Below are 230686 nucleotides of genomic sequence, written 5' to 3'. Positions count from 1 at the left end.
TGTGATATACTGTATCAATAGGTAAATTGCAAATTATGATTGTAAAATTGGCGTGAGGAGAAGTGTATGGAAAAAGATGTAAGGATAAGAGATATTGCTGCTGAAAAGCCTGAGATTATATTTATTCAACCCATATTTAAGGAAAACATATGGGGTGGGGACAAATTAAGAACGGAATATGGTTATCCTATTCCAAGTGATACTACAGGAGAGTGTTGGGCAGTCAGTGCTCATGAAAATGGAGATTGTAAAGTAGCAAACGGAAAGTATAAGGGTAGAACTTTAACTGATTTATGGAAAAATCAACAGGAGTTATTTGGAAATTTAAATGGAGATAAATTCCCGCTGTTAGTTAAAATTATTGATGCAAAGGATGATTTAAGTATTCAGGTTCATCCCAATGATTCTTATGCAAAAATACATGAGAATGGTTCTTTAGGCAAAACAGAATGTTGGTATATTCTGGATTGCAAAGAGAATCAGGATATCGTAATCGGTCATAATGCGGCTACCAAAGCTGAATTAAAAGCTATGATAGAAAAAAAGAAATGGAATCAATTAATCCGTACACTACCAATTAAAAAAGGAGATTTCTTACAAATAAATCCGGGAACTGTTCATGCAATTAAAGGTGGCACCCTTATTCTTGAAACGCAGCAAAACAGTGATATTACTTACCGTGTTTATGATTATGACAGATTAAGCAATGGTGTACCAAGAGAGCTTCATATAGATAAAAGTATTGATGTCATTACTGTTCCATTTCAGGAGGAAAAGACAGAGGTAACTAATGATGACGGTACACAATGCAAAAGACTCATTTCATGTCGGTATTATGAAGTCTTTAAGTTTGAGATAATGAAAAAGGAAGAATTTATTCAAGACAAACCATTTTTAATTATGAGTGTAATTGAAGGTGACGGTAAAATAAATGCTCAAAATATAAAAAAAGGGATGCATTTTATTTTACCAAATGGCTTCAATACATATAGCTTAGAAGGAAATATGACTTTAATTGCGTCCGCACCAAAAGTTTGATTTGATATAATTTATATAACAAATGTTTCTTTATTAACCCAAAAGCCCCTGTTTTTAAAGCAAGGGCTTTTTGATTGTCTCATTTTAAAACATTAATGAAAAAGCGGTAGCTCGTTCTTTCCTATGAAAGAATTTTGCAATTCCTTACAAGTGTCAAATTCTAATTATAGTAGGAACTATACGAAACTGTTTTATTTTTTCTCTTTTTAGTATATTAGCTTTCTTCTTTAATTGCATTTTCTAATATTTCAAATCCCGCATTTAATTGTTCGTCAGTGATAACTAGAGGGGCTAAGAAGCGGATGACGTTATTATAAACTCCGGCATTTTCAATAATTAATCCGTGATTAGCAGTATTTCTAATTAGCTGATTTACAAGTCCAGAATTAGGTTTTTTGCTGATTTTGTCTGTTACAAATTCAATGCCAATCATTGCTCCAAGCCCTCGAACATCGCCTATCACCTCATACTTTTCTTTCCAACTGTTAAAAACCGCAAAGCATCTTTTGCCTATTTCATTGGAGCGCTCAATCAAATGGTCACGCTCTATTACTTCTAATACTTTTAATCCGGCAGCACAGGCCAGTGCATTCCCCCCATAGGTTCCACCTATAATTCCGGTCGAAACAGAATCCATTATTTTAGAATCAGCTATAATTGCACTCAAAGGAACACCGCCGGCGATCGATTTGGCTGTTGCAATAATATCTGGCTCACAGCCAGCTTCTTTCCAATATTCGGATGCAAATAATTTGCCGGTACGCCCAAATCCCGTTTGTACCTCGTCTGCGATCAGGAGAATTCCGTTTTCATCACAGACCTTTCTGACAGCTTTTACCCATTGTAGAGGTGCTGGAATAAATCCGCCTTCTCCTTGAAGAGGCTCTAAAACAATAGCTGCAACATACTGTGCAGGTGATGCTTCTTCAAATACTTTTTGAAGACTTTCCATATAATATTTAATCGCCTGTGCACCGCTTAAATTACCGGGCGTTCTGTATAGATATGGAAATTCTGCACGGTAAATTCCATCTGGAAAAGGCCCCATACCTGCCGCATAAGCTTTTTTGGAAGTCATAGACATGGTCAGTAGGGTTCTTCCGTGAAAGGCTCCTGAGAATACGATGATATTAGGTCGTTTTGTATATGACTTTGCTATTTTAACTGCATTTTCATCGGCCTCGGCTCCACTGTTGGCAAACATGGTCTTTTTAGATAATCCACGAACCGGGGCAAGAGTATTTAATTTTTCTGCTAACTTCACGTAACCTTCATGTGTTACAATATTGAACATGCCGTGAAAATATTTGGATGCTTGTTCTTGTACAGCAGCAACCAAATCAGGATGTGTGTGTCCGATATTTAAAACACCTACGCCTCCGACCCAGTCAAGAAAAAGATTCCCGTCTACATCTTCAATCATAGCACCTTCTGCTTTTGCCATAACACAAGGATATATACATCGGATTGCATTAGGGACTGCATTTTTCCTTCTTTCTATTATAGCAGCAGCTTTTGGACCTGGTAAAGTCTGTGAAATAATTTTTGGTAAAGAATTTTTAAGCATAATAGCCTCCGTCTAAGTGATATTATAATATAGTCCTGTTTATGTGTTTTATTAACACATTAAAACAAAAAATGAAAATATTTAAAACTTAATGAAAAGAAAAACACATGGACAGAAGCTTATTTGACTTCCTTGCCATGTGATTCATTATTTATTTGCATTATAGCACAAGGATAAGTATAATAATATAGAGCGACAGCCTAAAAAAACGGATAATTATTGTGCTATTGGCACAATTAAAGGAGAGGTAAAATGTCAGTCAGCGTCGAGAATATTTATGAGAAAACCAAGGAGAAGTATAAGCTTAAATTACTTGCAGGAAATGCAGGAATAAGCAATGTGATAAGTTGGATTTATATTATGGAGGATATCACGACGGCAGATTTTATCAGGGGAAGTGAGTTAATTATTACAACCGGCCTTGGAATCAAGTCAGAATCAGATTTAACAGATATGATTTGGATTTTGATTCATCAAAAGGCATCTGGAATTATAATTAACACTGGAAATTATATTCAATCAATTCCTCAGGCGGCAACTGAATTATGTAATCAGACGGGTTTTCCATTATTTGTAATGCCGTGGGAGACTCATTTGGTTGATGTAACACAAGAATATTGTAATTGGATCATATGTGATAAACAAAATCAGTTAAATATATCAGAATGCTTTCATAATATTTTATTTCAGCCTCAGAAGGCAGATTATTCACTGGTAAAGAAAATGGATTATGATATAAATGGATTATTTCAAATTACAATTGTGAGTATTCCTATTGCATTAGCGAGAATGGAACAGGATGAAATAAAATTATTTTTTGAAATTAATTTTTTAAGTAAACTTAAAAAGTATGTACAAAGATTAAGTAGTGTTATCTTTGAAAACAAGGTGCTTATTATTAAGCAGCTTTTATCCAGGCATTGCAATATTTCAGAGTGTATCAATAAAGTGATTAAAGAAAATTGCTTGTTGTCAGAGATCAGAATAGGGATAGGATCGGTAAATGAAGGAATATACAATCTGACCAAAGGGTACAAGCATGCATTAGCTGCTTATGATTTAGCTGAGAAAAAAAATAAGAATATGATTTTGTATGATGAAATGAGAGCTTATAAGATTTTGACAGAGGTGGAAGATAAAGAAGTATTGGAAAAAATTTTCTGGGAATATCTTGGAGAAATAGTGGAATATGATAATTTACATAACAGCAAATATTTAGACACATTAGAGTTATATTTGGAATATAATTCAAGTATACAATTAGTTGCAGAAAAAAGTTTTACACACAGGAACACAATAAATTACCGTATGAAGAAAATAAGAGAACTTTTAGCATGTGATTTAGATAATACTAAGGATAGATTTATGCTTCAATTATGTTACTACATTAATGATATACAGAATGTATCTGAAAATAAAATGTAAAAATTGCTATTGACAAAAATTTTAAGTGGTGATAGACTGACAAACAAATAAAGCGACGGTGCAGATTGAGTGCAGCGTCGCTTTTTATATGTTAAAAAAGGAGGTATGCTATGCTAAAGGTAAACAAATTGTCTAAATACTATGGTGAATTAGAGGTTTTAAAAAATATTAATTTATGCATTGAAGCCGGTCAAGTGGTTTGTATCATTGGACCGTCGGGCTCGGGGAAAAGTACATTCTTAAGATGCTTGAATCTTTTGGAGATACCAACAAGTGGAAAAATATTCTATCAGGGTAATAATGTGATGGATATGACCAGTGAGATTAAAGAGTTGAGAAAAAAAGTGGGAATGGTATTTCAACGATTTAATTTATTTCCACTTAAAACAGTACTGCAAAACGTGACAATGGCGCCAGTTTTGATTAATAAGGTATCAAAGGAAGAAGCAAATAATATGGCATTGGATTTACTGAAAAAGGTTGGACTTGCAGAGAAAGCAAATGTATATCCAAGCACGCTTTCAGGAGGACAGCAGCAACGTGTGGCCATAGCAAGAGCATTGGCAATGAATCCAGAGATGTTGTTATTTGATGAACCAACCTCAGCACTTGATCCAGAGCTTGTGGGGGATGTATTGGATGTCATGAAGCAATTAGCTAAGGAAGGAATGACAATGGTTGTTGTGACACATGAGATGGGATTTGCAAGAGAGATATCTGATAGAGTTATCTTCATGGATGGTGGATATATAATAGAAGATGATACACCACAGGAGATATTTACGAATCCAAAGCATAAAAGAACTAAAGAATTCTTATCCAGAGTATTACAAAAATAATTATTTGAAGGAGGGGTAAAGATGGAATTATATTTTGGAAAAGCAATAAAAACACTGGGTCCGAGCCTGGTAACAGGCGTAGGAGTAGTATTGGAAGTAACCGTAATTGGCTTTATGGGAGCAATTATCATTGGGTTTTTGGTTGCAATTGTAAAAATGAGCAAAAATAAAGTAGCAAGATGGGGAATGGGAGTATTTGTGGAGTTGATAAGAGGAACACCATTATTGGTGCAATTCTTTTATATCTATTATGTATTACCATTGTTAATGTCTAATCTTCTTAAGGCAGTTGAAATTGATTACAATGTTCAAATTTCTTCTGTTATGGCAGGTATTGTGGGGTTTTCCGTCAATTATGGCTGTTATATGTCAGAGGTGATTCGGTCCGCAATTGTATCAATTGACCCAGGACAAAGAGAGGCAGGCTTAGCATTAGGTTTTAGTGAAATACAAGTTTTAATCAAAATTATCCTTCCGCCATCCTTTCGAAATTCAGTACCTGTATTTGGCAATTATTTAGTTATGATGATTAAAGATACATCATTACTTGCTTGTATTGCAGTAAGCGAACTATTGCTAAGAACACAGGCTTATGCATCTCAGACTTTTTTGACCATAGAGGCATATACATTGCTTGCCGTCGTTTATTTAGTCATTAGTGTACCTCTTTCGCAGGGAGTGAAAATGTTAGAGAAGAAAATGAATAAATTCAGCAGGAGTTAGTAAAAGGCAAAAATGTAAAAGTTATTAATATAAATGAAAGAAGAGGAGATTAATTATGAAAAGAGTATGGAAAAAAATAAAGGTAACTTTATTTTCAGTTGTCTTAATGGTAGCATTCACTGCAGGTTGTTCAAGTACAAAGAGTACCTCCGATGATTTCACACAGGCAGAGCAAGAAACAAAAGAGGAAAGCAGCCAAGAGGCAGTTAAGACAGAAAACACGAAGGATGAAAGCGAGCTGCTGCATAAAATAAAGGAAAAAGGAGTACTCACGGTAGCCTCGTCCAACGATGCACCATTTGCCTATATAGATGTTGAAACGGGAGAATTTGAAGGAATTGATGCGGTCATAATCAAAGAAATTGCCAAACGCCTTGGAATCCCAAAAGTTGTAATGAAAGAAGTAGCATTTGAAAATTTATTAATTGAACTTAATAATAAAACGGTAGATATGGTTACAGATGCAATGTATATTAAAGATGAGAGATTACAAAAAGCACTTTTTACCAATGCGTGGTATCAAGAGGGTGAGGGAATTATCATACCAAATGATTCTTCAATTACTGCAAAAGAGGATTTAAAACAAGCTACATTAGGAGGACAAAAGGGAACTACTTTTCTGGAAACAGCGCAGGCATGGGTTAAGGAAGGAAAAGTGAAAGAAGTTAGTATTTTTGGAAAGCAGACCGAATTGATGATGGCTGTCAATACAGGAAAAATAGATGCTTGCATTACTGATGGAATAGTGGCAGCATACACACTTGCTCAGGATTCAAGTCTAAATCTAAAAATATTAAGTCCATACGAATCGGAAGCTTCTGGGAAAATAGGAGCAGCGATACGCTTTGAGGATCAGGACTTCTTATACGAAGTGAATACAGTCTTAGACGAAATGAAAGAAGACGGTACATTAATGGATATACTAGAGGACTTTGGATTAAATGAAGATTATTTTGTTGATGTTGAAGACGGAATAACTCAAAATAAAAAGTAGTATTTTAAAAACTTCATTTGTTTTAAATGGAAAAAACAGGAAAGCATTAGCGTGCTTTCCTTTAATATCGTATAAAAACCTGTATTTTCTTGTAAAAATAGGTTATAATATAAGTTGTAGCAAGAAAAGCAAGATGATGAAAAGGATTTTTTGTTTCTTAATCTAGGTAACGATAAAATAAAGTTACCGAGTGCTATTATAAAATATCATTGTGATAGTACTATTATCTAATCAATCGTAATTATTCTTTAATACCTATCAGAAATTCTTATTTTACAATAATTACAAATTTTACATATGGTTAATCGAACTATATAAATTAATAACATGTCAACAGATCAAAAAAAATGGAGGTATTATGGAAAGAAAAACAGGTAGTGATGATACAAATTCAAGTTTAGGAGAATTTGATTCAGAAGAATATCAAGTAGGTGAAAAAGTAATGCATCCAGTAGAAGGTGCTTGCTATGTAAAAGGCATTATAACGATGAAGAGAGGAAATAAGGAGCATCAATATTATAAGCTGGTTCCTTTGTTAAATGAAACGACCGTAGTATATATTCCAGTAATAAGCCAAAATGCAAATAGAATCAGAAAAATTATGAGTGTAAATGAAATAGATAAAATTCCAAATGAACTGAATAAGATAGAAATTAATTGGATTTCAGATAATAGAAAGCGTCAGGAATCATTTTCAACCGTAATTAAGTCATGCGATACCGTTAAAATAACAAAAATTATTATAATGATGCTTCAAAGAGAGCTTGAAAAGCCTTTGCAAAGTATGGACAAGGATATTTTATGCAAGGCACAGAAGTTGGCCTATTCTGAAATAGCAATTGTAAAAGGCAAAACTTTTGAAGAGGTAAAACAGGAGATGAAGAACAAAGTTCAACTATAACAGGTAAATATTAAGGATCAATCATTTCATTAAAAGATTGATTCTTTTTCTATTGTACACAAAAAATTAGTGAAATGGATTGACAAGAAAAAGGAAGAATACTATAATATGAACAGAGATAATGATAATCAATATCAAAATCTAAAAAGTATCTCATTCTTCTAATTTTAATATTACAAGAATAAAAATATGAAACATAATAGTAGTATATAATGTAAGATGAAACGATCTCAAAGGAGGATTTATTATGATACAATTTATATTATCAAATTTAGGAACTGTTATAATCAGCCTAGTACTTGCTTCTATTGTGGCATTTGTTATCAGAAAGATGATTAAAGATAAAAAGCAAGGTAAGGGCTGCTGTGGCAGCAGTTGTGGCGGATGCGGACATTCCTCAGGATGTCATCAGGATAAATAAATTTCTTGGCTATTTTAAGTTATACTATTTATAATTTAACATAAAATAGTAAAAAACGAGATGAAGCTGCATGTATATTAAATGGAAAGAATTGTTATTTAGCATTGCTGTTAGTGTAGGTATTGGTGCACTAGCTAGTCAGTTAACAAAGGAAAGCATATCCGTATACAATTCATTTACAAAACCCCTATTGTCTCCACCAGTTTGGCTTTTTTCGATTGTATGGACAATATTATATATTTTGATGGGAGTTTCTGCTTATATGATTTACAGCGCAGAGGCCAGTCAGAAAGAAAAGGGGGATGCTTTAAGAGTATATGGAATACAATTGTTTCTAAACTTTATATGGTCATTGATTTTTTTTAATCTTCATGCATATTTAATAGCTTTTATGATTCTGCTTCTATTATGGTTTGCTGTATACATTATGATTGAGAGATTTAGTGCGATTTATATCTGTGCAGGAAAATTGCAAATCCCATATCTTTTATGGATTATGTTTTCCGGATATTTAAATTTAGGAATTATTTTTTTGAATGGCTCAGCCATTTAAGGTTTTTATTTTAAAAAATTACAATTAAGAGAAATAAGGGAGTGATAGTAATGCATATTACGCTAGGAATTATAATACCCTTTATTGGAACAACTCTTGGTGCTTTCAGCGTCTTTTTCTTAAGGGATCAGTTGTCGTCTTTGGTTCAAAAAGGTCTTCTGGGATTTGCATCCGGAGTGATGGTGGCTGCCGCGGTATGGTCTTTATTAATTCCGTCAATTGATATGTCTGAGTATTTGGGAAAGTTTTCCTTTGTACCGGCGGCAACAGGTTTTATGCTTGGAATTTTGTTTTTACTTCTTATGGATCGAATCATTCCTCATTTGCATTTAAGCAGTGACGAACCAGAAGGAATCAAAACTTCCTTAAAGAAAAGTACGATGCTTGTATTAGCAGTTACTTTGCATAACATTCCGGAGGGAATGGCAGTTGGTGTGGTTTTTGCCGGAGTTATGATGAATAGTAGCGACATATCAATGGCTGGAGCCTTTGCCCTTTCCGTTGGAATTGCGATACAAAATTTCCCGGAAGGAGCGATTATATCCCTGCCGTTAAAAAGTGAAGGAAAAAGTAAAACAAAAGCCTTTGTTTATGGTACACTATCTGGAATTGTAGAACCAATCGGAGCAGTAATTACCATATTACTCACCAATTACATCGTGCCGTTTCTTCCTTATTTACTGTCCTTTGCAGCAGGAGCAATGATATATGTTGTAGTAGAAGAATTAATACCAGAAGCATCAGAGGGGGAACATTCTAATATTGGAACCATCGGCTTTGCCATAGGTTTTTTGATTATGATGATACTTGACGTCGCGTTAAGCTGATAATAATGAAAATAAAAATGATTGAACCAGGTTTGATTAAGGATTTATTTACACATAAATTTTAAGATAATATCATAAAAATAAGTAATACGTATTCATATCGAGGGATCATTGAAAAAATTATTAACTTGTATTTGTATCGTATATTTTGCCATATTAAATGTCACCTCAGCATATGCGGATAATCAAGAAACAATTAACGCAGAAGAAATACTTGGAAGTCTTTATTCGAAAGCGGCGGTATTAATGGATGCAGATTCGGGGCGTATACTTTATCAGAAAAACGGTGATGAGCAATTGCCCATGGCAAGCACTACAAAAATTATGACATTAATTGTGGCATTAGAGAATTCAAATGCAGACGATGTTATAACCTTTTCAAAATACGCAGCTTCCATGCCGGATGTTCAGTTAAATGCATTGGCAGGCGAACAGTTTATGTTAACGGATATCTTATATTCATTAATGCTGGAATCACATAATGACAGTGCTGTCGCAATTGCCGAATATGTAGGAGGCGCACTTTATACAAATAGTATGGATGCAAAAGAAGCTGACACGCAGCAAAGTAAAGAATATGTCAAGGCCTTTGCTGATATGATGAACCAAAAAGCAAGAGATATTGGATGTTTTAATACATATTTTATAACACCAAATGGCTTGGACTCACAAGTAACTATGGAAGATGGCAGCATTCGCATACATTCAACAACTGCAAGGGATTTAGCCAAAATCATGTCATATTGTATTAAGAAATCCCCTAAAAAGGATCAGTTTCTTGAAATAACTAGAACAGCAAGCTATAACTTTCATAACATGATTACGAAAGAGGACAAAACGTTGATAAGCGGGACTCGTTCTTTTTCCTGTAATAATCATAATGCATTCTTAGGTATGATGGATGGGGCGTTATCTGGTAAGACGGGATTTACAAACAATGCAGGATATTGCTATGTTGGTGCATTAGAACGTGACGATAAAACCTATGTGGTAGCACTTCTTGCCTGTGGCTGGCCTAATCACAAAAGCTATAAATGGAGCGATACGAAGAAGCTGATGAATTATGGAATTGAAAATTTTGAATTTCAAAATTATGATGATGCAATCATAGACGATACTAAATTCGACCCGATTATTGTAAAAAATGCTCAAACAAATACCTTGAGGGGAACCGCATATGCAGGACTTGAGGTAGTTAGTACGAATACGAATGAAAATGATAAAAATGGTCTTCTTTTGAGAAAAGATGAAACAATTGATGTGGTTTATGATATTGCAAAGGAATTAGAGGCACCGGTTCATTCAGGAGATCAGGTGGGGACTATTCAATATCTGGTTAATGGAGAGGTTTGGAAAGTGGAGAATGTAATATTGACAGACAGTATAAAACGAATTAATTTTTGCTGGTGCTTTAAAATGGTTTTTGAAAAGTTTTCCATTTGAATTTATTAGAACAATTAGCTTAACCAATTTGCAAAAAAGTGTCTTAATCAGACACTTTTTTCTTGTATTAGGATTCAATATTAGAGTGGTAGTTATTGACAAAAAGTAAAATCTGTACTAAATTACATATTAGTGTATTAAATAGTACATACGAATTAATGGAGGAAAACGGTCTGACAAACAACTCTTATAGGAATTGAAACTATTTGACCGTTGATAGATAGATGAATCAGATAGAACAGTGGAAAAGTGGATTTAAGGATGGTATTCCTATTTGCCTAGGGTATTTCGCCGTTTCATTTACTTTTGGAATTAAGGCTGGCATAGTGGGATTGACCGTCTTTCAGACTGTATTAATATCGGTAACGAATGTGACTTCAGCCGGACAATTTGCAGGAATTGATATGATAGCATATGGAGCATCTTATATGGAAATGGCATTGGCACAGTTGGTACTTAATATTCGATATTGTTTAATGTCATGCTCGTTGTCACAAAAGCTGGAATCGAACTTATTTCCTGTGCATCGGTTTTTTATAGCATATGGAGTAACAGATGAGATATTTGGTGTAACCATTTGCCACGACGGAAAACTAAATCCTTATTATTCATATGGTGTTATGAGTTCAGCAGTTCCGGGATGGATATTTGGAACTTTTTTTGGTATTGTGTTTGGAAATATTATGCCTGTGAGTGTATTAAATGCACTGGGAATTGCGATATATGCAATGTTTATTGCTATAATTATTCCCAAGGCAAAAGAAAGCAAAAGTGTACGATTGGTGGTTTTGGGAGCAATGGTATGCAGCATGGCCTTTTATACTTTACCAATTATTAAACAGGTGTCAGCAGGCTTTAGAACAATTATAATTACAGTTTTGATAGCAGGTATTGCAGCATGGTTATGTCCGATCAACGAGGAGAACACAAATGAAAGGTAATATTTATATTTACATACTTGTAATGGCAGCAGTTACTTATTTGATTCGGGCACTTCCCTTAACATTACTGAATAAGGAAATTAAAAATAGATATATTAAATCATTTTTATACTATGTACCATATGCAACGCTTGCAGCAATGACATTTCCTGTAATTTTATTTTCTACTGCAAGTACAATATCAGCAATTTTGGGTTTTGCCACAGCCTTACTTTTGGCATATAAGGGTAAAAGTCTCATTACCGTTGCAATTTGTGCCTGTGCCGTTGTATTTGTAGTGGAAAGATTGATAGTACTTTTTAATTTTTGAATGTGAAATGAAAAAGATAGAGAATCATACAGTTTATGAATAAAAAAAGAATACTTTTCACACACTAAAGGATGCAAATTTATAGTGGTGAAAGGATGATATTATGAATGAAGATACAATTTGTCTATTAAAGGAATGCAATGCTGGCTGCAAATCGGCAACAGACAGCATGGAACAGGTTATGCAATATGTAGATAATGACAAGCTGAAAAGATTGATTGATAAGTATAATGAACCTCATATTCATATTGGGGATGAATGTCATGAGTTACTCAATAAGTACAATAAGGATGAAAAAGATCCAAGTATGCTTGCTAAGACCTTTTCATGGATGAGTACAGAAGTAAAGCTTATGATAAATGATAATACTCAAAAGATTGCAAAAATCATGATGGATGGCTGTAATATGGGAATCCAATCTTTAAGTGAATATATTAATAAGTATACAGAGGCTTCGAAAGAAAGCATTTCATTAGCAAAAAAATTGGTTAAAACTGAACAGGATTTTATGGATGAGTTAAAGGTATTTTTATAAGAAAGCACATTCATTTTAATTTATCAAAAGAAACATAGTATACATATATGTTTCTTTTTTAGTTCATAGGAAAGACCTAGATTAAAAAGTATTCCACTATTTGCTTTAAGATTCTAATAACTTTATTAAATATTGATAAAATAAAATTTTGTCAGAATGAAATATAGTATAATGTTCACAACTAACTAGGTAAAAAGTATTATGTTTCAAAAATAAAATAGTACGGGAGGTACATATGCTTAAAAAACCTATTTTTAAAAAGGCAAAAAACAATGATTTCGTAGGTCTTGAATCACAAATTGTATATTTCATTACTACTTTAGTTATTGTGTGCTGTGTTTTATTGGGACTGGTTACTTCTTATTTAAGCTACCAGTCCTCGATTGGAGCGATTAATAAAACAATCAAAGAAACATCAGATGTAGCGGCAGATTTAGTAGAGGTATCCACTCGGGAATATCTTGCTATAGCATATGAAACGGGATGTATAGCAAGATTGGCAAGCGCAGATAAAACAATTGAGGAAAAAAAGTCAATTATTCAACAACGTATTGATAAAAATGGTTTTTTAGATGGTACGATAATAGATAAGAATGGAATGGATTTATTTAATCAGGTAGATGTATCGGATAGTGACTATTTTAAGGAATGCATACAAGGCAAGACATATGTCCAAACCCCATCCTACAGTGAAGTAGAAAAACAGGTTTGCATGGTTGTGGCGGCCCCACTGTGGGAAGGCGGTATACCGGATACGACAGTAGTCGGTGTTATTGTATTCGTTCCTGATGGAGAATATTTAAATAATATTATGAGGCAAATTGTAGTGGGTAAGAATGGCACTGCATTCATGGTTGATTCAACAGGAACTACAATTGCTGATATTGATTCCACTATTGTTGGAGTTGAAAATGGCATTGAATTAGGAAAGACGAATACAAAGCTCAAAAAATTTGGAAAAATTGTTGAAAAAATGGCAGCAGGCGAAAATGGAATTGGAACCTATCGATACAACGGTGTGATAAAAATTGTTGCATACTCTCCGGTTGAGAACAGCAATGGTTGGAGTATTGCGGTAGTTGCAGTCAGAAATAACTTTTTAGGTAAATTTTACATATCTCTATTGATTAGCCTGATATTGGTTATTGCATTTATTATATTTGGAAATTATGCAGGAAAAATTTATGGAAAAAAAATTGCACAGCCAATTATACAATGTGTTGAACGGCTAAAATTATTAGCACAAGGAGATTTAACCTCAGAAATACCGCAGGCAACAAGTAATGATGAAACACAAATATTACTTTTATCCTTAAAAAGCACTGTGGATAGTTTGAATCACATCATACAAGATATTGGTATTCAGCTTAATGAAATGTCAAACGGTAATTTTAAAATTGATATCAACGAAACCTATATAGGAGACTTTGCAACAATAAGTGAATCATTTAGAAAGATTGTTACAGCATTAAGTTCAGCGATGATAGAAATTGACGGAAATGCACAACGTGTTGCATTAGGAGCCAGTGATGTGGCAAAAGCATCGCAGGGTTTAGCAGAAGGCGCAACGGATCAGGCGAGCGCCATAGAAGAATTGACGGCAACGATAACTGAAATCTCCAATCGGACACAGGATAATGCAAAGCATACGGAAGAAGCAAAAGAATTGGTTGATAATATGAATGCGGAAATATCACAGAGCAATAATCAAATGCAACAGTCAATAGACGGAATGGGTAAAATTAAAGAGGCATCCAGTGAAATTGCCAATATTATAAAGAGTATTGAGGATATTGCGACACAAACTAATTTATTATCCTTAAATGCAGCTATTGAAGCTGCAAGAGCCGGAGAATCAGGAAGAGGGTTTGCTGTAGTTGCCCAACAAGTAAGAGCCTTAGCAGAACAGAGTGCGATGGCAGCAAAAAATACTGCTGTGCTGATTCAAAACTCCATTCAGGCAGTTGAGGAAGGAACAAAGCTAAATCAAATAGCTGCAAATTCTATGGATGAGGTAATTGGAAAGGCAAAGCAGGTGGATCATATTGTAACGGAGATAGCAGCCGCCTCATCTTCACAGGCAAACGCTGTATCGCAAATTACAGAAGGGATTAATCAAATAGCAAGTGTAGTTGAATCCAATTCGGCAACTGCACAGGAAAGTGCAGCGGCTAGTGAAGAACTATCAGGTGAATCAGCAATGCTTAAAAATTTAATTGATAAGTTCCAATTTTAAATAAATCAAGAAAAAACAAGACAATTCAAAGGGAAATAGTCTTGTTTTTTTCTGTTGAAATCATTAATAAATAAATTTTATAAAATAAAAACATGAAGTGCCCGTAAGAATAAATGTTAAAAAGGTCACTTCATGTTAATTAAGACAGTGTTAAGATAATTCATACTTTGGAGTAAGAAAATATTAATGTAAATGTAAAAAATGAATACAACAATAATTAAGAAAGCTTTGGTATAATTTTAAATAACAGTGTTGCTCTTAAATGAAATAGCTATTACATTTGGGAAAAGCAGTATTAGACAAGTCTAAGGAGATCAGAGTATGATTAGATGTTACAAATTGGTTGCAGTGCTGCTAGCAGCTGCTAATATAGGGCTTCTTATTCCACAAAGAATTTATGCAGTGGAATTAATTGAAGATCAAAACAACCAATTAGATGAAAACAATACAAGTGAGCAGGAGGCAAGTGGTGATTCAAATAATGACAAAGCTGATAGCAATCAAGATACAGGCAATTTGAATGAGTCAGAAAATATAGATCAAAAGTCAGATCGGGATTCATCTGATAAGAAGTTTGCAATAGAAACAGCGATTGCTTTTATAGAGACAGAGAAAGAAGCATCAGATTATGACTATGTTTATGAAAATGAATATGGTAATGAGTATACACTTGAAACATTTCATAGTGGTGTCTGTATTGCAAGTGAATTTACAACAGGAAACGGAATAAAACAATTAAAGGAAAAACAGGAATCTGTTAGTGAAAATAATAGTATAGAAGAAAAACTTGAAGCTGTTCGTGTGATAACAGCCTCAGATGATATTCATTATTCCCTTCAGATTTATGTGGATAATAGTAAAGGTGAAACGGACAAAGATTTTCAAATGCTTTTGGAAAATCCCATTACCGGAGAATTAAAGCAGCAAGGCTGCCATTTAATTTTGCTGCCGGAAATAATACTCCAAGAGGGCAGTAAATATATTATTTCACTAAGTCTTGAAGCAGACACAGATATTACTCTGGCTCAGTTTAGCAAGACAGACAAGGAAGAGAACACTAAGACAGAAGAAAGCAAAGATATAGAAGAAAGCAAAGATATAGAAGAAAGCAAAGATATAGAAGAAAGCAAAGATATAGAAGAAAGCAAAGATATAGAAGAAAGCAAAGTTACAGAAGAAAAAAGTGATTCTGAAACAACAGATGATTTGCAGGAGGAAGTAAACGGGGAAGCTTCTGCTTTAGTGGATAATAGTATAAAAGGAGAATGTTTAACTTTTTTAAAAAAATCTAACGATGCATCATGGGAAAAGTTGAATAATGTAGATTATGGGGTAAAAATTTATACGAAAGAACGATCAGGCAATAAAGTAGATATAAATAATGAAACACAAGAAATAGAAACGCAAGAAGTAGAAACGCAAGAAACACAAGAAACAGAAACGCAAGAAACACAAGAAACAGAAACGCAAGAAATGCAAGGAACGCAAGAAACACAAGAAACACAAGATAAGGAAGTATCTTCCCAAGAGAGTGAACAAAGCGTTGGGCATATTGCAGGTCAAGGTGATACACAAAATAACACTGATTTGGCAGCACAAAATAAAAAAGCAGAAAGTGCTAATAACAATGAGTTAATTACCCTATTAGATAAAGAAGCAGACAGTAAGGATGAGAAAGATAGCATTATTATGATTGCACATAGAGGAATGTCGTCGCTGGCTCCTGAAAATACAATTCCAGCTATGGAAATGGCGGGTTTGTATGGCTATCAGTCGGTAGAATTTGATGTGTATCAAACCAAAGACGGAAAATTTGTAATATCTCATGATTTGGATGTCAGCAGAATGACAAACGGTAAAGGTAAAATTACGAAATTAACACTGGAGCAGATTAAGAAGTTTAACATAGATAATGGGCAGGGGATTGAAAATTATAAGAATTTAAAAATTCCAACTCTAGAAGAGGTATTGGCATGCTGCAATGAGTACAACTTAATACCCTCTATTGAAATTAAAGATGTTAAAAATATAAAAGCTTTGTTAAAAATAGTGGACAAGTATGGATTTTTGCAAACGGCCAAGATAAGTAGTCAAAAGGAATCGGTTTTAAAGGCAGTTAGAAAAAACAATCAAAGCATCTCAACTAGTCTAATTAGCGATGGCGATGGATTCGAAGCAGTGAACAAAGCATTGCGGTTAAAATGTAATGGAATCAACCTTTATTATAAATCACTAAATGACGAAGTTGCCGCATATGCAAAAAAGAATAATCTAGAGATTATTGTATGGAATGTTAATCATCTTTCAGTTGAAGAACAATGTAGAAAATGGCAGGTTGATTACATTACCACAAATGGTATCACATATGGAAATAACGTTGACAATCTTGAGTTAGAAGATAGCATGGAAATTAATGAAAATTATAATAAAGTCAGAATAAATAATGGTCAGGCTGAAAAAGCAGCTTCAATTGAAGAGTGTCTGTCCAAAGAAAACACGTGGTTTGAAGAAGATAATGTAAGTACAGTAAATGTTGGAAAGAATTGTGCATGTCAATATGAACTTGTGAATGATAACATTGCAAAAGGACAAGTCATAATAGTTACGGCACAGGTAAATTCTATATCAGGAAATTATCCGTATTTTACAGCTAACCAGAATGACAGACAGATTGGAAAGACTGGATATTTAGATAGTACAACCGGATGGCAGACAGTATGTTTTACATATACTGCAACACAATCCATAAACCTTAGCGTTGTGTTTGGACTAAATGAAGGAGAGAATGGAATTTTTAGAATTAAAAACATCCAAGTTGTAAAATATGACAGATATCAGCCTATAGAACTTGTAATGAATGAGCCGGTGATAGAATTAACGACTGGAAACACCTTTGATTTGCAGGAGAATATTCAATCGTTGGACAAGAAAGTAATATTAAATTGGACATCCTCGAAAGAATCAATCGCAACCATTTCGGAAACCGGTTTGATTACAACAAAAAGGGTGGGTAAAGCAAAAATAGGTGTGACCACAGAAAATGGTAAAAGTTCTGAATGTATAGTGATTATAAAGCCAAATAAGATGCCTAAGGTAAAAGCTGTGAATCAAGGTGATAAATCAGTGAAACTGACATGGAGTAAAGTTTCTTACGTTTCAGGATATGAAATATATTGTAAAAAACCAGGTAATAAAGAATATAAGTTGGTTAAAAATATTAAAAAAAATTCAAAGACATCTGTAACTTTAAAAAATCTTAAGGTGGGAAAAAAGTATTATTACAAAATTAGAGCTTATGTGAAGATAGATGGAAAAAAATATTATGGTGATTTTTCGAATGTAAGAAAAATTTCTATATCAAAAACTTAAAGAAGAATTCAAAATGAAGCGGACTTATCGGACTTATCCGCTTTTTTTTCTGTAAAAATATTATTCTTTCTTTAGAAGCATTTGTAAAAATGCCTGACTGGCAATGGATAACGGCCTGCCATTATTAGTAATGGCACATATTTCACACGGTGGCATTTTCTCTGTTATATTTAACTCAAATACAGTATGGTCTAATAAGCTTTTTCGTGCAAATTCATAAGGAGCGAAGCCAACACCCAAATCATTTTTGACCATGGGAGTAATCAAGTCGGCAGTTGCAAGTTCAATATCCGGTTTTAACTCATAATGATAGTCAAGAAAATATTTATCCAGAAATTTTCTGGTAAAGGTTCCCGCTTCCATACAAATCAGAGGATAATCACATAATTCCCTTAAGGAAACAGATCGCCCCTTTAGTTCCATAAATGCATCCGATGCGATTGCAACATATCGAAAAGAAGCAAGCTTGTGAACGGTAAGTTCAGTATCCTTTTCGTCCGTAGCCATTACTAAAATAGCAACGTCCATTAAGCCGGATTTAAGAAATTCAATCGTAGATGGAGTATTATTGTTTGCAATCTGTAATTTTATTTTCGGATGTTTGAGGCGGAATTCCTTAAGATATGGAAGTAAATAATGATGCAGCGTTGTCTCACTTGCTCCTATATGAATCACGCCGTCCGACAGAGAATTCATTGCATTTATTAGATCTTCTGCTTTAAAAATATGTTCACATGCAATTGAGACATGTTCATATAAAAGCAATCCTTCCGGAGTAAGTGTGACTCCCTTTTGTGAACGCAAAAAAAGGATACACCCAAGCTCTGCTTCTAGTCCATGAATGCAGTGACTGACTGTAGGCTGTGTAAGAAACAGTGCCTTTGCAGCAGCAGTTATATTTTGATATTTGGCAACATAATAAAATATTTTATAGGAATCAAAGCTTGCGGACAAAATAATACCTCCTTGTATCGTGTACCCTCTGACGGTTATCTTGCTGAAAATATTGAGAACAGTATAGTTACATAGATGTTATCTATGTAATAGATTAATAATATGCATTGTATTTATTGAATTATAAGTAGTATAATACCAATCGGAGTAACTAGCAAGCTGCAAACGATGAATGTAATTAAGAACATAGTAATTGTGCAAGGAAAGCGATTAAAGTTGCTGTGAATAATAAAATACATAACAGGAGGAAATTATGATAAAGGATTTGACAGAAGGAAAACCACAGGAAGTGCTATGGAAATTTTCAATACCAATGTTTATTAGTGTAATTTTTCAACAGATTTATAATATAGCTGATAGTGTTGTTGCAGGCAAATTTGCAGGAGAAGATGCCCTTGCAGCAGTCGGAGCATCCTATCCAATCACTATGATATTTATGGCAATTGCAATTGGAAGTAATATAGGGTGTTCTATTGTAATTTCACAATTTTTTGGCGCCAAAAAATACAAAGAAGTAAAAACTGCAATTGCAACAACTGTGATTGCTTCCATTATATTAGCAATTGTACTTACATTCGCCGGCTTATTTGGAAGCAAAGCATTGATGCTTATGATAAACACACCTAAAAATATCTTTACAGACGGAGCATTATATCTTAGAATTTATATAGGAGGTTTTTTATTTCTATATTTATATAATATTGCAACAGGAATTTTTAATTCACTGGGGGATTCTAAGACTCCACTTTATTTCCTGATTGCATCTTCCATAGGTAATATATTTTTAGATTTACTATTTGTTATTCAGTTTCATTTAGGAGTTGCAGGAGTTGCATGGGCAACCTTTATTGCACAAGGAGTTGCATGTTTATTAGCACTCATTTCAGTCAAAAAGCGTGTTATGGCTATAAAAACTGAAGGGAAAACACAGATTTTTTCTTATGAAATGCTACGTAAAATTAGTTTGATTGCTATTCCTAGTATTTTACAGCAAAGTTTTATTTCAATAGGAAATATATTTATTCAAAGCCTCATTAATGGGTTAGGTTCCTCCGTTATAGCGGGATACTCTGCTGCTATTAAATTAAATACCTTTACCATAACAAGCTTTACAACACTGGGAAATGGTGTGTCAAGCTTTTGTGCCCAGAATATGGGAGCAGGTAAATATGATAGGGTAAAGGAGGGGTTTAAGGCGGGTATTAAAATGTCTATGCTTGTGGCATTCCCATTTTTTATTGCATATTTTATATTTTCAAATCAAATGCTTGGAATGTTTATGAATAGTGAAAGTATTACAGCATTAAAAGCCGGGAAACAATTTCTTATGATTGTGTCGCCGTTTTATTTTGTAATATCAATTAAATTAATAGCTGACGGTATACTTCGCGGAGCGGGTGCTATGAAAGTATTTATGATAGCTACTTTTTCTGATTTAATTATCAGAGTTGTATTGGCTTATATTCTTGCACCATATTTTGGCTCTGCCGGTATTTGGACATCCTGGCCAATTGGCTGGTTAATCGGAGCATTGCTTTCATTTGGTTTTTATATAAAAGGATCATGGAGAAAAGGTGTAAAAATTAACTAACTATACTATTAAATAAGAGTAGAAAGGTGATAAAGCATGAATTATAGAAAATTTGGGAATATCATAGATAAAATTTCAGCTTTGGGTTTTGGAGCAATGCGATTACCAGTAACGGGTGAGGACAAACATATTGATGAGGAAAGAGCTATTGAAATGATTCGCTATGCGATAGACCAGGGAGTGAATTATGTAGATACCGCATATCCTTATCATAATGGTGAAAGTGAAATTGTTGTGGGGAAAGCTTTGCAAGACGGGTATAGAAAAAAGACTTATATTGCAACAAAATGTCCAGTCTGGGCTATTCATCAGGAAGAAGATTTTGATAAAATCTTGGAAGAACAGTTAATGAAGCTACAGGTAGAAAAAATTGATTTTTATTTACTACACGCTCTGGATAAAGATCGTTTAGAGAATAAAATAAAAAAATATAATTTAATTGAACATATGGAAAAGGCGAGAGAAGCAGGTAAAATTAGTTATATAGGCTTTTCTTTTCATGATGAATTATCGGTATTTAAGGAAATCGTAGATTTTTATGATAAATGGGATTTTTGCCAAATTCAGTTTAATTATATTAATACAGACTATCAAGCGGGTTTAGAAGGGCTTGAATATGCAGCAAGTAAAGGACTTGGTGTTATTATAATGGAGCCGTTGCTGGGCGGAAAGCTGGCTAATCCATACGATAATGTGGCAGAGATTTTGTCTGATCAGAAAACACCTGTAGAATGGGCGTTGGATTTTGTATGGAATAGGCCTGAGGTTGCTTTATTGCTCAGTGGTATGAGTACCATGGAGCAGGTTAAGGATAATCTTTGCTATGCAGATCAAAGCAACGTTTCCATGCTTCAAGCGAAGGAGCTTGATATGTTAAAGGAAGCGAAAAAGGTATTTGATACCCAGGCTTTGGTTCGTTGTACAAAATGTGCTTATTGTTTGCCATGTCCTGTTGGTATCAATATACCGGAGCTGTTTGAGTTATATAATAAAAGTGCGGTGATTGGGATTGATCAGGCAAAGGAATTATACAACGGCATAAAAATAAAAGCAAATCAATGCAGGACATGTAAGCATTGTGAGATAGAATGTCCACAGCATATAGAAATAAGTCAGGTAATGAAAAAAATAAGTGCATCCTTTTAGAAAATACAAAGAATGAAATTGACTTTTAATGATATAAGTGTTATATTTTATATAGAATTGAATACGGATGAAAAAGGTGCCTAATGCATAATGTTTTATGTTGTTTAGGATAATAGGGAAATGGGTGCAAGTCCCATACGGTCCCGCCGCTGTAAAGATGGAGCTATGTTTACAAAAAGTCACTGCAATAATGTGGGAAGGCAAAATGTAGCATTGATATCTGAGTCAGAAGACCTGCCTTTTGATACGTGATTATAAAAGCTGCGGAGTACAGCATGTTATAATAGAGAAATAAAATTAAAGATCTTAGCGCTGCTTATTAAAAGCTGCTTAAGATATATTTTAAATCTATTTACAAATCACGTAGTAAAAAACGTGAATGTAGGTGGATTTTTTTTATTCTATAGAAAAACCAAGTTACAGTATTGTGAAAAAGGTATTAATTCTATAGAATAAAGGCACTACGCGTCTAAAAAATACACACTTCGAGGTAGAGGTATGTGCTTATAGGCTCGCTCAAGCACTTTCTTACTTATAAAATTGATGTAAATTATTATTAAGTGAAAGTGATCTTGTGCCAAAGGCCAATATATTTATATGATATCATTACTACAGGAGGGAAAAATGAAGAAGCAGGAAAAAATTGTTATTATGATTCTTACAGGAATGGCACTAGGCTTTGGTATGGTACCCACAGTTAATGCTATGCATATCATGGAGGGATATTTACAACCGGCTTATTGTATTGCCTGGGGGCTTATTTGTATTCCATTCCTGGCAGCTGGAATCTTTCGTATTAAAAAAGTGGTTAATGAGCACCGAAAAACACTGCTTATTTTAGCAATGGCAGGTGCTTATACTTTCGTATTATCTTCTTTAAAATTTCCAAGTGTAACAGGTTCTTCCAGTCACCCGACAGGTACTGGCTTAGGGGCTATGATATTTGGACCTTCAACAATGGCTGTCATTGGGTTGATTGTATTGTTATTTCAAGCTATTTTATTAGCACATGGAGGCTTGACAACACTAGGTGCGAATACATTTAGTATGGCAATTGCCGGACCAATAGTAAGTTTTATCATATATAAGATTGGTATGAAATTCAAATTGAATAAGCATGTCACCATTTTCTTGGCAACGGCTTTGGGAGATTTATTTACCTATTGTGTAACGAGTGTTCAGCTAGGGCTTGCGCACCCCAGCAGTACCAGCGGTGTAGGTGGTGCTGTATTGGAATTTCTAGGAATATTTGCATTGACTCAGATACCACTTGCTATCATTGAGGGCTTTTTGACGGTAGCCGTATTCATAGGCTTAGAAACTTATGCAAAACCAGAACTTTCTGAAATCGGTTTTTTACAGGAGGTAAAATAGTATGACAAAGAATACGAAAATTATTGTTATTTTGATTGCGGCATGCGTTTTATTGACAGTGATACCGTTTCTTGTATCTAAGAATGCGGATTTTGGAGGCGCTGATGATGCAGCAGGAGATGTAGTAGCTGAACTTGCGCCAGATTATAAGCCTTGGGCAACACCAATTGCAGAGATAATTTTAGGAGGAGAACTTCCAGGTGAGACGGAAAGCTTATTATTTTGTCTTCAAGCAGCGATTGGCTCAGGTATCTTATTTTATGGCTTTGGATATTTAGTGGCGAGAAAAAAATATTCTAAAGAAGGTTAATAATATAAATGCACATTCATTTTAATAAAAAACATAGAAAATATCACAAGCATGGGGGAAAGACACTGGACATTGATCAATATGCAGTACAATCAGGATTGGTAGATATGAATCCTGATTTAAAGCTGTTGACAGGGGTATTATCTCTTGTGCTATGTTTAATGTCTCCCAATGGAATTACGGCGATTGTTGTTGCTGTTTTCATGCTCTATATTACTTTATATCATGGAAAACTCAAAGCATTGCAATATTTTAATCTGATTCTCATCCCCCTGTTTTTTATTACGTTAAGTGGACTCGTTCTGCTAGTTGATTTTTCAAAGAAAAAATTTGGATTTTTCAATATCTCAATACTAGGCGGTTACTTAATTGTTACTCAAACCAGTATGAAAACCGCTTTTCTTGTAAGTACGAGGGCTCTATGCAGCATAACTTGTCTGTATATGATTAGTCTGTCGACACCTTTGTTTGAAATTATAGGGGTACTTCGAAAATATAAGGTGCCGGAAATTATAATTGAGTTAATGTATTTAATCTATCGTTTTATATTTATTTTATTAGAAGCCTATCATAATATGAAAACAGCGGCAGATACCAGACTTGGGTATTGTAATATAAAAAGATCCTATTATTCTTTTTTTGGAATCTGTTCTAATTTATTTGTCATTGCATTTCAAAAGGCTTCCAAAAGTTTTGATGCAATGGAGGCAAGAGGATATAATGGGAATCTTAAGTTTTTAGAAAAAGACAAGCCGGTTAAAAGGCTTCAGATTGTCTTTTTCTTATTTTATTGTTTCATAATGTTTATGATATTAGTACTGGAAAGGATAGGAATATGGCAGAAAATATTTTGAAAGTGGAAAATGGAACCTTTTCGTATGAAGAAAACAGATTTGCAATTCATAATGTTAACATGGAAATTAATGCAGGTGAAAAAATAGCTGTTATTGGGAATAATGGAGCCGGTAAATCTACCTTTTTTCTTGCATTAAATGGAGTGATTAAGTTGGATAGCGGAGACATCTACTTTCATAATGAAAAACTGGAATATAGAAGAAACAGTCTTTTAGAGTTACGTAAGAAAGTCGGAATTGTTTTTCAAAATCCAGATGAGCAGATGATTGCATCTACAGTTGAGGGAGAAATTTCTTTTGGATTATATAATGTTGGCTATCAAAAAGAAACGGTAAGAAAAAAAGTTGACGAAATAATGGAACGATTAGAGTTGAAAGAATATAGTACCAGACCTCCGCATTATTTAAGCGGGGGAGAAAAAAAACGTGTCAGCATAGCAGATATTATGGTAATGGAGCCTGAAATAATTTTATTTGATGAACCAACTGCGAGCCTTGATTGCAAAAATATTCAATTATTTAAGAAACAAGTTAATGAATTACATGAAAAAGGAGTTACTTTGTTAATATCTACGCATGACATGAATTTTGTTTGGGAATGGGCGGATCGTGTGATTGTTTTTTCAAATGGTACCATCATTGCGGATGATAAAGCAGAAAATATTTTCTCAAAAGAGGATATCGTAGAACAGGCTGCACTTCAAAAACCAATTTTATTTGATTTTGGCATAAAGAGCATCAGCATTTGACTAAAAATAATTTAAGAAAAGAAAATAAATAAAAATTTTTTGCTATTCCCTTTTGTAGAATACGAAAAAAATGTCACTTTTGTTAGAATACGAAAAATGTTGATTCCTAAGGAAAATTGCGCTATAATAACGATAATTATTATTAAATAAAAGGAGTAATGCATATGAAAGGAACAGTAGTATCAACGTGGGTACAGTCTGGACGGCAGCTGTTTGGCGATAAAGTAGTAAATGATGCTCTGATTGGCAATGGATTGTCGAGTGATTATATTTTTTCTCCTTTAGAGGATGTTAAAGATGAAATTGCTAAAGGAATTGTATTAAAAATAGGAAGTTATGTAGGAAAAGACAGTAAAGAAATCTGGAAAACCATGGGTGAGGAGAATATAAAAACCTTTAGTACGAATTATCCAGGATTTTTTAGACATGATACAGCATATCAGTTTTTGAAATCAATGAATGACGTTCATGTGATTGTTGTAAAACGTATTAAGGGTGCAGTACCGCCCATTCTAGATATTACACCGATATCAGCAAAAGAGGTTATTTTTACCTACCGTTCAAAGAGAGCTATGGGAGATTACTTAGCAGGTCTAATCAGTGGTGTGTCCAAATATTTTCATGAAGAGATTAAAGTTGATTTTGTTAGTCAAAAAGATGGTGAGCTTCAGCTAAAATTAACCTTTGAAAAAGAAATACAAACAAAAAAGAAATTTAGATGGAATCTTTTATTTTCTTTTGGCATAATTACGGATGTTTCTGTTAAGGCAGCGTTGCTAAACACACTAATTGTCTTAATCATTACCTTGATTATGCCAATTAGTACGATATATTCGCTCATTATAAGTGGGGTCACTTTTGTTGCTGCATTTTTTACATCAAAATTATTTAATCGTCCAATTGAATTGATTTTTGAAGAAATTAAGAAATTAAGAAATCGAAATTATGCAGAACCTGTTATTTTGAAATCAAAAGATAAGTATGAAATATTTATGGATGAATTAAATGAATTAAAAATAGAGGTTCAGAAAGACTTTATTGGATTTAATGCAATTGTAGATGAAATGAACACGTTTAATTCAGCAATAGAAAATATTGCAAATACAATGCAAAGCGCATCTAATGATATTACAGACGTTTTGGATGAGGTAGCTGTAGCTGCAACCAACCAGGCGGAGGATACAGGTAAAGCAATTGTTGTGTTAAGTGAAAGTATTGAAAATGTAACTCAGATATCCAATGACAGTCAGGAGAATAAAGATAAGATTGAAGATGCTGTAGTAGGAATAGAAGAAAGTTTTCATAATGTGAAGTTGACTGCTACCGAGATTGATTCAGTTTTACATAAGTTTAGCGAAATTAGAAGAAGCGGTAATGAGTTAAAGGATAATGCTACTAATATTACGAAAATTGTATCAATTGTTTCGGCTATTGCACATCAAATTAACTTGCTTGCATTAAATGCTTCCATAGAGGCGGCAAGAGCTGGTGAATCAGGTAAAGGCTTTGCAGTAGTAGCAGAAGAAGTTAAAAAGCTATCGGAGGAGACGAACCAGGCAGTAGAACAAATTAATAGCAGCCTGACTAATTTCATAACAAGCATTAGTAATGTGGTAGAAGCAATTGATGTTCAATATGTGGTATTAGAGCAACAAAATACTAAGCTTACTGATGCAGTAGGAACTTCTAAACTGTCAAATGACAGATTAAAGTCTGTATCCGAATTAATGATACAAACCTCGCATAATTTAAAGATAGAGGCTGATAATATTACAAAGGTATTTGATGGTATTCAAAACCTAGCAGCTATAGCAGAAGAAAATTCGGCGGCAACCGAAGAGGCCAGTTCAAATGTAGCAATTTATGTAGATCAGATTACAGAGCTTACTAAGCAAATCGTAGTTTTTGATAAAATGATAAAGAATTTTCAGGAAGATTTAAGTAAATACCGGGTTTAACAAAAAAGGAAGTTCCTCACTTTAAGAAGTGGGGAACTTCCTTTTTTGTAGGCATCTAAGTTTTCTACGAAATACTATGAAGTAAAAAGGCTTATACTCTCTTTGATACAGGAATGATAACAAATATCAACTGTTTGTAATAAAAAAATAAAAATATAAGATAGGGTTTGAAAAAAGTTTAGTCTTGTATTATAATTTAGTTATAAATAAAATAATTTACAATATAATAAAATTAGAATACTTAATATGAAATAATTAGGAGGGTATTATGGCAAATCTATATATTAATGAGAACAAGAAGCTAGGGCATATTAATCCTGAACTATATGGTCATTTTGCAGAACATTTGGGAAGGTGCATTTATGGAGGTATTTATGTTGGAGAAAATTCAAGCATACCGAATACAAATGAGATAAGAAAGGATGTAGTAGCTGCTTTAAAAGGAATTAAAATTCCTGTACTGCGTTGGCCTGGAGGCTGTTTTGCAGACGAGTATCATTGGAAAGATGGAATCGGAGCAAAGGAAAGCAGAAAAAAAATGATTAATACTCATTGGGGCGGAGTCGTTGAAGATAACAGTTTTGGTACGCATGAATTTTTGGAATTGTGTGAACAGTTGGATTGTAAAGCATATATTAATGGTAATATGGGTAGCGGAACCGTTTCAGAAATGTCTGAATGGGTAGAATATATTACCTTTGAAGGGGTATCCCCAATGGCTGATTTAAGAAAGGCAAATGGACACGAGAAGCCTTGGAAAATTGATTATTTCGGTGTTGGTAATGAAAATTGGGGTTGTGGAGGTAATATGCGTCCACAATATTATGCTGATGAATACAGAAGATACCAGACATATATTAGAAATTATAAGTCCAATGAGAAAATTTCTAAGATTTGCTGCGGGGCTAATGCAGATGATTATGACTGGACAGAAAAGGTTTTAAAGACTACATTTGACCATGCACCAGCAAATATACACGGATTTATGGATGGTTTATCTTTACATTATTATACCCTGCCAAATAACTGGGAGAACAAGGGGCAAGCGACCAAATTTAATAAAGATGTATGGTACAAGACTTTACATAAGGCGTTATTTATGGAAACCTTAATTAATAGGCACAGTTTGGTTATGGATCAATATGACCCAGATAAGCTAATAGGTATGATTGTGGATGAATGGGGCTGTTGGTACGATGTAGAGCCTGGTACGAATCCAGGATTTTTGTATCAGCAAAATACAATGAGAGATGCATTGGTGGCTGGTTTAACCCTTAATATATTTAACAAGCATTGCGATCGTGTGAAAATGGCTAATATTGCGCAGATGATTAACGTATTACAGGCGGTTATCCTTACCGAAGGTGAAAAAATGATTCTTACACCAACTTATCATGTATTTGATATGTATCAATGCCATCAGAATGCAGAGCTTGTGGACAGCTACATCGATGCTACATTTATAGGTATGGATAATGAGAACCAGGTGCCTAATTTACAAGAGTCTGTGTCCATGAATAAAGATGGAAGCATTAATATTACGATTAATAACCTTTCGGCGGACGAAGCTTATGAGGTTCAAACGATATTTACTCAAAAGCAGATAAAGAGTGCTACAGCCTGGATACTCACCAATGAAATGACAGCACATAATACATTTCAAAATACTGAAAAGGTGCATATTGAGAAGTTTGATGAGATAGAAACGAATGGAAAGGAATTAAAATTTAAAATTTTGCCATGCAGTGTTATGAAAATCACGATTATTTAAGGCTTAGTTAGACATTCATTATAAAAAAACAGTGAAATCTATTAAAATTAAAATATTTTAATACAATTCATAAAAAATGTATTAAAATAGAATAATACGATGTAGGTATAGATTACGTAGCTGATAATGTATAGAAATGAGTGCCTGTAATGGTCTGATGAGGGGAGGCTGCATGTTGGAACGCTTAAAGAAAATGCTAATAGTGGATGATGTAAGCTTAAATCGTGCTATTTTAAGTGATACTTTCATGAATGAGTATGATGTTTTACAAGCAAAAAACGGAATTGAAGCCATGGATATAATCAAAAGGTATAAGGATGAAATAATTATCGTCCTGTTAGATTTACTAATGCCGCTTAAAAGTGGTTATGAGGTATTAAAAGAAATCAAAAGGGATCATGATTTAAACCATATATCAGTTATTGTATCTACAGCACACAATGATGTTGAAAGTGAACTAAATGCATTGCAGCTTGGAGCAGATGATTTTGTCAACCAACCCATTGTTCCCGAAGTGATTAAATTTAGAGTAAACAATATTGTTTCAAAAAAAGAATTAGAATTATTAAGGGAAAAAAATCGAATCTTAGAAATAAATCGGAGAAATGAAGAAATTTACAGATCTATAGTTGAACAAGTAGAGATTATTGTTTTTGAGTGGACACCAGAAAACGGAATTGAATACATGATAGAAGGCAATATGCAATTTGTATTTACAGACCGTGTGTTTTTAATAAGTAATAAGCAGATGACATATAATGTACTGGAAATATATAAGGAGGATGAGTTAAAGCTTGTTGATTTTATAAACAAATTGAAAACTGGAAATAAGGTAAATGAAGTAATAATACGATTAAAGAAAGAGTCGGGTACATTTGTATGGTGTCGTATATTGACAAACAGCTTTTATGATGACCAGAATCAATTAATCAGGGTGATAGGAACTATCAATAATATTGATGAGCAGGTAAAGGCTCAAAATGAACTGGTGTATAGAGCAGAGCATGACGATATTGTGGATTGTTATAATCGTAGAACGTTTCATACAAAAGTAGAAGAATTATTTTTAAATTATCCAAATAATAAGTTTGCTATTATAACCATGAATGTTAAGAAATTTAAAGTGATTAATGATGTCTACGGTACTCAGACTGGTAATCAGGTTTTAAAAAAGATTGCTGATATTATAAAACAAAGTATGGGTTTATATGACTTGTGCAGTCGAAATCATAGTGATATATTTAGTATTTGTATGATGTATCATAATGATGATCAGATATTAGACATGATACATAATATAGAGATGCAGGCTAAAAGGAAGCTTTTTAAATACAAGATTGAATTTTCTTTTGGAATTTGTCCTGTAGAACATTTGGAAACACCGATCAATAAGCTTTCAGATATGGCGACTTTTGCACTATTTACTATAAAGGATAGTATTTTGACAAATGTTGCTTTCTATGATTCTAAAATAAGAAAGCAAGAAAATGAAGTAAGGGAAATGGAGGATGAGATGGAGGATGCCCTTTTGAATGGCGAATTTGTTGTATATCTTCAGCCAAAGCATAACATTTCCACCGGAGCTATCATAGGAGCAGAATCGCTTGTAAGATGGAATCATCCTCAAAAAGGGCTGATCCTTCCAAATAAATTCATTCCGCTATTTGAAAATAATGGTTTTATTGTTAAATTAGATGAGTATGTCTGGGATGAAACCTGTAAATTAATGAGAAAATGGATGGATAAGGGAGGTAGAGAAATTCCAGTTTCTGTAAATGTTTCTCGTATGCATATATACGATAGTGAATTGTGTAGTAAGCTTTTGAATATAACAAAAAAATATAATGTGAGAAATGAGCTCTTAGAACTGGAACTGACCGAAAGCATCTTTATAGAGAATACTTCGGTTTTATTTGAAATAATGAATCAGATTATGAATCAAGGATTTCGATTTTCTCTTGATGATTTTGGAACAGGATATTCTTCTTTAAGTATATTAAAAGATGTGCCAATCAGCGAGATAAAACTAGATCGTGAATTCTTTAATGAGCCAGGCAGCAGGACAGACAGTAAAATAATTATAAAACATATCATTGAGATGTCGAATGCACTTGGTATTACAGTAGTAGCAGAAGGGGTAGAAACGAAAAAAATTTCAGAAGAATTACTTGAAATGGGTTGTTCTATTGCACAAGGATTTTATTTTTCAAAGCCTATGCCAGCAAAAGAGTTTGAAAAGCTGTTATTTCATTAAAATATCTTAACAAATTATCCCAAAACCATTGACAATATATTTGTCCGGGTAATATAATAACAAAGACGTTGAATTTAAGATAACAAAGAAAGAGAGGTAAAAATATGAATCATTTAATTTTAACACAATATGAAGTTTACAATTTAACAGTTTTAAATGAATGTAAGATTACCTCTATAGTACTGCATTAAATACGAATTAACATATAATTATGTTAATGAAAATTAGTGTAAATATTAGGTCACGGCATCTTGCTGTGATCTTTTTTGCTGTATAATGGGAAATGATTAGAATTTCCTTTTATATGAGAACATCCATATAAGATGAGCAAATAGTAGATATGAAGTACTTTAGAGGGAGTTTTTGAAAGGGGAAAACAATGAAAAAAATATCACAATATGTATTGGACAATTGGTATTTCTATGCATTTGCCATTCTATGCATGGTGCTTCAGGTTGGACTTGATATGCTTTCACCACAAATTACGAAGAAAATTATAGATGATGTAATCGGAAACGGACAAATTGAGTTGCTTACAAAATTACTTGTTATGATATTCATGATAGGTGTAGGTAGATGTATCTTTGGTTATTTAAAAGAGTTTATATTTGATATGATAAGTGCAAAAGTGGCAGAAGATATGAGAAAAAGATTGTTTCAACATATACAAAGTCTGTCAATTGGTTTCTTTAACGAAACAAATACCGGAGAAATAATGGCACGAGTGAAAGATGATATAGACAAAATCTGGTCGGCACTTGGATATATCAGTATGCTGATCATTGAAGTTACAATACATACAACAATAATTCTGTTTTGCATGTTTCAATTAAATTTTAAGTTATTTATGATACCAGTGATTGCAATGCCAATCGTAGGTTTTCTAGCTATTAAAATGGAAAATAAATTAGGAGGAATCTATGAGGCGATTAGTGAGGAAAACGCGGTTTTGAACACAGTTGCACAGGAAAATCTGGCAGGGGTGCGAACGGTAAAAGCTTTTGCAAGAGAAAAATTTGAAATTAGTAAGTTCTTATCACATAACAAAAGATATTATAAATTGAATATGAAGCAGTCTAAGGTGCTGGTTAAATATCAGCCTATGTTTCAATTCATTACGAAGCTTCTTCCGATTGTTGCAATTGTGTATGGAGGAACACTTGTTATAAAAGGTGAAATCACACTTGGAACGCTTGGCGCAGCCGTAGAATATTGCAGTAATATAGTGTGGCCAATGGAAATGCTTGGCTGGCTGTTTAATGATTTGGCATCTGCAATTGCTTCCAATAATAAAATTAAAAAAATATATAATGAAAAGCCACAAATAATTGAAATACCTGTTCCTATTATATTAGGAGAGGTTAAAGGAAATATCAAATTCGACAATGTTTCTTTAAAACTTGATAATAAATATATTCTGAAAGATATTTCATTTGAAGTGCAGGCAGGAAAGACAATTGGAATTATGGGTGCAACAGGAACTGGTAAGACATCTATTATTAATTTACTTCAGCGTTTTTTTGATGCAACAAAGGGAAGAATACTTCTTGATGGTATAGATATAAGAAAGCTTAGCCTACAGGAACTTCGCAAGAACATTGCATTAGTGATGCAGGATATTTTTCTATTTTCAGATACTATTAATTCAAATGTAAAACTAGGTAAAAGCAGTGTTGTACGAAATGAAGAAGTAAAGGAAGCTCTTAAAGAAGCACATGCAACTGGATTTATTGAGAAAATGGAAAATCAATATGAAACTTTAATAGGTGAACGTGGAGTAGGATTATCAGGTGGGCAAAAGCAAAGAATAAGTATTGCAAGAGCTATTGCAAAGCAAATGCCCATTTTAGTTTTAGATGATTCAACCTCTGCTCTTGATATGGAGACAGAATACATGATTCAAAACAATTTAAAAGAGTTTACAGATATTACAAAAATAATTATTGCGCATCGAATTTCAGCAGTAAGAAATGCAGATGAAATTATTATTTTAGAAAAAGGTAAAATAGCTGAACGGGGAAAACATGAAGAGTTGTTAGCACTTAAAGGCTTATATTATGAGACATATCATGCACAATATGGTGAAAAGCTTCGTGCATAGAGGGAGGTCTGTATGGCGATTAATACAGTAAAAGAAGATGAAAATCTGGAGACTGGATCCAGAAAAGCAACATTGCTCAGATTATTTCGATATCTGCTTGCATACAAGAAAAAAATCACTTTCGTTTTATTAATTATGTTTTGCTGTGTAACCATTACTTTAATAAATCCGCTTATCATCGAAAAGGCAATAGATGTCTATATTAAAAACAAAGATAGAAATGGACTTTTGCAATTGGGAACTTTTGCAGCCATTATTAACATAATGTTGGTCTTATTTATTAAACTGAGGATGTACATTATGGCTGAAGTCTCAAATAAGGTTTTGCTGACCATCAGAGAAGAATTATATTCACATATTCAGACCTTAAGCTTTCACTTTTTTGACAGCAGACCGACTGGAAAAATATTAGCAAGAATCATAGGAGATGTTAACTCTCTTAAGGAGGTACTTTCTAATAGTGTTACCACACTGATTCCGGATTTTATCACCATTTCTTCAGTAGTTATCATTATGTTTATTAAGAATTGGAGATTGGCTCTTGCAGCATTGAGCAGCTTGCCCTTAATGATTATAGGGGTTTGGGTGATACAAAAAAAGGCTCATACCAGATGGCAGATATTTCGCAAAAAAGGTTCTAATGTAAATGCATTTGTTCACGAGGATATATCAGGAATGTATATTATACAAAGTTTTGGAGCGGAAGAGGAAACGCAAGAAAACTTTGAACAACTGCTAGGAGAGTATAGAGAATCCTTTATTGATGCTGTTAAGTTTGCGGATGCATTTGGTTCTGTTATTGATTTCTGCTGGGGAATTGGCACATTGGCATTGTATTATGTAGGAGTAAAAATGATAGGAAGTGATAGGGTTGCAGTAGGAACATTGATAGCTTTTGGAACTTACATATCAATGTTTTGGCACCCTGTATTAAACTTAAGTAATTTCTATAATCAGCTAATTACCAATATTGCTGGAGCTGAACGAATTTTTGAAATAATGGATACAAAAGCTGACATTACGGATGACAGTGATGTAATGAATCTTCCACCAATCAAAGGAGAGGTAGAATTTAAAAAGGTTTCGTTTGAATATGATGAAAACAGTAAGGTACTTGAAAATGTCAGTTTTTGCGTAAAGACAGGTGAAACAATTGCACTGGTTGGACCGACAGGAGCAGGTAAATCTACAATTGTAAATCTTATCAGCAGATTTTATGATATACAAAAGGGTATCATCACAGTAGATGGATATGACGTAAAAAAGATTTCAATAGAAAGTCTTAGAAATCAGATGGGAATTATGACGCAGGACAATTTTCTGTTCTCAGGCTCGGTAAAGGACAACATCAGATATGGAAAGTTGGATGCAACGGAGGAAGAAGTAATTAAGGCTGCAAAAGCAGTGAATGCACATGAGTTCATTATGGAGATGGAAAATGGTTATGATACGATATTAAAGGAAAGAGGAGCTGGCTTATCGGTTGGTCAAAAGCAATTACTTGCCTTTGCAAGAACAATGATATCAGAGCCAAAGATATTAATCCTAGATGAAGCTACCTCAAGCATTGATACCCACACGGAGCTGTTAGTACAAGAAGGCATCGAAACACTGCTAAAAGGAAGAACCTCTTTTGTGATTGCACACAGACTCTCAACCATACAAAATGCGGATCGAATTTTTGTAATTGATAATGGTGGGATTATGGAACAGGGAAGTGAAAAGGAATTATTGGAACAAAAAGGTGTATATTACGAGCTGTACATGGCTCAATTTGCGAATGCAGTGTAATATAGGAACCAGATAGAAAGAAATTAATATATTAAGGATAGGATTTTATTTTATCAATAAATCTAAAAATGTTCTCAATAAGTGATTGACAAATACTTTTATTTCAATTATAATTCATGACATTGGACATAAAAAGGTCTAAATTAAAAACAAGTTTTATGCTTTGATAAGGGAGTAGTTGGCACAAGTGTGTAGTAAAATCAACATGATGATAGAACACTATCTGGTTTTACTTTAAATAATGAGACTTATCTGTGGTTATTCCACAGGTGGGTCTTTTTTTATTTCATTTCATAGGAAAGACCTTGTTGTTAACGTATAAAAGTTTTGATTCCTATGAAATAAAAACACAATGCGCACGAATGCAAGTGGAAAATGTCACTGCGTAACAGCATTCGGCGCGGCAAAGCGGTCAAATCCGCTTTGTACTGTAATGCTTTTGCATTAGGGTAGGATGAAAAGGAGAATAGAAATGAGTTTAATTGAATTATTTGTTTTAGCAGTGGGATTATCAATGGATGCTTTTGCAGTAGCTATATGTAAGGGTTTAGCAATGAAAAAAATCAGTTTTAAAAAAGCTTTGACAGTGGGGTTGTATTTTGGTATTTTTCAGGCGGTAATGCCTCTGGCAGGTTATTTATTGGGAATCCGGTTTCAAAGTAAAATCACAGCAATTGATCATTGGATTACATTTGTTTTACTTGGAATAATTGGAGCAAATATGGTAAAAGAAGCTATGAATCAGGAAAGTGAAGAGGCAGACGATTCTTTATGTTTTAAAAATATGTTTGTACTTGCAATAGCAACAAGTATTGATGCATTAGCAGTTGGAGTTACCTTTGCCTTTTTACAGGTAGATATTGTATCTGCTGTAAGCTTTATCGGATTAGTGACCTTTACACTTTCTGTAATTGGCGTGAAAATAGGAAATGTATTTGGTACAAAATACAAAGCAAAAGCAGAGTTGACAGGTGGAATTATACTCATTTTGATGGGATTTAAGATTCTTTTTGAGCACTTAGGTATTTTGGGATAACAAATAAGGAGAAATGAGTTTTTTTGTAAGAATAATTATTAAAATTTTATAAATATTTAAAAAAATCACTTGAAATACCATAAAATTATTTACATGTTCTATGAAAAAAGTTAATATTGATATATCTATTAACAAATTGATAAAACATGAATGTGGGGGAGTACAGGTTGGAAAGATTAAATCACATATCAGGTTTGGATACTTTAATTTCTGATAATTTACAAAATTGTACAACTAATATTTTGCAATGTCTTAGAATGTGCGATTTTAACAATAACAATAATGAGATGATAAAAATACTTGATAATAATGATTACTGGGGATTAATGGGTAGATATTTAGAGAAAGGCTTTCCTTTACAGTTTATTGATTTACAGTTATTGAATTTTTTAGGGTATACAAGCAAGGAATTTTTACAGGAAACAAATGGATTGGCTATTAATATAATTCATGAAGCAGATCGGGAACGTGTTGAAAAAACCATTTATGACCAAATTCAATTAAATCACAAATATGAGATAAAATACAGAATCATGAAAAAAAACAAAGATTATATTTGGGTTATAGATAAGGGGAAATCTGCAATTTCAGCAGAGGGAAAACACATAGTATCGAGTGTTTTAGTAGATCAGGCCAATCATTTGATGGCATTTAAAAAACTTCTGCAAGATAAAAAATTATGCGAACAGGTGGAAAGCCAGTCTAGATTTTTGCAGTCAATTTATCAAACCATACCTAGTGGAGTTGTTCAATATATAGAAGAGGATGGAATGAGGATATTAAATGCAAATGATGCTACTTTTGAGTTGTTTGGATATACAAGAGAGGAGTTTGCTAAAGAATTTCAAAATCGTATTGTACATATTATACATAAAGACGATTATGCATATATGAATCATACAATGAAAAGTATTCAACTCAATAAAACCAAAAAAGTAGAATACAGAATTATTACAAAGGGAAATAAAATAAAATGGATACATGCCGAGGCAAGCCGTTTGCTAAATGAGGATCAACTTGAAATTATACAGGTTGTGTATATTGATATCAGTGAGTTTAAAATTAAAGAATTAGAAAAAAGAATAAAAAATGCAATTGATAAGGATGCATTAACAAATTTTTACAGTAACAAATATGGTCAAAATTTAATACGCCAATATCTCAAAGAAAAAAGTGATGGGGAAGAATGTGTTTTATTTGTTCTTGATATGGATAATTTTGCATTGATTAATGATACATATGGAGTAATGTTTGGCAACACATTATTAAAAGAGGTAACCGAAATTATTCGAAAGGTAACAAAGCCTGAAGATATTTTGGTTCGTTTCGGAGGAGACGAAATATTAATTTTTCTTACGAACACCAATAGAAAGCAAAGTTTCGCTGTCGCGGATACATTATGTGAAAGTGTTAAAAAGATTTATTGCGGAGAAAATAAGGACATTAAAATGTCTTGCAGTATTGGTATAGCTGGAACAAAGCAGACTAGTGATTATGAAGAATTGCATAATAACGCAATCATGGCATTAGAATATGCAAAGCAGGTAAATATGGGGAAATACAGTTGCTACTACGATACGATGAGTATTGTGAATAAGGAAACAAAGGAAGAATATCTAAGTAAGCACTTAGTGCATGAAATCAAAGAAAATAGTAATGATATGGAACAAGATATTATTACATTTGCATTTGCTCTACTGGAAAAAACAAAAGATTTGCCAAGTGGTATTAATTTGCTGCTTTCGAGAATTGGAAAGCTCTATCATCTTGACAGGGTATCGGTAACTGAAATAGATGTAGATTACCTGAGCCTGCAATATACTTACCAATGGTCTGACGATGAATACTATTCAACAATAGGAAACACCTATTATTTAAGCAAGGAAATGTATTCACAGTTTGAAAGCATGTATGACAGTACTAACACAGGTGAGACAAAGAATGGTCTGTATAGTTTAAAATCGTGTATTCATAGTCCAATATATGAAAAAGGTATTTACCGAGGTTCTGTATGTTTTGAAAAGAATGCTGATGATTTTATTTGGTCGGAGGATATGAAGCGCCTATTAAAAGAGATTTCTAAAGTAATATCAACCTATACTTTAAAAATAAAAGCAGATAGTGTAAGTCAGGCAAAAACGGATTTTCTTTCCCGAATGTCTCATGAAATCAGAACTCCTATGAATGCTATTACTGGTATGACAAGCATTGCAAAAAGTGTAATTGAGGATAGGTCGAAGGTTGAAGAATGTTTGAATAAAATTGACTATTCAACTAAATATTTAATTTCACTTGTAAACGATATTTTGGATATGTCTAAAATAGAGAGTGGTAAAATGGTTATTTTAAATCAGAGCTTTGATTTGAAGAAATTGGTAGAAGAAATAGAAGTAATTATGCAGTCTCAGGTTGATGCAAAAAAAATTCATTTTACTATTGAAGAAAAGTATGATAACAGTATTCTAATAGGAGATGAGTTAAGACTCAGCCAAGTGTTAATTAATATTTTAGGCAACGCTGTAAAATTTACCGAAGAAAGAGGTTATATATTATTTAGAATTGAACAGCTAGTGCAGGAAGAAGATAGCGCTGTGATACGATTTAGTGTGAAAGATTCAGGCATTGGAATTAGCAAAGAGAATGTAAAACGTATTTTTAATTCCTTTGAACAGGCTGACAGTAATATTGCAAAGGAATATGGAGGAACTGGATTGGGCTTATCTATATCAAGTAATCTGGTACGTAAGATGGGAGGAAATCTTGAGGTTAAGAGTAAATACAAAAGTGGCTCAGAATTCTTTTTTACCATTAACTTTAGTCTTGGAAATACTGAAGATATCAATAAAAAGGAAAATAGTACAAATGAAGAAGAGGAGACTTTTGATTTTGGAGGTAAGCGTGTTTTAGTGGTTGAAGATAATAGCTTAAATATGGAAATTGAAAAGTCTTTATTAGAGATGACGGGCTGTATTGTGGAAGAAGCTAAAAATGGACAGGAGGCAGTAGAAAGCTTTAAAAAAAATCCTGTTAAATATTATGATCTTATCCTAATGGATATTCGGATGCCTGTTATGAATGGATTAGAGGCTACGAAGCTGATTCGCACTTCAGAGAAAGAGGATGCAAGAACCGTTCCGATTATAGCTACAACGGCAAATGCATTTGATGAAGACACTAAAAAGTCTATGGACAGTGGAATGGATGGACATATTAGTAAGCCGATAGAAATCAAATACCTATACGAAATGGTGAACAAAGCAATTAAATGCAGAAATAGCGCAGAAGAGAATAAGACAGGATAATGGGAGCAATATGAAGCCAATAAAAAGTACGGTTTTAGAGGAAAAGATATATCAAGAATATGATAAAAATCTTAGAAATTGGGGTATGCCATATGAGGAAACAATCGTAATAAATAAATTTGGGAACACACATGTCATATTGGCAGGAGATAAACAAAGCATGCCACTGATTATGCTACACGACGCATCAGCCAACTCTTCCATCATGTGGTCTGCTAATATTACTGAGCTTAGTAAAGAATATTATTGTGTTTTAATTGATATACTGGGAAGCCCTGGAAAGAGTATTCCCGGAAAGAGATATTTTAATGATTTGAATCACCATGCATGGCTGGACTCTGTTTTAATGGAGCTTAATATTGAAAAGTGTTATGCGATAGGTGTTGGGATGGGGGCAGATATCCTGCTTAATTATATGGTATATAATCCGGATATTATAAAAGCAGTTAGTATAGAAGGAGGATTGAAGTTAAACAGATTTAATACCATTCTTCCTTTCTTTGGTTTTGAAAGTAGAATTTCTTCCAAAGAATTTCTTTTGAAGAAATTAATAAGACATGTTAAAACAGATCAAAATGTTGTTAGCCGGCAAAGGGAAATTTTCTTTCATTTCTTGCTATTGTCGAAAGCGTATAATCCCTGCATCATGAAATACCACAGGTTAGAAAATTATAAGATATTTGAGCTTAAACAACTTAAGGATAAAATCTTATTTTTATTTGGAGAAAGAGGAATTGATGATAATCTGGAGTTAATCAATCAGGTAATTCAGAGTGGATTTAATTATACCATTGTAGAGGATGCTGGTCATATGTTATTGCTTGAAAAGCCTGAAATAATCAACTCTTATCTGAATCAGTTTTTTGATAAGGTATAGGCAGCTTTGTACTTTACGAAAGGATAAAAAGGCTATGGATAAAAAGAATTTTAAATCTTATAGAATAAAAGTAACAAATGCTAACATTTTAATTGTAGATGATAATGATATTAATTTGCAAATCTTGTCTACAATATTATCATATTATGGGATCAAAGTTACTACAGCTATAAGTGGTTTTGATTGCTTAGCAATTATAAAAGAGGCTAAAATAAAATTTGATTTAATTTTTATGGATCAAATAATGCCTGAAATGGACGGCTATGAAACTTTAAGAAAAATAAGAAAGCTTCCAGATACTTATTGTAAAAAACTACCGGTGATAGCTTTGTCAGCAAATGATGATAAAGATGCAAAGAAGATATTTATAGAACAAGGTTTTAGTGATTATATGAGAAAGCCCATTGATCGAAATCTATTAAATAATTGTTTATTAAAGTATATTTCCGGTGATAAAGTTAGTATGGAAGAAGTAGATGATATAAATGCATATCCGATTTATACCTTTCAAGTAAAGGGGATTGATACAAAGCTTGGACTACAATATTCTAACTGGGATATAGATTGCTATGTAAATATTTTAAAAAGTGTATGCAAGGAAGCCAAAGAATGTAAGCAACAAATCAATGACTTTAAGGAAAAGAAAGATTGGAAAAGATATGCGATTATAGCGCACGGATTAAAGGGAGTAGCAGCAGGCATAGGGGCTGATTATTTTTCCTTAAGAGCCAAGCGGCATGAGCTGGCGGCACAAAAAAAAGATATTCAATTTATTAATTGTGATTTTCAAGAATTCGTAAAAGATTACGATACATTAGTTTATAATATTCAAAGTGTAATTATGAGGGAAAAATGGAATGAAAAGCCTCTCACTCATATTAATAAGACACTTCAAATGGTAGAAGTAATGGAAATAATTGAGCTTATTGATAATTACGACAAGGATATGGCATTGGATAAGCTTCACATATTGAAACGATATCAATTAACAACTCAACAAGAACAATATATCCATGAGGCTACAGAATTGCTGGAAGAATTAGAGTATGAGAAAGCAAGCAGTATACTGCACTCGTTATTAGGTGAGGAAGAAAATATTTAATTTAAAGGCGGGTATAAATTATTGCTTGACAAGCTACGGTATTATTGTATACAATAATACCGTAGCTGTTTTGCGTTAACGTGAAAAGTTAATTGCAATTTTGCAATAGGCTATGTACAACTGCTGCATAGATTGAAAAGAAAAGGAGTAAAATATATGGAAAACAGACCGGTAAAAATGAACAATCACACAAATCTTCTTCAATTAGAGGAACATATTTATAATCTTGTAGATGTACAAACACCAAATGTGTACAGAAATTTATTTCCATATGATGAAGTACCTAAAATTGCATTTAATGATAGGATCGTGCCACATAATATGCCGGAGGAGATTTGGATTACAGATACTACCTTTCGAGATGGGCAGCAGTCAAGAGCACCTTACAAAACGGAGCAGATTGTTAAAATATACGATGATCTTCACAGATTAGGTGGACCAAAGGGCATTATCAGGCAGAGTGAATTTTTCTTATATAGTAAAAAGGATCGAGATGCGGTATATAAGTGCATGGAAAGAGGCTATCAATTCCCAGAAATAACAAGTTGGATTCGGGCAAATAAAAAAGATTTTGAGTTGGTAAAAGAAATCGGAATGAAAGAAACAGGTATTTTAGTAAGCTGCTCAGACTACCATATTTTCTTTAAAATGAAAATGACCAGAAAAGAAGCTATGAACCATTATTTAAGTGTTATCCGAGAATGTCTTGAAACAGGTATCAGTCCGCGCTGTCATTTAGAGGATATCACGCGTTCAGATATTTTTGGTTTTGTTATCCCTTTTTGTCTGGAGCTTATGAAATTAATGGAAGAATATAAGATACCTGTCAAAATCAGAGCATGTGATACAATGGGTTATGGTGTAAATTTTGCGGGATCGGTTATTCCACGTTCTGTTCAGGGAATTATTTATGGATTAATCACACATGGCGGTGTTCCTTCAGAGCTGATTGAATGGCATGGACACAATGACTTTTATAAAGCGGTGACAAATTCAACAACAGCTTGGCTTTATGGAGCTTGTGGTGTCAATTGTTCTTTATTTGGTATCGGAGAGAGGACGGGGAATACCCCGATTGAAGCAATGGTATTTGAATATGCACAGTTAAAAGGTACGCTTGATGGAATGGACACTACAGTAATTACGGAGCTTGCAGAATATTTTGATAAGGAAATAGGTTATCGGGTACCAGAAAGAACTCCGTTTGTAGGTCGAAATTTCAATGTAACCAGAGCTGGAATTCATGCGGATGGACTTTTGAAAAATGAAGAGATATATAATATTTTCGATACGGACAAATTTCTTAACAGGCCTGTACTGGTTGCAGTTTCTAATACATCGGGATTAGCAGGAATTGCTCATTGGATTAATACATATTATAAATTAACAGCAGACAAACAGGTAGATAAAAATTCGCCATTGGTTCAAATTGTCAAGGAATGGGTAGACGAAGAATACGAGGATGGACGTGTAACGGTGTTGACGGATGAAGAATTAATTGATGTTATTACAGAAACTTGTATTAAATTAGGAATTTCATTGAAAAAATAATGAAAATCTTATATTATATAATAAAGATTCTTATTGACCAAATTACAGAATTTTTACATTATATAATAATTTAGGAGGAATTTGACTTGAGTAATCATGAACTTCAGAATGAAGTTACAGACAAATACTCCTTACGCGGTCGAGTGTTCAATCGAATACGAGAGGACATATTAGCAGGCAAATTCAAACAAAATGAAGAATTAAAGGAAACTGCTATTGCTGGCGATTTAGGAGTCAGTAGAACACCAGTAAGAGAAGCATTAAGACAGCTTGAATTAGAAGGCTTAGTTAATATTATTCCAAATAAAGGAGCTTATGTAACCGGTATCACTGCCAAGGATATAAAGGATATATATAGTATCCGCTCTTTGCTTGAGGGCTTATGTGCCAGATGGGCAACCGATTATATTACAAAGGAACAGTTGGAAGAGCTGGAGGAAATCTCTTACCTTTCGGAGTTTCATTCGAAGAAAAAGCATTATGAGCAGGTATTAGAGCTTGATAATAAATTCCATGAAATTCTATATCAGGCTTCTAATAGCAAGCAATTGCATCATATGCTTTCTGATTTTCATCATTATGTGCAAAGAGTAAGAAAAATAACACTTTCTTCGGATGCACGTATAGTGAATACTAATGAGGAACACAAAAAGATTGTAGAAGCATTAAAAGAAAAAAATCCGGATAAAGCAGAATTTTTGGCTAATGAACATATTATGAATACAATTAAAAACATAAGTGACTGTGGATTGGAAAATATTTTAAAACAAGCAGATGAATAATGAATACTAGGAGGAAATTGGCGTGGAGAAAATTAAAATGGCAACACCACTTGTAGAGATGGATGGAGATGAAATGACAAGAATTCTTTGGCAGATAATAAAGGATGAATTGTTAAATCCATTTATCGAACTGAACACAGAATATTATGATCTGGGGCTTGAGTACAGAAATGAGACGAATGATCAGGTAACCGTTGATTCAGCAGAGGCTACTAAGAAATATGGAGTTGCTGTAAAATGCGCAACAATTACACCCAATGGTGCCAGAATGAAAGAATATTCTCTTAAGGAAATGTGGAAAAGCCCAAATGGAACGATAAGAGCTATCTTAGACGGTACTGTATTTCGGGCACCAATTGTGGTGAAAGGAATTGAACCTTGTGTGAAAAATTGGAAGAAGCCAATTACAATCGCAAGACATGCCTATGGTGATGTATATAAAGGATCTGAGATGAAGATTCCGGGAGCAGGCAGAGCTGAAATTGTATTTACCGCTTTGGATGGAAGTGAAACAAGAGAGCTTATTCATGAGTTTCAGAGTACAGGTATTGTTCAAGGAATGCACAACTTAAATGATTCCATCGAAAGCTTTGCAAGAAGTTGTTTTAAATTCGCATTAGACACGAAACAGGATTTATGGTTTGCTACTAAGGATACGATATCTAAGAAATATGACCATACGTTTAAGGATATTTTTCAGGAAATATATGATGCAGAATATGATAAAGCTTTTCAGGAAGCAGGAATTGAGTATTTCTATACTTTAATTGATGATGCGGTTGCAAGGGTGATGAAATCAGAAGGCGGTTATATCTGGGCTTGCAAGAATTATGACGGAGATGTTATGAGTGATATGATATCCTCTGCATTTGGCTCGCTTGCAATGATGACCTCCGTATTGGTGTCTCCGGATGGCTACTATGAATACGAAGCGGCTCACGGAACGGTACAAAGACATTATTATAAGCATTTAAAGGGTGAGGAGACTTCTACCAATTCTGTTGCAACGATATTTGCATGGACAGGAGCATTAAGAAAGCGCGGTGAAATGGATCATAATCAAGCCTTGTCTGATTTTGCTGATAAGCTTGAGGCAGCTAGCATTAAGACAATTGAGGCAGGTAAAATGACAAAGGATTTAGCATTGATAACCACGATAGAAAATCCAGTAGTTTTAAACAGTGAGGACTTTATTAAGGCAATACGCACTACTTTAGAAGAAATGCTTTAGCTAAAACTTTCGTAACGCTTGTGCCAAATGGTACAGGCGTTATTTTTTTCATAGGAAAGACCTTGTTGTTAACGTATAAAATTTTTTGTGATATAAGATTAGAAATAAGAGGGATAATGATGAAAGGAAATATGACACAGGGAAATGTTTCTAAGAATATTATTAGATTTGCAATACCAATGATTTTAGGAAATATATTTCAGCTTACCTATAATGCAGTGGATTCTATTATTGTAGGAAGATATGCAGGAGAAGAGGCACTAGCTTCCATAGGAACAGCTAATCCGATTATGAATATTGTAATGTTCTTTATTATTGGGATATGCTTAGGTGCATCAATATTAATGAGTGAATTTTTTGGAGCAGGAGATTTCAGCCGGCTGAAAAGAGAAGTATCGACTACTATTATTGCAGGCGGTATATTTACCATTATGGTTGCAATGATCGGCTTTATGCTTACCCCACTTTTACTTCGGATGATTCAGACTCCTGATGAGATTATTCATATGTCATCTAGCTATTTGAGAATTATTTTTGTGGGACTTATATTCACATTTTTATACAATATATATGCAGCATCATTAAGGAGTATAGGAGATTCCAAAACACCAATTTATTTTCTTATAGCGTCAGCCATTTTGAATGGATGTCTTGATATGATTTTTGTTGGCGTCATGAATCTGGGAGTGACAGGTGCAGCATTTGCAACCATTATTGCAGAATCACTATCTTGCATCTTGTGTATTCGATATGTGTATCGGAAAATTCCACTGCTTCAATTAAAACTTAATGAATTTGTTTTTGATAGGGCATTAATCAAAAAAACAGTTAGTTACAGCTGGGCCACCGCAATGCAACAGACTATTTTGCAGATAGGAAAGGTATTGGTTCAAGGAGCCGTAAATCCGCTGGGAGTAGACAGTATTGCAGCTTTTAATGCCGTAAATCGCGCGGATGATTTTGCATTTATGCCACAGCAAAGTATAGCTTCGGCAATGACTGTTTTTATTGCTCAAAACAGAGGTGCAGCCAAGAATGAAAGAATCAAAGAAGGATTTCGCAGGAGTCTTATCATAGAAATAGTTTATTGTATCATTTTAATGATTGTTATGCTTATTTTTGCAAGAATTTTTATGGGACTATTTGTTACAAATTCTTCTAGCCAGATTGTGATACTTGGTACTACCTATTTAAGATATATGGCATTTTTCTATATTATTCCTGGTTTTACTAATTGGCTTCAGGGATATTTTAGAGGAATGGGTGAAATGAAAATAACTTTTTACTCAACTACTGTTCAGATTATTTTTAGAGTTATATTTGTATATGCATTCATTCCGATAGCGGGATTTACTGGTATTGCCTATGCTTGTCTGGGCGGCTGGATTGCGATGCTATTATATGAAGTACCTGCTTATTATAGATATACAAGGAAGAAACAATCAAAAAATAAGGCATAAAATGGTAAGAATACTGTGCCTTATTTTTTGATAAGAAATTTTACAATGAACCATTAAAGAAAAGGAACTTGATTGCTTATGATACAGCAAACTGACTATTATAGAGGTTTGAATAGAAGCCGTTTTGTTCTAATAGTTCTTCGTGGCTGCCTTGCTCAATAATTTTCCCCTTGTCCATAACAAGTATTATATCAGATTCCTTAATTGTAGAAAGTCTATGCGCAACAATAAAACTGGTGCGTCCATTCATTAGCTCCAAAAAGGCTTTTTGAATTTTAATTTCTGTTCTGGTATCTATATTACTTGTTGCCTCATCCAGAATAAGAACAGGAGGCTTTGTCAGCATAATTCTGGCGATACATAAAAGCTGTTTTTGTCCCTGAGATATGTTTCCATCCTCTGAAATAATGGTATCATATCCATCAGGCAGACGTTTGATAAAACTGTGTGAATGAGCCGCCTTGGAAGCTTCAATTACTTCATCCATTGTGGCATCTGATTTTCCGTAAGCAATATTTTCAAATATTGTACCGTTAAATAACCAACTCTCCTGTAACACCATACCAAATTGCTTTCTCAAAGTACTACGCTTCATGGAACGTATATCGGTGTTATCTATCATTATTTTTCCAGAGTTTACGTCATAAAAACGCATTAGTAAATTAATAAAGGTAGTTTTTCCACAACCTGTCGGTCCTACAATTGCTACACGCTGCCCCTTTTGTACTTGAAGATTAAAATCCTCAATTAAAGGAATATCGGGTACATAAGAAAAATTGACGTGATCAATTTTAATTTCACCTTGACTTTGAATATCACTCAGAAGTCCCTCATCAGAAATCTCACTTTCTGACTCGATAATCGAGAAGATTCTGCTGGCTGAAGCAACTGCGGATTGAAGCTCTGTAAATACTCCTGATATCTCATTGAATGGCTTAGTATATTGATTAGCGTAGGACAAAAAGCAAGATAACTGACCAATGCTAAGATTGCCGTTTACTGCATTGATAGCGCCAAATATTCCAACGCATGCATATACAACGCCATTTACAAATCTGGTGCAAGGATTGGTAAGAGAGGAATAAAATTGAGCCTTTGAACCGCAATCATATAATCGTTGATTTATTTCTTCAAAATTCAGAATGGCTTTTTTTTCGTAACCAAAAGCTTTTACTGTTTTTTCATTTCCTAAAATTTCTTCAATATATCCGCTCAATTCTCCTCTGATTTGTGCCTGTTCCCTCATCTTGTGGTAGGTTCTTTTGGAAATAAATGAAGCAACGAAGAAAGAAAGCGGAGTCAATAAGACAACGATTAATGCAATTTTAAAATTAACATTTATCATAAAAATCAAGGTTCCAAGAATTGTTACAACACCGCTAAATAGTTGAGTAAATCCTTGTAAAAGACCATCTGAAATTTGGTCTATATCATTTACCACACAATTAATCAAGTTACCATGTGAATTGGTATCAATAAATTTTAACGGAACGAAATTAAGTTTCTTAAAAGTTTCTGACCTCAAGTCGCTGATGGTAAGTGAGGTAAGCTTTGTCGAATTATAGCTCATAAACCATTGAAATACAGAGCTGATAGCGATAGAAACAGCAAGGTATAATAAAATTTGTAAAATACTTTTGTAATCAACACGACCAGGCTCTATTACATAGTCAATGGCATTACCAATCAGGATTGGAGTGATCAGTGAAAAGGAAACACTTAAAAGCGCACTGATAAATATAAAAATAATGTATTTCTTATAAGGATGAATAAAAGTAAGTAGTTTTTTTACTACGGATAATTGTTTTTGAGTCATTATTTGTGTACCTCCTCACTGCTAAGCTGTGAAAGACATATTTCTTTATAGGTGTTGCAAGTTTCAAAAAGCTGTTCATGTGTACCAATTCCTGCAATATGTCCCTCTTCTAAAACAATTATATTGTCAGCGTGCTTAATACAATTTGCACGTTGTGAAACAATGATAACAGTAGAATCAGTGATATTTGTCTTAATTGCCTTTCTAAGTGCAGCATCGGTAGCATAGTCAAGAGCGCTTGAGCTATCATCAAGTATGAGAATATCAGGATTGCCTACCAAAGCTCTTGCAATGGTTAATCTTTGTTTTTGCCCTCCAGATAAATTCTTGCCGCCCTGCTCAATCATGGTGTCATATTTTTCCGGTTTGCTATTGACAAAGTCTGCAGCTTGTGCCAATTCAACTGCCCTTTCAATTTCTTGATTTGTAGCATCTTCCTTGCCCCAGCGCAAATTCTCAGATATGGTTCCCTTAAACAAAACAGCCTTTTGAGGAACCAGTCCAAATTTTCTTCGTATTTGTTGAAATGTATAGTCTTTAACACATTTACCATCTATGAATACTTCTCCCTTGGTCGCTTCATAAAATCGCGGTAAAAGATTAATCAGAGTGGATTTACCAGAGCCTGTACCACCGATAATGCCGATTGTTTGCCCGGAATAAATGTCAAAGCTAATATTATTTAACGAATATTCCTTAGAACCGTCATAGGAAAAAGAAACATCTTTTAGAGAAATTTTTGGCTCATTCTGACTGAATGAATCAAAAGAAATTCCATTTCCCTCATCAAAAGAAGGCCTTGTATTGAAGATTTCATTAATTCTGGCTGCAGATGCACTTGCTTTCGTAAAAATCACAACAAGATTAGCAACAACCACGAGTGCAAGTGAAATTTGAGTTATATAATTTACAAAAGCAATGATTTGACCCTGAGCCAATATTCCCATATCCACTCGTTTACTTCCGAACCATATGATAGCGATGATGGCAATGTTTAAAACCGCAAAAGTCGCAGGATTAAGAATAGCAGACAGCTTCCCGACACGAATTACGATATCAGTAACCTCCTGATTTGCAGCCTCAAAGCGGTTTATTTCATGTTTTTGCTTAGAAAATGCGCGAATTACTCTTGAACCTTCCAGATTTTCCCTTGTAACAAGAGAAATTTTATCAACCTTTGATTGTCTTATTTTATAAAATGGAATGGAACGACTCATTACATAATACAAAATAACAGAAACGATTGGTGCAACAATTATAAATATGCTGGAAAGCTTCAAATCAAGTACCATTGCCATAATAATAGATCCAATCACCAGAAACGGAGCTCGAATTACCAATCGAATCAGCATAGCAACGGCTAATTGTATCTGGTTTACATCGTTTGTAATTCTGGTGATTAATGAATTTGTTCCGATCTGATCCAGTTCAGGAAAGGTTAAGCTTTGAATATGCTTAAATAGATCATTACGAAGTATTGTACCGACTCCTTGAGATGCAATGGAAGCATTATACTGACAGATGAGTGCAAATATAAGCCCCATAAACCCGAGCAAAACCATTAATCCCCCCATTTTTATAATATAATCAATATCATTATGTTTGATACCAACGTCGATAATGGATGCCATAACAAGAGGAACAATCAACTCGAAGATAGCCTCTAACAGTTTAAACATCGGGCCGATTATAATCTGTTTTTTGTAGTGCTTTAAATAATGTGCTAATTTAATCATAATTTATGTCATTTATGTCCTTTCATGTATAAATATATCCGCATTTTATCATAACACTTTCTATTATTGTTTTCTAGACAAAACTTAAAATGAGAGGTAAAATATAAACTAGCTATATTTAAATGGGGGTAACATATGAAGAGTCAAGAAATGCTTGAAAACATACAAAATTTAATTCAAAACTGCCAGTGGAGAGAGGCACAAAAATTAATAGATGAATATAGAAAAACTGCTTTTAACCATTCTTATACTGATATGGTAGAAATATTTCAGGCTGCAATTTATATGAATGACAAGGAATATGACAAGGCTGAGAAATCCATTTTAGATGGTTTAAGAGCAAATATAACAAATTATGAACTGTATTTTATGTTGGGAAATCTAAAGGAAATCTACGAGAATAAGGCACAAGCCTTGTTTGCATATGAAAATGCAGTTTTTTATTGTCATAATGAGGACAAGGAGTTCTTGGAAGAACATTTAATAAACTACAAGCAAGAAAACAGCCAAGAACTTCCGGGTAAAGTTGCATTACTTCTTACTGCCTGTCACAACTTTGACTATCTAAAATTATGCATAGATAGCATACGCAGCTCTAATTTGGAAGACTCGTATGAAATTATTTTGACAAATTATGCAGCTTTGCCTGGCGAAAGAGATTGGCTAAAAGCTCAAAGGGATATCATTTATTTGGAAAATGTAAATCCCAAAAAGCAATTTACATTATATAGTGACGGAATAAATGCAGCGTTAGAAAGTTCTGATATATTTCTATTACATACGGAAACAGTTATTATGCCAAACACTATATTTAATATGCGAATGTGTTTATATGAGGATCACAAAACCGGTGCGGCAGGCACAGTCACCAATTTATTTGATGCGCAAAGGGCAGATGAAGTCTTTCAAAATATGGAACAATATGTAAATTATAGCAGCAAAAATAATATATATGATTCTAAGCGTCATGAATTATGCAGCCGGCTGCTTAACTTTTCGATTCTATACAAGCGTACGATATTAAATAAAATAGGATGTTTTGATGAAAGTTTTGAAGACACTCAATATGTGATAGATGATATGAACCTGCGTTTGATACAAGAAGGCTATCGACTTCAATTATGTCATGACAGCTTTATTTATTGCTTCGGTTTGACTAAAATGGATGATAATAAAACAGCAGAAGCTGCTAAGCCAGTTTTATCTGATGCAGACCGATTCTTTGAAAAGTGGGGAATAGATATAAAAGCCTGCTCAAAAATACGAGAAGATTTTATTGATATAATAAATAAAGGGGAAAAGGAAGCTTTTCAAATTCTTGAAATTGGTTGCGGTATGGGAGCCACCCTTTTAAAAATTAAAGATAAATACAGAGCTTCTAACGTATTTGGAATTGAGTTAAAAAAAGAGGAGGCTATGCTTGGCGCATCATTGTTAAATATAGAATCTATGGACATAGAGGATATGAATTTAAATTATTCCAAGAATTTCTTTGATTATATTTTGTTAGGAGATTTACTGGAGCATTTTCATAAACCAGAAAAAATTCTTGTATATTTAAGAGGATTTTTGAAAAAAAATGGAATTATTCTGGCTGGTATCCATAATCTTCAAAATCAGTCGGTGCTTCTTCCACTCCTAAAAGGAGACTTTACATATAAGGACAATGGGATATTAGACCGCAGACATATAAAATTTTTTACTAAAAATGAAATTATTAAATTATTTAAAAGCTGCGATTATACAATGCTTGATTTGTATGCCAAGACAGAGCAGCTAGATAAAAATACAGAAGAATTGCTGAATAAATTATGTAGTATTGACAACTCCATTGATGCAGAGAGCATTCGTGTAGTGCAATATCTGGTTGAGGCAGCGAAACACTAGATTGAGGAGACAATGTAAATGACCGGACTTGGAACACTTATCAATATAGCGGCTATATTGATTGGAACGACGATAGGAATGATTATCAAAGGAGGACTTCAAAAGCGTTATGAAAAAATAGTAATGCAAAGCATTGGTCTTTGCGTTATCTTTATTGGGGTGAATGGTGTTATAACACAAATGCTTGTTATGGAAAATGGAATTTTTCAAACAAGATATACTCTTTTGGTGATTATCAGTTTGGTTATGGGATCTTTGATCGGTGAAAAGATTAATATTGAAGCGAGACTTGAAAATTTTGGAGAATGCTGTAAAAGAAAGTTTAAGATGAAAGGAGATAAGGGGAATGATTTTGTAGAGGGCTTTGTCAGCAGTTCCCTATTATTTTGTGTAGGGGCTATGGCAATTGTAGGTTCAATTGAAGACGGACTAAAGCATGAATATGCTACCTTGATTGCAAAATCCTTTATGGATATGGTAGCAGGTGGTGTGTTAGCTGCTTCGTTAGGTATCGGGGTTTATTTTTCTGTCATAGCAGTAGGTATTTATCAAGGGAGTATAACGTTATTAGCTGGATTTGTCAGCCCATATTTAAATAATACCATTATCAGCCAGATTTCTTGTGTAGGCTCTGTTTTGATTTTTGCATTGGGTATTAATCTTATATTGGGTAAAAAAATTGCAATAGGCAATATGCTACCAGCAGTATTTATGCCTGCTATCATTTATTACATGAAGTTTTTGCTTCATGCACTATTTCATTTTTGACGTGTAAAGAAAAAACACTTGACACCTATAAATTTTTATTATATTATAACAAAGGTGATTATAAATGGAGAAGATTGTAGAGCAAGCATTATTATATGATTTTTATGGTGAATTGTTAAATAATCATCAGAAGCAAATCTATGAAGACTTTGTTTTAAATGATTTTTCCTTAAGTGAAATTGCTCAGGAACAAGGAATTAGCAGGCAAGGAGTACATGATTTGATAAAGAGATGCAATCATATTCTTGCCGGATATGAAGAAAAGCTTCATTTAATAGATAAATTTCTGAGTGCAAAAGAGAAGATTAATCGTATTAACGAGTTGTCGAAACAGTTTGAGAAAACAAGTCAAAATGATATTGTTGAAGAAATTCAGAAAATATCGAACCAAATATTAGAGGAGTTTTAGCATATGGCTTTTGAAAGCTTAACAGATAAATTACAAAATGTTTTTAAAAATTTAAGAAGCAAGGGTCGTTTGACGCAAGAGGATGTTAAGGCTGCATTAAAGGAAGTAAAGCTGGCTTTGTTAGAGGCAGATGTTAGCTTTAAGGTCGTGAAGCAGTTTATTAAAACGGTTGAAGAAAGAGCAATTGGTCAGGATGTATTGCAAAGTCTGACACCGGGACAAACAGTTATTAAGATTGTAAATGAGGAAATGGTTCATCTCATGGGCTCTGATACAACCGAAATCAGCCTAAAGCCGGGCAGTGAGATTACAATTATTATGATGATTGGACTGCAAGGTGCCGGTAAGACAACGACAACTGCCAAAATAGCAGGAAAGCTTAAGAGCAAAGGAAAAAAGCCGTTGCTGGCTGCATGTGATATTTATAGACCGGCAGCAATTAAACAGTTGCAAATAAACGGAGAAAAGCAAGGCGTTGACGTATTCTCAATGGGAGAGGGACATAAGCCTGTTAATATAGCAAAGGCAGCAGTAGAGCATGCTGCGAAGAATGGTTGTAATGTTGTGATTTTGGATACTGCAGGCAGACTTCATGTCGATGAAGATATGATGAATGAGCTGGTAGAGATAAAAGAGAATGTAGAAATACATCAGACTATATTGGTAGTGGATGCCATGACAGGACAGGATGCTGTCAATGTTGCAGGAATGTTTGAGGAAAAAATTGGTGTGGATGGAGTTATTTTAACAAAGCTTGATGGTGATACCAGAGGTGGAGCAGCACTATCGATACGTGCAGTGACCGGACGTCCGATTTTATATGTTGGTATGGGAGAGAAGCTCTCGGATTTAGAACAGTTTTATCCAGACAGAATGGCATCAAGAATACTTGGAATGGGTGACATACTTACCCTGATTGAAAAGGCACAGGTCGATATCGATGAAGATAAGGCCAAGGAAATGGAGAAGAAGCTTAAAAAAGCACAATTTGGTTTTGACGATTACTTAGAAAGTATGAGTCAAATGAAAAAAATGGGCGGTTTTGGCGAGATACTTAAGATGTTGCCAGGAATGGGAGGAAGTCAGGTTAATCTTGACATGATAGATGAAAAGGCTCTTGGTAAAACGGAAGCAATTATACTTTCAATGACACCGACAGAGCGTACCAATCCTGATGTATTGAATCCTGCCAGAAAGCGACGAATCGCAGTTGGTGCAGGGGTTGACATTAGCGAAGTGAACAAGCTTGTTAAGCAGTTTGAACAGGCAAGGAAAATGATGAAGCAGATGCCGGGCATGATGGGCGGTGGTCTGGGCGGTATGATGGGTAAAAAAGGTAAGTTTAAGCTTCCTTTTTAACATAAATAATTAGAAAATTTTAGGAGGTGAAATACAATGGCAGTAAAGATTAGATTAAAAAGAATGGGACAGAAAAAGGCTCCTTTCTATAGAATAATTGTTGCTGATTCAAGATCTCCAAGAGATGGTAGATTTATTGAAGAAATCGGTACTTATGATGCTACTAAGGATCCAAGCGAGTATCACATTAATGAAGAATTAGCGAAAAAGTGGTTATCAAACGGCGCTCAGCCTACAGAAGTAGTAGGAAAATTATTCAAATTAGCAGGAATTACGAAATAATTGATTATTAAGTAATTCAGATTTCTATTGAAAGCTACATTGTAGCTTTCAATTAGTGCATATGGAGGTTTCATAATGAAAGAATTGGTAGAAGTCATTGCAAAGTCACTTGTTGATTGTCCGGACGAAGTTGTTGTAACTGAAACAGAAAAAGACAATTCTATAGTTGTTGAGCTGCGTGTTGCTCAGGAAGATATGGGAAAAGTAATTGGAAAGCAAGGTCGTATCGCAAAAGCAATCCGTTCTGTTGTGAAAGCAGCAGCCTCCAAAGATGATAAGAAAGTAATAGTGGATATAGTGCAATAAATATGAGGCGACGTAGGTCGCCTTTTTTATGAAAGGTAATCATATAATATGGAGAATTTATTACAGGTTGGAGTAATCACACAAACACATGGGATCAAAGGTGAAGTAAAGGTATTTCCAACAACGGATGATGTGAATCGTTTCAAAAAGCTTAAAAATGTAATACTAGATACTGGAAAAGAAAATATAGAACTTGAAATTGAAGGAGTAAAGTTTTTTAAGCAATATGTTATTCTGAAATTCAAGGGAATTGATCATATAAATGATATTGAGAAGTACAAGGGAAAAAGTCTTTTGGTAACAAGAGAAAATGCTGTAAAGTTAGGAAAGAACGAATATTTTATTGCAGATATGATTGGAATGAAAGTAATAACAGAAGATGAGAAAGAGTTTGGAAGGCTAAAGGATGTATTGGCAACCGGAGCAAATGATGTATATGTAGTTCAGACTTTAGACAACAAGGAGATTTTATTGCCAGCCATTAAGCAGTGCATTTTAAAGATAGATATAGACAATCAGATAATGACAGTTCATATTATGAAAGGGTTGCTGGACGAATGAATTATCATGTAATGACATTATTTCCACAGATGATTTTAGATGGACTTAATACCAGTATTATTGGTAGAGCGATAGAAAATCGGCTTATTTCGCTGGAAGCGATTGATATTCGAGATTATTCTACGAACAAACACAAGAAAGTAGATGATTATCCATATGGCGGCGGCGCAGGAATGGTCATGCAGGCAGAACCCGTATACCGCTCCTATCAGTCTATTGTAAAGAAACTTGGAAAAAAGCCGAGGGTTGTATTTTTAACGCCACAAGGACAGGTTTTTAATCAGGCCATTGCAAAAAAATTATCAAAGGAAGAGGATTTAGTTTTCTTGTGCGGCCATTACGAGGGAATTGATGAACGTGTGTTAGAAGAAATGGTAACGGATGAGATATCAATCGGTGATTATGTTTTGACAGGTGGAGAGCTTCCGGCTATGGTGATGATTGATACAATCGCAAGACTGGTACCGGGTGTTTTAAATAATGATGTATCCGCTGAAATTGAATCTTTTCACAATCATCTTTTGGAATATCCGCAGTATAGCAGACCAATAGAATGGATGGGCAAAAAAGTACCTGAGGTACTTATGTCAGGACATCATGCGAATGTAGACCAATGGAGACACGAACAATCCTTGATAAGAACGGCAAAGAGAAGACCGGACTTGCTTGAAAAGGCATCTTTGACAAAACAAGATATTGAATTTTTAAATAGTAATATGATAGACTGGAAAAGTAGATAACAATTAAGAGAGAGTTTTTTGCGCACCGGGAGGAGAATAATATGCTGCATGATTTAGTAATGAAGAGTCGTTCTTACAGAAGATTTTATGAGAATAAAGAAATTACAATTGATGAATTACGATGCTTAGTAGAACTAGCCAGACTTTCACCAAGCAGTGCAAATCGACAGCCGCTTAAATATGTGCTTTGCAATTCCAGAGAAAAAAATAAGGAAATATTTGATACTCTTGCATGGGCAGGTTACTTAAAGGATTGGGCAGGTCCGGCAAAGGGGGAGCGTCCAAGTGCCTATATCATAATGCTGCGAGATAAAAATATTGCTACAGGCATGACAATGGATGAGGGAATTTGTGCTCAAAGTATATTTCTGGGGGCAACAGAGCTTGGATTTGGAGGCTGCTTTCTTGGTGCCGTGAATCGCAGCAAACTTTCAGAGGTTTTAAATCTTACTGATAATTATGAAATATCCATAGTCATTGCATTGGGTCATCCTAAGGAAGAGGTTATCCTTGAGGATATAAAGGAGGACAATGATATCAAATATTATCGTGATGAAAGAGAAGTACATCATGTGCCCAAGCGAAGCTTAGAAGAACTAGTGATTGATGAAATTGAAACATTAGCAAACAGATTCTAAAAGAAAAAATTGACGAGAAAGAATGAAAATGCTAGAATAAATAAAAAGGGAGCTTGTAAACAGGCTGAGAGGAAGTTGTGAACTTCGACCTATAACCTGATTTGGATAATGCCAACGTAGGAAAGATAATGCAGATACAAGCAAGTCATCTCTACCAAGGGGGCTTGCTTTTTTCGCGAGTAGCGAGCCAATCGGGCGCTAGCGCCCAGTTGGCGAGCACCGCGAAAACGAAAGTAATTCTGTGAAACAGAATTATAAAAGATAGCGAGTAGCGAGCCAATCGGGCGCTAGCGCCCAGTTGGCGAGCACCGCGAAAACGAAAGTAATTCTGTGAACAGAATTACCACTTAATGGAGGATGGATATGATAGAAAGAATAATTGAAAATGTAAGAAGCAATACCCCACTCATTCATTGTATTACGAATTATGTGACAGTAAATGATGTGGCAAATGTATTATTGGCCTGCGGTGCTTCTCCTATTATGGCAGACGATATAAATGAAGCAGCAGAAATCACCTCAATTTGCAGTGGTCTGGATATCAATATTGGAACGTTGAATACAAGAACCATAGAAGCTATGATAAAGGCAGGAAAGAAAGCAAATGAGTTGGGTCATATTACCGTGTTAGACCCCGTGGGAGCAGGTGCATCAAAGCTTAGGACGGATACTGCCTTTGAATTATTGAAGGAAATAAGATTTTCTGTAATTAGAGGAAATATCTCAGAAATAAAGTCCTTATATCAGGGAAGCAGCACATCGAATGGTGTAGATGCAAATGTGAGTGACAGGATAACAGAAGCTAATTTAGAAGAGACAATCAGCTTTGCAAAGGAGCTTAGCAAGAAAACAAAGGCAGTCATAGCAATTACTGGGGCAATTGATATTATTGCGGACGAAAACAAAGCATATGTGATACAAAATGGACACCCGATCATGTCAAAAATAACAGGTACAGGATGTATGCTGACCGGTATCATAGCAGCTTATTGTGCTGCAAATCCAAGTCAAATTTTAGAGGCAACGAAAGCGGCAGTCATATGCGAAGGCTTAGCAGGAGAAAAGGCCTATGAGAAAATGCAGGCTACAAATGGCTATACGTCAACGTTTCGGATGTATTTAATTGATTATATCGGTGAGATGACAGATCAAATGATAAGGGAGGGAATGAAAGTTGAAATTAGATAAGAAAGCACTTTTACTCTATGCGGTAACAGATCGTACCTGGATTGGTGAAAAAAGCTTACCAAGACAGATAGAGGAGGCATTAAAAGCCGGAATCACTTTCTTGCAGCTAAGAGAAAAAAATATGCCAAGGCAACAATTTCTAGAAGAAGCCATGCAGATTAAGAAGTTAGCAAAGAGCTATCAAGTTCCTTTTGTGATCAATGATGATGTAGAAATCGCTTTAAAATGCGAAGCAGATGGTGTGCATTTAGGTCAAAAGGATATGGCAGTTGATAGAGCAAGAAGTATTTTAGGAGCTGATAAAATTATTGGCATTTCTGCACAGACGGTAAAACAGGCTGAACAAGCTCAAAGCCAAGGAGCTGATTATATCGGAGTAGGAGCAGTGTTTAACACTTCTACAAAGTCAGATGCTTTGGAAGTATCCTTTGATACACTACGAAAGATATGTGATGCAGTTACAATTCCTGTGATTGCAATAGGAGGTATCAATATTGACAATGTGCAAAAGCTAAAAGGTTCTGGTATTCAAGGAATCGCAGTCGTATCTGCTATATTTGCAAGTAAAAATATTACGAAAGCAACCAAAGACTTATTAAATAAAGTAAAGGAAATATTAAATGAAGAAGTTAAAGAATATTAAAGATATCCAAGGTGCTATATTTGATATGGACGGAACCTTAATCGATTCAATGGAAATGTGGGACAACATAGCGTCACAATATCTTTTGTCAAAAGGGATTATGCCAGAGGACAATCTTGGTCATATACTGAAAAATATGAGTATGCAACAAGGATGCGACTATGTGATTGAAACATATTCTATGACAGAAACCTCACAAGAAATAGTAGCAGGAATTAATACAATGATAGCCCAAAAATATAAAACAGAGCTTCCGGCTAAGAAAGGAGCACTGGAATTGATTGAGGCACTGGCAAAAAAGAATGTTGCTATGTGCGTTGCAACAGCATCTGATTATCATTTAGCAGATATGTGTCTCACCAGAATTGGAATCAGAAAGTATTTAAAGGGTATTTACACATGTGGGGAAATCAAAACAGGAAAGGACAAACCTGAACTTTTTGAATACGCTTTGGAGAGATTAGGAACACAAAAAGAATGTACCTATGTATTTGAAGATTCCCTATATGCGGCGGTAACAGCAAAACAAGCCGGCTTTCGGGTAGTGGGGGTATACGATAAAATTTCCAAACACGAGAGTGAAATCTTGAAAGAAACAGTAGATATTTACATCACAACATTGGACGAATTACAGTAGGGAAAAGGATGATATGAAAAAGGTATTAACGATTGCAGGCTCTGATTGCAGCGGCGGAGCAGGGATACAGGCAGATATCAAAACAATGAGCGCACATGGCATTTATGCTATGAGTGTTATTACGGCACTAACTGCTCAAAATACTATGGGAGTCTATGAGATTTTTAAGCTACCAAAAGAATTTGTAGCACGACAAATGGATTGTATTTTCACAGATATTTCTCCCGATGCAGTTAAAATTGGTATGGTTTTAAGTGCTGACATTATAGAAGCAATTGTATACAAGTTAAAAAAATATAATGCAAAAAATATTGTGTTAGACACTGTAATGGTTTCCACAAGCAATGATATGCTGATAGATGGGAATTCAATGAAACAATTTATGGAAGAATTAATGCCATTGGCAAGCCTAATTACTCCCAATGTACCAGAAGCAGAAGTGCTAAGTGGTATAGAAATTAAAACTTCAAAGGACGTAATAGCCGCTGCCACCCTAATATCAAAGAGATATAAAGGAGCAATATTAATTAAAGGCGGTCATTTACACGGCAATGCAAAGGATTTATTATATAGAAACGGTGAAATAAAATGGTTTGAGAGTGAGCGAATTAATAATCCCAATACGCACGGAACAGGCTGTACACTTTCGTCTGCAATTGCATGTGGCTTGGCAAAAGGCTATAATATAGAACAAAGTGTAAAGGAAGCAAAAGATTATATCACAGGTGCTATTAGAGCAGGACTAAACTTAGGAAAGGGGAATGGACCTCTGAATCATTGCTATGAAGTTTCGTCTGGCAGGTAGATTAGAAATACTTCTAATTGTTATAATTTCAGTAATGAAATAATACAATTTAGGAGTTTTTTTAATTCTTAGGAAAGACCTTGTTGTGGTAACATATAAAGTATTGATTTTATGAAATAAAAACACAATGTGCACGAATGCAAATAGAAAATGTCACTGCGTGACTGCTTTCTTGCTTTATAAGCAATCTTTTGCTAAGGTAAAGTGTTTTTTTAACATGTAAGTAAATATGAATTGACAAAAGAAATAATAAGTAATATTATTAATAGTGATAATATTATCAAAAATGATAAAATAAAAATAAACAAAGGAGGAATGAAAAAATGGACATTACAAAAATAATAATGAATCCTGTAAGACTTAGGATTATACAATACCTAGTACTTCATGGCAGCGCTAGTACAGGACAGATTAAAGAGGAGCTTACTGATATACCGCCGGCTAGTCTGTATCGGCATATTAAGATATTAGAAGAGGCTAAGCTGATTATAGTAGTTAAAGAAAATAAAATACGAGGAGTGGTAGAAAAGGTATTTCAACTTAACAAAGAAAACCCGCTTAGTCAAGAAAACTCAAATGAGAATATAAAGAGAGTCATCGATTCTAGTATGCTTAGCATTATGAGTGAATTTAACAGCTATTTGGATAAAGAAGAAAATGATCCTCAAAAGGACTTACTATTCCTTTCAACCTCAACATTACTATTATCTGATGAGGAGTTTACGGAGTTTACAAAAGAAATTGGAGAAATATTTAATAGAGTGTTGAACTATAAGAAAAATGATAAAAGAAAGGTTAGAAGAATCACAGTGATATCATCACCATGTGAAGAATAGAGGATGACAATTATGATAGAAATAAAGAATTTTTCTAAAAGCTATAAAGGTGGCAAAAAGGCAGTAGATAATCTAAATCTTAAGGTAGAAGCAGGAGATATTTTTGGATTTATCGGGCATAACGGAGCAGGTAAGAGCACGACCATTAAAGCTATTGTTGGTATCTTGGACTTTGAAGAAGGAGATATATTCATAGATGGAAGGTCTGTAAAAGAAAAACCAATGGAATGTAAGAGAATTACAGCATATATTCCAGATAATCCAGATTTGTATGAGCATTTGACAGGAATTCAATTTTTAAACTTTATTGGAGATGTATTTCAGGTATCAAGGGAGGAAAGAGAAGAGAGAATTCAAAGATATGCGGATGGATTTGAAATAACAGGTGCCTTGGGTGATTTAATCTCTTCATATTCACATGGAATGAAGCAAAAGCTAGCCATTATATCTGCGCTGCTTCATAAACCTAAGTTATTGGTGTTGGATGAACCCTTTGTAGGGCTAGATCCAAAGGCAGCCCTAAATCTTAAAAATATCATGAAAGAAATATGTAAGGAAGGAAACTCTGTGTTTTTTTCTACACATGTTCTTGAGGTTGCTGAAAAATTGTGCAATAAGGTCGCGATTATTAATCAAGGTAAATTAGTAGCCTGTGGTGAAACAAAAGAACTGATTCAGAATACAACCTTAGAAAATCTCTTTATGGAGGTGGTAGAGCATGATAAGTAACAGTATGCTTTTACTTAAAATACTATTTTTGAATCAATTTAAAATCAATGAATTAAAGGAAAAAGATAGTAAATACAGAAGAAATGTTATTTTAGTAGGAATTTCTATTATAATTGTATTCGTAATGATGGCTGTCTATAGTTTTGCGATTGGCTGGAGCCTTGGGGTTATGGGAATCGCCAAAGTGATACCTGGATATGGTATCACGATAGTAAGCCTTATTACTCTGTTTTTTTCGATATTTAAAAGCAATGGGATTTTGTTTGGAATGAAAGATTATGATATGATTGTAGCACTTCCGTTTCGGACGAGAACGATTGTAGCAAGTCGGTTTCTTTATATGTACATTATGAATACCCTATTTGCACTTGTCATAATGATTCCTCTTGGATTGGTCTACTATATGTTTGAAAAACCAACGTCGTTCTTCTTTTTTACTTGGTTTTGCGGTATCTTTTTGTCTACATTACTTCCGACTGCACTTGCCGCTATGATAGGTGGCTTGATTGCATATATTGCGTCACATTTTAAATATACAAATGTAGTTTCCATTCTGTTGTCGTTAGCTCTGGTAATCGGAATCATATTGTCCTCTATGAGCCTTGGCAGTATGGATGAAAGCAGCACCGATTTGTCTCGTTTTACTCAGCTTGGAGAACAGATATCAAAGCAGATAAACTCAGTCTATCCTCCTAGTGAGCTGTTTGAAAAAGCAATTAACAATCAAGATATAGCCGCTCTTTTATCGTTCATCATTATATCAGTGGCTTGGTATGTTCTGTTTGTACAGGTACTTTCCCTTAAATATAAATCCATTCATACAGCCATATTCACTCATAGCACAAAGTCCAATTATAAAATACAGAATTTAAAAACTTCAAGTGTTTTAAAAGCACTTTATCGAAAGGAGATAAAACGATTTTTTTCCTCCTATGCGTATGTGCTGAATGTAGGAATGGGAGCGATTATGGCATTTATTATGGTAATTGCCGTGTTTGTTTTAAACCCGGAACAATTGGAAAGAATTGCGAAAATCCCTAATATTCAAAATATGTTAATCAAGATCATTGCGTTTGTTTTTTCAGCAGTTATCGCAATGAGTTGTACAACCAGTGTTGCTTTATCTTTAGAAGGAAAAAATTTATGGATTCTTAAATCGTTACCAATTGGTACGAAAACAATTATGAACAGTAAAATATTAGTAAATCTGACCATTACAATACCCATAGCTATTCTTTTTGGAATATTAATGAATCTGAAATGGAAAACCGATTTTATAACCAGAATCATGTTGTTTATCATACCCATCATCTATTCTATTCTATCAGCAGTATGGGGAATGTTCATTAACATAAAATTGCCAAATTATGATTGGGAATCGGAAACTACAGTAATTAAGCAAGGGATGTCATCGGCAATCGGAATGCTTGGGGGACCTGTTTTTGCTATTGTACCTGTTTTAATTATATTAGCTTTCCAAACAGTACCTTATCAAATCTTTCATATCGTGATTACCTTAATCGTTGCTGGTATTGCGTGGTTATTGTATCGTAATATTATAAAATACCAACTTTAGTTAATTGAGTATTCGATACATGATATAGCTTAACACATATACAATGCCAAACATAATAAAAGCAATAAATAATACACTCAAAAGAATCGAGGATATTTGCTTAACATTGTTTAACATTGCATTATTATTTAAATCAAAAACATTACTAAGCATTGCAATAACGAAGATTATCACCTCTAATAAAGCAAAGCCACTGAAAGCATTATCAAAGTCGGCTTTGCTTATTGTCATATGAAGGGTAATAGAAATGATGACATAAATACTAAACCAATATCCAATATTTGTAAGATTGGAGGAGGAAAAAATATTAGATAAAATAAGCTTTGTATTATATAAGATAGCGTTGGTAAAGGAACTAAGCTGCAACGTATCTAAATCAGCGAAAAAATTTAAATTATGAATCATAGCAGGAAAGATTAAATTGATAATAAAAACAATCATAAAAGAACCGCATATCATTGGTGCGATACCAATAAAAAAGCAACCTGCAACCTGATAAATGCTGTTTGCATTATATTTATGTTTTACAAACCCAAGCACATTATCATATCTGCCTTTCATAGGCCGAAAAAGACTGATTTCCGTAACCGTATGTCTAAAGACAAAACACATTAATAAATGACTCAGTTCATGAACTGGAACTCCAATGATACCAAATATTACAGTGCCCAAATATCCGATACTTTTTCTGAGATTTCGATTGCAGCCTTTTTTCATTACAGAAAATAGAATACCAAAAATAATCAATGGGAACAAAAGTAAAAGGTTTATCATAAAAAAATCCTTGAAGGAAATGGTTAAAAAAGTTTTCATAGTGACCTCCAAATAAAGTTTATCAATGATAGTATACCCTAATTATATGTTGGTTTTGTTAAAATTAAAAAATTATTTATTAAAGACAGTAAAATATATGAAGAAAAAATTGTCAAGATTTAATCTAAAATCTTATTAGATGAACATGATATAATATTAATCGATTTTTTGTAATGTGCGTGTCACATAATAAAAAAAACATATTTCGACAAACATGTGTGCTCGACAGAAAGACACGACACTAAAAAATGAATAAATATTAAAATTAATGTATATTTATAATTAAAAATAAGCAACTAAAAGGAAATAATTGTTTGATGAATGTCGAAATGCTTTATTGACAAACATCTAATAGATGCTATAATTATAAAATGTTATACATGAAAAAGAGACTCGCAAATTTTGCTTAAAATTTTTAAATATGCGTTTTTCTTACTATTATTTACCAGCGGATAAAATGGAAGGATAAAACTATGATGGCAGAATATACAGTAATAAGAGACATTGATTACTATAAAGAAAGTATTGAATTACTATATCGAATCACAAATAACAATTCCTATGAAAATTTAAAGTTGGATATGTTAAAGCGTTTAGAAGAAAGAGAACATGCAAAGGTCATTGAACAATTAGATAAGTTAAGTAAAATTGAAGAGGACATAAAAAGAGAAATAGACATTACTCATATGGATATCCAATTTTATTTTCGGCGTTTTGTTACTGAAGATTTGTGTATTGCAAAAATTTTGTATCAAAGTATGATTCATACCGTATTTCAAAGTGATACGAAAGCCATTAAAAATTATATTAAACAATCCTTTCAAAATATTAAAAATGATAATACTCTTCAATTATCTTTAGAAAATTACGAAATGGCTGTCTCAAAGTTTGAGAATAACCAAGTGATGCCTTATACAGATAGAATTGGCAATCTGGAATGTGAGGCAGCTCAAAAATGGCAGATATTGGATTTGATTGAACATTCAGACGAGCATTTGGATAGACTATTTCCAATACTAGAGCATACAATTAGCAAAATGAAAAAATTTGAAAACATTTTGGAAGAATTAAAAAAAGAGTCGTGCGATTACTGGGAGGAATATTTCAAAAAGAATGAGTTTATGAAGCTTATTAATATCTTCTTTAATATGAAAGAGGATAGTTTTCCAACAAAACCTGCATACATCAGACCTCAGATCATGAATTATAATAAAGTTTTATTATATGGAAATGATGAAAATGCAGGAGACTATCATATATTAGATGTTGGTATTACCTTTGATTGTGAATTCAGAGCGACAAAAAACACATTGACAAAAGAACAATTATGTACCGGACTTAAGATGTTATCAGATCCGAGTAAATTCGAAATTTTGCGTTTTATTAAAGATAAAAGAGCCTATGGGCAAGAAATTGCTTCGGAGCTTAATCTTACAACAGCAACGATTTCTCATCATATGAATGCACTTATCACTCTTGGATTGATTAATCTGGAAAAAGTAGATAACCGTATTTATTATCAAACGAACAAAGAAGCTATTTATATTTTGTTAGAAGAGGTTAAGCAAACATTATTTTAGGAGGAGTAAAATGAAATTTAGTGATATGCCATATCAAAGAATCGACTTTGATACAACAAAAAAGCAGTTTGAAGAGATTATTAGGGAATTTGCAAATGCCTCCAGTGGTGAGGAGCAATTTGAAATTCATAAGAAGTATTATCAAATTTCAAACGAAGTAGAAACGATGATAACAATAGCTCAAATCAGGCATGATATTGATACGAAAGATGAGTTTTATGATAAAGAACAAGCCTATTATGATGAAATAACACCTATATTATCTAATCTGAAAGTAAAGTATAAAAAGCAAATGTATGAGTCTCCATATAAATCATATTTAGAGAATAAGATAGGCCAGGTTGCATTTAAGAATATTGAAATTAGTCTAAAGGCATATGATGAGAAATTAATTCCACTTATGCAAGAAGAAAATACTCTAATTACTTCTTATGATAAACTGATTGCCAGTGCTTCAATTGATTGGGATGGTGAAACACTTAATTTATCGTTAATAAAGAAATATTTAACGAATCAAGACAGAGAAGTAAGACAAAAAGCATATGACAAATTCTGTGAATTTTTTGAAGAGAATGCAGATGAACTGGATGATATTTACGATAAGTTAGTAAAAAACCGTACCAGACAGGCCAGGGAGCTAGGCTATGATAATTATCTACAATTAGGATATTATCGCATGAACCGAAATTGTTATGACATAAAGATGGTAGAAAGCTTTAGAAATCAGATTAAAAAGTATTTTGTTCCGTTTGCAGAAAGCTTACATAATAGAAGAAAAGAACGATTAGGGATTACTAAGCTTTCCTATATCGATGAAGGGGTATATTTTTTGAATGGAAATCCTACGCCTATCGGGACACCGGACGAGATTATGGAACAAGGACAAAAGATGTACAGTGAGTTGTCTGATGAAACAAAGGAATTTTTTGATTTTATGACAGAGAATCAACTGTTTGATGTATTGGGCAGAAAAACAAAAAAAGCCGGAGGCTACATGACATATTTACCTCTTTATCATGCACCGTTTATCTTTGCAAATTTCAACGGAACAAGTGGAGATATTGATGTAATTACGCATGAATGCGGTCATGCATTCCAAGGATATATTTCTGGCAAGGATCCGATTAAAGAGCATGCTGATATCACAATGGAAACGGCGGAAATTCATTCTATGTCGATGGAGTTTTTTACAGAGCCTTGGATGAAACAATTCTTTGCTGAGAGAACCGATGACTATCTTTCTATGCATTTAGAAGCTGCCGCCGCTTTTATTCCTTATGGATGTATGGTAGATGAATTTCAGCATATTGTGTATGAAAATCCGGACATGACTCCGAAGGAAAGACATTATGCATGGAATCAATTAGAAAAAGTATACAGACCACATATGGATTATTCGGGAAGTGCATTCTTTGAAAAAGGCGGTTTTTGGCAAAAGCAGCTTCATATTTATGATTATCCACTTTATTACATTGACTATTGTATTGCTCAGACCTGTGCATTTCAATACAAGGTATGGATGGATGAAAATTTTGAAGAAGCTTGGAAAAGTTATATCAAACTTTGCAATTTATCAGCAAGTGATTTCTTTACTAATATGGTGAAAGAAGTAGGACTTGACAGTCCATTTGAAAATAGGTGTATTGAAGAAATAGTAAATAAGCTGAAAAATAGAATGTGAGGAAGAGAGTGAAAAAGTACTACAAAGATTATACGGCTGATTTAAAGGTGACAGATGATGGGAAAATAGTCAGAAAAGTTAAATATGTAGGCGACTATTATGAATATCGTTTAGATGAAAAAGAATACCGGAAAATGAGAGGGATACTTTTTGGCACAGTAATATTAGATTTGATACTATTTGTTCTTGCCGGGTTATTAAATAGTGATGGCAGCTTTCAATTTTATATATTGCTGCCATATATGTTTAGTTTACTACCCATGATTTTTTTGCTTTGGGGATATATAAGTATTCCTAAAAAGAAGAAAATAATGGAATATTCTATTTATGACAAATCATTTCTTCGAGTAAAGTTTTCGTTGGTTGGTATCCTTGCCGCTGGTACCGTCACTACACTTTCAGACATAATTTATATAGTGTCAAGCAAAAATAAAATACATCTATTGAATGAAATTGGATTTTGTATCTTTAATTTAATCATTGTTATTCTTTCAATGACAGTTTTATTTTATCACAATTGTATAGTATGCAATAAGCGAAATGCTTAATGTATTTTCTATAAACAAATTAAAGGAGGATATTTTATGAAGAAATTTTTATCTATTTTACTGGCAACAGCTATGACAGTTACCTCGTTAACTGCCTGTGGTTCTAAGAATACCGCAAATGATGAAACCAAAGATAGTACGGATGCGAACAGTACTAATTCGAGCACATCAGAGGAAACGCCATTAGTAGTAGGCTATAATCCATTTAGCGAAAAGTTTAGCCCGTTTTTTAACAACACTGAGTCAGACAAACATGCACAGATCGTAACACAAACTACGATAGGTACGTATGATCGCGCAGGCGCTTTGGTTGCAAATGCGATAGAGGGAGAAACAAGAAGCTACAATGGCACAGATTATACTTATAAAGGATTAGCCGATATATCAACAGATTATGATGCGGCTTCTGATGTTACGACTTATGATATTAAGATTCGAGATGACGTGAAGTTTAGTGATGGAGAATTATTAACGGCGGATGATATAATATTTACACTTTATGTCATATCAGATTCCTCCTATGATGGTGGGGAAACTTTTAGTTCCAAACCGATTATCGGTATGAAAAACTACCGTGCAAACAGTACAGCCGCAGGATCAATTACTTCTGAAGAATTAGCAAAGATCATTAGTGAGATGCCGGAGGAATTGGCAACACAAATCAAAGAAACGATTATTACACCTACACTTACCAGCGAAATGGAATGGGCAGCTTCACTTTATGGAGATGAGGCATATGCGGAATATACATCAAAGTATCCTCAGACAAAGGACTTATTTGCATTTTTCTATTCAAAGGATGAATCTTATGATTCGACTAAAGTTGAAGATGAAAATCAGGTGCTATCTGATATTATCAATATGTATGGCTCTGATTATAAGGCTTTGGGAAAAGCTTATGCACAAGATGAAAGCAATTTTGATGAAGATGTAAATAAATTGGCAGAAACTTATCTTGTTGAGCAAAAAAGAACAGCCGGTGAGGGTGCGGAAGTTCCTAATATTGAAGGAATTAAGAAAATTAGTGATACAGAAGTTCAGGTTCAGACCAATGGATTTGATGCAACAGTTATTTATTCCTTTGATTTGGCCTGTACACCAATGCATTACTATGGAGACAAATCCTTATACGATTATGATAATAATCAATTTGGTTTTACCCGAGGAGATTTATCTAAGATAAAAGAAAAAACAACTACTCCAATGGGAGCTGGTCCATATAAATTTGTAAAATTTGAAAACAAAGTTATTTATTATGAAGCAAATGAGAACTATTACTTAGGAGCGCCAAAGACTAAATATGTTCAGTTTAAGGAAGCAACCGAAGCGGATAAAATATCCGGTGTCATTCAAGGCACCATTGATATAACAGATCCAACAGGAAGTAAAACGAACTATGAACAAATTAAAAAAGAAAACAGCAATGGTGAGCTTCAAGGAGATAAGATAATCTTAAACGCTGTAGATAACCGTGGCTACGGCTACATCGGAATCAATGCGAAAAACGTAAATGTGGGTGGAGAGCTAGGCTCAGATGCATCAAAGGATTTAAGAAAGGCACTTGCAACAATTATTGCAGTATATCGTGATGTTGCAATTGACTCTTATTATGGAGATGCTGCAAGTGTAATCCAATATCCAATCTCGAACACCTCATGGGCAGCACCACAAAAATCTGATTCTGATTATAAGACAGCATTTGCCACTGATGTAGACGGCAATGCAATCTATACGGATTCTATGACAGCAGATGATAAATATGCAGCTGCAAAGGCGACAGCTTTAGGATATCTGGAGGCAGCAGGCTACACCGTAGAAAACGGTAAAGTAACTGCAGCTCCGGCAGGTGCTAAGTTAGAATATGAAATTTTAATTGGAGCAGATGGCACAGGAGATCATCCTGCCTTTGCGGTATTAACGGATGCAAAAGCAGCTTTAGAAGAAATTGGAATTACTCTTGCGATTACAGATTTTGCAGATACAAGTCAGTTATGGACTACCTTGGATGGCGGAAGTCAGGAATTATGGGTAGCTGCATGGCAGGCGGACAAAGATCCGGATATGTATCAGGTATACCATAGTAATAACATTCCAGGAAACGGAGCTGGAAAAGACAATCGATATACACTTGATGACGCACAGTTAGATGAGTTGATTCTGGCTGCAAGATCAAGTGATGACCAGACTTATCGTAAAGCAATATACAAACAGTGTCTTGATATTGTACTTGACTGGGCAGTGGAAGTCCCAATTTACCAGAGAAAAAATTGTGTCATTTTTAGTGCAGAGCGAGTAAATGTCGATACGATTACACCGGATATCTCCACTTACTACGAATGGTATCAAGGTATTCAGAATATTGAAATGAATTAACCAAAACATTGGAATGCCAATGAGGTGCAGTTAACTTTTTTGTTAACTGCACCAATTTGAACATGAAAGTCATGTCTGAATTGGTGTTGTTAACACAAAGAATGAAAATCAGGAGAGATTTAGATGAGGAAATTTATAACGAAAAGACTGTTACAAAGTATCGTAATCTTATTTTTTGTTTCTTTTATTATCTATGGTATTATGCGCTGTATGCCGTCTAGCTATGTTGAAACTCAAGCAAGAGCGTTATCGACACAGCCGGGAGCAAAAAGTTATGATGAGTGGATTACACAATTAAATGAAGCATATGGATTGGATGTAGGAGTTATTCAAGGCTATGGAAAGTGGTTAAGTAAGGCAATTGTTTGTGATTTTGGTGATTCATGGTATTGGAACGTCCCGGTTACCGTAAAGTTTGGTAAGGTAATATGGCATTCTTTTGCACTTGGCATGGCGTCTTTTATACTTGAGGTTGTAATAGCGATACCATTAGGTATTATATCGGCCAGAAAGCAGTATAGTAAGACAGACTATGCGGTTACTGTTATTGCCTTGATGGGGATTTCGATTCCAAGTTTCTTCTTAGCAACGTTATTAAAATATATATTTTCAGTCAAATTAGGATGGTTTGATTTATTTGGTGTTGTAGGCAGAATGCATGAGCAATTAAGTCCATTCGGGCAATTTCTGGATGTTGCAAAGCACTTTGTACTGCCGGTTATCACACTAACTATTATCAGTATGGGTAGTCTGATGCGATATACCAGAACGAATATGCTTGAAGTATTAAATGCCGATTTTATCAGAACAGCAAGAGCAAAGGGGCTTACAGAAAAAAGGGTAGTGAATTATCACGCATTTCGTAATACCTTAATTCCAATCGTAACATTACTGGGAAGCTCTATTCCAAACTTATTTGCGGGGGCAATGGTTACCGAAACAATTTTTCAGATTCCCGGAATCGGTTATACCTCTTATCAGTCTATGGTACAGGGTGATATACCATTTACAATGTTTTATATGGTATTTTTGGCATTTTTGACCCTGCTTGGTACCGTTATTGCAGATGTATTATATGCAGTGGTTGATCCACGCGTTAGAGTTAATTAGAAAGGAGGGTACTATGGCTAGGATAGATAGAGATAATAAAATACATATTAAGGCGATTGCGCTAGATGATGAACAAAGAGTCAAGGTATTATCTCCTGGAATGTTGGTTACAAAGAGATTTCTAAGGAACCGTCTTGCACTGGTAGGATTAATTATTATTGTAGCAATGTTTGTGTTTGCTTTTGTTGGAGGAATTGTATCTCCTTATGGAGAGCGAGAGGTTTTTCGTACCTATGAAACAGCGCTGAAGGATTATGCGGGTGTTAGCTTAAACAAAGAATATCAGTATTCAGATGCACCAGATCAGGAATTTCCTGCCCTTGCAAAGGCTGATATGATATTGGCAATCAATAAAGGGGAAACTTCTTTTACTTCTGGAAATGTGACCTATACAATTATAAAAGAAACAGAAAATCTATTTCGAATTGTTAAACTAAATGAGGCTGCCAAGGTTATAACAGTTAAGGGAATCAGTTCCTTTAATCAAACCAGTACAATTGAATTTACTGATGAGTTAAAGGAGGTCTGTTCTCAGGCAATCGAAAAGAAAGAGCAGTCATTTGAATTTGAGGGTACGTCCTATGTAGTGACACAAGATGGAAAGATGAATGTGATTTCCGTTGCACAGGAAGTATCTACGGTAACAACGATGATTTTCAGCACATATAGTCAGGATACAAAGTTAAGCTCTGCATTTAAAGTTGCAGCGCAAAAGGCATTAGCTGCAAATGAGACTTCGTTTCAGGCAGATGGTGTGGACTATACATTAAAAACTGATGATAAGTCTAACATATTTTATTTAAATGATCAGGAATATGCTGCCATTTCTCAGTATAGTATTAATCCTATTGCTTCTGATGTTTTTTTAAATCTGGATTTTAAAATGGCAGTAGAGGAAGCAATTAAGAAAAATGAAACAACACTCGACTATATAAATGAGAAGAATGAAACAGAGCAATATTTAATTCAGCGCAATAATGAACAGTATACACTTAAAAGAGAATTAAGTACACAGGTCAACAATACCTACGAGTCCCCGTCTTGGCAGCATTGGTTGGGTACGGATGGTAATGGTATGGATGTAATGACGAGACTGATGTATGGCGGACGGATTTCCTTATTAATTGGTTTTGTCGTAGTTATATTGGAAATTGTTCTGGGAATTATCATTGGAGGTATTGCAGGCTATTTTGGCGGATGGATCGATAGCTTGTTTATGAGAATTGTAGATGTATTCAATTGTATTCCGGCAATGCCATTATATATTATTCTTGGTGCAATTATGGATTTTTTGAAGATTAATCCGAGCATACGAATCTATTTCCTATGTATTATATTGGGACTCTTAAGTTGGCCTCAGGTTGCGCGAATGGTTCGTGGACAAATATTGTCACTTCGTGAGCAGGAATTTATGATAGCAACTGAGGCAACAGGGCTTCGTACCTCAAAAAGAATATTTAAACATTTAATTCCTAATGTAATTCCACAGATTATTGTAATGGCTACAATGGGACTTGGTAATGTAATCTTGATGGAAGCAACCTTAAGCTTCTTTGGCTTAGGAGTAAAATATCCCTATGCATCATGGGGCAATATAGTAAATGCGGTGAATGATATTTATGTAATGACTAACTTCTGGTTCATATGGATACCGGCAGGCTTTCTAATATTAATTACTGTATTAGGCTTTAATTTTATTGGTGATGGTCTTAGAGATGCATTTGACCCTAAAATGAAGCGCTAGAAGAGCCTGAATTCGAACTTAAGGAGGTTGATTATGGGTATATTTAAGAAAAGCAGCACTGAGGGTGCTAATTATATAACTGCAAGAGAATCAAGAAAAATTTCCAAAGAGAACCGTAGAATTACCGATGAATATGAGAAAAAGAAAAATCGTAAGGTTATTCCAAGAGAAGAATACATTACACAAATGAAGAATTCAGAAAATGTTGTTGAGTTTGATAATTTACATACCTATTTTTTCTCTGATGTAGGAGTAGTAAAATCTGTAAACGGAGTATCCTTTGATATACCAAAGGGAAAGACGGTAGGAGTGGTAGGAGAGTCGGGATGTGGCAAGTCTGTTACGAGCCTGTCCTTAATGCAGCTTGTGCAAAGACCACAGGGGCAGATAGTAGCAGGTGCGATTCGTTTTAATACAGGAAAAGAGGTAGTAGATGTAACGAAAATGCCTACTTCTGAGATGCAAAAGCTACGTGGAAATAAATTATCTATGATTTTTCAAGAACCAATGACAAGTTTAAATCCGGTTTTTCGAATTGGTTTACAAATAGATGAAGTAATACAGCTACATTATCCGGATATGAATAAAGAGGATATTAGAAAGCGCAGTATTGAAATGCTAAAGCTAGTTGGTATTGCAAACAGCGAAGGAGTCTATAAAATGTATCCTCATGAGCTTTCGGGGGGTATGCGCCAGCGTGTAATGATTGCCATGGGACTTGCATGTGACCCTGAGTTGATAATTGCAGATGAGCCTACTACGGCACTTGACGTAACAATTCAGGCTCAGATACTTGATATATTAAGAGACTTAAAAAACCGAATGAATAGCAGCATCATGTTGATTACTCATGATTTAGGTGTAATTGCTGAGATGGCTGATATTGTGGTTGTGATGTATGCCGGACGCATTGTTGAAAAAGGAACAGCGGAAGAAATTTTCTCAAATCCAAGTCATCCATATACCATTGGGCTTATGAATAGTAAACCGGCAGTGGGTAAGAAAGTAGACCGCTTGTACAGTATTCCTGGTAAGGTACCTAATCCAGTTAATATGCCGGATTATTGTTATTTTAAAGAGCGTTGTGAAATGAGTATTTCGGATTGTAATGGAGCTTATCCAGAGCAGATTCAATTATCTCCAACACATTTTATAAGTTGCTATCGTTATGTGAATGATAAGGGGGAAAATCAATAATGACAGATTATATTTTAGAGGTAAAGCATCTAAAAAAGTATTTTCCTATTAAAAATGGACCATTACGTAATAATCAAGGAGCTGTTAAGGCAGTGGATGATGTAAGCTTTACTATTCAAAGAGGAACTACAATGGGACTGGTTGGAGAATCCGGCTGCGGAAAATCAACAACAGGAAGAACGATATTAAGATTAATGGATAAAACGGATGGAGAAGTGTTATTTAATGGTAAAGAAGTATATAGTTTAAATAAGAAAGAATTACGAAATCTACGAACAAAAATGCAGATTATTTTTCAAGATCCATATTCGAGCTTATCACCAAGACTTCCGATCGGAGAAATTATTGGGGAGGCAGTGAAAGAGCATAATTTGGTTCCGAAAGAAGAACATGAAGAGCATTTAAACAAAATTATGGCTTCCTGTGGGCTGCAGCCTTATCATAAGGATCGCTATCCTCATGAATTTTCGGGTGGTCAACGTCAAAGAATCTGTATTGCCAGGGCATTAGCACTTGATCCAGAATTTATTGTATGCGATGAGCCAGTATCTGCATTAGACGTATCCATTCAAGCTCAAATAATTAACTTATTGGAAGATTTGCAAAAGGAATATGGATTGACCTATCTTTTTATCTCACATGACTTATCTGTAGTAGAGCATATCTGTGATACGGTGGGCGTTATGTACCTGGGTGGATTGGTAGAAACGGGTTCTACAGAGGATATATTTTCTAATCCTCTGCATCCATATACAAAGGCTTTGTTTAGTGCAATACCGATACCAGACCCCAATGCGAAGATTGAGAGGATTGTATTAAAGGGTAGTATTCCATCGCCTGCAAATCCACCAGAGGGATGTAAATTCCATACAAGATGCAATCAATGTATGGAGATATGTAAGACAAAAGTTCCGGATGTAAAGGAAATGGGAAATGGTCATATGGTAAAATGCCATTTATTTAATTAATGGGTTTGGTGAAGCATTAAGAAGATTGAATATAGAATGCTGTTTAAAATAATGCTTTTCAAGGATAGGTAAAAATATATATCATATAAGCAAAATAGACCACTATAAGATTAAATGTAGTGGTCTATTTGTTAGAATAACTGTATTGGATGAAATTATAAATAAATTATAATAATATTTTCAAATATTAATTTAACGAATAATTAACAACTACATCAAAGTCGTAAGAATCGTTATTCTTGCAATAGATTTCATAGGTGCCAGAGCTGGAAATTTCATACTGAAAAAACCCAAAGCCTTCGATGCTTTTAGTATGATAGGTTCCATCAGGATCAATAACACCAATTCGTGCTTTTGCACTACTGTCAGCGAGTGTTACTCCTACACCTAAGGTTTGTCCTGCCTTGCAAGATACATATTTGGTGTATGCAGTCTTTGATGGAATACGCCAATAAATACTGGTATCCTTACTGTTTAATTGATAAAGCTCTTGTGCAGAGCCACTGCCAGGATTGAATGCCGTTGAGGATGCATAGGAATGCATTGGCATAAATGTAATGGTTGAAGCGATTAGTAAAGCTGTGATTAAAGTATTTTTTTTCATATAAATTCTCCTTTATTAATTATTTTATGTTAAATCTTGTTATCTAGCAGTAGCTATTTTAAATAGTAGCTGCCGTTTAGATTTACATCTCCCTCATTTGGATTCTGAGTAAAAATCATATATTCTCCATCTTCTGGTATCGAATATTGAAACGCTATGTAAGTTGAGCCATCCACGTAATGGATGTTACCCTCCATATCGATAACACCATGATGCAAAGGAATTGCTTGTTGAATCATATAATGGGTAACAACAAGAACTTGTCCCTTTTTACAATTCACCTTCATACAATTAATTCCATTGTTCTTTTTTACTTTCCAGTAATATGAAGTAATGTCATCAGTATTAGAGCTTACACTTGGCGCATCATGAAAAACATCTGTATTTGAGTCCACTTTATCAGTAGATTGTGGAATCAATGGTTTGTCTGGAAGTGATATTGGTACTTCTTCAATATAGGTTGAAGTATTGTAATACCAATCGTAATAATAGTTTAACGCCTCATTACCTGCTATATGTACTGTATAGGTGCCTAAGATAAAAAATATAAGGCTTATCATGGTAGCAGATGACCGTGTATATTTATATACTTTTTGCTGTGCTACAATTCTTCTAATTCTAGGCTCCAACTGAGAAGTCTTTTCTGAAAATGCAGAATAGTGTAAGCTAAAATACATACGCGGAGCCGTAGCTATTTTAAGGAGCGTAGTAGCATACTCCTTAGGGCGAAAGAAATTGTGAGCTGTACAGCACAGGTTATCACAGTTAAATTCACACCATTCATTGATTAATTTATTCAGTCTGTAGACAAAAGGATTAAACCAATGAATGCAGAGTATGATACTACCTAATTTTTTGAATAGCAAATCATGTTGTTTATAATGAATATGTTCATGATAAAGCATGATCGCCAAATCTTCCAGAGGAAACCAGCTTGGAAGTAATATTCTGGGAAACAGTACTCCAGCTAACATAGGTGAAGAAATGTTATCATTATAATAAATAGGTAATGATCTTCTTAGATTGAGGTGTCTACTGATAGTACGTTCAATCTCTAAGATAGATTTATCAATTACTAATGCATTATATCTTAAAACTTTAAAATAAAAAGATAAATGCGTATAAATGCAATATCCAAATGTAATGATAAATCCCGTCAACCATATGACAAACGGCAAAGCTAAAGCATTGCTTATGGTCGGATTTATTAATCCGATTGTAGGTACCGCACTAAAAAGTTCTTCATCTGTGAACACATCATAAAGTCTTTCAAAGTACACAATAGGTATAAAATAAAAGAATATGATTGCTCTGAAAATCAGGTAGGTACCGTTTGTTGATATTATCTTGCTGAACAAATTATTAAATATGCACCACATGCACACTACAAGTGTGCCACCAAAGGAAGTACTTATTAGATAAAATTCTAAAAAACTAATCCATGTCATCTATTAGCTTTTGTATATTCAGCAATTCCTCTTTTGATATTAATTCTTGCTTACATAGTGATGCAACAAGGTTGGAAGCAGAACCGTCATACCAAAAATTGATCATGTTACCTGTCTCAAGCTTCTTATATTCATCTTCACTGATGGTAGGCTTATAATAAAAATATCTGCCTTTACGATAAGAAGTTGCAACACCCTTTTCTATAATATGCGCTAAAAATGTAGCAACAGTAGTTCGTTTCCAAATTTTTTGATATTTGGTTGCACAAAGGGCAAGAACTTCTTGAAGCGTAATATCATGGTCACTTTCCCAGACGATTTTCATAACCTCGTATTCGCTGTTAGTTAATGGTATTAATTTTGATTTTGACATAAATCTCCTCCTTAATTAATGAGATGTAATTATACTATAGTTATCGCATATTCAATTGGAATAGTCAACTATTTTGTTAGAGTAGGTATATTATTTATTGAAAAAACTAAATTTGAAGACGAATACTTATATAGTCATTGACTAAATTAGACATAAAATGTTATATTAAGTTTGAAAAGTAGGTAAAAAATACAAGCTATAAAATAAATGTTTATAGTATTCAAATTAAGGAGGGAAATTTTATGAGATTAAAAAAAATGATTTTGGGTTGTGGCGTTTTGGGAATGCTTTTGACAGTATCGATACCGATTTATGCAGATACAGTACCATATACTATAACGGTAAACAAGTCAGCTACTAACCAAGACAATTTGTCAAAAAAAGTAACAAAAAATACGGATGGAGATAAATACTTTTATGTAACACCATATACTTTTAATACTAATAATGCTGCTTTTTTTGCTTTTTCTAAACAAAAGAGTGGAAGTGCAGAATCAAATGAAATATATGTTGAAAATGGAATAGGTGAAACTCGTGATGGTAAATATAAAGATGATTATGCACCAGGCGGTAAGTACTATTATATGCAAACGAGTTATGGTTATTCAAAAACTGGTACAGTAAAAAGTACTGGTAACTATACACCATAATAAACCATATAGATACTGGCACCTTAGTGCCAGTATCTATATATAAAGAATATAGAAAGGTTTTGTATGAAAAAGAAGAAAATTTATTTAATTTTAATTTTTTTAATTTCTCTTACTGCATGTTCCAATAAAGCTTCAAATCAAATAAATGAAAGAAAATCGCAAGATGTATCTGAAGCTGTGCAAGAGGAGAGAGAACCATATCAGATACCGGAATCTTATAATAAAGTAGGAGAAAATATCACTTTTCAAACGGAGATAATATTTAATCAAAAGATTCTAGAAACGGGATTGTATTATACAACGGGTACTTTGCAAAAAATAGATTATGATAAGGCATTTGAAATATTATTTAAGGACAAAGAGACTGCAAGTAAAGAAGAACATAACATAGATGGTGATAACTTCGTTTCTTATCAAAGCAGTAACTATGAAGATTTAAGTATATCATCAGATTCACTTATTTATTTAACACCTGAGCATATTTATTATAGTCATTCTTTTAGTGAATATGATGATGATTATAACGCGAACCTTTACTCAACTGATTTAGATTTCGATTTTGCTAGTAAAGAAGAAATATGGACGAAAATGATTAATACAATGAATGAAATAGGTTATGATATAGATGGAAATTATACTTGCTATTCTCTTGATTATAAAACTTTAAAACAAGAAGAATATGCAATGGGTAAGGATGGAAAAGAAGATATTTCTGCTTATAAACCGAATTGGAGTGAAGACGATAATGGATATTTTTTTATAGCTCATCAAGAATTACAAAATTGTATTGTCCAATATCCAATTGAGGATGTATTTGAAAAAGTATCGGAACAAAATGCACCAATTAAAATTTTATATACAAAAGAAGGAGTTAAGTTAATAGATATTGAAGGCTTATTTGATTTTCAAGTAAGTAATGAATATATTAATCTTTTACCATTTGAAGAAATTGCTAATCATATTCTAGACAAGTATGAAATGTTGCTATCAGATTCAACTTATGAAGTAACAAAGGCTGAACTATATTTTAGACCTATTAAAAATGATAATGGAACCTATGATATATTACCAACTTGGCAGTTTACAATCAAGGATAATCTAACAGAGAGTGAAGGGGATACCTTTATCAATGCAATAACTGGAGAAGAAATTGTATGAATATAAAAGTACTAAATTACTTTAAAATAGATTTAAAAAGAGCAATATTATCATTTAAGTTTTTAATTAGCATTATAAGTGTAGCTATTATTTTGATTTGGTCAAGTTTAAGCAGTAATGGTAAGATTAAGGAAAATACGATTATATTTCTTCTTTGGTGGAGTGCATATAATATAAGATATGTGTTTGTAATGTTCTTTTGTTCGATACCTTATGCAGGGTGTTTTTGTGAGGATCTTGAAAACGGATATATTAAGCAATTAGTGGCTAGAGGAAATCTACTTTCCTACTGTATAAGTAAGACAATGTCCATTGTGGTATCAGCTATAGGAACTATGGTAATAGGGGTTTGTATTTTTGTTCTTTTATTAAAATTTTTTATACCATGGACAGAGCTTAACAACAGTGTGTACTTAGCGGCGATTCGAAGTGGAAGTTTTCATAGTATAATACTAACAGGGCATTATTTTATATATTCATTGCTATTTGCTTTTCAATTTGGATTATTAACTGCTATATTAGCATTATTATCAGCATGTGTTTCCTTATTTTTAAGTAATAAGCTTTTAGTTTGGTCAATACCAATAATAGCTTATTATTTAATTTCACAGTATTCATGGACACTTTTTTCAGGATCATATATGTTAGATTTTGATATTATTTTTTCGGGACGATATAATATTTTTAATAACGACTTATTGTCTTTCTTATATGCATTTGCTATTACTTTTGCCTTTTGTGTTCTTTTAACGGTTATTATATATAAAAGATTGAAAAGGAGAATACATTGTGAATAAATTTTGGCTCCATATTAAAAATCAAATAAGAGAGTATTGTAATTATTTCTATAATGGTAGAGTATGGAGCTTATTTTTTCTTTTAATAATATTAATCCATATATATCTAACACCAGTAATAAATTTTTCAATAGCAGCTAAATATAAGGTTACTCCGTGGGTAGTTATATTTCTTTTTTCTTCAGTTTATTTTGATTTAATATTTTTACTAGGCTCTATTTATCTTTTTTCCAAGGTACCTTTTTTAGAAAGATGGCAAATGTATCAGCAAATTCGTTATGGTAAAACAAAATGGGGATTTATTCAGATAGGTAAAATTGTACTAAGCTCATTTTCATATGTATTTGTTATTATTTTGTTGAGTTTTTTGGCATTAGCTAAAAATTTACATTATGAAAAGGGATGGGGTAAAGTATTGTATACTCTTGCTTTAACAGATGCAGGGGAGATTTATGAAGAAGAATTTCCTATTTCGTATCAATTAATAAATGATAACAAAGTTCCATTATGTGTTTTGGGGAAAGTAATATTAATAATTAGCCTTATTGTTATGACAATTGGATTACTTATGTATTTGATTTCGATATGCTTTTCACGATTAGTGGCAATAATAATCACAATTATGTTTTCAATTTTCCCCATTATGATTGAAGAAGCTGATATTCAAATACAACGTTTGCTAGTTGAAGTAATTCCTACCGAATGGATAAAAATTTATAAAATCGGAAATACATACAATACAGTCCAATCACCAGACTGGAACACAATCATAGTCAGACTAATCATTTTAAATGTATTATTAAGTATATTCATAATTTATAGAATTCATAAAATGGAGTTCAATTGGTATGGAGAGGAGTAAAAATGAATACAATTGTAATTGAACAATTACATAAATCGTTTAAAGAAAAAAAGGTGCTAAATGATCTCACACTTAGTTGTCATTCTGGTAAAATATATGGTTTTGTAGGCTATAATGGTTCGGGTAAAACTGTTTTATTTAAGTGTATATGTGGTTTTATAAAGCCGGACAAGGGCAATATATATATAATGGGAAAAAAACAAGGTCATTTAAAATTTAGCACAGATAATATCGGTATTATTATTGAAGAACCTGCATTTTTAAAGAATAAAAGCGGATTTAAGAATTTAGAATATTTATATAATATTAATCATAAGCCAAATAAAAGTCATATGTACGATATTTTAAAACTAGTAGGATTAGATGAAAAGGATAGAAAAAGAGTTGAAAAATATTCTTTAGGTATGAAACAACGTTTGGCCATAGCACAGGCAATTATGGAAAATCCCGATATTTTAATCTTGGATGAACCAATGAATGGTCTGGATAAAAAAGGGGTAGTAGAGATACGGTCGTTAATTTTAAATCTGAAAGAAGAGGGAAAAACGATTCTTTTGGCAAGTCACAATAAAGAAGATATTAATATACTTTGTGACGAAGTGTATGAAATAGAGAATGGATCATTAAATAAATTATAATAAAATAAATTCTCAAAAATAAGATATTTGAAATATAGATTCTTTATCACTTAATACTTGCAAAAAAGTACCTATTATGCTAGAATATATCGTTGTGAGAGAAAATAGATGGTCCTCTGTTACGAGAACGTATTAAGAACATCCAAATATTAAGGAGGTCACACAAGTGAACGAAATTATCAAGAATATTGAGGCAGAACAGTTAAAAAAGGAAGTACCACAATTTAATGTTGGTGATACAGTTAGAGTACATGCTAAGATTAAAGAAGGAACCCGTGAAAGAATTCAGGTTTTTGAAGGAACTGTTTTAAAGAAGCAAGGTGGAAGTTCAAGAGCTACTTTTACAGTAAGAAAGAATTCTAATGGAATCGGCGTTGAAAAGACATGGCCATTACATTCACCATTTGTTGAAAAGGTTGAAGTAGTCAGAAATGGTAAAGTTAGAAGAGCAAAGCTTTATTACTTAAGAGATCGCGTTGGTAAGAGAGCAAAGGTAAAAGAATTAGTTAAATAATATCTGAGTTTAAACCTGATAGGGACAAGTACTTAACGTATATTGTCCCTTTTTCAAAAAAAGAAAAAAGAAAGGTATTATTTTTCTTGAATTATTATTACACTACAGGGAGTAAATTGTGCAATGAAAGCTATTATGTGAATATAGGCCGGGAGCCAGTATTTTATAGTGGGTAAATAAGGAAGATGAGAGAATGGGTGAACTTCATTTTTATAAGAGAAAAAAGAAAGTAAGTGCTTCACTTTTAAGGGAAATTTTTATATGGATTTTCGATATTACGGTTGTTCTTATAATCGCATTTGTATTAGTGCATTTTATAGGAGAAAAGACAAGCATTATAGGTGAATCAATGTCACCAACGCTAGAAAATAATGATGTAGTTATTATTAATAAGTTTGTTTATGAACTGGGCTCACCAGATAGAAATGATATTATTGTTTTTAAACCGAATGGAAATGAGAAGCTTCATTATTATATAAAAAGAGTAATCGGTTTACCTGGAGAAACAATACAAATTATTGATGGTAAAATTTATATAGATGGTGAAATTCTTGAAGAAAATATTGGAACAGATAATATAAGCAATCCAGGCTTGGCCAGTAACCCTATTACGCTTGGAAGTGATGAATATTTTGTATTAGGAGACAATAGAAATAATAGTGAAGACAGTAGATTTGCCGAAATAGGCAATGTTAATATAAATGATATTGCAGGAAAGGCTTGGTTTAGAATCGCACCGAGTGATAAAATTGGATTTATTGAATAAAAATGATTTGATAGATATGAATCCTTTCATATCTATTGTTTTAGATCGTAGCGCATATGGAGGACAAAAAGATGCATTTTCAGTGGTACCCGGGACATATGACGAAAGCAAAGAGGATGATGCAGGAGAATATTAAGCTGATTGATTTAATCATTGAGCTTGTTGATGCCAGAATACCTTTGAGCAGTCGTAATCCTGATATAGATGATTTGGGCAAAAATAAAGCAAGGCTTATATTATTAAACAAGTCTGATTTAGCAAGTGAAAAAGGAAACGAAGAGTGGAAGAAATACTTTGAAGATAAGGGGTTTTATGTGGTTAAAGTAAATTCCAAAAATGGAAATGGAATAAAAAATGTGAATTCAGTTGTTCAAGATGCGTGTAAGGAAAAAATTGAAAGAGACAGAAAACGTGGAATATTAAATAGACCGATTCGCGCTATGGTAGTAGGAATTCCTAACGTAGGGAAATCAACCTTTATTAATACTTTCGCCGGCAAGGCTTGTGCCAAAACGGGAAATAAGCCTGGAGTTACAAAAGGGAAGCAATGGATTAAGCTAAATAAAAATGTAGAGCTTTTGGACACACCTGGCATCCTTTGGCCTAAATTTGAAGATCAGCTTGTAGGGTTAAAATTGGCACTTATCGGTTCGATTAAAGACGAGATATTAAATGTTGAAGAATTAGCTCTTGAACTAATTAAATTTTTAAATAATCATTATAAAGGACTCATGGAAGAAAAATATACAATTCCGGAAATTGAAAATAGTGCGTTTGCCTTACAAAATGTAGCAGAAAGCAAGCAATGTAAATTAAAAGGAAATGAACCTGACCTTGTGAAAGCAGCTAACTTAATTATTGATGATTTTAGAAATGGTAAGTTAGGACGAATTACTCTTGAATTTCCAGACAAATCGTAATATTATATTTAAGGGAGTAAATGCGACATAAGAAAGGTACAGGTAACAGTATGGAGATTAAACGTAATAAGGGTGACGAAGAAAACAAAAGCATGGTGAGAGAATTGGTTGAATTATTAATCTATATGGGGGTAGTACTTGCGCTTGCCGGGTTGATTGTAACGTTTGTAGGACAACGGACAATGGTAAGCGGTTCATCAATGGAAAGTACACTTAGCGATAAGGACAATCTGATAGTAGATAAAATTACATACCGTTTTTCAAATCCAAAGAGATTTGATATTATAGTATTTCCTTTTCAGTATCAAAAGGATACTTATTATATCAAGAGAATTATAGGCTTGCCGGGTGAAACCGTACAGATTATAGACGGTGATATACTAATTAATGGTGAAGTATTAGAGGAAACCTATGGAAGAGAAAGAATAGAATCCTCAGGACGAGCCAGTGAACCAATTATTCTTGGTGATGATGAGTATTTTGTAATGGGTGATAATCGAAATGCCAGTGCGGATAGCAGAGAGCCAGATGTTGGGAATATTAAGAGGGAAGATATTATCGGGCGAGCTTGGGTTAGAATATGGCCACTCAATAAATTTGGAGTTTTAAAGCATCAGTAGGTGATATTATGGAAAAGAAGATAAACCAAATAAAAGAAGAATTTCAGGCAGCAGATATTCATATGCTGCCTGTATTAATAAAAGAATACGAAGATGATTTAAGAAATGGTGTAGTGAGTATTAGAAAAAAATATCAGAGTGTGTTAGTCAAGCAAGAGACTGAAAAGAACAGAATCGAAGCGATGAAGCATTATGAACGGGAGTATGGTGAATATCAATACATATGTGGAATCGATGAGGTGGGAAGAGGACCTTTAGCAGGACCGGTTGTGGCAGGTGCTGTGATACTTCCAAAAAATTGTGATATTTTATATATCAACGATTCAAAAAAGTTAAGCGAAAAAAAAAGAGAAGAATTGTATGATATTATTATGGAAAAAGCAATAGCAGCAGGTATTGGAATGGTAGGCCCGCAAAGAATTGATGAAATTAATATATTACAGGCAACTTATGAAGCGATGAGAATAGCTATTAAGAGTCTGTCAGTTTTACCCGATATATTATTAAATGATGCAGTAACAATACCAGAAGTTACGATTAGGCAAGTACCCATTATTAAGGGAGATGCAAAGAGCATATCAATTGCTGCTGCAAGTATTATTGCGAAGGTGACAAGAGATAGGTTGATGAAAGAATATGATGAATTAATTCCACAATATTCGTTCAGAGAAAATAAAGGCTATGGTACCGCAGTTCATATAGAAGCATTGAAACAGTTTGGAGCATCACCGATACATAGAAGTACGTTTATTAAGAACTTTATCTAAGGGGATGAGTTTATGGAAATTGGCTATTCTAATATAACAAATCAACAGAATACATCAAAAGGTGTGACGGGTGAGGCAACAGTACAGACAGGAAAGGCGTTAGCACAGTTGAGTGATACATCCGGCCTTGGAACTGGAAAGATATTTCAGGGTGAAATTTTAGATGTTAAGGGAACACAGGTTTTAATTGGCTTGGATAATGGACAGGTAATCAGCGCAAAAATGGAAGCGGACATAAATTTAAATATTGGTCAAAAACTTATGTTTGAGGTGAAAGAAAATACAGGCACACAGATACAAATAAAGCCAGCCGATGTATCACTTAATCCGAATCCAGTGCTTCAAAAGGCTTTACAGGAAGCGAATATACCAATAACGGATCGTAATATGGATATGGTCAGCAATATACTGAAAGAGGGATTATCGCTTGATAAGCAGTCACTTACCAGTATGCTGAGACAACTTGCTATGAACCCGGATGCTGATACAGCTACTATTGTAAAAATGAGTAAGTTGGGTATAGAAACAACGAAAGAAAATATCACACAATTTGATAATTATAAGAATTACGAACATAGAATTGTAAAGGATATAGACAATATAGCAAATAATTTATCCAAGCTCTTAAATGAGATGTCAGGAGAAGATAAAAATACAGCTATTCTAATAAATCATAAGGTGATTGATATACTAAATCATAGCAGTACGATAAATATTCAAACAAATAACCCAAAACAGTCAATTGAAATACCATTGGAGCAATACAGTTCTAAACAGAATGATATCTCAAACCAGATAGCACAAGAAATTAGCCCCAAGCAGGCTGTAATAAATTCTAATATGCAAACAGAACCGAGTTTACAAGAGGAAATTAAAATAAACGAGGAAAAAGTACAGACCCAAGAGATTTATACTGCTTTAAAACAAGATAATACAGATATGGGAAAGGGTATTCAAGACCCATTTAAAAGTGAGATATCTGTCGATGCTAAGGTGCAAGATACACCAGATACTCAAAGAAGCATCACAGAAATGGACTTGATAAAAGGCGATGAGATTCAAAGTCAGAGGGATATAAATCAGAAAGGGCAGCTATTAGAAACTGTATTAGGTAAGGAAGAACGTTTGAAGTTTTCTGAAACACTAAAAGGTATTGGAGCTGATGAGCAGCAGATAGAACAGGTGAAAGAAGGAAAACTAGCCAGTAAGGAATTGTTGAATATGGTAAAAGACCTGTTATCTAATCCTAGTAATGCTTTAAAGGCAGAAAGTTTATTTAGTAGTAAAGAATATACAGAAATTTTAAGACAGGAAATTAAGCAGCAATGGCTGGTAGAGCCAGAGAATTTAAAGACTCCTAATAAAATGGAAAGCTTGTATCAGCAGATGGAAGAGCAAACAAGGCAGCTTACATCAATATTAGAGTCAGTGGGAAAAGAAAATTCCAGTGCGTTTAAAGATGTGTCAAATATAAGAAGCAATTTAAGCTTTATGGAACAGATTAATCAGAATTTCACCTATCTGCAAATTCCAATTCAATTTTCGAATGAAGAAGCGCACAGTGATTTGTATGTGTATACAAATAAGAAGAATTTAGAAAAGCAGGATGGAAATTTAAGCGTATTGCTGCATCTTGATATGGAAGTGTTGGGAACAACAGATATTTATATAAACATGTCAGGAAAGAATGTCAGTGCAAAATTTTCATTAAAGAATAATCAATCGATAGAAATCATAGAAAATAATTTGGATAGCTTAATCAAACGATTAGAAGAAAAAGGCTATCATGCCAGTGCGCAAGTAGGTAAATTGGAAAAGGAACAGGAATTTGTAGAAGATTTTTTGGAAAAGGATCAAGTAGTTACTTCGTTAAAGAGATATGCATTCGACGTAAGGGCGTGATAAGATGGATAACAAAACAAATAAAAAGAAGCCTGATATGAATAAGACGGCCGTCGCCTTGCAATATGATCCAGAGGATAATGCGCCAAGAGTGATAGCGTCAGGCAAGGGTTACTTAGCAGACAAAATTATTGGAACGGCGAAAGAGGAAAAGATTCCAATTCATCAGGATGAAAAGTTATCGAAGTCTCTTTCTACACTTTCAATTGGTGATATGATTCCACCGGAGCTTTATGAGGTGGTAGCAGAAATTTTAACCTTTGTTGATGATATGGATCGATTAAAGCGTAAATTAGATTTGGAACAATAAGAAATAGGTCAAACGGAGGAAGCTGTGAATAAAAGAAGCTTAGGGGATAGCTATGAATGTATTGCACTATTATATTTGCAGGCAGAAGGCTTTGAGATTATAGAACGTAATTTTCGCTGTAAGATGGGAGAAATAGATATTATAGCTAAAAAGGACGGATACTTAAGATTTATAGAGGTAAAATATAGAAGTGATAAAAGAGCAGGAAATCCAGAAGAGGCGGTAAATTGCAAGAAACAGAGGCTAATCAGCAGGAGTGCTTTGTATTATATGATGAAAAATGGGTATTCAACGGATATCTCCTGTTGCTTTGATGTAGTAGCCATATTAGGTAATGAAATAAGGCTGTATGAGAATGCATTTGAATATTGTAATGATGGGAAGGCTTTATAAAATGAATAAAATTGATTATACTAGAAAGAATGATAGAAAGGATATTGAATTAAAGGAGAATCTGGAGGTACCATATTTCTATTTTGAAAATATTGAGGCAACGAATCTTGTAGTGCATGGATTTTCCACAAGGCTTGGGGGTGTCAGCAGAGAACATTTAAGCTCTATGAACCTAAGCTTTACAAGAGGTGATGATATTGAGAACGTCTTTGAAAACTATAGAAGAATTACAAGAGCCATGAATATAGAGTATGATAGTCTAGTGCTTTCTATGCAGACGCATACAACCAATATTAGAGTAGTGACGAATCGTGACAGAGGCAAAGGACTGACATGGGAGCGTGACTACACTGATATTGACGGGTTTATCACGAATGAAAAAGGAGTTACGTTGGTAACTTTTTACGCAGATTGTGTACCGTTGCTTTTTGTAGATCCTGTTCATTGTGCAATCGGTTCCAGTCATTCCGGATGGAGAGGTACTGTTAATAAAATAGGTAAAAAAACATTAGAGGAAATGCACATGCATTATGGAACAAAACCAGAAGATGTGATTGCAGCAATAGGTCCTTCGATCTGTAAGGATTGTTATGAAGTGAGTGAAGATATAATTGAAGAATTTAAAAAAAGCTTTACGTTAGAGCAGGTATATAATATGTGTGATAGAAAAACAAATGATAAGTATCAACTTGATTTATGGAAAGCAAACCAATATGTCTTGTTGGATGCGGGAATAAAGGAAAATAATATTTCTGTAACAAATGTTTGTACTTGTTGTAATCCAAAGCTGCTCTTTTCACATAGAGCATCACATGGAATGAGAGGAAATCTGGCGGCTTTTATTGGATTAAAATAAATAATTTTTTATCTAAGGAGATGAGTAATGTGGGATATTTATCAAAATTACCCAATATAGGCGGTATGGTAGAAGCACAGCTAAATGAGGTTGGAATAACAACCCCGGAGCAATTAAGGAATATTGGAAGCAAGCAAGCCTGGTTGAAAATCAAAGCAATTGATGCATCTGCATGTATTCACAGACTATATGCATTAGAGGGAGCAATTCAAGGAATAAAAAAGACTCAACTGTCTATCGATAAAAAAGAGGAATTAAAAGAATTTTACAATCAGTTTAAAGCATAGTATCTATTTAAAAATCTTCTAGTTGAAACTGAAATATTAAAAATTTTTAAAAAACATATCTATTTTCTATGTTATATGTTATAATAAAACATGCTTTTAGCATATGAAAATAATTTAATTATGGAGGTGTTACGTATGAGCAAATATGAATGTCCTTGTAGTTATGTATATGATCCAGAAGTTGGTGATCCAGATGGTGGAATTGCTCCAGGTACTGCATGGGAAGATATTCCGGATGATTGGGTTTGCCCTGTTTGTGGTTTAGGCAAAGATGCATTTACCGAAATTTAGTTGTAATAGAATAATCGTTGTAGAATTTATATGGGTATGTTCGAAACAGAACATATCCATGTTGATATAAAGCTGTATTTCAGACTTAACTACGACTATTTCATACACTTAATAAAATATGGAGGTAATGTCTATGAAAAAAGAACCTAAGTTTTTTGTATGTAAGCATTGTGGTAATATTATTACCATGATAAATGAATCGGGAGCACCAGTATCTTGTTGTGGTGAGACAATGACACAAATTAAACCAAATACAGTGGATGCAGCAACAGAGAAGCATGTGCCGGTTGTAACAGCAGATGGTGACCTAATTACTGTGGAAGTGGGAAGTGTAGAACATCCAATGGTACCAGAGCACTTTATACAATGGATTTATCTAGAAACTGATAAGGGATATCAGATAAAATATTTAACTTCCGATGATAAGCCAAGAGCTGAATTTTCATTAAATGGTGAAAAAGCAGTGGCAGCGTATGAGTTTTGTAACCTTCATGGATTATGGAAGAAGGATATATAAATGACAAAGCATTAATAATAAATGCTTAGGAGAAATTATGAATATAAATGCATTTAATAATTTATCTTATGGAGTTTATATTATTACTACATGGGATGAAGAAAGGCCGACAGGATGTACGGCTAATTGTGCAATGCAAATAACGGCAGAACCTGCTACAATAGCAATTAGTATCCACCATGACAATTATACAAATAAGTGTATAGAAAAATCAGGTAGATTTGCAATTTCTATTTTAGGAGTTAAATCCAATCCTTCCATTATTGGGACATTTGGATTCCAATCAGGGAAGAAAGTCAACAAATTTGATTCCGTAAAATATGATGTATTTAGTAATATGCCAATTGTTACAGATGGATGTGCATATTTGGTTTGCGATGTCATTAATAAGATGGAAACGGATACACATACCGTTTTTCTTGGTAAGGTCATGGATGCAGATGTTCTTTCAGAAGATGATAGTATGACATATTCCTATTATCATAATGTGATTAAAGGCAAAAGTCCCCAAAATGCGCCAACCTATATTGCGACTGAAAGAATAAAAGAGAATAAGACTGATAAATATGTTTGCAGTATATGTAACTATGAATATAATGGAGACATTCCATTTGAAGACTTGCCTGATGATTATATATGTCCAATATGTAAACAGCCTAAGTCAGTTTTTAAAAAACAATAGTAAAATTAATGGTGTAAAGCAAAAAGTTGTTTTACACCATTTTTATATAATAAGGATATTTATTCCAATTATTTGTTTACGTACGACAAATTATGAGTTATGATAGAAAAATACTAAGTACATAAGTAAGTGTTTAATAAATTTACAAGATTGGAGAGGTTTTATTGGACATAATTAATATTAGTTTATTTGCACTTTTGAAAAGTATTTCAGATGCACAGGATTTAATTTCGCCACTGCTATCGAATCATCAGCAGCAGGTGGCCTATTTATCGTATAGATTATGTGAAAAATTAAATATGTCAAAGAATGAGCAAAGAGATACATTTCTTGCTGGTTTAGTCCATGACATTGGGGCACTTTCAAGAAACGAGAGATTGGAAATTATAGAAAGAGAGCCTATGCTTGTTAATAATCATGCATTTATTGGAGCCAAACTTTTGCAAGAATTTGAGCCAATGAAAAGTGCGGCTCTGATAATTAAATTTCACCATCTGGCATGGAACGATGGAAAAGGAAGTGAATTTTATGGTGAAAGGGTTCCCTTTGGAAGTCATATTATACACTTAGCAGACCGGGTTTGTACAATGATTAAGCCTGACGTGAATATTTTATCACAAATTCCGCGTATTGCAGAATATATTAAAGAAAGAAGCAATACAATGTACGTACCTGCTATTGTTGAGGCATTTGAAGAACTAAGCATAGAAGAATATATATGGTTTGATTTAAAGGCTGGTTATCCGGTAAATAAGGTCGATGTCAGCAATTTTGATATTCAAATGTTGAGTCTGGATGATTTGTTAGAACTGACCCAAATTTTTTCTTATATCATTGACTTTAGAAGTCGTTTTACAGCGCGGCATTCAGCAGGGGTTGCAAATATAGCGAAGCAATTAGCAATCTTATTTGATTTTCCAGCTAAGGAATGTAAAATGATGCTTGTTGCAGGATACTTGCATGATTTGGGGAAACTGGCAATTGACAATGAAATATTAGAAAAACAAGGGAAGTTGAGTGATGATGAATTTAACCAAGTGCGATCTCATACCTATTATACATATCAACTGTTAGACTCTATTCCAGAATTACAAGAAATTAAGGAATGGGCAGCCTACCATCATGAACGAATTGATGGGAAAGGTTATCCGTTTCATATAAAGGGAGACAAGCTGTCATTAGGTTCAAGAATTATGGCAGTTGCAGATGTTTTTACTGCCATAACAGAGGATCGTCCTTATCGTAAAGGTATGGATGAGAGCCATGCGGTTAAAGTATTAAATGGTATGGTTCAAAATGGAGCACTTGCAGAAAATGTTGTTTCGGTTCTCATAGATAATATGCAAATGATCAATGAGCTTAGAGAACAATCGCAGGTAGAAGCAGCAAGGCATTATGAGTCATTTTTACAATGCTGAATAAAATAAATGTAGTGCTTTGCAGTATGTAAACACCTGTTGTGATAACTTATAAAAGTATTAATTCCTATAATATAAAAACACAATGCGCACGAATGCAAGTGGAACATGTGACTGCATTCGGCGCGGTAAAGCTGTCAAGTCCCTCATGAGCGAGGAATTAGGGAGATGATGCGTATGTTTAGATATGGAAGTAGTCACTTAGCATCTAACTTAGTTGCAAGTGAGTAATCAAATTCCATACATTGTTACATGAATAAATTAAAATTCGATTCCTTTATTATATTTAGCAACTACAGAATGAAGCTTTTCAGTTGGACTTAATACGCTTCCAATAGAAATGTCATGATTTAAACTATCAATAATTGTCGCAAGAAATTTACTCATTTTAGCTTCAAGATAGTATTCCTTTGATAATAATTCAGGGGTACGATATATTAAATCAGTTGTTACAACTCGTGTAATGTAACCCTTTTCATAATATTCATCGAATTTGGATAGCCCATCCGTAAACAGACCAAAAGTTGAAAAAATAAATATTCTGTTTGCTTTATGCTCTTTTAACTGCTTGGCAACATCTAGCATACTTTCCCCAGAAGATATCATATCATCTATAATGATCACATCCTTACCCTCTACACTATCTCCCAAAAATTCGTGGGCAACAATGGGGTTTTTACCATTGATAATAGTAGAATAATCACGACGTTTATAAAACATACCCATATCAACACCTAAAACGTTTGACAAATAAACTGCTCTATGCATAGCACCCTCATCAGGGCTGATAATCATTAATTTTTCGTTCGTAATTTTTAAATCTTTTTCAGTACGAAGCAATGCTTTCATAAATTGGTAATATGCATTAAAGTTGTCAAAACCACTAAGAGGAATTGCATTTTGTACACGTGGATCATGAGCATCAAATGTAAGGATATTGGATACTCCCATATTGATTAATTCTTCCAAAGCTAAACCACAATCAAGGGATTCTCTTTTTGTACGCTTGTGCTGTCTTCCTTCATAAAGAAATGGCATGATAACAGAAATACGGTGTGCTTTGCCGGTAGCAGCTGAAATGATTCGTTTCAAATCCTGGTAGTGATCATCAGGAGACATATGGTTGATTTGTCCACATACAGAGTAGGATAAGCTATAATTGCAGACATCAACCATGATAAAAAGGTCAGCACCGCGAATGGACTCGTAAAAGATTCCTTTTGCCTCTCCGGTTCCAAATCTGGGACAAGAGCATTTTGTCAGATAGGTATCCTCATGAAAGCCTTTGAACAATTTCAAATCTGGATTTAAATTATCTCTAAATTTTAAAATGTAGTCGTCAACATTTGACGCAAGTTGTCTACAACCTTCTAAAGCAGCAATTTTAAGAGGTGCAACAGGAAGTGAATTTTCTAATAAAGCAAGATTAGGCATAGTTATTGTATTCCTCCGAACAATATATTAAACAAGATGAATGTAATCCATTTCACTTGTCATACTAAAAGATGTTACTTATAATTTATAACATCAAGAGGAAAGTACGTCAAGATTTATTGCTTTTTAGAGTTAATTTTAGTATGATAGAAACGAAAGCTTTGAAAAAATGGGGAACAAATCAACAGATTTTTTCTTTCTTTTGTGCTTTTGATTATAGACAAGGAGTAGTATTATGAGGAAGAAAGGGCATGTAATAAGTAAAATTGTGCCGGGAAGTATAGCAGATGAACTGGAATTAGTACCAGGTGATTGTTTAATTGCAATTAACAATAAAGAAATAGAGGATGTATTTGATTACCAATTTTTGGCAGAGGAAGAGTATTTGGTATTATTGATAGGTAAGGAAAATGGAGAAGAATGGGAATTAGAGATAGAGAAGGATTTTGATGATGAGATTGGGATTGAGTTTGAAAATGGTTTGATGGATGATTATAAATCCTGTCATAACAAATGTATTTTTTGTTTTATTGATCAGATGCCTGAGGGTATGAGACAAACTCTTTATTTTAAGGATGATGATTCCAGATTATCATTCTTGCAGGGGAATTATATTACTTTAACCAATATGAGTGAAAAAGATATTAATCGTATTATAGAATATAAGATGTCTCCGATTAATATATCGTTTCAAACGACGAACCCCAAACTTAGGTGTGAAATGCTACATAATCGTTTTGCAGGGGATGCACTTAAGAAAGTGGATCGTTTCTATGAGGCTGGAATTGAGATGAATGGGCAAATTGTATTATGTAAGGGGATTAATGATGGTAAGGAATTGGAGCGAAGCATACAGGATATGTCTCAATACATTCCACACCTTAAGAGTGTGTCTATTGTTCCCGTAGGCCTTACGAAGTTTCGGGAAGGACTATGGCCGTTGGAGCCTTTTAGCAAAGAGGACAGTAAAGAGGTACTGGCTATTATTCATAAATGGCAGAAGAAACTATTTAAAAAATATGGAACGCATTTTATCCATGCAGGGGATGAATGGTATATAATGGCGAATGAAAAATTACCGGAAGCAGATAATTATGATGGTTATCTTCAGCTTGAAAATGGCGTTGGAATGGTAAGGCTTTTATTGGATGAATTTGAGGAGGAATACAGTCAGCTTAATTCCGATAACAGAGAGCATATGATAAGTATAGCGACAGGTGTGTCTGCCTATAGCTATATTAAAAAGATGGCTATACGTTTGGAGGAAAAATTCCCTAAAATGACCGTCCATGTATATCAAATTATTAATAATTTTTTTGGATCAATGATAACGGTGTCAGGTTTATTAACGGGACAGGATTTAATTGAGCAACTAAAAGACAAAGAATTAGGAGAAAAACTTTTACTTCCGTGTAATATTTTAAGAAGCGGAGAAGATGTATTTCTGGACGATATTACGATATTCGAATTGGAAACTACTTTACAAGTGAAAGTAGATATTGTAAAATCAAGCGGACGCGATTTTATCAATTCGGTAATTCAAGATTAGAAATAACAGTTTATTATAGATAAGGGCTGTATATCCTAATATAGAAAAGGAGATTTATATGAGTAAACCAATTGTAGCAATTGTAGGACGTCCTAATGTAGGAAAGTCAACATTGTTTAATGTATTAGCAGGAGATACTATTTCGATTGTTAAAGATACACCGGGTGTAACAAGAGACAGAATCTATGCAGATGTAACTTGGCTTAATATGACTTTTACTTTAATTGACACAGGTGGTATAGAGCCTGACAGCAAGGACATTATTTTATCCCAGATGAGAGAACAGGCTGAAATAGCAATTGAAACAGCAGATGTCATTATTTTTATTACAGATGTAAGACAAGGTTTGGTGGACTCAGATGCTAAGGTAGCTGATATGTTAAGACGTTCGAAAAAGCCTGTTGTTTTAATTGTCAATAAGGTAGACAGTTTTGACAAGTTTATGCCGGATGTATATGAATTTTATAATCTGGGAATTGGCGATCCAATACCAGTATCGGCAGCTTCAAGACTTGGGCTTGGAGATATGCTTGATATAGTTACTTCGCATTTTAATCAAGAGGATTTAGCAGAAGAAGAGGATGAAAGACCTAGAGTAGCAATTGTGGGTAAGCCGAATGTAGGAAAATCTTCATTAATTAATAAAATTTTGGGTGAGAAAAGGCTGATTGTATCAGATATAGCAGGTACGACCCGCGATGCTGTTGATACAGGAGTAATACATCAGGATAAGGAATATGTATTTATTGACACAGCAGGACTCAGAAGAAAAAATAAAATTAAGGAAGAGCTGGAACGCTACAGTATTATTCGTACGGTAGCAGCAGTGGATAGAGCAGATATTGTTGTTGTGATGATTGATGCAACAGAAGGAATTACCGAGCAAGATGCAAAGATTGCGGGTATTGCACATGAAAGAGGGAAAGGAATTATTATAGCAGTCAATAAATGGGATGCTATTGTAAAGGATGATAAAACCATTTACGAATATACAAAAAAAATCAAAGATGTGCTGGCATATATGCCATATGCAGAAATTATGTTTATTTCAGCAGAGACGGGACAAAGACTTCCTAAGCTGTTTGAGCAGATTGATGTGGTGATTCAAAATCAAACGCTTCGAATTGCAACGGGAGTTTTAAATGAAATTGTTGCAGAAGCAGTAGCACTTCAGCAGCCGCCTTCTGATAAAGGAAAGCGTTTGAAAATCTATTATATTACTCAGGTAGCTGTGAAACCTCCGACATTTGTTTTGTTTGTAAATGACAAGGAGTTAATGCACTTTTCTTACACAAGATATATTGAAAACAGAATTAGAGAAGCCTTTGGTTTTAAAGGAACATCTTTAAAATTTATTGTTAGAGAGCGAAAGGAAAATCAGTAACATGGAACGATTGGTGTGCGTGATAATAGGCTATTTGTGTGGTTTGTTTCAAACGGGCTACATATATGGTAAGATTAAGCATGTAGATATAAGACAGATGGGAAGTGGTAATGCAGGTACCACCAATGCACTTAGAACATTAGGCTTTAAGGCAGGTTTTATTACTTTTTTAGGAGATTGCTTAAAAGCTGTATTAGCAGCATGGGTTGCAAGAAAAATATTTGGAGTGTCTTGTGTAGATTGGATGCCTTTGCTTATAATGTATACAGGTCTTGGAACAGTTTTAGGCCATAATTTTCCATTCTATTTAGGATTTAAGGGTGGTAAAGGAATTGCTGCCACTGCCGGAATGATACTTGCGTTTCATAATACAATGGCTATTATTGGATTTTTTACATTTATCATTACTGTCGCAATAACCAGATACGTTTCGCTTGGCTCACTGCTTTTAATGACAGGCTTTTTGATTGAGGTTATTGTATTGGGAAGCAGAGGAGTATTTCATTTGACCCAGCCATATCTTTATGAGTTGTATGCGGTAAGTTTTGTATTAACCGCATTAGCATTTTACAGGCACAGAGCAAATATCATTAGATTAGTGAAAGGGACTGAGCATAAGCTTGGTCAAAAATAAGGGTGGTTAATATGATTCAAGTTGGTATAATAGGTGCAGGCAGCTGGGGTATTGCTTTAGCCGTTCTGCTGCATAATAATGGACATAAGGTAACTATATGGTCTATCATAGAAGATGAAGTTAATATGCTAAAGGTACAAAGAGAGCATAAGGATAAATTACCGGGAGTTAAGATAGCAGAAGATATTTTAATTACAAATGATTTAAAAGAAGCTGCTTCCAATAAGGACATGTTGGTTTTGGCTGTACCATCGCCATATACAAGAAGTACCAGTAGAATGCTAAGGGAGTATGTGAGTGAAAATCAATTAATTGTTAATGTAGCAAAGGGAATTGAAGAAAGCACACTATATACATTAACTGATATTATTGAAGAAGAAATCCCCGGTGTTAATGCAGCAGTATTATCTGGTCCCAGTCATGCAGAGGAAGTAGGAAGAGAGATTCCCACTACCTGCGTAGCTGGAGCAAAGGCAAAAGAAAATGCGGAATTTATTCAAAATACTTTTATGAATGAGGTATTTCGTGTATATACCAGCCCTGATATATTAGGAATCGAGCTTGGAGGAGCGCTTAAAAATGTGATTGCACTTGCAGCAGGTATCGCAGATGGATTGGGATACGGTGATAATACGAAAGCAGCATTAATCACAAGAGGAATAGCTGAAATCAGTCGTCTTGGTACCATTATGGGAGGTAAGAAAGAAACATTTTCTGGACTTACAGGAATTGGAGACTTAATTGTAACTTGTGCCAGTATGCATAGCAGAAATAGAAGAGCGGGTATACTAATAGGAAAAGGTTATACAATGGATGAGGCAATGAAAGAAGTGAAAATGGTTGTTGAAGGAGTTTATTCAGCAAAAGCAGCCATTAAGCTTGCAGAAAAATATCAGGTGTCCTTGCCAATTATAGAGCAGGTAAACGAAGTATTATTTTTTGAAAAACCAGCAGCAGAAGCAGTGAAGGAATTAATGATAAGAGATAAAAAAATTGAGCACTCCGATTTACCTTGGGAATAAAAACAAAAGATAAGTTAAAATGTCAAATCATTTGACAGAGGTTTAAATTATATGCTAAAGAAGTTTAAAGATAAATTTCTTAATGAAAAATCACCTTTTGACTTAAGACTATTTAGGGTAACATTTGCAACAGCAATGATTACCTGCCTATTGAGCACAATCAGCTTATATCTAAAAAAGGTACCAACAATAGCATCTATTCTTATTGGGGTAGCAATGTTATTTCTTATGATTATTGGAACAATAGTACAAGCAGTTGGAAATTACAGATTTGGATGTTATGCAGTAATTTGTTCTGTTACACTTGTTGTTTATCCGGTTTTATATATTTACGATGGAGGAATATACAGCGGAATACCTGCATATTGGGTATTGCTTATTGTTATGACTTTTTTTGTAAGTAATAGTAAAAAGGTATTGGTTGCTACCGTTCTTTTACAGATTCTATTATTTATTTGCATGGTTACATTGGAATTTCACTATCCAGAAATGATTATAAAATTATCAAACCAAAAGGAAATATTTACAAATATAATAATAGCTGTTATTGTGGCTGCGATTGTAATTGGAAGCGTAATTGAATTTCAAGGAGCAATTTATTTAAGAGAGAGTAAAAAAGCAGAGGAAGCTGTGCTTCTTGCTAAGGAAGCCAATAAGGCAAAAAGTCTTTTTCTGGCAAATATGTCTCATGAGATTCGGACTCCTATGAACGCAATCTTAGGGATGATTGAGTTAATATTAAGAACAGATATTAGTGAAGAGGTAAGAGAAAAAGCTCATAATATTCAAAATGCAAGTGCCTCCCTATTAGCTATTATTAATGATATTTTAGATTTTTCTAAAATAGAATCAGGCAAGATGATTGTAACACTTGAAAAATATGAGTTTTCCTCTGTTATCAATGATGTAATCAATATGATTTCTATCCGATTAATTGGAAAAGATGTGGAATTGTTTGTAAATGTTGATCCTAAAATTCCAAGTGAGCTTTTGGGAGATCAGGTCAGAATTAGGCAAATATTGATTAATCTTTTAAATAATGCAGTAAAATTTACGCATACGGGTTCTATTACGATTACGATAGGCAGCAGGTTTAGGCAGGATTCCATTTTACTGTTTATAAATGTAGCAGATACAGGAGTTGGAATCAAGGAAGAAAATATTAATAAAATTTTTCGAAGCTTTGTAAGAGTAGGAGAATATGAGAATCGAAATATTGAGGGAACGGGTCTTGGGCTTTCAATATGTAAACAGCTATTGGACTTAATGGGGGGAAGTATTGCAGTACAAAGTGAATTTGGAAAAGGCAGTATCTTTTCTGTATTATTGCCACAAAAGATAATGAACAGAGAGCCTATGGTTGTTATAGATAATAACATACAACGAAAAATATTAGTGTTTGAAAAAACAAGAAAGCATGCAGAGCTGATAAAAAATGCTTGTATGCAATTTGGTATTGATGTTAACCTTGTGCACAGTTTAGACCAACTTAAGACTTACTTAGTAAACATTGAGTATACAAATTTATTTATATCAAAAGGAATGTTTGAAAAGGAAGAGAGCTTTATTAGAAAAAATTGTAGAAATGCTAAATTATGCGTTTTAGTAGATTATATTGCACCGATTCTACGCTATGAAAATGTGGTTGTTTTGAGAAGACCGGTAACTTGTATGACAATAGCTGCTGTTCTTAATGGAGATAACAGTAAGTTAAATTATAATAGTATTACAAAGTATAAAAAATTTTCAGCAGCGGGTGCGCAAGTAATTGTGATTGATGATAACCTGATTAATTTGGAAGTGATCAGAGGTCTGCTAAATTATTATATGATAAATGTGACGGTAGCAAAGAGCGGTAAGGAAGGACTTCAATTATTAGAAAGTCCTAAGTATGATTTAATATTTCTTGATTATATGATGCCTGAATTAGATGGAATAGAAACACAAAAGCTAATAAGAAATAAAAATGAGAATTATTATAAAAATGTTCCTATCGTTGCACTGACAGCCAATGCGGTTAGTGGTGCAAGAGAGATGTTTATCAATGAAGGCTTTCAGGATTATATTGCAAAGCCAATTGATGTAACTAAGCTTGAAACAATCTTAATTCGTTATTTGTCAAAATATATTCAAAATATAGACCATATAAATTCTTCTGATAACAAAGAAAAATTTAAGCCTTTGTCTATTCAAGGTATTGATACAAAGATTGGCATGCAAAACTGCAATAATAATATAGAGAGTTATATGAATGTATTAGACATCCTTGTGAAAGAAGGAAAAGAAAAATGCAAGCTACTAAGCAACTATTATGAAGAACAAAATTACTATGGATATACAATAGAGGCTCACGGAATTAAGGGGGCAATGAATTCAATTGGAGCGTTAGAGCTAGGCGAAATAGCGAGAAGACATGAATATGCAGGAAAAGAAGAAAATTATGAATTTATCAATGATAATATTGAAAATTTTCTTCAGCAATTTAAAAATCTAATACAAAATATAGAGAGTTTCATTAAGCAAACCAAGAATAAGACAGAAGACACAACAAGTATTGTATTAGATGCAATCGGCTTTCAAAAGAAGTTGAAAAAAATCAAGGAATTGCTGGAGGCATATGATTCTTCAGCAGCATATGAAAAAGCGAGTGAATTATTATCATATGCTTTAGATGAAGAGCAAAGAGAATATATCAAAACACTGAGATTGCAGATAGAACAATTAGAATATGAGGCGGCACTCGAACTGATTTTACACTATTTGCAAAAAGAGTAGAAATGGCAGGCAGGTATGTATAAATTAATAAAACAAGAAGGAAGAGCCAAAAGAGGTGAGTTTCATACCGTACATGGGGTGATTCAAACACCTGTTTTTATGAATGTCGGTACGGTAGCAGCGATTAAAGGTGCTGTATCTACACAAGATTTGTATGAAATCAAAACGCAGGTTGAACTTTCCAACACGTATCATTTGCATGTAAGAACTGGTGATAAGTTAATTAAGCAATTTGGTGGACTGCATAAGTTCATGGTATGGAATAAACCAATCTTAACGGATTCAGGTGGCTTTCAGGTATTTTCACTTGCAGGACTTCGTAAAATCAAAGAGGAAGGAGTTTACTTTAACTCTCATATTGATGGACATAAGATATTCATGGGTCCGGAGGAAAGTATGCAAATTCAATCCAATCTAGCATCCACAATTGCAATGGCCTTTGATGAGTGTCCCTCTAGCGTTGCAGAAAGAAAATACATTCAGGCTTCCGTTGAACGAACCACCAGATGGCTTCACAGATGTAAAAAAGAGATGTCTCGTTTGAATGCTTTAGAAGATACCATAAACAAGAAGCAAATGCTATTTGGGATTAATCAAGGAGGAACTTTTGAGGATATCAGAATCGAACATGCAAAAATAATATCAGAACTGGATATGGATGGATATGCGATCGGAGGTCTTGCAGTAGGAGAGTCTCATAGTGAAATGTATCGTATTATAGAAGAAACAGTTCCATATCTTCCGGTTGACAAACCAACCTATCTGATGGGAGTCGGAACACCTGCTAATATATTAGAGGCAGTGGAACGAGGCGTTGATTTCTTCGACTGCGTTTATCCATCCCGTAATGGAAGACATGGACATCTATATACGAGAAAGGGAAAAATAAATCTATTTAATGTAAAATATGAGCTTGATGAAAAACCAATAGAAGAAGGGTGTCAGTGCCCTGCCTGTCGTACCTATAGTAGAGCATATATCAGACATTTATTAAAGGCAAAAGAAATGCTTGGTATGAGATTGTGCGTGCTCCACAATTTATATTTCTATAACACGATGATGGAAGAAATAAGACAAGCTTTAGATGAAGGAAGATTTATAGAATATAAAAAGGCAAAGCTGGAAGGTTTTTTGGAAAATGATAAGCCAAATATAACTAGTTTTTAAAAATATGATAAAATACTTGATGAAAGTGTAATATTTGTGTAAAATAGTATCATTGTTAAAATATATGTATATTAGGAAATATTAGGAGGAATAAATGATGAATTCATTCGTAGCGACTACATCTTCAGCAGCATCAGGAGGTATCATGATATTATTATATGCTGCCTTATTTTTTGGATTATGGTTCATTGTATTCAGACCACAGAAAAAGGAACAGAAAAGATTAGCGACCATGATTAGTAATCTAGAAACAGGTGACAGCGTTTTAACTACAAGCGGATTCTATGGTGTCGTAATTGACATTACAGATGATACTGTAATTGTAGAATTTGGAAACAATAAAAATTGTAGAATTCCAATGCAAAAATCTGCAATCACTCAGGTTGAAAAACCAGAGGTTCAATAGTAATTGTGATTCACTTAAAAAATAAAACATCCCTGCATAGAAATCAATTTGTATTTTATATGTAGAGGTGTTTTTGTTTTATTGAAATCATATTTTTACATTAAATGATTTGCTTATTATTACATATAGCATTATTAGAGGTTATGCTTACTATTCCTGGTAGTTATAATATTCAAAAAATAATTAAAAATTTGTTATAATAGTTGAAAAATGCAAAAAAATAAGCTATGATTACAACAATAGAAAATGAAAGCGAGAAAGGATAGATAACCATGAACTACAATATAGCAGTGATTTCTGGTGATGGAATAGGACCTGAGATAGTAGCAGAAGCTAAAAAGGTGTTAGGAAAAATTGAAGTAAAGTATGGACATAAGTTTAACTATACAGAAGTCCTCATGGGAGGAATATCAATTGATGTTCACGGTGTTCCTTTGACAGAGGAAGCTTTAAGTACTGCAAAAGAAAGTGATTCTGTATTACTAGGTGCAGTGGGTGGTGACGTAGGTAATTCTAAGTGGTATGGTGTAGCACCTAACCTTCGTCCTGAAGCCGGACTTTTAGCATTAAGAAAAGGACTTAGCCTATTTGCAAACATTCGTCCTGCTTATTTATATCAGGAATTAAAATCAGCATGTCCATTAAAGGATGAGGTGATAGGCGATGGATTTGATATGGTTATTATGCGAGAGCTTACCGGCGGTATTTACTTTGGAGAGAGAAAAACTGAAGAAGTAAATGGTATTATAAAGGCAACGGATATTTTAACTTATGATGAAGAGGAGATTCGACGCATTGCAATACGAGGATTTGATATAGCAATGAAAAGAAGAAAGAAAGTGACAAGTGTCGATAAGGCAAATGTTTTGGATTCTTCCAGACTTTGGAGAAAGGTCGTAACAGAGGTAGCACGAGACTATAAGGAAGTCGAGCTTGAGCATATGCTGGTGGATAATTGTGCAATGCAGCTGGTGAAAAATCCAAGACAATTTGATGTTATCTTAACAGAGAATATGTTTGGAGATATTTTATCTGATGAAGCGAGCATGATTACAGGCTCTATTGGAATGCTTTCCTCTGCAAGTCTGGGAAAAACAAAGCAGGGTATGTATGAGCCAAGTCATGGTTCGGCACCGGATATCGCAGGGAAGAATCTGGCTAACCCGATTGCTACAATTCTTTCAGCAGCTATGATGCTCCGATATTCTTTTGATTTAGACGAAGAGGCCGGTGCAATAGAGTCAGCAGTCATTCAGGTACTAAAGGATGGTTATCGAACCGTTGATATTATGTCAGATGGTTTTTCTAAAGTAGGTACTTGTGAAATGGGAGATTTAATAGCCGATAGAATTTAAGTTACAAAAGTAGAGATAAAAAGCGATTCTTACAACAAATAAGAGGCATAGTGCTTATACGCAGATGGAGGCAAATATGAGAAGTGATTCAGTTACAAAGGGAGTTGCACATGCTCCACATAGATCATTGTTTAATGCTTTAGGACTTACGAAAGAAGAGATGGAAAGACCATTAGTTGGTATTGTAAGTTCTTATAATGAGATTGTACCAGGACATATGAACCTGGATAAAATAGTAGAGGCTGTAAAACTAGGGGTAGCGATGGCTGGAGGAACGCCTATTGTATTTCCGGCAATAGCTGTTTGTGATGGTATTGCCATGGGACATGTAGGAATGAAATATTCTCTTGTTACAAGAGATTTAATTGCAGATTCAACAGAGAGTATGGCAATGGCACATGCATTTGATGCGTTAGTCATGGTTCCAAACTGTGATAAGAATGTACCGGGACTTTTAATGGCAGCAGCCAGAGTGAATATCCCAACCGTATTTGTAAGCGGCGGACCAATGCTTGCAGGTCGTGTAAAAGGAGAGAAGAGAAGTCTTTCCAGTATGTTTGAGGCAGTGGGGGCTTATACGGCAGGAAATATGACATTAGAAGATGTAGAAGAATTTGAAAATAAGGTTTGTCCAACTTGTGGTTCCTGTTCAGGAATGTATACTGCAAATAGTATGAATTGTTTAACAGAAGCACTTGGAATGGGATTGAAAGGAAACGGAACAATTCCGGCAGTATATTCTGAGAGAATAAAGCTTGCAAAGCATGCAGGTATGAAAGTTATGGAATTGTTTGAGAAGGACATTAAACCTAGAGATATTTTAACCAAAGAAGCTTTTATGAATGCCTTAGCTGTGGATATGGCACTTGGCTGTAGTACAAATAGTATGCTTCATCTGCCTGCTATTGCACATGAAGCAGGTATTTTGTTAAACGTAGACATTGCAAATGAAATAAGTGCAAAGACTCCTAATTTATGCCATCTTGCACCAGCAGGTCCGACCTATATGGAGGATTTAAATGAGGCTGGCGGAGTTTATGCTGTTATGAATGAACTAAATCAAAAAGGTCTGTTGAATACAGAGTTGATAACGGCTACAGGTAAGACAGTAGGAGAAAATATTAAGGGCTGCATCAACAAAAATGAAGAAGTAATAAGGCCAATTAACAACCCTTATAGCGAAACCGGTGGAATTGCAGTACTAAAAGGAAATCTTGCGCCGGATTCCGGTGTAGTTAAACGTTCTGCGGTAGCACCTGAAATGATGGTTCACGAAGGACCCGCCAAAGTGTTTGACTGTGAAGAGGATGCTATTACAGCAATTCAAGAAGGTAAAATAGTTGCGGGAGATGTCGTTGTTATCCGTTACGAAGGACCAAAGGGTGGACCGGGTATGAGAGAAATGCTCAGTCCTACTTCGGCAATCTGTGGCATGGGCTTAGGTTCAAGTGTAGCCTTAATTACGGATGGCCGCTTTAGCGGTGCATCAAGAGGAGCTGTTATCGGCCATGTATCACCGGAGGCTGCGGTTGGAGGAAACATTGCACTTGTACAAGACGGTGACATTATTAAAATCAACATTCCTGAAAATTCTTTAAATTTTGTGATTTCAGAGGAAGAGCTTAATAAAAGAAGAGAGAATTGGAAGCCAAGAGAAGCTAAGATTACCTCGGGATACCTTGCACGCTATGCTGCAATGGTTACATCTGGAAACCGTGGTGCAATTTTAGAAATTCCACAGAAATAGAGAGGTATCATATATGCAATTAAAAGGAGCAGAGATAATAGTTGAATGTTTAAAGGAACAAGGTGTGGATACGGTTTTTGGTTATCCAGGAGGTTCCATATTAAATGTATATGATGAGCTTTATAAGCATAAGGATGAAATTACACATATTCTTACGTCACATGAACAGGGAGCTTCTCATGCAGCGGACGGATATGCAAGAGCAACCGGAAAGGTAGGAGTATGTCTGGCCACATCAGGACCTGGGGCAACTAATCTCGTAACAGGTATTGCAACCGCTTATATGGATTCCATTCCAATGGTAGCAATTACCGCAAATGTTGGTGTTTCCCTTTTGGGAAAAGATTCCTTTCAAGAAATCGATATTGCCGGCGTAGTTATGCCAATTACCAAGTATAGCTTTATTGTAAAAGATGTTAATAAGCTGGCAGATACAATAAGACGGGCATTTGAAATTGCAAAAAACGGCAGACCGGGGCCTGTGCTTGTTGATGTCACGAAAGACGTTACGGCCAATACCACTGAATATAGACCTGCTATTCCAAATCATATAGAAAGAGTTACTAAAACCATTCAAGAGACGGATCTTGATTTAGCAATAGAGTTAATTGGTCAATCAAAGCGGCCGTACATCTTTGTTGGCGGAGGTGTTATATTATCAGAAGCATCAAAAGAATTGGAAGAATTTGTAAATAAGGTTCATGCTCCTGTCGCAGATACTTTGATGGGCAAGGGGGCTTTTGACGGTGAAAATGAATTATATACGGGAATGCTTGGAATGCATGGCACAAAAGCTTCTAATTTAGGAGTGACAGAATGTGATTTGCTAATTACAATAGGTGCAAGATTTAGTGACCGTGTTACAGGAAATACAAAAACGTTTGCTAAAAAAGCGAAAATTCTTCAAATTGATGTTGATCCGGCAGAGATTAATAAGAATGTAATGACGCATGCAAGTGTAATTGGTGATATCAAAGAAGTGCTATCCAGATTAAACAGCAAAATAGAAGAACACAAACATGAAGAATGGCTTATGCATATAAAAGAGCTAAAAGCAAAGCATCCTTTAAAATATAACGATACAGGTCTTACCGGTCCATATATTATTGAACAGATATATCAAGTTACGAATGGAGATGCAATTATAACAACGGAAGTAGGCCAGCATCAAATGTGGGCAGCTCAGTTTTATAAGTATAAAAAACCCAGAACTTTTCTAACTTCTGGAGGACTTGGAACAATGGGTTATGGACTTGGAGCTTGTATAGGCGCAAAAATGGGCTGTCCTGATAAAACTGTGATTAACGTTGCAGGCGATGGTTGTTTTCGTATGAATATGAATGAAATTGCCACAGCTGCAAGATACAATATACCTATCGTAGAGGTAGTTGTAAATAATCATGTGTTAGGAATGGTTAGACAATGGCAGACATTGTTCTATGGAAAACGATATTCTTATACTGTGTTAAACGATGCAGTTGATTTTGTTAAATTAGCAGAAGCAATGGGAGCAGTAGGGATGAGAGTAACTTCGAAAGAGGAATTTGCACCTACACTGAAAAAAGCTATTACACTAAACAGACCGGTTGTAATTGACTGTCAGATTGATTTGGATGATAAGGTATGGCCAATGGTGGCACCAAATGGTGCGATAGAAGAAGCTTTTACAGAGGAAGATTTAAAAAATAAATAAGAGGTTAGCCATTTGCTATTGACTAAAAAATATCAAAGTTGTAAAATGATTAAAGTGATTGAATAGCACAAATGACATCCCGCCGATTTTGACGGGATGATTTGTTAATGCTATGTATCATAAGTTATAATTGGCGTATGCATCGCTTTCGTATTTTACAAAGTATGCGGCGTGTCAGAACTTAGTATAAATATGCAAATAAAATTTAGGAGGAAACAAAAGTGAGTAGAGTGTACAATTTTTCAGCAGGACCAGCAGTGTTACCTGAAGAAGTATTAAAAGAAGCAGCAGCAGAGATGTTAGACTATAAGGGTACCGGAATGTCGGTAATGGAAATGAGTCATCGATCGAAAGCTTTTGAAGAAATCATTAATGATGCGGAGAAAGATTTACGTGATTTAATGAACATTCCAGATAATTATAAAGTATTATTTTTGCAGGGCGGAGCATCACAGCAGTTTGCAATGATACCAATGAACCTAATGAAGAATAAGGTTGGTGATTACATTGTTACAGGGCAATGGGCGAAGAAAGCATATCAAGAAGCACAAATTTATGGAAAAGCAAATAAAATAGCATCATCAGAGGATAAGACATTTTCCTACATACCAGATTGTTCAGACTTGCCAATCAGCGAAGATGCAGATTATGTTTACATATGTGAAAATAATACAATTTATGGAACTAAATATAAGACATTACCAAATACAAAAGGTAAAACCTTAGTAGCTGATGTATCCTCTTGCTTCTTATCAGAACCGGTGGATGTAACCAAGTATGGTATCATCTATGGCGGAGTACAAAAGAACATTGGTCCGGCAGGTATGGTGATTGTCATTATCAGAGAAGATTTAATTACAGAAGATACATTGCCAGGAACTCCGACTATGTTAAAATATAAGATTCATGCAGATAACAAGTCCTTATATAATACACCACCAGCATACGGCATTTATATATGTGGTAAGGTTTTCAAGTGGCTTAAGAAAATGGGCGGACTTGAAGAAATGAAAAAAGTAAATGAAAAGAAAGCTGCTATTTTATATGATTATTTGGATCAGAGTGATATGTTTAAAGGAACAGTTGTAAAAGGAGATCGTTCCCTTATGAATGTACCATTTGTAACAGGTAACGAAGAATTGGATGCTAAATTTGTAAAAGAAGCAAAGGCAGCAGGCTTTGAGAACTTAAAAGGCCATAGAAGTGTTGGTGGTATGAGAGCGAGCATTTATAATGCAATGCCAACTGAGGGTGTTCAAAAGCTTGTTGAGTTTATGAAAAAATTCGAGACAGAGAATAAATAATTAAAGAGATTACATAGTTAATGCTTTATTTCAATGGAGGATATGCATAATGTTTAAATATAATTGTTTAAATCCTATTGCAAATATAGGACTGGAATCATTTACAGAAGAGTATCAAAAAGTAGAAAATTTGCAGGATGCTGATGCTGTATTAGTGAGAAGTGCAGCAATGCATGATTTGGATTTTCCAAATAGCCTGCATGCAATTGCCAGAGCAGGGGCAGGCGTTAATAATATCCCTTTGGAGAAATGTGCCGAAAAAGGAATTGTAGTATTTAATACGCCCGGAGCAAATGCAAATGGAGTAAAGGAACTTGTGATAGCCGGAATGCTTTTGGCTTCTCGTGATGTTATTGGTGGTGTCAATTGGGTTAGTACACAAAAGGGTAATCCGGATATTGCTAAATTAGCAGAGAAAACAAAGAATAATTTTGCAGGAAGTGAAATCAGAGGAAAGAAGCTTGGTGTTATTGGACTTGGTGCCATTGGAGTGTTAGTAGCCAATGCTGCAACGCATCTTGGTATGGAGGTTTATGGATATGATCCATATGTTTCTGTCGATGCCGCATGGAATTTGTCAAGAGGTATTAAGCACAGTAAAACAGCTGAAGAAATATATAAGGAATGTGATTTTATTACTATACATGTACCACTAATGGATGCTACCAAGAAAATGATAAATGAGGCTGCCATTTCCATGATGAAAGAGAGTGTAGTCATTTTAAATTTTGCAAGAGATTTATTGGTTGATGAAGAAGCTGTGATTCAAGGCGTTGCTGATGGTAAAATAAAGAAGTATGTAGTTGATTTTCCAAATCCAACAACAGCAGGAGCAGATGGAGTTATTGTAATCCCTCATCTGGGAGCTTCAACTGAAGAATCAGAAGATAATTGTGCAATTATGGCGGTAAAAGAGGTAAGAGATTATCTGGAAAACGGTAATATTAAAAACTCTGTCAACTATCCGGCTTGTGATATGGGAATTTGTGAAAATGCAGGGCGTATCTGTATCAATCATAAGAATATACCAAATATGATTGGACAATATACAAGTAAACTAGCTCAGTTTAATTTAAATATTTCTGATATGATAAACAAGAGTAAAGGTGATTACGCTTACACAATTATTGATACGGAATCACAGGTTAATGCAGATGTGATAAAGGAATTGGCATCTATAAGTGGTGTTTTAAAAATCAGGGTAATAAAATAGTTTTATAGAAGGATACTCTTAATTCTTAAAGAATAGCTATGTACAAAGAATATGAATTGTACATAGCTATTTTCTATATTTCATGGGAAAGACCTTGTTGTGGTAACGTATGAGAGGATAGTTTATTTGAGTCATAATTGATTTACTTATTTTTGCACAAAAATATGTTATAATGGTAATAATGATTAAAAGTATTATTACAAGAGGAGAGAGAAGATGGATAAAAATTTTAAAGAGCGGTATCTGGCAGGAGAAATTGAATTTGATGAAATCCACAGATATACAAGCAAATGGAATCACAGCGATGAGACTTGTACACTAAGAGAATACTTGGGACTAAATGCTGATGAAGAGGATATTTGGATTGAGGAAAGTGATGAGGCTTTGCAGGAAATGCTTGAGAAAGAAAAAGAAAACAAAGACTTTTCGTGCTAAATTACGTTTATTAGAATGTATATAAGGTTCTTGATTAATTTATTTAAAATAAGTACAATAGTAGTAATATTATTACAGATGATAAGCTTATGAGCAAGTAGCAAAGTAGATTGCAAATATTTGCTTTGACTATCAAAAGGTTAGAATGGAGATTTATAATGAAAAAGAAAACAGCATGGGAATTTTATGATGAAACACAGTTTAAGGAAGTATTTGAATTCAGTGAAGGCTATAAGGAGTTTATTTCTGATTGTAAGACAGAGAGAGAATGTGTACAAAGAGTTATCAAGGAAGCAAAAAAAGCAGGCTTTCGTGATCTAAATCAGGTCATTCTTAATGAAGGTGTTTTAGAGGCAGGTGATAAAGTTTACGTTAATAATATGGATAAAGCCGTGGCATTATTTTTAATTGGCAAGGAATCAATTGAAAAAGGAATGAACATTTTAGGCGCTCATATTGATTCACCACGCCTTGATTTAAAGCAGAATCCACTTTATGAAGATACTCAATTAGCGATGTTTGATACGCATTATTACGGCGGTATTAAAAAGTATCAGTGGGTAACTTTACCGCTTGCATTACATGGTGTAGTTATAAAAAAGGATGGTACGAAGATTGATATTGTCATTGGAGAGGTGGAAACAGATCCGGTTGTTGGAATATCAGACTTATTGGTTCATTTATCAGGAGAACAGATGGACAAGAAAGCCAGTAAGGTAATTGAGGGAGAAAATCTTAATATATTAATTGGTAGTATTCCGCTTCAAGACGAAGAGAAAGATGCTGTGAAAGCAAATATTCTTAAATTGCTAAAGGATAAGTATGATTTTGAAGAAGAGGATTTTGTTTCAGCAGAAATAGAAGCAGTACCGGCAGGACGTGCTAGAGACTATGGAATCGACAGAAGTATGATTATGGGATATGGTCATGATGATAGAATATGTGCCTACCCGTCATACAAGGCATTACTTGAATTAGAAGAAAGCCAAAAGACCTGTGTATGTTTATTGGTTGATAAGGAAGAGATTGGAAGCGTTGGTGCTACCGGAATGCATTCCAAATTTTTTGAAAATGCAGTAGCTGAAATAATCAATTGCACAGGAGAATACTCAGAAATACTTTTTCGAAGAGCGTTTAAAAATTCTAAGATGCTTTCCTCAGATGTCTCAGCAGCCTTTGATCCCAATTATCCATCGGCAATGGAGAAGAATAATTCTGCGTATTTTGGCAAGGGATTGGTCTTTAATAAATACACCGGTTCCCGAGGCAAATATAATTCCAATGATGCAAATGCAGAGTATATGGCACAATTAAGAAATATATGCGATAAAAACAAAGTTGTTTATCAAACGGCAGAGCTTGGTAAGGTAGATCAAGGCGGCGGCGGTACCATAGCGTATATTTTAGCAAACTACAATATGGAAGTGATTGACAGCGGCATTGCACTGCATAATATGCATGCACCTTGGGAAATTGCAAGCAAGGCAGATATTTACGAAGCAAAAAAAGGATATCTTGCATTTTTAAGAGAAGCATAATAAAATTTAGGAGGAAAAAATGGCGACAGTAAAAGCATTTAGGTGTGTTAGACCAAAAAAAGAATTAGCAGATAAAATTGCTGCTTTACCATATGATGTATATAATAGAGCAGAGGCTTTAGAGGAAGTAAAAAAGGAACCAATGTCTTTTTTAAAAATTGACAGAGCGGAAACTCAATTTGAGGACAGAGTGAATACCTATGATGACAGAGTATATGAAAAAGCACATGATATGTTATGGGAGATGATTGAGAAAGGCTCTTTTATTCGTGATGACGAAAATAGTTATTATGTGTATGAATTGATCATGAATCAACGCTCTCAGACTGGAATTGTAGCATGTGCCTCAATTGATGACTATCAAAACAACATGATTAAAAAGCATGAAAATACGAGGGAAGAAAAAGAAATTGACCGTATTAAGCATGTAGATCGGTGTAATGCTCAAACCGGACCAATCTTTTTGGCTTATCGTTCGAATCAAATCATTAATGAGATTGTGAAGGTAAAAAAACAGGAAGAGCCATTGTATCAATTCACATCAAGCGACAAGGTAAGTCATGCTGTGTGGAAAATAAGTGATGCGAAAAGTGTCGAAAAGATTGCAGATGCCTTTCGCACAATTGACAGCATTTATATAGCGGATGGCCATCATAGAGCAGCATCCGCAGTTAAGGTTGGTCTTCAAAGAAGACAACAAAATCCAAATTATACAGGCGAAGAGGAATTTAATTTCTTCCTGTCAGTTTTGTTTCCTGATGATCAATTAATGATAATGCCATATAATCGTGTCGTAATGGATTTAAATGGGTATACCAAAATTGAGTTTATGGAAAAGCTGAAAGTTTTTTTTGAAGTTGAAAATTTAGGCAGACAACCGTTTTCTCCAAGCCAGAAAGCTACCTTTGGAATGTATCTTGATCAGGAATGGTATAAGCTTACAGCAAAGGGAAACATTCTTTCTGATGATGCTGTAGAAGGACTTGATGTGTCACTATTACAAAATTATTTATTGGACCCTATATTAAAGATTGAGGATCCAAGAATTGATAAAAGAATAGATTTTATAGGTGGCATCAGGGGATTATCCGAATTGGAAAAAAGAGCTTCAACCGATATGAAAGTGGCATTTTCTATGTATCCGACTTCCATTGCAGAACTATTTCATGTGGCAGACGATCACAGGCTTATGCCACCTAAATCTACTTGGTTTGAACCTAAACTTAGAAGTGGGTTGTTTATACATACATTAGATTAGCAGCAGAGTAAAATAAGAAGAAGCAGAACGGTTTTATAAAAGGAATGAAAATAGAGAGCACATTGTGGTCTCTATTTTTGACCAATGTACTTTTGAAACTAGTTACTTAATCAATGTATGTTTAACCTATCTTTTTTAAAAAAGTATGAACTATTCTTGGGTGTTTATGTCAGATAACGTTGATAAATCTTAAGTGGGCTTTATTGTTTTTGAGACTTAAAAATGTTAAGATAGAAATATATTTATAATGAAATGCGTTAGGAGGGATTAATATGAGTGCTAAAATATATGATTTAATGGACTGGGCAGCTATTGATGGAATAGTATATTCAGAAGAAGATAATCCACACGCTATATTAGGACCACATATAATAGAACAGGGTGTTTTAATTCAGACATTTTTTCCAAATGCAAAGCAAGTTACAGTGAGAATTATTAATTCCGGTAGTTTATATCTTATGGAAATGCAAGATGAAGAGGGCTTTTTTGCGGTACTCTTACCAAGTAAGACAATACCCAGTTATATCTATATAGTAGAAGATAAAGATGGACAAACATATGAAGTACATGATGCATATAGCTTCGAACCTCAGATAACGCAAAAGGAAGCTATGAAATTCAATTGTGGGCTTCATTATAAAATGTACGAAAAGCTTGGAGCTCACAGGATGGTAATAAAGGGAATTGATGGAGTACATTTTGCTGTATGGGCACCATCTGCATTAAGAGTAAGTGTAGTAGGTAACTTTAACCATTGGGATGGCAGATGCCATCAGATGAGACGATTATGGGAGTCTGGAATATTTGAACTTTTTATACCAGGAGTTAAAATAGGTGATTTGTACAAATTTGAAATTAAATTTAAAGGTGGAATGCTTGAATTAAAGGCAGATCCCTATGCAAATGAAGCACAGCTTAGACCGGATACGGCATCTGTTGTAGCTGATTTGGAATGTTTTGATTGGAAAGATGAAGAGTGGATATCAAATCGAAACAAGCAAAAACTGGATAATCAACCATTGTCAATTTACGAAGTGCATTTAGGTTCGTGGCGAAGACCAGAGGACAAAAGAGAATTTTATAATTATAAAGAACTGGCTGCTATGATTGCAGAATATGTATTGGAAATGGGATACACACATATAGAGTTGATGCCGGTTATGGAACATCCAAGTGATGCTTACTGGGGATATCAGATAACGGGTTACTATGCGCCAACCAGTCGTTACGGCAGTCCGACAGATTTTATGTTTTTCATGAATTATATGCATGAAAGAGGAATCGGAGTGATATTAGATTGGGTACCTGCTTATTTTCCGAAAGATAGTTTTGGTCTGGCAAATTTCGATGGTACATGCCTATATGAGCATTTAGATCCAAGACAGGGCTCTCATCCGCGTTTCGATATCTTGATTTACAATTATGCTAGACCTCAGGTTCGTAATTTCCTAATTGCAAATGCTGTTTATTGGGTTGAGATGTACCATGCGGATGGTATTCGAATCGAGGAAGCTGCTTCTATGCTTTATCTTGATTATGGAAAGAATCCTGGTGAATGGTTACCCAATATATATGGTGGAAATGAGAATTTAGATGCCATCGAATTTTTAAAGCAGTTAAGTGAAGTTTTTAAAGTAAATGCGAATGGAGCCATTTTGATTGCAAAAGAATCTTCAGCTTGGCCAATGGTAACAGCAGATACAAAGAAAAATGGATTAGGCCTTGACTATAAATGGAATACAGGCTGGCTGAATGACTTTTTAGGATATATGAGAAATGACCCATATGTTCGTTCATCTCATTATGGGGAGCTGACATTAAGTATGATTTATGCTTATAGCGAAAAGTTTATTTTAGCATTTTCGCATGATGAAGTGGTGCATGGGAAAGGTTCTATGATTAATAAGATGCCCGGAAATAAAGAAAAACAGTTTGCTAATCTGCGGGCGGTTTATGGATTTATGTATACACATCCTGGCAAGAAGCTTTTGTTTATGGGGCAGGATATCGGTCAATATACAGAATGGTCAGAGCAAAGCAGCATAGAGTGGAGTATCTTAGAAGAAAAGCAACATATCACCTTTAAAAATTATGTAAAAGCTTTAAATCATATTTACAGAAACGAACCAGCTTTATACGAACTGGATTATAAAACCGAAGGCTTTGATTGGATCAATAATATATCAGCGAATGAAAATATTGTAGTGTTTACCAGAAATACCAAAATGCAAGAGGATACTCTTATTGTGATTTGCAATTTTGTTCCAGTATTACAAGAAAATTATAAAATAGGAGTTCCGTTTCAAGGAAAATATAAAGAGATTTTCTCAAGTGATTGTTTAGAATACGGAGGGGAAAATCATATTAATAGGAGAATGAAGCAATCAAGACTTGAAGAATGCGACGGCAGAGATCATTCTATAAAGGTGACAGTACCTCCGCTAGGAATAACGATATTAAAATTCTTTTTGGATAAGCATAAGATGTCTAATAAAAAAAATACAAAAAGAAGCAACAAAACAAAGAGTAATTTGAAAGACAGGCTTGCGGCACAAGTCATATTAGCGGATGAAAAACGAGAGCTTGAGAAATCCATTCTGGCTGCAAAACAGGTGGAGGAAGCGCAGATACAAACAAATTCAATTAAAAAAATTGATGAAACTGATTGGAGATAACGATGCTATTAACAGTAAAGAATTCAGAGGATACCATAGCTGAAATAAAGGATTTACAAGATCAGATTGTAAATCAACCTAACAAAATTATTGAATACTTTAAAGGCTGGCTGCCGGATATTGCCAACTTTGCAATTAATGTTGTTTTGTCTATTATCATTTATTTTATTGGTACAAAAATTATTGATTTAATTCTAAGGCTGGTAGATAAGTCTTGTATAAAGATAGGCGCAGAGGAAGGGGCTATTAAGTTTATACACTCTTTATTAAGAATTTTACTTTATATTGTATTGTTTTTAATTATAGGAAAACGCTTTGGACTAGATAATACCTCGATGGTTGCGTTATTGGGATCGGCAGGTATTGCGATTGGACTAGCGTTACAGGGAAGCCTGTCTAATTTCGCAGGAGGTATTTTATTACTAATATTAAAGCCTTTCAAAATAGGAGATTACATTATTGAACAAAGTACTGGAAATGAAGGTACGGTAACCAATATTGATGTTTTCTATACCAAGGTATTGACAGCTGACAATAAAATGATTGCAATGCCGAATGGAAATGTCATTAATAGTTCAATCACAAATGTAACGAATGAGGATGTTAGAAGATTGGATATTGTTGTAGGTATCAGCTATGAAAGTGATTTGAAGAAAGCCAAGAAAATCATAGAAGATATGCTTTTGCAGGATTCGGCAAGAATTGAAGAGAGGGATTTAAATGTTTATGTATCAGATTTAGCTGAAAGTTCAGTTATAATAGGAGGTCGCATGTGGGTTAAAACAGAGGATTACTGGCCGGCCAGATGGCGTATTATTGAAAATATTAAACTTACTTTTGATAAAAATGATATTATGATACCATTTAAACAGTTAGATGTGAATATAAAAAGTAATAACATAAAAACAGAGTTGTAAAATTATGTCAATTTATGCGTTTTCAGACTATTTTAAGTTTAATAATATATAATTTATTCAGATGAGGGGCAATCTATATGCATGCATAGCCATTAATTTGCTGGGAGGAGAACGAAAAATTGAAAGTACTAATAGTAGAAGACGAAATAAGGCTGGCAGATACGTTAAGTCAGATTATGACAGAGAATAAGTATCTGGTTGATACTGTAAATGACGGAGCAGACGGTTTTGATTATGCAATGAGTAACATGTACGACATAATTGTACTAGATGTGATGTTACCGAAAATGAATGGTTTTGATGTTGTTAGAGCCCTAAGAAAAGCAAAGGTGTCAACGCCTGTTATACTGCTTACTGCTAAGGATGAGGTGATTGATAAGATAACGGGTCTTGATTCTGGAGCTGATGATTATCTTACAAAGCCATTTGTACCTGATGAATTGTTGGCAAGAATACGTGCATTGACAAGGAGACAGGGAGAGGTGGTTATGAATGAACTCAGCTTTTCAGATTTGACATTAAATTTGTCTATGTATATGCTCCAAAAGGATGGAAAATCTATTCATTTGGGACACAAAGAATTTGAAGTGATGCGCTTATTAATTACCAATCCTGCGATGGTAGTATCAAAGGATGAGATGATAAGTAAAATATGGGGAATGGAATCTGATGCAGAGGATAATAATGTGGAAGTTTACATTTCCTTTCTGAGAAAAAAATTACAATATTTAGGTTCGAAAGTTAATATTTCCACTCAAAGAAAAATTGGCTACTTTCTAGAGGAGGGCGTGTAATGATATCGAAATTAAAGAAAAAATTTATCTTTATTAATATGATATTTGTTACAGTCATTCTAATTTTTGCATTTGGAGCTGTTTTAGTATCATCATTTCTAAGAGTTGACGAAAACAGTAGAATTGCGATACAAACTTCAGTCGATAGGAATAATAGATTGGATGAGAAGAACAAGCCGGTTCTAGAAATTGGTACCCATCCCGCAAATGATAAACAACCAACTAGTTTTACTGTGTTTACAGTAAGATTAGATGAAAATAATAATATTAAAAATTTAATTGGAGATTATGTTGAAGTATCGGATCAGGTGCTTGAACAGATTGTTTCAACTTGTGTTGAAAGCAATAAAGATTCTGGAATCCTTTGGGACATGTCACTTAGGTATTTAAAAAACAGTAATATTCATGGTAATGAAATTATTTTTTATGATTTAAGTGATGATATATCAAGCATGTTTCATTTGGTTAAAAATTGTCTCATTGTGGGAATTGGCAGCTTTCTGGCATTTTTACTTATTAGTGTATTCCTAGCTAACTGGGCTTTAAAGCCAGTTGAAAAATCGTGGGAAAGTCAAAGACAGTTTATCGCAGATGCTTCACATGAGCTAAAGACTCCACTGACAGTTATACTTGCAAATGCGGATATTCTTAGTGCTCATAAAAAAGATACAATTGAAAATCAGTATAAATGGATTGATTATATAAAGGCAGAAGCATCACATATGAGTAGTCTTGTAAATGATTTATTGTTTTTGGCAAAGTCAGATGCCGCAAGAGAGAATATAGTATTAACAGAGGTGAACTTGAGTGATATTATGTGGAATTGTTATTTGCCGTTTGAATCGTTAGCCTTTGAGCAAGAAAAAAATCTGGACGCAGAGATTGCATCAGATATCTTGATTCAGGGCGATTCAGGGAAGTTAAAACAGTTAATCATGATTTTACTGGATAATGCATGTAAATATACGGAAAAAAATGGTAGTATTAAGGTTAAATTGTATACAAAACCAGAAAAGGAAAAGATATATCTTACCGTAAATAATACAGGAGAACCTATTTCGCAGGAGCATTTAAGTCATTTATTTGAACGTTTTTATCGGGCGGAAGAATCAAGAGCCAGAGAAAAAGGTGGATATGGACTTGGATTATCAATTGCCAAAACAATTGTAGATATGCATCGTGGGAAAATTTCTGTTACTAGTACCAAAGAAGAAGGAACAACATTTAAAGTATCTTTTCATATAACAAGATAAGTACTTAATAACATATAAAAGAGCTTGAGAATATTTTATCTCAGGCTTTTTTGATACTGTGACTTTCATAAGATATGAGTTGATACTTGATCAAGATAAATGTCTGGAATACCGTTGGTCTAAATATGTGAAGAACAGGTGAATACTAGATAAAACCTAAGTGAAATAGCCAAAGGCTTAAGAGTAATTTAAGGTTTTCAAACTATAATCCTTTCCATAAAGATATATGAGTCTGAAAGGTTGGTGATATGATTCATAACTACGAATGAGAAAGCAATGGATGGCGTATAGCTAAAAAAGAATAAGAGTAGAAGGAAGATAATTATGAGAAAATTAAAAATGTTTTTAGCAATAGGGTGTGCAACTGTAATGGTTGTAACCGCAGCAGGGTGTTCTAGCACCAGTTCAGATGCAGTAGAAGAGACTACACAAACAGAAACGACTGACACAACTCAGGATGAAACAACGGCAGATACGGATAATTCAACTGTTACGAATGAAGTAGATGATTCTGTTGTATTTGGTAAGGTTACAGCGATAGATGGTAGTGATATTACTTTAGCTTTAGGAGAAATGGCACAAGGAAATAACATGGATGGTAAGGAAGCACCAAGTGGAGACTCAAATTCAACAGGAGGTCAGACGGCAAGCACTGAAGCACCAAGTGGAGAAGCACCAAGTGGAGATGCAAATGCAGCAGGAGGTCAGGCACCAAGCGGAGAAGCACCAAGTGGAGAAGCACCAAGTGGAGATGCAAATGCAGCAGGAGGTCAGGCACCAAGCGGTGAAGCACCGAGTGGAGATACAAATGCAGCAGGAGGTCAGGCACCTGATATGAGTACATTGTTTACAGAAAGTGGAGAAACAACTACAATAACTGTGGATGACGAAAGTATTATTAAGTTAGTTTCGGGCACAGAAACAACTACCGGAAGCCTAAGCGATATTACAGTTGATACAATACTTAGTATTGAATATGATGATTCTGATAATATTACATCTATTACAATACAAGGAAATTAACTATTTAATATTAACAAGAAAGTGGTATTAAGGTTATAAGCAAGTAGCAAAGCAGTTAGCGGATATCCGCTTTGACAAATCATTAAGGTTGCAGCACTAAGAAATTAGTGATGCAGCCTCTTTTATTGTCTTTGCTCCTTGATGAGGATAAAACGGTATTGGAAAATGTTGTATCAACAGCATTTGTACCGGAGCATATTTGTCGAGCTGTACTGATGAACCTGTATATGAATCATAATGATATTTATAAAAAGGTTAAAGTCTTATCAGGCGGAGAGAGAGTAAAAACAGCAATTGCCAAGGTGTTAGTGTCCGACTGTAATTTTCTTATCTTGGATGAGCCAACTAATCATATGGACATTTATACCATGGAGGGATTGGAAAAGCTGCTTAAAAGCTATGATGGGACGTTACTGGTAATTAGTCATGATAGAAAATTAACGAAGAATATTGCAGATTGTATTTATGAAATAAAGGATGGCAATATAACAGAATGCTTTTTATAACAGAAAAGCTTAACTTTCACTTGAAAAGCATATAAACCCTGATATAATATATGTAAATGGAGGTTGTTTGTATGAAAATTTCAACAAAAGGACGTTATGCCATAAGAGTTATGATAGATTTGGCAGAACATAATAATGGTCAGTTTATAACTTTAATGGACATAGCTCAAAGACAGGAAATTTCGGAAAAATATCTTGAGGCAATTGTATCTATTCTAAGCAAAAACAATTTATTGGTTTCTCTTCGAGGTAAGGGAGGGGGCTATAAGTTAGCAAAGACTCCGGATCAATATACCATAAAAACGATATTAATGCTGACGGAAGGACCACTTGCTCCAGTTTCATGTCTGGCGAATAAGCCAAATGGCTGTTTAAGAGCAACCGAATGTAAAACCTTGAAAATGTGGGAAGGATTGGAACAGGTAATTAATGATTATCTGGAGAATATAACCGTTGCTGATTTACTGGATGCTAGGAATGATTCGGATTATTATGTAATATAATATAAATGGCGTGAATATTTATTAAAATTTAATATGATAGTGGATATTTTCAATATCTATATAAAAAGTATCGTTCCAAGGATTAAGGGGAGCGATACTTTTTGTTGTAATAGCCTATTTTTAATGTAACTGTATTCAGTGTAACAAAGCAGCCAAGTCTTTCAAATTCTCGGAATTTGGGAAGTGAATTGGATTTGTCTGCTTTATTTACTCATTCATATTTTCTTAATAGATACATGTACTTTTTTTATTATTACATATTAACATATTGACAAAGTATGTTAAAAGAAGTAATATAAAAAACAAAGCAAAACCATTACGTCCGATAAACATACAAAACAAGTATGTAAGTAGTGCAACTGATAACTTGAAAATAAGGGTTAAAAAAATGAAAGGAGAGTGCAAGCACATAATTTATATGCTCTGTGTTTGTGTCTTAAATGCACATGCTAGCATGTTCACTTAAGACTTGGTTTAAATTATGAAGAAGAAAAAAAGAGTAGCAGCAATTTTTATGATTTTTGGAATGTCCTTTGTTTTGATATCATGTGGAAAAAATTTTAATCAAGATGCAACTGATAAAGTGACTATTACTAATGTTTCTTATGATCCGACCAGAGAATTTTACGTAGCATACAATGAACTATTTGAAAAATATTATTTGGATACATCTGGTTATGAGGTTGAAGTTGTTCAATCACATGGAGGTTCTGGAAGTCAGGCAAGGTCTGTGATTGAAGGGGCTGGTGCGGATGTTGTGACACTTGCATTGGCTCACGATATTACCTTAATAGAAAATGCAAGATTAGTTCAATCTGGCTGGAACAATGAATTTGAAAGTAATTCATCTCCGTATACCTCAACTATTGTATTTCTAGTCAGAAAAGGTAATGAAAAAGGGATTCAGGATTGGGACGATTTAACGAAAGAAGGAGTAAGCATAATTACCCCAGATCCTAAAAGCAGTGGGGGGGCTTGCTGGAATTTCTTGGCTGGCTGGTATTATGCCGGACAGCAATTTAATGATAATGAACAACAAATGAAAGATTTTATGTCTAAGCTTTATTCCAATGTTACAGTCATGGATTCAGGTGCTCGTGGAGCAACGACTACATTTGTTGAAAATGGGCAGGGAGATGTTTTAATTGCATGGGAAAATGAAGCCATTATGACGGTGGAAGAATATCCAGATCAATATGAAATAATATCTCCAAGTATTAGTATTTTGGCAGAGCCAAGTGTAGCCATTGTGGATGAAAATGCAGATAAAAATAAAACACAGGCGGCAGCAAAAGCCTATTTGGAATATCTTTACTCGTATGACGCGCAAAAAATGATTGGAGAGTATGGATATAGACCATCCAATCATACAGTATTGCAGGAATTTTCCAATAAGTTTGATCTTAATATCAAGCTTTGTACCGTTGATGATTTGGGTGGCTGGGATCATGTGTATGAAAAGTTTTTTATAGATGGTGGAATTTTTGATGAAATATATGGAAATTAAATATTAAATTGGAGGATATATATGAAGGGACATAAAATTAAAAAATACATACGAAAAGACAGAGTAATACCTGGTTTTGACTTGACTATGGGAATTTCATTACTCATGCTTTCTTTCATTATATTATTGCCGTTAGTATCTGTCCTTGTATTTTCTTTTAAACTGACACCAACTGAATTTTTTAGATTAGTAACAAAAGAAAATATTTTAAATGCATTTCGAACGAGTATTTTATGTTCTGTAATTGCTTCTTTTATTAATTGTTTTTTTGGTATGATACTCGCTTGGGTTTTGGTGAGATATGATTTTTTTGGAAAAAGGCTTTTAGATGGTCTGATTGAGCTTCCATTCGCACTTCCGACCGCAGTAGCAGGTATTACGTTGTCTAAGTTATATTCGGACACAGGGATGCTTGGGAAACCGTTGACCATCTTAGGACTTAAGGTTTCCTATACGAAATTGGGATTGACCATAGCACTTATATTTATAGGAATTCCCTTTGTAGTCAGAGCAATCCAGCCAGTACTTGAAAATTTGGATTCCCAATATGAAGAAGCAGCTTACATATTGGGGGCGAGCAAAGCAAAAACATTTTTTAAAGTAATTTTACCTGAGCTAAGACCAGCCTTATTGACTGGTTTTGGATTGGCATTTGCAAGAGGAATTGGTGAATATGGAAGTGTCATTTATATCTCTGGTAACAGTGCCAAGGAACAGACACAGGTTGTATCCTACATCATTATGCAAAAGCTTAATTATGTAGATTACGCCAGCGCCACTGCAATCGCATTGGTTATGCTGATTATTTCGTTTTTTATTTTACTGTTCATTAATATACTTCAAATCTGTCAATCAAGACGTACTAACCATGTATAGGGGGGTAAATATGCAGGAAAATAAAAGAAAAGAGAGCAAAGCAACGCAAATTGTTTTAATTACAATTAGTGTTCTATTCATCACTTTGATGTTGGTAATACCTTTGATATCTGTTATTAACAATTCCTTAAGTGAAGGGGTTTCATTTTATTTTAAATCTTTACAGACAGAGTATGTCCTGTCTGCGCTTAAGATAACGTTATTAGCAACAGTGATAGCGGCAGTGGTTAATTCCTTTTTTGGAATTATGGCAGCCTGGCTGATCACAAAGTTTTCGTTTAAAGGAAAGCAGTTATTGGCAACTTTGATTGATATTCCCTTTTCCATATCGCCAGTTATTGCGGGTCTGGCATTTATTATGACCTTTGGAAGACTGGGATGGGGCAGTAATTATATTGATAAAATCAATGAATTTTTTGGAACGAACATACAGATCGTTTTTGCTATACCGGGAGTAATATTAGCTACTGTTTTTGTAACATTTCCCTTTGTTTCCAGAGAAATTATACCCGTACTTAATGCACAGGGTAAGGAGGAAGAAGAGGCAGCGGCGCTGATGGGAGCGAGCGGCTTTATGATATTTCGTAAAATAACATTTCCTCATATAAAATGGGCTTTCTTATATGGCATTATATTGTGTACGTCAAGAGCATTAGGAGAGTTCGGTGCAGTGAATGCATTGTCTAAAACAAGGGGCGAGACATTTACACTGCCATTGGAGATTGATGCGTTGTATCTTTCCGGCTCAAATGACTCCATAACGTCAGCTTTTGCCGTATCTTCCATATTAGTATTCATTGCTATTGCAGTTATCATTGTCAGAAATATAGTAGAATTTAAAGCAAAAAAGAAGCTTGAACACATTGAATCGTAGCAGAGGAGGCGGCTATGTACGTTGAATTAAAGAACATAGAAAAATCATATGGAAATTATAAAGCATCAGACCATATTAATATCGGAATTGGGAAAGGAAAACTTGTTGCTTTACTAGGACCAAGCGGCAGTGGGAAAACAACGATACTTCGAATGATAGCCGGACTGGAAACACCAAATGCTGGTGATATCATAATTGATGGGAAAAGAGTAAATGATATTGCGCCGGCTGAGAGAGGTATCGGATTTGTATTTCAAAATTATGCCCTTTTTCGTTATATGACAGTATATGAAAATCTGGCCTTTGGACTGAAAATCAAAAAGCTGCCTAAAAAACAGATCAAGGAAAGAGTGATAGAGCTGATTGAATTAACTGGTTTAAAAGGATTGGAAAAGAGATATCCCAATCAGTTATCGGGAGGACAAAGGCAAAGAGTGGCATTTGCGAGAGCACTTGCTCCAAATCCAAGCCTGCTTTTACTTGACGAACCCTTTGCTGCAATCGATGCAAAGGTGCGGGCAGAGCTTCGAAGCTGGCTTCGGGAAATGATACATAAAGTTGGGATTACCAGTATTTTTGTTACACATGATCAGGATGAGGCGGTCGAAGTAGCCGATGAAATTATTATTACAAACAAAGGACAAATTGAGCAAATAGCAGCACCGATTGAAATATATAAGAATCCGAAAACTCCTTTTGTTGCAGAATTCATAGGTCAATCTTCTAAGATAGATGATTATCATAAGCTAAGAGGATTTGAAAAAGGAGATTATAAAGGAGCGATTATCAGACCTGAATTTGTAGAGAGCTTTAAAAGTGACAATGTAAAATTCAAAGATGTAATCAACTATTCCGAGGATGGAGTCATTGAAGATATCTATTTCCGTGGAAATTGTCTTGAGGTAAAACTCAATGTGGGTGGAATTATATTAACCACAAAGCGCTCCCTTGAAAGACGACCGATTCAAATCGGAGAAAGGATGCATGTTATTGTATATCGATTATATGCTTATGATAATGAAAGAGCTTATCTTTTAGAAAATAAAGATCTGAAAGGAAAAGAGCTGGTGACTTTTTAATGAATAATGGAAAGAATGGTAGATGACATGAAAAATAGTTTAAAGCATAATAAAATTTTGACAGATGTTTTAATCATAGGCGGAGGTACTGCCGGCTGCTATGCTGCACTAACCTTAAGCAGAAATTCTAATTTGTCAGTTGCAATCGTTGAAAAAGCCAATATCAAAAGAAGTGGATGCCTTGCAGCAGGTGTCAACGCAATCAATGCGTATATTGTAGATGGAAAAAAGCCAGAGGATTATGTGGATTATGCAACAAAGGATGCAAATGGAATAGTTCGAAATGATTTACTTCTTACTGCAGCGAAACGATTTAATGCTGTTACGGCAGAAATGGAAAAGCTTGGTCTAGTGATTTTAAAAGATGCTAAGGGGAATTATGTAGCAAGAGGAAACCGTAATATTAAAATAAATGGTGAAAATTTCAAACCAATCTTAGCAAAAGCGGTGCAAGAAGCAGAGAATGTTACCATATGGAATCATATTAATGTCACAGACTTATTGGTTGAAGAGAATACAGTAAAGGGCGCGATTGGCTTTTGTATCTCTGATGAAAACGTATATGAATTCAGGGCTCATAAAGTTATCGTTGCAACTGGAGGAGCGTCAGGTCTTTATAAACCGAATAACCCGGGTTTTTCACAACACAAAATGTGGTATCCGCCATTTAATACAGGAGCCGGCTATGCTATGGGAATTTTGGCGGGAGCTGAAATGACCTCCTTTGAAATGCGTTTCATTGCCTTAAGATGTAAAGATACCATAGCACCGACAGGGACTATTGCACAAGGAGTAAGGGCTAAGCAAATAAATGCTCATGGTGAGGCCTATGAAGGAAAATATGGGGTTACAACCAGCGAAAGAGTCTATGGAACGGTAAAAGAAAACCAGTTGGGAAATGGCCCATGCTATTTACAAACCAGTGGGATTGATAAAGAAAAAGATGAGGAGCTTTTCAAAGCTTATCTGAATATGGCTCCGAGTCAGACCTTGAAATGGATGGAAAGCGGTAAGTATCCAAGTGAGCAGGATGTGGAAATTGAAGGAACAGAGCCTTATATTGTTGGCGGGCATACGGCAAGCGGTTACTGGGTCAATACTAATCGTGAGACTACCATAAAGGGTTTGTATGCAACAGGAGATGTTTCAGGAGGTTGCCCTCAAAAATATGTAACCGGCGCTTTGGCAGAAGGTGAAATTGCAGCCCTTGATATTATTCAAAAAATAGACCAAGAGCAAAGCAGAGAAATAGATGACAACGTTGCTTTTAAAAAGATAGAAGAATATGAAAAAATATTAAATAAAGAAACGTATTTTTTTACGGCGAAAGAACTTGAAGAGGCAATGCAAAAGGTGATGGATGAGTATGCAGGAGGTATTTCCACACATTATCAGTATAATGAAAAACAATTGAATTTAGCAGAAGAAAAAATTGAACAAATCATAAAATTATCAAAGGATTTAAGCGCATCCGATATGCATGAGCTAATGTTTGTATATGAACTGAAAGAAAGGTTAACTGTATGTAAGCAGGTTATTGCGCATTTAATTCACAGGAAAGAAACAAGGTGGCATTCTTTTAATGAAAATCTAGACTATCCAAATATTGATTCCGGCTATTATAAATATGTCAATTCAAAGCTAAAAGATGGAAGATTACAGATTTTATTAAGAGATATAGTACAGGAGGAAGTGTATGAGCATAAGAATTAATCTTGATAAATGTGTCGGCTGTCTTCGATGTATCGAGGTTTGTCCCGGAAGTCTGATTAAAGAAAAGGATACCAAGGCATTTATGAAGTATCCAAAGGATTGTTGGGGCTGTGTGTCCTGTGTTAAGGAATGTAAGGCAGGTGCAATTGAGTTTTATCTGGGCGCAGATATTGGAGGCAATGGAGGTAAAATGAATGTTTCTTATGAGGGGGATATCATTCATTGGAATATTACAAAGAGTGATGGAACTGTCAAGGTAATAGATGTCAACAGTAAGGATTCAAATAAATATTAGGAGGAGTAAGGATGAGCGGATTATCATATTTGGATGAGTTAGAAGCCGAAGCAATCTATATTATAAGAGAGGTAGCTGCGCAGTGTGAAAAGCCTGTTATGCTGTATTCGATTGGAAAGGATAGCTCTGTTATGCTGCATCTGGCGATGAAAGCATTTTATCCCGAAAAGCCTCCATTTCCATTTATGCATGTAAATACAACTTGGAAGTTTAAAGAAATGATTGAATTTAGAGATAAAACAGCGAAAGAATTGGGAATTGAAATAATTGAGTATATTAATCAGGACGGTGTTAAAAGAGGTATCAATCCGTTTGAACATGGATCAGCCTATACAGATATTATGAAAACACAGGCATTAAAACAGGCTCTGGATCAATATGGATTTACGGCTGCATTTGGTGGAGGAAGGCGTGACGAGGAAAAAAGCAGAGCAAAGGAAAGAATTTTTTCATTCCGTAATGCCTCACATGCATGGGATCCAAAAAATCAAAGACCGGAGATGTGGAAATTATATAATACAGAAATCAACAAGGGTGAGAGCATTCGGGTTTTTCCAATTTCAAACTGGACAGAAAAGGATATCTGGCAATACATACAGCGTGAAAATATACCCATTGTGCCACTTTATTTTGCTGCAAAACGCCCTATCGTATATCGGGATGGTAATATCATTATGGTAGATGATGAACGTATGAAATTAAAACCAGGAGAGGTTCCTGAAATGAAAAAGGTTCGTTTTCGTACCCTTGGCTGTTATCCACTTTCAGGAGGAGTTTTGTCTGAGGCGGCTACTCTTGGGGAAATCATTGAAGAAACCTTAAGCTCAGTTGAGTCAGAAAGAACCAGCCGTGTCATTGATTCGGACGGAGGTGCGGCAAGTATGGAAAAAAGAAAGAGAGAAGGGTATTTCTAATGAATGGATTACTAAAATTTATAACATGTGGTAGTGTAGATGACGGTAAATCAACGCTGATTGGTCATATTTTATATGATTCCAAGCTTTTATATGCAGATCAGGAAAAAGCATTGATTCTTGACAGTAAAGTAGGCTCTCGTGGAGGTGAGATCGATTACTCTCTCTTATTAGATGGCCTTATGGCGGAACGGGAACAGGGGATTACGATTGATGTTGCATACCGCTATTTTAACACAAATCACCGTAGTTTTATTGTAGCAGATACACCAGGACACGAAGAATATACAAGAAATATGGCAGTGGGTGCCTCTTTTGCCCAGCTAGCAATTATTTTGGTTGATGCCGAACAAGGTGTGCTAGTACAAACAAGGCGTCATTCCAGAATATGTTCTTTGATGGGGATTCAACATTTTGTATTTGCAGTCAATAAGATGGATTTAGTTTTATATAGCCAAGAACGATTCAACCAAATTAAAGAAAATATTCTTGCTCTGGCAAAAGAGCTGTCACTTAAAAACATAAAAATAATTCCAGTCAGTGCAACGCAAGGGGACAATGTAACAAAGAAATCGCAGAATATGGACTGGTATCAGGAAGAAATACTGCTTACTTTTCTAGAAAATGTGGATGTTTCTGAAATCGCAGATAGTCAGAACTTTTATATGCCGGTACAAAGAGTATGCAGACCGAACCATAGCTTTAGGGGCTTTCAGGGGCAGATAGAGTCAGGAAACATTAAAGTGGGACAAAAATTAACTACCCTGCCAAGTAATGAAAAGGCAATAGTGGAAAGTATTCTGATTGGAGATAAAAATGCAGAGGAGGCCATTCAAGGACAGGAGGTTACCATTCAGCTTGATAAGGAAGTCGATGTCAGTCGTGGGTGTGTGCTGACGAATAATGAGAAGCTTCCAATTCAAAAAAATGTAAGAACTACCATTCTTTGGATGGATGATGAGCCATTGAGAGCAGGCAGAGATTTCCTGCTAAAACTCGGAACAAAGATGATACCGGCAATTGTCAAAAATATTGAATATAAAATAGATGTCAATACAGGAGAGCATCTGCCTATTGATACAGTTACGAAAAATGAAATTATCCATTGCGAGCTTGAATTTGCTGAAAAAATAGTAGTAGATGAATTTCAAAAAAATAAAACGCTTGGAGAACTGATTTTGATAGATCGTATCAGCCATATGACATCTGCCTGTGGTGTAGTGGAGCATGTAGAAATGCAAAATGAAAAACCTTATTTCGAAAAAGATGATCTAATAGCAAACGGTTATATTTTTGAAGAATTTTACTTTGATTTGGAAAACGCGTTTCTTTCCAAAGAAAAATCAAGGGATAGGACTTATCATGCAGGAGACAGGGTACCAACAAAAGGAGACAGCTTTAATTATCCGGATTATTTTGATATTATTTCAGTAGAAGCTTCCACAGCAATTTTAATACGCAATGCTAAAATAGCTGATATAATCAAATTGGAAGAATATAACTATGATGGACTACCAATTCTGGATGAAAGGGGTTTTGCACTAAACATTAATACGATAGCGCAGCTACAGGAATTTTTGCATGACTATAAGAAGCTAGAAGAAGATAATAAGATAGCATTTGTAAATAAATGGTCAAAATTTGAAACATATCGTAAGATAGTGTGCCATGAGAACTTCTGGATTATCTAAAAAGGTTTGTAAGAACTAAGACAATATATTAAAGAAAAACTTCCTAAATTTATCATTTGCATATATAATAAATTAGGAAGTTTTTTTGCGAAAGAAGCAGCTAATGTTTAGAGAGGTCGTAGATAATTATGTTTAGCAAAATTCCAGATGTGTTAACAATATTAAGAATTATATTGTCTTTGGTTATACTTATAATAAAGCCGTTGTCCATTTTATTTTTTGTCCTTTATCTAATATGTGGACTCGGTGATATGCTGGATGGTTTTCTGGCAAGGAAAATGGGAGCAGAAAGTGAGCATGGTGCAGCTCTTGACAGTCTGGCGGACTTCGTTTTAATTGCAGTTCTTATGTATGTGTTTTTTCCTTATCTGGATAGAATGGAATACATGATATTATGGGTAATTGGTATTTTTGCTATTCGGATCGGAGGACTGTTTGTTGGTTTTATGAAACATCATACATTAGCCTTTTTACATACCTATGCCAATAAGGCAACAGGATTTTTATTATTTTGTTTTCCATTACTTTATGTCATTTTTGGAATGCCAATCACTTGTACTTTACTTTGCAGCATCGCAAGTATTTCTGCTATAGAGGAATTACTGATCCAAATAAAAGCTAAGACACTAAATCGAAATATCAGTTCTATATTTAAAATCAATCAAAACGAATTGAAATAGAGTAAAGTTTGTAACTGTTGGTTATGAGTAGATCGAGTTTCATCGTTGAAGATTCAATTGATTTCAGGGCTAGCATTTTAAAATATGATGGATATAAGCAAAAGGGAGATGTTCTATATGGAATATACAATAAAGCAAGTAGCAGAGAAAACAAATTTATCAATTTATACGTTACGATATTATGATAAAGAAGGACTGTTACCATTAATTAAAAGAAGTGAATCAGGAATTAGAAAATTTACTGATAATGATATTGAATGGATTAAACTCATATGTTGTTTAAAAAATAGTGGGATGTCAATTGAAAGTATAAAACAATTTATGCAGTGCTGCTTACAAGGAAGAGAGCGATTAGAGGATAGAAAAATTATTCTGACAGCTCATAAGAAAAATATCGAAAAACAGATAGAACAGCTCTATAAGAGTATGGAAATTGTAAATTATAAATTAGAGCATTATAAAGAAATTGGTATTTTTCATATTGATGAGCAGACTGAATAAAATTACTTTTTAAAAGAAAATAACATTCCTCTCCTTATCCTTTTACTTAAAATACTTTGAAAAGAACGTTGAAAAGAAGAAGCTTGACATAGAGTTAACTCTAGGTATTACAATTGAGATATGTTTAAAATAGAGTAACAGGAGGAAGTTTAATGTATCAGCCAATGGAAGAAAGATATAGTCAAATGAAATATAAAAGATGTGGAAACAGTGGACTTAAGTTACCTAGAGTGGCGCTTGGTCTTTGGCATAATTTTGGTTCAATAGATTCCTATGAAAATCAAAAAGCACTTATTTTTAAAGCGTTTGACCTCGGTATCACACATTTTGATATTGCTAATAATTATGGGCCGGTGCCAGGCTCAGCAGAAGAAAATTTTGGAAAAATTCTTAAAAATGAATTATTCCCTTATAGGGATGAACTGATTATTTCTACAAAGGCAGGGTATACTATGTGGCCTGGACCTTATGGGGATTGGGGTTCTAAGAAATATTTAGTATCCAGCTTGGATCAGAGCTTAAAAAGATTGGGTCTAGATTATGTTGATATTTTTTATCACCACAGACCTGACCCAGAAACACCTTTAGAAGAGACTATGGAAGCACTTTCTCAAATTGTTAGAAGTGGTAAAGCATTATACGTGGGTTTGTCAAACTATAAGCCGGAGGATACAAAGAGAGCTTCTCAACTATTGAAGGCTAACCATACACCATGTTTAATTCATCAGCCAAGGTATAATATGTTTGACAGATGGGTAGAAAATGGGTTATTGGATGTATTAGAAGAAGAGGGAATCGGTTCAATTGCATTTTGCCCATTGGCACAGGGATTATTAACGGATAAGTATATTCATGGAATTCCAGAAGACTCAAGAGCAACTAAGAGTATATTTTTGCATGAAAGTGATGTTACAGAGCATGTAATCGATAAGGTTACCCAATTAAATGAAATAGCTGCCAGCAGAAATCAATCATTAGCACAGATGGCATTATCTTGGGTTCTTAGAAATGATAAAGTAACCACGGTATTAATTGGTGCAAGTAAAGTAAAGCAGATACAAGACAATGTCAAAATTGTAGATAAGCTGGTTTTTACCAAAGAAGAATTAAATGTAATTGATTCAATATTGAAATAGTTTTTTATATAGGTAAATTGATTAAATTATTAAGATCAACGGGGATGTCTAAGATTAAAAGTGGAACATATTATTGCGTAAGGGCTTTTTAAAGAGCAGAAATGAGTTAGAATTAGTACTTTAAAAGAGGAGAGCCTGGATAAGGGGGATTATCCAGGCTATATGAAAAAAAGTTTATATAATCAAAGTATTAGATGCATTTCGTTATTATAAACTGCGAATATTTATAATAAATTATAGTGAAATATGTGGTGCGATATGTACTAATTACTTTGTATGATTATAATATACAGAAGCTATGTGTAGGGTATTTGAAGAAACTTTGAAAAAAGTGTGAAGTATTCCTTTTTTTGGAATAGGAGCTTATAAAATAAATTTATAATAATATAAGGCAGGCAGTGAGATAAAATGAAACAGTTAGATTTTAGAATGGAAAGACCAAATTTGGTAAAGGTAGGAGATTGCGTAGAGGTGAGTGCCAGAGATTTGCAGACTCTTCAAGGGCTTATGTATTGCTATACCATTGAGCCTGCTGTGGGAATGAGCGGCAATATTCCAATCAGCAATAAAATTAACAATTTAAATGGAACTGTTAGCAAGATCGAAGATGGACCAAGTTACTGGACAGTTACGGTTGATTTTGATGACTAGTTAATATGGTATGTTTGGTTTAACCTGTGTGGTGAAAATGTTATTCATTATATTTATTCATAAGACAAATTATTTGTTACATAAAATATTATAAATCTAATAAAAAAAAGAGGTATAAATGTTTTTAGGTATTGATATTAGTGTACATAATGGAAATGTTAATGTAAAGCAGGTAAAAGATGCAGGATACCAGTTTATTTTTATTCGAGCTGGTTATGGGAAGAATAATATTGATCAAAGATTTGAATCGAATGCAAGAGCTTGCATAAATTCAAATATGCCACTGGGGATTTATTGGTTCAGCTATGCATATTCCCTTGAAATGGCGAGACAAGAAGCCAAATATGCAATTGAAGCAGTTAAAAAGTATAAGAGCATTTGTCCGATTGCCTATGATTTGGAATATGATTCGGTTCGATATGCGCGTACAAAAGGAGTAGAAATAACAAAAGCTCTTGCAACTGAAATGGCAAAGATATTTTTGGAAGAAGTAGAAAATGCAGGATATATTCCGATTTTATATACCAATAATGTTTATGAGATGAATTATTTTGATATGGAGCAATTTAAATGTGATATTTGGTATGCTCGTTATAAAAGCAATATATCTTCAAAAGAAAAAGAGCATGCATCTATATGGCAGAAATCAAAAACCGGTAAGGTACCTGGAATAAGTGGTAAGGTGGATATAAATGAATTTTATCTGGAATTAGAACAGCTTGAGGCTGAAACAGATGAAAGCAATTATAATATAATTAATATTAATATTCTTAATTTTCAAAAAGCGGCAAATAAAGACGGGTATCTGGACGAAAGCGGTAATGCTTTAATAGAAGATGGAATGGATGGAGTTAATACAAAATACGTTCGTAATCTGATTCAATTAAAAGCCAAAAGTACTATAATTGGTTATCTAACAGGTAGCAGTGGAGATGTTGTATCATGGTGGCAGACCAGATTAAATGAAATGGATTTTTCAACCAGCATAGACGGCAAATACGCAAAGGATAGCAGAAAAAAGACAATTCAGTTGCAAAAGAAATACAATTTAAAAACGGATGGCGTGGTAGGATTTAATAGTATAACCACTGCCTTTTATAATTAAAAAACAAGCCTAAATGATTTGAACCAAATGATTTAGGCTTGTTTTTATATAATAAAATTATAAATAGGATATAAAATAAAGATTAACGAAGCATCAAATATTGCATTATAATTTTGAATAGATTATAAATATAGACATATTTAAAAAGTGCTAATTAATGTTAAAATTTTATCAAAAAATACAAAATATTAAAAATTAAACTAAAATATTAGAATATTATTAATTAATAGTCAAAAAATATGTAAATTATATAAAATGTATGATAAAATACAAAATTAAGCTTGATTTTTTGACAATTTAATATTATAATAGATTTCGGAGGGCTTAAGAATAGTGTCTAGTTGGTTATTTAGTACTAAAATAACACAAAATAGGCGCATGATTATGCTATAATTGCCAATCTAATATGGAAAGGCTTTATAGATAAAAAAGAAAGGGGATACATATAATGAAAAGAGGAAGAAGAAGGATCAGTTTTATTTTGACATTTTTAATGATTGCTAGTTTATTTTGTTTCAATGAGCTGCCAGTAAAAGCAGCAACAAACTATTATGTTTCGACAAGTGGAAATGATTCCAACAACGGAACATCAACAAGCACGGCTTTTAAAACTATAACAAAAGCAATAACAAAAGCTAGCGCAGGAACTAACATTTATGTTTTAAACGGAACTTATAAGTACAGTTCAACAATTAAGCTTAGTGCGAGCGGAAAATCGGGTTCGCCAATTAGAATTTTAAACTATAACGGATCTAAGCCGGTAATTGATTTTTCTGGACAGGCAGAGAACAGCAGTAATAGGGGATTCCAGATTTCAGGCAGTTATTGGACTATTTCAGGACTGACAATTCAGAATGCAGGAGATAATGGTATTTTTATTAGTGGAAATAACAACAATGTTTCTTACTGTACAATTACAAAATGTCATGATACCGGTCTTCAGATGAGTAATGGTGCGGCTTATAACACAATTACCAGCGTAACGTCAACCTATAATTACGATTCAGCAACGAATGGAGAAAATGCCGATGGATTTGCAGCAAAATTAAACATTGGAGCTGGAAACGTATTTAAGAATTGCATAGCAACATCTAACTCTGACGACGGATATGATTGCTATCGTGCAGGAAATGCAGTTAAGTTTTATAACTGTCAGGCAAATTATAATGGATTATATGATGGAAATGGACAAGGTTTTAAAGTTGGCGGAGACTACACTGCAGATAATCATTATTTAGAAGGATGTACAGCAACTGGTAACAAATCAAGAGGTTTTGACCAAAACAATAATACCGGTGCGATTACATTAGTTAAATGTACAGGTATCAAAAATAATGTTAATTTCTATTTTCCAACAGCACCAAAGTCAGGTAAGCATAGTTTTACTGGTTGTATATCAACTAGCGGAAAGAGTAAAGATAAAATTGTAGGAGCAACAACAAGTGGTTGTTCATTCAATCAGTAATATAGAAAAATGTAATAGAAATTAAAAACCTATCTTAACTGTAATGCACCACCAAATGTTAGACAAAATAAATCTAACATTTGGTGGTGCATTTTGTTATTCTGCAACAGCCCCATTTAGTCAGGAACCAAATGTATTATTTGGCATAATATATTCTAGATTATTCAATATGCTAAAGAAAGGCATGGAGGAATAGTAAAATTCAGGTAGAATTTGGAGGATATATGGATCGATATATAGTTATTATGGCAGGTGGTGTAGGTTCAAGATTTTGGCCTCTTTCAAGAGAGAAAAAGCCAAAACAGTTTATTCGTGTAGATGGGGACCAATGTATGCTGGTTCAGACTATTGAGAGAGTATGTAATGTAGTTTCTTCAGAAAACTGTTTTATTGTTACGAATAAAGATCTGCTTCGCATAACGCAGGATACAATTAAGGATATCATGCCTATTGAAAATATAATAGAAGAACCATCAAGAAAAAATACTGCTGCCTGTATCGCTTATTCCACATTATTATTAAAAAACAAGTTCGGTTCTGGCATTTTAAGCTTTATTCCGGCAGATGGATATATTGAGGATAATGTAAATTATGTGAAAGCATTAGAGAAGGCATACTTAGCTGCAAAAAGCACGAAAAATTTAATTACGATAGGAATCAGGCCGACTTACCCTGCTACCGGATATGGCTATATTCAGTGTGATAGATCGAAGGGAAATGAAAGCTATTTCAAAGTGAAAAAGTTTGTGGAAAAACCAGATTTAGAAACAGCAAAAAAATTATGTTCTTCGAATGATTATTTATGGAATAGTGGAATTGTTCTGGGAGATATGGATACCTTGATCAATCATTTCAAACAGTTACTTCCAAATCATTATAATCTTTTATCAGAAGCAATCAATCAGGATATGCAAGGCTTTTCTTGTACAAATGCAATTGAAAAAGCGTATCAGGAGGTGGAAAATATTTCGTTTGATGTCAGTGTTTTGGAAAAAACCAGTCAAATTTACACAGTAAGAGGAGAGTTTGATTGGGACGATATGGGAAGCATGGAAGCTTTGTCTAAAACATTAAAAACTGATTTAAAAGGGAATTTCATTAAGGGAAATTATTGCGGAGTAGATACAAGTGGCTGTGTGATTTACAGTGAGGAGAATATTTTAGTTACATCTATTGGTATTGATAATATGGTAATTGCTTGCACTAAGGATGCTATTGTTGTCTGTCCAAGAGATAGGGTTCAAGAGATGAAAGAACTGGTTAATGAGCTTAAAAACAAGGGCTATGATAATTTTATATAATTAAATGGAGGTGATTGAATCATAATGCCACAGAAATTTTTATTAATAAAGGCAATTAGCCATAATTTATGGAAAAACCTGCATCATGTAATGGAACTTCTTCTGGTTGCTGAAATAACTGGTCGTAAACCGATTGTCTATTGGGGATGCAGTTGTCTTTATCAGGATGTCTTATATAATAATGCGTTTGACTTATATTTTGAGCCAATTTCAGACTGTGACATATATGACGTAATCAATAAAAAGTTTACGTTTTATCCACCGATTTGGACATATGATAATCTGACCTCAGATGATCCTAACAAGAGCAATCTTTGCTATCGGAATATAGGTGATTTTATAGGGAGCCAGGCGGATGTCGTGATAAGTGATGTGAGTATTTATATTACGCGTATTATTCCATTTATAACAAAAGATAATCCGACCTACGCAATGACACCTTTGCAGATTTATCGATATCTGTTTGATAAATATCTGAAGTTAAAGCCAGATATAAAAAAAGAAATAGAGCAATATTATGATACAAATTTAGGTAGTGCAAATCATGTTTTGGCAATTCATATGCCGGGTGATTTTACTTTGGATATTTATCCACAAATTAAGCGATATAATATAAATATGATTTATCACCCGGTTAATCCAAATACGCGTTCAAAGTCAAAAAAACCAAAAAAACGATACGATCATTTTAAGGTAGATGATACAATTTATCAGCATGAAATAGTACGTCTTCTAAAGGTTACACAGCATGGGGATCCTTATAAGATTTTAAACAAAGAAGTACAAATTACTTTAAAAAATTTTCATATTGACAAAATATTTTTGATCACTGATCGAGAGGATATTCTGGAAGAATTTTCATCAGAATTTGGCTCTATGCTTTTTTATAGTAATTACAAACGAACACCAATCAATGATTCCAGGGAACCGGTATATATTGAAAATCACTTGAATAATAGGAGCAAGGGCATTGAAATTCTTAGAGATACTTATATTGCAACCATGTGCGATTTCTTTATAGGCTATGGTTTTTCAAATCTGTCTTACGGGGTCACCCATTTAAAGGATTGGCCCGAAACGAATATAAAGCTTACTTATTGGATGTTTGAAAAATTATATAATTTTTCCTATGAGCGTATAAAAACAGGGCGTTATTCTCCTGAGGAGGCAGATGGAAAATATCGTCTGATGACTAAAATGACTAAGAATTCTATTAAAAAAGTACAAAGAGTTTTTAAGTAACAAATAATCTGGAGGTGTTAAAAAAATAATGTCAGATGCTAGATTTCTTCTCATTAAGGCATGGGGGTGGGGATTCTGGGCAGATATGGATCATCTGGTAGGACAGCTTTTGGTAGCTGAGCTTACCAATCGGATTCCGGTAGTCAGCTGGGGAATGAATAGCTTGTACAGTGATACAATTATAGCAAATGCTTTTGAATTATATTATGAACCTGTATCAAATTATACACTGCGCGATGTTGCAAGGCCAGAATTTACATTCTATCCTCCCATGTGGAATTATGTCAATATTATGATAGAAGATCTTGATAAAATTACGTATACGTATCGAGACATTGGTACCTTGATGAGCAGTAACGCAAATGTGGTAGTGAGCGATGTACATTTCTTTGCACGCCCAATCATGGAATATATCAAAAAGGATCATTGGACTTATGGTATGACTCCACTTCAAATATACAGAATTTTAATTCAGAAATATCTTCGGCTTAAGCCAGATATTCTATTAAAAATTGAAGAGTTCAATAATAAGTATCTAAAAGATAACACGCCGTTGCTGGGTGTGCATGTTCGTGGAACGGATAAAATAATCGAAGTTGCTAATCTTCCTTATTTAAATAAAAGATACCATTATGAAATAAAAGAATATAGAGAACAATATGACATTAAAAAAATTTTGGTAATTACAGATAGTCAGGAAATTTTAGAAGAATATCAAAAATTATACGGAAACTTAATCATTTCCACAGATGCTAATAGAAGTACCTCAAATTCAGAGCATGATGCCACTCAGGTTGATAATTATATTAACAGAAGAAATAAGGGAGTAGAGATATTAACTGACACTTATCTGGCTGCAAAATGTGATTATTTTATTGGTAATGGTTATTCCAATGTATCTTTTTCAGTTAACCGCATAAAAAACTGGCCAGAATCACACATAACTCTTTTATATAATACATTAGAAGAAGAGATAAGATTATCAAAGAAACGAGGAAAATTAGAAGCAATCAGAAAACGAAACCAAAAATTAGAACATAAGTTGAATTATCCAGAATTATATGGAGGTATTTAAGTATATGGCGAAAGAGCGTTTTTTATTAATTAAGTCCTGGGGATATAGCTTGTGGGCGGATATTGAGCATGTTATGGTTATGTATCTGGCAGCCCAATTAACAAACCGTATTCCAGTTGTTTATTGGGGAATGGAAAGTATGTACAGTGGTGCCATCAGCTTGAATTCATTTGAACTGTTTTTTGAACCTTTATCACAATATAACATTTATGATGTTGTTCATCCTGATTATACTTATTATCCCCCCATATGGAATTTTAGTAATGTAATGATAGATGACCCAGATAAGTTGAAATGGGAATATCGTGATATTAGTAGTTTGATGGCGAGTAATGCAGATGTCGTAGTAAGTGATGTATTTTATCATATCAGCGAAATCATGCCTTTCATTCATGCGGCACATCCAATGTATGGGATGACAGCTCACCAAATTTATTGTAAGCTGTATCAGACCTATCTGCTGCCAAACCCTGAGATTAAAAAGAGTATTCAAAAATTTATAAATGCAAATTCTACTTTTAGGGATGAAAAGCCGATTGTATGTGCACATGTAAGAGGAAATGCACTAGTGCATGAAATCAATCAGCTTTATAGTGCAAATAATTTTTATGCTCCTGCTATTTGGCAATTTTTCAATATTTATAATGCAAGACATTTGTTACTTTTAACAGATTCCAAATCGATTGTAAGGGAGTATAAAAGTTTGTATAGTATGGGAGATATTTTGATTATTAGTAATAGTAAAAAAATACCATTCCGAGGACCTGTCAGACAGTGTAATACAAATTATCCAAATAAACGTCACAAGGGAGTTGAATTGATACGAGACACCTTTGAAGTAATTAAGGATACTTATCTTGCAACGGAATGTGATTTTTTTATTGGAAACGGATATTCCAGCTTTTCCAATGCGGTATTTCGGCTAAAAGACTGGCCAAAGACTAACGCAAAGCTAATTTATTAAAAAAGAAAAAAATAAGAGGATGGTGACATGAGTAATTTAACGGACATTATTTCAAATAATGCTGTTACAATACTGAAAAAAATTGATTTGGAAGAACTCCAAGGTAAAACAATTCTAGTGACAGGAGCGTCAGGATTGATTGGAATACATTTTCTTGCATGTCTTAAGCGGGTAAGCGAAATGCTTGAAAAGCCAATTAATGTAATTGGAATTGTCAACCGTAAACCTCTTTCCTTTGTAAAAGAATTTTTTGATTATGAAGGGGCTGTAATGTTGCAGGGAGATTTAACGGATATTGACTTTTGCAAGGGCTTGCCAAGGGCAGATTATATTATACATGCAGCAAGCTATGGTCAGCCGATTCGTTTTATGGAGAATCCTCTTGACACGCTAAAGCTTAACACACTGACTACTTTTATTTTATTTGATAAATTAAATCAAGGTGGTAAATTCTTATATGTAAGCAGCAGTGAATTGTATATTGGACTTACGAATCCACCCTTTAATGAAACACAAATCGGAACTATAGCAACAGATCAACCAAGATCATGTTATGTAGAAGCAAAACGCTGTGGTGAAACAATAGTGAATGTATACCGAAAAAAGGGCGTGAATGCAAAGTCAGTTCGGTTGGCTGCAGCTTATGGCCCAGGCACAAGAATGGACGATAAAAGAGTAATCAGTTCCTTTATTCAAAAGGCATTTCAAAAGGATTTAAAGCTTTTGGATCAAGGAAGAGCAGTACGTGCATACTGCTACGTGACAGATGCTGTAGAAATCATGTGGGAAGTATTGCTGCATGGAATTGATGCTGTTTACAATGTGGGAGGGGTGTACAAAAATACGATTTCTGAGGTTGCTAAAACAATTGGAAAGGTCATGAATGTTCCTGTGGTTTATCCCGATTTAACGGATGAAGTAAATGGTTCGCCAGAAGAATCATGGCTGGATATGACAAAGGTACAACGGGAATTTATAAAAACGGATTATGTAGCGTTAGAAGAAGGAATTTTGCAAACGATAGAGTGGTATCGGCTGCTGCAAAATTCTGATCGTTAAATTTTATTAAAAAATATGATAGGGAATCACAATTTAAGGGAGATGATTATATGGATTCTATTAATGACTTAGTGGATAAAAGAAGAGATAAAAAGGAAAATAAGCTTGCATTTAAAGAAAACCTTCAAAGCAGTGGTTTAACTATTGCCCTAAGTAAGGGAAGATATTTGGGAGGTTATCCAGAGCTCTTAGATGAAAAATACGGAGATATTATTGTTAAAAGTACCGGTCTGTTTTTCCAAGACAATTTAAATTTTAACTTTATCTTTATTCCAGTAGAGAAGCTTTTGAAGGCTGAATTTAGAACGGGGGAACAAACTTCGAAAAATCAGGTTCTCTCAAGAATTTTAGCTTTTAGTGGATTTCGTTTTGCATTCAAACAAAAAGACAGAGAAAAGCATATGTTTTTAACCGTAACTTATAGTGAAAATGAAGTAGAATGCAGTGTATTGTTTGAGTCCAAAGGTGCCAATAAAATTGCCGGAGCAGTTGCAAAGATTGTTCAAGACAATGCAAAAGCTAAAGAAGTTGCAAGCGACAAAACCTTAATTGATCTTATGAAAGAAATATCAGTACTAAGAGCAATGAATGTAATAACGGAAGAAGAATTTGCTGATAAAAAAAGAGATATACTTTCCAGAATGTAAAAATATTCTTAATTTTTTTATATTGATAGAATAAATTTTATTTTAAAGAATATTATTTACAGAAGCTATGTATTAGGGTGATTGAGATGAATTATTCACCAAAAGATTTAAAAAATATTTGTTTCAGACGAGAATTCTTTTATGGATACAATAGGGAGCAGATCAATAACATACTTGCAAAGATTAGTGAGGATTATGAGGCACTCAATAAGGAAAATGAAGAAATGCAAAATGAAATTGTTATTATGAAAGAGACTGTGAAGCATTATAAGACAATTGAGGAATCATTGCAGCATACTTTGATAATAGCACAACGTACCAGTGAAAATATAACAGACAATGCGACAGAGAAAGCAAATAATATAATCAGTGAAGCTGAAAAAAATGCACAAGATATTGTTCATAATGCATATCGAAAAGTAGATGGCATTAATCATGAATATGAAGAAATAAAAAAGAGCTTAAACATTTACAAAATGAGGTCACAAGCATTGTTAGCCACAACATTGGAAATGTTAAAAGTTTCTGATGATGAAAAGAATGAAAAGAGTACCACTTAAAAAACGCCTATGAATGATAAGTTGTATAAAACGTAAATAGCATGAGCATTGCAAATATCGATAAAATCGTTGTCGTTTAATCAATATAAGCATTGGCTCATGCTATGATATGAGTTGTTTTATTAAAATAATAAAAGACTAAAGCTTATTAAGATAATCATGATAGGCATTAATAATACCTTCTCTCAATTCTATCTTAGGTTTCCAACCCATATTACTTATTTTGGAGTGATCCAGTACTTTTCTTAAGGTTCCGTCTGGTTTACTTAAATCAAAAACAAGCTCACCTTGGTAGCCTACTATATTTTTTACTATTTCAGCTAAATCTTTAATACTGATTTCATTACCGGTACCTATATTGATGTGTTCGCTATCTTCGTAAGTCTCCATAAGAAAAGTACATGCATTGGCGAGGTCATCAACATAAAGAAACTCTCTTAGTGGGGTACCACTGCCCCATAATTCTACAATCGGTTTATTTTCTGTTTTAGCTGTATGCATTTTTACGATTAATGCAGGAATTACGTGAGAATTATTAATATCATAATTGTCATTTAAACCGTAAATGCTTGAGGGCATAACGCTGATATAGTTTGTTCCATATTGTGTATTATAATGCTGACACATTTTGATACCCGCAATTTTTGCAATTGCATATGCTTCATTTGAGGTTTCTAAAGGAGCTGTTAATAAAGATTTTTCCTTAATAGGCTGTGGACATACCTTTGGGTAAATGCAAGAACTGCCTAAAATCATAAGTTTTTTTACCTTATTCATATAGGAGCTTTTAATTACATTACATTCAATTAAAAGATTCTGAGTAATAAATTCAGCAGGATAAGTTTTATTCGCAATGATTCCACCAACTTTTGCAGCCGCAAGAAATACATATTCGGGTTTTTCTGTCTTGAAAAATGTTTCAGTTGCAGATTGATTCATTAAATCCAACTCTGCATGTGTTCGAACTATTATATTATTGTAACCTTTTTTAGTTAAGTCTCTTAAGATTGAAGAACCAACCATACCAGTATGGCCGGCTACATATATTTTGCTGTCTTTATCCATTTTTAATTTCCTTTCTATATAAGATTCACGTATTTATATCACTGTCAACCATCATTTCAATCAGCTTCTCAAAAGAGACTTTTGGTTCCCAATTTAATTTGTTATGCGTTTTTGTTGCATTTCCAAGAAGAAGGTCAACTTCAGTAGGTCTAAAATATTGATTGCTGATACTAATTAATTCTTTCCCTGTTTTATAATCAATACCCTTCTCGCTTATGCCTTCCCCATCCCACACTAATTTTATTCCTACATGTTGGAAAGCAAGCTCACAAAATTCTCTAACGGTATGAGTTTCACCTGTAGCAACAACGTAATCGTCTGGTTCATTTTGCTGAAGCATCAACCACATTGCTTCTACATAATCACCTGCAAAGCCCCAGTCTCTTTTTGCGTCAATATTTCCTAAAATTATTTTTTCTTGTTTTCCTTTTAGAATATTACTAATTCCTGTAGTTATTTTTCTTGTTACAAAGGTTTTTCCTCTTCTGGGTGATTCATGATTAAATAAAATACCGTTACAGGCAAATAATTGATAAGCCTCGCGATAATTAATTGTAATCCAATAGGCATAAAGTTTTGCTACTGCATAGGGACTTCTAGGGTTAAAGGGTGTGTTTTCTGTTTGTGGAGTTTCTTTCACCTTGCCAAATAATTCGCTGGAAGAGGCCTGATAATATTTTATTTTGGGATTAACCTCTTTGATGCTGTCTAGAAGTCTTAGAGCACCTAAAGCATTGACATCAGAAGTGAATTCTGGTACATCAAAAGAGACTTGAACATGACTTTGAGCTCCCAAATTGTAAATTTCACAAGGTTCAAATTTATCAATTAACCTATTTAAGCTATTGGAATCGCTTAAATCACCAAAATGTAATACTATTTTTTCTTCGTTGCCGTATTTTCCTTCTATTAAGTGATCAATTCTTTGAGTATTCAAGGAACTGCATCTTCTAACAATTCCATGTACCTCATATCCTTTATCAAGCAAAAATTCTGCCAGATAGGAGCCATCCTGCCCTGTAATACCTGTTATTAATGCTTTCTTCATATATATAACCTAGCATAATGAAAATATAGGGGCATTCATTATACAGTTTCCTTTCTTAAATATAACAATGCAACTTTTTCTGGCTCGACCTCAAAAAAAGTACAAATTGAATGAATATTTCAGGTGTTAACCTAATAATATAATATGTTAAATACTCTATAATGTGACGTGTACTATTTGAAACAAATGGAAAGGAAAGTCTCTGATAATCGTAAAATGCTGCAGTCAGATTTTTAATACAGTATTTTTAATACCTTTTTAATACAGTATTTTTTATTATTGACCTTTTTGGGTTGAAAGGTTAGAATAAATATTAGGGTTTAAAATTGAAACCTTGTTGTTTTATAGAATTGAAATTAGGAGACTACTTATGAAATTACTTTTTATATCCCTCGGCTGCGATAAAAATTTAGTGGATACAGAGGTTATGCTTGGAATTTTATCAAAGGGGGGCTTTGAATTTACTGACGATGAAACGCAGGCTGATGTAATCGTTGTGAATACCTGTTGCTTTATTAATGATGCTAAGGAAGAAAGTATTAATACGCTTTTGGAAATGGCGGAATATAAGAAGTCAGGAAGTTGTAAAGCTTTAATAGCAGCCGGATGTCTTGCTCAAAGATATAAGCAGGAGATACAGGATGAAATTGAGGAAGTGGATGCTATTCTTGGAACAACCTCTATTGACAGCATATTAGATGCTGTTTCATCAAGTCTTAAGGGTGATAGAACACAAATATTTGACAATATCGACAGATTGCCAACACATAAGACCAATAGAGTATTAACTACAGGAGGATATTATGCGTATTTAAAAGTGGCCGATGGCTGTGATAAGCATTGTACCTACTGTATTATACCTAAGATAAGGGGAAATTATAGAAGCGTTCCCATGGAAGAGCTGATTGAAGAAGCCAAAGTACTGGCCAAGCAAGGAGCTAGGGAACTTATTTTAGTTGCACAGGAAACGACTCTTTATGGAGTGGATTTATATGGTAAAAAAACATTGCCCACTCTTTTGAGTGAACTTTGTAAGATAAGTGAAATTGAATGGATTCGGGTACAATATTGTTACCCAGAAGAAATTACAGATGAGCTGATTGAGACAATTAAATCAGAGCCTAAAATTTGTCATTATTTAGATTTACCAATTCAGCATGCCAATGATGATATATTGAAACGGATGGGGAGAAGAACGAACAAAGCTCAATTAGTTGAAATTATCAATAAGCTTAGAATAAAAATTCCTGATATTGCAATCAGGACAACCTTAATTACCGGATTCCCGGGAGAGACGAAAGAGCAGCATGAAGAACTGATGGATTTTATCGATGAGATAGAATTTGACCGTTTAGGTGTATTTACTTACTCACCGGAGGAGAACACGCCAGCCGCCATGATGGAGGCACAGCTGGAAGAAGAAGTTAAGGAGGAAAGGCGTGCGCAGTTAATGGAACTTCAGCAAGAAATCGTGTTTGATAAAGAGGATAACATGGTTGGCCGTATAGTAAAGGTTATGATTGAGGGTAAGGTAGTTGATGAAAATGCATACGTTGGAAGAACCTACAAGGACGCTCCTAATGTTGATGGATATATTTTTATTCATACAGATCAGGAGCTAATTTCAGGTGACTTTGTGAATGTAAAAGTAACTGGTGCATTGGAATATGATTTAATAGGAGAGATTGCAGATGAATTTACCAAATAAATTAACTCTTTTAAGAGTAATCATGATACCATTTTTCTTAGTATTTATGCTTACTGATTTGATGGGAGAAAACGGAAAATATATCGCATTGACAATATTTGCGTTAGCAAGCTTTACTGATTTTTTAGATGGTTATATTGCAAGAAAGCAACATTTAGTAACGAATTTTGGAAAATTTATGGATCCATTGGCTGATAAGTTATTAGTTTGTTCGACGTTAATTGCATTTATTCAGATGAATAAAATCTCATCTGTGATTGTTATAATCATTGTAAGCAGAGAGCTTATTATCAGTGGATTCCGGGTAATCGCAGCAGACAATGGTGTTGTTCTTGCAGCAAGCTATTGGGGAAAATTTAAAACAGCATCACAGATGGTTATGATAATTTTATTGATTTTAGATATTCAAACACCAGCTTTTGCATTATTAGAAAACATCTTTATCTATTTAGCATTAATACTGACTATTGTATCATTGATTGATTATTTGATAAAGAACTTAAGTGTTCTTAGCGAAAGGAGTAATAAATAATGGTAGTTGAATTAATATCGGTTGGAACAGAGCTTTTACTTGGCAATACAGTTAATACAAATGCATGCTTTCTTGCAGAGAAGTGTGCGATTTTAGGATTATCTTTATACTATCAGACGTCGGTTGGAGATAACGAACAGCGCTTGGCAGAAACGATTCAGACAGCACAAAAACGCTCTGATGTAGTTATTTTGTCAGGTGGACTAGGACCTACTCAGGACGATTTGACAAAAGAGGTTGTGGCAAATGTCATGGGAAAAACCTTGATTGAAGATGAACATACAAAACAAAGAATTAATGATTATTTTACAAAGAGCCAGATAACAATAACAGAAAATAATTGGAAGCAGGCTTTCGTTCCAGAAGGTGCCATTGTTGTTGACAATGAAAATGGAACAGCACCAGGTGTAATTATGGAGGAGAACGGCAAAACAGTGATATTATTGCCCGGTCCCCCAAATGAGCTCATTCCAATGTTTATGAATGATATATACCCATATTTAAACAAGCTTCAGCCTGAAACAATCTATTCCAAAATGGTTAAAGTCTGCGGTGTTGGTGAGAGTACAGCTGAAACAATGATCAAAGACTTAATTGACAATCAAACAAACCCTACAGTTGCGCCTTATGCAAAGGTAGGAGAGGTTCATATACGAGTAACTGCCAGAGCAAAGGATGAAGAAGAAGCTAAGAAAATGATCAAGCCAGTTGTTAAGGAATTAAAGGCGAGATTTGGTAAAAATGTTTATTCTACAGATGAAAATGAAACGTTAGAGGAAGCTGTAATTAAGCTGCTTGAAAAGAATGAACTTAAGGTTACGACAGCAGAATCTTGTACCGGAGGTATGCTTGCAGCCAGATTAGTAAATGTGCCCGGTGTATCAGAAGTCTTTAGAGAGGGTTTTGTTACCTATTCTAATAAGGCAAAGCGTAAAATTTTAAGTGTTCAAAAAAGTACATTAAAAAAATATGGTGCAGTAAGCGAAAAAACTGCAAAGGAAATGGCAAAAGGCGGCGTGTTTGCAACAGATACAGATGTATGTGTAGCTATAACAGGAATTGCCGGACCAGATGGTGGCACGGAAGAAAAGCCGGTAGGTTTAGTATATATTGCATGTTATATAGATGATAAAGTAACAGTCAGAGAATTTAATTTTAAAGGAAATCGTTCCAAAATACGTGAACAATCAGTTGTAAAGGCATTAACCTTATTAAGAGAATGTATACTTGATGTATATGGAAAATAAGAAATTTAAATAGTATTTACATACTAATTCATATATGCTATACTATTTGGGTATGAAAATTAGCTGATATTCAGAATTTGGACACTCCGACCTTATTCTTAGTATATGGCGGTTTAAAATTAAGGAGGAAATTTAAATGATTTCAAAGGAAAAGAAAGCAGAAATAATTAAAGCTTATGCCAGAACAGAAGGAGACACAGGTTCACCTGAAGTTCAGATTGCTATTTTGTCAGAAAGAATTAATGAGTTGACAGAGCATTTAAAGAACAATAATAAAGATCATCATTCTAGAAGAGGACTTTTCAAAATGGTTGGTCAAAGAAGAGGATTACTTGCATACTTAAAGAAATCAGATATTGAAAGATATCGTGCTTTAATCGAGCGTTTAGGAATCAGAAAGTAATCTTTGCCAAGTAAAGAGTAAAGGGGCGGAGAAATCCGCCCTATATTTTTGAGTTATACCATATCATTTCCAGAAAATGGTAATGGTGAAGATATTTTTGCAAAGGCAAAATAATCTAGTAAATTATAGGTAAAAGATTGCACCCGAGACCGCTGAAAAGTATATTTTTAAAAGAAGCTTTTTAAAAGTGTATTTTTCAGTAGTTTCGGTGTCTTTTACCACTATCAAAGTAAAAGGAGATACAGTATGTATAAAAGTTATTCAATGGAATTGGCTGGCAGAACACTTACGGTTGATGTAAAGCGTGTTGCAGCACAGGCAAATGGTGCAGCACTTATGCACTATGGTGATACAGTAGTATTGTCAACGGCTACGGCATCAGAGAAACCAAGAGAAGGAATTGATTTTTTCCCGTTAAGTGTAGAGTATGAAGAAAAGTTGTATTCAGTAGGAAAAATACCGGGAGGTTTTAACAAGAGAGAAGGAAAAGCTTCAGAAAATGCAATTTTGACCTCTAGAGTAATTGACAGACCAATGCGTCCATTATTTCCTAAGGATTATCGTAATGATGTTACCTTAAATAATCTGGTATTATCAGTGGATCCTGATTGCAGTCCGGAATTGACAGCTATGTTAGGTTCGGCAATTGCAACTGCTATATCAGATATTCCATTTGATGGTCCATGTGCGACCACACAGGTTGGTCTGGTAAATAAAGAATTTGTGTTTAATCCAAACGCGGAGCAAAAGCTTACATCAGATTTACAGCTCACTGTTGCATCTACAAGTGAAAAGGTAATTATGATTGAAGCCGGTGCAAACGAAGTACCAGAGGATAAAATGATTGAAGCTATTTTTGCAGCACATGCGGTAAATCAGCAGGTTATCAAATTTATTAATGAAATCGTTGCAGAATGTGGTAAGGAAAAGCATTCTTATGAAAGTTGTGCAATTCCGGAGGAACTATTTCTTGCAATGAAAGAAATTGTTACACCTGAAGAAATGGAAGAAGCTGTATTTACAGATGTGAAACAGGTTAGAGAAGAGAATATTAGAAATATCAGAGATAAATTCGAAGCATCTTTTGCTGAAAAGGAAGAATGGCTTCCACTAATTGGTGAAGCATTGTATCAATATCAGAAAAAGACGGTTCGCAAGATGATTTTAAAAGACCATAAACGTCCAGATGGTAGAAAGATGGATCAAATCAGACCACTTGCGGCAGAAATCGATTTAATTCCAAGGGTTCATGGTTCAGGTATGTTTACGCGTGGTCAAACTCAAATCTGTACGATTACTACCTTAGCACCATTATCAGATGCGCAGAGAATTGATGGATTGGATGAAGCAGAGAAGACAAAAAGATATATGCATCATTATAACTTCCCATCCTACTCAGTTGGTGAAACGAAGCCTTCCAGAGGTCCGGGACGTCGTGAAATCGGACATGGTGCATTAGCTGAAAGGGCATTGATTCCAGTACTTCCAAGTGAAGAGGAATTTCCTTATGCAATTAGAACGGTATCAGAGACATTTGAGTCAAATGGTTCTACATCACAGGCAAGTATTTGTGCTTCTACGTTATCACTTATGGCAGCAGGTGTACCTATTAAAAAACCAGTAGCCGGAATTTCAACAGGTCTTGTAACTGGTGATACGGATGAGGATTATATTGTATTGACAGATATTCAGGGCCTGGAAGATTTCTTTGGAGATATGGATTTTAAGGTAGCAGGTACCCATGACGGTATTACTGCAATTCAAATGGATATTAAGATTCATGGATTAACAAGACCAATTATCGAAGAGGCGATTCGAAGAACAAAGGAAGCAAGAACATACATCTTAAATGAAGTAATGATTCCTGCAATTGCTAAGCCAAGAGAAGAAGTAGGAAAATATGCACCTAAAATTGTTCAAATTCAAGTTGACCCAATGAAAATAAGTGAAATTATTGGACAAAAAGGTAAGACTATCAATAAAATTATTGAAGAAACTGGTGTTAAAATAGATATTACGGATGATGGAAGAGTTTCTATTTGTGGTATTGAGTCAGAAGGGATTGATAGGGCAAAAGAAATCATTAAAGCGATTGTGACAGATATTGAAACAGGTCAGATTTTAACAGGTAAAGTAGTTAGAATTATGCAATTTGGCGCTTTTGTAGAATTGGCGCCGAACAAGGATGGTCTAGTTCATATCTCAAAACTTTCGAAAGAACGTGTAAATAAGGTTGAAGATGTAGTAAACATCGGAGACGTTGTTACAGTAAAAGTAATTGAAGTAGATAAAATGGGTAGAATTAATTTAAGTATGAAAGATATAGAAGAATAATCCTATTAAGTGAAAAAAGCAATAGCTGAGTTAGAGCTATTGCTTTTTTCACTTAATAGGAAATTGCCGTGGTTACCTATAAAGGTATTGATTCCTATGAAATAAAAACACAATGCGCAAGAATGCGTAAGGAAGCAGAATCTTACTTGAAATTAACAATCCGTGCACAGTTTTATCACTTAGCAATCACATAGCAATGATAAGCTATGCTTGATTACGATACAATCAATTACAGGGAGGTTACTATGTCAGTAAAAGTAAAATCTAAGGAACTAATAGAAAAAATGAAAGCGAAGCTAGCAAGCAAAAATAAAAAAGTTTTTATTAGTCTGGCAATTGCTGCAATTTTAATAGTAAGTGGAGTTGTTGCGGCCAATGTATATGCATCCTCATCAAAGGAAAATGATACTGTGTATAAGGAAACACAGGTACAATACGGAAATCTGACAGTAGGTATTACGGAAAGCGGAACTACTTCAATTGGAACAGAAACACTTGATTATGATGTTACAGCAGTTTCAGTTTCCAAATCGTCAAGCAGTACATCCAGTAGTTCAACAAGCAGTACATCCAGTAGCTCAACAAGCAGTTCTAGCAGTTCATCTGGAAATTCCTCTTCAAGTTCATCGACTACCTCAAGTTCATCATCCCCAGCGTTAGAAGTGGAAGAAGTGTATGTAGCATCCAGTCAGTCAGTCAATGAAGGAGATCAGATTTTAAAGGTTACAGATAAAAGCTATCAAAAGGTTTTAAATTATCTGGAATCTGCTGTAAAAACAGCAACACTGAACGTGGAAAATGAGAAAATTGAACAGCAGTTAGCGCAGAATGATGCAGATTATACATACAAAAGCAATAGTTCTAAAAACTCAACCGCTTCAGCAGAATATAATGCAACTGCACAGGATTTAAAGGACGCAGTAGAGGAAGCATCCGATGCTATTACTGATTGGGAGGATACAGTATCCACATTTACAGAGGAGTGGAATGCAAAATATTATGAACAATATGATATAGATGGCTTAATTGAAAAGTGTGATAAATATTCCGCATTAATTGACAAATACAAAGAAGAGGTGTCAACCTTAAAGGAAACAATGTCAACCTTAAAGGAGCAAATAACAGAATTAGAGACACAGATATCAAGCTATGATTCAACACAGAATAATGAAAAAACGTTAGACGAATTAAATACGGAGCTTACAAGTCTGAAAGAAAGCTACAGTACAGCAAAGTCTAGTTTGTCAACAGCAAAATCAAATTTGTCAACAGCAAAATCTGATTATGAAACAGCTTATTCAAATTACGAATCAGGCATAGCTTCCTATGAAGAAATGGTTGCTGAAGGCGAAACAGCCTTAGCAGAAAAAGAAGCAGAATATGATACGCTAAAGGCAGAATATGATGAAAAAGTAGCAAAGCAGACAGAGGGATTAATTGATGCTGAACAATCCATGAAGGAAGAGCAAATCACAAGCAACAACGCTGACACATTGTATAATATAGAAACCAATGGATTAGATGATGATTTAACGGAAGCAGAGGAAACACTTGAGGATGCTCAGGAGGCATTGGATACCTTTAATTCCTTAGTAGTCGATTCTATTGTAAAAGCAAATTTTTCAGGAACCATTATTTCAGTCGGATATGTAGCAGGTGATGAAATTAGCTCTTCGACTTCAATTGTAACATATGGAAATCCGGATGAAGTAACAATCAGCGTATCAGTAGATCAGGAGGATGTAGCTTCAATAGCTGTAAATGACACGGTTAATATTGAATTTACTGCATATGAGGGTACGGCATATGAAGGAACAGTGTCTGAGATTGCTACAAGTCCAACCTCAGAGAAATCATCTACGGTAAGTTATGCAGTAACGGTGAAAGTAAATGGTGATGTTTCCACCCTATATTCAGGTATGACTGCGAATGTGACCTTTATTACAAAGGAAATGGATAATGTTTTATATGTTTCTAACAAGGCAATTATTACAGAAGATACTAAGACCTATGTAAAGGTAAAGAATAGCGATGGAACAATTGAAGAACGTGAAGTAACTACTGGATTTTCAGATGGAAGTAATGTTGAAGTTGTGAGTGGATTATCAGAAGGGGAGACAGCGCTAATTGAAAGTCAGGTGAAATCAGAGTGACACTAAGTGAATTAATTAGAATAGTCTGGCTTAATATAGTACAAAACAAATTCAAAGTGCTGCTCACTTCTGTAGGAATTATAGTAGGTGCTGCTACGATTGTAATGGTAATTGCGGTCGGACGCGGCGGACAAATGGAAGTTGCTGATCAATTTAAGAACTTAAATGCCGGAGCAATTGACATTTCTTATACAATAGATAGCGAAAGTTCATCAGGAGGTTCCTCCTCTCAAGGAGGCGGTGGAGGAGGTGGTCCGTCAGGTGGCGGAGGTTCCATGCCATCAGGAGGAGGTTCCATGCCATCAGGTGGAGGAGGCTCCATGCCATCAGGCGGCGGGTCATCAGAGGGAGGTTCCTCTTCCTCAGGAAGCAGTTCAGGTGGACCTCCATCTATGGGTGGAGATTCCGGTTTTATGATTGGTGGTAATATGGAAAACTTTGAAGACTCCATGCTTAATCAGGAAAAAATTACTCTTAGTGAAGATGATGTAGACGATTTGGAGGTATTTGTACCAGGCATTGAGGATGTAACCATTTCTCTTACTACAAAAAGTACCGTAACCGGAGGCGAATTAGAAGAAGAAACCAGCTATACCGTGGCAGGTGTAAAAACCAACTATGCAAGCATGAGTAATTTATCTATGGAGATTGGTGATTTTATTACTGAAAGTAATAATGAGAATAAAGAAAAGGTCTGCATCATTGGATATACTCTTGCAACTGAAATTTTTGGCAGTGCGCTTGATGCTTATGACAGTACAATTTATATTGATGAAAGACCTTATGTTATTAATGGAGTCTTATCACAGATGGGCACCGTTTCATCAGGAATAAGTCCGGATGATGCAATTTTCGTACCTTATAACACAGCGATTAAATATATTACTGGTACAGATGTAAGCCCTACTATTACAGTAATATCATCTGATGTAAATAATGTAGATGAGGTAGTAAGCAATATTGAAAGTGTATTAGGAGAATCCTATCCTAACGCCGAATTTACGATAACAGATGCTGGCAGTAAAATGGAAGCAGCAAAATCTTCTGCCAATACTTTGACTATGTTATTAGCTGCAATGGCAACTATAGTATTTATTGTCGGGGGTATTGGAATTATGAATGTATTATTTGTATCAGTAAAAGAAAGAACGAAAGAAATTGGCATTCTCAAAGCAATAGGATGCTCCAAGAAGGATATATTAGTAGAATTCTTATTAGAAGCCGCCTTTATTAGTACACTAGGAGGAGTACTTGGAGTGGTAGTAAGCTTTATTGTTATTCCGATTGTAGAGCTTTTTGGGATTCGTGTAGAGGCATCTGTAATAGGAGATGTTGTTGCGGTATTATTTGCAATTTTGACAGGAACATTATTTGGATTTTATCCGGCTCTTAAGGCATCAAGTTTAGTGCCAGTAGAAGCATTAAGCGAGGAATAGGAGAGAGATAAAGATGAAGAAATGGAGCGCCATTATATTAGTATTTATTTTGACAATGACAGGATGTGGTAATAGTAATAGCACCGGAAATAAAGCTCTTGACGGAGATTTGAAGCTTGAAAGTAATCAAAGCTTAATTATTGCTCAGGTAACCGCAATTTATGGAAATGAGATAACTCTTGCTTTAGCAAAAGAAGTAGATTCATCAGAAAGCAAGGGGAATAGGCAAGATGAGGATAGTGTAAATTCATCAGATACGGATACGAATAAAACAGAAAAAGATTCGATTGCAGAAAGTACATCTACGGATTCAACTCAGCAAGAAGTTCAAAAGGAAGAAGACACTACACAGGATATGACTGTTGAAAATGGGTCAGACAGTCAGAATAGTACGATTGATGAGAGTGAAGAGAAAGCTTTTGATACGCAGGAGCGTACATCCGGAGATAATATGCCCAGCCAGGATGGTTTGGATTCGGGGGACTCTTCAGATATGCCGTCAGGTGGTAGAGATTCTTCCGATGATGCTTCTAAGGAAAAGGATTCTGAAAAGGAAACACAGTCTCAGGTAACTATGTATACATTAACAGGCGAAGAGATGACTACTACCATTCCGGTAGGTACTCCGGTAACAACATTACTTGGGACAGTAACAACATTTTCGAGAATTGCAGTTGATAACACATTAAAGATAGTAACAGAAACGAATGATAATGGCGAAGATGTGATTGTTGCCATATATATTGTGGGGTAACAGAATGGAAGCGATGATAAAAATTAAAGATATATGTAAAGGCTATGATGTTGGGAATGAAAGGCTAGAGGTGCTAAAAAGCATCAATCTGGAAGTGGAAAAAGGAGATTATCTTGCAATTTTAGGACCTTCAGGTTCTGGAAAATCAACTCTGATGAATATCATTGGCTGCATGGATGTTGCTGATTCAGGAGAATATTTTTTAAATTCCCTGCCCATTCACGAAACTAAGGAGAAAAATCTTACTAAAATAAGAAATAGTGAAATTGGTTTTATTTTTCAAAAATATCATTTAATACCCACCTATACAGTTATGCAAAATATTATAATGCCACTATTAGTACGTGGTAAGAGTCATACGCAAGCGGAAGAAGAATGCAAAGATACCATTGAAATGCTCGGGTTAGATAAAAGATTAAAACATAAACCGAGTGAATTATCAGGCGGTCAGCAGCAACGTGTTGCAATTGCAAGGGCTTTGGTAGGTAATCCAGCTATTTTATTAGCAGATGAACCAACAGGAGCTTTGGACAGAAATACTGGTAAGGAGGTTTTAGCCTTATTTAATAAACTAAATGAAATGGGTAATACAATCATAATGATTACACATGACTTGACGGTAGCAGAGCATGCAAAGCGCATTGTACGAATTATCGATGGAGAAATGTTTGAATAGTATTTAGATTTGTAACGATCAAGATATTCGCGAGAAGTTTGCAAAGCTAAATCCTAAGTTTTGAAGCAATAAAGTGAAATAGGATTGTATTTTGTGTGCATTTACTTTAACTAAATCAAAAACGAACAGGTCACTTGCAGTGAAAGCAAGTGACTTTAGTTTACACTATATTTGTTTGGGTGTATAATCTTATTGTAAAAGTAATTTACTTGGAAAGATAAGAGGTACGATTATGTATTTAGCTGATTATCATATACATACAAAATATTCCTTTGATGGGTATGAACAGATAGAAGATATTTGTAATATGGCAATGAAACGTGGTATCAATGAAATTGCTTTGACAGATCATATGGATATTTTTAGTGATAAACCTTATGAAAGTATACTGGATTGTGATAGCTTATATCAAGACATTGAGAGAGCAAAAATTGAATTTGATGGAAAGTTAATCATTAGAAAAGGTGTGGAGCTTGGTCAACCTCAGGCTAATCCGGCTGAGAGCAGAAAATTCATGGAAAAATATTCCTTAGATTTTATTATAGGTTCTATTCATAACATAAAGGATGATATCGATGTCTATGAGTATGATTTTAAACAATTAGATTGTAATGAAGTTTATAGAGAATATTTGATGTGTCTATCTGAACTTACTGTCAATTATAATTTTGATGTATTAGGACATCTTACTTATCCATTAAGATATATTTACCAAAAAGAGCATAAGAGAGTTGATTTAAAATTATTTGAAGCGCAGTTTAGAGAATTGTTTAAAAAGGTGATAGAGCGTGGCAAAGGAATTGAGGTTAATACATCCGGCTTGTTACAGCCTATGAATGAAACGATGCCTCCCCTGTCTATTATAAAATTATATAAGGAATGCGGTGGTGAGATTATTACGGTTGGTTCCGATGCTCATAAAATAGGCCAGATTGGAACGACAATCAAACAAGGACAGGAATTACTTAAAGAGGCTGGATTTCAATACATTACTATATTTGAAAACCGAAAGCCAAGTTTTAAAAAAATTTAAGAACTTTTGCCTTATGATTAAAGTAAGGGGATATTTTAACCAGTATCCCCTTAAAAATGATTTAAAGCAAATTTTCGATTCTTTCCATAGCTTCAATTGTATTTTCTCTATTTCCAAAAGAAGTGAGACGGAAAAAATTCTGACCATTCTTACCAAATCCCGCACCAGGAGTTCCAACCACCTGTACATTTTCTAATAAATAATCAAAGAATGCCCAAGACTCCATTTCATTAGGACACTCAAACCATATATACGGAGAATTTACGCCACCAAAGAAGCGAACATTCTTCTTAGCTAAACAGTTGGCAATAATTTTTGCATTTTCCTGATAATATTTAATGTTTTGTCTGGATTGCTGCATACCTTTTTCTGAAAAGGCAGCAGCAGCCCCTTTTTGAACGATATAGGATACGCCATTGAATTTAGTGGATTGTCTTCTGTTCCACATAGCATTCAGTGACATCAATGCGCCTGTTGAAGCGGTAACGGTTAGCGCTTTGGGTACGATTGTGTAGCCACAGCGGATTCCGGTAAAGCCAGCAGTTTTTGATAGGGAGCAAAATTCTATTGCACATTTTTTTGCCCCTTCTATTGAAAATATACTTCTTGGTAAAGCTTCATCTGTTATAAATGCTTCGTAAGCAGCATCAAATAAGATAATGGAGTTATTTGCCAATGCGTAATCAACCCATGTTTTTAATTGTTCTTTGTTATAAGTAGCTCCGGTTGGATTATTAGGAGAACAGAGGTAAATAATATCTGCATGAACATTTGAGTCAGGCATTGGCAGAAATTGATTATCGGCATTAGCATCAATATAAATGATGTTTCTGCCATCCATTGTATTGGTATCTACATAAACAGGATAGACAGGGTCAGGTACCATTACAATATTATCTTTATCAAATAAGTCAGTGATATTTCCAGTATCGCTTTTGGCTCCATCTGAGATAAAAATTTCATCAGCTTCTATGGAAACACCGTTTCTTTTATAATATTCAACAATGGAATTTCGAACAAAATCATAACCTCTTTCTGGACCATAACCTTTGAAAGTAGAAGAGGAGGTCATAGCATCAACACCTTCATGAAGAGCATCAATCATTGTGCTTCCAATCGGTAGAGTAACATCTCCAATACCAAGACGTATTATTTTTGTATCAGGATGAATAGAGATATACTTATCTACTCTATGAGCGATTTCAGAGAATAGATAACTTTCTTTTAAGTTTAGATAGTTTTCATTTAATTTAGCCATAATACACTCCTTTTATATTCGTTTCTATTAAAATCATGTTATCAAATATAGTGTTCTTTGTCAAGACTACGCTTTTGATAATAAATGTTTATTAAAAGAAATTTAGAATAAGCCTTAAGTAGTTAGAATTTATTAAAATTTTGATTTTGTCAAGGACTAAAATTTAAAAAATTTATTGTGTTTCACGTATAGTCATGCAGGATAGTGAGAAGACTTTAATTAGAAAAATTTTAGGAGGAATCTTACTATGGCGCTTAATAAGGTTGAAATTTGTGGAGTAAATACATCGAAATTACCGTTACTTAAAAATGAGGAAAAAGAAATTCTTTTTGAAAAAATTAAGCAAGGTGATGAAATTGCAAGAGAAACATATATTAAGGGCAATTTAAGATTAGTTCTAAGTGTGATAAAACGCTTTTCCAATAGTAATGAAAATGTGGATGACTTGTTTCAAATTGGCTGCATTGGTTTAATTAAGGCAATTGATAACTTTGATTCGACACTGGATGTTAAGTTTTCAACTTATGCAGTTCCTATGATAATCGGAGAAATTAGGAGATATTTAAGAGACAATAATTCAATCAGAGTAAGCAGATCGCTTAGGGATACTGCGTACAAAGCGATTTATGCAAAGGAAAGTCTGACAAAAAGAAATTCTAAGGAACCTACCATTAACGAAATCGCTTCAGAAATAGGAATTAGTAAAGAGGATATTGCATTTGCACTGGATGCCATTCAAAATCCAGTCAGCCTATATGAGCCTGTTTATACGGAAGGTGGAGATACCTTGTATGTTATGGATCAGATAAGTGATAAAAAAAATAAAGAAGATAATTGGGTAGAGCAAATTTCACTGAGTGAAGCAATGAAAAAGCTGAATGAGCGTGAAAGCTTTATTATTGAATTAAGATTTTTTGAAGGGAAAACACAAATGGAGGTTGCAAGCGAAATTAATATTTCACAGGCACAGGTTTCAAGGCTTGAAAAAAGTGCTTTAAAGAATATGAGAAATTATTTAAAAATTAAATAAATGAAGAGGTAGAGCATGAATAAAATCAAAAGTATCCTAACGGGAAGATACGGCGTAGATCAATTAAATATTGTTTTATTAGTGATAGCTTTGATTATTATAATTGCAGCGTTTTTTACGGATCGTGAAGATTATATTATACTATGTTCGCTTTTTTTAGGTACTTATCTCTATCGGGCTTGTTCGAAACAGCACATAGTCAGATATAAGGAAAATGCTTTTTTTATGAAGCTTCTTAAACCTATAATCAAACCAGTCTATATTAAATTTGGCCGGATTAAAGATAAAGAACATCAATACTGTCACTGTCCATTTTGTAATCAGACAATTAGTGTAAAAAGGCAAAAAGGTAAAGTAACCATTGCATGCCCCATTTGTAAAGCAGAATTTAAAAAATAATAATGACTATTGTTTTATAATTATTTGCCCCCAAAATAAAAATTAAAATAGCTAACCGATAAGGATTGAGTTCTATGATGAACAGGACTCAGTCCTTTCTTTGCTCTTAAGTTATATGAATATATTTTTTGAATAAAAATTTAAAAAGTTGAAGACAATTTTAGATTTGATTCGTTATAATAAATGAGCAGATAAAAAGGAGGCGGATAAAATTAACCAAGAGGAATATTTTGAATATCTCATCGATCACTTTCAGAATTTAGTATATTCCATATGCTACAATTCAGTCGGAAATCGTTTTGATGCCGAAGATTTAACACAAGAAGTTTTTTTATCCGCTTATAAAAAACTTTCAGAATTTGACAGAAATTATGAAAAGGCATGGCTTGGTAAGATTGCAGTGAATAAATGCCTGGACTTTTTAAAACAGGCTGGCAGGCGTACAATTCCGACAAATGATACATATTTTTTGGAGTTACAGTCTGAGGATAAATCACCAGAAGAGAATTATCTGGTTCAGGAATCAAAGCAGCAGGTGTACCATATATGCCAACAATTAGCAAGTCCTTATAATGAAATTGCTTTAGAGCATTATTATTATGAATTATCAGTTCAAGACATAGCAGCTAAAACAGGAAAGAATATTAAAACTTTACAAACACAACTATATCGGTCAAAGGCAATGATTAAGAAAATATTAGAGAGGAGTGGTTAAATGCATATTGAGGACGAAGATTTAATAAAATTTCATCGTGGGAAATTAGTACAGGATAAATTGTTATTTATTTTAGAGCATACGAAGCAATGTACTTATTGCGCTGAGCGTTTAATGAGCATAGAGATAGAAGAAGGACTCAAAGCACCTGCTTATTTAAAAAATAATTTAATAAAACGTACACATATGCCTGATGTTAAGACTGAGGTTCAGGTGAAGAAAGCTTCTAAAAACGTGCAATTGTTTATGTATAGCTTAAAAACAACAGCAGCTGTTTTAGGTGCATTGATATTGCTCTTTTCAGCGGGAAATATTAAAATAGTTAACTATTTTGAAAATATAAACTTGGCATCAATCACTGTAAGCTGGGGTAATCAGTTGGATGAAAAAACGAATCAAATAACAAATATTATGAATAATTTATCAAATGTAATTGTGAATGGAGGATTGGATAAATGACAAAACAAAAAAAAGGTTTTTGGACTTTTGTATTTTCATTGATACCGGGTGCGGGTGAAATGCATATGGGATTTATGAAACAGGGTATCAGTATTATGGCTGTTTTTTGGGGATTGATAGGTTTGTCATCCTTTTTTGAAACAAGTGCTTTTGTTCTCGGGCTGCCTTTGCTGTGGTTCTATAGTTTCTTCAATGTTCATAATTTAAAGTCACTGACAGAAGAAGAATTTTATTCATTACAGGATGATTATGCCTTTCATTTAGAAGTATTAGTGGCAAATAAAAAAGATTTGGTTCACAAATATCATAATATGATTGCAGCAATATTAATCTTTATAGGTTTAACCATTTTATGGAATAATTCTTATCGACTATTTAGAATTTTGCTACCTGATTATTTCGCCAATATTATAATCAGATTAGGGGATATGCTGCCTCAAATCGTATTGGGGATTGCAATCATTATGCTTGGTATATCAATGGTAAGAGGAAAGAAAAAGGAGCTTGAGGATAATGAGAGTGCATAAAGTCGGAACAATTACATTGGGAATTGTATTGGTAGTATTTGGCTTGCTTTTTTTGGCACATATGCTTATACCTTCGTTTCATTATGAACTGATATTTAAACTATGGCCAATTATTCTTATCATATTAGGATTAGAAGTGTTGTTGGTAAATGCAAAGAGTAGAAACGAAACATTTATTTATGATAAGGGGGCGATATTTTTGATTATTATTATTAGTTTCTTTTCCATGTCAATGGCAACCATGGAATTGTTATTTCAATTTTACAGGTAATTAGAAAATGTAAGTAAGTTAAGTGGTTACTTTGATAAAGATGATTATAAAATTAATATTTTAATAATATAATGATACAAAGCAATAGTCGGTGAATTTATGAGATTATGTGAGTTTAAGGACAAACAAGTAATCAATCTATGCGATTGCAGGGTACTTGGATGTGTCGGTGATATTATATTTAATGAATGTACAGGTAAAATAACAGATATTATTGTTCCAGGTCCTGGAAGAGTATGCGGAATTTTTGGAAGAGATTCTGAATACATCATTCCGTGGAATCATATTTGTAAAATAGGACCAGATATTATATTGGTAGAAATTAAAGATGACTGCAAACCTCAAAGAATTCCAATATAAGTAATACAATCTATTCCTGAAATGTTATATTATTACGAATTTTGATATATATTATCCGCTCTTGTTTTTAGGGAAAATAAGTGATAAAATGCTTATTATAGCATGAGAATGTAACAACATGGAGGATAGATTATTTTGAATAGAGTAGCAATAATAACAGACAGCAATAGTGGAATTACTCAGGCTGAGGCGAAGAAATTAGGAATATTTGTACTACCGATGCCGTTCACCATTGATGGCGAAGAGTTTTTTGAAGATATTAACCTATCTGGCAAAGAATTTTATGAAAGATTGGAAGCAAATGATGATATTTCTACATCTCAGCCTTCAATTAATTCCATTTTAAGTTTATGGGACACGATATTAAAAGATTATGATGAAATTGTACATATTCCGATGTCAAGTGGACTTAGCGGATCCTGTAGTACTGCCACAGCTTTGGCACAGGACTACGATGGAAGAGTTGAAGTTGTAAATAATCAGAGGATATCTGTAACGCAAAGACAATCAGTATTAGATGCTTTGGAGCTTACAGAACTTAATAAATCTGCATCTGAGATTAAACTAATACTAGAGAAAAATAAGTTTGAATCCAGCATTTATATTATGGTAGATACATTAAAATATTTGAAAAAGGGTGGAAGGATAACACCTGCAGCAGCAGCACTTGGTACGGTACTTAGATTAAAACCTGTCTTACAGATACAGGGAGAAAAGCTAGAGGCTTTTGCAAAAGCCAAAACAGTAAAGCAGGCTAAGTCGATGATGATGAGTGCTATTCAAGATGACATAGTTAATCGTTTTGGAGGAATAAAAGAGAATGATTACTATCTCCAAATTGCTCATACGAATAATGAAGAGGCAGCATTAAAACTAAAAGAGGAATTGAAAGAAACTTATTCGAATGTGCCTATTTATGTGGATGAGCTATCGTTAAGTGTAGCATGTCATATAGGTCCAGGTTCCCTTGCTATAGCGGTATCGCGTAAGATACACATTTAATTAATATTATAAATGATTAAAAAAATATAAGCCAGAATTCAAAAATGAAATTCTGGCATTTTTCTATCCTGGGAAATTGCGCTGCATTTTATAGGATAATAAAGTACTTACTTGATTTAATACGCATGATTATTATACTGCAAATAGCTCATTTGCATATCGTATGGAGCCCATAGCGTCCTTTGAATAAAAATCAGCTCCAATCATATCAGCATAAGTCTGTGTTAAAACAGCACCGCCCACCATCACCTTGCAATCAGGAAGAGCTGTTTTTAATTGCTGAATCGTGATTTCCATATTTGCAACAGTCGTGGTCATCAAAGCGCTAAGTCCTATTAATTTAACTTGATTTTCAACTGCCGTTTGGACTATTTGTTCAGGAGAGACGTCCTTACCTAAATCGATTACATGAAAACCATAGTTTTCAAGAAGAACCTTAACGATATTTTTGCCTATGTCATGGATATCACCCTTTACTGTTGCTATTACAATGGTTCCTTTAGAGGAAGATACATTTCCCTTTTTAGCTAATAATTCTTTAATCGCATGAAACCCAGACTTAGCAGCTTCTGCGCTCATCAGAAGTTGAGGAAGAAATAAAGTTTTGTTCTCGAAACCCTGTCCGACCTTGTCAAGTGCCGGAATCAAGTCCTCATCAATTAAATCCAAGGGCGCTTTCGTGTTCAGCATTTCTTTAGCAGCAGTATATGCACTTTCTGAAAGTCCCTTTACTACTGCGTCGAACAAGGAAACCTGGTCTTGTTGCAGGTTGGAAACAGAAGTCTTATTTTCGGTAGATTGTGAAAAATGATTGATATAATTGATACATTGTTCATCATTTCCACTTAATGCACAGTAGGAATAGTATGCGTTCATCATAGCTTCAATGCTAGGATTAATAATACCGGCACTTAAACCCTTATAGAGTGCAATGGTGAAGAACGCTGTGTTAATTTTTTCGCGCTGAGGCAGACCAAAGGATATATTAGAAACCCCTAAAACAGTATGAATGCCCATTTGATTTCTGATGTAGTCCAAAGTGTCTAAAGTTATTTTAGAATTTTCCTGTCCGGTACTGACAGTCATTGCCAAAGTATCAATGATTAAATCCTTTTTCTCAATTTTATACTTTGCAGCCTCTTTTACAATTTTTTCAGCAATCTTGATACGCCCCTCCACTGTCTCGGGAATGCCCGTTTCATCCAGAGTGAGGCAAACAACCATACCGCCATATTGAGCAACGAGAGGAAATACAGCATCCATAGAATCTTGCTTACCATTGACGGAGTTAATGAGGGGTTTGCCATTATAAATACGCATTGCGCGTTTCATGGCTTCTATATTCGAGGTATCAATTTGAAGAGGCAAATCAACGATAGATTGAATTCCGATGATGGTCTTTTCCATTAAGGACACTTCATCAATTTCGGGAAGTCCTACATTAACATCCAGAATATGAGCACCACTTTCCTGTTGAGCCAATGCTTCTTTTAAAATATATTCTAAGTCATCCTCCCTAAGAGCCTGTTTCAATCGAGATTTTCCGGTTGGATTGATTCGTTCGCCAATTATCTTAGGTTTGTTATTTAATTCTACAATTTGGCTGTAGGAAGAAATAACAGATCGTTCTTTATCAACAATTTGAAGTGGTTGTATATCTTTGCACATTTGAATTGTTTTTTCAATATGTTCAGGAGTTGTACCACAGCAGCCGCCTAAAATGGAAGCTCCACTTAAGGCAATATCTTTCATTAGGTCTGCAAATTCATCAGGATCAACGTTAAACATGGTTTGACCGTCGACAACGACAGGAAGTCCGGCATTAGGATTAACAACGATTGGTAGTGAACATACTTTATGAAGGTCTGGCAATAGCTTTTGCATTTGAACTGGTCCGAGCCCGCAATTAAATCCAATTGCGTCAACTCGAAGCCCCTCAAGCATAGCAGTTGCGGCAGCAACATTAGCCCCGGTCAGTAATTTTCCTTCTTCATCGAAGATCATTGTTACAATAATTGGTAGGTGGGTGTTCTCCTTAGCAGCAAGAACGGCTGCTTTTATTTCATAGGTATCACTTACTGTTTCTATCAGGCACAAGTCGGCGCCTGCTTTTTCACCTGCGATACAGATTTCCTTAAATGCTTCATAGGCAGCAGTAAATTCTAAATCTCCAAGGGGCTTTAACAGTTTACCAAGGGAACCGATATCAAGTGCCACATAGGCATCTTTATTCGTCTTTGCAACGGCATCTTTTGCAAGCATGATGCCTGCTGTGACAACTTCCTCACAGCTATAAGTGGTATCTTTTAGCTTAAAAGGATTTGCTCCAAAGGTATTTGCTTTAATAATGTCACAGCCTGCCTTAAGATAGCTTTTATGAATTTCTAAAATGGTATCATTATGGGTTAAGTTCCAAAGTTCTGGTATTTCACCGGGTTTTAGCCCTTTACTTTGAAGTATCGTACCCATTGCACCATCAAAAAATAGCATTCGTGTCCCTAATATATTTCTAAAATTCATTATAAGCTCCTCCTAATATCAAATATAATAATGATCTCTGTATTCGCATGCAGTATTAGAACAAGAGGTACATTTTTCTGACAGACAGTTATTTTTAGATTTGGATAGTCCTATGACAGCAGTAACGCTTTTGGAAGGAATCATAAGACAAGTATCAGTTAAAGTAATGCCGATTCGTTTGCTGCATTCGAGTATAGTAAAAAAGTCCCTTTGATACTCCAGTGAAAAATCACCATAACCAGGACTAAAACGTGGACGAAGATAGAGACCTTTTAGAATAGCTTCATTACGAATCGTTTCCTCTAAAGTGTCACAATAAGTTTCAATTAAAGCGGCGCCCGCAGCTTGTACGACCGAGGCTTTAGCAAGATTGGTAATAGAATAGCGTTTGATGAGCATATCAGCGCTGGCTCCAATTGTTGCGGCAAAAATAATAGCACGTTCACAGCCCTTAAGATTTTTAGCAAGATTTCTACTATTTATAGAAAGAGATTCAAGTAGTACCGTTGTCTCATTTTGTACCATACAATCAAACTCCTTATAAACGCTTTTAGGATGGATGGAGTGAAGTAATTCTTCTGATGCTTCATCAATTAGATTAGAAATTTCCAAATCCATATGCTGACCTTTATAGCCTAAATAACGCAGAGTTTCTTTTTTGTTTAATTCCATTTACCGTTCCTTTCTATTTTAAACAGGATGTTTTGTGCATGTTGTTCTAATTATAAATAATTTATCGTCAGTTGGCAATATGCAACTGACGATAATAAATTGATAAATTTTATTCTATTGTTTATTATATAACGAAATTTAACTGATTTTTTTCTGTTTGAATATCTATGAGATCTGCTAGTGTCATACTATCCACCACAGTATTAATGGCATCATTTAACCGTTTCCAAACTTCAAGAGTTGCACAATTATCGTACCGGGTACAGTCAGCAACATCACCATCCAAACATGCTACAGGAGAAAGGCTGCCTTCCGTTAAACGTAGTATCATCCCTACTGTGTATTCCGCTGGAAGCTTTGCAAGCTTATATCCGCCAGAAGCACCGCGAATACTCTTAACATAGCCGGCACGGCTTAATATGGTAATGATTTGTTCTAAATATTTGTCCGAAAGATCCTGGCGTTTTGCAATGTCCTTTATTTTGACATAGCCTTCACTCTCATACAAGGCTAAATCAAGCATAAGCCTAAGTGCATAACGGCCCTTGGTTGAAATTTTCATTTAATCACCTACTCATTTTTTGTTGTATGACAATTAGTATCATCATAATTGGATTTTTAATAAAGTAAAAATTATTCTTAAATCTTATTATATACTAATCATATAGGAAAAGTAAACAAAAATTTATCTTTTGCTGATGATACAGACCTAAGACTAAATTACAAAGTTTTTACATTTGCTTATCCCAGTCATATCCCATGGTCTGATTTAAATATATTATTTTAATGCTTCATCAAGATCAAATAATAAGTCATCAATATGCTCTGTTCCGATCGAAAGACGAATGGTGGTTGGTTTAATATTAACATTTTCAAGCTCCTTTGCATTCATCTGTGAATGAGTCGTTGTATAAGGATGTATTACTAAGGATTTAACATCGGCTACATTGGCAAGTAATGAAAAAATCTGTAATTTATCAATAAAATCTTTTGCACCTTGTTCACTTCCCTTTATATCAAATGTAAAAATAGCAATACCACCATTCGGAAAATATTTAGTATATAAATCGTGGTAATTGTTTTCGGAAATAGAAGGGTGGTTTACCGATTCAACCTTTGGATGCTTACTTAAAAAATCAACAACTTTCAGTGCGTTTTCTACATGTCTGTCAAGTCTTAAGGAAAGTGTTTCAAGTCCTTGCAGGAATAAGAAAGAATGAAGTGGTGCAATGGTAGCTCCAGTATCTCTTAATAATAATGCTCGAATACTTGTAATGTATGCAGCGGCACCGACGTCTTTTGCAAAGCTGATACCATGATAGCTTTTATTTGGTTCTACAAGTGCAGGGAATTTGTCGGAAGCAATCCAATCAAATTTGCCGCTGTCTATAATAACTCCACCGATTGCTGTTCCGTGACCACCTATGTATTTTGTAGCTGAGTGAACAACAATATCTGCTCCAAATTCGATCGGTCTTAACAAATATGGAGTAGCAAAGGTATTGTCTACTACCAAAGGGATTCTGTTTTTATGAGCAATAGCAGCAACTTTTTCGATATCAATTAAATTGGCATTTGGGTTGCCGATACTTTCAATAAAAATTGCTTTAGTATTATCTTTGATTGCTTCCTCAAAGCTCCCCTCAATATCCGGGTCAACAAAAGTGGTAGTTATGCCAAAATCAGCAAAAGTATGCTCTAATAAGTTATAGGAGCCTCCATAAATGTATTTGGAGGAAACAATATGATCCCCCGAATGAGCAAGATTTTGTAATGCATAGGTAACAGCTGCCGCCCCTGATGCGGTTGCCAAAGCAGCAATTCCGCCTTCTAAGGAAGCTATTCTTTGCTCAAAAATATCTTGAGTTGGATTCGTAAGTCTACCATAAATATTACCGGCATCAGAAAGTCCAAAGCGGGCAGCAGCATGGTCACAATTATGAAATACATATGAAGAAGTCTGATAAATAGGAACTGCTCTGGCATCTGTTGTGGGATCTGGAACTTCTTGTCCAACATGCAATTGCTTGGTTTCAAATTTTAATTTTCTTTCATTTCGTGTACTCATATGAATTACCTCTTTTCTTTTTCGATGAATGTTTTGTGAGAATTATTGCCAAAATAATGTCATAGAAATATAGATTGTTAATACAATAAATCCTATAGGATAAGTATGAAAACAATATACAGGAAGAACTTTATCGTGTCAATAGTTTTATTAAAATATTAGAACATATATAATGTTTTTTTATTTCATTGGAAAGACATGCGGACTTGTCTGCCTTCTTGTATACATGGAAATTCCGATGAATATTCTTGTATATAAAAAAGTCATTTCCTAGTTGACAAGTAGGAAATCAAGTGGTATGATTCTGATAGAACTAAACCTAGTATAATACTATGAAATGAGACGGTTAGGAGGCATATAGATGAGTAAAATTATATATTTAGATAACGCAGCAACGACGCAGCTCGATGAAAATGTTTTTGAGGAAATGAAGCCATATTTTGTAGAACATTATGGAAATCCATCTAGTGTGTATAGCATTGCGTCAGAAAGTAAAAAAGCAATCGATATAGCAAGGGAAAGAGTAGCTAATTCAATCGGAGCAGAAGTTTCTGAGATTTATTTTACAAATGGTGGAACGGAAAGTGATAACTGGGCAATTAAAGGAATTGCAGAAAATTATGTAAATAAGGGAAAGCATATTATTACAACGAAAATAGAGCATCATGCAGTTTTGCATACCTGTGAATATCTTGAAAAGCAAGGCTATGAAATCACATATCTGAATGTGGATGAAGATGGACTTGTTAATATAGAAGAGTTAGAAAAGAGTATTCGACCGGATACGATTTTAATTAGTATTATGTTTGCAAATAATGAAATCGGAACAATAGAACCAATTAAAGAAATTGGCGAAATAGCCAAAAAGCATAACATAATATTTCATACAGATGCGGTACAAGCATTTGGGCATGTACCGATTCACGTAAATGAAATGAACATAGATTTATTAAGTGCAAGTGGACATAAGGTAAATGGACCAAAGGGAATTGGTTTTCTCTATATAAGGAAAAATATTAAGTTAAAATCATTCATTCATGGAGGTGCACAGGAAAGACAAAGAAGAGCCGGAACTGAAAATGTACCAGGTATCGTAGGTCTTGGTGCAGCGGCTAAAATAGCATGTGACAATATGGAAGAAAGAGCAAAGCATTTAATTAAACAAAGAGACTATTTAATGGAACAAATAGAAAAGAACGTGGATTATATCCGGTTAAACGGACACAGAACCAAAAGACTTCCGAATAATGTTAATTTTTGCTTTCGTTTTATTGAAGGTGAATCCTTATTGATTTCATTGGATATGGAAGGAATCTGTGCTTCAAGCGGTTCTGCATGTACATCGGGATCTCTTGATCCGTCACATGTACTGCTTGCAATCGGACTGCCCCATGAGATAGCGCATGGCTCATTGAGATTAACATTAAGCCATAATACAACAAAGGAAGAATTGGATTTTGTAGTAGAACAATTAAAGGATATTGTAAACAGATTAAGAGCAATGTCACCATTGTATGAAGATTTTGTTAAAGCACAAAAGTAAAGGAAAGGAGCGGTTTTTATGTATACAGAAAAGGTAATGGATCATTTTAAAAACCCAAGAAATATGGGAGAAATAGAGGATGCTAGTGGTATTGGTACGGTTGGTAATGCGAAATGCGGAGATATCATGCGAGTATTTCTTAAAATAGAAGGCGATGTCATAGAGGATGTAAAATTCAAGACTTTTGGTTGTGGTGCGGCAGTTGCAACAAGCAGTATGGCAACAGAGCTTGTTAAAGGTAAAACAGTTAAGGAAGCAATGGCTGTCACGAATAAAGCGGTAATGGAAGCTTTGGACGGACTACCGCCGGTTAAGGTACATTGTTCTTTATTGGCAGAAGAAGCAATCCATGCAGCGCTTTGGGATTATGCGCAAAAACATAATATTGAAATAGATGGTTTAAAGGAGCCAAAGGCAGATATTGGCGAACATGACAGTTTTGAAGAAATATAAATTGAAAGTAATATAAAAAAGGATTTATATTAATCTTGCATGCTCTATTCAAAAATGCTATACTTAGCAAGTATGATTTAACAGCAATGGAAATTGCGAAGTACAATTCCATTGCAAGAGAATGGAGATTAGGCAGATGAAAAAGATAGAAGAATACGTAAGAAATATACCGGATTTTCCAGAAGAAGGTATTATTTTCCGAGATGTAACTTCCGTATTACAAGATGCAGAAGGACTGCATTTAGCAATTGATTCTATTCAGGATTTAATTGGAGATACCGCATGTGATGTTATTGTAGGACCTGAATCCAGAGGATTTATTTTCGGAGTTCCTATTGCATACAATTTAAAAAAAGCCTTTGTTCCTGTAAGGAAAAAGGGAAAGCTTCCTTGTGAAACAATCGAAAAGGAGTATGCACTTGAATATGGTACAGCTACTGTAGAGATGCATAGAGATTCAATAAAGCCAGGTCAGAAGGTTATTATTGTGGATGACTTGATGGCTACAGGTGGAACGATTGAAGCCATTGTTTCGTTGATTGAGGAATTAGGCGGCAAGGTGGTTAAAATAGTATTTCTTATGGAACTGGAAGGTTTAAAAGGAAGAAACAAATTAAATGGATATGATGTAGAGTCTGTTATACATTATTCGGGCAAATAAATTAAATACCTGTTTTAAAGAACTTGTATATCGTTTTTACAAGATTTGAATAGAACAGAGAGAAAGTGATTATTGAAGAATCGATAGTCACTTTTTTGCATAAAATGAACGGTACGACAAAAATTTTGAATTTACTATTGCACATATAGACAAAAAAAATTATAATAAGAATCAAATGTACTGAGATAGATGGTGAATATATGTCGGATAAACAAGGGAAACAGATAATGAATAGAATGGAAGAAATGAAAGTGGATGATAATAACGTAAAAGCACCAGCAGATTTTACAAGTCCGGATATTCTTTATAATGAACTAATCGAAAGTGTTAGAAAATATCATCCTTCAACGGATATTTCTTTAATAGAAAAAGCATATAACGTGGCGAAAACTGCTCATGATGGGCAAGTTCGAAAATCAGGTGAACCTTATATTATTCACCCTCTTTGTGTTGCAATTATATTGGCAGAGCTTGAACTTGATAAGGAAACAATTGTTGCCGGACTGCTTCATGATGTGGTAGAGGATACCGTAATGACTACTGAAGAAATAGCAACAGAATTTAGCGAAGAAGTTGCATTACTTGTGGATGGGGTAACTAAATTAGGTCAGTTGTCCTATTCAAAGGATAAGGTTGAGGTGCAGGCGGAGAACTTAAGAAAGATGTTTTTGGCAATGGCAAAAGATATCCGGGTAATTTTGATTAAGCTTGCAGACCGCCTTCACAATATGCGGACACTAAAATACATGAAGCCTGAAAAGCAAAAGGAAAAAGCAAGAGAAACCATGGACATTTATGCTCCTATTGCACAAAGGCTAGGTATTTCCAAAATTAAAATCGAATTGGATGATTTGTCGTTAAAATATCTGGAACCGGAAGTTTATTATGATTTGGTAGAAAAAATCACTCTTAGGAAAAGTGAAAGGGAACAATTAGTTCAAGACATTGTAGATGAGGTCAGAACACACATTGAGAATGCAGGAATAGAAGCTAAAATTGACGGTAGAATCAAGCATTTTTTCAGTATATATAAGAAAATGGTGAATCAGGATAAGACACTGGAGCAGATATATGATTTGTTTGCAGTCAGAATTATTGTTGAAACAGTTAAGGATTGCTATGCTGCGCTTGGTATTATCCACGAACTATACAAACCAATTCCTGGACGATTCAAGGATTATATCGCTATGCCAAAGCCTAATATGTATCAATCCCTTCATACTACCTTGATTGGACCAAATGGGCATCCTTTTGAGATACAGATTAGAACTTTTGAGATGCACAGAACAGCAGAATACGGTATTGCTGCGCACTGGAAATACAAGGAAGCTTCTGACGGTAAGCATGTGGAGGAGCAGGAGGAGGCTAAATTAAGCTGGCTGAGACAGATTCTGGAATGGCAAAGAGATATGTCGGATAATAAAGAATTCATGAGCTTGCTAAAGAGCGATTTTGATATTTTTTCAGAAAATGTTTACTGCTTTACGCCATCGGGTGATGTTAAAAATCTACCAAACGGTTCAACACCAATAGACTTTGCATACAGCATTCATAGTGCAGTTGGAAATAAAATGGTAGGTGCCAGGGTTAACGGTAAATTAGTGACTATTGATTATGTCCTTCAAAATGGAGACAGAGTAGAAATTGTAACCTCACAAAATTCCAAAGGACCAAGTCGTGATTGGCTAAGTGTTGTTAAAAGTACACAGGCTAAAAGTAAAATAAACCAATGGTTTAAAAATGAATTAAAAGAAGACAACATCATTAAAGGCAAGGAAATGTTGATTCAATACTGTAAAACCAAAGGTATTACTTTAAGTGATTTGATGAAGCCAGAATATATGACAGTAATTATGCGCAAGTATGGTTTTAAGGATTGGGATTCAGTAAATGCGGCAATCGGTCATGGTGGGTTAAAGGAAGGTCAGGTCATTAATAAACTTGTTGAGGAATATGACAAGACACATAAGCGAGAACTGTCCGATGAAAAGGTATTGGAAAATGTAAGTGAAAGCAAGGAGAAAATACGTGTAGTCAAATCCAAGAGCGGTATTGTAGTCAAGGGAATACATGATGTTGCAGTTCGCTTTTCAAAATGCTGCAGTCCAGTTCCTGGAGATGAAATAGTTGGGTTCATTACAAGAGGAAGAGGTGTATCTATCCATAGAACAGACTGTGTTAATATTATAAATTTGACGGATACAGAAAGAGTCAGACTTATTGATGCGGAATGGCAGCAGTCAGATAATTCGGTGGGTAATGAAATGTACACAGCGGAAATAATGATATTTGCAAATAATAGATCAGGTATTTTGGTTGATATTTCTAAAGTATTTACAGAAACAAAGACAGATGTAACGTCTATGAATTGCAGAACTAGTAAGCAGGGCACTGCAAGTATATCAATTGCATTTGAAATTCACGGAAGAGATGAATTAAATCGAATTATTGATAAGCTAAGACATATTGAATCAGTCTTAGATATTGAGAGAACTACGGGCTGACAAAAAGGAGGAAGAAATGTCTATCATAGTTGAAAAATTCCCATTGGGAATGGTAAGAACGAATTGCTATCTGGTATATAATGTTGATACAAAAGAAGCAATTATAGTAGACCCGGCAGATAATGGTGCATATATTAAGAGTATAATAGAGGAAAAAGATCTTAATCTTCAGGCCATTTTGCTTACACATGGGCATTTTGACCATATTATGGCTGTTGCGTATTTAAAAGAAAACTATCAAATTCCAGTTATGGCTCACGAACAGGAAAAAGAAATATTAGAGGATCCGGCTAAAAATCTATCTGATTCTATGGGCGGAAACTTTTGTATCGTGAAAGCAGACAGGTTCCTAAAAGATGGTGAGATATTAGAGCTGTTAGGAACAAAAATAAAAACTTTGTATACTCCGGGTCATACGATTGGTGGTGTCTGCTATTTGTTTGAAAAGGAAAAACTGTTATTAAGCGGAGATACCTTGTTTAATGGCTCAGTAGGAAGAAGTGATTTTCCAACAGGAAGCACGTCGACCTTAGTAAGAAGCATTAAGGATAAATTATTTGTATTAGAAGACGATGTGATAGTATATCCGGGACATGAGGATGAAACAAGCATTGGACGTGAAAGGAAGTTTAACCCATATATAGGCTAAGCAAATTGAAAATAGCAATGATTAAGATACAGCAAAACAGAAGAGATTTTGAATATGATATATTTTCGCTTGTAAAAGCATTTTATCCGGATAAAGAGGCTGCTACATTTGTAGAAGAGGACAATAATAAGTCGCCGGATGAAATAGAAGCAGTGATAACGGTGAATTACGAGAATAATTCAGTTCGGATAGAAGCAGATGATAGCAATGGGAAGCATTTGATGCAGAGTGCTGATATTAATCTGGATTCCAGAGTGGAAGCCAAAAATATTATCAAGCATTTATTATATGATATACTAAGCCTATTTACAGGCAGGGTACTTGCGTGGGGTACCTTAACAGGGATACGTCCTACTAAAATCCCGGTATCTTTGATTGAAAGAGGAAAGACCGATGTTGAAGTCAGACAATACATGAAAGAGACTTATCAAGCTACGCAGGAAAAGATTGATTTAAGCATTGATATTGCGAAACGAGAGCTTAAAATATTAAAAGATATTGACTATAAAAATGGCTATAGTATTTATATTGGAATACCTTTTTGTCCAACGACATGCTTATATTGTTCCTTTACTTCTTATCCGATTGCAAAGTGGGAAAAGCGCGTAGACGAATATTTAGATGCGCTTTGTAAGGAAATTGATTATGCTGCCTCTGCGTTTAAAAACAGAACGCTGAATACAATTTATATTGGTGGAGGAACACCAACCACCCTGTCGGCAAAGCAACTGGATCGTTTATTGACAAAGCTTGAAACGTCATTTGATTATTTGGGACTATGTGAATTAACCGTTGAGGCCGGACGTCCGGATAGTGTTTCACAGGATAAATTTCAGGTGTTAAAGGCACATCGTGTTACCAGAATTTCAATTAATCCTCAGACAATGAACCAAAAGACGTTAGATATCATTGGGAGACGGCATACGGTAGAACAAATTCATACTGCGTTTCATATGGCAAGAGAAGCGGGGTTTGATAATATAAATATGGATTTGATTGTAGGGCTTCCGGACGAAGACATGCAGGCGGTCAAATATACGATGGAAGAAATTGTAAAGCTTAATCCTGACAGTGTAACGGTTCATTCTTTGGCAATTAAAAGAGCAGCCAGACTAAATATGTTTAAGGAGCTTTATAACGAATATGCAATAATAAATAATAACGAAATTATTGAAATGACAAAGGAATATGCGAAAAAGATAGATGCAACACCTTACTATTTATACAGACAGCAAAATATGGCTGGAAACTTAGAAAATGTTGGATATGCAAAGGAAGGCAAGGAAGGGATTTATAATATCTTGATTATGGAGGAAAAACAAACGATTGTAGCAATGGGGGCAGGTGCTTCCACAAAGATCGTTTTTCCAGATGGATTTCGAATCGAGCGAATTGAGAATGTAAAAGATGTTGATAATTATATAGAACGCATTGATGAAATGATACAACGAAAGAGCAGTTTTATAGAGTCAAATTTATTATGAGGAGACGATGAGTATGGATGCCTTGAACATATCGCCCCAAAAGGATGAGGTAATAAATAGTGACATGTACTATAATCTTGTGCACGGCATGTGTGTCAGTAATCTGGCATATCAAATTGCGAAAGAGCTTGATTTTGATGAGAGTAAATGTTATGAACTCGCGGAGGCTGGTATAGTACATGATATCGGGAAATTGAAATTGTCAAGCTATTTATACGGACGAGATGAAAATACATTGGCAGTAGAAGAGATGAAATATATCAGGATGCATTCAAAATTTAGTTATGATATACTAAAAAACAAGGATTATTCTGATTTTATATTGGAAGCGATCTTGTATCATCATGAAAATTTTGATGGAAGCGGTTATCCTGACAATTTGAAAGGGACAGAGATACCTTTTGGAGCAAGAATTCTAAGAGTGTGCGATGTGTTTGCGGCGTTGATTTCGGATAGACCATATAGAAGCGCATTTGATGTTAATACAGCGGTAGAACTTATGATAGAAGAGGTTAAAAATTTTGATATGCAGGTCTTTTTGGCATTTTTACGAGTAATAAACAGCGAGAATAGTATAAGCTTTTATGATATTTAAGGATAAATGTTAAAAATATTGATTATCTGATTTAAGAGCGGTTCTTTGCCGTTTTAAGATATATATTGGAGGAGATTATTATGATTACACAAGCACCAAGAGGAGTAGAGGACTGGTATGGTGACAGTATGCACAAAAGAAGTGTTATTGAAAAATTAGCAAGAGAATTAGCTGACACTTATAATATGAGTGAAATTATAACACCGATATTTGAGCATACCGTATTATTTCAGCGTGGCGTTGGAGAAACGACCGATGTGGTTCAAAAGGAAATGTATACGTTTACTGATAAAGGCAATAGAAGTATAACGCTCAAACCGGAGGGTACGTCACCTGTAATGAGAGCATATTTAGAGCATAATATGTATGCAGAACCGGCTCCGACAAAGTTATATTATGTAACACCGGCTTTTCGCTATGAGAAACCCCAAAGTGGAAGACTAAGACAGCATCACCAGTTTGGAGTGGAATTTGTAGGCTCTAAATCACCACTTGCCGAAGTGGAGCTGATTACCTTAATCACAACGCTGATAGGTAAATTGGGCTTAAAGGATGCTAAGCTTCACATAAATAGTATAGGATGTGCTAATTGCCGGAAAACGTATAATGAAGCGCTTTGTCACTATTTAAAGCAACATGAGTATAAATTATGTCCTACCTGCAAAGAGAGAATGCAAAAGAATCCTCTTCGTGTTATAGATTGTAAGGTAGACGCATGTAAGGAAATTGTAAAGGATGCACCAAGAACAATAGAATATCTGGATACGGAATGTAAGGAGCATTGGGAAGAGCTCAAGCTCTTATTAGATGAATTAAATATTCCTTATGAAATTGATACAGGAATTGTGCGTGGACTGGATTATTATACAAAAACAGTATTTGAGTTTGTAAATTCAGAAGGCTTCACACTTTGCGGTGGAGGAAGATATGATGGTTTAATTCATGAGATTGATGAAAAACAAGATATTCCATCTGTAGGATTCGGCATGGGTATTGAGAGAATTCTTTATTTTCTGGAAAAGGAAGGTGTAGAATTAGAACCGAAGAAGCCAATCCAGTTATATGTTGGAATACTTGGAAAAGAAGCAAAGGCAAAAGCATATAAGCTTGTGAATGAAGTAAGAAGCAATCAGATTATAGTTGAAACTGATTATATGGATCGAAGTGTGAAAGCACAAATGAAGTATGCCAATAAGCTTGGAGCAAAATATACGGTTATTATAGGTACGCAAGAGCTTGATGACAATCGGGCGAAAATAAAGGAAATGGATACCGGCGAACAGATAGAGCTTGCTCTTGATGAGATAGCAGAGTATATTATTAAGCAAAATAATTAAAAAAAGTTTACCAAAATGGCAGATAGACACTTATGTGTTTATCTGTATCGTTTTAAGAGCGGCACACAAAGAGAGGCAGAAAATAAACTTCCTGCTCATATAAAGAGCTTGTAAAGTCGCATGAATGGAGGAAATTATGGCAGAATCAATGAAAGGGTTGCATAGAACCCACAGATGTACACAGGTTACAAGTTCCAATATTGGAGAAGAAGTTATCGTAATGGGCTGGGTACAAAAAAGCAGAAATAAAGGCGGAATTATCTTTGTAGATTTACGTGACCGTTCCGGAATGATACAAATTATATTTGAAGCGGCAGATGTTAAGGCAGAAGGTTTTGCAAAGGCAGAAAAGTTAAGAAGTGAATTTGTAATAGCAGTAGTAGGAAAAGTGGAAGCACGTTCTGGCGCAGTAAATGAAAATCTTTTAACCGGAGATATTGAAATACGGGCAAAGGAAATTAGAATCCTTTCAGAGGCACAGACTCCTCCGTTTCCTATTGAAGAAAATTCCAAAACGAAAGAAGAACTTCGGTTAAAATATAGATATTTAGATTTGAGAAGACCGGATTTGCAAGAAAATATTATATTAAGAAGTAAGGCAGTAAATATTACTCGCACATTCCTTGCAGAAGAAGGATTTCTAGAGATTGAAACTCCAATTTTACAAAAGAGTACACCAGAAGGGGCAAGAGATTATCTGGTTCCAAGCCGTGTGCATCCAGGTAGTTTTTATGCTTTGCCGCAGTCTCCACAGTTGTTCAAACAGCTTTTGATGTGCTCGGGTTTTGATCGGTATTTTCAAATTGCAAAATGTTTTCGTGATGAGGATTTAAGAGCAGACAGACAGCCTGAATTTACACAGATAGATATGGAATTATCTTTTGTTGACGTAGATGATGTTCTTGATGTCAATGAAAGATTGCTAAAGAAGCTGTTTGATGAAACCATTGGAATTGATGTGTCACTTCCGATTCAGAGAATGACATGGCAAGAAGCAATGAACCGATATGGTTCGGATAAGCCGGATACTCGTTTTGGTATGGAATTAAAGGATGTATCAGAGACTGTGAAAGACTGTGGCTTTGGAGTATTTACAGGAGCTTTGGAAAATGGAGGCTCGGTAAGAGGAATTAATGCAAAGGGTCAGGGAGCAATGCCTCGTAAGAAGATTGATGCACTGGTAGCGTTTGCAAAGGACTTTGGAGCTAAAGGGCTTGCATATCTTTCAATCGGAGAGGATGGAAGTTATAAGTCTTCCTTTTCAAAGTTTATGACTGAAGAGGAATTAGAAGCTTTAGTAACCGCAATGGATGGTGAAAAGGGAGATTTATTATTATTTGCTGCGGACGTTAATAAAGTAGTTTACGATGTATTAGGTAATTTAAGACTTGAAATTGCAAGAAGCTTAGAATTAATCGATAAAACCAAGTATAATTTCTTGTGGGTAACTGAATTTCCTCTATTTGAGTGGTCTCAAGAGCAAAATAGATTGGTAGCCATGCATCATCCATTTACAATGCCAATGGAGGAGGATTTGGAATTATTAGATACCAATCCGGCCGCTGCTCGTGCAAAAGCTTATGACATCGTGCTTAACGGAACGGAAATCGGTGGCGGAAGTATTCGAATCTATCAGGATGATGTACAGGAAAAGATGTTTGAGCTTTTGGGCTTTACCAAAGAAGAGTCTTATGAGCGTTTTGGATTTTTGTTAAATGCTTTCAAATACGGGGTACCGCCACACGCAGGTCTTGCTTATGGATTAGATCGCTTGATTATGCTTATGGCGAAAGAGGACAGCATTAGAGATGTTATTGCATTTCCTAAGGTTAAGGATGCATCCTGCCTAATGTCAAATGCTCCAGATGTGGTGGATAAGAAGCAGCTAGAGGAGCTTGATATTGCATTAGTATCCAAGACAAAAGAATAAAGAATTATAAAGTATAAGACAGAACTTATATAGCTGGGTTCTGTCTTATGAATTTAATAAATACTTACTTTATTACAAAGGAAATGGATTATACTTTTCTTTCTATCAGTAATCTAAAGTTGCTTATTTCATCAGTAAATTCGCCAATCACCCATAGATATTAATTTTTATCTTCATAATTACGAAAACCTCGTTCAACCATCATACTCAGGCGTTTGAGACGAGAATTACAAAGTAGTATGCATGAATGAGCTGAATTTTACATATGATATTTTGCTAAGTTATTTACATAAATTGATAAAAGTAGAAATGCTAAGGCTTGCTTCTAACACGAATATCAAAGGGATACCAAGGACAAAGCTTTTATGTTTTGTTTTGTGGCGGAATAAATGCATTCCCATGTAAGAACCAATACTTCCGCCCAAAATAGCAATAAAAAATAAGTTCTCTTCTGGAATTCGATAGAGATGGTGTCTTGCTTTATACTTATCCATTCCCATAGAGATAAATCCAGCAATATTGATTAGACTAAAATATGCTATCATAATGTATGTAATAGTTGCCATAATGTATTCACCTTTCATAACGTAGAATAATGTTGTTAATTAGTTTTAAGCTAACCGCTTTATAGAATATAACATTTACATCGAAAATTATAACATATTAAAAATATTATGTCATACACAATGAGAATAAAATTGTAAGTTATATATTGAATCATAACAATTGCATTTATAAAAATATAAGTAAAAAAATGAAAAATTAGGTTGAAAAAAATGTAATAATATGGTATGTTATATAAGAAGTGAGGATTTAACCTCGTATTCTTACTAAGTATAAGTAAGGTACGTTGGCTTTACTAAGTATCCTTTTAACTTTTCAGTCTAACTTGATTGAGAAGTATGAGTGAAATGTCTGGAACATTCGTTCCACACTGCCTTTCGGCTGTGCATATGGTAATCTTTAATTAATCCCCAACATTTTACATCGATAGTATAAGTGTTATATATTGATTCATGTCACTTACTGTGTTAAGACAGTTATATAGCGATTATCAGTAGAAGATTTTGCAGTTCTAGTAGTTATAATAATCTAGTCAAGTATAAGCAGAATGAAAGATTAATACTTGTCAAGAATGCACCAGCAACAATCTTACCAGTACAGTTATTGAAGGCCTGTGAAGCTGTGTTATAAAATCACTAAATGCTTGGTGCTAAAAATCCATTTGAAATATCTTATTCATGTAGCAAGGGGAGAGCGCTGAAAAAGAATTTTATAAGAAGTGTGAATTTCTTAATTTCAATGTGATGATTTTTTGAGTAATATTCTTCGCTTTCTGTATCTCAGAAAGCAAACAGAAGGTAAAAAATATTCCTTCATCTGATATTTCTGAATGAGGCGGTTAACGGTTCGGACCGTATATCCGAACGTAACCGCTGCTATCTGTTTTGAGTCTGATACATAATTCACAACTTATAGGTTTATATAGTTTAATATAAATTATAAATTATTTAGATTTTTTAGAGTATAATAAATTAAATGCCAGAAAGATATTGACAAGTTACTGTTAGTGTACTAATATTGTACTTATAAAACGAACATAGGTTCGCATAAAAGGAGATTGTTATGGTTAAAGAAGATAAATTGAAAGCATTGGATGCGGCATTGGCTAATATTGAAAAGCAGTTTGGTAAAGGTTCAGTAATGAAGCTTGGAGATGCAGGTGCCAATATGAATGTGGAGACTGTTCCAACAGGCTCCCTGAGTTTGGATATTGCATTGGGGATGGGTGGAATACCAAAGGGAAGAGTTATTGAAGTATATGGACCTGAATCAAGTGGTAAGACTACAGTTGCTTTACATATGGTTGCCGAGATGCAAAAAAGAGGAGGCATTGCCGGATTTATTGATGCGGAGCATGCTTTGGATCCAGCATACGCAAAGAATATTGGTGTCGATATTGACAATTTATATATATCACAGCCTGATAATGGTGAGCAGGCTTTAGAAATAACTGAAACAATGGTACGGTCAGGAGCAATTGACATTGTAATTGTAGACTCTGTTGCAGCACTGGTTCCCAAAGCTGAAATTGATGGAGATATGGGTGATTCACATGTTGGCTTACAGGCGCGACTAATGTCACAGGCGCTTAGAAAGCTGACTGCAGTAATCAGTAAATCAAATTGTATTGTAATTTTTATCAATCAGCTTAGAGAGAAAGTCGGAGTTATGTTTGGGAGTCCAGAAACAACAACTGGAGGAAGAGCTTTGAAATTTTATTCTTCTATTAGACTGGATGTAAGAAGAATAGAGACTTTAAAGCAAGGTGGAGATGTAATTGGTAACAGAACCAGAGTAAAGGTAGTCAAAAACAAGATTGCTCCTCCATTCAAAGAGGCTGAATTTGATATTATGTTTGGAAAGGGGATATCAAGAGAGGGTGATGTTCTTGATTTGGCCGTTAATGTTGGTGCAATTAACAAAAGTGGTGCTTGGTATGCCTATGAAGGAGATAAGATTGGTCAAGGCCGTGAAAATGCAAAGATTTTTTTGAAAGAGCATAATGAGATTATGGATGCGGTGGAAATTAAAGTAAGAGAATATTATGGTCTTTTAGGCGAAAATAGTGAAAAACAGCTGACAGACAAGGCAGATGAGGAATAGATATGATAGTTACGGCAATGGAAGAATATATTAAGGGCAAATATAAAATATATTTAGATGAGCAGTTCGCGTTTGTATTATACAAAGGCGAACTGCGCCGTTTTATGATTAAATTGGGTCAAGAATTATCTGAATCTGAATATGAAGAGATAATAAATGAGATTATATTAAAACGTTCAAAAAGAAGAACCTTACATCTTCTTGAAAAAATGGACAGAACAGAACAACAAATAAGAAAAAAATTACGAGAGGGCTTCTATCCAGAAGATATCATTGATAAGGCAGTTGAATATGCAAAGAACTATCATTACATCAATGATTTCAATTATGCGACAAGATACATAGACTGCAAAGGAAGTGTAAAGAGCAAATTGGAAATACTGTCAGAGCTTAAACAAAAGGGAATCAATAAGGACATTGTTAATTCTATTTATGAAGAAGCAAATATAAATGAAAAGGAAGTATTAGTAAGTCTTATTAAGAAAAAATTAGGTGATAATAATACGCCAGATAAGAATCAAGTAAGAAAATTGATGACATATTTTAGCAGAAAAGGTTTTAGAATGGAAGATATTAACAAAGCAATTTTAAGCATTTATAATATTTCAAATGAATATTATGCATAAAAGCGTATAAATATAAAAACAATATTGCCTATGACAGACATAAAAAAAAGTTATGTCTACTTGACATAATGTTTAAAACAGTATAAAATTTAAGTATTGTATTTTGTACAATGAAAACTAAATAAGGAGGTGCTCCTGTGTCAATAGCTGCTATTATAATAGTTGCTGTAATTATCACGCTGATTGTAGCTGTTCCTATTACTTGTATTGCTGCAATTTCCTATAGAAAAAAGATTGTTGAAAAGAAATTGGGAGATGCAGAAGAAAAATCAAGAGAAATAATAGATGAAGCAATTAAGACTGCGGAAACAAAAAAACGTGAAGCTTTACTTGAGGCAAAGGAAGAGTCACTCAAGACAAAAAATGAGCTCGAAAGAGAATCAAAAGAAAGAAGAGCAGAAATACAGCGTTATGAGAGACGTGTTCTATCTAAAGAAGAAGCTTTGGATAAAAAAGCTGAAGCCATCGAGAAAAGAGAAGCTGGATTTGCAGCCAAAGAAGAAGAATTAAGTAAGCAAAAGCTAGAAGTTACAGAATTGCATGAAAAAAGGGTACAGGAACTAGAAAGAATCTCTGGACTTACCTCCGAACAAGCAAAAGAATATCTTTTGAAAACTGTTGAAGATGAAGTGAAACATGATACTGCTAAGCTAATTAAAGAATTAGAAAGCAGAGCGAAAGAAGAAGCAAACAAAAAAGCAAAAGAATATGTAGTAACGGCAATACAGAAATGTGCTGCCGATCATGTAGCTGAAACTACAATATCTGTAGTTCAACTTCCTAATGATGAAATGAAAGGTAGAATTATAGGTAGAGAAGGTAGAAATATCCGTACTTTGGAAACTATGACTGGAGTGGATTTGATTATTGATGATACTCCTGAAGCGGTTATTTTATCTGGATTTGATCCTATTAGGAGAGAAGTTGCGAGAATCGCACTTGAAAAACTTATTGTTGACGGACGTATTCATCCGGCCAGAATTGAGGAAATGGTAGAGAAAGCTCAAAAAGAAGTTGAAGTGATGATGCGTGAAGAGGGAGAAGCGGCAACGCTAGAAGTTGGAGTTCATGGAATACATCCTGAGCTTATCAGATTACTTGGTAAGATGAGATTTAGAACAAGCTATGGTCAGAATGCTTTAAAACATTCTATCGAAGTAGCACATTTGTCAGGTCTATTAGCATCAGAAATTGGTGTTGATATAAGAATGGCGAAGAGAGCAGGTTTACTACATGATATTGGTAAAGCTGTAGATCATGAAATGGAAGGCTCACATATTCAATTGGGTGTTGACTTGTGTAGAAAATACAAAGAATCACCAATCGTTATTAATGCAGTAGAATCACATCATGGTGACGTTGAACCTGAGACACTAATTGCATGTTTGGTACAGGCTGCAGATACAATTTCTGCTGCAAGACCTGGTGCAAGAAGAGAAACATTAGAAACGTACACAAACAGATTGAAACAACTTGAAGATATCGCTAATGTATATAAGGGCGTTGACAAATCTTTTGCAATTCAAGCGGGAAGAGAGATTCGTATCATGGTAGTTCCGGAGCAGGTGACAGATGCTGATATGGTACTTATGGCAAGAGATATTTCTAAACAGGTTGAGGCTGAGTTAGAGTATCCTGGTCAGATAAAAGTCAATGTAATTCGTGAATCACGAGTAATTGATTACGCAAAATAGTTTGTTGGAAAGTCTTATAAACGTAGTTGTTTATAAGACTTTTTTTATATCATATAAAAGACCTGTTGTGGTAACGTGTAAAAGTTTTGATTTCTATGAAATATAAAACAATGTGTGGACGCAAGAAAAAAGGATTAAATAATAAAAGGAGATGACTTTTATGTCGAAAATTGGATTTGTTGGAATGGGAAACATGGGATACGCAATGCTGAAAGGAGCGTTGAATGTATTTTCACCAGATGAACTATCGTTTACAGATGTAAATGAAGAAAGATGTAAAAATGTTTTAAAAGAAACAGGTGTAAACTATTATAGTAGTAATGCGGAATGTACAAATAACAATAAGTATATAATTTTAGCAGTCAAGCCTCAATATTATGATCAAGTTATAAAAAACATAAAATATGTTATTACACAGGAACAGGTTATCATATCCATTGCGCCCGGAATTACAATTGAAGAGCTTAATACAAAGCTTGGGGCAGATAAAAGGATAATGAGATTAATGCCTAATACACCAGCCTTGTTGGGGGCGGGAATGACAGGTATATCCTATAATAAAGAAATTTTTAGTGATGTGGAAACGGATACCGTTAATAAATTATTAACTTCCTTTAGTAAAGCTGAATATGTGGAAGAACGCTTAATGAGCGCAGTGACATGTGCAAGTGGAAGTTCACCAGCTTATGTTTATATGTTTATAGAGGCTTTAGCAGATAGTGTAGTTAAATATGGACTGCCAAGAGATCAGGCGTATGAATTTGTTGCACAAACTGTGAAAGGGGCGGCTGAAATGGTTCTTGTAACAAAAGAACATCCGGGTAGATTAAAGGATCAAGTATGCTCCCCGGGAGGAACTACGATAGCAGGAGTTGCTGCTTTAGAAGAATATGGATTTAGAAATGCAATTATGAAAGCAACGGATGAGTGCTATGCACGTGCAGAGAAAATAAAATAGCTTATTTTAATGAAAGAACGGAGAATAAAATGGCTGAAAAATATAATAGAATAAAGCGTGAGCTTGTACATAAAGGACAAATTATAGAAATATACAAGGACTATGTAGAAATACCTAATGGCACAGTTGCACAATGGGATTTCATTGGACATAAGGGGGCAGCAGCCGTGATCCCAATTACAAAAGAAGGTAAGATTTTAATGGTGAAACAATATAGAAATGCAATAGACAGGTTTACCATAGAGATACCAGCAGGTGGCTTAAACTCAATAGAAGAGGCTATGTATGATTGTGCTTCACGAGAATTGGAAGAAGAAACAGGCTTTAAATCAAGCAATCTTGAATTCTTAATATCACTAAGAACGACAGTTGCATTTTGCAATGAAAGAATTGATGTTTTTGTTGCCAGAGACTTGATTAAAACCTGTCAGAACCTGGATGAAGATGAATTTGTAGATGTTGAAGCATTTGAGCTGGAAGAGCTATATGATATGATTTTTGAAGGTAAGATTCAGGATGCCAAAACGGTTTCAGCTTTGTTTGCTTATAAAGCGAAATACTGCTAATTTTAAGTCATTCAAATTATATGAATTGCATATAATGAATAAACAGCATGTTTCAGTTAAGGTGAATATTATTTTAAAAACAAAGATAGTCCATAAAAAACTTTTTTTAATATTATTTATGGTGAGCTTTCTCAGTGGTATTGTTTTTACAAATGTTTTTGGAAGAGCATATATTCTGGGAGTAGGTTTAATGGGTGAATATTTTTTATTAAACTTTCAACATACTCAGATTAATTTCAGCAGATTGTTTATATATGTCTTTAAGGAGCGTATTAAGCTATTCTTGCTCATAGGAATTCTAGGTATAACTAATATAGGGATACCTGTTATTAGTCTGTTATTTATGTGGCTAGGCTTCTCAAGCGGTGTGCTGCTATCTGTGGCAATATTAAAATTTGGATTAAAGGGAATCTTGGTTTGTATGGGAGGAATATTTCCTCAATTTTTAATTTATATACCAGTTATTTTATTTTACTCTGATAAAATTATAGACAAAAGGTTTCTTGATAAGAAAACATTACGAAAGCAAAATATCATTGAGTATATTTTGTTTTTAGTGATTGGAATTATCATTATTTCAATTGGTGTTATATTAGAAAGTTATATTAATCCGTTTATCTTAAAAAGTTTGATAAACTTAATTGATTTAAATGGATAAGGCAATTAAAATTAAAAATAATATTACAAGATGTAGTAGTTTATTCTTATTATGTAAGGATATGTTGTGCTTTTATAGAATTCCCAAATTATGGCGTAAAATATTGTTTGATTTTACGCCATTTTCTTATTATAATACTAATTATATAACACATTTGTAACATTTTGGTAAAAATTGTGAGGGAATAAAATGGAACAGAATATAGTGGCATTTATCGAGTATTTACATAATGTAAAAAAAACAACAGGTAATACTGAGCTTTCGTATCAGAGAGATTTAAGAAAAATGGAGGCTTATTTTATGCAACTAAATATTTATGATGTTAGCAAAATTACTTTTACCAATCTAAATTCTTATATTTTATATTTAGAGCGTAAGGGATTTGCGACATCAACGATTTCAAGAAATATTGCTTCAATAAAAGCTTTCTTTAATTACCTGTTTAAAGAAAAAAAGATAAGCAGTGATATTGCTGAACTGTTAAAATCTCCTAAGCTAGAGAAAAAGATACCTGATGTTTTAACTGTGGGAGAGGTAGAGCAGCTTCTGAATCAGGTGAAAAGCTCTAGTCCAAAAGAAATGCGTGATAAGGCAATGCTTGAATTACTTTATGCTACGGGTATTCGAGTTACAGAATTAATTTCTCTTAAATGTTCAGATGTAAATATAGATGTTGGATATATTGTATGCCATGATAAAAATAAAGAAAGAGTTATACCATTTGGAGATAAAGCAAAGGATGCATTAGAACAATATATGAATAATTCAAGAAGTATTATGATTGATGAGGAAGAAAATCAGATTTTATTTGCCAATTGCTCTGGGAAATCTATGAGCAGACAGGGATTTTGGAAATTAATAAAGCATTATGCTAAAAAAGCAGGTATTAAATCAGAGATTACTCCACATACTTTGCGACATTCCTTTGCTGCTCATTTAGTAGAAAATGGAGCTGATTTAAAATCCGTTCAGGAGATGCTTGGCCATTCTGATATATCGACTACTCAAATTTATGCAAACATGAGTCATAACCGAATTAGAGAAGTATATAAAAAAGCCCATCCGAGAGGATAGGCATAAGGATGCCCAAAATATGGGCTAGTTTGTAATATACAAAGACAAACACTTAGCTATAGTTCACTAATCAATATGAAATGTTAGCGGTTAAGTTCCGCTAATTCATAAATAAGGCGTTCTGTAGATTCCCACCCAAGACAAGGATCAGTAATGGATTTACCATAAATATGATCACTTATTTTTTGGCTGCCTGGTTCAATATAGCTTTCAATCATAACACCTTTCACAAAGCGATTGATATCAGGAGAAAGAATTCTGCTATGCATTACTTCTTTCACAATTCGAATCTGCTCAGCATATTGTTTATTCGAATTCGCATGGTTTGCGTCTACGATAACAGCAGGATTTTGTAAATCACGTTCGTTGTAAAGATTCAGTAGAAGGTTTAAATCCTCATAATGATAATTAGGAAGAGATTGTCCGTGCTTGTTAACAGAACCTCTTAGGATGCAGTGTGTTAGGCTGTTTCCATTTGTTTTTACTTCCCAGCCCCGGTAAATAAAGGTGTGACCTTGCTGAGCAGCTACAACTGAATTTAACATAACTGAGAAATCACCACTGGTAGGATTTTTCATACCGGCAGGAACCTCTAATCCGCTTACCGTTAATCGATGTTGCTGGTTTTCAACTGAACGTGCACCAATTGCAACATAAGACAAGATGTCAGATAAATATCTCCAATTATCTGGATAAAGCATTTCATCAGCGGCAGTCAGCCCACTTTCCTCAATTGCACGTATATGCATTTTTCGCATTGCAATAACGCCTGCAAATAGATCAGGTTCTTTTTCAGGGTCTGGTTGATGTACCATTCCTTTATAACCTTCACCTGTTGTCCTTGGTTTATTTGTATAAATTCTCGGAATTAAAATCAGCTTATCCTTTACTTTTTCCGAAACCTTAGAAAGCCTGCTCACATAATCACAAACTGCATCTTCATTATCAGCCGAGCAAGGACCTATGATAACTAAAAATTTATTGGATTTTCCAGCTATGATATCACTGATTTCAGCATCACGTTTTTCTTTCAATTTTGCTAAAGCTTCTGGAAGAGGATATTGTTCTCTAATTTTCTCAGGAATAGGTAATTGCTTAATAAATTTGAAACTCATTGCTTTTCTCCTCATGATTGCATCTTATTTGTAAACTTTTTCTATTATAATATATTTTAAGATGATTGTCGACTGTGTACCTCGTATTGGATGAAAATAATTTTATCTTTATTGAGTATTGCGTACAGGAAATAATTTTATCCAATTAAGCATCACTAAATATATGACCGTGGTACAAGCACAGGATATAGTCACATTTAACAAATCAAAAGAAAATGGTAACTTATTTAAAAGAATATTGGTATATACTCCAAAGCAGATGGCTATGCATAAAATCTCAACAGGTTTTACTATCCATGTATATAAGGATATGGTTATAGGAATATATTTATTAAGTACAATATAATTTAAAAGAGTCATCACTAATTGTCCGATTAATAATCCCCATAGATACCCTTGTATACCAAAACGTGGAACACATAAAACAATAAAAAGAATACGAATTAAGATTGATAGTAAGCTATGGATAAAAGTGGTTGTTGTTTTGCCAAGACCGTGTAAAATACTATTAAGCGTGGTCGATAAATATAGGAAAGGACATATCCAAGCCAGAGTAATGATAAATTCTCCAGATAAATTATTGTTAAAAATAATGTTTCCAATATCATAACCAAAGCTTAAAAAAATTCCGGTGCAAAGAATTCCAAGAATCAGACAGTATTGTATAGTTACTTTTGAGGTATGACGTATTCGGTTCATATTTGAAGAAGCTTGTGCCTCCGCCACATCAGGCAATAGCATGACAGAAAGCGAGTTTGTAAATGTAGAAGGGAAAAGGATCAGCGGTAGTGACATTCCGGTTAAGATCCCATATATGCTAAGAGAATTACTAGAGGACAATCCATATTTTCTGAGTTGAATCGGTATGAGTACCGCTTCAATGCTTTGCAGTAAAGTAATTACAACTCGATTTGCTGTAAGTGGAAGAGAAAGAGTAAAAATATTTTTAAAATAAGTTAGAGGAATACGGTTTACTATTTTAAATGTTAGAGGTAGGTTGGTTTGCATTAAAATAAACGTAGTAGTAAACAATACAGAAGCAATTTCCCCAATAACAATGCCAATGGCTGCAATAGCAGGAGTGATTGGAAGACCCTTTTCCATTAAAACAAGATAAATAACATATACACTTAAGACGCGGACAATTTGTTCAATGAGTTGAGAAATTGCAGGGATCTCAGCTTTTTTAATACCATAATAATATCCATTGATACAGGTATGTATTGCACCAAATGGAACGGATAGTGAAATTATTTTAAGCAGATCAATACATCTGACTTCATTTAAAAAATGATAGGCAATGTAAGAAGCATTCGAGTAAATCAGATAACTAACAAAGATAGAGGGCAGGACAGCTAAAATCAATCCGGCCAAGAGAACCTTCAATGCTCCGTTCTTGTTATTAGATGCCATTTGAGCAGATGTAAACCGAGATATTCCGGTATGTATTCCAGATACGGTCAAAGAGAAGCAAAGTATGTAGATGGGAAAAATAAGTTGATAAATTCCCATACCTTCTGCACCTATTGTATGAGATAGGAATATTCTATAAAAAAAGCCAATAATCCGGCTGATAAATCCGGCTATTGTTAAATATAAAGTTCCTTTTATTATAGTATGTTGTTTTTTCATTAATGAACCTTAATCAATAATATTTTTAATATTTTATTCAACAAACTACAATATAAGAACATGTTGGAGGGGAATAGAGTGGGAAAATTCATTTATCTTGATAATGCGGCTACAACTCAGACTTCAGAAAGAGTAATTAGAGCTATGCTTCCTTATTATGCAAGAAGCTATGGCAATCCTTCTTCTATCTATGATTTTGGAGAAAAAAATAAAAATTCAATCTTGAAGAGCAGAGAAATAATAGCAAATGCAATTCATGCTAAATCAGATGAAATATATTATACATCAGGAGGAAGTGAGTCAGATAACTGGGCACTCAATATAGTAGCGAATAAAAATAAATTGGAAAAAAGGCACATAATCACATCGAGAATTGAGCACCATGCTATATTAAACACATGTAAATTTTTAGAAAAACAAAATGTAGAAGTCACTTATCTAAATGTAGACGAAAACGGAATCATCAATCTAGAGCAGTTAAAAAACAGTATCAAACCATATACTAAAATGATTTCTGTTATGTTTGCAAATAATGAGATTGGAACAGTAGAACCAATCAAAGAAATTGGAAAATTAGCCAGAGAAAAGAATATTATTTTTCACACGGATGCAGTACAGGCGTTTGGGCACATACCTATTGATGTAGAAGAGTGCAATATTGATATGTTAAGTGCAAGTGCACATAAGCTAAACGGTCCAAAGGGAGTAGGCTTTTTATATATACGTAACAATATAGAAGTTTTACCTCTTATTTATGGTGGTGGACAAGAAAAAGGAAAAAGGGCTGGAACAGAAAATGTTCCTGGTATAGTAGGGTTTGGCGAAGCAACTAAAATAGCCATTGAAAAGCTAGAACAAAGAAGTAAGAAGGAAATGAAGCTAAGAGATTATCTGACTAAGAGAATTCTTTATGAAATTCCGTTTACAAGATTAAATGGAAGCAATAAGGCTAGGCTGCCGAATAATGTAAATATAAGCTTTCAATTTATTGAAGGAGATAATTTGCTGGTTATGCTTGATACGGCTGGAGTCTGCGCGTCAGTTGGTTCAGCCTGTTCGTCAGGTTCTAAAATACCATCTCATGTACTAACTGCAATTGGCTTACCAGATGAAATAGCCTATGGCACATTACGAATGACACTCAGTGATCAAAATACATTTGAGGAACTGGATTATGTAGTGGATACCTTAAAAAAGCAGGTGAAGGAGTTACGAGAAAAGAATAATCGATATGAAGAAATTTTTGGCAAGTACTAGTTATTTTTTTAGATTACTGTTATAGTATTTAGGAATAAATTGTCTATCATACCGTATATATAAGGTGTGTATTTTCAATATCTATGTTCACTTTAACTATATTTTAAGTGAACATAGATAATTGTAAAAATATAAATTTTGATTTCTACAAGTAATTGGTCAGATGGAGGAACATATGGATAAGAAAAAAGTGGTCATAGGAATGTCTGGAGGAGTTGATTCCTCTGTAGCAGCCTATCTTTTGAAGAAACAGGGCTATGAAGTCATAGGGGCGACTATGCAGATATGGCAGGATGAAAATATAGATATACAGGAAGAAAATGGCGGGTGCTGCGGCTTAAGTGCTGTTGATGATGCCAGAAGAGTAGCCAATGATTTAGAAATTCCCTATTATGTCATGAATTTCAAAAGTGAGTTTAAAGAAAATGTAATAGATTATTTTATAAATGAGTACATACACGGAAGAACTCCAAACCCATGTATTGCTTGCAACAGATACGTAAAATGGGAATCGTTACTTAACAGAAGTCTAGAAATAGGTGCAAATTACATTGCAACGGGGCATTATGCGCAGGTAGAAAAGCTTAAAAATGGCAGATATACGTTAAAAAAATCGGTCACTGCAGATAAGGATCAAACTTATGCTCTTTACAATTTAACTCAATATCAGCTATCACATACCCTGATGCCAGTGGGAGAGTATACAAAGGATGCAATTAGAGAAATTGCAAAGAAAATCGGCCTTAAGGTGGCTAATAAGCCGGATAGTCAGGAAATATGCTTTGTTCCAGATAATGATTATGCGAAATTTATTGAAGAGAACTCTCAGTATCAATCATTAGAGGGTAATTTCGTAGATTTTGATGGGAATGTAATTGGAAAGCATAAGGGGATTACTCATTATACAATCGGACAGAGAAAAGGACTGAATCTGTCAATGGGACATCCTGTATTTGTAACAGAGATTCGAACAGAAACAAATGAGGTTGTGATAGGAAATGCCGATGATGTTTATGCAAATAAATTGATTGCAAACAATATTAATTTTATGTCTATAGAGGATTTGACACAAAAAATGCAAGTTATGGCTAAGATTCGCTATAGTCATAAGGGTGATTTATGTACAATAGAAAAGTTGGCGGATGGATCTGTTTTGTGTAACTTTGATGAGCCACAAAGGGCTATTACACCAGGGCAGGCTGTTGTTTTTTATGATGGAGATTATGTTGTTGGAGGGGGAACAATAAAGTGTGGAATAATATAATAAATATACCTTATATTATGAAAAAATATGTCGAATTTTAATGTTAAATCTATGTTAAAATCATGTTAAAGTTGTGTGGTTATTTTAAAATCTATTGATAAAAAGCTTTATTATATGTTATTCTTAAAATTGTAAAAAATAAGTAAAATAAACATCAGAAGTTTAACATTAGGAGGAAACAAAATATGTCTATAACTGACATTGGAATGCTTTTTAGTTTTATAGGAGGACTAGGGCTATTCTTGTATGGAATGAACGTAATGGCTGACGGTTTACAAAAATCAGCTGGGAATAAGATGAAGCAGCTATTGGGATTTTTAACAAATAACAGATTTTTGGCAGTTCTTGTTGGGACGGCTATAACAGGTATTATACAAAGTTCATCTGCAACAACAGTAATGGTAGTTGGCTTTGTGAATGCAGGAATAATGAATCTTACACAGGCTGTTGGAGTGATTATGGGGGCGAACATTGGAACCACCGTTACAGCATGGATCGTGTCAATGAGCGAATGGGGGGCTTTCTTTAAACCTGAATTTCTTGCACCGCTAGTTGTTGGTATTGGTTCATTTATTATACTGTTTAGTAAAAGTGATAAGAAGAAAATAATAGGAGAAATAGCGGTAGGCTTTGGTATTTTATTTATTGGTCTTAGCATGATGTCGGATTCTATTACTCCATACAAGGATGCGCCAATTTTTAGCCAGGCTTTTGCAGTTCTTGGAAGTAATCCGATTTTGGCATTATTGGCAGGAGCCGTTGTAACAGGTATAATACAAAGTTCTTCTGCTTCAGTAGGTATTTTACAAACCTTGGCAATGAATGGAATTGTAAATTGGAAATCAGCTATATTCATCACGCTTGGACAAAATATAGGTACTTGCGTTACTGCTTTATTATCTAGTGCTGGAGCTCAGAAAATGGCAAAAAGAGCAGCAGTTATTCACTTATTGTTTAATACTATGGGAGCCATTATATTTGGTATCATAATGTTTATCATATTTTCATTTGTTCCGGATTTTGCTTCTAGTAGTATCAATAGTGTTGAGATATCAATATTCCATACTATTTTTAACGTAACAAATACAATAATTTTATTCCCATTTGCAAACCAGCTTGTTAAATTATCTGGAGTAATTATTAAAAATTCAGAAGTAAAGGAAGAAACGGCAGAAAAAGAAGAAGCGATTACCTTAAGACATTTAGATGAAAGAATTCTTGAATCTCCTTCTTTCGCTGTAGAAAATGCAATTTTAGAAGTTGCACATATGGGCGACATTGCAGTTGCGAACACAAAGCTTGCATTTGAAGCGGCAAGGGAAAATGATATTAATAAGGTACAAACTGTCTTTGAAAATGAGAAAACAATTGATAATCTTCAAAAGCTGATTACGGAATATTTAGTTAAGATTAACAATTTATCCTTAACTGAAAAACAACATATGATTATTAATAATTTATTCTATATGGCGAATGATATTGAAAGAGTCGGTGATCATGCAGAAAATATAGCTGAACTTGCAGAATTTAAATGTAAGAACAACATCGTTTTTTCAAATAGTGCACAGGATGAGATTATGCAAATTATGGATATCGGTTTGAAATCCATTCAAAATGCAATTCTATCAATAAAGGAAGAAAATATTGAATATGTAAGAAAAGTAGTAAAATATGAAGACATGGTGGATAATATGGAAGAGGAGCTAAGAGAAAAGCATATTGAACGACTCTCTAATAATCTTTGTACACCAGAGTCAGGCATTGTTTTCCTTGATATAATCAGTAATCTGGAAAGAATTTCTGATCATGCATATAATATTGCAGGCTATGTAAAGGATGAAATGGAATAATCATTGAATGTTGTAGGTATAAAAAAATAGTACTTGAATTTTTGGTATAAATTAGTTATTATATCTTTAGGTTGTGGTTTTATTAACAATCTTTCGCAACTCATAGTTTAATTGCTGTTATTTAACAGTATATTATAAAATATTTTTAACTTTAGGAGGAATTAAAAGCATGGCAGTAAAAGTAGCAATCAATGGTTTTGGACGTATTGGACGTCTTGCATTTAGACAAATGTTTTCCGCAGAAGGATATGAAGTAGTAGCAATCAATGACTTAACAAATCCTAAAATGTTAGCGCACCTATTAAAATATGATTCAGCACAGGGAAGATATGCATTAGCTGATAAAGTACAAGCAAAAGATGATGCAATCGTAGTAGCTGGAAAAGAAATTAAAATCTATGCACAAAGAGATCCTAAAGATCTTCCTTGGGGAGACTTAGATGTAGATGTTGTTTTAGAGTGTACAGGATTTTTTGCATCTAAAGAAAAAGCATCAGCTCATATTACTGCAGGCGCTAAGAAAGTTGTTATTTCAGCACCAGCGGGAAATGATCTTCCAACAGTTGTATATAATGTAAATCATGATATATTAAAAAAGGAAGATACAGTTATTTCAGCAGCTTCTTGTACTACAAACTGTTTAGCTCCTATGGCTAAAGCTCTTAATGATTTCGCTCCAATTCTAAGTGGTATTATGACTACAGTACATGCATATACAGGAGATCAGATGACTCTTGACGGACCACATCCAAAGGGAGATTTAAGAAGAGCCAGAGCAGCAGCATGCTCAATCGTTCCAAACTCAACTGGAGCAGCAAAAGCAATCGGTTTAGTAATCCCTGAATTAAATGGCAAATTAATTGGTTCAGCACAACGTGTTCCTACTCCAACTGGATCAACAACAATTTTAGTAGCAGTTGTAGATGGTAAAGTTACTAAAGAAGAAATTAATGCAGCTATGAAAAAAGCTTCCACTGTATCTTTTGGTTATACAGAAGAAGAATTAGTATCTTCTGATATCGTTGGTATTTCAGAAGGATCATTATTTGATGCAACACAGACAATGGTTACTCAGCTTGATAATGGAACAAGCCAGGTTCAAGTAGTAGCTTGGTATGATAATGAAAATTCATATACTAGCCAGATGGTTAGAACCATTAAATATTTTGCTGAATTAGCATAATATATATTTAAAGACTCAACATGGGTCCGGTCTTTGGGGCCGGGCCTGTTTTATTGTAATTTTGTGATAATAAATAAGAAAGTAGGTAAATATATGCTTAATAAAAAGTCAGTTGATGATATTAATGTAAAAGGTAAAAAGGTTCTTGTAAGATGTGATTTTAACGTACCATTGCAGGATGGAAAAATAACAGATGAAAATCGTCTTGTGGCTGCTCTTCCAACGATTAAAAAATTAATCGCGGATGGAGGAAAGGTTATACTTTGCTCACATCTTGGTAAACCAAAGGGAGAGCCAAAGCCAGAATTATCTTTAGCACCAGTTGCCAAAAGATTAGCAGAATTATTAGGACAAGAAGTTAAATTTGCTGCAGACCCAGAGGTTGTTGGCCCAAATGCAAAAGCAGCAGTAGAGGCAATGAAAGATGGAGAAGTTGTTTTAATAGAAAATACTCGTTACAGAGCAGAAGAGACAAAAAATGGAGAAGCATTCAGTAAAGAATTGGCTTCTTTAGCAGATGTGTTTGTAAATGATGCATTTGGTACTGCTCACAGAGCACATTGTTCAAACGTTGGAGTTACACAATTTATAGATACAGCGGTAGTAGGATACTTAATGCAAAAAGAAATTGATTTTTTAGGCAATGCTGTAAATAATCCAGAAAGACCATTTGTAGCTATTCTTGGAGGCTCAAAAGTTTCTTCTAAGATATCAGTTATCAAAAATCTGCTTGATAAAGTAGATACTCTAATCATTGGTGGCGGAATGTCTTTCACTTTCGCAAAAGCGAAAGGTCAAGAAATCGGCAAATCATTAGTAGAAGAAGATTTCTTAGAATACTCAAAGGAAATGATTGAAAAAGCAAAAGCAAAAGGAGTAAAATTATTACTACCCGTTGATACAGTAGCATCAAAAGAATTTTCAAATGATGCACCGTTTCGCGTAGTGGAAGGAAGCTTAGCAGCAGATGAAATGGGACTTGATATTGGGCCAAAAACCCAGATTTTATACGCAGATGCATTAAAAGATGCAAAAACAGTTGTTTGGAATGGACCTATGGGCGTATTTGAGATGTCAAACTTTGCAGCAGGTACAGTTGCAGTAGCAAAAGCTTTAGCTGAAATAGATGCAACTACAATCATCGGTGGAGGAGATTCCGCAGCAGCAGTAAATATCTTAGGATATGGTGATAAGATGACACATATTTCAACAGGTGGTGGAGCATCATTAGAATTCCTAGAAGGAAAAGAACTACCAGGCGTAGTAGCCGCTAACGATAAGTAGAGCACTTAACGATTGGCAAGCCAAAGGCGCCGGCAGAGTTTAGTGCGAACTTAGTTCGACGCACTAAGCAAACACAAGGCAAAGCCGCAAGTGTGAGCATAGAAAGTCGAATGGTAAATAGAACCGAAAGGAAAAAGCACTTAACGATTGGCAAACCAAAGGCGCGGGCAGAGTTTAGTGCGAACTTAGTTCGACGCACTAAGCAAACACAAGGCAAAGCCGAGTGTGAGCATAGTTTGGATTTATCAGCAGAGTTAAAATAATGAAAGAGATACTCTAAAGGAGAAAATAAGATGTCAAGAAGAAAAATTATAGCAGGCAACTGGAAAATGAATAAAACTCCAAGTGAGGCAGTTGCACTTGTAAATGAATTAAAGCCTTTAGTTGCAAATGATGAAGTAGATGTAGTATTTTGTGTACCAGCAATCAGCATTATTCCTTGTATGGAGGCAGCAAAGGGGACGAATATCAAAATTGGTGCAGAAAATATGTATTTTGAAGAAAGTGGGGCATTTACAGGAGAAATTGCACCTAATATGTTAACAGATGTAGGTGTGAAATATGTTGTAATTGGTCATTCAGAGAGAAGAGAATATTTTGCTGAAACAAATATTACAGTAAATAAGAAAGTAAAGAAAGCTTTTGAACATAGTATCACACCTATTGTTTGCTGTGGAGAATCTTTAGAGCAAAGAGAACAAGGAGTTACGATTGATTTTATTCGTCAGCAGATTAAAATTGCTTTTCTTGATGTGACAGCAGATCAAGCTAAAACAGCAGTCATTGCATATGAACCAATCTGGGCAATTGGAACTGGAAAGGTTGCCACTACAGAGCAGGCACAGGAGGTATGTGCAGCAATACGAGTTTGCATTGGTGAAATATATGATGAAGCAACCGCACAGGCAATCCGCATTCAATATGGTGGAAGTGTAACAGCTGCAAGTGCTGCTGAACTATTTGCGCAACCAGATATTGACGGTGGTTTAGTTGGTGGAGCTTCCTTGAAACCGGATTTCGGCAAGATTGTAAATTATAAATAAAGCTTTTTAATAAGAGAAAAAGGGTTTTTGCTAGGTGTTATACCTATAGAGCAAAAGCCCTTTTTAGCTACAATAAATTGCTATTGATTTATGAGAAGAGTATTTCGGGATTGTGACATTTCATAAACAATGACATTGCGCAGACTCCGGCTGCGCCTCTTTGAATACATTCCTGTTTATTGTAGTTTGTAATTCCTCCAATTGCATAAACGGGAATTTCAACTGATTTGCATACATCTTCTAAAAAATTTAAACCTTTTGGAGGAACAGATTTTTTACAGTCTGTTTCAAATATATGCCCGGCAATAATAGAATGACAGCCTAATTTTTGCGCCTCTACGGCTTCTTCCCTAGAGTGAATAGAGGTGCTAAGCAGTTTGAATTTAACTTTCTCATTTTTTTCTAATTTTTTTAAATCGTATAGAGTTAAATGAAGCCAAGGGGTATTCAATGCTAATGCGACCTTACTATAGGTGTGTATGACACATTTGACATCATAGCGGCTGCAAATGGCAAGAACTTTTTTTGCTAACATCTCATAGTCCTTTTCAGATAAATCTTTTTCTCTCAATATTATGTATTTGGGTTTAGTGGAGGCAATTTTATCAAGCTGTAGGAGAAAATGTTTACCTGCAAGTAATCGATTAGTAATACATATAACGTCAGACATAAATATAATCATTTAAAACAGGCTGAAGACCGTTTTGCTTCATGTCACAATATATCTGACGTAAACTTCTTGCATCTGCTATTTCAAATTGTTCATCTCCAGTATCTGTTTCATCCTTTCCATAATATTTATTTTCATGATCTCCGATTCCAGTAGATACACCAGCAGAAATTTTAGTTGCAGCAATTTTCGTAATTCCATTACGAAACTGTGCATCTTCTCGTGAAGATACCGTAATACCTACGTATGGCAAAAAGAGTCGATAAGCACATATTATTTGGCATAATTGCTTTTCATGTACATTTTGAGGATTGATTTTATTATTATTAATGATTGGTCGAAGGCGAGGGCAGGATAACGAATACTCCACATGAGGATATTTTTGCTGCAAATAGTAGATATGTAAAGCACTTGCCAATGCATCCTTTCTAAAATCATCCAAACCTAGAAGAGCAGAAAATCCAACACCTCGCATACCGCCTAGAATAGCACGCTCCTGTGCATCAAATCGATAAGGATAAATTCTTTTATGACCTGATAAATGTAAAGCTTCATATCGATTAGAGTTGTATGTTTCTTGAAAAACAGTAACATAATCGGCACCGCATTCATGTAGATACTTGTAATCTTTTGTGTTAACTGGATATATTTCAAGACCGACATTTTTAAAATATTTTCGTGCCAGTTTACAGGCTTCTCCAATATATTCCACAGAACTCATACTTTCACTTTCGCCGGTAAGTAATAGGATTTCTTCAATACCCGAAGCGGATATAATTGTCATTTCTTTCTCCATCTCTTCCGGAGACAGCTTTTTCCTTGCTATCTTGTTATAACAGTGAAAGCCACAGTAAATACAATAATTTTCACAGTAATTGGCAATGTATAAAGGCGTAAAAAGATATATTGTATTCCCAAAATGTTTACTGGTTTTTTCTTTGGCACGATTTGCCATTTGCTCTAAATAGGGAAGTGCAGCAGGTGATAACAATGCCATGAAGTCTTTTAGACTGCAATCCTCATGCTTTAAAGCATTGAGAACGTCAGAGGCTTTGTATTCATTGCAGTCGTATCCTTGCATTTGCCTAAGTACATTATCCTTTATGTTAGATTGAATTTTTTCCATTCCGTCCAAATATTCCATATGATTGATACGAGAATGAATATCGGTTTCCAATTTGTTTTTTTGCTCCAAGGCAGTCTTATTTAAATCAGAAGATTTAATAATAAATAGATTTTCATTCATCTGTCTTACCCCTCATCTCTAAGAAATCCTGTTAACGGATCAGAGGCAGAGCAGCCTCGTTCCAATACCCGTCCAAGTCCTGATAAATATGCGCTTCTGCCTGCCTTTATTGCGTTTTTGAAAGCATCAGCCATTGCAGGAATATTACCAGCAGTGGCAATAGCGGTATTTGCCATGATTGCAGAGACGCCCATCTCCATTGCTTCGCAGGCTTGAGATGGCTTTCCGATTCCGGCATCGACAATGACAGGAAGCTCAATTTCGTCCACTAATATTTGTATCATATCTTTTGTAGACAGTCCCTTATTGGAACCAATGGGGGCGGCAAGGGGCATAACTGCCGCTGCCCCGACATTCACTAAGGATCTTGCAGTATAAAGGTCAGGATAAATATAGGGCAGGACAATAAAGCCTTCTTTCGTTAATATATCAGTAGCAATGATTGTTTCTGAGTTATCGGGCAATAAATATTTAGAATCACGCATGATTTCTATTTTAACAAAATCTCCGCAGCCAAATTCTCTTGATAATCGAGCAATTCGAACAGCTTCTTCGGCGTTTCGGGCACCCGATGTATTAGGAAGTAAAGTAATCCCTTCAGGAATGTAATCCATGATATTTTCTGATTTCTTGGTATTGGCACGGCGTAGTGCAAGTGTAATAATTTCTGCTTCGGCATTTTCAATGGCAGCATGAATTAAATCCATTGAATATTTGCCGGAGCCTAAGATAAAACGTGATTTAAATGCTTTTTTTCCAAGATAGAATATGTCATTATGTTCCATGTTTCCTCCTTGTATAATGAAAATTATTTATAGGGTCTGCTAAATGTTTCAGGATATGTTAAACTTCATATTTTTCCATTATTAAACGGATTATTGTATTAGCCTGCTGGGCAGCGCAAAGCATAACTCGAGGAGCCATTAAGCCTAAGCCATCACCCTCTGCTAAGCCGTCGCCGCAAAGATAATAATGTGCCATAATTTTTCTGGTTTTCATAAGATGGTTGCTTCCATAACCAATCATTCCAGAGGCCCCAACTAAATATTTTTCAGGTAGTTTTTCTAATACTGTGTTGGTGAGCATGGCTTTTTGCTCGGGCCGATCAAATGCTTCGCAGATATAGGTATCTAAAGAGAGAAGACTTGGTATGTTTTCTTCATTTAACTTAATAAAATCGGTTTTTATCTGACAATAGGGAGCAAATTCTAGAATAGAATTTTTAAGTGCTTCAGGCTTTGGCTGATTGATTTGATTGAGCTTGTATTGCTGACGGTTTAGATTTGACAAATCAACCCGGTCAAAATCAATCAGATGCAAAGAGCCAATTCCTGTACGTGCCAGTGATATGGCAATATTAGAACCAAGTCCACCAAGACCGCACACAGCGACCTTGGCATTGTACAACTTATCCTGAACTGCTTTTGTATGACGTTTTTCCAGAGAAAAACGTATTTCTTCTTCAGATGGTATGATATAACGATTCACTTAATCAGCCTCCTCCTACAAAACTAACTATTTCAACAACATCACCGGAACTTAAAATTACATTTTCATAATTGGCTTTTGAAATAATCTTATTATTAATTTCTACAACAATTTTAGATATGGAATAGCCATTTTTTAATAGGTAATCCTTTAACGTTATGGCTGCGACATCAATCGAACTTCCATTTATGTAGACCATGTATTTCACCTCACTTTATGTCATTTTAAAAGAAGCATACAAAAAAGGCCACATAAAGAAATACACCCAAGGTGGTGTACCCCTTCATGCGACCTTAAATAGTCATGCACTCTGTTATTATCCTAACGGATAATGAATATAAAGTCAAGAATTTTGTTGCTTTAATTAATAAACATAATTTAATTAGAACATTTATAAACATAATCGCAAGGTACGTAATAAAGCGATACCCTAAGTTTTATTTATAATATTCTCATGAAATAAATCAGTAAAATGAGTTGGTTGTCGATGATATTACAGGTTTAAAATGACGCTCCATAACTATAAATTAGCTATGAAGCGTCATTGCTTCTAAAGCTTTCGAAGGGACTTGAACCCTCGACCTACTGATTACGAATCAGTTGCGCTACCAACTGCGCTACGAAAGCAAAAATACGATGTGTGTAATGTAATATGTAAAATGAAATACCCTATAATCTATACTGCAACACTTATTTAATTCTATTTAAAAAAAGTTGCATCTAAAAAAAACAGCTATATGTGATTATAATACATTTTCAAAATTATGCAAGAGTTTTTTTAAAAACAAATTAAATAATTTAAAAGCAAATTAAAAATATAGATAGATTTATAAAGAAAATATAAATTAATTTGCAGTTTTGTAAAATAAAATGTCAAAATATGTAATATAATGTATGATAATTATGAAATTAAATTTATGAAGGAAGAGGATATGGCGGTTAAAGGTAGTTGATATATTTCTTCCTTGGCGGCTATCGCGCAGGATAATGCGGCCAGCACAGAAGAAACTTCAGCAACTACGCAAGAGATTTTTCTATGTTTACAATTAATGAGACTGTTACTGAAGTAGAAGATCTGATTGATGAACGAAAGAAATTAATAAGAAAATTTAAATTAAGATAGTATGTAAAGAACTGCCATAAAATTGATGCACACCAAATATTAGAATTAATATAGTAAATTTACTATTTATGGTGTAATTGCCTATTTTTTGGCAGTATCCTTATAGTGTATTTATAAATACTTTAAATATAATTTCTCAATCAGATTGATTCCTTTATATAGTCCCATAGCTATGATACAAAGTATCACAATACTCATAATTACCAAATCAAGCTTAAAAATCTGTGAGCCATAAATAATTAAATATCCAAGGCCTGAGCGTGCTGCTAGAAATTCACCTATTACGACACCAACTAGCGATAGACCGATATTGACTTTCATGGTGCTGATAATAATGGGAATTGAGCTGGGTAAAACAACTTTTAAGAGAACATTCATTTTATTTCCACCAAGAGTGTAAATAAGCTTTATTTTATCAGTGTCTACCTCTTTAAACCCTGTATATAAGTTGATAATTGAGCCAAAAACAGCAACAGAAATTCCTGCTACTATGATAGTATTCATATTTGCACCAAGCCATACGATTAATAAAGGTGCCAGTGCAGATTTTGGAAGACTGTTTAAAATAACTAAATAAGGCTCTAATACTTTTGATAATTTTTCGTTTAACCAAAGTAATACAGAAATAAAAATACCAATTATAATAACCAGAAAAAAACTTATAAAGGTTTCTACTAATGTAATAAAAATATGATGAAGTATGGTGCCGTCTATTATCATTGTACAAAAGCAGATTATTATTTTAATAGGGCTGCTGAATATAAAAGAATCAATCAGTCCGATACTGGTTGAGATTTGCCAAAGTAATAGAAAGGCAACAAATATAAAAACTCGGCATATAGTGATACTTCGTCTATACTTTAACTTTTGTTTTATATATTCGAGTTGATGAACAGATACTTCATTCATTGTAGTTCAACTCCTTCCAGATTGCATTAAAATAGTCCTTAAATTCCAAAGCGTTACGACAACCTAAGGGTGTTTTATTTGCTAATGCAAAGTGAATCGGAACAATTGCTTTAATAGTAGCTGGTCGTTTTGATAAAACAACTACCTTATCGCCTAAGCTGATTGCTTCAGACAAATCATGTGTTACCAAAATGGCAGTCTTTTTTTCTTTTTTAATAATACATCCAATGTCATCACTTACTGTTAAGCGTGTCTGATAATCAAGAGCAGAAAATGGTTCATCTAGCAAAAGTATAGAAGGCTTCAAGGCCAATGTGCGAATTAATGCAGCTCGCTGTCTCATTCCTCCAGAAAGCTCAGAAGGTCTCTTATCCCGAAATGAATCAAGACCATAATTTATTAACATTTCGTTAACAGTGTCTAAATAATCACTGCTTAACTTTTTTTGTACTTCAAGGCCAAGTATAATATTTTTGTAAATATTTCTCCACTCAAATAAATGATCTTTTTGAAGCATATATCCAATACGAGATCTAGCATTTAATACATTAGTTCCATTTATTAGTATGCTTCCATACTCGGGAGTAATTAAACCTGCTATAAGAGAAAGAAGTGTTGATTTACCGCAGCCGCTTGGACCTACTATTGCAATAAACTCTCCTTCATTTACATCAAATGATATATTTTTTAATGCGGGTGTTTCACCGTCTGAATTGTGATAGGCATAGCTAACGGACTTAAGTTCAAGAAAAGATTTCATACAAGTCCTCCATTATATTTATACATTATTGTATGATGTGCAAACAAAGAGGTTACTTATGAAATTAGAAAGTTGTGATACAATCTTATTAAGTGATGTGGTTAAATAGTAAAAGCTTTAATTGTGCTGAAGATTGAATAATAAAATAACCTATACTATAATTAACAGATATGGGTATCATTTAAGATAATGAGAATGGAGGCAATATGAATTGTATCAACTATCAAAAGAAGCTGGAAATGTTGATTGAGAACTTGCAAAAAGTAAACGAGGTTCCAAGCCTGTTGCTGCACAGTTGTTGTGCGCCATGCAGCAGCTATGTATTAGAATACTTATCACAGTATTTTAATATCACAGTTTTTTATTATAACCCCAATATTTATCCTGCTAGTGAATACGAGAAAAGAGTGAATGAACAACAGCATTTTATTCATGAGCTTAAGGTGATGCGTAGTGTCCAATTTATACAGGGAAACTATGATACACAACGCTTTTATGATATTGCAAAGGGACTGGAAATGGCGAAAGAGGGAGAAGAACGCTGCTATAAATGTTATGAGTTAAGAATGCGCGAAGCTGCGATTATCGCAAAAGAAAAAGGCTTTGACTATTTTACAACAACATTATCCATCAGTCCTCTTAAGAATGCAAATAAATTAAATGAAATTGGGAGTGCATTAGAGAGTGAATTTGAAATCAGATATTTATTTTCGGATTTTAAGAAAAAAAACGGTTATAAAAGATCGATTGAATTATCGAAAGAATATCAGTTATACCGACAAGATTATTGTGGTTGTATCTTCTCAATACAGAATAGAAATGAATAATTACTTATTTATTTTATAAATGAAACAAATGAAATAAATGGACAATAGTAGAAGCCAATTATTTATATTAATAGTAAAAACAAGCATTGCCTTAAGTGAATAAATATGCTATTATTATGTGAAAATATGCAAAGTGCAAATAAGAAAAAGAAAAGAGGATTGCTTTATGGCACAATTATGGGGCGGTCGTTTTACTAAGGAAACGGACCAATTAGTTTACAATTTTAATTCATCAATTTCATTCGATAGGAAGTTTTATAAACAAGACATAGAGGGAAGCATTGCACATGTTACGATGCTAGCAAAGCAGAATATTCTTACGGAAACCGAGAAAAATACAATAGTTAATGGTTTAGAGAGTATTCTATCAGATGTAGAAAGTGGAAAGCTTGAAATTACGGATGAATATGAAGATGTTCATAGCTTTGTGGAGGCAAATTTAATAAATAGGATAGGTGATTCAGGGAAAAAGCTTCATACAGGCAGAAGTAGAAATGACCAGGTTGCTTTGGATATGAAATTATATACCAGAGATGAGGTACTTGAAATAGATGAGCTTGTAAAGGAACTTTTAAAGGTAATTCTTACAATAATGGAGGAGAATACAGAAACGTTTATGCCTGGTTTTACGCATTTACAAAAGGCACAGCCAATCACTCTGGCACACCATATGGGAGCTTATTTCGAGATGTTTAAAAGAGACCGCTCGCGCTTGCGGGATATATACAATCGTATGAATTTCTGTCCACTTGGTTCAGGAGCTTTGGCAGGGACTACCTATCCGCTTGATCGGGAATATACGGCGAAGCTTTTAGAATTTGAGGCGGCAACGCGTAATAGCATGGACTCGGTATCGGATAGAGATTATATTATTGAATTACTGTCCGCTCTGGCAACAGTCATGATGCATTTAAGTCGATTTTCAGAAGAAGTAATTATCTGGAATACAAATGAATATCGTTTTGTTGAACTAGATGACGCTTATAGTACGGGAAGCAGTATTATGCCACAGAAAAAAAATCCAGATATCGCTGAGTTGGTGCGTGGTAAAACGGGACGGGTTTATGGAGCACTTATGTCGATTCTTACAACAATGAAAGGAATTCCTTTGGCATATAACAAGGACATGCAGGAGGATAAGGAGCTGACTTTTGATGCTATCGATACGGTAAAAGGATGTATCGCTTTGTTTACTGGCATGGTACGAACTATGACTTTTAATAAGGAGATAATGGAGAAAAGTGCTAAGGGTGGATTCACCAATGCAACAGATGTGGCTGATTATTTAGTGAATAAAGGAATACCATTTAGAGATGCTCATAGCATTTCTGGTCGTTTGGTTTTATTATGTATTGAAAAAAAATGTGCATTAGATGATTTGTCAATTGATGAATACAAAAAGGAGAATAAATTGTTTGAAGAGGATATCTATCAGGCAATTAGCTTAGACACATGTGTTAATAAAAGAATGACATTGGGAGCACCAAGCAAAACAGTAATGAACCAGGTTATTGAAGAATACAAGATTTATTTATTTAATAATTAATTTAAAAAAGTGTTGCATTATTTCACATAATAGTATAATATACTTATTACAAAGACAAGTGTACGCGGTGCAAGAACAAAATTAAATAATTAATGTGCTGCGTACTTGAAATAAGGCAAAGAGGAGATTTATTATGAGTCAGAAATTAAAAGTTGGTATCCTTGGGGGTACTGGTATGGTAGGGCAGCGTTTTATTGCGTTATTAGAAAATCATCCATGGTTTGAAGTGGTTGCTATTGCAGCAAGTCCACGTTCAGCTGGAAAATTATATGAAGAAGCAGTTGGGTCAAGATGGAAAATGAAAACTCCAATGCCTGAAGCAGCAAAGCAATTAATTGTAATGAATGTAAATGAAGTTGAAAAGGTTGCATCAGAAGTAGATTTTGTTTTTAGTGCAGTTGATATGTCTAAGGAAGAAATTAAAGCAATTGAAGAAGCATATGCTAAGACGGAGACGCCTGTGGTTTCCAATAACAGTGCTCATCGTTGGACTCCAGATGTTCCAATGGTAGTACCAGAAATCAACCCTGAACATTTTGAAGTGATTCAATATCAAAGAGAACGCTTAGGCACAACAAGAGGTTTTATAGCTGTAAAGCCTAATTGTTCCATTCAAAGCTATGCTCCATGCCTGGCAGCGTGGAAGGAATTTGAACCATCGGTAGTTGCAGTAACAACATATCAAGCAATTTCGGGTGCTGGAAAAACTTTTGCAGACTGGCCTGAAATGATTGAAAATGTTATTCCATATATTGGCGGTGAGGAGGAAAAGAGTGAGCAGGAGCCATTAAGAGTGCTTGGTCAAATAGAAGACGGAGTAATTGTTAAAGCTTTAGAACCTGCCATTACAGCACAGTGTATTCGAGTTCCTGTTTTGGATGGACACACTGCTGCAGTATTTATTTCATTTAAGAAGAAGCCAAGTAAGGGACAACTAATTCAAAAGCTCGTTGATTACAAAGGGCTTCCACAGGAATTAGAACTACCAAGTGCTCCTAAACAGTTTATTCAATATCTTAAAGAAGATAATCGTCCACAGGTTAAGGAAGATGTTGATTATATGAATGGAATGGGTGTATCGATTGGTAGGCTAAGAGAAGATTCTGTATTTGATTATAAGTTTGTTGGTCTATCACATAATACGGTACGAGGAGCAGCGGGCGGAGCTGTTCTATGTGCAGAATTGCTGAAAGCACAAGGATATATACAACCAAAATAATAACACACATTTTTAAATAGAAGCAATAGATCTGTTTTAGATAGAGGGTCTGTTGCTTTTACATTTTAAAGTAATTTGAATAAAAATTCACCAAAAATTAATTCTTATGTTGCATTTATGAAGAAAATCTATTATTATATGTTAGGTAATTCTTGTTATTTATATAACCTAATTTGAAAATCTTATTTAAATCATGATTGTTCATTTTTATTTATGTTATAATAGATTAGTTAGGTTGAAATTGTTAAATGAGGTATATTTTATATCCGCTAATTAAATGCAATGGTAATTAAAGATAAAAAGTGCTATAATGCTAATATGGGTTTAAAGTGAAAAGGTAAAAATGCATCAAAATTGATACTCCAAGTAAATTAATTGTAATCGAGGTGGTGTGTTGTGGATTATAATGAAAATGTGAGATATTCAAATGAAGCCTTGAAATTTAAGATTGATTTGATGGAAGCGGAAACAGAGAAACTAGTGTATCATGAGCATATTTATAAAACAGCCTTGAATATGTCTGAGGATGCTTATATTTATGAAGATTTAAAAACGGGAAAAAATGTTATTTCAGATAAATTTCACAAAATGTTTGGAATACAAGCTGATATTAAAATAAATCATAATATTTTTATGAATTCAATTTGTGAAGACGATAAGATGATTGTAAATCGAATTATGTTGGAAAAAAAACCTAATGAGCTTTCAGACCGAGTAATTGAATTTAGATTATCTGATAATAAAACATGGATTATGGCAAGTATAAAAATCAATATAGATGCAGATGGTAACCCAACAGAAAGAATTATATTTTTTAGAAATATTACTTTGGTTAAGAAGAAAAATGAAGAATTAAAGTATATGGCCTATTTTGATTTACTTACTGGATTATTTAACCGTAATTATTTTGTAAAAAGGTTGAATGATTCATTGCAGCAGGCAGACAATGATCGTTGTAACGTGGCGGTATTATATATAGATGTTGATGATTTTAAGGTTATTAATGATAGTCTTGGAATTGTTGCAGGCGATGAAGTGATTCAAATGTTTGCGCAAGATATTAATACCTTATTGGATGAAAATATGTTTGCAGCTAGAATGAGTAATGACGAGTTTTGTATTGCTGTGATGAATCCAATTGGAAATAGAACAATTGATAAATTATATAAAAGAATATGCAATTTATGCAATAAGACTTATAGATTGATTAATGGAAGAAAGACACATTTTACAGTCAGTGTTGGTGTAGCGGAATATCCCGAGAATGGCGAGAGCGCACTTGGAGTAATTAAGAATGCAGAGATTGCAGTTTTTGAAGTCAAGAAAAACGGAAAGAATAATATCTGCTATTTTAACAATGAGATGTATAGTGATTTTTTGGATGCGCTTCGAATCGAAAGGCAATTAAGTGCGGCAATTGATAATGAGGATTTTTTATTACTCTATCAACCGCAGTATGATACAAGAACCAATAAGCTGCGAGGTGTAGAAGCACTTGTCCGATGGAAAAATAACGGAACAATTGTTTCACCAAATATTTTTATACCAGTGTCAGAAAATAATGGCTCAATAATTTTAATAGGAGACTGGGTCATTAATAAAGCAGTCAGTACTTTAGCAAAATGGAAGAATGAATTGGATTATGATGGTATCATGTCAATTAATATTTCTACATTGCAAATAAAAAAAGAAGATTTTGTAAGAAAGTTAAAGGCTGTCATAGATAAATATTATGTTAATCCAGAAGATGTTGAAATAGAAATTACAGAAAGTGTATTAATAGAAGACTTAGAAGGAATTATTTCTAAAATCAATACTATGCGGGCATACGGCATTAAGGTTTCATTAGATGATTTTGGAACAGGATTTTCTTCTTTGGCTTATCTAAAAGATTTACCTATTGATACATTGAAAATTGATAAATCCTTTATTGATGGAATCGCATCCGATTCCTCAACAGCAATCATTACTCAGTCTGTAATTGCAATGGTAAAGCAATTAGGCGTAATAACCGTAGCAGAGGGAGTAGAAAGTAAAGAACAGTTTGAACATTTAAAGAAAATGAACTGCGATAATATTCAGGGTTATTTACTAGGAAAGCCGATGAGTGAAGATGATATAGCTAAATTAATTATGCAAAAGCAGGAATAAAGCTAAAGACTCATAGGTAATCACTACTAAGGCACTTTATTGACAGAAGATAAAAAGGTGTTGGTAAATTAGATTAGTAAAGGCAACTGGGTCAAATCTAGTTGTCTTTTACTATATATGGAGGCCTGCAAAGTCGGCTTTCAGTAAGAATGTGAGGAGGCATATATGAAAATCAAAAAATTAATAGCCGTTATTATGATGCTAACTATGATAATAACATTGGCGGCATGCTCAAAAAAAGAAGAGGATACATCCGCAGATGACGGTTCTAAGGCTACAGATGAAAATGTCGCAGAAGAAAATACTGATGCAACAGCAAGTGATGCAAGTTCTTTGACAATTAAAGATGGTGTTTTACAGGTTGGAACAGAAGCAAGCTATCCTCCGATGGAATACTTAGATGAGGATGGAACAACTTATATTGGGTTTGATATAGAGGTTGCACAGGCAATTGCCGATGAATTAGGACTAAAGCTTGAAATCGATGATGTTGCATGGGATGGTATTTTTGCATCACTGGATAGTGACCGCTATGACTGTATTATTGCAGGTGTAAGTATTAACGAGGAGAGAGAAGCGGCTTATAATTTGACGAAACCTTATGTTGCAAATCGTATTGCACTTGTTACGAAGAAGGATTCAGATATTACTTCACCGGAAGATTTAAAAGGAAAAAGTGTAGCTTATCAGACAGAAACAACTTCAGATTATTATATGAAGGATTTAATTAAAAATGGTCTTGAGCCTTCGGAAACTTATCCTTATGATAAGATAATTCAGGCTTTTGATGACTTAAAAGTAGGCAGAGTAGATTCTGTGATGACAGACATCGTAGTTGCATCCTACTATATGGGAAATGATTCCGATAAGCTTGAAGTAGTTTGGAAAAGTGAAGAATCCGAGCCGATGGCAATCTGTTTAAAAAAGGGAAATGATGCATTGACAGAGAAAATTGAAAAAGCAGTAGACACTTTGTATGAAAATGGAAAAATGGCAGAAATAGCAACCAAATATTTTGGTTATGATATTACAGAAGATGTAAGATAAGTATGAGTTACTGATGCAAACGGGGCATAGTGCTTACTGTGTCCTGATTTTTTCTAATGTCATATGCAATGGACATTTTCTATTTTATATGACAATAGAAAATGAAAAACGAAAGAAAGTAAGAAGGGAAGACTTTTAGTATGAATGAAATAGAAAAGATGATAGGCTGGCTGCCGGCACTATTTGATGGTTTAAAAATCACCTTATCCTTGTCTGTTATTTCAGTTATTTCAGGCTTGATATTAAGTTTATTTTTAGCGTTGGGGAAGATATCTAAGAATAAAATTTTACAGAAATTAAGTGGGGCTTATATTTTTTTCTTTCGGGGAACTCCATTATTAATGCAATTATTTTTCATTTACTATGCGCTACCTCAAATAAGTTCTGTATTCACGATAAAGAGTCGATTTATTGCGGCATTTATTGCATTTACATTAAATTCTGCAGCTTATCAGGCAGAAATTATCCGTGCTGCAATACAATCTATTGACAAAGGACAGTTTGAGGCGGCAAAGGCACTTGGAATGACACATGCGCAGACGATGAGACTTGTTATTATTCCACAATCCTATCGTCGTCTTATTCCTCCTGTAGGCAATGAATTTATTATGGTAATCAAAGATACCTCTCTTGTATCAACGATAGCTTTGGTGGATCTAATGAAAAGAACTTCTCAAATACAGTCGTCAGCATCATCTGCACTTGTGTATATACCTGCGATGATTATGTACTTAATTGTAACGGCCGTATTTACGTATGTTTTTGATTATTTAGAAAAAAAATTCTCAGTTTATGAATAGGAGGTAAGACAATATGTCAATGATTAAGACAGAAAATGTATGTAAGGATTTTGGAGAGCTTAAGGTTTTAAAGAATATTAGTCTTACAGTAGAGCCGGGAGAAGTATTATGTATTATTGGTCCGTCAGGGGCTGGTAAATCAACTTATTTACGTTCACTTAACCGTTTAGAGAAGATAACGGAGGGCGCTATTTATATAGAAGATAAGCTGCTGGAGAAAAGAGAAAAGGGAGCAAAAATAAATAAGATAACATCAAAAGAAAGAGCTGATATTTTGTTAGAGGTTGGAATGGTTTTTCAAAGATTTAATCTATTTCCACATAAAACAGTTCTTGAAAATGTAATGATCGCCCCTATGAATGTGAAAAAGATTAGCAAGGCAGAGGCAGAAGAAACGGCAAGAGATTTGCTTGGTAAAGTAGGATTGTCCGATAAAATCGATGCTTATCCATCTAAATTGTCAGGTGGTCAGCAGCAAAGGGTGGCAATTGCCAGAGCATTAGCAATGAAGCCTAAGATCATGTTGTTTGATGAACCTACTTCGGCTCTTGATCCTGAACTTGTGGGAGAGGTATTGAACGTTATGAAAAAACTGGCAGAAGATGGGATGACTATGCTTGTTGTTACGCATGAAATGGGATTTGCAAGAGAGGTTGCAGACAGAGTTGTATTCATGTATCAGGGGCAGGTAGAAGAAATTGGAAAACCGGAACAGATTTTTACCAATCCGAAAAGTGAAAGAACAAAGCAATTTTTAAAGAAAGTATTATAGCTGCCTATTTGGGCAAGTAATATGGAAAGTTCATGAATTGGACTTTCCTTTTCTAAGTGAAGTTTTCTATCTACCGTGTGTGTGTATGACGCACAAAAGGAGGAATTTATGAGTAATGCAGTTGTTAGAATCATAAAAGGAAAAGGCAGAACCCTTAAGACTGGAGGAATGTGGGTTTATGATAATGAAATAGATGAAATACAAGGGATTTTTCAAAATGGTGATATTGTTATAGTTGAGGATTTTGATGGATTTTTTTTGGGAAAAGGTTTTATCAATACCAACTCAAAGCTTACTGTTCGAATTCTAACAAGAAAGATAGACCAAGAAATTAATAGAGATTTCTTTGAGATGAGGGTCAGAAATGCTTGGAAATATAGGACACAAACCGTTGATACGTCCAGTTGCAGAGTAATATTTGGCGAAGCTGATTTTTTACCCGGACTGGTAGTTGATAAATTTTCAGATGTATTGGTGGTTGAATCACTGGCTTTGGGAATTGACAAATATAAACTTATGATTGTTGATTTATTAAAGGAAGTGCTAATGGAGTCGGGAATTAAAATTCGTGGCGTTTATGAAAGAAGTGACGCTAAGGTTAGATTAAATGAGGGAATGGAAAGAACCAAGGGATTCATTGGAGAAGAATTTGACACAAAGGTTGAGATTGTTGAAAATGGAATTCGATATATAGTAGATGTAGAAGAAGGGCAAAAGACAGGATTTTTTCTGGATCAGAAATATAACAGGCAGGCAGTTGGAAAGTTATGTAAAAATGCATCTGTATTGGACTGCTTTACACATACCGGATCCTTTGCGCTTAATGCAGGAGCTTGTGGGGCTCAAAATGTACTTGGAGTTGATGCATCTGAGCTTGGAGTAAATCAAGCAAGAGAAAATGCAAAATTGAACGGACTTGAAAGAGTAGTACATTTTGAATGTGCCAATGTCTTTGATTTATTACCAAAATTAGAGAGTGATGGGGAACGTTTTGATGTTATAATTTTGGATCCGCCTGCTTTTACAAAATCCAAAAACTCGGTAAAAAATGCGATTAAAGGCTATAGGGAAATTAATATAAGAGGCATGAAGCTATTAAAAGATGGTGGCTATCTGGCAACTTGTTCTTGTTCTCATTTCATGACACCAGAATTATTTTCGGATACCATTAAGCAGGCAGCTAAAAATGTTCATAAGAGACTAAGGCAAGTAGAATATAGGACTCAGGCAGCTGACCATCCTATTCTTTGGGCAGCAGATGAATCTTACTATTTGAAATTCTATATCTTCCAAGTATGTGATGAAAAGTAATGTATAAAGAGGCAAGAGAGTATTTAAATGAAATAACTAAATATGGCAGCGTGCTAGGGTTAGGTAATATAAAGGAACTTCTTGCAAGAGTAGGAAATCCGGATAAAGAGTTACAATTTGTTCATATAGCAGGGACGAACGGCAAAGGTTCTACGCTAGCCTTTATTTCTACTATTTTAAAAACAGCAGGCTATAAAATAGGGAGATATATATCACCAAGTGTTTTTTCCTATCGAGAAAAAATACAGGTTGACGAACAATATATAACAAAGACTTCGTTAGGTACACTAACCTTTATTATCAAAGCTGCAATTGATAGGATGCTTATGGAGGGATTCGACCATCCTACTGTTTTTGAAGTAGAAACGGTACTTGCATTACTGTATTTTAAACAAGAAAAATGTGATTTGGTTGTGTTAGAAACCGGATTGGGTGGCTTGTTGGATGCTACCAATGTAGTTGAGAAAACATTGGTGGCTGTACTGACACCAATCAGTAAAGATCATATGGAGTATTTGGGAGATTCGCTGCAGGAAATAGCAGCTAATAAATCAGGCATTATTAAAAAAGAATCCATTATAGTTACTGCAAATCAAGAGCCTGATGCTATGAAAGAAATCAGAAAAAAGTGTTTTGCATACAAAAATGAATTGATCCTTGCTGACTTTGATCAAACAGATAAAATAGCATTTGGGTTATTAAGCACATGTTTTGATTATAATGAATTAAAAAAAATAGAAATAAGTCTTTTGGGCAGTTATCAAATACAAAATGCCATTCTTGCAATAGAGACTGTTAAGGCTTTAAGAAAAAAAGGTTTTTTGATTGAAGATAAAGCTATCAGGATGGGTTTAAAACTGACAAAATGGCCAGGAAGATTTTCTGAAATCTGTGAGACTCCTCTTATAATCTTAGATGGTGCACATAATGAGGCAGCGGCAAAGAGATTAAAAGAAACGATAGATATTTACTTGAAGCAAAAAAGAATTATGTTTGTTATTGGAGTATTATCTGATAAAGAATATGAAAAAATAGTAAAAATAACAGCACCAATTGCTGTAAAAATATTAACGGTTACGACACCTAACAATAAGCGTGCCTTGGATGGTAAAGAATTAGCCAAGGTGGTGAAAAAATATAATACAAATGTTTATTATATGCCGACCTTAGAAGCGGCAGCAATTGAATGTATGAAACAAAAGAATCAAATGGATGCTATTATAGTATTTGGTTCTTTATCCTATCTAGGAGAGTTTGAAAGGTATGTAAATTCCTTGAAAGGCGGTAATGGGTACGATGGTTGATAAAGAAAAAGTAAAAGAGGCGATAAAGCTTCTGCTAGAGGGAATTGGTGAAGAGACTACAAGAGAAGGGTTAAGGGAAACGCCAGAACGAATTGCCAGGATGTGTGAAGAAATCTATGGCGGCATGAGTGATGATGCTAATATTCATTTATCTAAAACATTTCAAGTAGAAAACAATGAAATGGTTATAGAAAAGGATATCACTTTTTACTCGATGTGTGAACATCATTTGATGCCGTTTTATGGTAAAGCGAGCATGGCTTATATTCCAGATGGTAGAGTGGTTGGATTAAGCAAGCTTGCAAGAACTGTGGAAGTATTTGCGAAAAGACCTCAGATTCAGGAGAAACTGACAGCACAGATAGCGGATGCCTTAATGTATCATTTAATGCCAAAGGGGGCTATTGTTTTGATAGAAGCAGAACATCTGTGTATGACAATGCGAGGAATAAAAAAGCCAGGCAGTAAAACAATAACGATAGTAGCCAGGGGTGAATTTGAGACTAACTTAGAGCTGAAAAATGAATTTTTACAATTAGTGAAATGAGCTTAAAAGAATGGAATTAGTAAATAAAATTATAAATAATCAATTATATCAATCCTATCTGAAAAATATTGAGGAATTAGAGAAAGATAGAATTTATTGCAGACATAATATATCGCATTTTATGGATGTTGCAAGAATTGCTTATATAAAAAGCATGGAAATGCAGGTGCCTATTGATAAAAGGCTTATCTATGCCGCAGCACTACTCCATGATATTGGAAGATATGAACAGTATGTAAATCATATTCCTCATGAGTTGGCAGGAGGTATAATTGGAAGAGAGATTTTAACTCAGTGCGGTTTTGGAAACGAAGAAGTTGAAATAATTATCTATGCAATTGTATCACATAGAGAGATAAAAGGTGATGAGCGAATGGATTTAAGTGGTATTCTTTATCAGGCAGACAAGCTGTCCCGTCTGTGTTTTTCTTGTAAAGCAAGGAAAACTTGTAATTGGGATGAGATAAGAAAAAACAGTCTTATTTGTTTATAACAACCACAGCATTAGGAAGGAGCCTTTTATGAAAATTGGAAACAAGAACTTCGATGTTGAAAATAATGTATATATCATGGGAATTTTAAATGTAACACCAGATTCTTTCTCAGATGGAGGTGAATTTAATCACATAGATAAAGCACTTAAGCGGGTGGAGGAAATGATTTTAGAAGGAGTTGATATTATTGATGTGGGTGGAGAATCTACTAGACCTGGTCATATTCCAATCAGTGAACAGGAGGAGATACACAGAGTAGCTCCAGTTATTGAGAAGATTCATAAGCATTTTGACATACCAATATCGGTTGACTCTTATAAAGCAAAAGTTGCAAAAGCAGGGATTTTGGCAGGAGCATCGTTAGTTAATGATATATGGGGACTTAAATATGACAAAGAGATGGCAAGGCTAATTGCCGAGGAAGAAGTGACATGCTGTTTGATGCATAATCGGGACAACACAAATTATCATAATTTTATGCCTGATGTGTTAATGGATTTAGAACAGATTATAGAGAGTGCGAAAAGAGCTGGAATTAAGCAGGATAAAATAATTCTTGACCCAGGAGTTGGATTTGGGAAAACCTATGAACAAAATCTTGAGATAATCAATCATTTAGATGAACTTTGTGGACTTGGATATCCTTTCTTACTTGCAGCCTCCAGAAAGTCAGTAATTGGTCTTACACTTGAGTTACCTGTTTATGAAAGACTGGAAGGTACATTGGTTACAACGGTTATGGGGGTCTTGAAAGGGTGTGCATTTGTAAGAGTTCATGATATCAAGGAAAATAAAAGAGTTATTAAAATGACAAAAACAATCATGGAAAGGTAGTATTGACCATGGATAAAATTAAAATTAGTAATTTAGAAGTGTTTTGTAATCATGGTGTGTTTAAGGAAGAAAATGTTTTAGGACAAAAATTCTTGGTATCTGCAATCTTGTATCTTGATACAAGAGAAGCCGGACTTACAGATAATCTGGAAAAGTCAATTCACTATGGCGAGATTTGCAAATATATTGAGAATTTTATGAAAAAGCATACTTTTAAGTTGATAGAAACCGCAGCAGAAAAAATAGCTATGAATTTGTTGCTTAATTGGGATAATTTAGAGCAAATTGATTTAGAGATTAAAAAGCCATGGGCACCTATTGGTATTCCAATCGAGAATGTAGCAGTTGAAATTAGCCGTAAATGGCATACGGCGTATATTGCTTGTGGCTCTAATATTGGTGATAAGAAGAAACACTTAGATGATTCTATTTATGCATTAAATCAAAGAGAAACTTGTAGGATAACTAAAGTTTCTGATTTTATTTTAACACAGCCGTACGGGGATGTGGTTCAGGATGATTTCTTAAATGGATGTCTAGAGCTTAAGACTATATTAAATCCAAAGGAATTACTTACCTGTCTTCATGAAATAGAGAATGCTGAGCATAGAGAAAGAATAGTAAAATGGGGACCAAGAACTCTGGATCTGGATATCATATTTTATGATGATTTAATTTTAGCTGATGATGACTTAATCATTCCTCATATTGAAATGCATAAAAGAGATTTTGTATTAAAACCATTGGCACAAATTATTCCTTATAAAAGAAATCCAGTCAATCATAAAATGGTAATTGAAATGCTTTATGATTTACAAAAATAATATCTACTTCTATAAAAATATATGGTGTATAGTTACAAAAGGAAAGGTATCAGCCTCTCCTTTTGTAACAATTCAGGTACAATAGTATCAAAAAACTCAATCTCTAATCTAAGCATTTTATTTATTCTCAACCGCCTCGGCGGCTTCATCAAATCTGGTAACATTGATATCTCCTGTAGTGGAAACTTTGTATATTGGTACTTCATTACCATATTGATTAAAATAAACGTATTGGGAAGTAACATTTATATTGCTGAAATTTCCGTCTATTATGGTTTCTGTATTGGTTCCATTCTTATTCATCTTGCATAAACGAGGAGTTGTTTTATCATTCGCCTGATAGAAGATATAGTCTCCATACAAATTATAGGTGTCTACTCTGCCTGTATTCAAGCTCTCTTTTTCTAACGTTGATAAATTAAGCCTTGCCAGTGAGTAGTCATTTTCTATATCCATAAAATAGATATAGTTATTGTCATAGATAGGGTTCCAACATGAACCAGTGTAAATTACGTTGATATTACCAGTTTCAATATTCATCGCACATAGGTTAAAATTATCAGTTACATTGTTATAATACATAATACCATCAACAATATTAGCAGGATTAACAGCATCTTTTAAAAGATTTGTATTCTGCGTGCCATCAATTGAAACGCTGTTAAGAGTAAGAGCGGTTTCAGCCTCGTAATGCTGGTAGAAAATTTTATTATTTCCTAAACTGACAGCACCACAGGTTTCATTACTTAAACTTAGAACTTTGCTTCCATCTATATTGATTCGATAAACACCAAATAGATTTTCTCTGAAAATGGCATGAATCGTATCCTCATTTAAATTATTACGTGCATAATAAATATATTTACCGGCCGCATTTATATAAGAAACTGTGTCTTTATAAAGCTTTTTAATATTTGTACCATCTGAATTCATAACGTAAAGATCCCCCTGATCATACGAATTGCTAAAATATATCTTATCATTGTATTCACAAAAGATTCCTTTATTGTATAAATTGCCGGCAGTATTACCAGAAACTTTACCTGTGTTAAAAACTGTTTTATTGTTTCGCTGATAGATAATTGTTATAGCAGTAATAATAGCTATGATTATAAAAATGACTATAAGAGAAACAGCTGATGTCTTATTTTTTTGTTTCATACTCATTCCCCCTCATTAAAAATATATTTATTATAATTATTAAAAAAATCTTACTTTTTCTTTAATTCAATTATATTAGTTTCGACACAGTTTTGCAACAAATTAAGCAAATGAATTATATAAATTAATTATTAAATTGAGAATTAATAAATTAACAATAATTAGATAAACTGGTGAAATATAAAAAATTATGATATAATTAACCTCAAAAATATGTCTAGACTAAAAGGAAGATGAAAGAATGGATTTAAAAGAGTTGAGAAAAGAAATTGATGAAATTGATACCCAGTTGGTTACTCTTTATGAAAAACGTATGAAGATAAGCGAAGAAGTAGCAAAATATAAAATTAATACAGGTAAGCCGGTCTTTGATAAAGAAAGGGAAAATGCAAAGCTAGACTGGGTTAAATCACAGGTACATAGTGAATTTACAAAGCATGGAATTGAAGAACTGTTTTTACAGATTATGAGTATGAGCCGTAAACTTCAGTATCAGCTTTTAAATAAAAATGGAATACAGGATAAGACTTCATTTCGTTTAATAGATACGATTGAAAATAAAAAAGATAAAAAGGTTATTTTTCAGGGGGTACCTGGTTCATACAGTCAAATTGCGATGCTAGAGTATTTTGGAGAAGATGTTGATAACTATGGCGTTGAAACATTTAAGGATGCAATGGAGACAATTAAAAATCAAGCAGCAGATTATGCAGTACTTCCAATTGAGAATTCGTCCGCCGGAATTGTAAATATGAGCTATGACTTGCTGGTAGAGTATGATAATTATATTGTTGGAGAGCATATTTTAAGGATAGATCAGGCATTGCTTGCCACAAAGGATGCCAAGATAGAGGATATCAAGACGGTTTACTCTCATCCACAGGGTCTTATGCAATGTGCTAAATATCTGGATCAGCATAGAGATTGGAAGCAAATCAGTCTGCAAAATACAGCAGCAAGTGCTTTAAAGGTAAGGGAGGATCAAGATAAGACGCAGGCGGCTATTGCAAGTATTAAAGCTGCTGAGACTTATGACTTACAGGTTTTGCAGGAAGCAATTAATTTCAGTGATACCAATTCCACAAGATTTATGGTGGTATCGCATGAACCTATTTTTACAATAAAAGCAGATAAAGTCAGCGTATGCTTTGAAGTAGCACACGAAAGTGGAACTTTATATAATGCGTTAGCGCATTTTATTTATAATGGAATTAATATGACTAAGATAGAATCAAGACCTTTAGAAGGCAGACCTTGGGAGTATAGGTTTTTTGTTGATTTTGAGGGGAATTTAAACGATAGTTCTGTACAAAATGCTTTAATGGGACTAAAGGCAGAAACAATTGATTTAAGAATTTTGGGAAATTATAAAAAGTACGAGGAGTAATCAATGGATAGTATAAGTGAGCTGATTATCTATAAGCATTTTAAAAATGGCAATTTACTTTATGATATGACGTGGATAATGGAGAACTATGAAAATGAATATTACAATCATTCGGATATCAAAGCATTGCTATATGATCGTGTGAATGAATTAATAGAGTTAGCTGAACAGTATGGCTTTTTAGGTAATGTTTGGCATAATTATCTGGCCTTATTGCTGGCCAATAATGAAAATGCATATAGTACTGCTTGCGAAATTGTAGGAGAGGTAAATGGCACCATTAATGAAATAGCCTTAAATGATTTTCGAATTTTTAGAAAATTATTCAACTTTGATTTTACTGTATTAGAAAGAACGTTTCATGCAGGGTGTTTATCCCTGTTAGTAAATTATAAAAGTGCTACTTCTAACGGAAAGATTTTTAATAAAAGAATCAGAGATAGAATATGTGATTTGAGTATTAAATTGTCAGGCAGTGAGAATGAATTCGATTTTAAAGAAATTATGACAAACTTTTATAAAGATTTTGGGGTTGGGAAGCTTGGTCTGCATAAAGCATTTCGCGTGGAACATGTAGATCATGAGACAAAGCTTGTACCGATTACAAATATACAACATGTACATTTAGATGATTTGGTGGGCTATGAACTTCAAAAAAAGAAGCTGATAGACAATACACAAGCTTTTGTTAATGGGAAAAAGGCCAACAATTGTTTACTGTTTGGTGATGCTGGAACAGGTAAATCTACAAGTGTCAAAGCTATTTTGAATGAATATTATAGTCAAGGACTAAGAATGATTGAAATTTACAAGCACCAGTTTAAGGATTTGACTTCTATTATTGCCCAAATTAAGAATCGTAATTATAAATTTATAATATTTATGGATGACTTGTCTTTCGAGGAATTTGAAATTGATTATAAATATTTAAAGGCAGTAATTGAAGGGGGACTGGAAAGGCGCCCAGATAATGTATTGATTTATGCAACCTCTAACAGAAGGCATTTGGTAAGAGAAAAGTTTAGCGATAAAGAGGAGCGAAGAGATGATTTACATTCCTCAGATACGGTTCAGGAAAAATTATCTTTAGCTTATCGGTTTGGTATTTCAATCTTCTTTGTTGCACCAGATAAGAAAGAATATATGAATATTGTTGATGCACTAGCAAATAAATATGGCTTAACTATACCAAGAGAAGAGCTCTTTTTAGAGGCAAATAAATGGGAATTAAGTCATGGAGGTTTATCAGGCAGAACGGCGCAGCAATTTATTGATTATTTGTTAGGTAAGTACTAATAATGGAGGTATAAGCTTATGCAGATTACTATGTTTGCGGCCATAGACATTGGCTCTTATGAGGTTGGTATGAAGATATTTGAATTGTCTTCAAAAGCTGGTATGAAGCAGATTGATTTTATACGGCATCGTATTGAACTTGGAAAGGATGCTTACGTATTGGAAAAAATTGGATGCGATTTAACGGACAAGCTATGTAATGTATTGATGGATTTTGTTGAAATAATGAAGAGCTATCAGGTTGATGCTTATAGAGCTTGTGCAACCAGTGCAGTAAGAGAAGCTAAAAATACCATAATGCTACTTGACCAAATTAGACTAAGAACGGGATTAAAAGTAGAGGTTCTAAGTAATTCAGAGCAGAGATTTCTCAGATATAAATCAATTGCTTATCGGGTTAAAAATTTTGATAAAATCATTCAGACCAGTACTGCGATATTGGATGTAGGCGGAGGAAGTACTCAGTTTTCCTTGTATGACAAGGATACATTGATTGCAACGCAGAATATTAGAATGGGTTCTTTGCGAATTAGAGAAAAGTTGGCAGGCCTTTCGAAATATACTACAAATATACAGGCATTGGTAGAAGAATTGGTTAACAGTGACATTTCTAATCTATATTCACAATATGTAAGGGATTATACAATTAAAAATATCATTGCTGTCGGTGATTATTTAAACTATATGCAATCGGATAGCGGCGATTATATAACCAGAGAAAAATTTCTGTCTTCTTTTGAAAATGTATTTCGTTTAACCACTGATGAAATAGCAGCAAAGCTTTTAATACCGGAAGAAGAAGCATCGCTTTTGATTCCGTCATTGATTATATACAAAAGAATTATTGAAGAGACAGGAGCCGAGTTCATTTGGACTCCCGGAGTTAAATTATCTGACGGTATTGCATACGACTATGCTGAAAATAATAAAATAATTAAGGTAATGCATAATTTTGAGCATGATATTATAGCTTCAGCCCAGAATATTGGCAAGCGCTATATGAATAATAAAGAACACACCAAAATGCTAGAGGAGTTGTCACTTAAAATATTTGACAGTACAGTGAAAATTCACGGTATGGGTGAACGAGAAAGATTGCTGTTGCAGATAGCGGTTATTCTGCATGATTGTGGAAAATACATTAGTCTGTCTGCTGCTGCGGAATGTTCTTATAATATTATTATGGCTACTGAAATTATTGGTTTATCTCATTTAGAGAGACAGATTATAGCAAACGCAGTTAAATTCAATACAACGGAGTTTGTTTATTATGACGCTTTAGCTGGAAAAATAGATAAAGCGAGCTATATCTTGTTGGAAAAATTAACTGCAATACTTCGAGTTTCCAATGCATTAGATCGAAGTCACAGGCAGAAATTTAAAAATGTGAAAGTGGTACTAAAGGATAAGGAATTAATTATAATGGTTGATACAGTGGATAATATTGTTTTAGAAAAGGGTTTGTTTGGAGAAAAGGCAGAATTTTTTGAAGAAGTATTTAGTATAAAACCAGTAATCAAACAAAATAAAAAATGCTAAAAATATTTGATTTTATTGAGCTTGCATGGAGGGATGGATATGGAAAATAAAGAATTTAATAATCCTCATTATTATCAAAATAGAGAGTTGAGCTGGATTGGATTTAATAAAAGAGTGCTGGGTGAAGCAAGAGATAAGAATAATCCCTTGCTTGAGAGACTGAAATTTTTAAGTATAACAGCCTCTAATTTAGATGAGTTTGTTATGGTCAGGGTTGCCTCTCTTAAGGATATGGTTCATGCTGGATATGATAAACCAGATATAGCAGGAATGACTCCGGTTAAGCAACTAAATGAAATTAACAAATCCATACATGAGTTGGTGAACTTACAATATTCAACTTATAATCGTTCTTTGATTCCTCTTCTGAAGAAAAATGGTATTCATTTGGTAAAATCTCATGAAGAGCTGACAAAACAGCAAAAGGAGTATGTAGATTTATATTTTAAGGAGAATATCTATCCGGTTCTTACACCGATGGCGGTTGATTCTTCCAGACCATTTCCTCTGATTCGAAATAAATCTCTCAACATTGCAGCCTTACTTAAGAAAAAGAAAAAACATAAAGAAGAGTTAGAATTTGCTACGGTTCAGGTGCCATCTCTTTTGCCAAGAGTCGTTAAGCTGCCGGATAGTAGAGGGGATGCAACTGTTATTACATTGGAAGAAATTATTGAACGTAATGTCGATAAATTGTTTTTAAATTATGACGTGATATGTGCGCATCCATATAGAATTATGCGTAATGCTGATTTGTCTATTGATGAGGATGAGGCATCTGATTTATTGAAGGAAATTCAAAAACAGCTTAAAAAGCGTCAATGGGGAGAAGCAATAAGGTTAGAGGTTGAGGACATTATTGATGATCGTTTATTAAAAATTCTAGTCAAAGAACTGGCGATTAAAGACAAAGATATTTATAAAATAAATGGACCTCTTGACTTAACCTTTTTAATGAAAATGTATAGCCTTGAGGGGTATGAGCATTTAAAGGCTCCAAAATATCAGCCCCAACCAGTTAAGGGCATGTCATTAGAAGAGGATATCTTTAAACAAATACGGAGTAAAGATATACTACTGCATCATCCTTACCAATCTTTTGATCCGGTTGTTGATTTTATTAAATCAGCATCAAAGGATCCTAAGGTTTTGGCAATTAAGCAGACATTATACCGGGTAAGTGGAAATTCTCCTATTATAGAAGCTTTGGCTCAGGCAGCAGAGAATGGTAAGCAAGTATCTGTTTTGGTTGAGCTGAAAGCGCGGTTTGATGAAGAAAATAATATAGTATGGGCTAAAATGCTGGAAAAAGCGGGTTGTCATGTTATTTATGGTTTAGTAGGACTTAAAACACATAGTAAAATAACATTAATTGTAAGAAAAGAAGAAGATGGTATTCGAAGATATGTTCATCTTGGAACCGGCAATTATAATGACGCGACGGCCAAACTTTATACGGATTTAGGTCTTCTTACATGTGCAGAGGCAATAGGTGAGGATGCAACCGCAGTATTTAATATGCTATCAGGTTATTCTGAACCGTTATCCTGGAATAAGCTTGCATTAGCGCCGTTATGGCTGAGGGAAAAATTTATTAAACTAATTAAAAGAGAAGAAGTAAACGCATTGGCAGGTAAACAGGCTCGAATTATAGCTAAAATGAATTCTTTGTGCGATAAGACAATTATTGAGGAATTATACCGGGCATCCTCAGTGGGTGTTAAAATAGAGCTCATAGTCAGAGGTATCTGTTGCCTGAAAGTAGGTATTGAAGGGGTAAGTGATAACATTTCAGTACGTTCGATTGTAGGTAATTTCTTAGAGCATGGGCGCATCTTCTATTTCTATAATGGTGGTGTGGGAGAAGTGTATATGGGCAGTGCGGATTGGATGCCAAGAAATCTGGATAGACGTGTGGAAATTCTTTTTCCTGTTGAAAATGAAAGTTTAAAAAAAGAAGTGACAAAAATTTTACAGCGTCAGCTTGAGGACAATGTAAAAGCCCATATACTTCAGCAGGATGGTACCTATCTTAAGGTAAACAGAAGAGGTAAGCAAAAGTTTAACTCACAAGATTTTTTTTGCCGGGAGGCAATTAGGTATGGTAAGGTAAAGGAAGAAAATCATATGAGCAGAGTATTCATTCCAATCGAGAAAATTTAGTAAGATGTTCTAAAAAAGTAAGAAAGTTGGTACCAAATGGCAAAGGCTTTATATATATCGGAAAAACCAAGTGTAGCGCAGGAGTTTGCTAAGGCACTTAAACTAAAAACAAAAAGGCATGACGGCTATATTGAAGCAGAGGAAGCGGTAGTTACCTGGTGTGTAGGGCATTTGGTGACTATGAGTTATCCAGAGAAATATGACGAAAGGCTTAAGAAGTGGAGCTTGGACACTCTGCCGTTTATACCAAAAGAATTTAAATATGAGGTGATTGATAACGTAAGAAAACAATTTAATACAGTTCAGGATTTGCTTCACAGAGCTGATATTGACACAATTTATGTCTGTACGGACTCTGGACGTGAAGGAGAATATATTTACAGGCTGGTTGAACAGAAAGCTCATGTAGAGGGTAAAATTCGAAAAAGGGTATGGATTGATTCCCAGACAGAAGAGGAAATATTAAAGGGAATAAATACAGCAAAAGATTTGTCTGATTATGATAATTTAGCTTCTGCTGCTTATTTAAGGGCAAAAGAAGACTATTTAATGGGAATTAATTTCTCAAGACTTTTATCCTTAAAATATGGCAATTCCATTGCAAACTATTTAAATCAAAAGTATTGTGTTGTTTCAGTAGGACGTGTTATGACTTGTGTACTTGGAATGGTAGTTAGAAGAGAAAGAGAAATAAGAGAATTTGTTAAAACACCTTTTTATAGAGTGCTCGGGATATTTGAATGTAACGGCAGAGAAATTGAGGCAGAATGGAAAGCAATACAAGGATCGGGTTATTTTGAGAGCCCTAAATTATATAAGGAAAATGGATTTAAAAAAATAGAAGATGCGAAAGAGCTAATTCATTATTTAAATCATGAGTCTCCTGTCATATCTGAAGTTTCATCCGTTGAGAAAAAGAAGGAAAATAAAAATCCTCCTCTTCTATATAATTTAGCAGAACTTCAAAATGACTGCTCAAAAATGTTTAAAATCAGTCCGGATGAAACTTTGCGTATTGTTCAGGAATTATATGAGAAAAAGTTGGTGACATATCCAAGAACAGATGCAAGAGTATTATCCAGTGCAGTAGCCAAGGAAATATATAAGAATATTAGCGGTTTAAAGGGTTATGAACATGGAAGTGTGTTTGCAGAAGAAATTTTGCAAAAGGGAACTTATAAGCAAATAGTGAATAGCCGTTATGTTAACGATAAGCAAATAACGGATCATTATGCAATTGTCCCAACGGGTCAAGGGCTGAGCGCATTAAGAAGTGTTACACCCACCTCCGGTAAGGTATATGAAACGATTGTAAGAAGATTTCTAAGTATTTTTTATCCGCCCGCAATTTATCATAAGATTTCTATTGCGACAAAGGTAAGGGAAGAAAGCTTTTTTGCAACCTTTAAGGTACTTGCAGAAGAAGGGTATTTGAAAGTAGTTGGCAATTCCTTTGATAAAAAGAAAGAGGATAAGAGCGGTGAAGATGCAAAATGTGATCTGGAGCTGCTCGAAATACTGAAAACTTTGAAAAAAGGGAGCAGAATGCCGGTAAAGGAATTCAACGTGAAAGAGGGTGAAACATCACCACCAAAGCGTTATAGTTCAGGGTCTATTATTCTGGCGATGGAAAATGCAGGTCAGTTAATAGAGGATGAAGAACTGAGAGCACAAATGAAAGGAAGTGGAATCGGTACGAGTGCAACGCGTGCTGAAATTCTTAAGAAGTTAGTTCATAACAAGTATATTGCATTAAATAAAAAAACACAAATTATAACACCAACCCAGCTTGGAGAAATGATATTTGATGTTGTAAATGCGTCTATTCGTTCTTTGCTTAATCCAGAATTGACAGCAAGTTGGGAAAAGGGGCTCACTTATGTGGCGAACGGAGAAATTACACCTGATGAGTATATGGAAAAGCTTGAGAAGTTTATTGTCAGCAGAACAAGTGGAGTGCTTAATTTGAATAATCAATATCAGCTAAGAGGTAGCTTTGATTACGTTGCAAAAAATTATAGTAAATAGTAGTTGCAAATATAATAGGATTGGAGATATTATTATGGAATGCTTGGAAATCAGGAATTTATATGATATGAAGGAAACAATAGCAAATGATTTATTTAAGGGCTTAACATACCCGTGGGAAGCGTTGCCTAATATAGGAAGCTTTATCTTGCAGCTTGGGAAAACACTAAGTGCTGATGAATACGAGAAAAAAAGTGAAAATATCTGGATTGCAAAATCAGCTAAGGTAGCACCTACTGCATATATTAACGGTCCCACAATCATTGGTAAAGAAGCTGATATAAGACATGGTGCATTTATCAGAGGAAATGCTATTGTTGGAGAAGGAGCGGTAGTTGGCAATTCTACAGAATTGAAAAATGTGGTTTTATTTAATAAAGTACAGGTACCGCATTATAATTATGTGGGTGATTCTATATTAGGCTATAAGGCTCATATGGGAGCAGGCTCAATTACTTCTAACGTAAAAGCTGATAAAACTAAAGTGACTGTAGCATTTGAGGGTGGAAAAATAGAAACTGGACTTAAAAAATTTGGAGCTATGCTTGGTGACTATGTTGAAGTTGGATGTAACAGTGTCTTAAATCCAGGAACAGTAATCGGGAAAGAGAGTAATGTATATCCATTGTCTATGGTAAGAGGATTTGTTAAAGCTAACAGTATTTATAAAAAGCAAGGGGACATAGTAAAAAAGCAATAAAATTAAAATTTGGCAAGGATGCTGAAAGAATCTAAAGATAAAAATGGCAACGGAGTGCGATTCAATAATTGCGCTCCGCTTTTTTTAAAATGAAGCCTTTGGATATATTATGGTTGACAAATGATTCCTGTTATATTATTGTATTAAATGAATAATACAATAATACAGTAATCTATACATAGAAATAACAAGAGGAGAGTAGTATGTTAGAAATAAAAAATTTGACAAAAAAATATGGAAAGAATATAGCAGTAGAAGATGTTAGCCTTACAGTGCCAGACGGTAATGTCGGTATTTTGCTTGGACCAAATGGAGCAGGAAAGTCAACAATTATAAAAAGTATAGCTGGGTTGCTAAAATTTAGTGGAATGGTAGAAATACAAGGTATTGCATCAAGACGGATTGAGGCAAAAAAAATATTTGGGTATATACCAGAAATGCCGGCGCTGTTTGATGCATTAACGGTTAGAGAGCATTTGGAATATATCTGTAAGGCATATGATGTAAATAATGATGATAATTATATGGATGTACTATTGGAACGTTTTGAGTTAACTGATAAACAGGACAAATTAGGAAATGAATTATCAAAGGGCATGATGCAAAAGGTCAGCATATGCTGTGCACTCATGATTCGGCCTAAGGTGATTTTGTTTGATGAACCAATGGTTGGTCTTGACCCTAAAGCAATTAAGGAATTAAAGAAAACGATAATAGAGCTTAAAAATAATGGTGTTACCATTTTACTTAGTACCCATATGTTGGAAATGGTAAAGGAATTATGGGACGTTATGTTTATTATGAACAAAGGAAAAATAGTTGGTAAGTATACAAAAGAAGATGCCAAAGACATGGATATAGATGATATTTTCTTTCAAATTACAGGTGGTGAAACGGAATGAAAGGGCTTATATATTTACTGAAAACAACTACTAAAAATCGAATTTTGAAAGCTTTGAAAAAACCGGGAACCTTTCTTTGGATTGTCTTTATTATAGCCTATTTCTTATTTGTAATTGGTTCATTAAAAGATCTTATAGAAAATTTACATGTGGGAAACCCAAACGGTTTCACTCTAATTGTATCCTTTGGAATTTTTTCTCTTCTTCCGGCTAATATTATTACTTATGCGAAAAAAAAGGGTTTATTATTTACTCAAAGTGATGTACATTTTGTATTTCCGTCGCCTGTGAAACCAAAGCTTGTACTAATTAATGCAAAGCTTAAACAGATTTTATTTGCATTTCTGTTTCATATCATAATTGCAATAATGGGTGTAATTTATTTTCATATATCAATTGTAAATATTATGCTTTATTCTGTAGTGGCATTTGTTGTAGAAAATGTGTTAGAAACATGCATAATGCTATTGTTATATGGCAATGAAAAATTGACTGAAAAACAGATTGCAATGTTTTGCAAAAGCTTATACTTTATCATTGCAGTATTACTGTTATTTGGAGCGTATCTTTTTATACAATACAAGGCTTCTTGGAAAGTGATTGAGTTGTTTTTGACACACCCAGTTATACAATGCGTTCCAATTATCGGATGGAATATAGCTTTCTTACGATTGCTCATATTAGGGCCGACAACAGTAAATGTTGTATGCACTATATTATATTGCATGAGTGCATTCCTTTTATTTATCTTAGCATATCAAATGAAATGTACAGGTGAATATTATGAAGTAGCGATTACGTTTGCGGATGATTATGCGGTACGGGTTGCTAGAAAGAAAAAGGGTCAGGTGGCTTTTTCATATAAACCAAAGCTTATTAAAGCAAAGGTAGAATACAAAGGCAAATATGCTAAAGCTATTTTTTATAGACAACTTTTAGAATATAAGAAAAATAGATTCTTTATCTTTGGGTTAAATTCACTTATTAGTCTGGCAGCAGGAATTGCAATCGCAGTTTTTGGATATTTTAGTTATGACCAAATATCAGCTTTTCATGTATTTGTTATCCCGGGTGTTAGCGCATATATTACATTTATTTTTAGTGGTTATGCAACAAAGTGGTCTAAGGAAATTAGTAATCCATATACTTTTTTAATACCAGATTCGTCAACAAAAAAACTATGGTATGCAACTTTAATTGAACATATAAGAGCTGTTGTAGACGGAGTTCTTATTACAATTTTTGCAGCTTTTACATTACATTTAAACATTCTGCAGGTATTGTTGACTATACTAATTTATGTGTGTCTTCAAGCAAATAAATTATATTTAAATGTAGTAACAGATGCTGTTATCGTTAAATATTTAGGCCAAATTGGGAAACAAATTTTCAGATTATTTTTCCAAGGGACAATTATTGCAATATGTGCAGCAAGCGCGATTATTACAGGAGCCGTTTTTGGAATTGAAATTGGATATAGTATTATGATTTTTATTTCTGTTGCGATTACTATGCTACTGGCGGTTATTGCTTCAAAAATATTCGAAAATATGGAGAGTTTTGAATAATAAAAATGAATGGGTGATTAGATGAATTATGATACGAAGGATGAAAAAACAGTCAATATAGGGAATCAGGACAAAATAGTTTTTGTATTTGTTATGTTAGAGATTATTTTATATATTTCTTTTCTTTTGTTGGATTTATTAAGCATTGCAAGTACCTTCTCAAATATTTTGAAATACAGCTCAATATGCATTTGTCTGCTTTTTGTATCAAATCGTTTTTTTGTCTGTAAGAGTAAAAGTGCTGGTATCATGATGAGTATTCTAATATTTACTGTAATTGCAGATACTTTTCTAATATTTTGCATAAGCTTTGAATTTGGTGTAGGAGCCTTTATTATTGTCCAGATTTTGTATTCCATTAAGATCAGATGTATGCATCAGGATGATTGTAAGAAATATATGTTTGAGGTGTTTGGTGTTGCATTTTTATG

Annotated in this window: 210 protein-coding genes, 1 tRNA gene and 2 riboswitches (1 of these 213 only partly in view); of the genes, 183 read left to right on the top strand and 28 right to left on the bottom strand. The window is 34.3% G+C overall.

Translation table 11 applies throughout. The features are described 5' to 3' along the window. The first annotated feature begins 66 nt into the window (after nucleotides 1-66). The gene (manA, locus tag C8E03_RS03985; protein ID WP_094377894.1) at nucleotides 67-1038 is read left to right on the top strand and encodes a mannose-6-phosphate isomerase, class I; all 972 of its coding nucleotides are present in this window, start codon (nucleotides 67-69) and stop codon (nucleotides 1036-1038) included. Nucleotides 1039-1252: 214 nt separating this feature from the next. On the opposite strand, the gene C8E03_RS03980 is transcribed toward manA, so the two are convergent. Beyond that, a complete protein-coding gene (locus C8E03_RS03980; RefSeq protein ID WP_110290334.1) occupies nucleotides 1253-2605 on the bottom strand; it encodes an aspartate aminotransferase family protein in 1353 nt (450 codons plus the stop codon). A gap of 252 nt (nucleotides 2606-2857) precedes the next feature. Here C8E03_RS03980 and C8E03_RS03975 point away from each other — a divergent pair, with 252 nt between their 5' ends. The 14 genes from C8E03_RS03975 (at nucleotide 2858) to C8E03_RS03910 (ending at nucleotide 18122) form a co-directional block, all read left to right on the top strand. Further along, the gene (locus C8E03_RS03975; RefSeq protein WP_094377896.1) at nucleotides 2858-4030 is read left to right on the top strand and encodes a PucR family transcriptional regulator; all 1173 of its coding nucleotides are present in this window, start codon (nucleotides 2858-2860) and stop codon (nucleotides 4028-4030) included. A gap of 110 nt (nucleotides 4031-4140) precedes the next feature. Beyond that, nucleotides 4141-4869 (top strand): amino acid ABC transporter ATP-binding protein, encoded by a 729-nt coding sequence (locus C8E03_RS03970; protein ID WP_110290333.1) that lies wholly within the window; start codon nucleotides 4141-4143, stop codon nucleotides 4867-4869. 21 nt (nucleotides 4870-4890) lie between these two features. After that, a complete protein-coding gene (locus C8E03_RS03965) occupies nucleotides 4891-5592 on the top strand; it encodes an amino acid ABC transporter permease (RefSeq protein WP_094377898.1) in 702 nt (233 codons plus the stop codon). 55 nt (nucleotides 5593-5647) lie between these two features. Continuing rightward, nucleotides 5648-6586 (top strand): substrate-binding periplasmic protein, encoded by a 939-nt coding sequence (locus C8E03_RS03960; protein ID WP_094377899.1) that lies wholly within the window; start codon nucleotides 5648-5650, stop codon nucleotides 6584-6586. 358 nt (nucleotides 6587-6944) lie between these two features. Then, nucleotides 6945-7487, top strand: a complete 543-nt coding sequence (locus C8E03_RS03955; protein WP_094377900.1) for a CarD family transcriptional regulator — start codon at nucleotides 6945-6947, stop codon at nucleotides 7485-7487. A 247-nt stretch (nucleotides 7488-7734) separates the two neighbouring features. Then, on the top strand, nucleotides 7735-7908 hold the full coding sequence (locus C8E03_RS03950) for a FeoB-associated Cys-rich membrane protein (protein WP_110290332.1): 174 nt from the start codon (nucleotides 7735-7737) through the stop codon (nucleotides 7906-7908). Between the two features lie 70 nt (nucleotides 7909-7978). Continuing rightward, nucleotides 7979-8461, top strand: coding sequence for a TspO/MBR family protein (locus tag C8E03_RS03945; RefSeq protein ID WP_110290331.1), 483 nt, complete (start codon nucleotides 7979-7981; stop codon nucleotides 8459-8461). 50 nt (nucleotides 8462-8511) lie between these two features. Beyond that, entirely contained in the window at nucleotides 8512-9288 is a 777-nt protein-coding gene (locus C8E03_RS03940; protein ID WP_094377903.1) for a ZIP family metal transporter, read from the top strand. Between the two features lie 111 nt (nucleotides 9289-9399). Beyond that, the gene (locus C8E03_RS03935; protein WP_242993361.1) at nucleotides 9400-10731 is read left to right on the top strand and encodes a D-alanyl-D-alanine carboxypeptidase family protein; all 1332 of its coding nucleotides are present in this window, start codon (nucleotides 9400-9402) and stop codon (nucleotides 10729-10731) included. A gap of 224 nt (nucleotides 10732-10955) precedes the next feature. Continuing rightward, the gene (locus tag C8E03_RS03930) at nucleotides 10956-11672 is read left to right on the top strand and encodes an AzlC family ABC transporter permease (RefSeq protein ID WP_110290330.1); all 717 of its coding nucleotides are present in this window, start codon (nucleotides 10956-10958) and stop codon (nucleotides 11670-11672) included. Then, a complete protein-coding gene (locus C8E03_RS03925) occupies nucleotides 11662-11982 on the top strand; it encodes an AzlD domain-containing protein (protein WP_110290329.1) in 321 nt (106 codons plus the stop codon). Before C8E03_RS03930 ends, C8E03_RS03925 begins: the two co-directional genes overlap by 11 nt. A gap of 103 nt (nucleotides 11983-12085) precedes the next feature. Further along, nucleotides 12086-12517 (top strand): hypothetical protein, encoded by a 432-nt coding sequence (locus C8E03_RS03920; RefSeq protein ID WP_094377907.1) that lies wholly within the window; start codon nucleotides 12086-12088, stop codon nucleotides 12515-12517. Nucleotides 12518-12752: 235 nt separating this feature from the next. Further along, entirely contained in the window at nucleotides 12753-14753 is a 2001-nt protein-coding gene (locus C8E03_RS03915) for a methyl-accepting chemotaxis protein (protein WP_110290328.1), read from the top strand. Nucleotides 14754-15074: 321 nt separating this feature from the next. Next, nucleotides 15075-18122 carry a glycerophosphodiester phosphodiesterase family protein gene (locus tag C8E03_RS03910; RefSeq protein WP_110290327.1) on the top strand — a complete coding sequence of 1016 codons (3048 nt, stop codon included), beginning with the start codon at nucleotides 15075-15077 and terminating at the stop codon, nucleotides 18120-18122. Nucleotides 18123-18182: 60 nt separating this feature from the next. On the opposite strand, the gene C8E03_RS03905 is transcribed toward C8E03_RS03910, so the two are convergent. After that, entirely contained in the window at nucleotides 18183-19076 is an 894-nt protein-coding gene (locus C8E03_RS03905; RefSeq protein ID WP_094377910.1) for a LysR family transcriptional regulator, read from the bottom strand. Nucleotides 19077-19329: 253 nt separating this feature from the next. On the opposite strand from C8E03_RS03905, the gene C8E03_RS03900 reads away from it, so the two are divergent. From C8E03_RS03900 to C8E03_RS03810, 19 genes are all read left to right on the top strand, one after another. Then, the gene (locus C8E03_RS03900) at nucleotides 19330-20667 is read left to right on the top strand and encodes an MATE family efflux transporter (protein ID WP_110290326.1); all 1338 of its coding nucleotides are present in this window, start codon (nucleotides 19330-19332) and stop codon (nucleotides 20665-20667) included. 36 nt (nucleotides 20668-20703) lie between these two features. Next, nucleotides 20704-21813: an aldo/keto reductase gene (locus C8E03_RS03895; RefSeq protein ID WP_094377912.1), complete on the top strand. Its 1110-nt coding sequence runs from the start codon at nucleotides 20704-20706 to the stop codon at nucleotides 21811-21813. A 57-nt stretch (nucleotides 21814-21870) separates the two neighbouring features. Then, nucleotides 21871-22069: riboswitch (cobalamin riboswitch) on the top strand. A 368-nt stretch (nucleotides 22070-22437) separates the two neighbouring features. After that, entirely contained in the window at nucleotides 22438-23187 is a 750-nt protein-coding gene (locus tag C8E03_RS03890; RefSeq protein WP_094377913.1) for an energy-coupling factor ABC transporter permease, read from the top strand. A gap of 1 nt (nucleotide 23188) precedes the next feature. After that, nucleotides 23189-23497: an energy-coupling factor ABC transporter substrate-binding protein gene (locus C8E03_RS03885; RefSeq protein WP_094377914.1), complete on the top strand. Its 309-nt coding sequence runs from the start codon at nucleotides 23189-23191 to the stop codon at nucleotides 23495-23497. Between the two features lie 8 nt (nucleotides 23498-23505). After that, a complete protein-coding gene (gene cbiQ / locus C8E03_RS03880) occupies nucleotides 23506-24351 on the top strand; it encodes a cobalt ECF transporter T component CbiQ (protein WP_094377915.1) in 846 nt (281 codons plus the stop codon). Beyond that, nucleotides 24333-25100 (top strand): energy-coupling factor ABC transporter ATP-binding protein, encoded by a 768-nt coding sequence (locus C8E03_RS03875; protein WP_094377916.1) that lies wholly within the window; start codon nucleotides 24333-24335, stop codon nucleotides 25098-25100. Before cbiQ ends, C8E03_RS03875 begins: the two co-directional genes overlap by 19 nt. 164 nt (nucleotides 25101-25264) lie before the next feature. Further along, a complete protein-coding gene (locus C8E03_RS03870) occupies nucleotides 25265-27058 on the top strand; it encodes a methyl-accepting chemotaxis protein (RefSeq protein WP_170122884.1) in 1794 nt (597 codons plus the stop codon). A gap of 268 nt (nucleotides 27059-27326) precedes the next feature. Then, the gene (locus tag C8E03_RS03865; RefSeq protein ID WP_110290325.1) at nucleotides 27327-28829 is read left to right on the top strand and encodes an alpha-N-arabinofuranosidase; all 1503 of its coding nucleotides are present in this window, start codon (nucleotides 27327-27329) and stop codon (nucleotides 28827-28829) included. Nucleotides 28830-29001: 172 nt separating this feature from the next. Then, the gene (locus tag C8E03_RS03860) at nucleotides 29002-31083 is read left to right on the top strand and encodes an EAL domain-containing protein (protein ID WP_170122883.1); all 2082 of its coding nucleotides are present in this window, start codon (nucleotides 29002-29004) and stop codon (nucleotides 31081-31083) included. 379 nt (nucleotides 31084-31462) lie between these two features. Further along, a complete protein-coding gene (locus C8E03_RS03855) occupies nucleotides 31463-33184 on the top strand; it encodes an ABC transporter ATP-binding protein (protein ID WP_110290324.1) in 1722 nt (573 codons plus the stop codon). A 12-nt stretch (nucleotides 33185-33196) separates the two neighbouring features. Beyond that, complete coding sequence (locus tag C8E03_RS03850) at nucleotides 33197-34975, top strand: ABC transporter ATP-binding protein (RefSeq protein ID WP_110290323.1); 1779 nt, start codon at nucleotides 33197-33199, stop codon at nucleotides 34973-34975. Between the two features lie 472 nt (nucleotides 34976-35447). After that, the gene (locus C8E03_RS03845; protein ID WP_094377922.1) at nucleotides 35448-36011 is read left to right on the top strand and encodes a manganese efflux pump MntP; all 564 of its coding nucleotides are present in this window, start codon (nucleotides 35448-35450) and stop codon (nucleotides 36009-36011) included. A 167-nt stretch (nucleotides 36012-36178) separates the two neighbouring features. Then, entirely contained in the window at nucleotides 36179-39313 is a 3135-nt protein-coding gene (locus C8E03_RS03840) for a diguanylate cyclase domain-containing protein (RefSeq protein ID WP_170122882.1), read from the top strand. Between the two features lie 10 nt (nucleotides 39314-39323). Continuing rightward, a complete protein-coding gene (locus C8E03_RS03835; RefSeq protein WP_094377870.1) occupies nucleotides 39324-40190 on the top strand; it encodes an alpha/beta fold hydrolase in 867 nt (288 codons plus the stop codon). A 34-nt stretch (nucleotides 40191-40224) separates the two neighbouring features. Next, a complete protein-coding gene (locus C8E03_RS03830; RefSeq protein ID WP_110290322.1) occupies nucleotides 40225-41292 on the top strand; it encodes a response regulator in 1068 nt (355 codons plus the stop codon). 156 nt (nucleotides 41293-41448) lie between these two features. Continuing rightward, nucleotides 41449-42843, top strand: a complete 1395-nt coding sequence (locus C8E03_RS03825; protein ID WP_094377868.1) for a beta/alpha barrel domain-containing protein — start codon at nucleotides 41449-41451, stop codon at nucleotides 42841-42843. An 86-nt stretch (nucleotides 42844-42929) separates the two neighbouring features. Beyond that, nucleotides 42930-43625 (top strand): GntR family transcriptional regulator, encoded by a 696-nt coding sequence (locus C8E03_RS03820; RefSeq protein ID WP_094377867.1) that lies wholly within the window; start codon nucleotides 42930-42932, stop codon nucleotides 43623-43625. Between the two features lie 22 nt (nucleotides 43626-43647). Continuing rightward, entirely contained in the window at nucleotides 43648-44856 is a 1209-nt protein-coding gene (locus C8E03_RS03815; RefSeq protein WP_110290321.1) for an NADP-dependent isocitrate dehydrogenase, read from the top strand. A 62-nt stretch (nucleotides 44857-44918) separates the two neighbouring features. Further along, on the top strand, nucleotides 44919-46316 hold the full coding sequence (locus C8E03_RS03810; RefSeq protein ID WP_408609905.1) for an MATE family efflux transporter: 1398 nt from the start codon (nucleotides 44919-44921) through the stop codon (nucleotides 46314-46316). A gap of 76 nt (nucleotides 46317-46392) precedes the next feature. Here the strand turns inward: C8E03_RS03810 and C8E03_RS03805 are convergent, their stop codons facing one another. Continuing rightward, on the bottom strand, nucleotides 46393-48132 hold the full coding sequence (locus C8E03_RS03805; RefSeq protein WP_094377864.1) for an ABC transporter ATP-binding protein: 1740 nt from the start codon (nucleotides 48130-48132) through the stop codon (nucleotides 46393-46395). Beyond that, entirely contained in the window at nucleotides 48132-49868 is a 1737-nt protein-coding gene (locus tag C8E03_RS03800) for an ABC transporter ATP-binding protein (protein WP_110290319.1), read from the bottom strand. The genes C8E03_RS03805 and C8E03_RS03800 overlap by 1 nt, the downstream gene beginning before the upstream one ends. A 135-nt stretch (nucleotides 49869-50003) precedes the next feature. Between C8E03_RS03800 and C8E03_RS03795 the strand changes: the two genes are divergently transcribed. From C8E03_RS03795 to C8E03_RS03720, 16 genes are all read left to right on the top strand, one after another. After that, entirely contained in the window at nucleotides 50004-51755 is a 1752-nt protein-coding gene (locus C8E03_RS03795; RefSeq protein ID WP_110290318.1) for a methyltransferase domain-containing protein, read from the top strand. 18 nt (nucleotides 51756-51773) lie between these two features. Next, nucleotides 51774-52523, top strand: a complete 750-nt coding sequence (locus tag C8E03_RS03790; RefSeq protein ID WP_110290317.1) for a DUF554 domain-containing protein — start codon at nucleotides 51774-51776, stop codon at nucleotides 52521-52523. A 64-nt stretch (nucleotides 52524-52587) separates the two neighbouring features. Then, complete coding sequence (gene ylxM, locus C8E03_RS03785; protein ID WP_094377860.1) at nucleotides 52588-52932, top strand: YlxM family DNA-binding protein; 345 nt, start codon at nucleotides 52588-52590, stop codon at nucleotides 52930-52932. Nucleotides 52933-52935: 3 nt separating this feature from the next. After that, a complete protein-coding gene (ffh, locus tag C8E03_RS03780; RefSeq protein WP_094377859.1) occupies nucleotides 52936-54291 on the top strand; it encodes a signal recognition particle protein in 1356 nt (451 codons plus the stop codon). Nucleotides 54292-54327: 36 nt separating this feature from the next. Next, the gene (gene rpsP / locus C8E03_RS03775) at nucleotides 54328-54573 is read left to right on the top strand and encodes a 30S ribosomal protein S16 (RefSeq protein WP_094377858.1); all 246 of its coding nucleotides are present in this window, start codon (nucleotides 54328-54330) and stop codon (nucleotides 54571-54573) included. Between the two features lie 75 nt (nucleotides 54574-54648). Continuing rightward, nucleotides 54649-54879 (top strand): KH domain-containing protein, encoded by a 231-nt coding sequence (locus tag C8E03_RS03770; RefSeq protein WP_094377857.1) that lies wholly within the window; start codon nucleotides 54649-54651, stop codon nucleotides 54877-54879. A gap of 48 nt (nucleotides 54880-54927) precedes the next feature. Further along, nucleotides 54928-55440, top strand: a complete 513-nt coding sequence (gene rimM / locus C8E03_RS03765; RefSeq protein ID WP_094377856.1) for a ribosome maturation factor RimM — start codon at nucleotides 54928-54930, stop codon at nucleotides 55438-55440. After that, nucleotides 55437-56180: a tRNA (guanosine(37)-N1)-methyltransferase TrmD gene (gene trmD / locus C8E03_RS03760; RefSeq protein ID WP_094377855.1), complete on the top strand. Its 744-nt coding sequence runs from the start codon at nucleotides 55437-55439 to the stop codon at nucleotides 56178-56180. The genes rimM and trmD overlap by 4 nt, the downstream gene beginning before the upstream one ends. A 41-nt stretch (nucleotides 56181-56221) precedes the next feature. Next, entirely contained in the window at nucleotides 56222-56818 is a 597-nt protein-coding gene (locus C8E03_RS03755; protein WP_094377854.1) for a nitroreductase family protein, read from the top strand. Nucleotides 56819-56853: 35 nt separating this feature from the next. Further along, nucleotides 56854-56959: riboswitch (TPP riboswitch) on the top strand. 222 nt (nucleotides 56960-57181) lie between these two features. Beyond that, the gene (gene thiM, locus C8E03_RS03750; RefSeq protein ID WP_094377853.1) at nucleotides 57182-58006 is read left to right on the top strand and encodes a hydroxyethylthiazole kinase; all 825 of its coding nucleotides are present in this window, start codon (nucleotides 57182-57184) and stop codon (nucleotides 58004-58006) included. Next, nucleotides 57993-58649 carry a thiamine phosphate synthase gene (thiE, locus tag C8E03_RS03745; RefSeq protein ID WP_094377852.1) on the top strand — a complete coding sequence of 219 codons (657 nt, stop codon included), beginning with the start codon at nucleotides 57993-57995 and terminating at the stop codon, nucleotides 58647-58649. The genes thiM and thiE overlap by 14 nt, the downstream gene beginning before the upstream one ends. Further along, nucleotides 58627-59286 carry an HAD family hydrolase gene (locus C8E03_RS03740; RefSeq protein WP_110290316.1) on the top strand — a complete coding sequence of 220 codons (660 nt, stop codon included), beginning with the start codon at nucleotides 58627-58629 and terminating at the stop codon, nucleotides 59284-59286. Before thiE ends, C8E03_RS03740 begins: the two co-directional genes overlap by 23 nt. A 13-nt stretch (nucleotides 59287-59299) precedes the next feature. Then, the gene (gene thiD, locus C8E03_RS03735; protein ID WP_110290315.1) at nucleotides 59300-60091 is read left to right on the top strand and encodes a bifunctional hydroxymethylpyrimidine kinase/phosphomethylpyrimidine kinase; all 792 of its coding nucleotides are present in this window, start codon (nucleotides 59300-59302) and stop codon (nucleotides 60089-60091) included. 323 nt (nucleotides 60092-60414) lie between these two features. Further along, nucleotides 60415-60927, top strand: coding sequence for a helix-turn-helix domain-containing protein (locus tag C8E03_RS03730; RefSeq protein ID WP_094378714.1), 513 nt, complete (start codon nucleotides 60415-60417; stop codon nucleotides 60925-60927). Between the two features lie 12 nt (nucleotides 60928-60939). Next, nucleotides 60940-61656 carry an ABC transporter ATP-binding protein gene (locus C8E03_RS03725; RefSeq protein ID WP_094378712.1) on the top strand — a complete coding sequence of 239 codons (717 nt, stop codon included), beginning with the start codon at nucleotides 60940-60942 and terminating at the stop codon, nucleotides 61654-61656. Further along, nucleotides 61646-63232, top strand: coding sequence for a putative ABC transporter permease subunit (locus C8E03_RS03720; RefSeq protein WP_110290314.1), 1587 nt, complete (start codon nucleotides 61646-61648; stop codon nucleotides 63230-63232). Before C8E03_RS03725 ends, C8E03_RS03720 begins: the two co-directional genes overlap by 11 nt. Here C8E03_RS03720 and C8E03_RS03715 read toward each other — a convergent pair whose 3' ends face one another. After that, nucleotides 63233-64045, bottom strand: coding sequence for a hypothetical protein (locus tag C8E03_RS03715; protein ID WP_094378708.1), 813 nt, complete (start codon nucleotides 64043-64045; stop codon nucleotides 63233-63235). 473 nt (nucleotides 64046-64518) lie between these two features. On the opposite strand from C8E03_RS03715, the gene C8E03_RS03710 reads away from it, so the two are divergent. The 8 genes from C8E03_RS03710 to C8E03_RS03670 all read left to right on the top strand — a co-directional run bounded on the left by C8E03_RS03710 (nucleotide 64519) and on the right by C8E03_RS03670 (nucleotide 75246). Next, complete coding sequence (locus C8E03_RS03710) at nucleotides 64519-65625, top strand: winged helix-turn-helix domain-containing protein (protein ID WP_110290313.1); 1107 nt, start codon at nucleotides 64519-64521, stop codon at nucleotides 65623-65625. A 10-nt stretch (nucleotides 65626-65635) separates the two neighbouring features. Continuing rightward, nucleotides 65636-67306, top strand: a complete 1671-nt coding sequence (locus C8E03_RS03705; protein ID WP_110290312.1) for a M3 family oligoendopeptidase — start codon at nucleotides 65636-65638, stop codon at nucleotides 67304-67306. A gap of 8 nt (nucleotides 67307-67314) precedes the next feature. Further along, nucleotides 67315-67854 (top strand): hypothetical protein, encoded by a 540-nt coding sequence (locus C8E03_RS03700; protein WP_110290311.1) that lies wholly within the window; start codon nucleotides 67315-67317, stop codon nucleotides 67852-67854. 36 nt (nucleotides 67855-67890) lie between these two features. Then, nucleotides 67891-70227 (top strand): ABC transporter substrate-binding protein, encoded by a 2337-nt coding sequence (locus C8E03_RS03695; protein WP_110290310.1) that lies wholly within the window; start codon nucleotides 67891-67893, stop codon nucleotides 70225-70227. A 123-nt stretch (nucleotides 70228-70350) separates the two neighbouring features. After that, entirely contained in the window at nucleotides 70351-71337 is a 987-nt protein-coding gene (locus C8E03_RS03690) for an ABC transporter permease (RefSeq protein ID WP_094378700.1), read from the top strand. A gap of 13 nt (nucleotides 71338-71350) precedes the next feature. Next, on the top strand, nucleotides 71351-73081 hold the full coding sequence (locus C8E03_RS22370) for an ABC transporter permease (protein WP_242993359.1): 1731 nt from the start codon (nucleotides 71351-71353) through the stop codon (nucleotides 73079-73081). A 33-nt stretch (nucleotides 73082-73114) separates the two neighbouring features. After that, the gene (locus C8E03_RS03675) at nucleotides 73115-74278 is read left to right on the top strand and encodes an ABC transporter ATP-binding protein (RefSeq protein WP_110290309.1); all 1164 of its coding nucleotides are present in this window, start codon (nucleotides 73115-73117) and stop codon (nucleotides 74276-74278) included. After that, nucleotides 74278-75246 carry an ABC transporter ATP-binding protein gene (locus C8E03_RS03670; protein ID WP_094378694.1) on the top strand — a complete coding sequence of 323 codons (969 nt, stop codon included), beginning with the start codon at nucleotides 74278-74280 and terminating at the stop codon, nucleotides 75244-75246. Before C8E03_RS03675 ends, C8E03_RS03670 begins: the two co-directional genes overlap by 1 nt. Before the next feature lie 187 nt (nucleotides 75247-75433). Here C8E03_RS03670 and C8E03_RS03665 read toward each other — a convergent pair whose 3' ends face one another. The 3 genes from C8E03_RS03665 to C8E03_RS03655 are packed head-to-tail and all read right to left on the bottom strand — an operon-like array spanning nucleotide 75434 to nucleotide 77671. Next, nucleotides 75434-75850 carry a hypothetical protein gene (locus C8E03_RS03665; protein WP_094378692.1) on the bottom strand — a complete coding sequence of 139 codons (417 nt, stop codon included), beginning with the start codon at nucleotides 75848-75850 and terminating at the stop codon, nucleotides 75434-75436. A gap of 53 nt (nucleotides 75851-75903) precedes the next feature. Then, a complete protein-coding gene (locus C8E03_RS03660) occupies nucleotides 75904-77298 on the bottom strand; it encodes a M56 family metallopeptidase (protein ID WP_094378691.1) in 1395 nt (464 codons plus the stop codon). After that, on the bottom strand, nucleotides 77285-77671 hold the full coding sequence (locus C8E03_RS03655) for a BlaI/MecI/CopY family transcriptional regulator (protein WP_094378689.1): 387 nt from the start codon (nucleotides 77669-77671) through the stop codon (nucleotides 77285-77287). The genes C8E03_RS03660 and C8E03_RS03655 overlap by 14 nt, the downstream gene beginning before the upstream one ends. Nucleotides 77672-77913: 242 nt before the next feature. Here C8E03_RS03655 and C8E03_RS03650 point away from each other — a divergent pair, with 242 nt between their 5' ends. From C8E03_RS03650 to C8E03_RS03560, 19 genes are all read left to right on the top strand, one after another. After that, nucleotides 77914-78321: a hypothetical protein gene (locus tag C8E03_RS03650; protein WP_110290308.1), complete on the top strand. Its 408-nt coding sequence runs from the start codon at nucleotides 77914-77916 to the stop codon at nucleotides 78319-78321. Between the two features lie 66 nt (nucleotides 78322-78387). Beyond that, nucleotides 78388-79482, top strand: a complete 1095-nt coding sequence (locus C8E03_RS03645) for a hypothetical protein (protein WP_094378685.1) — start codon at nucleotides 78388-78390, stop codon at nucleotides 79480-79482. Further along, on the top strand, nucleotides 79479-80279 hold the full coding sequence (locus C8E03_RS03640) for a hypothetical protein (protein WP_094378684.1): 801 nt from the start codon (nucleotides 79479-79481) through the stop codon (nucleotides 80277-80279). The genes C8E03_RS03645 and C8E03_RS03640 overlap by 4 nt, the downstream gene beginning before the upstream one ends. 259 nt (nucleotides 80280-80538) lie before the next feature. Then, on the top strand, nucleotides 80539-81141 hold the full coding sequence (locus C8E03_RS03635) for a hypothetical protein (protein ID WP_146212296.1): 603 nt from the start codon (nucleotides 80539-80541) through the stop codon (nucleotides 81139-81141). A 2-nt stretch (nucleotides 81142-81143) separates the two neighbouring features. Then, nucleotides 81144-81779 (top strand): ABC transporter ATP-binding protein, encoded by a 636-nt coding sequence (locus C8E03_RS03630; protein ID WP_094378680.1) that lies wholly within the window; start codon nucleotides 81144-81146, stop codon nucleotides 81777-81779. Between the two features lie 166 nt (nucleotides 81780-81945). Further along, nucleotides 81946-82293 (top strand): 50S ribosomal protein L19, encoded by a 348-nt coding sequence (gene rplS, locus C8E03_RS03625; RefSeq protein WP_094378678.1) that lies wholly within the window; start codon nucleotides 81946-81948, stop codon nucleotides 82291-82293. Nucleotides 82294-82486: 193 nt separating this feature from the next. Next, nucleotides 82487-83059, top strand: a complete 573-nt coding sequence (gene lepB, locus C8E03_RS03620) for a signal peptidase I (protein ID WP_094378676.1) — start codon at nucleotides 82487-82489, stop codon at nucleotides 83057-83059. A 71-nt stretch (nucleotides 83060-83130) separates the two neighbouring features. Then, entirely contained in the window at nucleotides 83131-83979 is an 849-nt protein-coding gene (ylqF, locus tag C8E03_RS03615) for a ribosome biogenesis GTPase YlqF (RefSeq protein WP_110290307.1), read from the top strand. Between the two features lie 50 nt (nucleotides 83980-84029). Continuing rightward, nucleotides 84030-84599, top strand: a complete 570-nt coding sequence (lepB, locus tag C8E03_RS03610) for a signal peptidase I (RefSeq protein WP_094378718.1) — start codon at nucleotides 84030-84032, stop codon at nucleotides 84597-84599. Nucleotides 84600-84607: 8 nt separating this feature from the next. Beyond that, entirely contained in the window at nucleotides 84608-85366 is a 759-nt protein-coding gene (locus tag C8E03_RS03605; RefSeq protein ID WP_094378672.1) for a ribonuclease HII, read from the top strand. 12 nt (nucleotides 85367-85378) lie between these two features. After that, entirely contained in the window at nucleotides 85379-87268 is a 1890-nt protein-coding gene (gene fliK / locus C8E03_RS03600; protein ID WP_110290306.1) for a flagellar hook-length control protein FliK, read from the top strand. A 4-nt stretch (nucleotides 87269-87272) separates the two neighbouring features. Then, a complete protein-coding gene (locus C8E03_RS03595; protein WP_094378669.1) occupies nucleotides 87273-87578 on the top strand; it encodes an EscU/YscU/HrcU family type III secretion system export apparatus switch protein in 306 nt (101 codons plus the stop codon). Nucleotides 87579-87602: 24 nt separating this feature from the next. After that, a complete protein-coding gene (locus C8E03_RS03590) occupies nucleotides 87603-87971 on the top strand; it encodes a YraN family protein (protein WP_094378666.1) in 369 nt (122 codons plus the stop codon). 1 nt (nucleotide 87972) lies between these two features. Continuing rightward, nucleotides 87973-88827, top strand: a complete 855-nt coding sequence (gene pgeF, locus C8E03_RS03585; protein ID WP_110290305.1) for a peptidoglycan editing factor PgeF — start codon at nucleotides 87973-87975, stop codon at nucleotides 88825-88827. A gap of 29 nt (nucleotides 88828-88856) precedes the next feature. Beyond that, on the top strand, nucleotides 88857-89114 hold the full coding sequence (locus C8E03_RS03580; RefSeq protein WP_094378662.1) for a TfoX/Sxy family protein: 258 nt from the start codon (nucleotides 88857-88859) through the stop codon (nucleotides 89112-89114). 135 nt (nucleotides 89115-89249) lie between these two features. Continuing rightward, nucleotides 89250-89405 carry a rubredoxin gene (rd, locus tag C8E03_RS03575; protein WP_094378661.1) on the top strand — a complete coding sequence of 52 codons (156 nt, stop codon included), beginning with the start codon at nucleotides 89250-89252 and terminating at the stop codon, nucleotides 89403-89405. Nucleotides 89406-89538: 133 nt separating this feature from the next. After that, a complete protein-coding gene (locus C8E03_RS03570; RefSeq protein WP_110290304.1) occupies nucleotides 89539-89922 on the top strand; it encodes a desulfoferrodoxin family protein in 384 nt (127 codons plus the stop codon). A 37-nt stretch (nucleotides 89923-89959) separates the two neighbouring features. Beyond that, nucleotides 89960-90604 (top strand): flavin reductase, encoded by a 645-nt coding sequence (locus tag C8E03_RS03565; RefSeq protein WP_110290303.1) that lies wholly within the window; start codon nucleotides 89960-89962, stop codon nucleotides 90602-90604. Nucleotides 90605-90768: 164 nt separating this feature from the next. Then, on the top strand, nucleotides 90769-92022 hold the full coding sequence (locus C8E03_RS03560) for an HD-GYP domain-containing protein (protein WP_110290302.1): 1254 nt from the start codon (nucleotides 90769-90771) through the stop codon (nucleotides 92020-92022). A gap of 261 nt (nucleotides 92023-92283) precedes the next feature. Here C8E03_RS03560 and C8E03_RS03555 read toward each other — a convergent pair whose 3' ends face one another. Then, the gene (locus C8E03_RS03555; RefSeq protein WP_094378652.1) at nucleotides 92284-93456 is read right to left on the bottom strand and encodes a ribose-phosphate pyrophosphokinase; all 1173 of its coding nucleotides are present in this window, start codon (nucleotides 93454-93456) and stop codon (nucleotides 92284-92286) included. A gap of 235 nt (nucleotides 93457-93691) precedes the next feature. On the opposite strand from C8E03_RS03555, the gene C8E03_RS03550 reads away from it, so the two are divergent. The 43 genes from C8E03_RS03550 (at nucleotide 93692) to C8E03_RS03340 (ending at nucleotide 141942) form a co-directional block, all read left to right on the top strand. Next, nucleotides 93692-95005, top strand: a complete 1314-nt coding sequence (locus tag C8E03_RS03550; RefSeq protein WP_110290301.1) for a DUF512 domain-containing protein — start codon at nucleotides 93692-93694, stop codon at nucleotides 95003-95005. Nucleotides 95006-95063: 58 nt separating this feature from the next. Next, nucleotides 95064-96389, top strand: a complete 1326-nt coding sequence (der, locus tag C8E03_RS03545; RefSeq protein WP_094378648.1) for a ribosome biogenesis GTPase Der — start codon at nucleotides 95064-95066, stop codon at nucleotides 96387-96389. 1 nt (nucleotide 96390) lies between these two features. Further along, on the top strand, nucleotides 96391-97023 hold the full coding sequence (plsY, locus tag C8E03_RS03540; RefSeq protein ID WP_094378646.1) for a glycerol-3-phosphate 1-O-acyltransferase PlsY: 633 nt from the start codon (nucleotides 96391-96393) through the stop codon (nucleotides 97021-97023). Nucleotides 97024-97034: 11 nt separating this feature from the next. Then, the gene (locus tag C8E03_RS03535) at nucleotides 97035-98045 is read left to right on the top strand and encodes an NAD(P)H-dependent glycerol-3-phosphate dehydrogenase (RefSeq protein WP_094378644.1); all 1011 of its coding nucleotides are present in this window, start codon (nucleotides 97035-97037) and stop codon (nucleotides 98043-98045) included. A gap of 51 nt (nucleotides 98046-98096) precedes the next feature. Further along, entirely contained in the window at nucleotides 98097-100820 is a 2724-nt protein-coding gene (locus tag C8E03_RS03530) for an ATP-binding protein (protein ID WP_110290300.1), read from the top strand. Nucleotides 100821-100835: 15 nt separating this feature from the next. After that, on the top strand, nucleotides 100836-101987 hold the full coding sequence (gene tgt / locus C8E03_RS03525) for a tRNA guanosine(34) transglycosylase Tgt (protein ID WP_094378640.1): 1152 nt from the start codon (nucleotides 100836-100838) through the stop codon (nucleotides 101985-101987). 97 nt (nucleotides 101988-102084) lie between these two features. Next, nucleotides 102085-102393, top strand: coding sequence for a preprotein translocase subunit YajC (yajC, locus tag C8E03_RS03520; RefSeq protein WP_094378716.1), 309 nt, complete (start codon nucleotides 102085-102087; stop codon nucleotides 102391-102393). 272 nt (nucleotides 102394-102665) lie between these two features. Continuing rightward, nucleotides 102666-103748: a 3-isopropylmalate dehydrogenase gene (gene leuB / locus C8E03_RS03515; RefSeq protein WP_110290299.1), complete on the top strand. Its 1083-nt coding sequence runs from the start codon at nucleotides 102666-102668 to the stop codon at nucleotides 103746-103748. 76 nt (nucleotides 103749-103824) lie between these two features. Beyond that, the gene (ilvD, locus tag C8E03_RS03510) at nucleotides 103825-105495 is read left to right on the top strand and encodes a dihydroxy-acid dehydratase (protein WP_110290298.1); all 1671 of its coding nucleotides are present in this window, start codon (nucleotides 103825-103827) and stop codon (nucleotides 105493-105495) included. 13 nt (nucleotides 105496-105508) lie between these two features. After that, nucleotides 105509-107188, top strand: a complete 1680-nt coding sequence (gene ilvB / locus C8E03_RS03505; RefSeq protein WP_110290297.1) for a biosynthetic-type acetolactate synthase large subunit — start codon at nucleotides 105509-105511, stop codon at nucleotides 107186-107188. A 221-nt stretch (nucleotides 107189-107409) separates the two neighbouring features. Continuing rightward, entirely contained in the window at nucleotides 107410-108492 is a 1083-nt protein-coding gene (serC, locus tag C8E03_RS03500; RefSeq protein WP_094378633.1) for a 3-phosphoserine/phosphohydroxythreonine transaminase, read from the top strand. 49 nt (nucleotides 108493-108541) lie between these two features. Then, the gene (locus C8E03_RS03495; RefSeq protein ID WP_094378632.1) at nucleotides 108542-109705 is read left to right on the top strand and encodes a phosphoglycerate dehydrogenase; all 1164 of its coding nucleotides are present in this window, start codon (nucleotides 108542-108544) and stop codon (nucleotides 109703-109705) included. 216 nt (nucleotides 109706-109921) lie between these two features. Beyond that, nucleotides 109922-110140 (top strand): hypothetical protein, encoded by a 219-nt coding sequence (locus C8E03_RS03490; protein WP_094378630.1) that lies wholly within the window; start codon nucleotides 109922-109924, stop codon nucleotides 110138-110140. A 158-nt stretch (nucleotides 110141-110298) separates the two neighbouring features. After that, nucleotides 110299-111678, top strand: coding sequence for an aminopeptidase (locus C8E03_RS03485; protein ID WP_094378628.1), 1380 nt, complete (start codon nucleotides 110299-110301; stop codon nucleotides 111676-111678). 19 nt (nucleotides 111679-111697) lie between these two features. Further along, a complete protein-coding gene (locus C8E03_RS03480) occupies nucleotides 111698-112936 on the top strand; it encodes a DUF1015 domain-containing protein (protein WP_110290296.1) in 1239 nt (412 codons plus the stop codon). 272 nt (nucleotides 112937-113208) lie between these two features. Further along, the gene (gene glgB, locus C8E03_RS03475; RefSeq protein ID WP_110290295.1) at nucleotides 113209-115611 is read left to right on the top strand and encodes a 1,4-alpha-glucan branching protein GlgB; all 2403 of its coding nucleotides are present in this window, start codon (nucleotides 113209-113211) and stop codon (nucleotides 115609-115611) included. A 2-nt stretch (nucleotides 115612-115613) separates the two neighbouring features. Next, complete coding sequence (locus C8E03_RS03470; RefSeq protein WP_094376254.1) at nucleotides 115614-116528, top strand: mechanosensitive ion channel family protein; 915 nt, start codon at nucleotides 115614-115616, stop codon at nucleotides 116526-116528. Between the two features lie 119 nt (nucleotides 116529-116647). Then, on the top strand, nucleotides 116648-117322 hold the full coding sequence (locus C8E03_RS03465; RefSeq protein WP_094376255.1) for a response regulator transcription factor: 675 nt from the start codon (nucleotides 116648-116650) through the stop codon (nucleotides 117320-117322). After that, nucleotides 117322-118575, top strand: a complete 1254-nt coding sequence (locus C8E03_RS03460) for a sensor histidine kinase (protein WP_094376256.1) — start codon at nucleotides 117322-117324, stop codon at nucleotides 118573-118575. The genes C8E03_RS03465 and C8E03_RS03460 overlap by 1 nt, the downstream gene beginning before the upstream one ends. A 324-nt stretch (nucleotides 118576-118899) precedes the next feature. Further along, nucleotides 118900-119598 carry a hypothetical protein gene (locus C8E03_RS03455; protein ID WP_110290294.1) on the top strand — a complete coding sequence of 233 codons (699 nt, stop codon included), beginning with the start codon at nucleotides 118900-118902 and terminating at the stop codon, nucleotides 119596-119598. Between the two features lie 110 nt (nucleotides 119599-119708). Next, on the top strand, nucleotides 119709-120104 hold the full coding sequence (locus C8E03_RS03450) for an ATP-binding cassette domain-containing protein (RefSeq protein WP_110290293.1): 396 nt from the start codon (nucleotides 119709-119711) through the stop codon (nucleotides 120102-120104). 71 nt (nucleotides 120105-120175) lie between these two features. Further along, nucleotides 120176-120607: an RrF2 family transcriptional regulator gene (locus C8E03_RS03445; RefSeq protein WP_094376260.1), complete on the top strand. Its 432-nt coding sequence runs from the start codon at nucleotides 120176-120178 to the stop codon at nucleotides 120605-120607. 481 nt (nucleotides 120608-121088) lie between these two features. Then, the gene (locus C8E03_RS03440) at nucleotides 121089-122114 is read left to right on the top strand and encodes a sulfate ABC transporter substrate-binding protein (RefSeq protein WP_094376261.1); all 1026 of its coding nucleotides are present in this window, start codon (nucleotides 121089-121091) and stop codon (nucleotides 122112-122114) included. 21 nt (nucleotides 122115-122135) lie between these two features. Then, nucleotides 122136-122990, top strand: a complete 855-nt coding sequence (cysT, locus tag C8E03_RS03435) for a sulfate ABC transporter permease subunit CysT (RefSeq protein WP_110290292.1) — start codon at nucleotides 122136-122138, stop codon at nucleotides 122988-122990. A gap of 10 nt (nucleotides 122991-123000) precedes the next feature. Continuing rightward, nucleotides 123001-123864: a sulfate ABC transporter permease gene (locus C8E03_RS03430; RefSeq protein WP_207657778.1), complete on the top strand. Its 864-nt coding sequence runs from the start codon at nucleotides 123001-123003 to the stop codon at nucleotides 123862-123864. A gap of 14 nt (nucleotides 123865-123878) precedes the next feature. Continuing rightward, nucleotides 123879-124943 (top strand): ABC transporter ATP-binding protein, encoded by a 1065-nt coding sequence (locus tag C8E03_RS03425; protein ID WP_094376264.1) that lies wholly within the window; start codon nucleotides 123879-123881, stop codon nucleotides 124941-124943. Nucleotides 124944-124949: 6 nt separating this feature from the next. Further along, on the top strand, nucleotides 124950-126656 hold the full coding sequence (locus tag C8E03_RS03420; RefSeq protein WP_330410673.1) for an adenylyl-sulfate reductase subunit alpha: 1707 nt from the start codon (nucleotides 124950-124952) through the stop codon (nucleotides 126654-126656). Then, nucleotides 126640-126951, top strand: coding sequence for a 4Fe-4S dicluster domain-containing protein (locus tag C8E03_RS03415; protein WP_094376265.1), 312 nt, complete (start codon nucleotides 126640-126642; stop codon nucleotides 126949-126951). Before C8E03_RS03420 ends, C8E03_RS03415 begins: the two co-directional genes overlap by 17 nt. A gap of 11 nt (nucleotides 126952-126962) precedes the next feature. Further along, nucleotides 126963-127865 (top strand): sulfate adenylyltransferase subunit CysD, encoded by a 903-nt coding sequence (gene cysD / locus C8E03_RS03410; protein ID WP_110290290.1) that lies wholly within the window; start codon nucleotides 126963-126965, stop codon nucleotides 127863-127865. After that, nucleotides 127865-129556 (top strand): sulfate adenylyltransferase subunit 1, encoded by a 1692-nt coding sequence (locus C8E03_RS03405; RefSeq protein ID WP_110290289.1) that lies wholly within the window; start codon nucleotides 127865-127867, stop codon nucleotides 129554-129556. The genes cysD and C8E03_RS03405 overlap by 1 nt, the downstream gene beginning before the upstream one ends. A 128-nt stretch (nucleotides 129557-129684) precedes the next feature. Then, entirely contained in the window at nucleotides 129685-130236 is a 552-nt protein-coding gene (locus C8E03_RS03400) for a CDP-alcohol phosphatidyltransferase family protein (protein WP_110290288.1), read from the top strand. A 117-nt stretch (nucleotides 130237-130353) separates the two neighbouring features. Then, a complete protein-coding gene (locus C8E03_RS03395; RefSeq protein WP_110290287.1) occupies nucleotides 130354-130737 on the top strand; it encodes a MerR family transcriptional regulator in 384 nt (127 codons plus the stop codon). Between the two features lie 152 nt (nucleotides 130738-130889). Beyond that, nucleotides 130890-131873, top strand: coding sequence for an L-glyceraldehyde 3-phosphate reductase (mgrA, locus tag C8E03_RS03390; RefSeq protein ID WP_110290286.1), 984 nt, complete (start codon nucleotides 130890-130892; stop codon nucleotides 131871-131873). A gap of 408 nt (nucleotides 131874-132281) precedes the next feature. Beyond that, nucleotides 132282-132524, top strand: coding sequence for a hypothetical protein (locus C8E03_RS03385; protein ID WP_094376271.1), 243 nt, complete (start codon nucleotides 132282-132284; stop codon nucleotides 132522-132524). A gap of 118 nt (nucleotides 132525-132642) precedes the next feature. Beyond that, a complete protein-coding gene (locus C8E03_RS03380; protein WP_094376272.1) occupies nucleotides 132643-133629 on the top strand; it encodes a GH25 family lysozyme in 987 nt (328 codons plus the stop codon). Nucleotides 133630-134077: 448 nt separating this feature from the next. Next, complete coding sequence (locus tag C8E03_RS03375) at nucleotides 134078-135094, top strand: right-handed parallel beta-helix repeat-containing protein (protein WP_242993357.1); 1017 nt, start codon at nucleotides 134078-134080, stop codon at nucleotides 135092-135094. 224 nt (nucleotides 135095-135318) lie between these two features. Further along, the gene (locus C8E03_RS03370) at nucleotides 135319-136395 is read left to right on the top strand and encodes a mannose-1-phosphate guanylyltransferase (protein ID WP_110290285.1); all 1077 of its coding nucleotides are present in this window, start codon (nucleotides 135319-135321) and stop codon (nucleotides 136393-136395) included. Between the two features lie 24 nt (nucleotides 136396-136419). Continuing rightward, entirely contained in the window at nucleotides 136420-137637 is a 1218-nt protein-coding gene (locus tag C8E03_RS03365; RefSeq protein WP_110290284.1) for an O-fucosyltransferase family protein, read from the top strand. Between the two features lie 28 nt (nucleotides 137638-137665). Continuing rightward, nucleotides 137666-138712: an O-fucosyltransferase family protein gene (locus tag C8E03_RS03360; protein WP_094376276.1), complete on the top strand. Its 1047-nt coding sequence runs from the start codon at nucleotides 137666-137668 to the stop codon at nucleotides 138710-138712. Nucleotides 138713-138716: 4 nt separating this feature from the next. Then, entirely contained in the window at nucleotides 138717-139676 is a 960-nt protein-coding gene (locus C8E03_RS03355; protein WP_110290283.1) for an O-fucosyltransferase family protein, read from the top strand. Between the two features lie 27 nt (nucleotides 139677-139703). Continuing rightward, nucleotides 139704-140735: an NAD-dependent epimerase/dehydratase family protein gene (locus C8E03_RS03350; RefSeq protein ID WP_110290282.1), complete on the top strand. Its 1032-nt coding sequence runs from the start codon at nucleotides 139704-139706 to the stop codon at nucleotides 140733-140735. Nucleotides 140736-140785: 50 nt separating this feature from the next. Continuing rightward, entirely contained in the window at nucleotides 140786-141382 is a 597-nt protein-coding gene (locus C8E03_RS03345) for a hypothetical protein (RefSeq protein ID WP_094376279.1), read from the top strand. Between the two features lie 86 nt (nucleotides 141383-141468). Continuing rightward, nucleotides 141469-141942 (top strand): DivIVA domain-containing protein, encoded by a 474-nt coding sequence (locus C8E03_RS03340; protein ID WP_094376280.1) that lies wholly within the window; start codon nucleotides 141469-141471, stop codon nucleotides 141940-141942. A gap of 138 nt (nucleotides 141943-142080) precedes the next feature. On the opposite strand, the gene C8E03_RS03335 is transcribed toward C8E03_RS03340, so the two are convergent. After that, entirely contained in the window at nucleotides 142081-143007 is a 927-nt protein-coding gene (locus tag C8E03_RS03335) for a GDP-L-fucose synthase family protein (RefSeq protein WP_110290281.1), read from the bottom strand. Nucleotides 143008-143032: 25 nt separating this feature from the next. After that, nucleotides 143033-144055 carry a GDP-mannose 4,6-dehydratase gene (gene gmd / locus C8E03_RS03330; protein ID WP_094376282.1) on the bottom strand — a complete coding sequence of 341 codons (1023 nt, stop codon included), beginning with the start codon at nucleotides 144053-144055 and terminating at the stop codon, nucleotides 143033-143035. Nucleotides 144056-144425: 370 nt separating this feature from the next. On the opposite strand from gmd, the gene rimO reads away from it, so the two are divergent. The 11 genes from rimO to C8E03_RS03280 all read left to right on the top strand — a co-directional run bounded on the left by rimO (nucleotide 144426) and on the right by C8E03_RS03280 (nucleotide 156331). Further along, a complete protein-coding gene (gene rimO, locus C8E03_RS03325; RefSeq protein WP_094376283.1) occupies nucleotides 144426-145763 on the top strand; it encodes a 30S ribosomal protein S12 methylthiotransferase RimO in 1338 nt (445 codons plus the stop codon). Beyond that, the gene (gene pgsA / locus C8E03_RS03320; RefSeq protein ID WP_094376284.1) at nucleotides 145747-146295 is read left to right on the top strand and encodes a CDP-diacylglycerol--glycerol-3-phosphate 3-phosphatidyltransferase; all 549 of its coding nucleotides are present in this window, start codon (nucleotides 145747-145749) and stop codon (nucleotides 146293-146295) included. Before rimO ends, pgsA begins: the two co-directional genes overlap by 17 nt. Next, complete coding sequence (locus C8E03_RS03315) at nucleotides 146295-147542, top strand: competence/damage-inducible protein A (protein ID WP_110290280.1); 1248 nt, start codon at nucleotides 146295-146297, stop codon at nucleotides 147540-147542. Before pgsA ends, C8E03_RS03315 begins: the two co-directional genes overlap by 1 nt. 136 nt (nucleotides 147543-147678) lie before the next feature. After that, nucleotides 147679-147945 carry a 30S ribosomal protein S15 gene (gene rpsO, locus C8E03_RS03310; RefSeq protein WP_094376286.1) on the top strand — a complete coding sequence of 89 codons (267 nt, stop codon included), beginning with the start codon at nucleotides 147679-147681 and terminating at the stop codon, nucleotides 147943-147945. 246 nt (nucleotides 147946-148191) lie between these two features. Next, nucleotides 148192-150279, top strand: coding sequence for a polyribonucleotide nucleotidyltransferase (locus C8E03_RS03305; RefSeq protein ID WP_110290279.1), 2088 nt, complete (start codon nucleotides 148192-148194; stop codon nucleotides 150277-150279). Nucleotides 150280-150347: 68 nt separating this feature from the next. Further along, the gene (locus C8E03_RS22570; RefSeq protein ID WP_278321164.1) at nucleotides 150348-150473 is read left to right on the top strand and encodes a hypothetical protein; all 126 of its coding nucleotides are present in this window, start codon (nucleotides 150348-150350) and stop codon (nucleotides 150471-150473) included. Between the two features lie 51 nt (nucleotides 150474-150524). After that, entirely contained in the window at nucleotides 150525-152432 is a 1908-nt protein-coding gene (locus tag C8E03_RS03300; RefSeq protein WP_170122880.1) for an efflux RND transporter periplasmic adaptor subunit, read from the top strand. Further along, nucleotides 152429-153868 (top strand): ABC transporter permease, encoded by a 1440-nt coding sequence (locus C8E03_RS03295; protein ID WP_110290277.1) that lies wholly within the window; start codon nucleotides 152429-152431, stop codon nucleotides 153866-153868. The genes C8E03_RS03300 and C8E03_RS03295 overlap by 4 nt, the downstream gene beginning before the upstream one ends. Before the next feature lie 13 nt (nucleotides 153869-153881). Next, entirely contained in the window at nucleotides 153882-154622 is a 741-nt protein-coding gene (locus C8E03_RS03290; protein ID WP_110290276.1) for a hypothetical protein, read from the top strand. A 4-nt stretch (nucleotides 154623-154626) separates the two neighbouring features. Further along, nucleotides 154627-155298, top strand: a complete 672-nt coding sequence (locus C8E03_RS03285; RefSeq protein ID WP_094376291.1) for an ABC transporter ATP-binding protein — start codon at nucleotides 154627-154629, stop codon at nucleotides 155296-155298. Nucleotides 155299-155530: 232 nt separating this feature from the next. Beyond that, nucleotides 155531-156331 (top strand): histidinol-phosphatase HisJ family protein, encoded by an 801-nt coding sequence (locus tag C8E03_RS03280; RefSeq protein ID WP_110290275.1) that lies wholly within the window; start codon nucleotides 155531-155533, stop codon nucleotides 156329-156331. Nucleotides 156332-156392: 61 nt separating this feature from the next. On the opposite strand, the gene C8E03_RS03275 is transcribed toward C8E03_RS03280, so the two are convergent. Further along, nucleotides 156393-157589 carry an LL-diaminopimelate aminotransferase gene (locus tag C8E03_RS03275; RefSeq protein ID WP_110290274.1) on the bottom strand — a complete coding sequence of 399 codons (1197 nt, stop codon included), beginning with the start codon at nucleotides 157587-157589 and terminating at the stop codon, nucleotides 156393-156395. 247 nt (nucleotides 157590-157836) lie between these two features. Between C8E03_RS03275 and sigG the strand changes: the two genes are divergently transcribed. The 8 genes from sigG to C8E03_RS03235 all read left to right on the top strand — a co-directional run bounded on the left by sigG (nucleotide 157837) and on the right by C8E03_RS03235 (nucleotide 162352). Then, nucleotides 157837-158619 (top strand): RNA polymerase sporulation sigma factor SigG, encoded by a 783-nt coding sequence (gene sigG / locus C8E03_RS03270; RefSeq protein ID WP_094376887.1) that lies wholly within the window; start codon nucleotides 157837-157839, stop codon nucleotides 158617-158619. 15 nt (nucleotides 158620-158634) lie between these two features. Beyond that, the gene (locus C8E03_RS03265) at nucleotides 158635-159018 is read left to right on the top strand and encodes a hypothetical protein (protein WP_094376886.1); all 384 of its coding nucleotides are present in this window, start codon (nucleotides 158635-158637) and stop codon (nucleotides 159016-159018) included. Nucleotides 159019-159229: 211 nt separating this feature from the next. Next, the gene (locus tag C8E03_RS03260) at nucleotides 159230-159733 is read left to right on the top strand and encodes an RNA polymerase sigma factor (protein ID WP_094376885.1); all 504 of its coding nucleotides are present in this window, start codon (nucleotides 159230-159232) and stop codon (nucleotides 159731-159733) included. Beyond that, the gene (locus C8E03_RS03255) at nucleotides 159734-160192 is read left to right on the top strand and encodes a hypothetical protein (protein ID WP_094376884.1); all 459 of its coding nucleotides are present in this window, start codon (nucleotides 159734-159736) and stop codon (nucleotides 160190-160192) included. Next, the gene (locus C8E03_RS03250) at nucleotides 160189-160719 is read left to right on the top strand and encodes a hypothetical protein (protein ID WP_094376883.1); all 531 of its coding nucleotides are present in this window, start codon (nucleotides 160189-160191) and stop codon (nucleotides 160717-160719) included. The genes C8E03_RS03255 and C8E03_RS03250 overlap by 4 nt, the downstream gene beginning before the upstream one ends. Beyond that, complete coding sequence (locus C8E03_RS03245; RefSeq protein ID WP_094376882.1) at nucleotides 160706-160990, top strand: LiaI-LiaF-like domain-containing protein; 285 nt, start codon at nucleotides 160706-160708, stop codon at nucleotides 160988-160990. Before C8E03_RS03250 ends, C8E03_RS03245 begins: the two co-directional genes overlap by 14 nt. Nucleotides 160991-161089: 99 nt before the next feature. Further along, nucleotides 161090-161350 (top strand): PRC-barrel domain-containing protein, encoded by a 261-nt coding sequence (locus tag C8E03_RS03240; protein WP_094376881.1) that lies wholly within the window; start codon nucleotides 161090-161092, stop codon nucleotides 161348-161350. 135 nt (nucleotides 161351-161485) lie between these two features. Next, a complete protein-coding gene (locus tag C8E03_RS03235) occupies nucleotides 161486-162352 on the top strand; it encodes a DegV family protein (protein ID WP_094376880.1) in 867 nt (288 codons plus the stop codon). A 132-nt stretch (nucleotides 162353-162484) separates the two neighbouring features. On the opposite strand, the gene C8E03_RS03230 is transcribed toward C8E03_RS03235, so the two are convergent. From C8E03_RS03230 to C8E03_RS03215, 4 genes are all read right to left on the bottom strand, one after another. After that, nucleotides 162485-164872, bottom strand: coding sequence for a homocysteine S-methyltransferase family protein (locus C8E03_RS03230; protein ID WP_110290273.1), 2388 nt, complete (start codon nucleotides 164870-164872; stop codon nucleotides 162485-162487). A gap of 18 nt (nucleotides 164873-164890) precedes the next feature. Beyond that, nucleotides 164891-165490 carry a vitamin B12 dependent-methionine synthase activation domain-containing protein gene (locus C8E03_RS03225; RefSeq protein WP_242993356.1) on the bottom strand — a complete coding sequence of 200 codons (600 nt, stop codon included), beginning with the start codon at nucleotides 165488-165490 and terminating at the stop codon, nucleotides 164891-164893. Between the two features lie 178 nt (nucleotides 165491-165668). After that, entirely contained in the window at nucleotides 165669-166106 is a 438-nt protein-coding gene (locus tag C8E03_RS03220) for an RrF2 family transcriptional regulator (protein ID WP_094376877.1), read from the bottom strand. A gap of 216 nt (nucleotides 166107-166322) precedes the next feature. Continuing rightward, a complete protein-coding gene (locus C8E03_RS03215) occupies nucleotides 166323-167612 on the bottom strand; it encodes an O-acetylhomoserine aminocarboxypropyltransferase/cysteine synthase family protein (RefSeq protein ID WP_110290271.1) in 1290 nt (429 codons plus the stop codon). A 361-nt stretch (nucleotides 167613-167973) separates the two neighbouring features. Between C8E03_RS03215 and nifS (C8E03_RS03210) the strand changes: the two genes are divergently transcribed. From nifS (C8E03_RS03210) to aspS, 9 genes are all read left to right on the top strand, one after another. Continuing rightward, nucleotides 167974-169155 carry a cysteine desulfurase NifS gene (gene nifS, locus C8E03_RS03210; RefSeq protein WP_110290270.1) on the top strand — a complete coding sequence of 394 codons (1182 nt, stop codon included), beginning with the start codon at nucleotides 167974-167976 and terminating at the stop codon, nucleotides 169153-169155. A gap of 18 nt (nucleotides 169156-169173) precedes the next feature. After that, on the top strand, nucleotides 169174-169608 hold the full coding sequence (nifU, locus tag C8E03_RS03205; protein WP_094376874.1) for a Fe-S cluster assembly scaffold protein NifU: 435 nt from the start codon (nucleotides 169174-169176) through the stop codon (nucleotides 169606-169608). A gap of 136 nt (nucleotides 169609-169744) precedes the next feature. Next, nucleotides 169745-170269 (top strand): adenine phosphoribosyltransferase, encoded by a 525-nt coding sequence (locus C8E03_RS03200; protein WP_110290269.1) that lies wholly within the window; start codon nucleotides 169745-169747, stop codon nucleotides 170267-170269. A gap of 227 nt (nucleotides 170270-170496) precedes the next feature. Then, nucleotides 170497-172773 (top strand): RelA/SpoT family protein, encoded by a 2277-nt coding sequence (locus C8E03_RS03195; RefSeq protein WP_110290402.1) that lies wholly within the window; start codon nucleotides 170497-170499, stop codon nucleotides 172771-172773. Nucleotides 172774-172789: 16 nt separating this feature from the next. Further along, the gene (locus C8E03_RS03190) at nucleotides 172790-173422 is read left to right on the top strand and encodes an MBL fold metallo-hydrolase (protein ID WP_207657777.1); all 633 of its coding nucleotides are present in this window, start codon (nucleotides 172790-172792) and stop codon (nucleotides 173420-173422) included. 5 nt (nucleotides 173423-173427) lie between these two features. Continuing rightward, nucleotides 173428-174906 (top strand): coproporphyrinogen dehydrogenase HemZ, encoded by a 1479-nt coding sequence (gene hemZ / locus C8E03_RS03185; protein ID WP_330410671.1) that lies wholly within the window; start codon nucleotides 173428-173430, stop codon nucleotides 174904-174906. A 13-nt stretch (nucleotides 174907-174919) separates the two neighbouring features. Continuing rightward, nucleotides 174920-175501, top strand: a complete 582-nt coding sequence (locus C8E03_RS03180) for an HD-GYP domain-containing protein (RefSeq protein WP_242993355.1) — start codon at nucleotides 174920-174922, stop codon at nucleotides 175499-175501. An 80-nt stretch (nucleotides 175502-175581) separates the two neighbouring features. Continuing rightward, on the top strand, nucleotides 175582-176838 hold the full coding sequence (hisS, locus tag C8E03_RS03175; protein ID WP_110290268.1) for a histidine--tRNA ligase: 1257 nt from the start codon (nucleotides 175582-175584) through the stop codon (nucleotides 176836-176838). Between the two features lie 136 nt (nucleotides 176839-176974). Then, nucleotides 176975-178768 (top strand): aspartate--tRNA ligase, encoded by a 1794-nt coding sequence (gene aspS / locus C8E03_RS03170; RefSeq protein ID WP_110290267.1) that lies wholly within the window; start codon nucleotides 176975-176977, stop codon nucleotides 178766-178768. A gap of 281 nt (nucleotides 178769-179049) precedes the next feature. Here aspS and C8E03_RS03165 read toward each other — a convergent pair whose 3' ends face one another. Next, on the bottom strand, nucleotides 179050-179334 hold the full coding sequence (locus C8E03_RS03165; RefSeq protein ID WP_242993354.1) for a DUF1294 domain-containing protein: 285 nt from the start codon (nucleotides 179332-179334) through the stop codon (nucleotides 179050-179052). A gap of 1060 nt (nucleotides 179335-180394) precedes the next feature. Here C8E03_RS03165 and recA point away from each other — a divergent pair. The 7 genes from recA (at nucleotide 180395) to xerD (ending at nucleotide 187011) form a co-directional block, all read left to right on the top strand. Then, nucleotides 180395-181435 carry a recombinase RecA gene (gene recA, locus C8E03_RS03160; RefSeq protein ID WP_094376870.1) on the top strand — a complete coding sequence of 347 codons (1041 nt, stop codon included), beginning with the start codon at nucleotides 180395-180397 and terminating at the stop codon, nucleotides 181433-181435. A 2-nt stretch (nucleotides 181436-181437) separates the two neighbouring features. Then, nucleotides 181438-182061, top strand: a complete 624-nt coding sequence (locus C8E03_RS03155) for a regulatory protein RecX (RefSeq protein WP_094376869.1) — start codon at nucleotides 181438-181440, stop codon at nucleotides 182059-182061. Between the two features lie 143 nt (nucleotides 182062-182204). Further along, the gene (gene rny, locus C8E03_RS03150; protein ID WP_094376891.1) at nucleotides 182205-183755 is read left to right on the top strand and encodes a ribonuclease Y; all 1551 of its coding nucleotides are present in this window, start codon (nucleotides 182205-182207) and stop codon (nucleotides 183753-183755) included. Between the two features lie 160 nt (nucleotides 183756-183915). Beyond that, a complete protein-coding gene (proC, locus tag C8E03_RS03145; protein ID WP_094376822.1) occupies nucleotides 183916-184713 on the top strand; it encodes a pyrroline-5-carboxylate reductase in 798 nt (265 codons plus the stop codon). 29 nt (nucleotides 184714-184742) lie between these two features. Continuing rightward, a complete protein-coding gene (locus C8E03_RS03140; RefSeq protein WP_094376821.1) occupies nucleotides 184743-185279 on the top strand; it encodes an NUDIX hydrolase in 537 nt (178 codons plus the stop codon). Then, on the top strand, nucleotides 185230-185937 hold the full coding sequence (locus C8E03_RS03135; RefSeq protein ID WP_110290266.1) for a stage II sporulation protein M: 708 nt from the start codon (nucleotides 185230-185232) through the stop codon (nucleotides 185935-185937). The genes C8E03_RS03140 and C8E03_RS03135 overlap by 50 nt, the downstream gene beginning before the upstream one ends. A gap of 189 nt (nucleotides 185938-186126) precedes the next feature. Further along, entirely contained in the window at nucleotides 186127-187011 is an 885-nt protein-coding gene (gene xerD / locus C8E03_RS03130; protein WP_094376819.1) for a site-specific tyrosine recombinase XerD, read from the top strand. Nucleotides 187012-187094: 83 nt separating this feature from the next. Here xerD and C8E03_RS03125 read toward each other — a convergent pair whose 3' ends face one another. Further along, a complete protein-coding gene (locus tag C8E03_RS03125; RefSeq protein ID WP_094376818.1) occupies nucleotides 187095-188126 on the bottom strand; it encodes a 3-deoxy-7-phosphoheptulonate synthase in 1032 nt (343 codons plus the stop codon). A 108-nt stretch (nucleotides 188127-188234) separates the two neighbouring features. Beyond that, the gene (locus tag C8E03_RS03120) at nucleotides 188235-189758 is read right to left on the bottom strand and encodes a putative polysaccharide biosynthesis protein (RefSeq protein WP_110290265.1); all 1524 of its coding nucleotides are present in this window, start codon (nucleotides 189756-189758) and stop codon (nucleotides 188235-188237) included. Nucleotides 189759-189836: 78 nt separating this feature from the next. On the opposite strand from C8E03_RS03120, the gene nifS (C8E03_RS03115) reads away from it, so the two are divergent. The 6 genes from nifS (C8E03_RS03115) to tpiA all read left to right on the top strand — a co-directional run bounded on the left by nifS (C8E03_RS03115) (nucleotide 189837) and on the right by tpiA (nucleotide 197639). Beyond that, nucleotides 189837-191015 (top strand): cysteine desulfurase NifS, encoded by a 1179-nt coding sequence (gene nifS, locus C8E03_RS03115; protein WP_094376816.1) that lies wholly within the window; start codon nucleotides 189837-189839, stop codon nucleotides 191013-191015. 175 nt (nucleotides 191016-191190) lie between these two features. Then, nucleotides 191191-192279: a tRNA 2-thiouridine(34) synthase MnmA gene (gene mnmA / locus C8E03_RS03110; protein WP_110290264.1), complete on the top strand. Its 1089-nt coding sequence runs from the start codon at nucleotides 191191-191193 to the stop codon at nucleotides 192277-192279. Between the two features lie 185 nt (nucleotides 192280-192464). Next, nucleotides 192465-194129 (top strand): Na/Pi cotransporter family protein, encoded by a 1665-nt coding sequence (locus C8E03_RS03105; RefSeq protein ID WP_094376814.1) that lies wholly within the window; start codon nucleotides 192465-192467, stop codon nucleotides 194127-194129. A 169-nt stretch (nucleotides 194130-194298) separates the two neighbouring features. Further along, complete coding sequence (gene gap / locus C8E03_RS03100) at nucleotides 194299-195312, top strand: type I glyceraldehyde-3-phosphate dehydrogenase (RefSeq protein ID WP_094376813.1); 1014 nt, start codon at nucleotides 194299-194301, stop codon at nucleotides 195310-195312. A 93-nt stretch (nucleotides 195313-195405) separates the two neighbouring features. After that, nucleotides 195406-196596 (top strand): phosphoglycerate kinase, encoded by a 1191-nt coding sequence (locus C8E03_RS03095; protein WP_094376812.1) that lies wholly within the window; start codon nucleotides 195406-195408, stop codon nucleotides 196594-196596. A 293-nt stretch (nucleotides 196597-196889) separates the two neighbouring features. Next, on the top strand, nucleotides 196890-197639 hold the full coding sequence (tpiA, locus tag C8E03_RS03090; protein WP_110290263.1) for a triose-phosphate isomerase: 750 nt from the start codon (nucleotides 196890-196892) through the stop codon (nucleotides 197637-197639). A gap of 88 nt (nucleotides 197640-197727) precedes the next feature. Here the strand turns inward: tpiA and C8E03_RS03085 are convergent, their stop codons facing one another. From C8E03_RS03085 to C8E03_RS03050, 8 genes are all read right to left on the bottom strand, one after another. Further along, nucleotides 197728-198309 (bottom strand): thiamine phosphate synthase, encoded by a 582-nt coding sequence (locus C8E03_RS03085; RefSeq protein ID WP_242993352.1) that lies wholly within the window; start codon nucleotides 198307-198309, stop codon nucleotides 197728-197730. Continuing rightward, nucleotides 198302-199555, bottom strand: coding sequence for a 2-iminoacetate synthase ThiH (gene thiH, locus C8E03_RS03080; protein ID WP_110290261.1), 1254 nt, complete (start codon nucleotides 199553-199555; stop codon nucleotides 198302-198304). The genes C8E03_RS03085 and thiH overlap by 8 nt, the downstream gene beginning before the upstream one ends. 5 nt (nucleotides 199556-199560) lie before the next feature. Next, entirely contained in the window at nucleotides 199561-200340 is a 780-nt protein-coding gene (locus C8E03_RS03075; protein WP_110290260.1) for a thiazole synthase, read from the bottom strand. 58 nt (nucleotides 200341-200398) lie between these two features. Beyond that, entirely contained in the window at nucleotides 200399-201043 is a 645-nt protein-coding gene (thiF, locus tag C8E03_RS03070; RefSeq protein WP_242993350.1) for a sulfur carrier protein ThiS adenylyltransferase ThiF, read from the bottom strand. A 4-nt stretch (nucleotides 201044-201047) separates the two neighbouring features. Beyond that, nucleotides 201048-201242 (bottom strand): sulfur carrier protein ThiS, encoded by a 195-nt coding sequence (gene thiS / locus C8E03_RS03065; protein ID WP_110290259.1) that lies wholly within the window; start codon nucleotides 201240-201242, stop codon nucleotides 201048-201050. A 355-nt stretch (nucleotides 201243-201597) separates the two neighbouring features. After that, a tRNA-Thr gene (locus C8E03_RS03060) sits at nucleotides 201598-201670 on the bottom strand. A gap of 607 nt (nucleotides 201671-202277) precedes the next feature. Continuing rightward, nucleotides 202278-203075: an ABC transporter permease gene (locus C8E03_RS03055; RefSeq protein WP_094379949.1), complete on the bottom strand. Its 798-nt coding sequence runs from the start codon at nucleotides 203073-203075 to the stop codon at nucleotides 202278-202280. Next, nucleotides 203068-203835, bottom strand: coding sequence for an ABC transporter ATP-binding protein (locus C8E03_RS03050; RefSeq protein WP_094379948.1), 768 nt, complete (start codon nucleotides 203833-203835; stop codon nucleotides 203068-203070). The genes C8E03_RS03055 and C8E03_RS03050 overlap by 8 nt, the downstream gene beginning before the upstream one ends. Nucleotides 203836-204041: 206 nt before the next feature. On the opposite strand from C8E03_RS03050, the gene C8E03_RS03045 reads away from it, so the two are divergent. The 13 genes from C8E03_RS03045 to folK all read left to right on the top strand — a co-directional run bounded on the left by C8E03_RS03045 (nucleotide 204042) and on the right by folK (nucleotide 217511). Then, on the top strand, nucleotides 204042-204662 hold the full coding sequence (locus C8E03_RS03045) for an epoxyqueuosine reductase QueH (RefSeq protein ID WP_094379946.1): 621 nt from the start codon (nucleotides 204042-204044) through the stop codon (nucleotides 204660-204662). Nucleotides 204663-204828: 166 nt separating this feature from the next. After that, nucleotides 204829-206208, top strand: coding sequence for an argininosuccinate lyase (gene argH / locus C8E03_RS03040; RefSeq protein WP_110290258.1), 1380 nt, complete (start codon nucleotides 204829-204831; stop codon nucleotides 206206-206208). 133 nt (nucleotides 206209-206341) lie between these two features. After that, a complete protein-coding gene (gene asd / locus C8E03_RS03035) occupies nucleotides 206342-207427 on the top strand; it encodes an aspartate-semialdehyde dehydrogenase (RefSeq protein WP_110290257.1) in 1086 nt (361 codons plus the stop codon). A gap of 396 nt (nucleotides 207428-207823) precedes the next feature. Beyond that, complete coding sequence (locus C8E03_RS03030) at nucleotides 207824-209578, top strand: sensor domain-containing protein (RefSeq protein WP_094379940.1); 1755 nt, start codon at nucleotides 207824-207826, stop codon at nucleotides 209576-209578. A 165-nt stretch (nucleotides 209579-209743) separates the two neighbouring features. Then, complete coding sequence (locus tag C8E03_RS03025; protein WP_110290256.1) at nucleotides 209744-210625, top strand: substrate-binding periplasmic protein; 882 nt, start codon at nucleotides 209744-209746, stop codon at nucleotides 210623-210625. Between the two features lie 140 nt (nucleotides 210626-210765). Beyond that, on the top strand, nucleotides 210766-211425 hold the full coding sequence (locus C8E03_RS03020; RefSeq protein WP_110290255.1) for an amino acid ABC transporter permease: 660 nt from the start codon (nucleotides 210766-210768) through the stop codon (nucleotides 211423-211425). Nucleotides 211426-211444: 19 nt separating this feature from the next. After that, entirely contained in the window at nucleotides 211445-212197 is a 753-nt protein-coding gene (locus tag C8E03_RS03015) for an amino acid ABC transporter ATP-binding protein (protein ID WP_094379957.1), read from the top strand. 108 nt (nucleotides 212198-212305) lie between these two features. Then, a complete protein-coding gene (locus C8E03_RS03010; RefSeq protein ID WP_094379935.1) occupies nucleotides 212306-213508 on the top strand; it encodes a class I SAM-dependent rRNA methyltransferase in 1203 nt (400 codons plus the stop codon). Then, nucleotides 213508-214812: a bifunctional folylpolyglutamate synthase/dihydrofolate synthase gene (locus C8E03_RS03005; RefSeq protein WP_110290254.1), complete on the top strand. Its 1305-nt coding sequence runs from the start codon at nucleotides 213508-213510 to the stop codon at nucleotides 214810-214812. The genes C8E03_RS03010 and C8E03_RS03005 overlap by 1 nt, the downstream gene beginning before the upstream one ends. Continuing rightward, nucleotides 214805-215359, top strand: coding sequence for a GTP cyclohydrolase I FolE (gene folE / locus C8E03_RS03000; RefSeq protein WP_094379932.1), 555 nt, complete (start codon nucleotides 214805-214807; stop codon nucleotides 215357-215359). The genes C8E03_RS03005 and folE overlap by 8 nt, the downstream gene beginning before the upstream one ends. Before the next feature lie 10 nt (nucleotides 215360-215369). Continuing rightward, on the top strand, nucleotides 215370-215852 hold the full coding sequence (locus tag C8E03_RS02995; RefSeq protein ID WP_094379930.1) for an HD domain-containing protein: 483 nt from the start codon (nucleotides 215370-215372) through the stop codon (nucleotides 215850-215852). A gap of 28 nt (nucleotides 215853-215880) precedes the next feature. Further along, entirely contained in the window at nucleotides 215881-216687 is an 807-nt protein-coding gene (folP, locus tag C8E03_RS02990) for a dihydropteroate synthase (protein WP_110290253.1), read from the top strand. 8 nt (nucleotides 216688-216695) lie between these two features. Beyond that, entirely contained in the window at nucleotides 216696-217511 is an 816-nt protein-coding gene (gene folK, locus C8E03_RS02985; protein WP_110290252.1) for a 2-amino-4-hydroxy-6-hydroxymethyldihydropteridine diphosphokinase, read from the top strand. A gap of 117 nt (nucleotides 217512-217628) precedes the next feature. On the opposite strand, the gene C8E03_RS02980 is transcribed toward folK, so the two are convergent. After that, nucleotides 217629-218672 carry a DUF5050 domain-containing protein gene (locus C8E03_RS02980; RefSeq protein ID WP_170122878.1) on the bottom strand — a complete coding sequence of 348 codons (1044 nt, stop codon included), beginning with the start codon at nucleotides 218670-218672 and terminating at the stop codon, nucleotides 217629-217631. Between the two features lie 241 nt (nucleotides 218673-218913). Between C8E03_RS02980 and pheA the strand changes: the two genes are divergently transcribed. From pheA to C8E03_RS02935, 9 genes are all read left to right on the top strand, one after another. Continuing rightward, nucleotides 218914-220059: a prephenate dehydratase gene (pheA, locus tag C8E03_RS02975; RefSeq protein ID WP_110290251.1), complete on the top strand. Its 1146-nt coding sequence runs from the start codon at nucleotides 218914-218916 to the stop codon at nucleotides 220057-220059. Between the two features lie 3 nt (nucleotides 220060-220062). Beyond that, complete coding sequence (locus C8E03_RS02970) at nucleotides 220063-221355, top strand: ATP-binding protein (protein WP_094379921.1); 1293 nt, start codon at nucleotides 220063-220065, stop codon at nucleotides 221353-221355. Between the two features lie 18 nt (nucleotides 221356-221373). Further along, nucleotides 221374-222894, top strand: coding sequence for a Ppx/GppA phosphatase family protein (locus C8E03_RS02965; protein WP_110290250.1), 1521 nt, complete (start codon nucleotides 221374-221376; stop codon nucleotides 222892-222894). A 39-nt stretch (nucleotides 222895-222933) separates the two neighbouring features. After that, nucleotides 222934-225057 (top strand): RNA degradosome polyphosphate kinase, encoded by a 2124-nt coding sequence (locus C8E03_RS02960; RefSeq protein ID WP_330410667.1) that lies wholly within the window; start codon nucleotides 222934-222936, stop codon nucleotides 225055-225057. 36 nt (nucleotides 225058-225093) lie between these two features. Then, nucleotides 225094-227085, top strand: a complete 1992-nt coding sequence (locus C8E03_RS02955) for a DNA topoisomerase (RefSeq protein ID WP_094379916.1) — start codon at nucleotides 225094-225096, stop codon at nucleotides 227083-227085. Between the two features lie 34 nt (nucleotides 227086-227119). Beyond that, on the top strand, nucleotides 227120-227785 hold the full coding sequence (locus tag C8E03_RS02950) for an acyltransferase (protein WP_094379955.1): 666 nt from the start codon (nucleotides 227120-227122) through the stop codon (nucleotides 227783-227785). A 203-nt stretch (nucleotides 227786-227988) separates the two neighbouring features. Further along, complete coding sequence (locus C8E03_RS02945) at nucleotides 227989-228687, top strand: ABC transporter ATP-binding protein (protein ID WP_094379914.1); 699 nt, start codon at nucleotides 227989-227991, stop codon at nucleotides 228685-228687. Further along, nucleotides 228684-230255, top strand: coding sequence for a putative ABC exporter domain-containing protein (locus C8E03_RS02940; protein WP_094379912.1), 1572 nt, complete (start codon nucleotides 228684-228686; stop codon nucleotides 230253-230255). The genes C8E03_RS02945 and C8E03_RS02940 overlap by 4 nt, the downstream gene beginning before the upstream one ends. 21 nt (nucleotides 230256-230276) lie before the next feature. Beyond that, nucleotides 230277-230686 carry the 5' portion of a hypothetical protein gene (locus tag C8E03_RS02935; protein WP_110290248.1) on the top strand. Its footprint extends 343 nt past the window's final position, so only the first 410 of its 753 coding nucleotides appear in the window; it begins with the start codon at nucleotides 230277-230279; the stop codon falls past the right edge of the window.

Source organism: Lachnotalea glycerini, assembly GCF_003201285.1.
GTDB lineage: Bacteria > Bacillota > Clostridia > Lachnospirales > Lachnospiraceae > Lachnotalea > Lachnotalea glycerini.
Note: the sequence above shows the minus strand (reverse complement) of the source record. Positions and strands in the feature narration are given on the sequence as shown.

Coding starts and splice junctions, on each gene's coding strand:
- ylqF (WP_110290307.1), top strand. CDS start 83,131: ATGCATTTTCAGTGGTACCCGGGACATATGACGAAAGCAAAGAGGATG.
- C8E03_RS03855 (WP_110290324.1), top strand. CDS start 31,463: ATGAAAAAAATATCACAATATGTATTGGACAATTGGTATTTCTATGCA.
- lepB (WP_094378718.1), top strand. CDS start 84,030: ATGGAGATTAAACGTAATAAGGGTGACGAAGAAAACAAAAGCATGGTG.
- C8E03_RS03715 (WP_094378708.1), bottom strand. CDS start 64,045: ATGAAAACTTTTTTAACCATTTCCTTCAAGGATTTTTTTATGATAAAC.
- tpiA (WP_110290263.1), top strand. CDS start 196,890: ATGTCAAGAAGAAAAATTATAGCAGGCAACTGGAAAATGAATAAAACT.
- trmD (WP_094377855.1), top strand. CDS start 55,437: ATGAATTATCATGTAATGACATTATTTCCACAGATGATTTTAGATGGA.
- rimO (WP_094376283.1), top strand. CDS start 144,426: ATGAAATTACTTTTTATATCCCTCGGCTGCGATAAAAATTTAGTGGAT.
- C8E03_RS03860 (WP_170122883.1), top strand. CDS start 29,002: ATGTTGGAACGCTTAAAGAAAATGCTAATAGTGGATGATGTAAGCTTA.
- C8E03_RS03655 (WP_094378689.1), bottom strand. CDS start 77,671: ATGTCAAAATCAAAATTAATACCATTAACTAACAGCGAATACGAGGTT.
- C8E03_RS03660 (WP_094378691.1), bottom strand. CDS start 77,298: ATGACATGGATTAGTTTTTTAGAATTTTATCTAATAAGTACTTCCTTT.
- C8E03_RS03950 (WP_110290332.1), top strand. CDS start 7,735: ATGATACAATTTATATTATCAAATTTAGGAACTGTTATAATCAGCCTA.
- rpsP (WP_094377858.1), top strand. CDS start 54,328: ATGGCAGTAAAGATTAGATTAAAAAGAATGGGACAGAAAAAGGCTCCT.
- C8E03_RS03430 (WP_207657778.1), top strand. CDS start 123,001: ATGCAGGAAAATAAAAGAAAAGAGAGCAAAGCAACGCAAATTGTTTTA.
- C8E03_RS03730 (WP_094378714.1), top strand. CDS start 60,415: ATGGACATTACAAAAATAATAATGAATCCTGTAAGACTTAGGATTATA.
- C8E03_RS03570 (WP_110290304.1), top strand. CDS start 89,539: ATGAAAAAAGAACCTAAGTTTTTTGTATGTAAGCATTGTGGTAATATT.
- C8E03_RS03595 (WP_094378669.1), top strand. CDS start 87,273: ATGGATAACAAAACAAATAAAAAGAAGCCTGATATGAATAAGACGGCC.
- aspS (WP_110290267.1), top strand. CDS start 176,975: ATGGCAGAATCAATGAAAGGGTTGCATAGAACCCACAGATGTACACAG.
- C8E03_RS03535 (WP_094378644.1), top strand. CDS start 97,035: ATGATTCAAGTTGGTATAATAGGTGCAGGCAGCTGGGGTATTGCTTTA.
- C8E03_RS03965 (WP_094377898.1), top strand. CDS start 4,891: ATGGAATTATATTTTGGAAAAGCAATAAAAACACTGGGTCCGAGCCTG.
- C8E03_RS03380 (WP_094376272.1), top strand. CDS start 132,643: ATGTTTTTAGGTATTGATATTAGTGTACATAATGGAAATGTTAATGTA.
- C8E03_RS03105 (WP_094376814.1), top strand. CDS start 192,465: ATGTCTATAACTGACATTGGAATGCTTTTTAGTTTTATAGGAGGACTA.
- C8E03_RS03650 (WP_110290308.1), top strand. CDS start 77,914: ATGAGATTAAAAAAAATGATTTTGGGTTGTGGCGTTTTGGGAATGCTT.
- C8E03_RS03245 (WP_094376882.1), top strand. CDS start 160,706: ATGAGAGTGCATAAAGTCGGAACAATTACATTGGGAATTGTATTGGTA.
- C8E03_RS03405 (WP_110290289.1), top strand. CDS start 127,865: ATGAATGGATTACTAAAATTTATAACATGTGGTAGTGTAGATGACGGT.
- asd (WP_110290257.1), top strand. CDS start 206,342: ATGAGTCAGAAATTAAAAGTTGGTATCCTTGGGGGTACTGGTATGGTA.
- C8E03_RS03140 (WP_094376821.1), top strand. CDS start 184,743: ATGGCTGAAAAATATAATAGAATAAAGCGTGAGCTTGTACATAAAGGA.
- C8E03_RS03015 (WP_094379957.1), top strand. CDS start 211,445: ATGATTAAGACAGAAAATGTATGTAAGGATTTTGGAGAGCTTAAGGTT.
- mgrA (WP_110290286.1), top strand. CDS start 130,890: ATGTATCAGCCAATGGAAGAAAGATATAGTCAAATGAAATATAAAAGA.
- folP (WP_110290253.1), top strand. CDS start 215,881: ATGAAAATTGGAAACAAGAACTTCGATGTTGAAAATAATGTATATATC.
- C8E03_RS03865 (WP_110290325.1), top strand. CDS start 27,327: ATGGCAAATCTATATATTAATGAGAACAAGAAGCTAGGGCATATTAAT.
- C8E03_RS03630 (WP_094378680.1), top strand. CDS start 81,144: ATGAATACAATTGTAATTGAACAATTACATAAATCGTTTAAAGAAAAA.
- C8E03_RS02970 (WP_094379921.1), top strand. CDS start 220,063: ATGGATAGTATAAGTGAGCTGATTATCTATAAGCATTTTAAAAATGGC.
- gmd (WP_094376282.1), bottom strand. CDS start 144,055: ATGAAGAAAGCATTAATAACAGGTATTACAGGGCAGGATGGCTCCTAT.
- C8E03_RS03155 (WP_094376869.1), top strand. CDS start 181,438: ATGATAGTTACGGCAATGGAAGAATATATTAAGGGCAAATATAAAATA.
- tgt (WP_094378640.1), top strand. CDS start 100,836: ATGTATAAATTAATAAAACAAGAAGGAAGAGCCAAAAGAGGTGAGTTT.
- C8E03_RS03420 (WP_330410673.1), top strand. CDS start 124,950: ATGGAAAGAATGGTAGATGACATGAAAAATAGTTTAAAGCATAATAAA.
- C8E03_RS03805 (WP_094377864.1), bottom strand. CDS start 48,132: ATGACTCAAAAACAATTATCCGTAGTAAAAAAACTACTTACTTTTATT.
- C8E03_RS03635 (WP_146212296.1), top strand. CDS start 80,539: ATGTATCAGCAAATTCGTTATGGTAAAACAAAATGGGGATTTATTCAG.
- C8E03_RS03895 (WP_094377912.1), top strand. CDS start 20,704: ATGAATTATAGAAAATTTGGGAATATCATAGATAAAATTTCAGCTTTG.
- C8E03_RS03195 (WP_110290402.1), top strand. CDS start 170,497: ATGAATAGAATGGAAGAAATGAAAGTGGATGATAATAACGTAAAAGCA.
- C8E03_RS03055 (WP_094379949.1), bottom strand. CDS start 203,075: ATGAATGAAGTATCTGTTCATCAACTCGAATATATAAAACAAAAGTTA.
- C8E03_RS03355 (WP_110290283.1), top strand. CDS start 138,717: ATGGCGAAAGAGCGTTTTTTATTAATTAAGTCCTGGGGATATAGCTTG.
- C8E03_RS03460 (WP_094376256.1), top strand. CDS start 117,322: ATGATATCGAAATTAAAGAAAAAATTTATCTTTATTAATATGATATTT.
- C8E03_RS03470 (WP_094376254.1), top strand. CDS start 115,614: ATGCTATTAACAGTAAAGAATTCAGAGGATACCATAGCTGAAATAAAG.
- C8E03_RS03800 (WP_110290319.1), bottom strand. CDS start 49,868: ATGATTAAATTAGCACATTATTTAAAGCACTACAAAAAACAGATTATA.
- ilvB (WP_110290297.1), top strand. CDS start 105,509: ATGCAATTAAAAGGAGCAGAGATAATAGTTGAATGTTTAAAGGAACAA.
- plsY (WP_094378646.1), top strand. CDS start 96,391: ATGGAACGATTGGTGTGCGTGATAATAGGCTATTTGTGTGGTTTGTTT.
- C8E03_RS03335 (WP_110290281.1), bottom strand. CDS start 143,007: ATGGATAAAGACAGCAAAATATATGTAGCCGGCCATACTGGTATGGTT.
- C8E03_RS03445 (WP_094376260.1), top strand. CDS start 120,176: ATGAAAATTTCAACAAAAGGACGTTATGCCATAAGAGTTATGATAGAT.
- C8E03_RS03345 (WP_094376279.1), top strand. CDS start 140,786: ATGGATTCTATTAATGACTTAGTGGATAAAAGAAGAGATAAAAAGGAA.
- C8E03_RS03290 (WP_110290276.1), top strand. CDS start 153,882: ATGAAGAAATGGAGCGCCATTATATTAGTATTTATTTTGACAATGACA.
- C8E03_RS03095 (WP_094376812.1), top strand. CDS start 195,406: ATGCTTAATAAAAAGTCAGTTGATGATATTAATGTAAAAGGTAAAAAG.
- C8E03_RS03925 (WP_110290329.1), top strand. CDS start 11,662: ATGAAAGGTAATATTTATATTTACATACTTGTAATGGCAGCAGTTACT.
- C8E03_RS03400 (WP_110290288.1), top strand. CDS start 129,685: ATGTTTAGCAAAATTCCAGATGTGTTAACAATATTAAGAATTATATTG.
- C8E03_RS03120 (WP_110290265.1), bottom strand. CDS start 189,758: ATGAAAAAACAACATACTATAATAAAAGGAACTTTATATTTAACAATA.
- ilvD (WP_110290298.1), top strand. CDS start 103,825: ATGAGAAGTGATTCAGTTACAAAGGGAGTTGCACATGCTCCACATAGA.
- C8E03_RS03240 (WP_094376881.1), top strand. CDS start 161,090: ATGAGATTATGTGAGTTTAAGGACAAACAAGTAATCAATCTATGCGAT.
- C8E03_RS03135 (WP_110290266.1), top strand. CDS start 185,230: ATGCCAAAACGGTTTCAGCTTTGTTTGCTTATAAAGCGAAATACTGCT.
- C8E03_RS03005 (WP_110290254.1), top strand. CDS start 213,508: ATGTATAAAGAGGCAAGAGAGTATTTAAATGAAATAACTAAATATGGC.
- C8E03_RS03690 (WP_094378700.1), top strand. CDS start 70,351: ATGAGGAAATTTATAACGAAAAGACTGTTACAAAGTATCGTAATCTTA.
- rd (WP_094378661.1), top strand. CDS start 89,250: ATGAGCAAATATGAATGTCCTTGTAGTTATGTATATGATCCAGAAGTT.
- C8E03_RS03920 (WP_094377907.1), top strand. CDS start 12,086: ATGAATGAAGATACAATTTGTCTATTAAAGGAATGCAATGCTGGCTGC.
- C8E03_RS03280 (WP_110290275.1), top strand. CDS start 155,531: ATGTATTTAGCTGATTATCATATACATACAAAATATTCCTTTGATGGG.
- C8E03_RS03755 (WP_094377854.1), top strand. CDS start 56,222: ATGCTGCATGATTTAGTAATGAAGAGTCGTTCTTACAGAAGATTTTAT.
- pheA (WP_110290251.1), top strand. CDS start 218,914: ATGGATTTAAAAGAGTTGAGAAAAGAAATTGATGAAATTGATACCCAG.
- C8E03_RS03875 (WP_094377916.1), top strand. CDS start 24,333: ATGGCAGAAAATATTTTGAAAGTGGAAAATGGAACCTTTTCGTATGAA.
- der (WP_094378648.1), top strand. CDS start 95,064: ATGAGTAAACCAATTGTAGCAATTGTAGGACGTCCTAATGTAGGAAAG.
- C8E03_RS03025 (WP_110290256.1), top strand. CDS start 209,744: ATGAAAATCAAAAAATTAATAGCCGTTATTATGATGCTAACTATGATA.
- folE (WP_094379932.1), top strand. CDS start 214,805: ATGGTTGATAAAGAAAAAGTAAAAGAGGCGATAAAGCTTCTGCTAGAG.
- C8E03_RS03720 (WP_110290314.1), top strand. CDS start 61,646: ATGATAAGTAACAGTATGCTTTTACTTAAAATACTATTTTTGAATCAA.
- C8E03_RS03340 (WP_094376280.1), top strand. CDS start 141,469: ATGAATTATTCACCAAAAGATTTAAAAAATATTTGTTTCAGACGAGAA.
- C8E03_RS03365 (WP_110290284.1), top strand. CDS start 136,420: ATGCCACAGAAATTTTTATTAATAAAGGCAATTAGCCATAATTTATGG.
- C8E03_RS03695 (WP_110290310.1), top strand. CDS start 67,891: ATGAAGAAATTTTTATCTATTTTACTGGCAACAGCTATGACAGTTACC.
- C8E03_RS03550 (WP_110290301.1), top strand. CDS start 93,692: ATGAGGAAGAAAGGGCATGTAATAAGTAAAATTGTGCCGGGAAGTATA.
- cysD (WP_110290290.1), top strand. CDS start 126,963: ATGAGCGGATTATCATATTTGGATGAGTTAGAAGCCGAAGCAATCTAT.
- C8E03_RS03940 (WP_094377903.1), top strand. CDS start 8,512: ATGCATATTACGCTAGGAATTATAATACCCTTTATTGGAACAACTCTT.
- C8E03_RS03220 (WP_094376877.1), bottom strand. CDS start 166,106: ATGAAAATTTCAACCAAGGGCCGTTATGCACTTAGGCTTATGCTTGAT.
- C8E03_RS03670 (WP_094378694.1), top strand. CDS start 74,278: ATGACAGATTATATTTTAGAGGTAAAGCATCTAAAAAAGTATTTTCCT.
- C8E03_RS03890 (WP_094377913.1), top strand. CDS start 22,438: ATGAAGAAGCAGGAAAAAATTGTTATTATGATTCTTACAGGAATGGCA.
- C8E03_RS03835 (WP_094377870.1), top strand. CDS start 39,324: ATGAAGCCAATAAAAAGTACGGTTTTAGAGGAAAAGATATATCAAGAA.
- hisS (WP_110290268.1), top strand. CDS start 175,582: ATGATTACACAAGCACCAAGAGGAGTAGAGGACTGGTATGGTGACAGT.
- C8E03_RS03665 (WP_094378692.1), bottom strand. CDS start 75,850: ATGAAAAAAAATACTTTAATCACAGCTTTACTAATCGCTTCAACCATT.
- C8E03_RS03450 (WP_110290293.1), top strand. CDS start 119,709: ATGCAGCCTCTTTTATTGTCTTTGCTCCTTGATGAGGATAAAACGGTA.
- C8E03_RS03285 (WP_094376291.1), top strand. CDS start 154,627: ATGGAAGCGATGATAAAAATTAAAGATATATGTAAAGGCTATGATGTT.
- C8E03_RS03845 (WP_094377922.1), top strand. CDS start 35,448: ATGAGTTTAATTGAATTATTTGTTTTAGCAGTGGGATTATCAATGGAT.
- C8E03_RS02945 (WP_094379914.1), top strand. CDS start 227,989: ATGTTAGAAATAAAAAATTTGACAAAAAAATATGGAAAGAATATAGCA.
- C8E03_RS03825 (WP_094377868.1), top strand. CDS start 41,449: ATGGAAAACAGACCGGTAAAAATGAACAATCACACAAATCTTCTTCAA.
- C8E03_RS03565 (WP_110290303.1), top strand. CDS start 89,960: ATGAATATAAATGCATTTAATAATTTATCTTATGGAGTTTATATTATT.
- C8E03_RS03705 (WP_110290312.1), top strand. CDS start 65,636: ATGAAATTTAGTGATATGCCATATCAAAGAATCGACTTTGATACAACA.
- pgsA (WP_094376284.1), top strand. CDS start 145,747: ATGAATTTACCAAATAAATTAACTCTTTTAAGAGTAATCATGATACCA.
- thiH (WP_110290261.1), bottom strand. CDS start 199,555: ATGAATGAAAATCTATTTATTATTAAATCTTCTGATTTAAATAAGACT.
- C8E03_RS02940 (WP_094379912.1), top strand. CDS start 228,684: ATGAAAGGGCTTATATATTTACTGAAAACAACTACTAAAAATCGAATT.
- C8E03_RS03020 (WP_110290255.1), top strand. CDS start 210,766: ATGAATGAAATAGAAAAGATGATAGGCTGGCTGCCGGCACTATTTGAT.
- C8E03_RS03315 (WP_110290280.1), top strand. CDS start 146,295: ATGGTAGTTGAATTAATATCGGTTGGAACAGAGCTTTTACTTGGCAAT.
- ffh (WP_094377859.1), top strand. CDS start 52,936: ATGGCTTTTGAAAGCTTAACAGATAAATTACAAAATGTTTTTAAAAAT.
- C8E03_RS02965 (WP_110290250.1), top strand. CDS start 221,374: ATGCAGATTACTATGTTTGCGGCCATAGACATTGGCTCTTATGAGGTT.
- C8E03_RS03415 (WP_094376265.1), top strand. CDS start 126,640: ATGAGCATAAGAATTAATCTTGATAAATGTGTCGGCTGTCTTCGATGT.
- C8E03_RS03385 (WP_094376271.1), top strand. CDS start 132,282: ATGAAACAGTTAGATTTTAGAATGGAAAGACCAAATTTGGTAAAGGTA.
- C8E03_RS03485 (WP_094378628.1), top strand. CDS start 110,299: ATGAAAAAGAAAACAGCATGGGAATTTTATGATGAAACACAGTTTAAG.
- C8E03_RS03230 (WP_110290273.1), bottom strand. CDS start 164,872: ATGAATTTTAGAAATATATTAGGGACACGAATGCTATTTTTTGATGGT.
- C8E03_RS03480 (WP_110290296.1), top strand. CDS start 111,698: ATGGCGACAGTAAAAGCATTTAGGTGTGTTAGACCAAAAAAAGAATTA.
- C8E03_RS03645 (WP_094378685.1), top strand. CDS start 78,388: ATGAAAAAGAAGAAAATTTATTTAATTTTAATTTTTTTAATTTCTCTT.
- C8E03_RS03710 (WP_110290313.1), top strand. CDS start 64,519: ATGATGGCAGAATATACAGTAATAAGAGACATTGATTACTATAAAGAA.
- cysT (WP_110290292.1), top strand. CDS start 122,136: ATGAAGGGACATAAAATTAAAAAATACATACGAAAAGACAGAGTAATA.
- C8E03_RS03530 (WP_110290300.1), top strand. CDS start 98,097: ATGCTAAAGAAGTTTAAAGATAAATTTCTTAATGAAAAATCACCTTTT.
- C8E03_RS03790 (WP_110290317.1), top strand. CDS start 51,774: ATGACCGGACTTGGAACACTTATCAATATAGCGGCTATATTGATTGGA.
- xerD (WP_094376819.1), top strand. CDS start 186,127: ATGGAACAGAATATAGTGGCATTTATCGAGTATTTACATAATGTAAAA.
- C8E03_RS03200 (WP_110290269.1), top strand. CDS start 169,745: ATGAAAAAGATAGAAGAATACGTAAGAAATATACCGGATTTTCCAGAA.
- C8E03_RS02960 (WP_330410667.1), top strand. CDS start 222,934: ATGGAAAATAAAGAATTTAATAATCCTCATTATTATCAAAATAGAGAG.
- nifU (WP_094376874.1), top strand. CDS start 169,174: ATGTATACAGAAAAGGTAATGGATCATTTTAAAAACCCAAGAAATATG.
- C8E03_RS03300 (WP_170122880.1), top strand. CDS start 150,525: ATGTCAGTAAAAGTAAAATCTAAGGAACTAATAGAAAAAATGAAAGCG.
- rpsO (WP_094376286.1), top strand. CDS start 147,679: ATGATTTCAAAGGAAAAGAAAGCAGAAATAATTAAAGCTTATGCCAGA.
- C8E03_RS03795 (WP_110290318.1), top strand. CDS start 50,004: ATGAAGAGTCAAGAAATGCTTGAAAACATACAAAATTTAATTCAAAAC.
- C8E03_RS03395 (WP_110290287.1), top strand. CDS start 130,354: ATGGAATATACAATAAAGCAAGTAGCAGAGAAAACAAATTTATCAATT.
- lepB (WP_094378676.1), top strand. CDS start 82,487: ATGGGTGAACTTCATTTTTATAAGAGAAAAAAGAAAGTAAGTGCTTCA.
- C8E03_RS03870 (WP_170122884.1), top strand. CDS start 25,265: ATGAAAGGAACAGTAGTATCAACGTGGGTACAGTCTGGACGGCAGCTG.
- C8E03_RS03375 (WP_242993357.1), top strand. CDS start 134,078: ATGAAAAGAGGAAGAAGAAGGATCAGTTTTATTTTGACATTTTTAATG.
- C8E03_RS03370 (WP_110290285.1), top strand. CDS start 135,319: ATGGATCGATATATAGTTATTATGGCAGGTGGTGTAGGTTCAAGATTT.
- proC (WP_094376822.1), top strand. CDS start 183,916: ATGTCGAAAATTGGATTTGTTGGAATGGGAAACATGGGATACGCAATG.
- folK (WP_110290252.1), top strand. CDS start 216,696: ATGGATAAAATTAAAATTAGTAATTTAGAAGTGTTTTGTAATCATGGT.
- C8E03_RS03275 (WP_110290274.1), bottom strand. CDS start 157,589: ATGGCTAAATTAAATGAAAACTATCTAAACTTAAAAGAAAGTTATCTA.
- C8E03_RS03215 (WP_110290271.1), bottom strand. CDS start 167,612: ATGAGTACACGAAATGAAAGAAAATTAAAATTTGAAACCAAGCAATTG.
- C8E03_RS03915 (WP_110290328.1), top strand. CDS start 12,753: ATGCTTAAAAAACCTATTTTTAAAAAGGCAAAAAACAATGATTTCGTA.
- thiD (WP_110290315.1), top strand. CDS start 59,300: ATGAAAAAGGTATTAACGATTGCAGGCTCTGATTGCAGCGGCGGAGCA.
- argH (WP_110290258.1), top strand. CDS start 204,829: ATGGCACAATTATGGGGCGGTCGTTTTACTAAGGAAACGGACCAATTA.
- C8E03_RS03930 (WP_110290330.1), top strand. CDS start 10,956: ATGAATCAGATAGAACAGTGGAAAAGTGGATTTAAGGATGGTATTCCT.
- C8E03_RS03955 (WP_094377900.1), top strand. CDS start 6,945: ATGGAAAGAAAAACAGGTAGTGATGATACAAATTCAAGTTTAGGAGAA.
- rimM (WP_094377856.1), top strand. CDS start 54,928: ATGGAGAATTTATTACAGGTTGGAGTAATCACACAAACACATGGGATC.
- C8E03_RS03605 (WP_094378672.1), top strand. CDS start 84,608: ATGGAAAAGAAGATAAACCAAATAAAAGAAGAATTTCAGGCAGCAGAT.
- manA (WP_094377894.1), top strand. CDS start 67: ATGGAAAAAGATGTAAGGATAAGAGATATTGCTGCTGAAAAGCCTGAG.
- C8E03_RS03265 (WP_094376886.1), top strand. CDS start 158,635: ATGAATAAAATCAAAAGTATCCTAACGGGAAGATACGGCGTAGATCAA.
- C8E03_RS03350 (WP_110290282.1), top strand. CDS start 139,704: ATGAGTAATTTAACGGACATTATTTCAAATAATGCTGTTACAATACTG.
- C8E03_RS03555 (WP_094378652.1), bottom strand. CDS start 93,456: ATGCCTAATCTTGCTTTATTAGAAAATTCACTTCCTGTTGCACCTCTT.
- C8E03_RS03165 (WP_242993354.1), bottom strand. CDS start 179,334: ATGGCAACTATTACATACATTATGATAGCATATTTTAGTCTAATCAAT.
- pgeF (WP_110290305.1), top strand. CDS start 87,973: ATGAATAAAATTGATTATACTAGAAAGAATGATAGAAAGGATATTGAA.
- ylxM (WP_094377860.1), top strand. CDS start 52,588: ATGGAGAAGATTGTAGAGCAAGCATTATTATATGATTTTTATGGTGAA.
- C8E03_RS03970 (WP_110290333.1), top strand. CDS start 4,141: ATGCTAAAGGTAAACAAATTGTCTAAATACTATGGTGAATTAGAGGTT.
- C8E03_RS03255 (WP_094376884.1), top strand. CDS start 159,734: ATGCATATTGAGGACGAAGATTTAATAAAATTTCATCGTGGGAAATTA.
- C8E03_RS03770 (WP_094377857.1), top strand. CDS start 54,649: ATGAAAGAATTGGTAGAAGTCATTGCAAAGTCACTTGTTGATTGTCCG.
- C8E03_RS03190 (WP_207657777.1), top strand. CDS start 172,790: ATGTCTATCATAGTTGAAAAATTCCCATTGGGAATGGTAAGAACGAAT.
- C8E03_RS02955 (WP_094379916.1), top strand. CDS start 225,094: ATGGCAAAGGCTTTATATATATCGGAAAAACCAAGTGTAGCGCAGGAG.
- C8E03_RS03885 (WP_094377914.1), top strand. CDS start 23,189: ATGACAAAGAATACGAAAATTATTGTTATTTTGATTGCGGCATGCGTT.
- C8E03_RS03045 (WP_094379946.1), top strand. CDS start 204,042: ATGAATTGTATCAACTATCAAAAGAAGCTGGAAATGTTGATTGAGAAC.
- gap (WP_094376813.1), top strand. CDS start 194,299: ATGGCAGTAAAAGTAGCAATCAATGGTTTTGGACGTATTGGACGTCTT.
- C8E03_RS03085 (WP_242993352.1), bottom strand. CDS start 198,309: ATGTCTGACGTTATATGTATTACTAATCGATTACTTGCAGGTAAACAT.
- C8E03_RS03490 (WP_094378630.1), top strand. CDS start 109,922: ATGGATAAAAATTTTAAAGAGCGGTATCTGGCAGGAGAAATTGAATTT.
- C8E03_RS03975 (WP_094377896.1), top strand. CDS start 2,858: ATGTCAGTCAGCGTCGAGAATATTTATGAGAAAACCAAGGAGAAGTAT.
- C8E03_RS03010 (WP_094379935.1), top strand. CDS start 212,306: ATGAGTAATGCAGTTGTTAGAATCATAAAAGGAAAAGGCAGAACCCTT.
- yajC (WP_094378716.1), top strand. CDS start 102,085: ATGAATTCATTCGTAGCGACTACATCTTCAGCAGCATCAGGAGGTATC.
- C8E03_RS03740 (WP_110290316.1), top strand. CDS start 58,627: ATGAAGAAGTTAAAGAATATTAAAGATATCCAAGGTGCTATATTTGAT.
- recA (WP_094376870.1), top strand. CDS start 180,395: ATGGTTAAAGAAGATAAATTGAAAGCATTGGATGCGGCATTGGCTAAT.
- C8E03_RS03850 (WP_110290323.1), top strand. CDS start 33,197: ATGGCGATTAATACAGTAAAAGAAGATGAAAATCTGGAGACTGGATCC.
- thiS (WP_110290259.1), bottom strand. CDS start 201,242: ATGGTCTACATAAATGGAAGTTCGATTGATGTCGCAGCCATAACGTTA.
- C8E03_RS03910 (WP_110290327.1), top strand. CDS start 15,075: ATGATTAGATGTTACAAATTGGTTGCAGTGCTGCTAGCAGCTGCTAAT.
- C8E03_RS02995 (WP_094379930.1), top strand. CDS start 215,370: ATGGAATTAGTAAATAAAATTATAAATAATCAATTATATCAATCCTAT.
- C8E03_RS03495 (WP_094378632.1), top strand. CDS start 108,542: ATGTTTAAATATAATTGTTTAAATCCTATTGCAAATATAGGACTGGAA.
- C8E03_RS22370 (WP_242993359.1), top strand. CDS start 71,351: ATGGCTAGGATAGATAGAGATAATAAAATACATATTAAGGCGATTGCG.
- C8E03_RS03305 (WP_110290279.1), top strand. CDS start 148,192: ATGTATAAAAGTTATTCAATGGAATTGGCTGGCAGAACACTTACGGTT.
- mnmA (WP_110290264.1), top strand. CDS start 191,191: ATGGATAAGAAAAAAGTGGTCATAGGAATGTCTGGAGGAGTTGATTCC.
- glgB (WP_110290295.1), top strand. CDS start 113,209: ATGAGTGCTAAAATATATGATTTAATGGACTGGGCAGCTATTGATGGA.
- C8E03_RS03960 (WP_094377899.1), top strand. CDS start 5,648: ATGAAAAGAGTATGGAAAAAAATAAAGGTAACTTTATTTTCAGTTGTC.
- C8E03_RS02980 (WP_170122878.1), bottom strand. CDS start 218,672: ATGAAACAAAAAAATAAGACATCAGCTGTTTCTCTTATAGTCATTTTT.
- fliK (WP_110290306.1), top strand. CDS start 85,379: ATGGAAATTGGCTATTCTAATATAACAAATCAACAGAATACATCAAAA.
- leuB (WP_110290299.1), top strand. CDS start 102,666: ATGAACTACAATATAGCAGTGATTTCTGGTGATGGAATAGGACCTGAG.
- C8E03_RS03945 (WP_110290331.1), top strand. CDS start 7,979: ATGTATATTAAATGGAAAGAATTGTTATTTAGCATTGCTGTTAGTGTA.
- C8E03_RS03180 (WP_242993355.1), top strand. CDS start 174,920: ATGGATGCCTTGAACATATCGCCCCAAAAGGATGAGGTAATAAATAGT.
- C8E03_RS02950 (WP_094379955.1), top strand. CDS start 227,120: ATGGAATGCTTGGAAATCAGGAATTTATATGATATGAAGGAAACAATA.
- C8E03_RS03425 (WP_094376264.1), top strand. CDS start 123,879: ATGTACGTTGAATTAAAGAACATAGAAAAATCATATGGAAATTATAAA.
- C8E03_RS03980 (WP_110290334.1), bottom strand. CDS start 2,605: ATGCTTAAAAATTCTTTACCAAAAATTATTTCACAGACTTTACCAGGT.
- C8E03_RS03640 (WP_094378684.1), top strand. CDS start 79,479: ATGAATATAAAAGTACTAAATTACTTTAAAATAGATTTAAAAAGAGCA.
- nifS (WP_110290270.1), top strand. CDS start 167,974: ATGAGTAAAATTATATATTTAGATAACGCAGCAACGACGCAGCTCGAT.
- cbiQ (WP_094377915.1), top strand. CDS start 23,506: ATGCACATTCATTTTAATAAAAAACATAGAAAATATCACAAGCATGGG.
- C8E03_RS03455 (WP_110290294.1), top strand. CDS start 118,900: ATGAGAAAATTAAAAATGTTTTTAGCAATAGGGTGTGCAACTGTAATG.
- C8E03_RS03050 (WP_094379948.1), bottom strand. CDS start 203,835: ATGAAATCTTTTCTTGAACTTAAGTCCGTTAGCTATGCCTATCACAAT.
- C8E03_RS03830 (WP_110290322.1), top strand. CDS start 40,225: ATGGATAAAAAGAATTTTAAATCTTATAGAATAAAAGTAACAAATGCT.
- sigG (WP_094376887.1), top strand. CDS start 157,837: ATGGCGCTTAATAAGGTTGAAATTTGTGGAGTAAATACATCGAAATTA.
- C8E03_RS03900 (WP_110290326.1), top strand. CDS start 19,330: ATGATAAAGGATTTGACAGAAGGAAAACCACAGGAAGTGCTATGGAAA.
- C8E03_RS03250 (WP_094376883.1), top strand. CDS start 160,189: ATGACAAAACAAAAAAAAGGTTTTTGGACTTTTGTATTTTCATTGATA.
- thiM (WP_094377853.1), top strand. CDS start 57,182: ATGATAGAAAGAATAATTGAAAATGTAAGAAGCAATACCCCACTCATT.
- C8E03_RS03125 (WP_094376818.1), bottom strand. CDS start 188,126: ATGAGTTTCAAATTTATTAAGCAATTACCTATTCCTGAGAAAATTAGA.
- C8E03_RS03225 (WP_242993356.1), bottom strand. CDS start 165,490: ATGGATTTGGAAATTTCTAATCTAATTGATGAAGCATCAGAAGAATTA.
- C8E03_RS03360 (WP_094376276.1), top strand. CDS start 137,666: ATGTCAGATGCTAGATTTCTTCTCATTAAGGCATGGGGGTGGGGATTC.
- C8E03_RS03675 (WP_110290309.1), top strand. CDS start 73,115: ATGGGTATATTTAAGAAAAGCAGCACTGAGGGTGCTAATTATATAACT.
- C8E03_RS03075 (WP_110290260.1), bottom strand. CDS start 200,340: ATGGAACATAATGACATATTCTATCTTGGAAAAAAAGCATTTAAATCA.
- C8E03_RS03725 (WP_094378712.1), top strand. CDS start 60,940: ATGATAGAAATAAAGAATTTTTCTAAAAGCTATAAAGGTGGCAAAAAG.
- C8E03_RS03440 (WP_094376261.1), top strand. CDS start 121,089: ATGAAGAAGAAAAAAAGAGTAGCAGCAATTTTTATGATTTTTGGAATG.